Origin of the sequence: Enterobacter sp. CPE_E863 (assembly GCF_046521465.1) — a bacterium.
Classification (GTDB): Bacteria; Pseudomonadota; Gammaproteobacteria; order Enterobacterales; family Enterobacteriaceae; genus Enterobacter; species Enterobacter adelaidei.
This window is the reverse complement of record NZ_JBKFZX010000001.1, coordinates 1,382,758-1,605,978: the sequence shown is the minus strand read 5'-3', so window position 1 is coordinate 1,605,978 and position 223,221 is coordinate 1,382,758. Positions and strand designations below refer to the sequence as shown.

Genomic DNA, 223,221 nt, shown 5'->3' with positions numbered 1-223,221 from the left:
CGTGCAGAATGCGGTCTCCACCACCTCAGCGGACTCTTTTGCATTTTTTAGTTCCTGAGCATCAGCCTGGGCTCGGGTAAGCCTATGGCGCTCATAATCAATCGTGCCAGGCACAAGGTCTGATTCTGAATCAACTCTCAGCTGTTCAACCTCTTTGCGCAGCTTTTCGTTTTCTATCGCTGCGTCACGGGCGGAATACCATTCGATTACGGCGGCAGAGTCATAAAGCACTTCATTACCTTTTCCACCACCGCGCGCAACTGGCATTCCCTGATCCTGCCAGTTCTGGATCGTGCGGATGCTGACACCAAAAATCTCGGAAAGGCGTTTTTTATTGACCTCCATGACGAACTCCAGGCGAAACACAGGGTAAGGAAACCATGCCGGGTAAAATGACTACTACCAGGCTTTAACACTTCCTTTCTTGTGGTGGGTTATACCCAGCAAAGACAGATACTTAGCAAGAAGAAGAACGGAAAAGGCAAAATCCTGAAAATTTTCATAAATAGCGAGAACCTGCGAGGTCGCCGCCCCGTAACATGTCAGATAGCCGAAAAGGACCCGGAAAGCTTAGGGCAATCTCATGTTCGGGCTTCGATGCTACCTTCATATCAACCCGCTAGGCTTCAGCACGTTGCTCGTTCGATAAAAATACTAAAGCCCAACTTTGGCGAGGCATATTTGGAATATTAATTAAACATACATTTTTTGGAGTTTATAATTGCCCTACATCAAATTAACAGATAAAGCGTTTGTCAATATCAAATATGACACAACCAAAACAACAGATAAAATCATCAATGTTATAGCCAGGGTCTTATACCCCAAATTAAACATGTAAACCGACTCAGCAAATAATATAAGGCAGAGAACAGGCGACAGACCAACAAAAAAAGTTGCTAAGGTCGAACCTTTTACCACTGACAACACTTTTCCCATCCTTGTAACAGGGGTTAACGATTCAAAAATGCATTACAGCAGCAACACTTGAGATCATCAATAGAAAAGCACACAAGATCGTTAACCTTCTCATTTGAAGCCCATATAAAATCAGCATCGAGCTCAAAAAAACGATAGCCGATAAAAGGCTGAGAAAAAAAACATCATTGAGGTTTTCATTAAAGATGAACATTCGAATTACACTCTTTTATTGGGTTATACACCAATTATAGCGTTTACCCACAACATTTTTATACCGTTCTAACTTTAAACTTCTGCTGTTCAATATTTTCAAATTGGATGTTCGTTTAACCTGTATCGCTCAGTGGCTTCTCCCATGAAGAGCTTGCTTCTTTTGTTCTGTCATTCTAATGCCTGCAGTCGGCTTTACGTGATGCACACATAGCATTGCGGGCCTAAGAAAGTTCTCAATCGTTTCCGCTTACGCTTGTTGATCCTAAGTTAAGTGCCAGGCTATTCAAGACTCTGATGTGGAGTTTGCCATTCTAGGGAAGCATCTATAAAAAGAGCAAGTGAAACTGAGACTCTGGTAGCCCTCCATGCGGGGGCTTTTTTTTTACAATGCTGCGCTTCGCTTGTTAAATATTGAGTCTTTTCTACAATTTAATAGTGCTTTGCTATGTCAGGTAAAGCCGTCGTTCAGGAATACCCGTGTGCTCAAGGACGAGCCATCCCTAGTGCTTTCTTTCCAACTCGATTTGCCTTATGCCAGCCAGGTTATTGTTGCCCTTCTCAATCAAGGCCAATAGTGGTTTTATCCAGAGCACTGCCTGGCAATATGTCATTGAGCTGGTGGCAACGGCACGATCATCGGCTGCGTCAGGTCTGCTGGTATCGGTGTGCAAGGCGCTGGCACGTAAACGGTGCGCGTATTCGAGCAACCCGCCAGCAATGTCAGCAGGAACAGGCAGATCACAGGTTTTTTCACGGCGGAGAATCTCCCGGTATTCGATTACGGTTTCTTCGGTGCTGATGTCGATCAGGGAGTTAAGCCTGTTGGCTTGTTCTGCAACCTGATTGAATCGATTGAAATTGAACGCCTGTATGGCAATCACCTGCCCCTGCAAAGCGTTGTCACTTCGCAGAACGTCATTATCGCTCTGAAGGCTACTGGCGTTTGAGCAACTCTTAGCGAGAGCGACCGAAAGGCCAGCAATAACAACAACGCAGATAAGACCCGGATTAATTTTCATTGGTCCAGCCCCCAGCACGCCAGCGAGCTTTCCTGTTCACGCCGCTCAACCTGTCCATAGCAGCCATTTTTCTGGCCTTTGGTCAGGCGGCAATCACGTCCACCGTCTTTAATCCACCAGCGGATCGCTTCGCATGCTCCTTTACGGTCACCTTCGTTGATTCGCTTATAGAAGGTCGAAGGGAAACATTTACCCGGGCCAATGTTGTACGGGCAGAAGGATGCTATACCTACCTTCTGCGGCTCTGTCAGAGGCACTTTGATATTGCGATCAACCCAGGTTAATGCCTTATCGCGTTCAATAGCGTTAAGCTTCCGGCATTGTTCCTCAGTGGCCGTCATGCCCTTAACAACACGCCTGCCATCGATAACGGTCACGCCGTGACATAAAGACCAGACCCCACCCGGATCAACAACGGCCACCAGCGCATTGCCTTCTTTCTCGCTGATGAACTGGTCAAAAATGAGTGGAGCAGATGCACCTGATGCGATTAGTGCCAGCACTACTGCGCTGAGTTTTGATTTATTAGACATCATTCACCTCGCGCAGCTCTTCGACGGTCTGCTTTGATTTGGAAATAGAGGTTGGTGAGAAAGGTGAGCAAGCCGAACAGTAAACTACCGATCACACCTATAGCCGCCCACTGCTCAGGGGAGTAACCATCAAGAAGTCTTCTAAACCAGTAAATGGCACTACCTCCCGATGCGCCGTAGGAAATGCCAGTAGTTATTTTGTCCATTCGATACATGCTCTCACCTCGCTCTATGCGGGTGCTGTCGTGAGAATAAAAAAAGCCCGCTTTTGAAGGCGGGCTAATGAGTTGACTATTTGTAAGGTAGGTGTGAGTAAGGCCTATGCTCAGGAGTGAAGCTGTATCGGCTGATTCACTATCGGTCCAGGAGAACCACAGGGCATTCAGTTACTTCCCACAACTCAAAGAGTAGCAGCAGTTTGCAAAACCATAAAAAAAGGCCTGCTTTTTATGGCAGGCTCTCAAGGAATTTGAAGCTTGTATTATTGTAGTCATGGTGCCGGGTGCCTCCCGGTGACTCTACCCCAGTCAGCAAAGCCGCGCGCATACCTGCAGATAGCAGTTGACTGGAACGCCCTTTCGCTTAGAAAGGATTCACCACGCAAATAAAATACGTCTCATTCATTCCCACAGTCAATGATTGCCTGTCGCGAGACCTATCAGAACTATGGGAAACAAAAAGGCCGCCTACTGGCAGCCTTGTGAAAATTATTTTAGTCACTTACATCTGAACGCTTCAGGGATAGATGGGTTTTCCCCAGATCGGCAAGAAGGACACCACGACTGAACAATGTGCCTACCATCGCCCATATCCCTGAACCCAAAGTCTTCAGTTTTATAAAACACATGCACACCTGCATCTGCCGAGCACTTTGGGCAAGACTTATAGTCAACACCATTATGCACAGCATCTTGTGAATCGTTTAAAGAACATTCACAGACAGCACAAATACCCATACAGCTTCTCCTTGCGTTAACTGAAGGACAGCAATAGCAAAGCACTGTGGATATATCTTTGATAAAGATCGCTTTTTTGGAGTTGCAAGAGGTGCTTAAGCAGATTTCGAAGAGACTACTCTTAACAGCTTACGATAGTTTTTGCGTACGCGTTAGTTTTTTCTTATGATGGTAGCAAACCAATTTCCCTGGATTAGCGATGAGCTTCAAAGACATCTTCCCATTTCTGACGTTCATTCTTGGCATTTTTTTTACAGGTCATATTGAAGGGAGAAAAGAAAAAGCAAGAATAAAAACACTTAAGAAAAATGTTCTTCTTGAACTTGAAGATGAGCTTTCTATTCTGGAAAGGTCGATCAAAGTAACAAGTGAAAGCATTTATACTAGAATGATGAAACCGAACAATTTTCAGCATATCTCTCTCGGTAAAAGATTCAACCCTATCCTTTTGGAAAAAAACATTAATGATGTTTACTCTCATTTCAACAGGGATACAAGAATAGCTTTGAAAAATTGTTTACTACTAATGAATCAAATAAAAGAAAAATATAATTACGTCTGTGACAGCTGGAAAACTGATAATATAAAATGCCGCGCCAAAGAAGAATCTATGCTTTACAGCATGTTGAGTCTTTACTATCTCTTAAACAAACTTAAAAATGAAAGGGATAGGTTCAGTCTCCCTGACATTCCTAACGATGAAATCGTAGATAGAGCAGCGGAGGCTTTACAAGTCCTCCGCCCGTTGAAGAAGAAGTAATTTATGCTTGTTCAACTAAGGACAATACTCCATTAATAAACCCCAAGGCCGTGTGGGTAATGTGACCTGCCCCCACGATTAGATACAACACTCAGTTAGTAACGTCGGAATCTTCATTCTCAGAATGACCCTTTCTCCAGCCCGCTGCAAATTCAGACGGTGTCTGATAATTCAGCGTGGAGTGCGGGCGGCATTCGTTATAATCCTGCCGCCAGTCATTAATAATTTTCCTGGCATGAACGATATCGCTGAACCAGTGCTCATTCAAACATTCATCGCGAAATCGTCCGTTAAAGCTCTCAATAAATCCGTTCTGCGTTGGCTTGCCCGGCTGGATTAAGCGCAACTCAACACCATGCTCAAAGGCCCATTGATCCAGTGCACGGCAAGTGAACTCCGGCCCCTGGTCAGTTCTTATCGTCGCCGGATAGCCTCGAAACAGTGCAATGCTGTCCAGAATACGCGTGACCTGAACGCCTGAAATCCCAAAGGCAACAGTGACCGTCAGGCATTCCTTTGTGAAATCATCGACGCAGGTAAGACACTTGATCCTGCGACCGGTGGAAAGTGCGTCCATGACGAAATCCATCGACCAGGTCAGATTGGGCGCCGCCGGACGGAGCAGCGGCAGACGTTCTGTTGCCAGCCCTTTACGACGTCTTCTGCGTTTTACGCCCAGGCCACTGAGGTGATAAAGCCGGTACACGCGCTTATGATTAACATGAAGCCCTTCACGGCGCAGCAACTGCCAAATACGACGGTAGCCAAAACGCCTGCGCTCCAGTGCCAGCTCAGTGATGCGCCCTGATAAATGCGCATCAGCAGCCGGACGGTGAGCCTCATAGCGGCAGGTCGACAGGGATAAACCTGTAAGCCTGCAGGCACGACGTTGCGACAGACCGGTCGCATCACACATCAACATCACGGCTTCCCGCTTCTGGTCTGTCGTCAGTACTTTCGCCCAAGAGCCACCTGAAGCGCCTCTTTATCCAGCATGGCTTCGGCAAGCAGCTTCTTGAGTCTGGCGTTCTCTTCCTCAAGCGACTTCAGGCGCTTAACTTCAGGCACCGCCATACCGCCATACTTCTTACGCCAGGTGTAAAACGTGGCATCGGAAATGGCATGCTTGCGGCAGAGTTCACGGGCGGGTACCCCAGCTTCGGCTTCGCGGAGAATACTGATGATCTGTTCGTCGGAAAAACGCTTCTTCATGGGGATGTCCTCATGTGGCTTATGAACATTACTAACATCGGGGTGTACTAATCAACGGGGAGCAGGTCAAATGGTGCCAACTTACTGATTTAGTGTATGATGGTGTTTTTGAGGTGCTCCAGTGGCTTCTGTTTCTATCAGCTGTCCCTCCTGTTCAGCTACTGAAGGCGTGGTGCGTAACGGTAAAAGTACTGCCGGACATCAGCGCTATCTCTGCTCTCACTGCCGTAAAACATGGCAGCTACAGTTCACTTACACCGCTTCTCAACCCGGTACGCATCAGAAAATCATTGATATGGCCATGAATGGCGTCGGATGTCGCGCCAGTGCACGCATTATGGGCGTTGGCCTCAACACGATTTTACGACACTTAAAAACTCAGGCCGCAGTCGGTAAACTCACGCATACAACCGGGCAGTGACGTCATTGTTTGCGCGGAAATGGACGAACAGTGGGGTTACGTCGGCGCTAAATCACGCCAGCGCTGGTTGTTTTACGCGTATGACAGGATACGGAGGACGGTTGTGGCGCACGTATTCGGTGAACGCACGTTGGCCACGCTGGAGCGTCTTCTGGGCCTGCTGTCGGCCTTTGAGGTCGTGGTATGGATGACGGATGGCTGGCCGCTGTATGAATCACGCCTGAAGGGAGAACTGCACGTTATCAGCAAGCGATATACGCAGCGCATTGAGCGGCATAACCTGAATCTGAGGCAGCATCTGGCAAGGCTGGGCAGGAAGTCACTGTCGTTCTCAAAATCGGTGGAGCTGCATGACAAAGTCATCGGGCATTATCTGAACATAAAACACTATCAGTAAGTTGGAGTCATTACCGGCCGTGTGGAGGTCTTTTCTTACTGTTCCGTCTGAGCATTTCCTTTTCTTGGCGATTGCTCTTAAAGAAATTCCGGCTACAAAGTGAACGATTATTAACTCGTATTCGTCAGGCTTATACTTCTTAAGACGCGCGACACAACTATCAATCATTATCCCTTCATCGTCATCACATTGCAGGCGTGACTTTTTACCGTGCGGCAGTAATCCTTTAAAACCAGCAGCTATGGGTTGCCAGTCGACTCCACTGCTATCAGCTGCAGCCCAGGCACCCCAGCGGTCCATTACCTCGTACATGTCACGCATTTTTCTCTCCAATGTCTTCGATAATTATCATTCCGGTTTCGCCCCATATTTTTGATGTCCGGGTGCCCCAGATATGGGAATCATCCTCAAACAAGGCGTCCAACAGAGATTTTTTTAAGTTGTCCAGATCGGGCTTTTGCTGATGGGGCTGGCCGTCCATAGCTTCGCGCTTTTTCTTGCTCCAGCTCGGCGGCATCGGCAAAACGAAGGTGATATGGGCACCGCTCTCCGGCACCCGGATTCCATGCAGGCGGGCTTCATCGCAAAACATGCGATAGCGCATCACTGGCGGGCGCTGTTTCCATTTATCGCGGCGAGTCATGCGGGGTTTACCGACAGGAGTGATGATGTATTTAGGCATAGAACACTCCCAGCTCTAACTGGACCTGCTCCAGCAGCTGCAACTCGGTACCGAAGTTTTTCTCCCATTGCTTACGGCCAGCATGAATGGCCACACCATAACCGCCGTTGCGATGGTGGGTATGACAAAGGGGAATTGATTTCCGATGGTCAGCACGTAGACTTGTGCCCTGCCCGGTTCGGATATGGTGAATTTCAGCAGGCGTTTCGCCCAACTGCAGATTTCTGCACACAATGCAGCCCAGTGCGGCCACACGTGAAAGATGGAGGCTATCTGCTTTCTTCATGCTGGACCACCAGCATAAGCAGGAACACCGCACATAGACGGGCGGTGAGAGTTGTTTAGAGTAATGCTCTGCGCCATTTTGATTCCTAAGGTTGGCGCAGTAATCAGTGGGTGTTCAGCCCGCTTGATTATTATAAATCAACACTTACGGCTTGAGAACCTTAAGTGCTTCTGGCAAAGAGTTTAAGTTTATTATCCGATCTTCTTCGTCCAGAATCTGGGCTGAAAGCCCACCCTCTTCCTGGCGAATCAGTGTGCGCAATGCCTTTCTGGTCACCAAGTAATCTGTTATTTCACCATCATTAAGACATAAAACAAGTATTCCGTCTTTGGTGAGACCGGCTGCAAATTCGTTCAATTTCATGGGCACATCCCTAAAAATGGATTTCCCCTTGCGGGGGCGGTCCTTTTCTCCCTGTGAACTGATTTCATTAAGGTTTCCGCTAACCAGATTTCTAATAGGTTAGAAAGATCAATTAACTGTAATTGACCTGTCTAACCGATCTGCTTTCAAGACTCATGAATCAGATCCAGCCTTTTAAATCACAGGCCGATTATCGGTATCGGTCACACGATTCAGGAGGTGAGTTACCACGCCCATTACGGTTGTATCGTCCAGCGCATCGCCCTCGATAGCCTCTCCATCCTGAGTGATCAGCGCTTTCCCCTGGACTTTTGCGAAGTCCAGACTGCCACAGAACGAAACCAGGACTGTGTCTCCCACTTCCGGCTTTCTGGCGACGCTTATGATCGCGTACCCGGCTGATGTTTCGATGGTTCGGCAGTTGCCGTCATACCCGCAAAGGCTGGTGATAGTGAGCATCTGTTCTGCGTAGTCTGCTGCTGGTGATGGAAAACCCATGATAACCCCCTGCGACAAGTACTGTGTATTTATACAGTACACCTGAGAGCCAGATTGATCAACGCTTTAAGAGCACGAATTGTTAAATTCATGTCGACCGAGGGTATAAAAAAACCCGCTAGCAGCGGGCTCTGTAAGAATGATTCACACAAGTTGGAGAAAATTTTTAGGATTCGAAATCGGTCGATTAACGGAGAACAATTCTCTAATTAGTTCTTGGCTCAACCCAGTTTTCATAAGTATTTTAATCCATGTTGCATCGTCCAACATATCGATCGCTTCTGCAAACATACTTGGCTCTTCGGGTCGTAAGAGTTCATCACCTGGTTCAACTTTTGTAAACCCTTTAGAGTTCAGATGCATATAGCCTGTTCTTGCTTGCTCTTGGGTTAGTAATCCCAAAGCACTGGCTCGATAAATGCACATTTTAAGGCTAATTTTCCACCTTAATTTGAATTGGACCAAGGCGTTCCAATCAAATTGCTTCCCTCTGATCCGCGGAAACTCCTTAATGAAGGACAACCGCGGAACTAGCAAAGCACTAGAGAATCGATCAGCTTGAGATTCAGTCAGCTTATCACCTGTAGTTATACCTTCATGCATAACCAAGTGGCCTAATTCATGCCCTAAATCCGAACGAAATCTGCAGATGCTTTTTTTGACATTGTTTCTAATGATAACTGGCCGATTATTATGGACAGTGAAAGCATCAACACGGTCATCTACTCCTGTAACATGGGCTACGATAACGCCCAAACTCTCTGCCAATTTAACCATAGATGAGATTGGACCCAGACCTAAATTCCAGGCGCGGCGGCAATCCTCAGCCACACGTTCTATATCATTAGGAGTCAGCAGATCAGCTCCAGGATGTTCCGGGATACTGACTTCAGGGAACTCTATTTCTCCTTCAACCGCAGAAATTATAATGTTAAGTATCTCAGCCCTAGCTAGAACACTATTAGTCAGCGTTTGAGTTCGAGATTTCTTACTACGAAAATGGCATACATCACTTTCTAATGCATACTTCCGTTCAGTAAAAAGAAAATCGGGTTTAATCATTAGAGCGGCAGATATTAACTCTAACATTTGCTCTGATGGTCTAAACCCTTTCTCGAGCTTGCTAACGAATTGTTTTGTTTTGCCAATTTTCTCTGCTAACTCTTCGCAAGAAAGCCCAACAGCCATCCTAGCTAGCTTGAGCTTATCCCCACGATAATCAGTGAAGTCAATCACCTGATGTTCCATTGCTGCTCACATCCAAATCTTGATCTTTGTTACGACGACGAAGATGCGCCTTACCAATCTCAGCTTCGTCTGGGAAGGTATTGGAATCAAGAGGCATAAGTGGTACTGAAGCAGTAGATTGATGTGAAATCATACTTATCTGAGCACCATATGCATTAAATCCAACAAGCGCCACCTCCCAACGAGGCAGTGTTGATTCCAGCTCACCATCTTCCTCTACGGATATAAATGGCTCTGCTAAAATTCGCCATGTAATATCTTGCTCGGCTTCTACATCACCGAATAAAGAAAGTTGCTCGCACTCGACTTTGTTTCTAAGGAGGCGATGTCGCTTCTTGGGATTGTTGATACAGTCTTTGGAGAATTGCAATGGTACTTTATTTAAAGCAACTACATAGTCCAGACCCTTCGATACCATTTCAAGACCTGGAATCGTTCCTTCACTTTGAATGAGATGATTTCTGACCCAATCATAAGCTCTCACACCCTCAGACCAATTGCTGTCTAAGGTGTGCTTGTGGTAATACAATTGCTCAAGTACGTTAGCGATTTCTGCCAACAGTTGACGGACATTTTTTTCAGCGAGATAGGGCTGAAATTCCCAACAAGGTGCTAGCTGATGATCACTCATTTCAAGTTTCGCTTTTTTTGGAATTCGTAAACCATATATTTTCGCACTTTCTCGATTTTGTCAACCAACCGAAATGAAAAAAGGTATTGTCGCCACCTTTCGTTTTGTAGATCACTTTTCAACAAAGCACGCCCTAGTTAAAGAGGTCAGGCAGTACCGCCTTCGATTGGCTTAATGCTGCTCAGAATCAGTCGGCGCGATGTCAGCGGCGCGCCGCTACGGCGGCCATCTGTTTTCCGGTAGGTTTCAGTGCGGCCAACACACCGGGTTGTTGGAGTCTCGCGCAACTGCACGGTTTTCTCGCCATCTTTGGTGATGATGGTTCCGGTATGGGTTTTGATATTGCTCATACTGCCGCCTTACTGTGCGAAAATCGCTTCAGGTCAAATTCGATGATTGCGCGATCGTCACGAAAAATACCGCAGCGACCGTAGCGGATAAGCTCTCCACGTTGCACGGCGATCCGGATGTACTTCTCTGCCGTGGTTCGGTGCAGGTTAAACATCGCGACGACGTCCTTCGTCGTGATACGGCCCTGCTCTTTCACCAGTTCGATAATCCGGTTAATCATCACCGTGCGCTCTTCATGAGTTTTTGGTCGTGGCATCGTTGATTCCTCCCACAAGCTCTTTCCATTTATCCTGAAGCAACTGCCGGGCCGCTGCCTCACCATCAGGCGGGAACGAAAATCCCGCTCGGATGCCAGGGCAACCGTTCGAACAGCGGACCTCTGCTGAACCCCAGTTAATTCCCCGGCTGCGAACCCTCAGTGAAGGGGCCATGCCGCATTGAGGACATTTCGGTAAATTATTCATTCCCCAGCCCCTCCAGCAGATGCTTATGGCGGCGCAGTTCCCGAACAGCCCCCTGCAGACGCTGCAGGTTTGACAGCTTCGCTTTTGTTCGGCGGATTTCACTGGAGATATAACGGGATAACGGAATAATCAGGTCATCCGGACGGGAAGCAAATGCCGGGATGGTCTCAATAATTTCTGCAGTTGTTTTTTCTGGCTGCGCAGCTTCGGCTGTAGCGCCTGCGGCCTCACCGGCTCCAGGCAGAGACCATGTCACGCCCTTCCCCTTCCCATTTTTGATAACCACGCCCTGGCGCTCAAAAGACAGCATTACAGAGACCATGCCGCGGGCATTACGATTTACAGCTGCAGCCAGCGCCGCGGTGGTCATAGCGCCGCTCGTTCCAAGCAGCTGGCGGATGGTCACAGCATCAACCGGTGCTGGTTCATCACCTTTCAGGCGCGGATCCTGATATGCTGACGCCGCTACCTGCGGTTTGGTCGGTTGCCTGGCCTGCTCTTGCATGGTACCAAGAGACCATGCCCCATCGTAAAAATCACATAACCCCTGTTCTTTCTGCTCGCGCAGCATGTTCAGCGCTTCAACAGGCTCGATATCCAGACGGGCAGCAACTTCGCGATATGTCGCTTTTTTCATGGCTTTCAGTGCATCAAGTACGGTTTCCATAAATATTCTCCTGATAAAATTCAGTTAGATCAGACCCTGAAGCCCGCTTTTGCCGCGGCCTCAATGTCGTTTTTGTAATATTCATCGTCAAAAGAACTGCGCATCACTCCGCTATGAGCGACAGGTGCCAGTTTCAGTACAAGGTCATCCCATTTTTCACGCAACTTCGCGGGGCTTAGCACGTTTCGGCACCAGAACGGGTCGCTCTGGACTCGCTTGAACATGTCGCAAATCTGGCGGTGCGTGCGCCCGTCGATAGTGCGCATCAGCCGGATCTCGTTTGCCCATGCGTTCCAGTTTGGTTCTCTTGGGCGAGCAACTTCACCATCGGTTTCGGCTGCTTGTTCATACAGGGTTCGGATCCTGGAAAATATCCAGCTTGCGCATTGATGATCTTCTGGTGTGCCCCATTTTTTCGTGGCAGGTATTTTTTTGGCTGAATCTTCGCCGTCTGGAGATTCGCCAGAATTTCCGGACGAAGAGATCTGTTTTAATGATGGATCTGTAGTTACTGACGGATCGTGTCCAGATTCTGAACCCTGAGAACCCTGTTTATTCGCGTTTTCTGAACGTTCGGGATTTGAACGTTCAGAACCTGAATGTTCAGAATCTGAATCATCAGGGTTGGCTAACCCCTTGTTTAATGGGTGTCCAGATTTTGAACGTTCAGAATCTGAACCCTGAAAATATGCTGCCGCCGTGCGTAATTTTTCAGCATTCAGCGTGTATAAATTAGTGCCGCTGCGCTGGCCGTTTCGACGTTCGGTACGGGTTAACCATCCGTCTGCCTCAAGCTGGGTTATCGCAGTTATCACAGTGCTGCGCCCGGCCCCAAGCTGGCGGGCAATGGTGGCAACAGACGGCCAGCACACTCCCTCATCCGAGCTAAAATCGGCCAGGCGAGCCATAACCAGCAGTTTTATGCCCTTGACACCCTGTGCGGCACAACCGTCCCACACCCAGGAAGATAATTTCACGCTCACGACTTCACCTCAGTGAACTTAATTTCAAACTCTCGGCGCCCTGTTTCACTGACGCCGGTGTGCCCCTCCCGGCGATATGACACGCGGAGCTGGGATGCACGTAAAACAGTCACCATGCGCCCGCGTTCGTCGCGGTACCGCTTCCCTGGAATGATTTCACCGCGGCGATCCACTGGCTCCTGAGCGGGTCGGTTATTCATCGCGTTTTTCATGCGCTCTGCCAGTGCGCTCGCTAATTCCTGAGAAGTACGCATAGTTGCCTCCAGAACGTTATGCAGCCCGATGGCTGTTCATGATTTGAACCTTTACGCCCACCAGCTGCGCCAGCGCGTCTATCGCTTCCAGAGTTTCACGCCTGATTACCGGTTGCGGTTTCCCGGTGAATACCGCGTTGGTAGCTTCGATACATTCTTTGTTCACTCTGGCGGCCCGGTAGAGCATGCAGTCCTTCTGCTCCAGCTCGTTATCAATCGCGGCGCGCACCGCATAGCTCAGCGCCTCTGCCTGCTTGAGATAATTCGGCGTATCGTTTCTGAAGGCGCGCTGAATAACCTGCTTGTTGTTGTGCAGTCGGCGCGCGTACTCGTCAGGGTCGGTAACGTCATTGAGTGTCAGCAGCAAATCACCAAAGTGATGCGGGGTTATCAGCTGCGTGACCGTCTTCCAACCCTTTTCCTGCGCCCAGGACTCCAGTTCGCATGCCAGCTTTTTGATTTCCATCAGTCAGACTCCTTTGAATCTTTTGGGTTATCTTTGTGCTCATACAAAACTGAGTCGTACTTCAATGCACCACCCGTTATCTTTTCCAGTCGCGCGGCTCGTCGTTCGGGGACCAACTCCCCCCATTCACTGACAGAGGATCGAGCGATGTTGAGAGCTCTCGCCACATTGGCTTTTTTCCCAAAGTGTTTTATTACATCTTCGGTTTTCATTGGGTTCTCCTTGGTAAGTTTTCCTAACTTTATATGTTAAGGAAAAAAGAGTCAATGCGCGTTAGGATTTCCGAACTATGAAAACGATCGGTCAGCGTATAAAAGAGCGACGCTCTGCCTTGAAATATACCCAGCGCAGCCTAGGTAAACAGGCTGGGGTTGCCCATGTCACAATCTCTCAGTGGGAACGTGATGAAACCTCACCGAGGGGCGATAACCTATTCAAACTAGCTGCAGCACTGAACGTGGAGCCAGGCTGGATCATTAAGGGGGATGAGGGGTATGAACCACCATCAGCCGAATCCTACAGATTGTTATCCCCACAGCAGCATCAGCTTCTAGAGCTCTTCGATAAGCTTCCTAATGCAGAGAAAGAGCAACACATCATCAATTTGCGGGATAAGGTCAAGGACTATGATGAAACGTTCAATGACCTCATAAAAACCAAAAGCAAAGAAGAAATCCTGCAGATCCTCAAAAACCTCGACATCAAATAATTTTCCACCCCATAGGCCGCTCCAGCAGCGGCCTTTTTGTGTTTTCCATACCCCTTCCGTTAGGTTTTGCGAAATTTAAACTTGACGATTTGTTAGGTTTAAATAACAATCAGCGTTATCAAAACTTAACAGCAGTAATCAGTAAACGTTCCGCCTACCCGGCGATAAGGGTGATTAGCCAAGCAAAGTAGCAAACAGGGGTTCGAGATGGAAAAAGCATACGAAGAGTATTTCAACAGTCTGGCTGAGGGTGAAGAAGCACTGAGCTTTTCCGAGTTCGTCCAGGCAGTTTCTTGAATGTGGCGTAAGCCAAAGTCTTGAAGGCGGTTTTCTCAGGTTGCGCGCTAAAGCATAGCGGGGAGAACCTGGGGCGGAGAGCAAACCCCGCGATGCAGGACTTGAAATACCTGCACAGACCAATAAGCCGCATGGCAGCGTAACTGCCCTTTACATCTGCCCTGGCGAGGTGGCGCCGCCGAACCAGGGCAGATGAATCGTCCACAACATGTAAGCGCATTCTTCTTTTCACTGATGGGGATCGGTTTGTTAACTGGCGGAATGCGCTTCCAGTTGTGGGCAATCGCAACATGAGGCTACGTGTAGTTTTGGTGGTATATGCGTTTCCCGTGGTCCATGCATATACCACCCTTTTTAAAGCTGGTTTCATAGTGGAGTGTTCATATATGGATAAGACACAATTAACACCGGAACAACAAATTGCCTGGGCACAGGGAAAACTCGTCACTTCAGTATTTCTTCGTGATGTTGCCGGATGCCATGCCGCCTGGAAAGTATTACGGAAATACAGAAATTTCGTTGTGCATCGCCAACCTCATCAGGAATGGCGAAATAATTTGAAAGTAATTTAATTTTACCAATCTAAAACCTATGCCTTAAACGGCAGGGATTTTCACACCCTGAACTCTGGAGTTTAAAATGAAAGTAAGCATTACAACCGTTGAGCTGAATCTCGTTATCGTAAATAAAGAGATTGCTACCTTTAATATTAACGGTGCCATTTCAGGCGTAGTTCATTTGCCATCATCAGGCCCTGTAACAGTCGTGCTTGACGGTGGCTACGTGCTCGGTGAGTTTCATTGCCCTGTTTGCGCTGTTGAGCACATTAGCTTGCTGTCTGTGAACTTCGCAGAAGCGCAGAACGCTTGTGGCATGTCTTATTATGATCACAAACGCCAACAACTTAACTGATATGGATGACATCATTTGTCATTGCGCTGTTTGCTGCCATAAATATAAAAAATCGGAAATGCACGAAAGGAAAACAGACATATACCCCTTTAAGCGCACGATTTATTTATGTGAGCAATGCAATGAAAAAAGAGAAAAGCGTAACGCGTTAAAAAATGTAAAGCGCGTTATTCGAAAACCATATCGCTAAACATCATTCACCAAAAAATTAATTGAGGTAATTATGTCTGTTGAATTAAAAGTTTTCGGCGGTGCTTATTTCCCAAAAGATAAAGCATTGAAAAAATACCCAGACTTAAAACCGCTTGCTACAGCAGTAAACTCGGCCACAAAAGCTATTGCTGAAGCTGTTATTTTCGGCAAGCTGGCGTCTGAACACCCTGAACATATTGATGATTATTTTAAGGTGAAAATCTGGGAGCACCGTGAGGATTTACCCTGCCCTGAGCTGGATGTTTTCTCGTCTGATTTTTTCGATACCGTGGCTATCTGGAATGTGAATGCAGGTGAACCTGCTGCTGCACCGCAACCAGAAACCGATACTATCGAAACTGGCCGTACCGCGGGCATGAAGATTGTACGCAACCTCGATCACGACTCCCGCGCGGCATGCCTTGCCCTATTCGGCGCAGTGGAGGAAATCACCGATTCGCAGTACGGCCAGGTTGTGGATTTAAATAATGATGACGATGGATGCTTCCAGCGTGAACTGGCCCAGGCCTTTGTGAAGGAGCCACGAGTGTTTGCCCTTAGCGGTGAGCGGCAGGAAGAATTACTGGCGTGGGTGCGCAAAACCATGAAGGTTTCAACGCAATGGCCTGATATCAAAAAAGGGATCACTAAGTGGATTGATACTCCGGCCGCCAAACGTGAGCCCGTATCCCCTGACATCCAGCCAGACACATCAGCCAACCTTGGCGGCAGTAACCCTACCGATCGCAGCCCTGACCTGGTGCATAATCTCGCTACTCTCCGTCTGGAAACCGCGCTTGGTATTCTCTCGGTTGCTATGGATTTCGATATCTACGCCATACCATCCGAAATTATGCGCCGCGCCAAAGAAATCGAAAGTGCAGGAACAGACCCTCGCTTTTCTGCATGGTGGAATAAATTACGTGGCACGCCTGGAATTCTGGATTTCTCCCGCGCAGCCATTATCGCGCTGATTAAAACCGCTCCGGAAGACCTGTATCTTAGGCCGGTTGATCTGCGTGCTTACATTAACCGCAACCTCGTCGAATCTAACCACGCTAAACCGGATCAAAAAACTGTTGATATCGCATGCGGCAACATCAAGCAGGAGAAAAACAATGCTGAAACCAAACCGCCTATACCTAGCGAAACTCAGCCGCCAGCAGTTTGCCCTGCCAAAGCTGCGCAGCTCGACAAAGAACTCAATGAGGCATTCGCTCAGAGCTCATCGCCAGTGCAGCAGCCCACGGACCAGCCGAAGGTGGAGAACCTGGGAGGAGGTGTCTTCTCTGTCGATGCACTGATAAAGACCACCTCCTCAAATGAAGTCACAAAACAGGAAGTACCACCAGCACCAGGCGAACGCGAAATTTCAATTTTGCATGCACTGAATGACCTGATTTCTGGCCGCACCGACATCATGGGGAAAGAAGAGGCAGAGAGAGCGGTGGCATGCACCGGCCAGCTCGTTTCCGATGTTATCCCGCTACTGATGGAAGATATCACCGCCACAGAATTTTGCTTGTCTCCTGATTTCACCGACGAGGAGATCCACGACGTGGCCACCACCATGCTGGATAGCTGGTCCGATGAAATTAGCGTTCGTCAGAAAATCGCTCTTGATGCGATCGTGGAATACCGACGACCGGAACCACCAAAATCTGTCGTGCTCGATCCGCTGGCAGTTACTGCAAAGCCGAAAGCAGAGCCCGAACCAGCATCTGAAACAAACGCTCCGCTTCTTTCTGTGACCTACCTGCAGCAGCTGACCATTGCAGCGCTGCAGGGCTTATGTTCCAACCCGGCTTATTGCAATCAGTATGAGGAATTACCGGCTATGGCCGCCGGGCTTGCCCGCAGCGTGATCAACCATCAGGAAGGTCCCAGTGCGTCTGATTAACCGTAGCAAGGGAGACAGCATCGGCGGGCCAGCATGCGCCGCCGCGCTCAAATGCCATTTTGAGAAATATGGCGAGCATGGTCGCAGCGACAAACAGACATTTTACACCATCAGGATCCAGGGGAGAAAAATTACGGTTGAGGTTGTAAACCGCCCACGTAGTTACGTGGCCACGGCAATGACCCGCGCCAGGAGCCTCCAATGTCTGCCCGGGCTTGATCGGTGATTTCTGACAATCAAATTACTATCTGCCGCTGCGGTATCGTGGCGGCGTCATGGAGTTAAGCATGGCGCAAATCATTTTTGATGAAGAGTGGATGGTGGCGGGAAAGCTCACTGAGAAAACGGGGCTGGATGACAGGCAAATAAAAGCTTATCGCCTCGGATGCTGGATTGAAGGGATTCATTTTAAGCGAGTACCCGCGGTACCCGGTGGAGAAAGCAAACGCGCTTTGGTCTGGTACAACTTTCCGCTGATTAATAGATTTATTCAGGAAGCATGATGAACTTTCCAACCGGCGTTGAACTTCATAACGGAAAAATAAGGATCACGTTTACCTATCGCGGCATTCGCTGCCGCGAAGTTCTCCGTGGCTGGGTGGTTAACAGCAGCAACATCAAGAAGGCGGGAAACCTTCGCGCCGTCATCGTGAGTGAGATCCAGTTCGGCCAGTTCGACTACGCAGCGCGCTTTCCTGAATCGAAGGCTCTTAAAAAATTCTCATCAACTAAGCGGATCACGACGTTTAAAGAGCTGAGCGATTTTTTCATTGATACAAAAGCGCTGGAGGTGTCAGGGGCAACACTGCAGTCTCTCACATCTGCAGTTAACACCCTGAAGCGCGTTGTGGGAGAAAATACTCCTCTGGCTGATATTCAGCATGCCGATATCCTGAATTACCGTAAAGAGCTGCTGACCGGCAGCGTATTAAACCCATCAATGCCTAATCTGGTTAAAAAGGGACGCGCGCCCTCAACAGTCAATAAACAGATGGCGGTTTTATCAGAAATGCTGAAGCTTGCGAATCGCAGTCAGTTTATATTACACGCTCCTTATGAGGGCGTATCCAGGCTCAAGCTATCTAAGGCAGACCCCGATCCGCTTCTACTTCATGAGTATCAGGCACTGATTGCCGCCCTTCCCCGAAAACTGGCTTTGATCATCATTGTAGCCGTCCACACGGGGATGAGGCCCGGCGAGATTTGTGCTCTGGCGTGGGAGGATATCGATCTGAGAAAAGGTGAGATTCACGTATCAAGAAGCCTGACAAACAAACGGGTATTTGTGCCGCCGAAAACAGATGCTGGCATCAGAACGATTACACTGCTTAAGCCTGCTCATGATGCGCTGCTAGAGCAGTTCGAAATCACCGGCAATAACCCAAGGCAGCAGATCATTTTCCATCACCGGGAAATCGGCAAAACAGAGCCGCAAAATCTGCGTTTTGTGTTTTCTCCTGAAAAGAAATCGTCAGTGAATGAGAGCTTTTTTTCCAAAAACTCGATTTCGTATGGATGGAAACGGGGCACTAAACTTTCGGGAATACGTGAGAGAAATCCTTATCAGTCCCGACACACATACGCCTGCTGGACGCTTATGGCTGGTGCTAACCCTTCCTTTATCGCCAGCCAGATGGGTCATGAGGATGCGCGTATGGTGTACGAGGTGTATTCGAAGTGGATCGGAGATATGAACCAGGATCAGGTCAACATGCTGAACAATCAGATGCCGACAGCTTTGCCCCCAGGACGCCCCCAAGGGATTGGAAGTATTAAAAAAGTCATTTAATTTCATGACGCTGGTTCCAAACTCCATAATCAGCGTTAAACTATTCATACCATTAATTTAGGGAGAAGAGATGATGCGCGTATTGGTTGTTGAGGATAATGCATTGCTACGCCATCACCTGAAAGTACAGCTTCAGGAGATGGGACATCAGGTGGACGATGCCGAAGATGCAAAAGAAGCCGATTATTATCTCAATGAACACCTGCCGGATATCGCCATCGTCGATTTAGGGTTACCTGATGAAGACGGTTTGTCGTTAATTCGTCGCTGGCGCAGCCATGATGTTTCTCTCCCGGTTCTGGTTCTGACTGCCCGTGAAGGCTGGCAGGACAAGGTCGAAGTGCTCAGTGCGGGTGCAGATGATTACGTCACCAAGCCGTTTCATATTGAAGAGGTGGCGGCGCGCATGCAGGCGCTGTTACGCCGCAACAGCGGGCTGGCCTCGCAGGTCATTTCTATCCCTCCATTCCAGGTTGATCTCTCCCGGCGGGAATTAGCCATCAACGATGAAGTGATCAAGCTGACCGCCTTCGAATACACCATTATGGAAACGCTGATCCGTAACAACGGCAAAGTGGTGAGCAAAGATTCTTTAATGCTCCAGCTTTATCCAGATGCTGAACTGCGCGAGAGCCATACCATTGACGTACTAATGGGACGTTTGCGTAAGAAAATTCAGGCGCAGTACTCACAGGACGTGATCACCACCGTTCGTGGTCAGGGCTACCTGTTCGAATTACGCTAAATGAGACGGATTTTGCGCCACATACTGCCCCTCTCGCTACGGGTTCGTTTTTTACTGGCAACGGCCGCCGTTGTCCTGGTCTTGTCGCTTTCGTACGGTATGGTGGCGCTGGTGGGCTACAGCGTCAGCTTCGATAAAACGACCTTCCGGCTGTTGCGCGGTGAAAGTAATCTGTTTTATACCCTGGCAAAGTGGGAAAACAACAAAATCACCGTTGAAATGCCGGAAAACCTCAACCAGCAGAGTCCAACGCTGGCCCTGATTTATAACGAAAAGGGAAAATTGCTTTGGGCACAGCGCGATATCCCCTGGCTGGTCAACAGCATTCGTCCGGAGTGGCTTAAAACCAACGGGTTTCATGAAATTGAAGCCGATCTCAATACCACCAGCTCGCTGATTCGTGAAGATCGCTCTCTGCAACAGAAACTGAATGAGATCCGCGCCGATGATGCCGAAACGGAAATGACTCACTCAGTTGCAATCAATCTTTATCCGGCGACGTTGAACATGCCGCAGTTGACCATCGTAGTGATCGACACCATTCCTGTGGAACTGAAACGTTCTTATATGGTCTGGAGCTGGTTCATCTATGTTCTGGCCGCGAATCTGCTGCTGGTGATCCCACTGCTGTGGGTGGCGGCGTGGTGGAGCTTGCGCCCCATCGAATCACTGGCGAAAGAGGTTCGCGAACTGGAAGAACACCACCGTGAAAAGCTCAACCCTGCAACCACGCGTGAACTGACAAGCCTTGTGCGGAACCTCAACCGCCTGCTGAAAAGCGAGCGCGAACGCTATGACAAATACCGCACCACACTTACCGACCTGACGCACAGCCTCAAGACACCGCTTGCGGTAATGCAAAGCACATTGCGTTCAATGCGCAGTTCAAAACTCAGCGTCGATGATGCTGAACCGGTGATGCTTGAACAAATCAGCCGTATCTCTCAGCAAATTGGCTACTATCTGCATCGCGCCAGTATGCGCTCGGGTAGCGCGTTATTAAGCCGCGAATTACATCCTGTAGCGCCACTGCTGGACAACCTCACGTCTGCGCTGAACAAGGTTTACCAGCGAAAAGGGGTAAATATCAGCCTCGATATCTCGCCAGAGATCAGCTTCGTCGGCGAGAAAAATGATTTTATGGAAGCGATGGGGAACCTGCTCGACAACGCCTGCAAGTACTGCCTGGAGTTTGTAGAAGTGTCGGCGCGTCAGACAGAGAACGAACTGCACATTATTGTTGAAGATGATGGCCCGGGCATTCCACTTAATAAACGTGAAATGGTGTTCGATCGCGGCCAGCGTGCCGACACACTGCGTCCCGGCCAGGGAGTGGGATTATCCGTCGCACGTGAGATTGTCGACCAGTACGATGGCAACATCGAAACCGGTGATAGCTTACTGGGCGGCGCCAGAATGGAAGTGATTTTTGGTCGTCAGCAGCCCATATTGAACGATAGTTAACCCGTTATGTGAAAAATGCGAGGATCTCGCACCCAGGCTCCTGAGCTTCCGTTATAATCCGAGTCAGTAAGAGCCTGCGGAATAAAAAAATATGGACTATCACTTAACACTTAACTGGCCTGAGTTTATCGAACGTTACTGGCAAAAACGCCCGGTGGTTCTGAAACGCGGGTTCAGTAATTTTATCGACCCCATCTCTCCAGACGAACTGGCCGGTCTGTCCATGGAAAACGAAGTCGACAGCCGCCTGGTCAGCCACCAGGACGGGAAATGGCAGGTCAGCCACGGTCCTTTCGAAAGCTATGATCATCTCGGTGAAAACAACTGGTCACTGCTGGTGCAGGCGGTCAACCACTGGCACGAGCCGACTGCCGCATTAATGCGTCCGTTCCGTGCCCTGCCTGACTGGCGAATGGACGATCTGATGATCTCCTTCTCCGTACCTGGCGGCGGTGTGGGTCCGCATCTGGATCAGTACGACGTATTTATCATTCAGGGAACTGGCCGCCGCCGCTGGCGCGTGGGCGAAAAAGTGCCGATGAAACAGCACTGCCCACATCCGGACCTGCTGCAGGTAGACCCTTTTGAAGGGATCATCGACGAAGAGCTGGAGCCGGGGGATATTCTCTACATTCCGCCTGGATTCCCGCACGAAGGTTATTCACTGGAAAATTCGCTGAACTACTCTGTCGGGTTCCGTGCACCAAGCGGTCGCGAGATGATCAGCGGTTTTGCCGACTATGTTCTGCAACGCGAGCTGGGCAGTTATCGTTACAGCGATCCCGATGTCCCAGCGCGCGAGCACCCGGCTGATATTCTGCCAGAAGAGCTGGATAAACTGCGCGGCATGATGCTGGATTTGATCAACGAGCCCGAACATTTCCGTCAGTGGTTTGGTGAGTTTATCAGCCAGTCGCGTCATGAGCTGGACGTTGCGCCGCCAGAACCTCCGTATCAGGCCGATGAAATTTATGATGCGTTGCAACAGGGCGACAAGCTGGTTCGTCTGGGCGGGTTGCGCGTTCTGCGGATTGGCGAAGAGGTGTTCGTCAATGGCGAGAAGCTGGATTCACCACACCGTCCTGCCCTCGACGCCATCGCCAGCCATCTGGTGCTGACTGCTGATACCTTCGGCGATGCGCTGGAAGATCCCTCTTTCCTCGCGATGCTCTCTGCGCTTGTAAACAGCGGGTACTGGTTCTTTGAGGACTGAGTTGTAAACATTTTCCGGGTGGCGGCTGCGCCTTACCCGGCCTACAAAAGCTCGATCCCGTAGGCCCGGTAAGCGCAGCGCCACCGGGCATTATTATTTGCGCTCACCCGCTGCAAAATCCTCAATCTCTCCAGCCCAATCCACCGGATACAACCCTTCCCGTACTTCACGATGAAACGTTGAATACGGCCAGTCGATAACTTTGCTAACATAACCATGCTTCATCGGGTTGATGTAGATATAATCCATATGCCGCCGATAGTCTTCTTCGTTACGGATGGTGTGTTCCCAGAAGCGCGACTGCCAGATGTGACGCATTTCAATGTTACGACTGAACGTTTTTTTGATATCCCGCCAGCGAGCCGAAAAATCACAGTCTCCTTCCGGTAAGGTCCAGATACAGTGCATATGTTCAGGAAGGATAACCCAGGCGTTGATGGTGAAGGGTTTAGCTCGTTTAACCGTTGAAGTGGCGGAACGCAGGCTATTGATATGGCGGGTAAGCAAATCACTCTGGCGGTTTTGCAGGTTGACGGCGAAAAACCAGGTTCCACCGGGGATGTAGAGGCGACGATAGTTTGACATGGGCATTCCTTGCCTTAACGCCGGGTGGCGGCTGCGCCTTACCCGGCCTACATTCTGATCGTAGGCCCGGTAAGCGTAGCGACACCGGGCAATGTCTTACTGCTTCGCGGTTAACTCCGCTATCCGCACAATCACCTTCACTGCTTTTTCCATCCCTTCCAGCGTCACAAATTCGTGTTTGCCATGGTAGTTGTAGCCACCGGTAAACAGGTTCGGGCAAGGCAACCCCATAAATGACAGCTGGGATCCATCAGTGCCGCCACGAATCGGTTTTAAGATCGGTTCAATGTCGCAATCGCGCATCGCCTGCTGGGCGATATCAATAATATGCGGATGCGCCATCACCTTCTCACGCATATTGTAATAGCTGTCTTCGATGATCAGCTCGATATAGCAGTCAGGGTGCAAGCCCTTCCCAACCTTCTTCGCGATCTCCATCATTTTACGCTTGCGCGCTTCAAACGCTTTGCGGTCAAAATCGCGGATGATGTAGTGCATCTGCGCGCTATCTACGGTGCCTTTGATGCTGGTCAGGTGATAGAAACCTTCATAGCCTTCCGTCTGCTCCGGGCTTTCTTCTACAGGTACTTCCGCATGAATGCGTGATGCCAGCGACAACGCATTCACCATCACTCCTTTGGCGGAGCCTGGATGAACATTGTTCCCGACAATCTTGATCGTCACCGATGCGGCATTGAAGTTTTCATACTCCAGCTCACCTACACCACCACCATCGACGGTATAAGCCCACTTCGCGTTGAAGGCCTCCACATCGAAATGTTTCGCCCCCTTTCCGACCTCTTCATCAGGCGTGAATGCCACGCGGATATCACCGTGTGGAATATTTTTACCCTTCAGTACCGCCAGCGCGGTCATGATTTCCGCGATCCCCGCCTTGTCATCTGCCCCCAGCAGCGTTTTCCCGTCGGTGGTGATCAACGTCTGGCCGAGTAACTGGTGCAGCACCGGAAACATCACAGGAGAGAGCACTTCATCACCAATGCCCAGCGCAATATCACCGCCGCGGTAGTTTTCAACAATCTGCGGGTTCACGTGTTTGCCGCTAAAGTCCGGAGAGGTGTCGACATGGGAGATAAAACCAACCGCCGGAATATCGCCCGGGACATTTGCAGGCAGCGTTCCCATCACAGTGCCTTTATCGCTTAACGTGACGTTAACCAGCCCCATGGCGTCAAGCTGCTCTTTAAGCAGGTTTAATAACTTCCACTGGCCTTCGGTGCTCGGCACCTGGCGGACACCCGGTTTAGATTGGGTATCCAGCGAAACGTACTGTAAAAAACGCTCAAGTAATTTATCCATGCAGTCACCCTCACTTTTTGTGACAACATTATCAATAAGCATCAAAACGCAAATATTGCGTCAGGTCACTTTTATCCCGCAAACGAGAATATTTAATGAGATGGTCACTCCCTCCTTCCCAGTACTATGCTGAGGACAGGCTTTCATTCGGAGAACCATCATGGAAAACATTGCGCTTATTGGTATCGATCTGGGTAAGAACTCTTTCCATATTCATTGTCAGGATCATCGTGGGAAGGCCGTTTACCGTAAAAAATTCACCCGACCAAAGCTAATCGAATTTCTGGCGACATGCCCAGCAACAACCATCGCGATGGAAGCCTGTGGCGGTTCTCACTTTATGGCACGCAAGCTGGCAGAGTTAGGGCATTTTCCAAAGCTGATATCACCGCAATTTGTCCGCCCATTCGTTAAAAGCAACAAAAATGACTTCGTTGATGCTGAAGCTATCTGTGAAGCAGCATCACGTCCATCTATGCGTTTCGTGCAGCCCAGAACCGAATCTCAGCAGGCAATGCGAGCTCTGCATCGTGTCCGTGAATCCCTGGTTCAGGATAAGGTGAAAACAACTAATCAGATGCATGCTTTTCTGCTGGAATTTGGTATCAGCGTTCCGCGAGGTGCTGCCGTTATTAGTCGACTGAGTACCCTTCTTGAGGACAGTAGTTTGCCTCTTTATCTCAGCCAGTTACTGCTGAAATTACAACAGCATTATCACTATCTTGTTGAGCAGATTAAAGATCTGGAATCTCAGTTGAAACGAAAGTTGGACGAAGATGAGGTTGGACAGCGCTTGCTGAGTATTCCCTGCGTTGGAACGCTGACTGCCAGTACTATTTCAACTGAGATTGGCGACGGGAAGCAGTACGCCAGCAGCCGTGACTTTGCGGCGGCAACAGGGCTGGTACCCCGACAGTACAGCACGGGAGGTCGGACGACATTGTTAGGGATTAGCAAGCGGGGCAACAAAAAGATCCGAACTTTGTTGGTTCAGTGTGCCAGGGTATTCATACAAAAACTGGAACACCAGTCTGGCAAGTTGGCCGACTGGGTCAGGGAGTTGTTGTGTCGGAAAAGCAACTTTGTCGTCACCTGTGCTCTGGCAAACAAGCTGGCCAGAATAGCCTGGGCACTGACGGCGCGACAGCAAACTTACGAAGCATAAAGGCAGAAATACACCAGTTTAAACAATCATTCATCTGGTTTTGCGAATACTGATATTGATGATACAAACGGCCCACCGGCCTGTTGAGGAACCTGTAAAACGGAAAGGCTCGCTGAAGCCGTATATTTTCTGGAGGTTCATCAGGCGCGGAACTCATCGAGGCGCGGGAATAAAATCCCATTCAGACGCCGGATAGATTCAAGCAAGCCAACTTATCGTCAAAATCGGTGTTGCAAAAACGGGAGTGACCATAGATTCCGTTTATATCGTTATACGCTAGTAAATGTAGCTTATGAATCAGTGACAAGGATTGGCGATTCCAGTGGTTTACCGTAGAATGTCCGCCCTCATTACGAGTCACCAAGGTGGTTACACACAAACCCCGCTTCAGTCTGCTGCCTGAGGCGTCTATATGGGACAGCGCAAAAATTGAATACACAATCCCGTTCACGTTCACCGCTGGTGCAACTGGAACGAATTCGTAAGAGTTTTGATGGTAAAGAGGTCATTTCAGAGCTCAACCTGACCATCAATGACGGTGAGTTCCTCACGCTGCTGGGCCCCTCTGGCTGCGGCAAGACAACCGTACTACGCCTTATTGCCGGGCTGGAAAATGTCGATAGCGGCACAATCCATCTTGAAAACCAGGATATTACCCAGGTCCCCGCTGAAGATCGTCACGTTAACACCGTCTTTCAGAGCTATGCGCTTTTCCCGCATATGACCGTGTTCGAGAACGTGGCATTTGGTTTGCGCATGCAAAAAACGCCGGCCGGCGAAATCCCTCAGCGTGTCACTGACGCGCTGCGTATGGTGCAACTGGAAGAGTTCGCACAGCGTAAGCCCCATCAACTTTCCGGCGGTCAGCAGCAGCGTGTGGCCATCGCCCGCGCCGTGGTGAATAAACCGCGTCTGCTCCTGCTGGATGAGTCTCTTTCAGCACTGGATTACAAATTACGCAAGCAGATGCAGAACGAGCTTAAAGCCCTGCAGCGCAAGCTTGGCATTACCTTTGTGTTCGTGACCCACGACCAGGAAGAGGCGCTGACCATGTCGGACCGTATCGTGGTCATGCGCGACGGCAAAATCGAACAGGACGGTACCCCACGCGAAATCTACGAAGAGCCGAAAAATCTGTTTGTCGCCAGCTTCATTGGTGAGATCAATATCTTCAATGCCACGGTGATTGAACGTCTGGACGACCAGCGCGTGCGCGCCAGTGTTGAAGGTCGCGAGTGCAATATCACGGTGAATTTCCCCGTCGAAAAGGGACAAAAACTCAACGTTCTGCTGCGGCCGGAAGATCTGCGTGTCGATGAAATTCACGGTAATACGGAGGCTGAGGGGCTTATCGGCTATATCCGCGAGCGGAACTATAAAGGGATGACGCTGGAATCCGTCGTCGAACTGGAGAACGGCAAAATGGTGATGGTCAGCGAGTTCTTTAATGAGGATGATCCTGACTTCGACCACTCTCTCGACCAGAAAATGGTTATCAACTGGGTAGAAAGCTGGGAGGTTGTACTGGCTGATGAAGAACACAAGTAAATTCCAGAATGTGGTGATTGCCACTATCGTCGGTTGGCTTGTGTTATTTGTCTTTTTACCCAACCTGATGATCATTGCCACCAGCTTCCTGACCCGTGACGATACAAACTTCGTTTCGCTGGTCTTTACGCTGGAAAACTACGCGCGCCTGCTCGATCCGCTCTATTTTGACGTGCTTCTTCATTCACTCAATATGGCGCTGTTCGCCACCGTTGCCTGTCTGGTGCTCGGTTATCCATTTGCGTGGTTTCTGGCGCATCTGCCGCAAAAGGTCCGCCCGGTGCTGCTATTTTTACTGATAGTGCCTTTCTGGACCAACTCGCTCATTCGCATCTACGGGCTGAAAATCTTCCTGAGTACTAAAGGCTATCTCAACGAGTTTCTGTTGTGGCTGGGGGTGATTGATACGCCAATGCGCATCATGTTTACGCCGGGCGCGGTGATCGTTGGACTGGTCTATATCCTGCTGCCGTTTATGGTCATGCCGCTCTACTCCAGCATTGAAAAGCTGGATAAACCCCTGCTTGAAGCGGCTAAAGATTTGGGTGCCAATAAACTGCAGACCTTTACCCGCATTATCATCCCGCTGACCATGCCCGGTATTATCGCGGGCAGTCTGCTGGTGATGTTGCCGGCGATGGGGCTATTTTACGTTTCTGACCTGATGGGCGGAGCGAAAAACCTGCTGATTGGTAACGTCATTAAAAGCCAGTTCCTCAACATCCGTGACTGGCCGTTCGGCTCGGCCACCAGCATTACCCTGACGGTGGTAATGGGCCTGATGCTGCTGATTTACTGGCGCGCTTCAAGGCTGCTGAACAAGAAGGTAGAACTCGAATGATCGGTCGACTGCTTCGCGGCGGTTTTATGACCGCCATTTACGCTTACCTTTATATCCCGATTATCATTTTGATCGTGAACTCGTTTAACAGTTCGCGCTTCGGGATTAACTGGCAGGGGTTTACCACCAACTGGTACAGCCTGCTGATGAACAACGACAGCCTGCTGCAGGCCGCTCAGCACTCGCTGACGATGGCGATTTTCTCCGCCACCTTCGCGACGCTGATTGGCTCCCTTACCGCCGTGGCGCTCTACCGCTATCGCTTTCGCGGCAAACCGTTCGTCAGCGGCATGCTATTTGTGGTGATGATGTCACCCGATATCGTCATGGCGATTTCGCTACTGGTGCTGTTTATGCTGCTGGGCGTTCAGCTTGGCTTCTGGTCACTGCTGTTTTCCCATATCACCTTCTGCCTGCCGTTTGTGGTGGTGACCGTCTTTGCGCGCCTGAAAGGTTTTGACGTGCGCATGCTGGAGGCGGCGAAAGATCTGGGCGCCAGCGAGATGACCATCCTGCGCAAAATCATCCTGCCGCTGGCGATGCCCGCCGTGGCTGCTGGATGGCTGCTCAGCTTTACCCTGTCGATGGATGATGTTGTCGTCTCCTCCTTTGTGACCGGGCCGAGCTATGAAATTCTGCCGTTGAAAATCTATTCGATGGTAAAAGTCGGCGTTTCACCTGAGGTGAACGCGCTGGCGACCATTCTGCTGGTGTTTTCGCTGGTTCTGGTGATCGCCAGCCAGGTTATTGCTCGTGATAAAACAAAATCTCAGGGGACAATGAAATGAAAAAAATGCTCGCCGCTGCGGCGCTGGTGCTTGGCATGGGTGCGGCACACGCTGATGACAGCAAAACGCTCTACTTCTATAACTGGACCGAATATGTGCCGCCGGGCCTGCTGGAACAGTTCACCAAAGAGACGGGCATCAAGGTTATCTACTCGACCTACGAATCGAATGAAACCATGTACGCCAAGCTCAAAACCTACAAAGACGGCGCGTACGATCTGGTGGTTCCTTCCACCTACTTTGTCGATAAAATGCGCAAAGAGGGCATGATCCAGAAGATCGATAAAACGAAGCTAACCAATTTTTCAAACCTCGATCCTGAGATGCTCAACAAGCCGTTCGACCCAAATAACGACTACTCCATTCCATATATCTGGGGAGCAACTGCGATTGGCGTTAACAGCGAGGCCGTCGATCCGAAATCGGTGACTAGCTGGGCCGATCTGTGGAAACCGGAGTATAAAGGTAGCCTGTTGTTAACCGACGACGCACGCGAGGTATTCCAGGTTGCGCTCCGCAAGCTGGGCTACTCTGGCAACACGACGGATCCAAAAGAGATTGAAGCGGCGTATACCGAGCTGAAAAAGCTGATGCCTAACGTGGCGGCCTTCAACTCTGATAACCCGGCAAACCCGTATATGGAAGGTGAAGTGAACCTGGGCATGGTCTGGAACGGCTCAGCGTATGTCGCCCGCCAGGCCGGTACGCCGCTTGAGGTGGTCTGGCCGAAAGAAGGCGGTATCTTCTGGATGGATAGTCTCGCAATTCCTGCCAATGCGAAAAACGTGGATGGTGCTCTGAAGCTGATTAACTTCCTGCTGCGCCCGGACGTGGCTAAACAGGTTGCTGAGACGATTGGCTATCCGACGCCCAACCTGGCCGCACGCAAGCTGCTGAAGCCTGAAGTGGCTAATGATAAGTCGCTCTACCCGGATGCCGAAACCATCAGCAAAGGTGAATGGCAAAACGATGTCGGTGACGCCAGCCGCCTTTACGAGGAGTACTACCAGAGATTGAAAGCGGGCAGATAAACACACCGCGTTCTTCCTCACGCCGTCTGTACGGCGTGAGGAAGCGTTTAACTCACGGCATTCTCCCCCGCCCAGAGTGTTGCCCTTCGCATTGCCTCGACCACATCCTCATCTGACAGCCCAAGCGCCTGACGAACTCTGGTCGCATCGTCCCACCGCTGCTGCTCATAATAACGGCAAAGCGTAACCATATCCGATAACTGCCCTTCATGATGGCACAGCGCATTGCTCACACTCTGTGGCACCGCGATTTGCTTCATCAGCTCAGCCATCGGCAGTTCAAGGAGAGTATCAAGCAGTGAAAACAGACCGCACATGAAGGCATTTTCAGCCAGCGTCGGTTCGTTCATCTTCTCTGCAATCAGTTCACAGAACTTTCCGCGCATCATGCTCAACGGGTAAAGCTCGCTGACGGTATCATTCCCCGCACTCGCCAGGAGCACGACGGCAACAAACCGCCTGAGCTGGTTTTCCCCGAGATATCTGAGCACTTCACTCAGGGTTAACTTACTGAAATTACAGGCGCCGACATGTTTAAATGCGGTGTGCTTCATATAGCGCATGATTTTATACGACAAGGTGAGATCGGTTTTTATCAACGACTCGATGATCCGAAAATCAGGTTTATTGCGTCCCACTTCCATTTGCAGACGGAAAATAGCCAGCTGATTTTGCGATAATCTTTTATATTTAATCACCTCCGGACGGCAGAAAAAATATCCCTGAAAAAGAGAAAAACCTTCATCCCGGTATAGTTTGAATTCCTCTTTAGTCTCAATTTTTTCAGCGAGATATTTAATATGTCCGGTCAGGTGTTTACGTTCATTCAGATACTGTTTAATTTGCGCTAAGGAATAATTTCTGACATCGAATTTCAGTATTGAAATATAGGGTAAAAAAGCATCCCACTCCGGAGCAAGGGTGAAATCATCAAGTGCGAAGTGGTATCCGTGCGCATGCATTTCCCTGACAGCCAGCAATAGATCTTCCCCTGGAACAGCATCTTCCAGGATCTCAATGACCACTTTCTCTTTATCAAGCGCCTCTCCACTGCGGTCAATGACCATCCTGGAAGGAAAATTAATAAACGACACATGCGCCCCGGCGATGCGCTGAGAGGGCACACATAAAAACTGGTCGGATATCATTCTGGAGGTGGCATATTCCGCCGACACATCCGGAAAACGGTTTGTCATCCCATCTCTGAAAAGCAGCTCATAAGCTACCGTATTCATATCAGGATTAAAAATGGGTTGTCGCGCGATAAATCCGTACATATCCCATCCTCCTCTACAACTTTATATTTATTAGCATCCTCTTTCTACACGACGATAACGAGCATTATCGAGTACTATTTTGATTGAATGCACAAAATAAAAGCATCCACACTAACTAACAGGATTTGAAATCCTGAAATTTAAATTAAATATACCTGGTACTCTACAGAAAGGAGGCGATATATCCGATAAGTAATGTGTGCCTGCCCGACATGCACAACATTACGGGAGATGAGAATGAAAGACGCCATGGTCCGAAAACAAAAAATGAGAGTCAAGACGTTGATGCTATTGTCCATTTTCCTCACGGTGACGGTGGGCTTTACCGCAACGATCGGGTTTATGATGTGGCAGTGGATGGCACAGCAAGACATTCTCGCCAAAAAACATATCCGGCAAATTGCCGAAGTGCAGTCTTTGCAGGTCAGCAAACAGCTGGATTCCGCCCTGTCAGCCGCCCGGGATATGGGCAACAGCGCTCTGGCGCTGCACGAGGCGGGCGTAACCGATCGTCAGAGCCTCAATCAGTTGCTCACCCATTATCTCTCGGCTCACCCACAGTTTCTCTCCATGTCGATGGCCTTTGAACCCAACGCTTTCGACGACAAAGACGCCACTTTTGCCGGGCAGAGCGGTGAAGACCCTGCCGGGCGTTACGCCCGCTACGTCGACCGCGACGCCACCGGCAAACCCGCATTGCACTTGCTGACGGATTTCGAATCGCCGGGCAGCGGCGATTATTATTTGCTGCCGAAGCAACGGCATAAAGATGTGATCATCGAACCTTATATTTATCCCTACAACGGCGTGGACGTGATGCTTACCTCGATTGCCGCGCCCATCATGCGTGATGGTCAGTTCCTGGGATCAGTCACCTCTGACTTCTCGCTTGCCACGCTGCAGTCGATGATCGGGGCGATTAAACCGTGGAACGGCACTGGTTATGCCCTGCTCCTCTCCGCGGGTAATAACGTGGTTTCCAGTCCGGACAAACGTGCCACAGGCAAGCCTTACGCGGGCAAGATTGCCGGTAATGACGTCATCCGGGCGGACGATCCGCTACTGAAAGAAGAAGTGTTTATCACCTAGCAGGACATTGTTATCGGCAACAGTCAGACACCGTGGAAACTGGCTATTGTCACACCGGTCAGCGAAGTGATGGCCGAAGCAAGGGCATTTTTACTGAAAGCTATCATCCTGATGGTGTTAAGCATCGTTGCCGTCAGTCTGGTGATGGCACAGATATTTACCCGTAAAGTTGACCGTCCGGTTGGAGGCGAACCGGCAGATGCCGCGGGGATCGCCCTGGCTGTTGCCCGAGGGGATCTGAACAATACCATCCCGGTTCGTCCCGGGGATACCAGCAGTATTTTTTACGCGCTGCACACTATGCAGATGCAGCTCAAGCGCATCGTCGACAATATCAGCGAAGCCAGCCATTCCGTACACGGCGGCACCAGCGAAATTTCGGCGGGTAATCTTGATCTCGCTTCACGTACCGAAGAACAGGCGGCAGCGATTGTTGAAACAGCCGCCAGCATGGAAGAGATTTCGGTCACGGTGAAGAACAATGCCGATAATGCGCATAAGGCGACAACGTTGACCGACCGCGCCGCCACGCTCGCCGGGCACGGGGAAACACTGGTGAACGACGTGGTCGTTGTGATTGGAGAGATTGATGAGAGCGCACGTAAGATCGGCGAGATTAACAGCATCGTCGATGGCATTGCTTTCCAGACCAATATCCTGGCGCTGAATGCTGCCGTTGAAGCGGCCCGGGCTGGCGAACAGGGACGCGGTTTTGCGGTAGTGGCAGGTGAAGTCCGCAATCTTGCCCAGCGCAGCGCTAACGCGGCTAAAGAGATCTCTCAGCTGATCGCCGAGTCGTCAGGTCGCGTCAGCAAAGGCGTTGAGCTGGTCAATGAGACGGGGGTCATGATGAAACAGGTCATTGAGGCCGTATCGCATGTCCATCTGGTGATCAACGATATGGTTCAGGCCCTGGACGAGCAGAATCGGGGAATTAGCCAGGTGAGCACTGCCGTCAATCAAATGGACAGTACGACCCAGCAGAATGCTTCTCTGGTTCAGCAAATCTCTGCGGCTGCCCTCTCGCTGGACGAACAGGCTAAGTCGCTGGAGAAAACGCTGGCGTTCTTTAATTCATAACAAAAAGGCACCCGGAAACGGGTGCCTTTTTGGATTACAGCCCTTTCAGCAGCTTGTCGACAAATTCCGGTACGACCGTACTTGCCAGGCCATAGTGCTTCTCTTCAAACTCGCTTCCCACCTGGCTTGGCTCCAGGTTCAGTTCGACCGTATGCGCACCATGCAGCCGCGCCTCGTGAACAAACCCCGCCGCCGGGTAGACATGGCCTGACGTGCCAATAGCGATAAACACATCTGCCATCGCCAGCGCACTGTAGATCTCATCCATCCCCAGCGGCATCTCACCAAACCAGACCACATGCGGACGCAGCCGCGCGGGGAACTGACAGCAGTGGCATTTATCCTCTGGCAGCACGTCCTCTTTCCAGTCCAGCACCTGACCGCTCCAGGCACAGCGAACTTTCAGCAGCTCACCGTGCATATGGATGATGTTGTGGTTACCGGCCCGCTCATGCAGGTTGTCGATATTCTGCGTAATCAGCAGAAAGCGATCGCCCAACGCCTCTTCCAGCTTCGCCAGCGCCAAATGCGCCGCGTTCGGCGCAATCTCAGGCTGCTGAAGCTGGCGACGGCGGGCGTTGTAAAACGCCTGCACGAGATCCGGGTCGCGGGCAAAGCCTTCCGGTGTGGCCACATCCTCCACGCGGTGCTCTTCCCACAGCCCGTCCGCCGCGCGGAAGGTTCGAATTCCTGACTCGGCGGAGATCCCCGCCCCGGTCAGCACCACCACTCTGGGTTTATCCATCGCTTCTGGCATCATTCTGTCTCTGAAAAAGATCCGCTGGCGCAAGCGCTCACGTAAGCGGCGTTTGTTTTTGCGAAAACGGCTGAGTCGACCCTGGCGACGCGACAGCATAGAAACCTCGTAAACTAATCGGTGAGATGAAGGAATGCGGCTCCGCGCATGCCTCCTGCGTCCCCGTGTCGCGCGCGTTCAATACGCGGCACGCGGGCAACCGGCAATAAATGTCGGGGCAAACGCCCGGACAACCGTTCCGTAATCGCGGTAAAGTTTGAAAGCCCTCCCCCGATCACCAGCAGGTCCGGGTCGACGATGGTGAGAATGTTTCCCAGACACACCGCCAGCAGATCCAGATAGCACTCAACGTGCTCACGCGCCTGCGCATCCCCTTGCTCCCACAGGGTAATGATTTGAGGAGCTTCAAGTTTCTGATGATAGAAGTGTTCGTAAAGCCATGCAAACCCGCGGCCTGACAGGTAGTTCTCAATACAGCCGTGCTGACCGCAGCCGCAGCGGGTCAGCGGGAAATCACGCCCCACCACATCAAGCGCATCCACCGGCAGACGGATATGGCCAAACTCGCCTGTGATGTAGCTGCGCCCGGTGATGGGCTTACCGTTGAAAATGATCCCACCACCAACGCCGGTGCCGAGGATCAGCCCCATCACCAGGGGATACTGTGTAAATTCTTCGTCCCAGGCTTCCGAGAGCGCAAAGCAGTTGGCATCGTTGTCTAAACGCACGTCGCGTTCAAGGAGAGCTGAGAGATCTGCGCGCAGCGGTTTACCGCTGGCGGCAGGCACGTTGGCCGCGTAAAGCGTACCGTCGTCGGTTTCGGGCATGCCCGGAATACCAATGCCGACGCTGCCTTTCACGCCGAAACGTTCATCCGCCTGCGCCACCAGCGTGGCAATGGCGGTTAAAAATTCGTCGTAGCTTTCGCGCGGCGTGGGAACGCGGGTTTCCCACTGCAGTTTGAGATCTTTATCAAACACGCCGAGCGCCATCTTGGTGCCGCCAATATCAAATCCATAATACATAATGCATTCCTCTTTCTGACATAGCGGCCTCAAAACCGCTACATCATGACGTAATTACTGGCCACTTAGTACCCTCGCCGGATCAATTCGGCTTGCGCGACGCGCCGGATACCAGCTTGCCAGCAGACTCAGTAAAAGTGCTGTCACCAGCACATAAAAAACGTCCAGCCAGTGCAGTTCAGACGGCAGGAAGTCAATAAAATAGATATCACCCGACAGGAACTGGTGACCAATAAGTTTTTCAATGCCGTTGATAATCGGCGTAAGTTGCAGAGAAACCACCACACCAATCACCACGCCGCACAGGCTACCGAATAGTCCCGCCAGCAAACCGTACCAGACAAAGATGGCGCGGATAAGACCGTCTTTTGCGCCTAAGGTGCGCAGCACAGCAATATCGCCACTCTTGTCTTTGACCGCCATCACCAGCGTCGAGACAATGTTAAAGCACGCGACACCAATCACCAGCACCATCGCCAGGTACATAATGGCGCGGATCATCTGGATATCACGGTACATATACCCGTAAGTGCCGATCCAGCTTTTGATGTAGACATAGTTATTGGTCACACCGCCCGCGTCGCGTACCAGTTTGTTGGCGTTAAAGACGTCGTTAACCTTAATGGCAATCCCCGTCACGCTGTCGCCCATGTCCAGATACTGACGGGCATCCTCCATCGGCACCATCGCAAAGCTGTGGTCGAGCTGGCCGCTCAGCTGAAGAATACCGGTGACATGAAGACGCACGCGTTTAGGCTGCTGCAGTTTGTGGTCAGCACTGGCGTTCGGGATCATGATTGACACCCAGTCGCCCTGCTTCACTTTCAGAGCATCGGCAACGCCTTTACCCATGATGATCTGCTGCTCACCGGCCTTAAAGTTCGCCCATGCGCCGTTCTGTACATACTTCGGCAGTGCGCTCAGACGCTCCTCCTGCGCCGGGTTTACCCCTTTTACCTGAATGGCGCGCAGGTTTACCCCGCTCTCCACCAGCCCGGTAAAGTTAATGTAGGGGGCGGCGGCGGCAATGCCCGGCACTTTTTCCACTTTGGTCAGGGCATCGCTCCAGTTGTTCCACGGCTGGTTAACCGGCTCGATCTCCCCGTGCGGTACCACCGCCAGAATGCGGTTGTTGAGTTCGCGCTCAAAGCCGTTCATGGCGCTCAGCCCCACAATCAGCACGGCGACACCCAGCGCAATGCCCACGGTGGAAATCACCGAAATAAGCGATACCATGCCACCGCGACGGCGACCGCGGCTAAAACGTAGCCCAATGAGTAACGATAACGGTGAAGCCATTACTCCGCTCCCATCAGGGTCAGCTCGGCGTTCAGATGACCGTCACGCATCTCAAGCTGGCGTCCCATGCGTTTTGCCAGCTGCAGGTCGTGGGTCACCACCAGAAATGCGGTGCCCTGCGAGGCGTTCAGCTCGCCCAGAAGCTGGAATATACTGTCCGCATTGCGGGCATCCAGGTTACCGGTAGGCTCATCCGCCAGCACCAGACGCGGGTTGTTGACCAGCGCGCGGGCAATCGCCACGCGCTGACGTTCACCACCCGACAGCTCTGAAGGACGGTGATTACCACGATGCCCCAGCCCTACCGCTTTCAGCATATCGCTGGCGCGGGCGTTAATTTCTGCCGGTTTCTTTTTGCCAATCAGCAGCGGCATCGCCACGTTTTCCAGCGCCGTGAAGTCCGGCAGCAGGTGATGGAACTGGTAGATAAAACCGAGCTCACGGTTACGTAACTCGGCCTTCGCCGCTGAGGACATTTTGCTCATCGGCTTGCCGGAGAAAATCACGTCTCCGCTGGTTGGGGTATCCAGCCCGCCCAGCAGGTGTAATAAGGTACTTTTGCCGGAACCAGAACTACCGACAATCGCCATCATCTCGCCTTCTCCCACGCTAAAGCTCACATTGTGCAGCACGTCAGTCTGCACAGTGCCTTCCTGATAGCGTTTGGACAGGTTGTCGCATTGCAACAGGATCTTATTCATAACGTAAAGCCTCAGCGGGTTGAGTGGCGGCAGCGCGCCAGGAAGGATAAAGCGTAGAAAGCAGCGCAATCGCCATCGCGGCCAGCGCAATTCCGATCACCTGCAGCGGCTCAATCGCCACAGGCAGCGCCGCACCATCGAGCAACGCACCGATGATCGGCATTAAGTTGTTAAGCTGGCTGGCAAGCAGTGCACCCAGCACTGCCCCAAGCAGCGCGCCGATAATCCCGGCGCTAGCACCCTGTACCATAAAGACCGCCATGATCTGGCGCGGCGTGAGTCCCTGGGTTTGCAGAATAGCGACTTCACCCTGTTTCTCCATCACCATCAGTCCCAGTGAGGTAATGATGTTAAACGCGGCAACGGCCACGATCAGGCTCAGCAGCAGCCCCATCATATTTTTTTCCATGCGTACGGCCTGGAACAGTTCGCCTTTACGCTCACGCCAGTCCTGCCATTTGGTCCCTTCCGGCAGTTTTTGCTGGCTGAGGGTATCAACTTTCAACGGTGCGTCGAGCCACAGGCGCCAGCCGGTAATATTCCCTGCCGGGTAGCGCATCAGGCGCGAAGCGTCCTGGATATTAACCAGCATCTGGTAACCATCGACTTCGCTGTTGGCGGCAAAGGTACCAATCACGTTGAACAGGCGCTGGCTTGGCAAGCGCCCCATTGGCGTGAACTGGCTGGCAGACGGCACCATCACACGCAGCTGATCGCCGCGGTTGACGCCAAGCTGCCCGGCAAGCTGTTCGCCCAGAATCACGTTGTATTTACCCGCTTCCAGATCGGTCTGTTTTACGTTAACCAGATACGGCGTCAGCGGATCGTTTTGCGCCGGGTCAATCCCCAGCATCACGCCGACCGCCACGCTGCGGGCGCTTTGCAGCACCACATCGCCTGTGGTTAACGGCGCAACGCGCGTGACACCCTGTAACTTCGCCGCACTTTCCGGCAGCTGTTGCGGGTTAACCGAACCGTTGGTTGATGAGAGAACGGCCTGCGGCATCAGCCCCAGGATGTTGTTTTGCAGCTCGCGTTCAAAGCCATTCATGACGGACAGTACCGTCACCAGAGCCATCACGCCAAGCGTAATGCCAATAGTCGAAAGCCAGGAGACAAAGCGACCGAAGCGGTCCGCGGCGCGCCCACGCATATAACGTAAGCCTATGAAGAGTGCGACAGGTTGGTACATGAAATCCGTCTGTTTGCTGATAGCAGACCCACGAGTATATAAGCGAATCCGTTAAGCGTAAATGACTGAAACAGTAAGCTTTGGTAATCATTTTTCCGAAAAATTCAGATAAATCAGAGTGCTATTGTCTGAATACTCGCCTTGCAACCTCCACCTTTTCCGAAAAAGCTCCTGATACAGACTGTTACCCGTTACATCCAGGCGTCGTTTAACAACAATTGCTCGTTCGTTTATGGCAATAAGGTAGTGGCGAACAATGAAGCAAAAAGCATTATGGATTAACCAGATAAAAGGGCTGTGTATCTGCCTGGTGGTTATTTACCATTCGGTTATCACGTTTTATCCGCATCTGATCGGGCTGCAACACCCGCTCTCCGGCCTTCTCGCCAAATGCTGGGTCTATTTTAACCTCTATCTCGCTCCGTTCCGAATGCCGGTCTTCTTCTTTATCTCCGGCTATCTGATCCGTCGTTATATTGCTGAGGTGGACTGGCGAACCAGTCTCGACAAACGGATCTGGAGCATTGTCTGGGTCCTGGCGCTGTGGGGCATCCTGCAATGGCAGGCGCTGACCCATATGAATGCCTGGTTGGCACCCGAGCGTGAACTCGCCACATCATCGAATGCGGCCTACGCCGACTCGCTCTCAGGATTTGTGCTGGGGATGCTCACCGCCAGCACCAGCCTCTGGTATCTGTATGCTCTGGTGGTGTACTTCACGCTGTGTAAACTGCTGAGTCGATGGAAGCTGCCGGTACTGGGGCTGCTGGCGCTGGCAAGCATCGCGATCAACTTCCTGCCGCTACCGTGGTGGGGGATGAACAGCGTGGTACGCAACATGATCTACTACAGCCTCGGGGCGTGGTATGGCGCAGAGCTGATGGCGTGGATGAAAAGCGTCAACCTTCGCCGACTCTGGCTGGCAACTGGCGCTTTCGCCGCCGTCTCCGTGGTCCTGTGGTTTGCTAACGTCCCGCTACTGCTCTCTGTGTTGTCGATTGTGTTGATCATGAAGCTTTTTTATAACCTTGAGCAGCGTTATGCCGTGCATCCTGACAACCTGCTGAACGTGATTGGCTCAAACACGATCGCGATTTATACCACCCACCGCATCTTAATCGAGGCCTTTAGCCTGTTCCTGATTGGCGAGATGAATAGTGCCTTGTGGCCAGTCTGGGCGGAGTTGGGTCTACTTCTGATCTACCCGTTTGCCAGCCTGCTTATCTGTACCCTTGCAGGGCTCGGGCTGCGTAAACTCTCCACCGCGCTGTTCGGGGACGTTTTCTTCTCCCCTCCGTCAACGCTGAGCCTGTCGCCATCCTCCCGTTGATGGCACTCTTCGCCCCAGCCGGGGCGAATTTTCCCCCTGTGCGGTTCTGGTTTGCTTATACAAAACGATCGAGGATAATAAAGACATTGCGTATCAGTGATATGCCCCAATACTGTTGGTATATCCATAAGAGACTCTGACATAGCCATGCCTGAACACTATCGTTATTCCTTGCCTGTCAAAGCGGGTGACCAGCGCCAGCTGGGTGAACTCACGGGCGCGGCGTGCGCCACGCTGGTAGCGGAAATCGCTGAGCGTCATCCTGGCCCGGTAATTCTGGTTGCCCCGGACATGCAAAACGCCCTGCGTCTGCACGACGAAATTCGCCAGTTCACCGATAGCCTGGTGTTCAGCCTGGCCGACTGGGAAACGCTGCCCTATGACAGCTTCTCCCCACATCAGGAGATCATCTCCTCGCGTTTGTCGACGCTGTATCAACTCCCGACCATGCAGCGTGGCGTGCTGATTGTACCGGTGAATACCCTGATGCAGCGCGTCTGTCCGCACAGCTATCTGCACGGTCACGCGCTGGTGATGAAAAAAGGTCAGCGTCTGTCCCGCGACACCCTGCGCGTGCAGCTGGACAGCGCCGGATATCGCCATGTTGATCAGGTGATGGAACACGGAGAATACGCCACGCGCGGTGCGTTACTCGATCTCTATCCAATGGGGAGTGACCAACCGTATCGCCTGGACTTTTTCGATGATGAAATCGACAGCCTGCGCGTGTTTGACGCTGACACGCAGCGTACGCTGGAAGAAGTGGAATCTATCAATTTACTGCCCGCGCACGAGTTCCCGACGGACAAAACCGCTATCGAACTGTTCCGCAGCCAGTGGCGCGATAAATTCGACGTCAAACGCGATGCCGAACATATTTATCAGCAGGTCAGCAAAGGTACGCTGCCCGCAGGTATTGAGTACTGGCAACCGCTGTTCTTCAATGAACCCCTGCCTCCGCTGTTTAGCTACTTCCCGGCAAATACGCTGATTGTTAACACCGGAGATATCGACGCCAGCGCCAGCCGCTTTGAAAACGAAACCCGCACCCGCTTTGAAAGCCGCGGCGTTGACCCGATGCGCCCGCTGTTGCCCCCGGAGGCGCTCTGGCTGCGAACCGATGAACTCAACGCCGAGCTGAAGCGTTGGCCGCGTATGCAGCTTAAAACCGATTCGCTTGCCGCTAAAGCCGCCAATACCAACCTCGCGTTTCAGACGTTGCCAGATCTGGCCGTTCAGGCGCAGCAGAAATCACCGCTGGATAATCTGCGGAAGTTTCTGGAATCCTTTACCGGCCCGGTGGTGTTCTCAGTTGAAAGTGAAGGCCGTCGCGAAGCACTCGGGGAGCTGCTGGGGCGCATTAAAGTGGCGCCGAAGCGCATCCTGCGTCTGAGCGAAGCCACCGGAAACGGTCGTTATCTGATGATTGGCGCCGCCGAACATGGGTTTATTGATACGCTCAATAACCTGGCGCTGATTTGCGAAAGTGACCTGCTGGGTGAGCGCGTCGCACGTCGCCGTCAGGACAGCCGTCGTACCATCAACCCGGACACGCTGATCCGCAACCTGGCCGAGCTACACCCGGGCCAGCCGATTGTTCACCTGGAGCACGGCGTCGGGCGTTACCAGGGAATGACCACGCTAGAAGCAGGCGGTATCAAAGGTGAATACCTGATGCTGACCTACGCGAACGACGCCAAACTGTATGTTCCGGTCTCTTCCCTGCATCTGATCAGCCGCTACGCGGGTGGCGCAGAAGAGAATGCGCCATTGCATAAGCTGGGTGGCGATGCTTGGGCGCGCGCGCGTCAGAAGGCAGCGGAAAAAGTGCGTGACGTGGCGGCTGAGCTGCTGGATATCTATGCACAACGCGCGGCCAAAGAGGGCTTCGCCTTTAAACATGATAAAGAACAGTATCAACTGTTCTGCGACAGTTTCCCGTTTGAAACCACACCAGATCAGGCCCAGGCCATTAACGCCGTGCTGAGCGACATGTGTCAGCCACTGGCAATGGACCGCTTAGTCTGTGGCGACGTAGGCTTCGGCAAAACCGAAGTGGCGATGCGCGCCGCCTTCCTTGCGGTTGAAAACAACAAGCAGGTAGCGGTGCTGGTGCCAACCACCCTGCTCGCTCAGCAGCACTTCGACAACTTCCGCGACCGCTTCGCCAACTGGCCGGTACGTATTGAGATGCTCTCGCGTTTTCGCAGCACCAAAGAACAGACGCAGATCCTCGAACAGGCAAGTGAAGGCAAAATCGATATTCTGATCGGCACCCACAAGCTGCTGCAAAGCGACGTGAAGTGGAAAGATCTTGGGCTGCTGATCGTCGATGAAGAGCACCGCTTCGGGGTGCGTCATAAAGAGCGCATCAAAGCGATGCGTGCCGATGTCGATATCCTCACCCTGACCGCAACGCCAATCCCGCGAACCCTGAACATGGCGATGAGCGGCATGCGCGACCTGTCGATTATTGCCACCCCACCGGCGCGTCGTCTGGCGGTGAAAACCTTTGTCCGCGAGTACGATAATCTGGTGGTACGTGAGGCGATTCTGCGTGAAGTACTGCGCGGAGGTCAGGTCTATTACTTATACAATGATGTGGAAAATATCCAGAAAGCCGCGGACAGGCTGGCGGAGCTGGTACCGGAAGCGCGCATTGCTATCGGTCACGGGCAGATGCGTGAGCGCGAGCTGGAAAGGGTGATGAACGACTTCCACCACCAGCGCTTTAACGTCCTGGTGTGTACCACCATCATTGAAACCGGGATCGATATTCCGACGGCGAATACCATCATCATCGAACGAGCCGATCACTTTGGTCTGGCGCAACTCCACCAGCTGCGCGGCCGCGTCGGGCGTTCACACCATCAGGCCTACGCCTGGTTGTTAACGCCGCATCCGAAAGCGATGACCACCGATGCCCAAAAGCGTCTGGAAGCGATCGCCTCCCTGGAAGATCTTGGCGCAGGCTTTGCGCTGGCAACACACGACCTGGAGATCCGTGGTGCCGGCGAACTGCTGGGTGAAGACCAGAGCGGCTCCATGGAGACCATCGGCTTCTCCCTGTATATGGAATTGCTGGAAAACGCGGTCGATGCCCTGAAGGCCGGACGCGAGCCGTCGCTGGAAGATCTCACCAGCCAGCAGACCGAGGTTGAATTGCGTATGCCTTCCCTGCTGCCGGATGATTTCATTCCGGATGTAAATACCCGGCTGTCGTTCTATAAACGCATCGCCAGTGCGAAGAGTGAGAACGAACTGGAAGAGATTAAGGTTGAGCTGATCGACCGCTTCGGCCTGCTGCCAGACCCTGCGAGAAATCTGCTGGATATCGCACGCCTGCGTCAGCAGGCGCAGAAGCTCGGTATTCGGAAGCTCGAAGGGAATGAAAAAGGTGGCGTGATTGAATTTGCCGAGAAGAACCACGTCAACCCGATGTGGCTGATCGGTCTGCTGCAAAAGCAGCCGCAACATTTCCGTCTGGATGGTCCAACGCGCCTGAAATTTACCCAGGAGCTAACGGAACGCAAAACCCGCATGGATTGGGTGCGTCACTTTATGCGTCAACTGGAAGAGAACGCGATCGCTTAACCCATTCTCCCCCTCTAGCGGGGGGAGAATTTACAAACACTTTGCACTTCACCCGATCTTCCCGACACACCCATTCGCCATAATTATCATTAACGCCTTATAAAACAATAACCTTAATATTTATATGGACTATGGTAATGATGACCTCTTCGCGTTTTACTCGCTGGATAACATTGTTTGCGCTGGCAGCCACCGTCGCGGTTGCGCTTCCTGCCCGTGCAAACACCTGGCCACTTCCACCACCGGGCAGCAAGGTCGTGGGGGAAAACCGCTTTCATGTGGTTGAAAACAATGGTGGCTCACTGGAAGCGATTGCTAAAAAATATAACGTCGGTTTTCTGGCGCTTCTTCAGGCGAACCCTGGCGTGGACCCTTATGTACCGCGTGCGGGCAGCGTACTCACCATCCCGTTGCAAACAATCCTGCCGGACGCCCCGCGCGAGGGGATCGTCATAAATCTGGCAGAGTTACGTCTCTACTATTACCCACCGGGTAAGAATGAAGTTACTGTCTACCCTATCGGTATTGGTCAGTTGGGCGGTGATACCCTGACGCCAACGATGGTTACCACAGTATCAGATAAGCGCGCTAACCCAACCTGGACACCCACGGCTAATATTCGTGCCCGTTATAAAGCACAGGGCATCGACCTTCCGGTTGTTGTCCCGGCAGGACCTGACAACCCAATGGGTCACCACGCGATTCGCCTGGCGGCTTACGGTGGTGTCTATCTGTTGCATGGAACGAATGCAGACTTTGGCATCGGCATGCGCGTCAGCTCCGGCTGTATTCGTCTGCGTGATGACGATATCAAGACGCTTTTCAACGTCATCACACCGGGAACCAAGGTGAATATTATCAATACGCCGATTAAAGTCTCGGAAGAGCCGGGTGGCGTGCGACTGGTAGAAGTTCACCAGCCATTATCGAAAAACATCGGCGATGACCCGCAGACATTGCCCATTAACCTGAATGCCGCAATGGTAAGTTTTAAAACGAATACCAGCACCGATGGCGTAGTCATGGAGCGCGCAATGGAGGCCCGGTCGGGAATGCCAACCGATGTCACCCGACATCACAACGTCGCTTCACAGGCGATGTAAACGCACAGATAAGAAAAACGCCCTGCTCATGCAGGGCGTTTTTTTATTGCAGTGGCATAAATGAGGGTTCAGCCGGGCTTATTTGTAGATAACAGCAGTGCCGTGCAGCGTGTTAGGACCGGTAACAGAGGTGATGCGGTAAGATTTTGCACCCATCTCTTGTGCTTTTTGCGCCAGCTGATCTTCCAGGGAGCCCAGGTTAGTACCGGCAGACGCAGAGATAGTGCCAACTTTATGCTGATCTACAGGGGTGGATTGCACCTGTACAGCTGCAAAGCTTGCGAATGAAAGTGAACTCAGGACTGCAGCAGCGATGAGGGTTTTTACGTTTTTCATGATGTTTACCTTTAGCAGATGAATTTGGAGGTCGTTAATCATTTAGTTAACGATCGATAGGTAAATAATAAATGTGATCCAAGTCACGCGTCAACATAATTTTATAACAAGCATTAACTTATTTTTAAAGTCGTTATTTTTCATACGCATATGATTAATTTATTTTTAAGCATTCTGCACTGGTGGTGGGTTGCGTTTATTTTTATAATGGTCATTCACCAAACCAACAGAGGACCAACGGCAAATGACAACCGATGTCACGAGTTGTGCGAAGAAAAGCCGTGGCCGACCAAAAGTGTTTGACAGGGATGCAGCGCTTGATAAGGCCATGACTCTCTTCTGGCAACATGGGTATGAAGCAACTTCGCTTTCCGATCTGGTAGAAGCTACCGGAGCCAAAGCGCCAACGCTGTATGCCGAATTTACCAATAAAGAGGGGCTGTTCAGGGCAGTGCTGGACAGATACATTTCGCGCTTTGCAGCGAAGCACGAAGCCCAACTTTTTTGTGAAGAGAAAAGCGTTGAACAGGCGCTACGGGACTTTTTCACTACCGTCGCCACTTGCTTCACCAGTAAAGATACGCCTGCGGGCTGCTTTATGATTAACACCTCTGCCACCCTTGCGGCGTCCTCTAAAGAGATCGCTAAAACGGTGAAGTCGCGTCATGCCATGCAGGAGGAGACGCTAAGTGCGTTTCTGGCACAGCGTCAGCAGCGTGGTGAAATTCCCGCGCATTGCAATCCACAGATACTGGCGCAATACCTGAGCTGTATTTTGCAGGGGATGTCGATAAGCGCACGTGAAGGCGCAACGCTGGAAAAACTGCAGAGTATTACCGACACCACCCTACGACTGTGGCCTGAACTACTCAAAATCTGAAGCAAAAAAAAAGCTCCTCAGCCTGAGCGCATGAGGAGCTAAATTCAGAGAACATCTTTTTTACACTTTGTTATTCAGAACCAGCTGGCCATTTCCATCCAGTGGAATTTGTGTGCCAGGATCTTTATCCATGCGGATTTTGCCCTGCTGATCGCCAATTTTGTACGTCACGTCATAACCCAGCATTTTTTCCGACTTGTCATAGACGGTTTTACAGCGTTGCTGAGTCGTAGTGTAGGTATCATTATCCTGCATCGCGCCTTGCACCTGGTTACCGGCATAGCCGCCGCCCAGCGCGCCGACCACGGTCGCCACATCTTTACCCCGACCACCACCAAACTGGTGACCAATCACGCCCCCCGCTACCGCACCCAGAACAGAACCGGCAATGCGGTTTTCATCCTGTACCGGACGACGGTGCGTCACGGAGACGTTGCGGCACTCCTGACGAGGGGTTTTCACGGTTTCTTTAATCGGTGTAGCAGAAACCACCTGTGCATACTGCGGGCCGCGATCTAATACGTTGAGACTGGCAACGGCAGCCACACCTAACGCAGCCGCGACGCCAATCCCTATACCCGCCAACATTGATTTATTCACGGGACTTCCTCCTTTGTTGCTATTGGTAACAATTTTGCAATGGAGACAAGGCTTCGCCAATAAGATAAAGGATCAAAAAAGGGGCGTTGAGAGGAGATATATTGTATTTAGGAGAACTCTTAAGCACTCAATCTATGATGAGCAGCATGATATGCTAAAAACTCCCTCCGGAGGACCCGGAGGGAGTGAAAGATTAGTGCAGCTTAAGACGCGGACGGATCACACGGTTGATTCTGCCCACCAGCATCATCAGCCCGGTTTTGAAGTAGCCGTGCAGCGCAATCTGGTGCATACGGTACAGGGAGATATACACGAAGCGGGCAATGCGCCCTTCTACCATCATTGAGCCACGCATCAGGTTGCCCATCAGGCTGCCGACGGTAGAGAAGTTTGACAGCGATACCAGAGAACCGTGGTCTTTATAGACATAGCCTTTCAATGGCTTGCCTTTGTACTGCGCCAGAATGTTGTGCAGCACCAGGCTTGCCATCTGGTGAGCAGCCTGGGCGCGCGGCGGCACGAATCCACCTTCAGGACGCGCGCAGGAAGCACAGTCACCGATAGCAAAAATTTCAGGATCACGTGTAGTTTGCAGCGTCGGCTCCGTCACCAGCTGGTTAATGCGGTTCGTTTCCAGGCCGCCGATATCTTTCATAAAGTCAGGTGCTTTGATACCCGCTGCCCAGACCATCAGATCCGCTTTGATGTATTCGCCGTCCTTGGTGTGCAAGCCACCTTCGTCTGCGCTGGTCACCATCGTCTGCGTCAGCACCCGCACGCCCAGTTTGGTGAGCTCATTGTGCGCCGCACCGGAAATACGTGGCGGCAGCGCAGGCAGAATGCGCTCACCGGCTTCAACCAGCGTGACGTTCAGCGCTTCGTTGGTTAACCCTTTGTAACCGTAGCTGTGCAGCTGTTTCACCGCATTGTGCAGTTCCGCAGACAGCTCTACGCCCGTCGCACCACCGCCGACAATGGCGATATTAACTTTACCGTTCGTACCCAAATTGCTGGTGTACTTCAGGAACAGGTTTAGCATTTCCTGATGGAAACGACGTGCCTGGTGCGGGTTATCGAGGAAAATACAGTGCTCTTTCACGCCTGGCGTGTTGAAGTCGTTGGAGGTACTACCCAGCGCCATGACCAGCGTGTCATACGCCAATTTACGCTCAGGAACCAGCAGCTCCCCTTTTTCATCGCGCAGCTCTGCCAGGGTGATGGTTTTGCTTTCACGGTTGATATCCACCACCGAGCCCAGCTGGAACTGGAAATGATGGTTGCGCGCGTGCGCCAGATAGCTGAGCGCATCCACACCCTCATCCAGAGAACCGGTTGCCACTTCGTGCAGCAACGGTTTCCACAGGTGGCTGTGGTTACGATCTACCAGCGTAATTTTGGCTTTTTTACCGCGACCCAGCTTCTTGCCCAGCTGTGTAGCCAGCTCCAGCCCGCCAGCACCACCGCCTACAATCACTATCTTTTTCAATGGCGTAGTCAACGTGACCCCCTCAAATTATTAACCAATTGTTAATTAAAAGTTATAAAAATAACCCTTAATTAACAACAGGTTACAGCACTGAAACCATTCAGGTGCATTGAGAATACCACGTCAGGCGCATTGGTCATACCAAAATTGATATGCATCAAGTTTTGATGGCTTAAAAGTAGACAATTCTAGTCAAAAAGAAAGCCCGGTACGCTTTCGCGGCCGGGCTTTGGTGCCTGCGGATAAGAGGTTAACCCAGCGTTTTAAACGCTTTGATACGCTGCAGGTGCGGTGAGATGTTTTTGAATTTGTGCGTCTGTTCTTCGTCCCAGACAATTTCATAGTAATGATGCAGCAGTTCAGCAGCCCGATGGCTGTTGAGCGCCTCATCTTTACGTGAAAGGATCACCAGACAGCGGTCGCGGTTTTTCTCACGAAAATTGCTGACGCACTTGGTCGCAATATCGACGTACTCTTCCGGACGGTCAATTTTGCCTTCCATATTCTCGTTCGGGAAAAGGTTAGGATTGAACACCACCTGGCGGATGTCGCACAGGAAGCCAATGCGTTCCGCCCAGTAGCCGCCCAGTCCTACACCGCAAATCAACGGACGGTCATCGACGTTGAGCTGCAACATCTTGTCCACTTCTTTGAGAAGATGTTGCATATCATGCTTCGGATGGCGCGTGCTGTAACTGATCAGCCGAACATCCGGATCAATAAACTGCAGTTGCAACACCTTCTCATGATTACCTGGGCTGTTTGAGTCAAAACCGTGTAAATAGATGATCATTGTCTTCTCACCACGCTACGCCTTCCGGGAGGGTTTACAGGCTGGCTTTATGTGCCTGCCAGCGCTCATTCAGGTCTTCAAGCCGGGCGTTGACCGCCTTCCAGCGGGCCGAATCCATCAACTCCTGACGGCTAAATGAACCTTTATGATACAATTGTGTAACACGCTGTGCATTGATCGGCGACAGGTTATCCAGCACGCTAACGGCACCTTTACGATTATTGCAGACCAGGATCATATCGCAACCTGCATCCAGCGACGCCTGACTGCGTTCCGCATAGCTGCCCATAATCGCGGCCCCTTCCATCGACAAGTCGTCTGAGAAAATCACGCCATTGAACCCCAACTCCTGACGCAGAACGGTTTTCAGCCAGTGCGAAGAGCCGCTGGCAGGACGCGGGTCGACGTCGCTGTAAATCACGTGCGCTGGCATAATGGCGTCCAGCTTGTTATCGGTGATAAGCGAGCGGAACACCGACATATCTTTGGCTCGAATTTCCGCTTCCGGGCGCGGATCGCGCGGAGTTTCTTTGTGCGAGTCCGCGGTCACTGCACCGTGGCCCGGGAAGTGTTTCCCGGTGGTTTTCATTCCCGCATCGTGCATGCCGTCGATAAACCGGGTCGCCATCGCCAGCGCAATACGTGGATCTTCATGATATGAGCGTTCACCAATGGCAGCGCTGATATGTCCCACGTCCAGAACCGGGGCAAAACTAATGTCGATATCCATGGCAATCATTTCACTGGCCATCAGCCAGCCAGCTTCCTGCGCCAGTTTTCCCCCCTCATCTGTACCCAGCAGCGCAGCAAAAGACTGGGCTGCTGGCAGACGGGTAAAACCTTCGCGAAAACGCTGCACGCGTCCACCTTCCTGATCGACGGCCACCACCAGATGATTGCGCGATGCGTCGCGGATCTGGCGCACCAGTTCACGCAGCTGTGCCGGATCGTGATAGTTGCGGGTAAACAGGATCAGACCACCCACCTGCGGATGCGCCAGAATCTCACGCTCTTCCGCATCCAGTTCAAACCCTTCTACATCCAACATGACTGGACCCACACCAACCTCTCTTATCCTTTAGTTTGTAACTGACGCCAGGCATCGTCTGCCAGCGCAATAAATTGTTTGTCTCTGGACTGCTGCAAACGCATTTCAAACCAGCCAGCCATCAGCATCACGACCCATGGTCGCCACCGCCTGACCTGACGCGCAAGCGCTTCAACATCAAAATGTGCCATCCTGGCGTAGTCTCGGACGAGGTTTTGCCGCGCGGCTTCACTCTCTGTCCAGACTGCCGCCAGCTCAAGCGCAACATCGCCGTCTCCGGCATATTCCCAGTCGATAAGCCTGGCTCCTGCTGACGTATGAACAATGTTCCCGATATGAACATCCATATGCAACGGAGAGAGCCGCATAGGCTGTGGCTCACCCGCTTTACGCAGCCGTTTAAGATGTGCAAGCCACATTGGAGTACGTCTGTCTGGCAGGGCTTGCTGCCAGTAGTGCTCAAGCAATGGAAGCAGTGCGATTCGCCACCCCAGACGCGGCTGCTGGTGCAAATGATACAACATAGCCGCAAGCACAGGGGTGTCCGGGAGCTCGCTTTTGACCTCACCCGCCAGATACGCAACAGCCATCCAGCCCTGCCGGAAAAAACAGGGTTCAGGCACAAGATCCGACGGAAGACGCTTCAGGGCACGAAACTGACGACGAAAATGGGAAGCAGGAGCGAAAGGATCATGATTCTGCCGCAGCACCAGTCGTTGTTCACCATGCTCTATAATGCAACTCGCGCCGCCAAGCCCGGAATGGGCCTGCGGCGCGATAAGGCAATACTGGGGAAAATAACGCGTCAGGATCTCTTCACGCGTAAATTCACTGTTGCGTAACGGCACCTTTACCTGACCAGATAATTTCGCCTGTCTGTACCAGCATCAATTGCATCTGCAGAGCTGGTGTATTCACATTCCCGGTGGCGTTAGAGTACAACACGTACTGTGCACCTACGTTACGGGCAATACCGATCGCCTTGCTACGGGTACCGAGACTATCCTGTGGTGACAGGCCCAGTTGCTGTTTAGCCACCGCGAGCTGCTGAGCCGAGACCAGCGTAAACTTACCGTTGTTTGCCAGAGCATTGCGCAGCGTCTCTGTCGCTTCACCCGCGTTCAGTGAACCATTGGTACGGTTGTTCACGCTATCCACCAGCAACACACTGCCTGCCGTCACGCCTTGAGCCTGCAGCATTTTTCCCACCATCGGCTGCATCGCACCGTTCCAGTCATAATGACGCACGCGTGGCGCTGGTTGTGACGTCTGATCCGGATGTTCAATCGGGCCCGGCTGCGACGGGATTGACGGTACAGACGGCACGGTTGGCTCCGGCTGCGTGGGTTGTGTCGGCTGCTCAGTCCCGGGTTTAGCTTCTTCCACAGGCGCAGGCTGCTCAGTACGGGTCACACACCCTGCGAGGAATAAAGCAAAAGCTGTCACGAGCGCATAACGGCTCATATTTTTAATCAAGGTTCACCCCTTACAGATAAAGATAAAGTCTCACCTTATGTGCACCCAGATAGTTGGCGCTGCCATAGAGCGTTACCGACGACCTTGGCGGAATCGTGACGCTGCGCGGCGCCTCCAGCGGGTGCATTTCAAGACCTCTTACGTCATACCAGAAAAAACGGTAATGAACCGTCACAGGCTCATGTCTTTCATTAAAGAGCGTAGAGGAAGCAGAAGAGTTGATTTCACTGATGGTCAACGCAGGTTGTTGCGCCGTGATGCCCGCAGCAAGCACAGAAGATTCCATCACCAGCGTCTGTTCATCACTCACGGGGATCGCCGGACGCGAGCTGCACCCCGCAATCATCACCATCAGTATCAGCGCTGCAATACGCCCTTTAAGCATGTCAAAGACCTTTATGTGCCAGCATCGGTCCCAGAGGACGTCCACCCAGCAGATGCATGTGAATATGATAAACTTCCTGGCCGCCATGACGATTACAGTTCATGATCAGGCGGTAGCCGTCTTCAGCAATCCCTTCCTGTTCAGCAATTTTCGCGGCCACCGTCAGCATACGACCTAACGCCAGTTCGTGCTCGGCTTTTACGTCGTTTACGGTTGGAATCAGAATATTAGGAATGATGAGGATGTGAGTCGGTGCCTGAGGGGAAATGTCCCGGAAAGCCGTCACCAGTTCATCCTGATAGACGATATCCGAAGGAATTTCGCGACGGATAATTTTACTGAAAATCGTTTCTTCAGCCATGACCTTTTCCTTTTGTGTTTAGTCTGACGTGGTGCATCCGCTGTTAACACACTCTCTCAAGGATCGTGTGGCATAACGCAAGAGTATGAGCGAGTTTCTCCTGTCCTTTCAACCTTCTCCCCCGATTTCTTTCCCGAATGTTCATCTGCTGTATGAAGAGTGACCGCTTGCGCGCATTAGAGACGTTTTTTAAGACATATTCCGCACCAATAAAAAAGGCAGCCATTCGGCTGCCTTAGTCTCCCCTGGTCACAACTTAGTGGCCGCGGATGTACTCATCCATTTCGGTTTTCAGGTTATCGGATTTAGTACCGAAGATTGCCTGAACACCAGAACCAGCCACAACAACACCTGCTGCACCCAGTTTTTTCAGGCCAGGCTGGTCTACTTTCGCGACGTCGGCAACGCTCACACGCAGACGGGTGATGCACGCGTCCAGGTTAGTGATGTTCTCTTTACCGCCGAACGCGGCAACCAGTGCCGGAGCCATTTCGCTGGTTGCACCTGCTTTGCTGTCTTCTGTTGCATCTTCACGACCTGGAGTTTTCAGGTCCAGTGCTTTGATCAGCACACGGAAGATGGTGTAGTAAACAACGGCATAGCACGCACCAACGATTGGGAACAGCCACAGTTTGCTGCTGTTACCGGACAGAACGATGAAGTCGATCAGGCCGTGAGAGAAGGACGTACCGTCACGCATACCCAGCAGGATACAGATTGGGAACGCCAGACCCGCCAGAATCGCGTGGATAACGTACAGGATCGGCGCAACGAACATGAAGGAGAACTCGATCGGCTCGGTGATACCGGTCAGGAACGAGGTCAACGCTGCGGAGATCATGATACCGCCCACTTTTGCACGGTTTTCTGGCTTAGCAGAGTGCCAGATAGCAATCGCAGCAGCCGGCAGACCGTACATTTTGAACAGGAAGCCACCTGACAGTTTACCTGCAGTTGGGTCACCCGCCATGTAGCGTGGGATATCACCGTGGAATACCTGGCCTGCCGCGTTGGTGTATTCACCAATCTGCATCTGGAAAGGTACGTTCCAGATGTGGTGCAGACCGAATGGTACCAGGCAGCGTTCAACGAAGCCGTAGATACCGAACGCAACAACTGGGTTCTGGTAGGCCGCCCACTGAGAGAATGCCTGAATCGCGGAACCAATTGGTGGCCAGATGAAGGACAAGATCACGCCAGTGAAAATCGCTGCCAGACCAGAGATGATCGGAACGAAACGCTTGCCCGCGAAGAAGCCCAGATACTCAGGCAGCTTGATGCGATAGAAGCGGTTAAACATATAGGCCGCAATCGCACCGGAGATGATACCGCCCAGAACACCGGTATCAGCCAGGTGTTTCGCAGCGATCTCTTCTGCAGGTAAGTGCAGAACCAGTGGTGCAACCACAGCCATGGTTTTCACCATGATGCCGTAGGCCACAACTGCTGCCAGCGCAGAAACGCCGTCGTTATTAGTGAAGCCCAGAGCCACACCGATCGCGAAGATCAGAGGCATGTTAGCAAAGACAGAACCGCCTGCTTCGGCCATCACATGGGATACTACGGCTGGCAGCCAGCTGAAGTTTGCAGAACCGACACCCAGCAGGATACCTGCGATAGGCAGTACGGATACTGGCAGCATCAGCGATTTACCGACCTTTTGCAGGTTAGCAAATGCATTCTTAAACATAATTGAGAGTGCTCCTGAGTATTTGTGCTTTTTTTACGCTTTCACGCATTGGCCCGGGGGGAGTACCGTGCCGTGGACGGGACATCTAAGCGCCCTTTATTTATTACACAGAGTAAAATAATTCCCTCTGGGTTTGTTTGACGGCTATCACGTTTCAGCTTAAGGCGGTCGAAAAACTTTCAGTTATTTACAAAAAGCATGTCTGGATGTGTCTAAAAACACCCTCACCGCCCCAAATGAGGCGGTGAACTTTACTCGTTTTATTTATTAATTACGAGCCTAAAAAAAACAGGTGTATCAAACAGATTGCAGGCGGGCTGGGTCGATATGGAACAGCGTAGAGAAGTTTTCGGTCGTGATGCGGGCCAGCTCTTCAATACTGACACCTTTAAGCACGGCCATGTACTCAGCTACATCTCTCGTCATGGCTGGCTGGTTCTCTTTACCGCGATGCGGTACCGGTGCCAGATAAGGAGAGTCTGTTTCCACCAGAATGCGATCGAGCGGAACATAACGCGCAGCATCACGGAGCTGCTCTGCATTACGGAACGTCACGATCCCAGAAAACGAAATATAAAACCCCAAATCAAGCAGTTTACCCGCCGTTTCTCTGTCTTCTGTGAAACAGTGTAGTACGCCACCACAATCCGTCACGTTTTCTTCCCGGAGGATCGCCAGCGTATCGGCACGCGCATCGCGGGTATGAACAATGACCGGCTTGTTAAGTTCGCGGCCAATGCGGATATGATGGCGGAAGGACTCCTGCTGGCGAGATTTAGTTTCAGGTGTGTAGAAATAGTCCAGCCCTGTCTCACCCATCGCAACGACACCCTCTTCCGCCGCCAGACGACGTAAGTCCTCAACGTCGTACGCCTCGTCCTGATTCAACGGATGCACGCCGCAGGAGAACACCACGTTATCGCGAACGCCCACCAGCTCACGCATGGAGCGGTAGCCCGGCAGCGTGGTTGCTACCGCAAGACAGAATTTCACATCGCGGGCGGCGGCTTTCGCCAGCACGTCATCCACGTTTTTATGCAGAGATTGATAATCCAGGCCATCAAGATGGCAGTGTGAGTCGACTAAAAACATAATGTCTCTCTCAGAGATGGGAAACAGGCGGTGTGATGCATGGTTGCAGGTAATGTTCAATACGCAGTAACTGGTCGGTCAGTAACAGCTCGCGATTAAGACCAGTGACTGTCAAAAGCTGTTCACGGCTCTGGCAAACCTCATGAAGGATAGCGTGCAGAACCGTACCTGAGAGGCCGTTTGCCAGTGTGTTCACCAGCGGCCACACATCCAGGTTGGTCAGCAGCGTTGCACCTTGCTGGATCTTAAGTGCATCCAGAAGTAAGGAGGCCAGCCAGTGCAGACGTTCAACGGCCTGATCGCTATTCAGTGCAGGCAGTAAACTTAGCCAGTCATGGGTGTTGAGTGAAGCGTCGACTGCCTTACAGAGCGTCTCTCGCTGCGACCAGACATCAGGTTGCAGCAGTGCCAGAGCTGCAGCAGGCGCACCGCTGCTCAGACGCAATGCGGCCAGCGCACCATTTTGTGACATTGTCACCTCTCGCTCCAGCCAGCTTAACGCCCACGATTCCTGAGGCACTGCAAGGTGATGAAGCCGACAACGACTGCGCAGCGTCGCCAGTAATCGTCCCGGGTCACGGCAAGAGAGGAAGAACCACGTTTTTTCCGGCGGCTCTTCCAGGGTTTTCAAGAGTGCGTTCGCTGCCGCCTCAGTAAGCAGTGTGGCGTCTTTAAGCCAGACCACTTTTGCGCCGCCCAGTCGCGCGTGTTCGTACAATTTTTCACTGACTTCACGCACGGCATCAATACCCAGCGTGTTTTTGCCCTTCTCAGGCTCAAGCGTGTAGTAGTCAGGATGCGTGCCCGCCTGCATCAGCTGACAGCCACGGCATTTACCACAGCTCTTGTGCCCTTCCGGTTGCTGGCACATCAGAAAACGGGTGATGGCATAAATCAACGCATCATCCCCCATCCCTGGCAACGCCTGAATCAGTAACGCATGATGCCCCCGACCCGCCTGATAGCTGCCGATCAGCTGTTCAAAGTGTGGGCGCAACCATGGATACCATTTCATGCCTGCTGCTCCCGAAGCCACTGCGTCACGGTTTGCTGAATAGAGCGGGTAACCTCTTCCAGAGATTGGGTCGCATCAATAGTGCGAATAGAACTATCCTGCGCTGCCAGCTCCAGATAACGCGCACGAGTGCGGTTAAAGAAGTCGAGAGATTCCTGCTCAATACGGTCCAGTTCACCGCGCGCACGGGCACGTTTCAGACCCACTTCCGGGGTCACATCCAGATAGAGCGTCAAATCGGGACGAAAATCACCGAGCACGGCATTACGCAGCGTGGCCAGCATCGTCTGGTCAATACCACGCCCACCCCCCTGATACGCCTGAGTCGACAGATCGTGACGGTCGCCGATGACCCACTTGTCCTCGGCCAGGGCGGGTTTGATCACCGTCTCAACCAGCTGAACGCGCGCCGCGTAAAACATCAAAACTTCAGCTTTGTCCGTGATAACTTCATCGCCAACGGATTTAATATCCAGCACCAGGCTACGCAACTTCTCAGCCAGTTGCGTACCGCCCGGCTCGCGGGTAAAGACCATGTCCGCAACCCCGAGCGCGTTGAGTGTATCAACCACCACGTTGCGAGCGGTGGTTTTACCCGCCCCTTCGAGTCCCTCAATGACAATGTATTTACTGCGCATTTTTTTCCTTAAGTGCCTTCAGATAGTCCTGAACAGAGCGATTATGGCTGGCAAGGTTGGTGTTAAAGGTATGCCCCCCTTTTCCATCAGCCACAAAATAGAGATACGGTGTTTTAGCCGGATGTGCGGCCGCACGCAGAGAAGCTTCACTTGGTGTGGCAATCGGGCCTGGCGGTAACCCGCTAATCACGTAGGTATTATACGCCGTTGGCGTCTCAAGATCTTTTCTCGAGATCTTACCCGCATAACTCTCTCCCATGCCGTAGATGACAGTAGGGTCGGTTTGCAGACGCATACCGATGCGCAGACGGTTGATAAACACCGATGCAACCCGATCGCGCTCGGCCGCGACGGCCGTCTCTTTCTCTATGATTGAGGCCATCGTGACAAACTGGTTTTGATCTTTATATGGCAGCCCTTCCATTCGCCCTTCCCAGGCGGAATCCACCGCGGTGACCATTTTTTTATGTGCCCGCTTCAAAATCGCCACATCGGTCGTGCCTGCCGTGTACATCCAGGTGTCTGGCCAGAACCAGCCTTCCACCCATTCCGGGTGTTCAAACTTCAGCGCGTCAGCCACCGTCTGATAGCTATCGTCTTTTAACGTATGTTTGATATACGGCGCGTCACGCAGCTGTTTGAGATAATCGCTCAGGCGCATCCCTTCCACAAAACGCAGAGGGAATTGAGCCTCTTTACCGCTTTCCAGCAGTTGCAGCATGTCTCTGACGGTCATGCCAGGTGTAAAACGATAGGTACCGGCTTTGAAATGCGACAGCTCAGGTTCGATACGCAATAACCACTGGAAGACACGCGGACGGTTAATGATTTTATCGCTGTAAAGCTGTTCACCCAGCGCCAGACGTCCGGTTCCTGCTTTAAGGGTAAATATTGTCTCTTCTTTGATCAGAAGCTTGCTGTCCGCCAGCTGACGAACCTTCCACACTCCGACTCCGCCAGCAATAGCCAGCACAACAACCAGGAGCAGGATAAAGCGCAACATTTTCTTCATGACGTTCTGGTTTGCTCACATAACGGGGCTAAAAAATGATACAGCTCGCGTGATGACCAGCGATGTTGGCCGCAGGCGCGAACAGGTACAACTGGCATTAACGCATTACAGACAACGACCTCTTCTGCTGTTATCAGCGCATTCTCAGCTGCGTTAACTTCGACAACGCGAAAACCAGAGTGTGCCAGTTGCTGTAGACAAAACTGGCGCATAATGCCATTTACGCCAGCCTGATCAAGCTTCGGCGTAAAGACATCGCTGCCCTGCCGCCAGAATAAATTAGCCGCACAGCATTCAGTAATGAACCCTTCGCTGTCAAGGACCAGGGCCTCGTCTGCGTCTGACTGGTCAAGATGAGCACGAATCAAGACCTGCTCAAGACGGTTAAGATGTTTTATTCCGGCTAACGCAGGGTTTCGCCCAAGGCGTACCGGGCTTAATTCAAGCGTGATACCGTCATGACGCCAACGTTCATAATGTGAAGGATATGCAGAAACGGAGAGGATCCGCACCGGATGCTGGCAGCTCGCGCCACTGTAGCCCCGGCCACCACTACCACGGCTGATGATCACTTTCAGCACGCCGCTGGAGTGCCCTTTTGCCCATTGAGCCATCTCGCCGGCAAGGGTGTCCCAGTCCGTGAAAGGGATCAGCAGTTTTTCACAGGCACCCCGCAATCGTCGGATATGCTCTGCAAGTAAACAGACATCGCCATGATGAATGCGCGCCGTGGTGAAGCAGCCGTCACCAAACTGAGTCGCCCTGTCGCTTGCAGGCAGCGTGTCCTGCTCAAGGCCATTGATTAGAAACATACTGGCTCCTTATGCGTGGTCGTACAGTCTGGCAAGGTGAATAACATCGGACAAGGGGATAAAACCGAATAAAAAAGGTCCGACAAGCGGACCTTTTTATCGCCATCAGGCAGTCAGGCTCAGACCTTTTTAAAAATCAGGGAACCATTCGTACCACCAAAGCCGAAGGAGTTACACAGGGTGTACTCCATGCCACTGACCTGGCGCGCTTCGTGAGGAACGAAGTCCAGATCGCAACCTTCATCCGGGTTATCCAGGTTGATGGTTGGCGGAACAGCCTGATCGCGCAGGGCAAGAATGGAGTAGATAGACTCTACTGCACCCGCCGCGCCCAACAGGTGGCCGGTCATGGACTTCGTGGAGCTCACCAGTACGCGGCTGGCAGACTCGCCGAAGATAGACTTAACAGCCTGAGCTTCCGCTTTATCGCCTGCTGGCGTAGAAGTGCCGTGCGCGTTAACGTAGCCAATCTGTGCCGGGGTAATACCCGCGTCACGAATCGCGTTCTCCATAGCCAGCGCAGCACCTGCGCCGTTCTCTGGAGGCGACGTCATGTGGTAAGCATCGCTACTCATACCAAAGCCAACGACTTCAGCATAAATTTTCGCGCCGCGTTTTTTAGCATGTTCGTACTCTTCCAGCACGAGCATACCCGCACCATCACCCAGTACGAAACCATCACGGTCTTTATCCCACGGACGGCTTGCCGCCTGAGGGTTATCGTTGCGGGTAGACAGCGCACGCGCGGCACCGAAACCACCCACACCCAGCGGGGTACTGGCTTTTTCAGCACCACCCGCAACCATAGCATCTGCATCGCCGTACGCAATGATACGCGCGGCCTGGCCGATGTTATGCACGCCGGACGTACATGCGGTCGCGATAGAAATGCTTGGCCCACGCAGGCCAAACATGATGGTCAGATGACCCGCCACCATGTTAACAATCGTGGACGGAACAAAGAACGGGCTGATCTTACGCGGGCCACCATTCATCAGAGATGTATGGTTTTCCTCAATCAGGCCAAGACCGCCAATTCCGGAGCCAATAGCGGCACCGATACGGGTTGCGTTCTCTTCCGTAATTTCAAGACCAGAATCCTGCATGGCCTGAACGCCAGCGACAATTCCATATTGAATGAAGGCATCCATCTTGCGCTGTTCTTTACGCGAGATGATCTCTTCACAGTTAAAATCCTTTACTAAGCCAGCAAATTTCGTTGCATAGGCGCTAGTATCGAAATGGTCGATTAGGCTGATGCCGCTCTGACCGGCAAGGAGAGCTTTCCAGGTGGACTCTACGGTATTGCCGACAGGAGACAACATGCCAAGTCCGGTCACAACTACACGACGCTTAGACACGTTTGTCCTCCAGGGAGGGATAAAAAAGGGATTCGTGGGACAAAAAAGATAAAACTCAGGCGGTCGAATGACCGCCTGGAGATGTTCACTTACGCCTGGTGACCGTTGATGTAATCAATGGCAGCCTGAACGGTGGTGATTTTCTCAGCTTCTTCGTCCGGAATCTCAGTATCAAACTCTTCTTCCAGAGCCATTACCAGCTCAACGGTGTCAAGAGAATCTGCGCCCAGGTCTTCAACGAAGGAAGCGGAGTTCACAACTTCTTCCTGCTTAACGCCCAGCTGTTCGCCGATAATTTTCTTAACGCGTTCTTCGATAGTGCTCATACTCTTAAATTTCCTATCAAAACTCGCTTTCGCGATGGTTTTCGTAGTGTATAAAATGTTGAAAAATTTGCAACTAAATCCCGGCAGTTCTTACCACGATTTTACGTTATTTTGAGGCCAATCCCTACAATAACGCAAATATTTTTCATCGTGATTAAACCATGTACATCCCGCCGTTGACGTGGAGGGTCTCACCAGTGATGTAACCCGCTTCGTCAGAGGCTAAAAATGCAACCGCACTGGCAATTTCTTTAGGGTCACCTAAGCGACCTGCAGGAACTGCTGCCAGTGTACCCGCACGCTGTTCTTCAGTCAGCGCACGCGTCATGTCCGTTTCAATAAAGCCCGGAGCAACAACGTTCACAGTAATACCGCGAGACGCGACTTCACGCGCCAGCGACTTACTGAAACCAATCAGACCTGCTTTCGCCGCAGCGTAGTTAGCCTGACCAGCATTTCCCATGGTACCAACCACAGAACCGACAGTGATAATACGACCATGACGCTTTTTCATCATAGCGCGCATTACCGCTTTTGACAGACGGAATACAGATGACAGGTTGGTTTCGATAATATCGTTCCACTCGTCGTCTTTCATTCGCATTAACAGGTTATCACGAGTGATCCCGGCATTGTTTACCAGAATATCCACTTCGCCGAACTCTGCGCGAATATTTTCCAGAACAGATTCGATGGATGCAGGTTCAGTCACATTCAGTACCAGACCTTTACCGTTTGCACCCAGATATTCGCTGATGGCCTGAGCGCCATTCTCGCTGGTTGCTGTACCAATCACTTTCGCGCCGCGCGCAACCAGTGTTTCAGCAATTGCACGCCCGATACCGCGGCTTGCACCCGTCACCAGGGCGATTTTTCCTTCAAAACTCATGGTATTCCTCTTTTATTGCGAGAGTGCCGCTGACATCGCTTCTGGCTCGTTAATCGCCGAAGCTGTCAGGGTGTCAACAATACGTTTTGTCAGACCGGTGAGGACTTTACCTGGACCGACTTCATACAGATGCTCAACGCCCTGTGACGCCATAAACTCAACGGTTTTGGTCCACTGTACCGGGCTGTAGAGCTGGCGAATCAACGCGTCACGGATAGCGTCCGGCGCTGTTTCGCATTTCACATCGACGTTATTCACAACGGAAATTGTCGGTGCGTTAAACGTAATTTTTTTCAGCTCAACCGCCAGTTTGTCGGCAGCAGGCTTCATCAGCGCACAGTGTGACGGCACGCTCACTGGCAATGGCAGAGCACGCTTCGCGCCCGCGGCTTTACAGGCAGCACCCGCACGTTCAACCGCTTCTTTATGACCGGCGATAACCACCTGGCCCGGCGAGTTGAAGTTAACCGGAGAAACGACCTGACCTTCGGCTGATTCTTCACAGGCTTTCGCAATGGCGGCATCATCAAGGCCGATGATGGCAGACATGCCACCCGTGCCTTCTGGTACGGCTTCCTGCATGAATTTACCGCGCAGTTCCACCAGACGTACCGCATCAGCAAACGCGATCACACCGGCACACACCAGCGCAGAGTATTCACCCAGGCTGTGACCCGCGAGCAGCGCTGGCGCTTTACCGCCCTGCTGCTGCCAGACACGCCACAGCGCAACGGATGCAGTCAGCAGCGCTGGCTGAGTCTGCCAGGTTTTGTTCAGTTCTTCAGCCGGCCCCTGTTGAGTCAGTGCCCACAGATCATAACCCAGTGCATCTGAAGCTTCACGGAAAGTCTCTTCAATTACCGGATAATTTGCTGCCATTTCAGACAACATCCCTACGGTTTGAGATCCCTGGCCCGGGAATACAAAAGCAAATTGCGTCATTTTTTATTCCTTATCCTAGAAACGAACCAGCGCGGAACCCCAGGTGAACCCACCACCGAAGGCTTCAAGCAAGACCAGTTGGCCCCGTTTAATTCGTCCATCACGTACCGCTTCATCAAATGCGCACGGTACCGATGCCGCAGAGGTGTTGCCGTGACGATCCAGCGTCACCACAACGTTATCCATCGACATGCCCAGCTTTTTAGCGGTCGCGCTGATGATTCGCAGGTTCGCCTGATGCGGCACCAGCCAGTCGAGTGCGGTGCGTTCAAGGTTATTGGCTTCCAGCGTCTCGTCGACAATGTGCGCAAGCTCAGTCACCGCTACCTTGAAGACTTCATTACCCGCCATTGTCAGGTAAATGGAGTTATCCGGGTTAACGCGATCGGCGTTAGGCAGCGTCAGCAATTCACCGTAGCTTCCATCGGCATGCAGATGCGTGGAGATGATGCCCGGCTCTTCGGACTGGCCCAGCAGTACCGCACCCGCACCATCACCAAAAATAATGATCGTACCGCGATCGGTTGGATCGCAGGTACGCGCCAGAACGTCAGCACCAATGACCAGCGCATATTTCACGGCACCGGATTTTACATACTGATCGGCAACGCTCAGCGCATAGGTGAAACCTGCACACGCAGCAGCGACGTCAAACGCCGGACAGCCCTTAATGCCGAGCATGTTTTGCACCTGGCACGCCGCGCTTGGGAAAGCATGCGTGGCTGACGTCGTGGCGACCACGATCAGGCCAATCTCTTCTTTATCGATGCCCGCCATTTCGATAGCACGCTGTGCGGCTTCGTAACCCATGGTGGACACGGTTTCGTCTGGCGCGGCGATACGACGTTCACGGATACCTGTGCGCGTGACAATCCACTCGTCAGACGTATCTACCATTTTTTCCAGATCGGCGTTGGTACGCACTTGTTTTGGCAGGTAGCTGCCGGTACCTAAAATCTTCGTATACATGTACGCTCAGTCACTTTTAGCTAATACAGATTCCAGGCGAGCGGCAATCCGCTGAGGGACTTGTCGCTGCACCGCCTGCACTGCCTGTTCAATCGCGACAGCAAATGCTCGCTGATTGGCGGCGCCATGACTCTTAATCACGATGCCGCGCAATCCTAACAGACAGGCGCCATTATACTGGTCGGGGTTGAGGTGACTGAATCGCCGCGTCAGACTTTTTTGTAACCAACGCTTCAATAAAATCAACCACCAGGCGCTTTTTTTGCCTTCTCCTTGAGATTTCAGCAGAGAAAGAAACATGCGCACGACCCCTTCCATGGTTTTTAACGTTACGTTTCCGGTGAAGCCATCGCACACCAGAACATCCGTTTTACCCGTCAGCAACTCATTGGCTTCGAGATAACCAATATAGTTGATGGAAGGAACCTGTTTGAGCAATTCTGCAGCTTCGCGAATGCTGTCCAGGCCTTTGGTCTCTTCTTCACCAATGTTCAGTAACGCAACACGGGGATTGTTGATCCCGACCACTTCTTCTGCCAGCACCGAACCCATCACGGCAAACTGAGCCAGCATTGTACTATCACAGTCGACATTAGCGCCCAAATCGAGCACCACTGTCTTGCCCTTCTGTTGATGCGGTAATACCGTCACCAGCGCCGGGCGCTCAATACCCTCAATAGGCTTGAGCAACAATTTCGACAGCCCCATCAGCGCACCGGTATTTCCCGCACTGACGCAAGCCTGCGCTCGCCCTTCTTTCACCAGCTCAAGCGCCATCCGCATTGAGCTACCACGGCTATTGCGAATCGCCTGCGAGGGCCGGGCATCACTGGCAATAACTGACTGCGCAGGAATAATCTGCAGACGCGAACGTTGTTCAAAGTCAGCTTTTGCAAGTAATGGCGTGATTGTGTCGGGATTGCCGACTAAAAGAAGTGTGAGTTGCGAATTAGAATTCAGTGCCTGCAATGCTGCAGGCACTGTCACAGAAGGGCCAAAATCTCCCCCCATGACATCTAACGCCAGGGTTAGACGTGTCAAGGTATCGTCGCAGCCTGGTTCGGTAAATTCCCCGTTTGCACGGGGAAATCCTCACTAAGCTTCATCACGCTTGCGCGTGATTACTTAGTGATAACCTTGCGGCCGCGGTAGAAACCGTCAGCGGTGATGTGGTGACGCAGGTGTTTCTCACCAGAAGTCTTGTCTACAGACAGGCTGGTAACTGCAGTCAGCGCGTCATGGGAACGACGCATGCCACGTTTGGAACGGGTTGGTTTATTCTGTTGTACGGCCATGGACCTTACTCCTCAATTACTTACGCTTTAAGCTGGCTAATACGGCAAATGGGTTTGGTTTTTGCGCTTCATCAGGCAGTTCCCCAAAGACCATGTCCGCCTCGGACACTTCACAGTGTTCAGAATCATGCACCGGAACCACTGGCAAGGTGAGGATGATTTCATCTTCAACCAGAGCCAGAAGATCGATTTCACCGAATTCGTTAACCTCAATCGGCTCATACGCTTCCGGGAGTGCTTCAGCCTGTTCGTCAGAACGAACCGGACTGAAACAATACGTTGTGTGAACATGCTGTACAAACGGTTTCCCGCAACGCTGACACTCGAGCGTTACCGTTACCTTTGCATCACCGGTTAAAACGGCGAGACGCTGGTTATCGATAGCGAACGACATGGAGCATTCTACATCACTGTCCACACTGACTACGGATTCGGCAATACGCTCGGCCTGATCGGAAGTATAGATACCTTCGTAATCGAGGCGTTTTTGAGCCGTACGAACCGGATCAAGAGTCAGGGGTAATTTTACCTTTTGCATAGGGCGCGCATATTAACTTTGTAACGTCATATAGTCAAAGAAAAAGGCAACCTGGGCTGCCTTTTGCCAATTATTCGCACACATTGCGGCCTGTAGTTTAAAATGGCTGGCATCGATACGCTATATCTGGTGATAAAAATATGCCAAATCTCGTACTTGCTTCCACTTCTCCCTACCGCCGAATGCTGCTGGAAAAGCTCGGGATCCCGTTTGAATGTGCTGCACCAGACGTTGATGAGACGCCACAGCCTGGCGAATCACCGCGTCATCTGGTGACGCGTCTTGCTAAGGAGAAAGCACAATCGCTCGCCGCATATTATCCTTCGCATTTGATTATAGGCTCCGATCAGGTTTGCGTGCTTGACGGCGTTATCACCGGGAAACCTCATACCGAAGAGAATGCCATTCAGCAGTTGATGAGCGCACGCGGTAATATCGTCACCTTTTATACGGGCCTGGCGCTGTACAACTCTGCCTCTGGCCATCTGCAAACGGAGTGCGAGCCTTTCGATGTGCACTTCCGCCATCTCAGCGAGCAAGAGATTGTGGATTATGTGCGTCGTGAGCGACCGCTGAACTGTGCGGGGAGCTTTAAAAGTGAAGGATTGGGGATTGCGCTGTTCGACAAACTCGAAGGTCGAGACCCGAACACGCTGGTTGGGTTACCGCTGATTGCCTTGTGTCAGATGTTAAGGCGAGAAGCGTGTAATCCGCTGACGTCGTGATAAAACCGTTGCGTCCTGGTGCCCCTCACAGAGAGAGGGCACCAGGCAAAATCAGCCGCGCAGAACTTTCAAACAGCGTTTCAACTGCTCATCCAGCGGTGCTTCAATACGGATGGTTTCGCCCGTATTTGGATGAGTAAACTTCAGCGCTGCCGCATGCAGGAACAGACGAGACAGCCCCGTGCCCGCCAGCTGCTTATCGAACTCCCGATCGCCATAGCGATCATCAAACGCGATAGGATGGCCTGCAAACTGGGTATGCACGCGGATCTGGTGGGTACGACCGGTCACCGGACTGCAGCGCACCAGTGTGGCAAACTCATAGCGCTCTTCAACTTTGAAACGCGTCTCTGACGGTTTCCCTTCCTGGCTCACGCGGACAATACGCTCGCCGCTTTGCAGAATGTTTTTCAGCAATGGCGCCTGCACCACTTTCACATGGGACTGCCACTGACCGCGAACCAGCGCCAGATAATCTTTCTGCATCCCTTTTTCACGCAATTGCTCATGTAAAGAACGCAGTGCAGAGCGTTTTTTCGCCACCAGCAGTACGCCGGACGTGTCACGGTCAAGGCGGTGCACCAGTTCGAGGAAACGCGCCTCCGGACGCAGGGCTCGCAGCCCTTCAATCACGCCGAAGCTCAGACCGCTACCACCATGAACAGCAGTACCTGACGGTTTATTTAGCACCAGAATGTAGTCATCCTCATAAAGGATCACATCGCTCAGGGCCGCGACTTTTTGTAGCTTAGGTGAAACGACCTCTTCTTCACGTTCTGCAACGCGCACTGGCGGAATACGCACTTCATCGCCAGCTTCGAGCTTATACTCAGGTTTCACGCGCTTTTTATTAACCCGCACTTCACCCTTACGCAAGATACGGTAGATCATACTCTTTGGCACACCTTTCAGTTGAGTGCGCAAAAAGTTGTCGATACGTTGCCCCGCTTCATCTTCGGCGATGACAACCATTTTTACGGCTGGAGTCTCTGTTTTCATGGTTGGCGATTCTAAATATCGTCAGCCATTAGCGCCACTCATTTTTCTATGCTTATATTTACTTTTATCCGGCCTGTCCCCCCGTTTCACGCAACCGATTTGGTGGTTATTAAACCAATCACCATTCAGAAGTGAAGAAACTGTGAGTAACCGGGTGATAATTGGTAAAAGTCATCTTGCTATAACCCGGCGAGCAGTGGAATAATGAATCCGTTTTCCGTGTTTAATCCAGGTTTTGTAAGGATGTTGACGGAATGACCAATTTTGTCTGACCGATCATCCACGCAGCAATGGCGTAAGACGTATTGATCTTTCAGGCAGTTAGCGGGCTGCGGGTTGCAGTACTTCCCGGTATAAGGATTGTTCTCTGGAGAGTTCTACCCAGGCAATTCCCCTGATAATTGCGCTGTGTTTCCGTATGAAATACAGGCAACCGACACTCTGCGCCTCTTAAGCGAGCGACAACCGTGAGGTTGGCGACGTGAATAGACACGAGGCCATCGGTTCATACCCCGGAAAGCGTCACCTTGCCCGCAGCTTTGTCGTCAATGTAAGAATAACGAGTAAGTTACGATGAAAAGAATGTTAATCAACGCAACTCAGCAAGAAGAGTTGCGTGTCGCCCTTGTGGATGGGCAGCGCCTGTACGATCTGGATATCGAAAGTCCTGGACACGAACAGAAAAAAGCGAACATTTACAAAGGTAAAATCACCCGCATTGAACCAAGCCTTGAAGCTGCATTTGTCGATTACGGTGCTGAGCGTCACGGTTTTCTCCCTCTGAAAGAAATCGCCCGCGAATATTTCCCTGCAAACTACAACTCCCATGGCCGTCCAAACATCAAAGATGTTCTGCGTGAAGGTCAGGAAGTTATCGTTCAGATTGATAAAGAAGAGCGTGGCAATAAAGGCGCCGCACTGACTACCTTTATCAGCCTGGCAGGGAGCTATCTGGTTCTGATGCCAAACAACCCGCGCGCGGGTGGTATCTCTCGCCGTATCGAAGGTGATGACCGTACCGAGCTGAAAGAAGCGCTGGCTAGTCTCGAATTGCCTGATGGCATGGGGCTTATCGTGCGTACTGCAGGCGTAGGTAAATCAGCCGAAGCATTGCAGTGGGACCTGAGTTTCCGTCTGAAGCACTGGGAAGCCATCCAGAAAGCAGCGGAAAGCCGCCCTGCTCCATTCCTGATCCACCAGGAAAGCAACGTTATCGTGCGTGCCTTCCGTGATTACCTGCGTCAGGACATCGGTGAGATTCTGATCGATAACCCGAAAGTGCTTGAGCTGGCGCGCCAGCACATTGCCGCATTGGGTCGTCCGGATTTCACCAGCAAAATCAAACTGTACACCGGTGAAATCCCGCTGTTCAGCCACTATCAGATTGAATCCCAGATTGAGTCAGCGTTCCAGCGTGAAGTGCGTCTGCCATCCGGTGGTTCTATCGTTATTGATACCACTGAAGCGCTGACAGCTATCGATATCAACTCCGCGCGTGCAACACGCGGCGGCGACATCGAAGAGACTGCCTTCAATACCAACCTTGAAGCCGCTGATGAAATCGCCCGCCAGCTCCGCCTGCGCGACCTGGGTGGTCTGATCGTTATCGACTTCATCGACATGACCCCGGTTCGTCACCAGCGCGCGGTTGAAAACCGTCTGCGTGAGGCGGTGCGTCAGGACCGTGCGCGCATCCAGATTAGCCATATCTCGCGTTTCGGTTTGCTGGAGATGTCCCGTCAGCGTCTGAGCCCGTCACTGGGTGAATCCAGCCATCACGTCTGCCCGCGTTGCTCCGGCACCGGTACCGTGCGTGATAACGAATCTCTGTCCCTCTCTATCCTGCGTCTGATCGAAGAAGAAGCACTGAAAGAGAACACCAAAGAGGTTCACGCCATTGTTCCTGTGCCAATTGCGTCCTACCTGCTGAACGAAAAACGTGCAGCGGTAAGTGCCATCGAAGCACGCCAGGGTGGCGTTCGCTGCATTATCGTGCCAAACGATCAGATGGAAACCCCGCACTATCACGTGCTGCGCGTCCGTAAAGGCGAAGAGACAACCACGCTCAGCTACCTGCTGCCGAAGCTGCATGAAGAAGAGATGGCTCTGCCTTCCGATGAAGAGCCTGCCGAGCGTAAACTGCCAGAGCAGCCTGCGTTAGCGACCTTTATCATGCCTGAAGCACCACCTGAAACGGCGCTGGAAAAACCTGCTGCAAAACCTGCGGCACAGAAATCAGCAGTCACAGTGGAAAAAACCCAACCGGATCAACCAGGTCTTCTGAGCCGCTTCTTTGGCGCATTGAAGAAAATGTTTGCCGGCGAGGAAGCACAGCCAGAGCAGCCGAAAGAAGAGCCAAAAGCGGCCAAGCCTGAGCGTCAGCAGGACCGTCGTAAGCGTCAGAACAATCGCCGCGATCGTAATGACCGCAACGACCGTAATGACCGCAGCGAGCGTCGTGACAACCGTTCAGACAACGGTGAAGGCCGTGAACAACGTGAAGACAACCGTCGCAACCGTCGCGAGAAACAACAGCAAAATGTTGAAGATCGTGAAATTCGCCAGCAGGCGGGCGATGAGTCTGAGAAGAGCAAACAGCGTGACGACCAGCAGCCACGTCGCGAGCGTAACCGTCGTCGTAACGACGAGAAACGTCAGGCGCAGCAGGAAGTCAAAAACCTGAACCGCGAAGAGCCTGTTGAACAGCAGGACGGTGAGCAGGAAGAACGGACTCAGGTTATGCCGCGTCGTAAGCAGCGTCAGCTTGCGCAGAAAGTACGCTTCACCTCCGAAGCTACCGAAGAGTCAACCATTGTCACCGCTGAAACAAGCGAGAACACAACCGGTACCCAACTGGCAAAAGTTGATCTGCCGGCTGTGGTAGAAAACACGGTTGAGCAGGATGAGAACGGTGAAAACCGCGATAATGCCGGTATGCCGCGTCGTTCACGTCGTTCTCCACGCCATCTGCGCGTCAGTGGTCAGCGTCGCCGTCGTTATCGTGATGAGCGTTACCCTGCCCAGTCGCCAATGCCATTAGCCGTGGCATGCGCATCACCTGAAATGGCATCCGGTAAAGTCTGGATCCGCTACCCGGTCGCTCGTCCGGAGCAGGTTGTGGAACAACAGGTGGTGACAGAAGAGTTGATTGCGCCAGTCGCAGCAGTGGAAGAAGCCGTAGCTGAAGCAGCCATCGTGGTTGAACCGCAAGCTATTGAGGTAGAAACCCCGCATGCCGTGACGGTAGAAACCACGCATCCGGAAGTGATTGCCACCCCGGTTGATGCTGCACCGCAGCTGATTGCTGAAGAAGATACCGTAGTGGCAGAAGAGGTCGCGGAAGAAGTACAGCCTGCTGCTGCTGTTGAAGATACCGCTGAAATCGTGGCCGAAACCGTCACTGAAAATGTGGTTCAGGATGTTGAGATTGTCGCTGAACCTGTTCGTGCAGCCGAAGAAGTGAAAGCACCTGAGGTGAAACCGGAGCCGGTTGTGTCTACGCCAGCTTCTGCCCACGTGGCGACAGCTCCTATGACGCGCGCTCCGGCACCTGAGTACGTGCCTGAAACCCCGCGTCACAGTGACTGGGTACGCCCTGCTTTCAATTTCGAAGGCAAAGGCTCAGCAGGTGGTCATAGTGCAACGCATCAGGCGACTGCACCGGCGACTCGCCCGCGCTCTGTCGAGTAACGGCATCAAGTAAAAAGCCGACCTCCGGGTCGGCTTTTTTATTGCTTGTTTACAGGCTTTCTCATTCCGGCAATGTCCGGCATCACTTGCTTCATCATCTCAAGAAAATGACGTAAACGCGCCGGATAGTAACGCGACCAGGGATAAACCAGATGGACTGGCAGAGCCGCAGGTTGCCACTCAGGAAGAAGATGAATCAGGCGCCCTTCCTCAATATCCTCTTTCACCGTCCAGCTGGAGACCATCGCGACACCCAGCCCGGTTAATACCGTATTGCGCGCCACGTACAAACTGTCAGTACTGAGACGCGGCGTAATGGCGATACGCGTTGGTTGTGCCGAGCCGTCAAATAACTCTATATGCCGCTGATAAAAGGTACTGATGGCGATCCAGGGAAGTGCCTGCAAATCCTCTGGCGTTTTGACCTCCGGAAAACGCGCCAGCAGTACCGGGGATGCCACGACGGAGCGCGGCACCTCTGCCAGTTGCACTGATACCGTCGCCGGATCGACCTCAGCACCCACGCGGATCGCGCAATCAATGTTGTCACTCAGGAAATCTACCGACCTGTCATGCAACATCCACTCAACGGACAACTGCGGATAACGATGCAAAAATTCGGTTAATGGCTTCAGAAACTGATCCTGCCCGAAAGCGTGCGGTGCACGCACCCGTAATACCCCCACCGGTTCATCTTCAGCCTGTCCGACTTCATCCTCAAGTGCCAGCCAGCTGTCAATCACGCGCCGGGCGTGTTGATAGCAGCGCTCACCATCGTCAGTAAGTCGGGTCGCATGGGTTGTACGCAGCAGCAAGCGAGCCCCCAGCAGGGTCTCCAGAGACTGCAAACGTCGGCTAACCGTGGCCTGAGTGGTTGAAAGCTGCCTTGCCGCTGCTGATAACGACCCGGTTTCAACGATACGAACAAACGTTCGCATCAATTCCACTCTGTCTAAACGCTCAACTCGTTTCATACACCTCCCTGACATACGTTTAACGTATAAGCGTTTTACCACCAGGCTGGCTACCCTCGCAAGGCAGACTGATAAAAAATAGCCCCACACGACGAATGAGGAACATCTTATGAACACAACGACTTCCCCCCACGCAGCCAGCCGCTGGGTAATTTTCATGCTGGCGCTGGGTGCTGGCTTTAGCGTGGCATCCATCTATTACGCCCAGCCCCTTCTTCCGCTCATGGGTGCCGATCTTCATCTGAGCATTGAAGGCATGGGGTTAGTACCAACCTTAACTCAGGCAGGTTATGCGCTCGGCATTCTGTTCCTGCTTCCACTGGGCGATCGTCATGACCGCAGGACGTTAATTCTGATAAAAAGCGCGGCGCTCGCCCTGTTCCTGCTGGGCTGTAGCCTGACCGGGCAACTCCATTCCCTGTTGCTGGCAAGTTTGCTTATCGGCATGGCCGCCACCATGGCACAAGATATCGTTCCGGCGGCGGCTATTCTCGCGCCGGAAGGGAAGCTGGGGAAAACCGTGGGTACGGTAATGACGGGGCTGCTGATGGGCATCTTGTTGTCGAGAACTGTTAGCGGCGTGGTGGGAGAAGCCTTTGGCTGGCGCGTCATGTACCAACTGGCTGCGGTGAGCATTGCGTTTATCGGGGTGATGATGTGGATTGTACTTCCCCGTTTCGCCATTCACTCCACGCTGAGCTACCCCGCGCTGATGCGTTCTATGGAACATCTGTGGCGTCGTTATCCGGCATTGCGCCGTGCAGCGCTGGCACAGGGTTTTCTCTCGATTGCCTTTAGCGCCTTCTGGTCCACGCTGGCGGTTATGCTTCTGGAGCGTTATCACCTGGGTAGTGCCGTAGCCGGTGGTTTTGGTATTGCGGGTGCAGCAGGTGCATTAGCCGCCCCGCTGGCGGGTGGGCTGGCAGATAAACTGGGAGCCGGAAAAGTCACACAGCTTGGCGCATTACTTGTGACCGTCTCGTTTGCCCTGATGTTCCTGATGCCTGCTTTGGGAATTCACGGGCAGCTGATTCTGATTGCCGTCTCTGCCGTTGGGTTCGATCTGGGTCTGCAGTCCAGTCTGGTGGCCCATCAGAATCTGGTCTACAGCCTTGAACCACAGGCCCGGGGCCGCCTTAATGCTCTGCTCTTTACCGTTATCTTTATCGGCATGGCACTGGGCTCAGCCATAGGCAGTAATATTTACTCGCTGGCGGGCTGGACGGGCGTGGTCGCTCTGGCAACCGTCTGTGGCGTCATTGCGCTGGGGATCCGTCTGGTTGAAAGCGCCCGAGTCGCCTCCACACCAGCAGAAGTTGCATAAAAAAATGCCCAATCCAGACGGATTGGGCAGTAAAACATGCCCAGTTTCAAGACATGTTCTAAGAGGTCAAGATGTTATTTGTTCAGCTGGAACAGAGACATGCCCTGCATATCGCTAAACGCTTTATAAGACGCCTGCAAGGCCGCCTGCTGCATGGTGTAAGAGGAAATCGCTTCGTTCCAGTCTACATCAACCAGGTCACTCATCTGCTTAGTCTGCCCAAGCGCACGATCGTCACCCAGCGTATCGAGTTTTTCCAGCTCGTTCATCTTGGTGCCCACGTCCGCAACAACGGTAAGGATATTGTTCTGGGAGTTTTTGATACCGATTTGCGCATTGGCAATCACCTGGCTTTGCGCAGTGGCAGCAGCCGGATCGTTTTCAATCGGTGTCTTCAACGATGCAATAGCAGAATCAAGGATCTTGAACATATTGGTTTCGCCATATCCACCGCCCGGCAGCTGTTCCGCATTACTGGTAATGCTTTCGAAAATCTGCTGACCTGTATGGCTTATCGCCATATTCCGCGCCGTATCGACCTGCTGAGTGATCGCCTCAGCACCACCGTTGTAATTCCCGGTCGCGGCATCAAACGGTGCGCTTTCGGTTTTGTATCCCGCGAAGATAAAGCGACCATTACCATCCGTCGTGTTGGCCAGGTTCATGAGCTGATCGCGGATCCCCTGAATATCGGTCGCCAGAGAAAGACGGTCATCATCGCTTAATGTCCCGTTCGACGCGTAGACTAATTTCTCACGCACGCTGGATATCGCGGTATTCACCTGGGTTAACACATTATCTTCCAGCGAAACCTTTTGCGTGGCAAAGGTACGCGCTAACGCGAACTGGCTATTTTGTGACTGCGATTGTGACAGAACAATGGCCTGAGAAGCCGCGATAGGATCATCCGACGGACGATTGACGCGCTTACCGGTGGACATTTGCTCACCGTAGTTCAGCCACCTGCTCTGGGAATCAGTGATCCCACGCATGTTCTGCTCATACATCATCTGGGTGCTAATACGCATTGTTCACCTCAACCTTAACGAATGTTGATAATTGCATCGAAGAGCGTACTGGCAGTCTGGAGAACCTGCGCATTAGCCAGGTAATACTGCTGATAACGCTGCAAATTGCCATACTCTTCGTCGAGGTTTACCCCAGAGATGGTCTGCTGTTGTTTAACTAACTGTGTTTCCACATTCGCTTTCGTCTGGCTGCTCACTTTCAGTGACGCCGTTGAGCTACCGACGGTACTGACGAGAGAAGCATACGCATCGTTGAAGGTTTTGTTTCCCCCCACCACTTTGGCATTTTGCAAATCAAGCAGTTTTTGACCGTTACGGTTGTCACTCTCACCGCCGTTCTGCACCGACGCCATCGCCAGTTTAGACTCGTCACTGATTGCCAGATCCATGTTCATGATGACATTGGAAACAGGCTTCACGGTGAAACTGTCTTTGGTGTTTGCTGTGCCGCTCACATTGACGTTAAGACCGTCAAACGACAGATTGCCGCTTGCATCCGGGCTCATCGTAAAGCTGGTTTTATCGGAGGTACGGGTGACCGTCCAGTCGGTGCCATTAAATTGCAGCTTATAGTCTGTCGCCTGGACTTGTTTGCTGTCCGTTACAGAAGCCGTAACAACGGCCGAACCGCCATTCTTGCTATTGGACAGAACCGCCGGAGAACCGAAGTCGAACAGCTTACCGCCCGCATCACCGTTTGCATCAAAACCGGCTTCATGCTGCGTGTTCATTGCATCGGCAAAGGCCAGTGCCATTTGGTTCAGGGTGTTACGGGCTTTATCCAGATCTTCATTACGGAATGTCAGCAAACCGCCTAAAGAGCCGGTCGTAATCATTTTTTCCGGGATCTCAATATTACCCGCAACGTTGTCGACGTAGGCTACGGTCGTACGAGCCGGATCAGCGCTGGACTTAACTGCCGCCAGCTGGTTGGCTTTGCTGCCCTGCACCAGGCTGTAACCGTTGCCGAAAGAGATGTTAAACGTACCGCTATCCTGAACAGAAACTTCCACACCTACGATTTTGTTCAGCTCATTGACGAGCTGATCGCGCTGGTCGAGCAGATCGTTTGGCGATGCACCCGCACCGACACCGGTCAGACGGGAAATCTGATCGTTCAGATTCGCAATCTGTTTGGCGTAGTTGTTGATCTGAGAAACGCTGGTCGAAATCGCGGTATTTACCTGCGTATCCTGATCGCGGAGATACTGATCGTTGGTTTTAAACTGATTGACCAGACCGCCCGCTTTTCCCAGCACCGTCTGGCGTGCAGCGGGATCTTCCGCGTTGCTTACCAGCGTTTGCAGACTCTTGAAGAAGTCCTGCAACGTCGTAGAGAGCGAGTTGGTCGTATCGGACAGCACATCGTCGATTTTTGACATCTGCTGATAGCGCGTCGTCAGGCCGCTGCTCTGCGTTTGCGCGGCACGCAACTGGTTGGTGATGAAAGCGTCATACTCACGCTGGACACCGGAGACATAAACCCCGTTACCCACCCAGCCACCGCCGGTCAGCGTGCTGTTAGACGCGCCCAGCACCGTGGTCTGGCGGGTGTAACCTGCCACGTTATAGCTTGAAATATTATTACTGACGGTATTGAGTGCCGACTGCGCAGCACTGAGGCCACTCATGGCGCTGTTAATCAAACTGGACATGGGGGTTCCTTTTATACGTTCAGACACGAGTCCTGATGAAGGTTATCGGCAACCTCCACCGGGACTTGAGAACTTTCAGAACAGATTTTCAATATCTGTGCTATAGGCTTTGCTGACCTTCTCGCCCATGGATTTCAGCTGCTGGATCATGCTGGTGAGCTTACGCGCATAGTTCGGATCGGTCGCATAACCTGCATTTTGCAGAGCCTGAGCCCCCTGCTCCGCCGTCGCCGCCTGGGTAACGGCGGTATAACGCGGATTTCGGCTCAGCAGGCCGACATAATCGGACAACGCTTCCAGATAAGAGCTGTAAACGCGGAATTTTGCTTTGACCTTCACCGCCGCACCGTTCTCGTATTCGGTGGTCGTGATCTCCGTGGTTGGTCCCTTCCAGCCGGAAGTCGCCTTCACGCCGAAGATGTTAAAGCTCGGCTCGCCGTTTTCCTTGCGGACCTGTCGCTGACCCCAGCCCGATTCCAGCGCGGCCTGTGCCAGAATCAGGTGGTGTGGAACACCGCTCTGTTCACTGGCAAGTCGCGCAGGCAGAGAAAGCTGCGCCAGGAAGTCTTTGCTGTCGCCGGAGAGGGGTTCATCACCGCCCCCCGTTGTTTTCGGGATCGCCTTACGCACCATCTGCGTCAGCGCCTGGTTCTGATAACTGGTCACCGTTTCCAGGTCGAACTTCATCGGCACTTGCTGCGTCTGCTCTTGCGGCTGAATACCTTGCGCGGCGTCGGTCTGTTTCACAATCATGTCAGCCAGACCGAGACCTTTACCGGCAGTCATCTGCTGCGCAATCTGCTGGTCATACATGCTGGTGTACAAACGCGTTGAATCGCTGCTGAACATCCCATCTTTCGGCAGGGTTTCACGCATGCTTTTCAACATCATCTGTACAAACATCCCTTCCACCTGGCGGGCAACCGGGCGGATATTCGCCGCCGGGTCTTTACCTGCTTTGGTTTTCAGTTCGTTGAGCGACTGGGCGTCCCAGGCGGCACTGGTCAACAGTTTGCTATCGGTCAGCATTAGATGATTTCCAGTTTGGCACGCAAACAGCCCGCGCTTTGCATGGATTGCAGGATGGACATCAGATCCATCGGCGTTGCACCCAGGGCGTTCAGAGCACGCACCACGCTGTTCAGGTTGGCGCTGGAGCGAACGCTCTGCAACGACCCGCCGCTCTGGCGCAGATCAATCTGCGTTTGCGGTGTCACCACCGTCTGGCCACCACCAAATGGCGTATTTGGCTGACTCACGTTCGCGGAGCGGTTCACCGTCACGGAGAGGTTACCCTGCGCCACGGCACAACTGTCCAGAGAAACTTCCCGGTTCATCACCACCGAGCCCGTACGGGAGTTAATGATCACCTTCGCATCCTGCACTGGAACATTCACTTCCATATTCTGGATATCTGCCAGCATGCGCACCTGGTTGCTGCTACCCGTTGAGGTACGGATCTGCACGGTGCGCGCATCCAGTGCCGTTGCATTACCGTAACCGCGGCTGCGGTTGATGGTATCGGCAATTTGCTGTGCCATGGTGAAGTCTTCATTATTGAGCTGCAGATTGATGGTGTTGCCTGCGCCAAACTGGGTCGGCAACTCACGCTCAATGATGGCGCCGTTAGTGATACGTCCACCGTTCAACTGGTTCACCTGCACGCTGCTTCCGCCTGCGGATGCACCCGCACCGCCAACCAGAATGTTCCCCTGCGCCAGCGCATAGACCTGGCTGTCAACGCCTTTCAGCGGAGTCATCAGCAGCGTACCGCCGCGCAGGCTTTTGGCGTTACCCATTGAGGAGACCACCACGTCAATGGTCTGCCCCTGACGCGCAAACGCCGGGTAGGACGCGGTAACCATAACGGCGGCCACGTTTTTCAGCTGCATGTTGGTTCCCGCCGGGACCGTAATGCCGAGCTGGGAAAGCATGTTGTTTAAACTCTGAGTGGTGAAAGGCGTCTGGGTGGTCTGGTCACCGGTGCCATCCAGACCGACCACCAGGCCATAGCCAATCAGGGAGTTTTCGCGTACGCCCTGAACGCTGGTGAGATCGCGAATACGGTCAGCCTGGGCAAACGTTGCCACCAGCGCCAGCGCCACGGCGAAGATCGATTTAAACATGGGTCACCTCGCTTACATCGGCGATAAATTAAGGAAGAAGCGCTGCAGCCAACCCATATTTTGCGCTTCGTTGATGTAGCCGTTACCGACGTACTCAATGCGCGCATCCGCCACCTGGGTGGACGGAACGGTGTTGGTGCCGCTGATCGTGCGAGGGTTAACCACGCCCGAGAAACGAATGAATTCAGTGCCCTGGTTGATGGCGATCTGTTTTTCACCCACAACGTGCAAGTTGCCGTTAACCAGAACCTGGTCAACCGTGACCGTCAGCGTGCCGCTGAAGGTGTTGCTGGCGTTCGCGCCGCCTTTACCGTTAAAGGTATTGCCGCCGGACGCGTTCACATCCGCACGCGCGTTGCCGAACAACCCTTCGAGATAGCGTGGCACGGTATCGAAGCCAAAATTAGTTTTGCCATCGCGGCTGGCGTTCGCCGACGAGCTCTTGCTCGCGCTGACGTTTTCCTGCAGCACAATGGTCAATGTATCGCCGACGTTACGCGGGCGGCGATCTTCAAACAGCGGCTGATAGCCGTAATTAATCGGCTGCGCGGTCTGGAAAATGGAGCCGTTTACCACTGGCGCGGGGCCAGGAACGGGTTGGGCAGTCGTCGCACCCTGGACCAAAGGTTTAGACGGGATCCAAGCACACCCGCTGAGGGTGACAGCCAGAACAGTCAGTATCGGATAACGAAACGCCGCGTTTTTTTGCATTGCCTTCATCTTCGAAAACAGGGAGCCGGCGCGGCGTTTACCGCACCGGGCTACACCTTAGAGTTGCGTCAGTTTCTGCAGCATCTGGTCGGTCGTCGACACTGCTTTACTGTTAATTTCATACGCGCGCTGGACCTGGATCATATTCACCAGCTCTTCCGCCACGTTCACGTTGGAGGTTTCAACATAGCCCTGATACAGCAGGCCCGCGCCGTTCAGGCCCGGGGTGCTCTCATTTGGCGTACCGGAGGATTGCGTTTCGGTGTAGAGGTTCTCACCAATGCTTTCCAGACCAGTATCGTTCATGAAGGTGGTCAGGTTGAGCTGCCCGACCTGAACCGGCGCGGCCTGTCCCTGCTGGGTCACGCTGACGACACCGTCACGTCCGATGGTGATGCTCAGGGCGTTCGCCGGGATGGTAATCGCAGGCTGAACCTGGAAACCGCCCGCCGTTACCAGTTGGCCGTTCTGATCGACCTGGAACGAACCGTCGCGGGTATAGGCAGAGGTACCGTCAGGCAGCTGCACCTGGAAGAAGCCCTGGCCTTTGATCGCCACGTCTTTGCTGTTGTTGGTCTGAGACAGATTGCCCTGGCTGTGCAGACGCTCGGTGGCTACCGGACGAACGCCGGTACCGATCTGTAAACCCGACGGCAGCGTCGTCTGTTCAGAAGACTGTGCACCCGGCTGGCGGATGGTTTGATAAAGCAAATCTTCGAAAACGGCGCGCTGACGCTTGAAACCATTGGTGCTCACGTTTGCCAGGTTGTTGGCAATCACGTCCATATTGGTTTGCTGGGCGTCCAGGCCAGTTTTCGCGATCCATAAAGAACTGATCATAAGGAGTCCTGTTAACTCATAGCCAGAAGTTGGTTAGCCTTGCCCGCGTTTTCATCCACGCTGCTGATGATCTTCATCTGCATTTCAAAACGGCGGGCGCTGGCAATCATGTCGCTCATGGCGGCTACCGGCTTAACGTTGCTGCCTTCCAGAACGCCGGACATCACGCGGATGCTCGGATCGGCCTGTAACGTGGCACCACGCGTCGCCTGAGCCGCCTGGGTCAGACGAAACATGCCGTCGTCGCCGCGCTGTACCTCTTTACCTTCCGCCTTAACCAGCTTCAGACGACCGACGGGCGCAACGGTATTAGCCGGATCACCCGGGTTCAGCGCCGAAATGGTGCCGTCCGCGGCGATAGTCAGCTCAGAGCCTTCCGGCACGGTCAGCGGACCCGCTTCCCCCATTACCGGGTGCCCCTGAATCGTTAACTGGCCCGTCGCGCTCACCTGGATATTGCCGTTACGGGTATAACCTTCCCCACCGTCAGCGGTTTGCACCGCCAGCCAGCCGTCCTGCTGCAGGGCAACATCCAGCGGGCGTGACGTGTAATCCATCTGCCCTGGCGTCATATCTGCGCCAGGGGTTGATGCCGTCACCAGCGTACGGGTTGGCAGGGAAAGCCCTTCAACCGGCACCGCGCGCAGCGCATTAAGCTGGGCACGAAAACCCGGTGTCGAGGCGTTTGCCAGGTTACTGGCCGTAACGGCCTGCTGGTTGAGCGTCTGACTTGCCGCGCCCATCGCGGTATATATTGCGTGATCCATTGCGCTTTCCTGTTAGCCGCTTAACGCAGGTTAACCAGCGTGTTGAGGATCTGGTCCTGGGTTTTGATGGTCTGCGCGTTCGACTGATAGTTACGCTGCGCGACGATCATGTTCACCAGTTCTTTACTCATATCCACGTTGGAGGCTTCCAGCGCGCCGTTGGTCAGCTTGCCGAAGTTACCGGTACCCGCGGTACCCAGCAGCGCCACGCCGGAGGACTGGCTGGCAGACCAGACGTTATCGCCTTCCGATTTCAGACCTTCGTTGTTGGCAAAGTTTGCCAGTACGATCTGACCCAGAACCTGAGACTGTTCGTTAGAGTAGCTTCCCACCACGGTGCCATCGCCGTTGATCTGGTAGCTCACCAGGTCGCCAGGCTTGTAGCCGTTCTGATTGGTTGCCACCACGCTGTTCGCACCGGTGTTCTGCTGCATGGAGTTCAGGAAGCTCAGGGAGAAAGTCGCCGCCGTCGCACCGCTGACAGAACCGGTGGTGATGTTGATTGCAGGGGTTGCGTTTGGCGTTGCGCTCAGCACACCCGCAGCGTCGTAGTTATAGACACCCGCCAGGTTACCGTTCGCATCAAAGTTCATCTGCGCCGCTTTCGCTGCTGTAGAACCCGCAACGCTGCCGTCCTGAGTGTAAAGATCCCATTTATTGTTGGCTGTCTTAACGTAGTAGACATACATGTTATGGGCGTTACCCTGGCTGTCGAATACGGTCACGGTCCCTTTTTTGTTGTAGGTATCCGGGTTAGTCGCATCGAACGGGGCAGTTTGAACAGGATCGGTTGAGTTCAGGTTGATCTGCTGCGTCGCGGTGGTGGTCGATTTCGCCGCCATCAGGGTATTCGGGATAGTAATCGCCTGTGGGTTCGCACCGGTCTGAACGGTCGGAGGCGATCCGGCTACCGGATAGCCCGTCAGCTGCATGCCCTGCATGTTAACCAGCGTGCGGTTTTCGTCCAGCTTGAACTGGCCGTTACGGCTGTAGAACACAGAGCCGTTGGAATCAACCATACGGAAGAAACCGTTCTGGCTGATGGCGACGTCCAGACCACGACCGGTGTTGGTGGTGGTGCCGTCGGTAAAGTCCTGAGTGATGCCCGCAACTTTCACGCCCAGGCCAACTTTAGAACCGGCAAACATGTCTGCAAAGGAAGCAGAACCGGATTTAAAACCATAGGTCGCGGAGTTGGCGATGTTGTTGCCAATGACGTCCAGGTTGGTGGCCGCAGCATTCAGGCCGCTGACCGCTTGAGAAAAGGCCATGACTTACTCCTGATAAGTGTTAAGGCTTAGATAATCTGCCGAACTTCGTCGAGTGTGGTGGTACCTGAGGTACCCAAATCCAGTTTGTTGCCGTCGCTTCCTTTAATTACGCCCTGGACCAGCGCGAACTGCAGCGGCTGCGCCACCAGCTGGGTTGTCCCGTTGCTGGCGCTGATTGCCACTTTGTAGGAACCGTTTGGTGCTTTAGTACCGTCGGTCAGGCTGCCATCCCACGTAAAGGTGTGAACGCCCGCCTTCAGCTCGCCAATATCAATGGTACGGACAACTGCGCCAGTGGAATCCGTGATCGTTGCAGTCACCTTCTCAGCCGGCTGCTGGAGCTCAACGCCAAACGGCGTGGTGCTCGTTGTGGTGTTGCCTTCGGTAGTGCTGGTGCCTGCCAGAATCGTGGTTCCCGGGATCATCACCCCGTGGCCAATCAGGCTTGCCGCCTGCAGAGACTGGCTGCTACCAATCTGTCCAGAGACGGAACCGAGGGTGGTGTTCAGTTTCTCAATGCCGCTAACGGTGCTGATCTGCGCAAGCTGCGTGGTCAGTTCGTTGTTCTGCATCGGGTTAGTGGGATCCTGGTTCTTAAGCTGCGCCACCAGCAGCGTCAGAAAGCTGCCCTGAAGATCGGCGGCATTGCTCCCGGTGAGGGAGTTAGAACCCGTCGTACTCTTTGTGTTGTTAACACCCGAGTTCGTAGGATCATTCACATTTACGGCGATGGACATGCATGTCTCCTTTACTGGCCGAGAGTGAGTGTTTTGAGCATCATGCTCTTCACGGTATTAAGCACTTCGACGTTGGCCTGGTAACTACGGGAAGCCGACATGGAGTTCACTATCTCACCCACCACATCCACATTAGGCATTTTCACGTATCCGTTAGCATCCGCGAGTGGGTTGCCAGGCTCATACACCAGCTTATCCGGTGCCTGGCTCTCTACCACATCAGACACTTTCACGCCGCCCGTTGCCGCGCCAGGCGCCGCATCAACCTGGAAGACAACCTGTTTGGCACGATAAGGCTGGCCGTCTGGTCCAGTCACGCTGTCGGCGTTCGCCAGGTTACTGGCAGCCACGTTCAGACGTTTGGACTGCGCGGTTAACGCCGAACCGGCGATATCAAAAATATTCAGCAAGGCCATCTATCAGTTGCCCCCCTGCAGGACGTTCATCATGCCTTTGATTTGTCCGCCGAGTAGGGTCAGTCCCGTCTGGTATTTCAGGCTGTTATCGGCAAACTGCGTACGCTCCCGGTCCATATCCACGGTGTTGCCGTCGAGTGAAGGCTGATCGGGAATGCGATAGAGTAAATCGGTCGTTGGCGCGGTCATCGCCTGAGCAGGAATATGGCGCGAGGATGTCATGGCGAGTGCAACACCCGTTTCTTCGGCACGTCCACGCTCCATCACCTTTTTGAGTTCACTGGAAAAATCAATATCGCGCGCCTGATACCCTGGGGTATCGGCGTTGGCGATGTTGGCGGCTAAAATCTCCTGCCGCTGGGCGCGTAAATTGAGCGCTTCCTGCTGAAAACGTAACGCGGCGTCGAGTTTATCGAGCATGTCTCCTCCGCTGATGGCAAAATTTCAGTTCACAGCTTAAATCTCACCCGGTCTCCCCTATCGACGGAATAAGCGCAAAATGCGTCGCTATTTATTCCGTTGATGCAAAACCACTGCAGGTAGAATTCACTCAATTCTGGAAACGGTGGAACTTGCGATGCAAACGTTAAAACGTGGTCTGGTGGCAACTTTCTTGCTGTTTAGCCCTCTGGTGCAGGCTGAAGGCTTACAGGATCAACTGACGGCTTTTTTCGCTGAAAAGCTGGCGGGTTTTAGCGATGACGTCACTGTTACCGTACGCACGCCACCGAATCTCTACCCTACGTGTGATCAGCCTTCATTCAGCGTGGTGGGGTTCACAAAGCTCTGGGGGAATGTGAACGTGCTGGCACGCTGCGCCAACGAAAAACGCTATTTACAGGTTGCAGTTCAGGCGACGGGCAATTATGTTGTCGCCGCCGTGCCCATTGCGCGCGGCAGCGTGCTGCAGACAAACAGCGTGACGTTAAAACGCGGCCGTCTGGATCAGTTGCCGCCACGCACGATGCTGGAAATTAACCAGGCGCAGGACGCTGTCAGTCTGCGCGACGTCGCCCCAGGCCAGCCGATACAGCTCTCAATGTTGCGCCAGGCATGGCGGATAAAAGCAGGTCAGCAGGTGATGGTGGTGGCCAACGGAGATGGCTTTAGTATCAACAGCGAAGGGAAAGCGTTAAACAATGCTGCGGTGGCACAAAACGTCCGCGTCAGAATGACCTCAGGCCAGGTGGTTAGCGGAACCGTCGATTCTGATGGGAATATTCTGATTAACCTATAATCTTTTTAAAGATTTCGCGCCGCTTGCCGATAAATATTCAACTAATGATGATGTCAGGCGCAAACGCCGCGAACCCTCGATGAGGACAACACTATGAGCATTGATCGTACATCAGCCCTGAAGCCGGTAAGCGCTGTACAACCTCGCGAAACGAATGACACGCCAGCGCAGAAAGCGCGTCTGGAAAAACCGTCAACGTCCAACAGCACCAGCGTGACCCTGAGCGACGCGCAGGCAAAACTGATGCAGCCAGGCAGCAACGATATCAATATGGAACGTGTTGAAGCGCTGAAAACGGCTATTCGTAACGGTGAGCTGAAAATGGATACCAGCAAAATTGCTGATGCCCTGATTCAGGAAGCACAGAGTTTCTTACAGAGTAACTAACCGTATGAGTCGACTGTCAGAAATACTGGATCAAATGACGGTTGTCCTGAACGACCTGAAAACGGTAATGGACGCAGAGCAACAGCATCTCTCTTCCGGTCACATTAACGGTAGCGCGTTGCAGCGTATTACTGAAGATAAAAGTTCGCTTCTGGCAACGCTGGATTATCTGGAGCAACAACGCCGCGCTGAGCAAGATCCTAAGCGCAGTGCAAATGACGATATTGTTGAGCGTTGGCAGACCATTACTGAAAAAACGCGACACCTGCGCGATCTTAACCAGCATAACGGCTGGCTGCTTGAAGGTCAGATAGAGCGTAATCAGCAAGCGCTTGAGGTGTTGAAACCGCATAAAGAAACCGGACTGTACGGTGCGGATGGTCAGACTGCTACTGCACGTATTGCGGGTGTAAAAAAGATTTCGATTTGAAGCAGCAGCAACAAATCATGCAGTGGGGAGCACCATAAGGTGAACTCCCCTTTTGGCGTTTATGCCGTACGACGGGTGAACTCTTTCACCTTGAACCCCAACACGGCGAGCGTGGCAAAGTAAGCCACCACGCCAACCACTACCACGGCCATCAGCCGCATCAGACGGTATGGCATGGTTCCCTGGGACCATTCCGGCATCACGTACATCATGCCGAGCAGCGCGGCAGACATCACCAGCACCGCGACGATCAGACGGACAAGGAAGCGGGACCAGCCCGGCTGCGGCGTGAAAATATCCTGCTTACGCAACTGCCAGTACAACAACCCGGCATTCAGACAGGCGGCCAGACCGATAGACAACGACAAGCCCGCATGCTTCAGCGGACCAATAAACGCGAGGTTCATTAGCTGGGTCATAATCAGCGTCACAATCGCAATTTTCACCGGCGTTTTGATGTCCTGACGCGAATAGAAGCCCGGGGCCAGCACCTTGACGACGATCAGCCCCATCAATCCAACCGAGTAGGCAATCAGGGCACGCTGCGTCATGGCGGCATCAAAGGCGGTGAATTTTCCGTACTGGAAGAGCGAGACCGTCAGCGGTTTGGCCAGAATACCCAGCGCCACCGCGCTTGGCAGCGCCAGCAGGAAGCAGAGACGCAACCCCCAGTCCATCAGCCGGCAGTACTCATCGTGATTGCCGCTGGCAAAGCTCTTCGACAGCGACGGCAGCAGGATTGTCCCCAGCGCCACCCCCAGCACCCCGGACGGAAACTCCATCAGACGGTCGGCGTAGTACATCCAGGAGACCGAGCCGGACACCAGGAAGGAAGCAAAAATGGTATTGATGATAAGCGAGATCTGGCTGACGGAGACGCCAAGGATCGCAGGTCCCATCTGCTTAATAACACGCATTGCACCGGCATCTTTGAGATTGATACGCGGCAGCACCAGCATGCCTATTTTTTTCAGATGCGGCAGCTGATAAGCCAGCTGCAGCACGCCACCCACGGTCACCGCCCATGCCAGCGCCAGTACCGGCGGATTGAAATGCGGTGCGGCAAACAGGGCAAAGCCGATCATGCTGACGTTAAGAAACGTCGGCGCAAATGCCGGAACGGAAAAGCGGTTCCAGGTGTTCAGTATCGCCCCCACCAGCGAGGCCAGCGAGATCAACAGAATATAAGGGAAGGTAATGCGCAGAAGCTGTGAGGTCAGGGCAAATTTATCTGCCGTATCGGCAAAACCAGGCGCAGTCACCATAATCACCCAGGGCGCTGCCAGCATCCCGACGACAGTCACCACAGCCAGGGCCAGCGTCAACAACCCTGAGACATAAGAGACAAATACGCGCGTCGCGTCCTCACCCTGCTTACTTTTATATTCCGCCAGGATCGGAACAAAAGCCTGAGAAAATGCCCCTTCCGCAAAAATACGACGCAACAGGTTTGGCAATTTGAACGCGACGAAAAAGGCGTCCGTAGCCATCCCTGCACCAAAGACCCTTGCCACAATTGCATCGCGCGCAAAACCGAGTACGCGGGAAAACATGGTCATCGAGCTGACGGCTGCCAGCGATTTTAATAAGTTCATTAATGTGAATTTCCACAACCCTACGGATTTGTAAGCCGGGTAAGCGTAAGCGCCACCCGGCGAAACCAACAACCGGCGCTTAGTCTACCCGGATTTCAACGAATTACTATCCGCAGATGTTACAGCGAATTATTCACTCATCGCCTCTCGCCAGAGCCGCTCCACAATGCGTTGCGCCATAATGGCCTGCTCGCCGGAGGTTTCAGGAACCGTCTGATTTTGCACGCAGGTGATAAAGTGGCGGGCACATCCTGCGAACCCGCGCTGCTCCAGGGTGCTCTGCCAGCCAGGCGCCGGAAGCGTCACCACGCCGTTGCCCTTCTCTTCCCGCCACTCACGCATATCGGTGATTTCGTAAAGCGCACCGTCAGTCACCGCCTGAACGGACTCACGCTGACTGCCCGCACGACGATGCATGCTGGTCGTTACCTGCAGATGGTCAATCGCGAAGTGATGTTCGGCATAGACCATCTCACCCTGCTCATTCGTCAGGAGCGTCCCGCTTTGCAGCTGCGCATTACCGTTACTGAGCCACAGCGCCGTGTCCACGACGTGCAGATAGTCATCCAGCAGCGTGAAGCGTAAATCGTTGGGTCCGATACTGTCGGTACGGTGTTTATCCATACGGAGCGAGGCCAGACTGCCGGACTGCGCTTTCAGCTGTTGGTAAAGTGGCGCGAAGCGGCGGTTGAAACCCACCATCAGCGTCAGTTTTTTACGCGCCGCCAGCTCAATCAGCCGTTCCGCGTCCTGGACATTTTCAGCCAGCGGCTTATCCACACATACATGAACCCCTGCATGGAGTAGCTCACTCACCACCTGATAGTGGGTTGCCGTTGAGGTATGAACAAAAACCGCATCGCACTCGTGGGCTAAATCCTGAAGAGAATTGGCATAAGGGATGCGCCACGTTTCGCAGATCCGCTCGGCCTTCTCGCGATTCGGTGACCACGCCCCCTGAAGCGTCCAGTCCGTCGCCGCACCCAATACCGGTAGCCAGGCTTTTTGCGCGATGCCGCCCAGACCCACCACGCCTACGCGTAATTTTTTCATCCTTAGTCTCCCAGGTGTGCCAGCAACGCATCCAGACGCTGTTTCAGTCCTGCGACCTCGTCTTCCAGCGCTGCCACGCGCGTAACCAAATCATCTTGTTCAACACTTACATCGGTTACCAGAGACTTTACTGAAATATCAACTTCGCCGCTGAACAGATGCATATAGCGGCTTTCACGTTTACCTGGCTCGCGCGCCAGACGCACCACATAAGGCCCCTCTTCACGCGAGGCCAGCCCTTCCAGAACCTGCTCTACTTCCTGCATATCCGCAAACTCATGCATGCGGGAAGCACGAGTACGCAGCTCACCCGGCGTTTGCGCCCCGCGCAGCAACAGCGTGGTAATCACCGCGACTTCTGCGGCGCTCAACTTCAGATTGCCAAATTCGGAATTACAGAAACGCTGCTCATATTTCGTCACACGGTTACCGAAGCCGCTGACGGTCCGCAGGTAGTGCCGTTTGACCAACTCATCCAGCACATCCTGAACTTCGTGTTCACTCAGGTTCATGACTGGCTCACGGTTGGTTTTCTGATTGCAGGCCATCGTCACGGCATTGACAGAGAGCGGGTACTGCTCTGGCGTGGTGACCTGTTTTTCGAGTAAGCACCCAATCACGCGCGCTTCGGTACCGCTTAGCTGATATTTCATCTTTTCTCCTTAACGACCTGCAGTCCAGTCCCGGGTGGTTAATGCTGTCAGAATGTGGTCACGCCATTCTCCGTCTATCAACAGATAATCTTTGGCGTAGCCCTCTTTCTCGAACCCTAATCGCGCCAGCAAATTACCGCTACGCTGATTATGCGGCATGTAGTTCGCCATAATGCGATGGATATGTTGCGTGCGCTGCATATAGCGAATAGCCACCGTTAGCGCCTCGTACATTAGCCCCTGTCCCTGCCATTTCTGGCCGATGGAGTAGCCAAGGTAACAGGCGTGAAACGATCCCCGCACCACGTTGGAAAAATTGGCAATCCCAATGATCTCTTTCTCCTCGGGATCCAGCAGCGCAAAATAGAAAGCACTTCCCTGCTTGTGAAATTCCGCAATCATGCTGAGACGAGCCTGCCAGCCAGAAGGGTAACAATGGCTCTCATCCCGAACGGGTTCCCAGGGTTTTAAAAACTGGCGATTCTCGGCGTAATAGTCCGCCAGACGCCAGGCATCACGCTCATGCACCAGACGAACGACCAGCCTGTCCGTTGTCAGACGCACTTTTGGCACATTACTGCGATAGCCAAACATCGATCCCACTCCTTCCCGTCACTTCTGTTTACCCATTAGCTTTACTATACCTGCGCCTGCGCCGTCTGTGAAAACAGTGACATACCATTTTGCCCTCTTTTCACCATTTTCGATGAGAACTCTCTATCAAAGCACCCTTTTGATAAAAAAATATTGTCACGTACAGGGGTGGGAAAAAGCGGAATGACACCGCAGAATGTTAGCGTGCTCACCTTCTTATTTTCCCCGGAGGGAAAATGTCCCGCGTATCACAGGCCAGGAGCCTGGGTAAATATTTCCTGCTCGTCGATAACATGCTGGTCGTGCTCGGCTTTTTTGTCGTATTCCCCCTTATCTCGATTCGTTTTGTCGATCAAATGGGCTGGGCGGCATTGATGGTTGGCATTGCCCTGGGGTTACGCCAGTTTGTCCAGCAGGGTCTCGGTGTCTTTGGTGGCGCCATCGCTGACCGTTTTGGCGCGAAACCAATGATCGTTACCGGTATGCTGCTTCGCGCGGCAGGTTTTGCCACGATGGCGGTCGCTCAGGAGCCCTGGCTGCTGTGGTTCTCCTGCTTCCTTTCCGGTATCGGGGGCACGCTGTTTGATCCGCCACGCACTGCGCTGGTGGTGAAGCTCATTCGTCCGCAGCACAGAGGGCGTTTCTTCTCGATTCTGATGATGCAGGACAGTGCGGGTGCGGTTATCGGCGCGCTGCTGGGAAGCTGGCTGCTGCAGTATGACTTCCGTCTGGTGTGCGCCGCTGGTGCGGTGCTCTTTATTCTGTGCGCGCTGTTTAATGGCCTGTTCCTGCCTGCCTGGAAACTGTCGACGGTCAAAGCCCCCGTCCGGGAAGGCCTCGGTCGTGTGCTGCGCGACAAGCGTTTCGTCACGTACGTGTTAACCCTGACGGGTTACTACATGCTCGCCGTACAGGTGATGCTGATGCTGCCGATCATGGTTAACGACATTGCGGGAACCCCAGCTGCCGTCAAATGGATGTATGCCATCGAAGCCTGCCTGTCGTTGACGCTGCTGTATCCGATTGCCCGCTGGAGCGAACGGCGTTTTCGTCTGGAGCATCGCCTGATGGCCGGGCTGTTCCTGATGACGCTGAGCATGATGCCGATCGGCCTGGTGAACTCCCTTCAGCAACTGTTTACGCTGATTTGCACGTTCTATATTGGTTCTATCATCGCCGAGCCCGCCCGTGAAACGCTGAGCGCTTCGCTTGCGGATGCGCGGGCGCGTGGCAGCTATATGGGGTTCAGCCGGCTGGGGCTGGCGCTTGGCGGCGCATTAGGTTACACCGGCGGCGGTTGGTTATTTGATGCCGGTAAAGCCCTGAATCAACCCGAACTGCCCTGGATGATGCTCGGCGTGGTGGGTTTAATCACACTGCTGGCCCTGTGGTGGCAGTTCAGCCAGAAACGCAGCGCGAGCGGCATGCTCGAGCCTGGCGCGTAGCACTTCCCTTGAGCGGGAGTACACTCCCGCTCCCATTTCTCAGTTTTTTCTGCTGGTTTCTGCAATTTCACACTGACATACTGACGTCACAGGACAGAAGCGCCGATTTTTCGTTGAGGAACACTATGAAGAAAATTGTTTTCGCCGCAGCATTGATTGTCAGCGGTCTGCTGGTTGGCTGTAACCAGCTAACGCAATATACCGTCAGTGAACAGGAAATTAATCAGGCGCTGGAAAAACATAACAATTTCTCTAAAGACATTGGCGTGCCAGGGCTTGCCGACGCACATATCGTCCTTTCCAATCTCACCAGCCAGATTGGACGTGAAGAGCCAAACAAAGTCACTCTGGCAGGAGATGCAGATCTTGATATGTCTTCTCTCTTTGGCAACCAGAAAGCTAACATTAAGCTCAAACTGAAGGCCCTTCCCGTTTTCAATAAAGAGAAAGGCGCGATTTTCCTGCAGGAGATGGAAGTGGTCGATGCTCAGGTTTCCCCGGATAAGATGGCTCCGGTTCTGCAAACTCTGATGCCCTATCTGAACCAGTCGCTGCGTAATTATTTTAATCAGCAGCCTGCGTATGTCTTAAGTGAAGACAAGAGCAAGGGTGAAGCTCTTGCGAAAAAATATGCAAAAGGGATAGAGGTGAAACCGGGAGAAATTGTCATTCCTTTCACCGATTAACCTGAAGGGCGCTGAGGCGCCCTTTTTTTTACGGAAAAGTGTGCAAACGAAAACGTTTCCGCTTATGATTTGTGTCCGGCAAAAACAGCCATCCTAATGACTGATTCCTGACAAGCCGGAGCTTCCATGACTGCACAACCCCAGGTTCTTAAAATCCGCCGCCCAGACGACTGGCATATCCATCTGCGTGATGGCGATATGCTGAAAACCGTCGTGCCCTATACCAGCGAAATTTATGGTCGCGCGATTGTCATGCCTAACCTGGTTCCGCCAGTCACCACCGTCGATGCCGCAATCGCATATCGCCAGCGCATCCTTGATGCCGTTCCCGCAGGGCATGATTTTACCCCATTGATGACCTGCTACCTGACCGACTCACTGGATCCGAACGAAGTAGAGCGCGGTTTTAACGAAGGTGTATTCACTGCGGCAAAACTCTACCCGGCGAATGCCACCACTAACTCCAGCCACGGTGTCACCAGTATTGATGCCATCATGCCGGTGCTGGAACGCATGCAGAAACTGGGCATGCCGCTGCTGGTACATGGTGAAGTCACCCACGCCGAGATTGACATCTTTGACCGTGAAGCCCGCTTTATTGAGACCGTGATGGAACCGCTGCGCCAGCGACTGCCTGCGCTTAAAGTCGTGTTCGAACACATCACCACCAAAGACGCGGCAGAGTATGTGCGTGACGGCAACGATCTTATTGCCGCCACCATCACCCCTCAGCATCTGATGTTTAACCGTAACCACATGCTCGTGGGCGGTGTACGTCCGCACCTGTACTGCCTGCCGATCCTCAAGCGCAACATTCACCAGCAGGCCCTGCGCGAGCTGGTAGCCAGCGGGTTCTCTCGCGCGTTCCTCGGTACCGATTCCGCGCCTCACGCCCGCCATCGTAAAGAGGCAAGCTGCGGCTGCGCGGGCTGCTTCAACGCCCCAACCGCCCTCGCAAGCTACGCGACCGTGTTTGAAGAGATGAACGCACTGCAGCATTTTGAAGCGTTCTGCTCCCTCAACGGCCCGCGCTTCTATGGTCTGCCGGTCAATGACACCTTCATCGAACTGGAGCGTAAAGCAAGCCAGGTTGAGGAATCCATTGCCCTGACGGATGACACTCTGGTCCCATTCCTGGCGGGCGAAACCGTTCACTGGACAGTAAAACGCTAAATATTCAGTGCCCCTTGTTGTCAAATCGATAATATACCTGTATAAATAAACAGTATATTACACAGGGGGCATTTATGCGTATTGAAGTCACCATAGCCAAAACCACCGTCCTGCCTGTTGGCGCGCTGGATGCGCTGGCAGGGGAATTATCCCGTCGAATTAACAACACCTTTCCCGACAATACCGGTGCCGTAACGGTTCGTTATGCGACAGCAAACAACCTCTCCGTCATTGGTGCTGCGAAAGAAGATAAAGATCGCATCAGCGAAATTCTGCAAGAAACATGGGAAAGCGCTGACGACTGGTTCATCACAGATTAATACTGCTCCCTCATTGTGTTTTTTTGCCGGGTCGCCCCGGCTTTTTTTTCGCCTGAAAATTCTGAAAGTTCAAATTATTCCGATATCTTCTTTAAAAATCGTGAACGAGATGGTGTTTTATTGTTCGAACAATCCTAAAAAGCAGAAAAATGTGTTGCTACCTGTTTATTTTTACCGTCGAAACCCTTATTACTTGGTATACTGAAAAAGCTTCAGAAAAACATGCATTGAACCTCAGAGCCGTTGTCTTCTAACACGCATTAAGGGGGTTATAATGGAAAAGAATAGTGAAGTCATCCAGACCCATCCGCTTGTAGGCTGGGATATCAGTACCGTAGATAGCTACGATGCACTGATGCTGCGTTTGCACTACCAAACCCCGAATCAACTCAACCGTGAAGAAGCGGAAGTTGGACAGACGCTGTGGCTAACAACAGACGTCGCTCGTCAGTTTATTTCTATTTTAGAGGCAGGTATTGCAAAAATAGAATCTGGCGACTATCAGGAAAATGAGTATAAGCGGCACTAAACGAATGCCAACCTTTCACTCAACAGGCACCCTTGCGGTGCCTTATTTATTTCACCCTTGTCTAACCCCGCGTTGTTAATTACTCTGCTCACATAACGTGAGTTTACGAGATGCATATGAGATACGACTTAATCATTATTGGTAGCGGCTCCGTAGGTTCTGCCGCCGGATATTATGCGACACAGGCAGGGCTGAACGTCCTGATGATTGATGCCCACCGCCCTCCTCATACAGAGGGTAGCCATCATGGCGACACCCGACTCATACGCCATGCGTATGGTGAAGGTGAGCGCTATGTTCCGCTGGTGCTCCGCGCACAGGCGCTGTGGGATGACCTGGCGAAACAGACTGAAGATCGCATTTTCGAGCGCACAGGGGTGATCAACCTCGGCCCGGCTAGTTCTGATTTTCTCGCCAACGTCGAACGCAGCGCAAAAGCTTTTAATCTGGACGTTGAGAAGCTGGACGCGACGGGTATTACCGCGCGCTGGCCCGAAATTACCGTCCCGGAAGATTATATCGGCCTCTTTGAAGCCCACTCCGGGGTGCTGCATTGCGAAACGGCGATCAAGACCTGGATCGAGCTTGCCGCGAAGGCAGGCTGCGCGCAGCTGTTCAACTGTCCGGTAGACGCCATCACCCATGACGATAATGGCGTCACGGTAGCGACCCTTGACGGTGAATATTCCGCGGATCGCCTGCTGGTCAGCGCGGGAACCTGGGTTACCCGCCTGCTGCCCGCTCTGCCGATCCAGCCGGTGCGCAAGGTCTTCTCCTGGTTCCAGTCGGATGGTCGTTACAGCGCCCAGAATAAATTCCCGGCCTTCACCGGCGAATTACCCAACGGCGACCAGTTCTACGGCTTCCCGTCAGAAAAAGACGCACTGAAAATCGGTAAACACAACGGGGGCCAGGCTATCTCCTCCCCTGAGGAGCGTAAACCCTTCGGCGCTTACCCACAGGATGGGTCAGAGGCCTTCTCGTTCCTGCGCAATATTCTTCCAGGCATCGGCGGCTTGCTGTATGGCGCGGCCTGTACCTACGACAACACGCCAGATGAAGACTTTATCATTGATACGCTGCCGGGGCATGACAACACTCTGCTCATCACAGGACTGAGCGGCCACGGCTTTAAGTTTGCTTCCGTGCTGGGCGAAATCGCCGCGCAGTTTGCTCAGGGTATCACGCCACAGTTTGATCTGAGCCCCTTCTCACTCTCGCGTTTTAACAGATAATCCCTAACGGGCTCCGGACATTCCTGAGCCCGTTTCATTCATACTGCATTGCGGAGCGTTATGCGCAGGATCGTTAACTTTCTTATGAATAATATTCGCGAGCATTTTATGCTCTATATCTTATTGTGGACATTGTTGGCCATTATTGATTTTGTTTACATTGTATTTTATTGAAAAGCCACGCTGACAATAATTGACATTAATTTAGTTATATTGAAAGTCTCAATTTCATCTTGCACGAAGAGATTGAATTACCTTTTCATTTCTTTTCAAAATCGCTGAAATAAATAAAATAAAAATCAATATACATTTATTTCAGTTGCAATATCACACCTTCCCGTTCATTTTTACCCTTCGGTTAATTTGAAAATGGACATTCTGATGCAATTACGTAACTCACCCCGGCGCTATGGAATAATATCCATAGCTTTGCACTGGATATTTGCTATTGCCGTCTACGCTATGTTCGGACTGGGGCTCTGGATGGTGACACTCAGCTATTATGATGGCTGGTATCATCAGGCACCGGAGTTACATAAAAGCATTGGCGTTCTGTTGATGCTGGGGCTGATAATTCGCGTGATTTGGCGACATATTTCTCCACCGCCCAGCGCACCGAAGACCCACAGTAAATTGACTCGCATTAGTGCCGTTGCCGCGCACGTTGCACTCTACGCGCTGCTCTTCGCCATCCTCATTAGCGGCTATCTCATCTCGACGGCAGACGGCAAACCGATTAGCGTCTTTGGCATTTTTGACGTCCCGGCGACGCTTAGCGACGCGGGCTCTCAGGCTGACACTGCCGGAGTCATTCACCTCTGGCTGGCATGGAGCGTCGTGATCCTGTCTGTACTGCACGGGCTTGCCGCCCTTAAACACCACTTTATTGATAAAGACGATACGCTAAAGCGCATGCTTGGCCGCTCGTCAGTTGACTCTGGAGTATAAAATGAAAAAACACCTGCTGGGTATCGCACTGGGTTCTCTGTTATTTACCACCGGTTCCGCCGTGGCGGCTGATTATAAAATTGATAAAGAGGGCCAACATGCTTTCGTCAATTTCCGTATTCAGCATCTTGGATATAGCTGGCTGTACGGTACCTTTAAGGATTTTGACGGCACGTTCACCTTTGACGAAAAAAATCCCGCGGCCGATAAAGTCAAAGTGACGATTAATACGAACAGCGTCGACACGAACCACGCGGAGCGCGATAAACACCTGCGCAGTGGAGAGTTCCTCAACGTCGCGAAATTCCCGCAGGCGACCTTCACTTCTACTGAGGTGAAGAAAGACGGCGATAAGCTGAATATTACCGGCAACCTGACGCTTAACGGCGTAACCAAACCGGTCACGCTTGATGCTAAATTAATTGGTCAGGGTGACGATCCGTGGGGCGGTAAACGTGCAGGTTTTGAAGCAACGGGTAAAATTCATCTGAAAGATTTCAATATCACAACGGATTTAGGCCCGGCATCTCAGGATGTCGAGCTGGTTATTTCTGTCGAAGGGGTTCAGCAGAAATAATAAATTCGCCCGGCAGGTTTTCACCTTGCCGGGCGTTACCATTATTCCGGGTCGGGGATACCCAGTTTGGTATTCAGGCGACCGCGAGATTTATTGAAAATCTTATTGCCATTTTCCCGTCCAGCCCGACGGCGACGCTGCTCTTCTTCCGGCAGAATGCTCTCTTCACTGCACAGTTCGCTACAGCAGCCGTTAAACTTCTCAGCACAGGTCGGACACTGAATGAACAGCAGATGACAACCGTCATTTTTACAGTTGGTATGGGTATCGCACGGTGCGCCGCACTGGTGGCACTGAGCAATCACGTCCTCAGAAATACGCTCACCCATTCGCTCGTCAAAAACAAAGTTTTTACCGATAAAGCGCACCGGCAAACCCTGCTCACGGGCACGGCGGGCGTACTCGATAATGCCGCCTTCAATGTGCCAGACCTTATTAAACCCGTTGTGTTTCATCCACGCGCTGGCCTTCTCGCAGCGGATGCCACCGGTGCAGTACATAACGATTTTTTTATCTTTATGTTCCTGCATCATCTCAACCGCTTTGGGCAGTTGCTCGCGGAAAGTATCAGCCGGGATTTCCATCGCATTTTCGAAATGCCCCACTTCGTACTCGTAGTGGTTACGCATATCAATGAACACGGCCTCCGGATCGTCCAGCATTGCGTTCACTTCTGCGGCCTTCAGGTAATCACCGACATCCGCCGGATTAAACTCAGGATCGTCAATGCCATCGGCCACGATGCGTTCACGCACCTTCATGCGCAGCACCCAAAACGATTTCCCGTCATCGTCCAGGGCAATGTTCAGGCGTAAGCCATCAAGTGCAGGATCGAAGCGGTAAAGGAAATCACGGAAAGCATTTACTTTACTTTCCGGTACGCTAATCTGCGCGTTGATCCCTTCGTGAGCAAGGTAGACGCGTCCAAAGACATTCAGCGTGGTGAATGCCTGGTAAAGTTCATCGCGAGTCGCTTGCGGATCGTTGATCGTGAAATATTTGTAGAATGAGATGGTTGTGCGCGGTTCGGTTTCAGCCAACATACGCGCTTTTAACATCTCATTCGAAACGCGGTTGTGTAACACTGGCATGGTGTACAAGTCCTGGGATCGTTAGAGAGAATGAAAAATCGGTCGGCATGATATAGCAAACAAAGTTAATTTACATCCACACAATTTACGCTACATTTCACTCGCCCTGGTTAATCAGGCTTAACAATTGCTGTATTCGTGCACGTTTCGAACGCAGATATTTTGGCTATGTCTCAAAAAATGAGACAATAGCGAAACAGGACGTTAGAACACAGGAAAGACATGACCCAGTTACCCAAATTTACCGTCGCCCTTTTGCATCCCCGCTATTGGTTGACCTGGCTTGGCATTGGCTTTTTATGGCTTCTGGTGCAACTTCCCTACCCTGTTATTTTCTGGTTGGGTAAATCTCTGGGCCATATCGCGCAAAAGTTGATGAAGCGTCGTGCCACAATTGCGTACCGCAACCTTGAGTTGTGCTTTCCGCAGATGAGCGAGTCAGAACGACATGACATGGTCTCGAAAAATTTCGAATCTGTCGGTATGGGGCTTATGGAAACCGGTATGGCGTGGTTTTGGCCGGACAAACGTATGGCGCGCTGGAGCGAAGTGACAGGAACCGGCATGGAGCCAGTGCATACGCTGCAGGCGAATCAGACAGGTGTCCTGCTGATTGGCGTGCATTTTCTGACGCTGGAAATCGGGGCGCGAATGTTTGGCATGCAGGCACCGGGTATTGGCGTTTATCGCCCCAACGATAACCCGGTCATCGATTTAATCCAGACCAACGGCCGTATGCGTTCCAACAAAAGCATGATCGACCGTAAAGATCTGAAGGGCATGATACGCGCGCTTAAATCCGGTGAAGTGGTCTGGTACGCCCCTGACCACGACTATGGTCCGCAATCCAGCGTATTTGTCCCCTTCTTTGCTGTTGAAGAAGCCGCCACAACAACCGGCACCTGGATGCTGGCGCGGATGTCTAAAGCCGCGATCGTGCCCTTTGTTCCCCGTCGTAAACCGGATGGGTCTGGTTACGAGCTGATTATGCTGGAACCTGAACTCGCGCCGCCGCTGGATGATGCAGAGACCACTGCTCGCTGGATGAACGGCGTTGTGGAGAAGTGCATCATGCTCGCGCCGGAACAGTATATGTGGTTGCACCGTCGCTTTAAAACGCGGCCACAGGGCACGCCTTCCCGGTATTAACTCGCATGCGGTCTTCATGGCCGCATGCTGTTTTAGCATTTAAAGCTCCTCCTCATTGCAGCAATCATAACCCAGGCGCATAATTAGCAGGCTTATTACTTCATGCCTCAGGTGTTCTGCACCTCATTATGCGGATTGTTATGTCACCCTCAGATGCCCCCATAAACTGGAAACGTAACCTCACAGTTGCATGGTTTGGTTGTTTTCTTACCGGTGCGGCGTTTAGCCTGGTCATGCCTTTCCTGCCTCTCTACGTCGAGCAACTGGGCGTAACGGGCCATAGCGCGCTCAATATGTGGTCTGGCCTGGTGTTCAGCGTCACGTTTCTCTTTTCCGCGATTGCCTCACCCTTCTGGGGCGGCCTTGCCGACCGTAAGGGGCGTAAAATTATGCTGCTACGTTCGGCGCTGGGGATGGCCATCATCATGGCTTTGATGGGTATTGCGCAAAACGTCTGGCAGTTCCTGATTTTACGCGCATTACTGGGCTTGCTCGGTGGATTTATTCCCAATGCGAATGCCCTGATAGCCACCCAAATTCCGCGTCGCAAGAGCGGCTGGGCACTGGGAACGCTTTCAACGGGTGGCGTGAGTGGTGCCTTGCTGGGGCCACTGGCCGGCGGATTGCTGGCGGATAATTACGGCTTGCGGCCCGTCTTTTTCATCACCGCCAGCGTGCTTTTCCTGTGCTTTGTCGTCACGTTGATCTGTATTCGGGAAAACTTCACGCCTGTCGCCAAAAAAGAGATGCTTCACGCAAGGGATGTTCTTACCTCACTTAAAAACCCCAGACTGGTGCTGAGCCTGTTCGTGACGACCCTGATTATTCAGGTAGCTACCGGTTCGATTGCCCCCATTCTGACGCTGTACGTTCGCGACCTGGCCGGTAACGTCAACAATATTGCGTTCATCAGCGGGCTAATTGCTTCCGTTCCCGGCGTGGCGGCGCTACTTAGCGCCCCGAGACTAGGCAAACTGGGGGACCGGGTGGGTCCGGAAAAGATCCTGATCTGCGCGCTGGTGATTTCCGTTCTGCTGCTTATCCCTATGTCGATGGTGCAATCCCCGTGGCAGCTGGGCGTTCTGCGCTTTTTGCTGGGCGCTGCCGACGGGGCGTTACTCCCCGCCGTTCAGACCCTGCTGGTCTACAACTCCACGAATCAGATAGCCGGGCGTATCTTTAGCTATAACCAGTCATTTCGTGACATCGGTAACGTGACCGGGCCGCTTATCGGGGCAGGCATTTCTGCAAGCTTCGGTTTTCGCGCCGTCTTTATCGTGACGGCGGGCGTGGTGCTGTTCAATGCAATTTACTCGTGGTTCAGTTTATCCCGTGCGTTACGACCGGTGGCTGAATAACACGAACGCCTGACAGCTTATTTTCGCATTCATACTTGCAGGATCTTATATTCAGCTATTATTTCCCTGAAACCTTCTGGAAAACAGGGAGACACCAATGACCATGTACGCCACGCTGGAAGAAGCTATTGATGCCGCTCGTGAAGAGTTCCTCGCCGATAACCCCGGCGTTGAAGAAGAAGATGCTGACGTGCAACAACTTAATATCCAAAAATACGTTCTGCAGGATGGGGATATTATGTGGCAGGCCGAATTCTTTGCCGATGAAGGGGAAGAAGGAGAATGTTTGCCGATATTAAGTGGTGAAGGTGCGCAGGCCGTTTTTGACGGCGACTATGATGAAATCGAACTGCAGCAGGAATGGCTGGAGGAGAACACCCTGCACGAGTGGGATGAGGGCGAGTTTCAGCTCGAGCCACCGCTGGATACGGAAGAGGGTCAAACCGCAGCTGATGAGTGGGACGAGCGTTAATTTACGCTATTCGTAAGGGCCGTGGCTGGCATCGATCGGCAGCAGCAGCGTGTCGAAAATCAGCGAAAACGGTAAATCAAGCACGGTAAGATAGCGCCACGCGGAATCACGAACATCCCATTTCACACCCGGGTAGTACTGATTACCGTGGCCCTGCCCTGGAATGGTGCGACTGATGATGCTGCCGCAGCCGCTAAGCAGGCATGCCATCATGACGACGATGATAATTTTCATCTCAAACCTCTAAAAAAATACCGGCGATTAAGCCGGTATTTTATTTGGCGGGTGGCGCTTCGCTACCCACTCTACTTAACAACTTACTTCGCCTTCAACGCCAGCGGGTTCAGTTTCAGTTCTTTATAGTAATTTACCCACGAAGAGTATCTCTCCGGAGCGGACCACACGCGGTAGTGAAGACGCGCCATCGTGACAGGGTCGCTCAACAGGACCAGACGGCGGTCGCGATTGAGTTTTTCCGGGGTCTCGTTCAGCGCCTGCTCAACGTGACGATCGCGGGCAATCTCCAGCACCTGGCTGGCACGATGGCGTGCTGTCGCCATCGCCGTTGCCAGCGCGTTGAACGACGGGTTAAACACGGCGTGCATAAAACCATCATCCAGCGTGCGATTGCGGTTCTGCTCCAGATATTTGTCGGTGTCGACCAGTACCTGCGGCGGGGAATACTCTTCCGGGATCAGGAACAGCTTCCAGCGTTTGGTACGCAGGCCAACCGTTGAGCGGCTGGAGATGACCGATACAAACGGAGACAGAATCAACGAGAAGACAATCGGCGCCAGCCAGAACAGGAAGCGCAGATCCAGCCACGCCATCCCCGCCGCCCACACCAGGCCCAGCAGCAGCTGAGAACCGTGGCGCATAAAGGCTTCACTCCACGGCGTGGAGTCGTCATCACGCTGCGGTGAATTCCAGACCACTTCCCAGCCCAGGAACGCACTGACCACAAACACGGTATGGAACAGCATACGCACCGGCGCCAGCAGTACGGAGAACAGCACTTCCAGCAGGAGTGAAAGGGTCACGCGGCAGAAACCGCCGTACTCTTTCGAGCCTTTGCACCATATCAGGATGATGCTGAGCAGCTTAGGCAGGAACAGCAGCACCATGGTGGAGGCAAACAGCGCAATCGCCAGTTCCGGACGCCACTGCGGCCACACCGGGAACAGCTGGCGCGGTTGCAGGAAGTATTGTGGCTCAGTCAGGGCATGCACCACCTGCAGCGCAGTGGAGAGCGCAAGGAACATAAACCACAGCGGTGCGGAGAGATAAGACATCACGCCCGTCAGGAACACCGCACGGTGAACCGGGTGCATCCCTTTTACCAGGAACAGGCGGAAGTTCATCAGGTTACCATGACACCAGCGGCGGTCACGTTTAAGCTCATCCAGCAGGTTCGGCGGTAGCTCTTCGTACGATCCCGGCAGGTCGTAGGCAATCCAGACGCCCCAGCCAGCACGACGCATCAGCGCCGCTTCTACGAAGTCATGCGACAGAATAGAGCCGGCAAACGAACCTTCACCCGGCAACGGTGCCAGCGCACAGTGTTCAATGAACGGCTTCACGCGGATAATGGCGTTGTGGCCCCAGTAGTGCGATTCGCCCAACTGCCAGAAATGCAGACCCGCAGTAAACAGCGGCCCGTAAACACGGGTGGCGAACTGCTGACAGCGCGCATAGAGCGTGTCCATACCGGATGCTTTCGGCGATGACTGAATAATACCGGCGTTCGGGTTGGCTTCCATCAGACGCACCAGACCGCTCAGGCAGTCACCGCTCATGACGGAGTCAGCATCCAGCACCACCATGTAGCTGTACTGGTTACCCCAGCGACGGCAGAAGTCATCAATGTTGCCGCTTTTACGCTTCACACGACGACGACGGCGGCGGTAGAAGATCTGGCCTTCGCCCTGCACTTCCGCAATCAGTTCCATCCAGGCTTTTTGCTCTGCAACGCAGATATCCGGGTTGTAGCTGTCGCTCAGGATGTAAACGTCGAAATGCTCCGCGTTTCCGGTCGCCTTAACGGACTCCCAGGTCGCACGCAGCCCCGCAAATACGCGGTCAACGTCTTCGTTACAGATAGGCATAATCAGCGCAGTACGGTGCTCAGGATTAAGGGGTTCATCCCCAACCGTTGACGCGGAAATGCTGTATTTGTCACGCCCCATCAGCAGCTGCAGGAAGCCCATCAGTGCGGTCCAGAAACCGGCCGATACCCAGCAGAACAGGACAGCGAACAGCAGGAGGATGCCGCTCTGAAGGATATACGGCAGCAACTGCATAAAGGAGACCCAGAGATCCTGGCCCATCATGTCAGTCGGGTTGATGAACGCCCAGCCCTGGTAAGGCAGAATGGTTTTCATATACCAGGTCGCGACAACCGTCTGTGCCAGCGTCAGAAGCAGCAGGATGTAACGACGGATTGTCCCCACGGTACGCCATTTCTGTTCAGAAGCCTGCTCTTCTTTCGTCAGGCGAGACAGATAGCGCGGCGTTACATCACGTCCACGCAGACGATCCCAGAAGCGGCCAACCGGGTTGGTACGCCACGGATCGGGGAACATCGAGGAACGCGTAGCCTTCGGCATTGCCTGAAGCTGATCGCGTCCTTCGTCGTCTTTAATCAACTGCCCTTCTGCCAGCGAGTCCGGCCATGCCTGCTCCAGACGAGCCTTAACTGACCCCAGCGGCGTATCATCATCCCGGGAAAACTGATGATGTTCACCATCCAGCGCGGTATGAACCGCGCGGATGTCGCTCTTAGGCAGTGCCGCTTTTTCGATATCCGTCAGCGGCATGGCATCAATATATTCAGATGTATTATTCATTGGCAGGTAGCTGGTAGCTCCAGGTTTCACTCAGCGGCTGATCGTCACTGACCAGCGCAGCACGCATTTCAGTGGTCTGCTTCGGATCTTTCACTTTCACACGCAGAGTCAGACGCCAGCCCTTCGTTATCGGGTTGTAACGCACGGTATTCTCAACGATTTCACCGTTATCCCCAATGCTGGCCTGAGCAGCAACGGCGGTATCCGGTGACAGTTTCTTCATATCCTGGCCTGTGAAGTCCACAACAAAGGCCACAGTGCCGTCAGGCTGACGGATAAGATTAGACTGTTTCACATCCCCCGTTGAGCGGCGAGTCTGCACAACATACGCGCTATCAGGCGCATGCAGCTTATCTTCGTCGCGGCTGAAGGTAATGGTGTACTTGAAGTTCATCTCTTTACCGGCTTCCGGCAGCTGATCCGGTGTCCAGTAAGCCACGATGTTATCGTTAGTTTCATCGTTGGTTGGAATTTCAACCAGCTCAACCTTCCCTTTACCCCAGTCACCTTTCGGCGTGACCCAGGCACTTGGACGCAGGTCATAACGATCGTCCAGATCTTCAAAGCGGGAGAACTGACGACCACGTTGCAGGAGGCCAAAACCTTGCGGATTTTCCATCGCAAAACTACTTACGGCCAGATGTTTCGGGTTATTCAGCGGACGCCAGATCCACTCACCGTTACCGGCATGAATAGACAGGCCATTGGAATCGTGCAGTTCCGGGCGGAAGTTCGTTGCCGGTGACGGCTGGTTTGGCCCAAACAGGAACATACTGGTCAGCGGTGCAACACCCAGTTTGCCCACTTTGTCACGCAGGTAAACTTTAGACTGCACGTCAACCACCGTGTCACGACCCGGCATAATCACAAAGCGATAAGCACCGGTTGCACGTGGGGAATCCAGCAGCGCGTAAATGGTCAGACGTTTGTCCGTTGGTTTTGGACGTTCAATCCAGAACTCGCGAAAACGTGGAAACTCTTCACCTGATGGCAGCGCGGTATCAATAGCCAGACCGCGCGCAGAAAGCCCGTATACCTGCCCCGCGCCGATCACACGGAAGTAGCTGGCACCAAGCATACTGACGATTTCATCGTTTTTATCTTTGCTGTTGATCGGGTAAAGCACCTTGAAGCCTGCGAAGCCCAGGTCTTTCACCGTATCTTTGTCGTGTTGCACATCGCCGAAATTAAAATAATCCGGGCTGTACTTGATCTTACGTACAGCCGTTGCCGTCACTTCATTGATGGCAACAGGCGTGTCGAAGTACATACCCTGATGATAAAACTCAAGCTTGAACGGGGTCTTAATAGTGTTCCAGTACGCTTTGTCGTGATTGAACTGGATCTGCTGATAGTCCGCATACTTCATGTCGCGGAAAACGGAGGGCAAGTTACTTTTCGGCGCTTCGTAGCTCTTGCCTGCCATCGATTTTGCCTGTTTTGCGACATCATCGATGTTAAAGGCCAGTGCCGATGAGGTATACAGTGATAACACGACTGCAGCACCTAACCAACGCATTTTCATCATCTGTGGTTTATGTTTCATAATAAGTAAGCACTTCCCCCTTTGTGTGCTTATATCGATCCGATCCATTTTAATGGAAACTCAGGCAATCCGACAACATTATCACTGCTTTGTTCAGCTGCTGGCTCATGGATTAAGCAAATGAAAGAACCCGCGATTCACTTTACGTGCTTATCCTGGAGACAGGGTGTCGGTCTTGGTGTAGGGTTGGCTTCGAATGTAACCATTATGAGTCTTAGGGATAAGACGAAAAGTCTGAGAATGCACAAAGTTATATGAGCTCAACACCAACAGAACGTGAATATTTCCTCGACTCGATCCGGGCATGGCTGATGCTATTGGGGATCCCCTTTCACATCTCACTGATTTACTCCAGCCACACCTGGCATGTTAATAGCCAGATGCCCTCCTGGTGGCTGACGTTGTTTAATGACTTTATTCACGCCTTCCGTATGCAGGTGTTTTTTGTCATATCCGGCTATTTCTCTTACATGCTGTTTCTGCGTTACCCGCTGAAGCGCTGGTGGAAAGTGCGCGTGGAACGCGTAGGTATCCCGATGTTGACCGCCATTCCGCTGTTGACGCTGCCGCAGTTCATTATGTTGCAATACGTCAAAGGCAAGGCGGAGAACTGGCCAAATCTGACGCTGTATGAAAAGTACAACACGCTGGTCTGGGAGCTGGTGTCCCACCTGTGGTTCCTGCTGGTTCTGGTGGTGCTTACGACGGTCAGCGTGTTGATTTTTAGCCGCCTGCGCCGCCATTTGAGTCATAAAGCCGGTACCTTTTTCGCCAATATTACGATGGGCAAACTGACGGTACTCTTTTTGCTGTTAGGGATCGCCTATGCCGCCCTGAGACGTATCCTGTTTATCGTCTATCCGCCGATTTTAAGCGATGGGTTATTTAATTTCGTGGTGATGCAGTCGCTGTTCTACATTCCGTTCTTTTTAATCGGCGCGCTGGCCTTTATTCATCCGAAACTTAAATCACTGTTTACCACTCCATCGCCATGGTGCGCGCTGGGGGCTACCCTCGCGTTTGCGGCTTATCTGCTGAATCAGCGCTACGGTAGCGGCGACGCCTGGATGTATGAAACGGAGAGTGTGATCACCATGCTGCTGGGCTTGTGGATGGTCAATGTGGTATTCGCGCTCGGCCACCGCCTGCTGAACTTTAAGTCCACTCGCGTGACTTACTTCGTTAATGCATCGCTGTTTATTTATCTTGTGCATCATCCCCTGACGCTGTTTTTCGGGGCTTACATCACGCCGCATATTGCATCCAACACGCTGGGTTTCTTTACCGGCCTGGTGTTTGTCGTTGGTGTTGCCATCGTACTCTATGAAATCCATTTGCGGATCCCACTCCTGCGCTTCCTCTTTTCAGGAAAACCAGCCGCGAAAGCGTCATAAAAAACGGCGGCGCACTGAGTGCGCCACCGTTTTTTCAGGCTTCTGATTCCTGCCCACGCTGGGTCAGAAGCCGTTGATAGAGGTGGGTGGTTTCTTCGTCAAAACAGACAAAGATAACTTTCTCCGGCATCGGTTTTAACGACAGATAACGGTAAACGGTTTCGACGGCGATCGTTGCGGCGGCCGCTTTAGGGTAGCCATACACGCCAGTGCTGATGGCCGGAAACGCCATGGTTTTGTAACCGTTGTCGGCGGCAAGCCGCAGACAGTTTCGGTAAGCCTCTTCCAGAAGACTCGCTTCATGCTGGTCGCCACCTTGCCAGACGGGACCTACAGCATGAATAACCGCTTTGGCAGAAAGATTGCCTGCAAGCGTAATCACCGCATGACCAGGAGGGCATTCTCCCTGCTGTTGACGCACGACTTTGCAGGCCTCCAGCAACTGCGGTCCCGCAGCCCGGTGGATAGCACCGTCCACACCACCGCCCCCCATCAAAGATGGATTGGCCGCATTGACGATAACGTCGACGTGCATGGTCGTAATATCGCCATGAATGATTTCAATTTGCGGTTTCATAAAGCCCCTCTGCAACCCGCCTTTTTCTTAAGTGTATCGCAGAGGAGCCAGGGAGAAAAAACTATCAGACAACATCCTCTTCCGCCGCGGAGCGGAAGAGTGAATTAGCGGTACTGGATCTGGACAATCGCGAGCGTTTTTTCAGGATTAAGGTATTTCATGCTGAGAGTGGCGAGGCTGGAATCGGTCACCGTGCCATTAAGTGCCTCTTCATAACTGACCATTCGCGTTTGCATACGGTTATTATCCGGGCATGACATGGCAAACTGTCGCTGTTGCGGCGTGACTTCACAGGGGTCTGCAACAATGGCACCACGAAAATGAATTACCCCACCATTTGCAAGGGTGGCTGAATAAGCGGGGAGAATGAAAGCAGAAGCGATCAAACCCAAGCCTGTAGCAAGCTGAGCTAAATATTTGGTCATTATATACACTCCTCAATGAAAATCGTCCTTGAGGGGTAAACGCGCTTCATTAGAGCAAACGAAGTCTCACGTTGCGGAACATCACTTCTCAGTTCCTGATATCAGCATAGCTCAACGCCACTGGCCCGCCACATTCATAACATATTGATTTTATGAATGATTAAAGCGCTTTCTCAGCTGGCGACCACTGTTGTGATAAATGGAGCGACTTTCCATCAGTAATGGTGACAACGATTTTTACCGTATCCCCCGCGTCAATATTTAAACTCAACCGCATTAAATCAATCGTCTGATTAGCGGGTATAAAAAGTGTATTTTGCTGTCGAGAAGAGCTTTGCCCTCCCTGCCCTTCCCGCACAGAGACAATCTGAACCTGGCAATCGCACGGCTCCGTCAGAGTAACCTGCGGAATAATGGTGGTCATATTTTCCTGCTGTGACGTTTTAAACGTGATTTGGCTGGAAAGCGCGGCGAGGAGAATTAAGGTATTCATGATGAACTCCCGAAAAAAAACAGGGCAGATGCCCTGTTTTTTTGTAGCACAGATTTCAGTATCAGTACTGATGAGCTGTCGCGTGGTTACCAAAACCAATCTGGGTAACGTTGACAGTTGAGTTAGAAGCAGTCTGGTCGACCAATGCACCGTTAAGGCCACCGTACTGGCTAACATTCATAGTAGAATTTTTACTGTTCCACTGATCAAGTGTTGCACTGTTGCCGAAACCGTTCTGGGTCAGGTTAATTTTACTGTCATCAGACCCCTGACCAACATCAGCACCGTTACCGCCACCGGTCTGGCTAATATTCAGAACTGAATTTCTGGCATCTGTCTGCAATGCTACAGCAGAGTTACCGCCACCGTTCTGGTAAATGTTCAGGGTTGAATTTGGACCACCGTATCCGCCATGGCCATGACCCCATTCGCCCTGATCAATCAGACCAGCCATTGCACTACCAGAAACTACGATTGCTGCGAGTGCTGCCACTTTGATAAATTTCATGGTAAACCCCCATCGGATTGATTAAAGTCGTCGCGAAATAGTTAGCGCTGGATGACGCTAATTGCCATTTGCGACTGTTTCTGCACTACAACTGCGGTTTTCTGTGTACCGTACTGCGTAATATTTGCTCTGTTACCCGACCCTTGCTGGATAATTTTCGCACTATTACCATATCCATCTTGCGTAATACCTGCATCGTTCCCGTTGCCGCTTTGATCGATCCAGGCAATATTGTAACTCCCTGATTGATCAACTCTCGCTCTGTTACCTGCCCCATCCTGGGAAACTATTGATAATAGTTTTGAACCGCCCTGGTTGACCTGAGCATCATTAAGAATGCCCCGTTGACCAATAATGGCTGCCTGATTTAAAGATGAAAGACTTAATTCGTTAACCGCGAAATTATATTCAGCATTCGCCATATCTGAATTAGCCGCGGTTACAAATCCAGGCGCACCCAGCAATGTAAACATCATAAATAACGATATGTTTTTCATGTTGTCACCCTGGACCTGGCTATTTAAGAACTCCATAACCATGTAACAATGATATTGTTAAAACGACTCGTGATGTGTTAACGCGTCGTTACGGTGAAGAGTATGTCCGCTGAAACATTTTAAATATCTCACCCACGCGGCTTATTTTTATTTGTCGGATCACCACAAAGTCGTAATTTAAGGAAAAAATTGCTTTAAACAGGACAGCTTATTTTTTTATTAAACATTTCTTTCCGCCAGCTTGTACAACATCGCGAGGGCTGTCCATGCTTGATCCCGCCTTGTTTCAACGGAACGGCAGGATGCCATTTTTCTCATCGCGTGACACGAGGCGAGTTTTCTTAAGACAGAAATTTGTTCATTCCATGACTTAGAAAAAATCGGGAACTCATACCTATCCACAATCAGATAAAAACACAAAATAAGCATTAAAATCAATTTATTATAAATATTTGTATGATTTTTAAAATCTGTGCACACATATTTACATGTACAACTTTCTTATCAAAATGGGGCATTCAATATCGTCAATTATCACAAATTAATATTGATTTTTACATTTAGTTACATGATTAACACTTGCTTTAAACTTCGTAAAAGCTAGATTGAAATTAGATGTACGAAATTGGTTTTATATTTACCTCCCTGTGGGGGTTATGGTCTGATTCTACACACAGCAGTGAAACATCTGTCAGTACTTCTGGTGTCCTCTTTTTACAGGAGGACAGCTGCCAGGTGCCAAAAAAAGTGGGGTTTCATCATGTATAATGAAGTCCATAGTTTACATGGTCATACATTACTGTTGATCACAAAACCTTCTTTGCAAGCGACAGCGTTATTACAACATTTAAAGCAATCTTTATCACTGAACGGGAAATTGCATAATATTCAACGTTCTTTTGATGATATTGCACCTGGCAGCATTATTCTTCTCGATATGATGGAAGCTGATAAAAAGCTTATCCATTACTGGCAGGATATTTTAAGCAGGAAAAACAATAATATCCGCGTGCTATTGTTGAATACGCCTGATGAGTATCCTTTCAGGGATATTGAGAGCTGGCCGCATATCAATGGCGTGTTCTACGTCACGGAAGAAGAGGACCGGGTAGTAGAGGGGCTGCAAGGTATATTGCGCGGAGAGTGTTATTTTTCGCAAAAACTTGCCAGCTACCTCATCACACACTCCGGAAATTATCGCTATAACAGTTCAGAGTCAGCACTGCTAACGCACCGTGAGAAAGAGATCCTGAACAAGTTACGCATTGGTGCTTCAAATATTGAAATCGCCCGTTCGTTATTTATCAGCGAAAATACGGTAAAGACGCACCTTTATAATCTTTTCAAGAAGATAGCTGTGAAAAACCGAACTCAGGCGGTTTCGTGGGCAAACGATAACCTCAGGCGTTAATCACATGAAGCGCACGTTGAGTTGGATCGCCGCAGCGAGTTTCCTGCTCGCAGCCGGGAATCTGCAGGCCGTCGAGGTCGAAGTTCCCGGATTGTTAACAGACCACACTGTCTCATCGATCGGGCACAGTTTTTACCGTGCCTTCAGTGATAAATGGGACAGCACATACACTGGAAATATAACAATCAACGAGCGGCCCAGTGCACGATGGGGAAGCTGGATAACAATAACGGCTAATCAGTCCGTTATTTATCAAACGTTTTTATTCCCGACCAAAATGGATTTCGACAAAAACGTATCCTTAGCACTGGCACAATCAGAAGACGCTATTAATCGCCTGCAAATAGATAAAGCCCTATTAAGCACCAGCGATTTAGCAAAAGACGAGTTCTAACGAACCGATATGCGGAGGCTGTCATGCGTATTGCATATGCAGTTGTTTCGATAATGCTGATCACCCCCATAAGTTGGGCCGGGAACATGACGTTCCAGTTCCGTAACCCTAACTTTGGCGGTAACCCTAACAACGGCGCGTTCCTGCTGAATGAAGCTCAGGCGCAAAACTCCTATAAAGATCCCAGCTTAAAGAATTTTAGCGTTGATACCCCGTCTGCTCTGGACAACTTCACACAGGCTATTCAGTCGCAGATTTTAGGTGGGTTACTGACCAACATTAATACCGGTAAACCTGGTCGAATGGTCACCAACGACTTTATTGTCGATATTGCCAACACGGACGGACAGCTCCAGTTGAATGTTACCGATCGTAAAACTGGAAAAACATCAACAATCCAGGTTTCCGGTTTACAAAGTAATTCAACTAATTTTTAAACAACAGCTAAATAAGGACAATGATCATGCAGCGCTTCCTGATATTTGTTGCAGTGTGCTTATTGAGCGGTTGTTTAACTGCTCCACCTAAAGAAGCTGCAAAACCTACTTTAATGCCTCGGGCCCAAAGTTATCGTGATTTAACACATTTACCGTCACCAACCGGTAAGATATTTGTCTCTGTTTACAACATTCAGGATGAAACCGGGCAATTTAAACCTTACCCGGCAAGTAACTTCTCCACGGCGGTGCCGCAAAGCGCCACTGCCATGCTGGTTACCGCACTCAAGGATTCACACTGGTTTATTCCTCTGGAACGCCAGGGGCTACAGAACCTGTTGAATGAGCGAAAAATTATTCGTGCAGCACAGGAAAATGGCACCGTCGCGGACAATAACCGGACGCCTCTGCAATCTCTGGCAGCCGCGAATGTCATGATTGAAGGTTCGATTATCGGTTACGAAAGTAACGTTAAATCGGGTGGTGTAGGAGCACGTTACTTCGGTATCGGCGCTGATACCCAGTATCAGCTCGACCAAATCGCCGTTAACCTGCGTGTGGTTAACGTCAGTACCGGCGAAGTGCTCTCTTCGGTGAACACCAGCAAAACCATTTTGTCTTATGAAGTACAGGCTGGGGTATTCCGCTTCATCGACTACCAGCGTTTGCTGGAGGGTGAAATTGGCTACACCTCTAACGAACCGGTCATGATGTGCCTGATGTCTGCCATTGAAACCGGCGTTATCTTCTTAATTAACGATGGTATCGATCGCGGGTTGTGGGATTTGCAAAACAAAGCAGATGTGCAGAACCCGATACTGGTGAAATACCGCGATATGTCAGTTCCTCCGGAATCCTGACAGGAAGCGCATAAAAAAGGCGAGATGATTATCTCGCCTTTTTTTATTCACTCACCGCAGTGATGCTTTGCGCTTTTTCCCGCCGCGCCGCCAGCCAAAGACCGCTGTTCTTCATGGCGTAGCCAAACAGCAACCCCAGCGCCAACGAGGGGACAACCAGTTTCCAGTCACCCTGCCCTGCAAAGGTCGCACACGCCCCCATAAAAGTTCCCGGCACGAACGAAAGCAACAGATGTTTTGCCTGGATGCACATCAAAAAAGCAACCACGCCCGTCATGACATACCCCAGCATCTCCAGATGCGGGGCCAGCGCGCTGCCTTTCATAATCACCAGCGCCCAGATAACACCGCTCATCAGGGTGCAGCCTGAAATAAAGAGACCTTTAACCCCCCCCTGCGGGCAGGCGAAATAGGCCGTGCAGCCAAGAAACCCAGCCCAGCTGAGCAGCCCGAGAGACACAGCTACCCATCCCCAAAGCCCTGAGAGAATACCAGTGGTTAATGCGATACAAAGTAATATGTTCATGGTGCGCATCTTAGCAGAAGCGCACCATAGAAATGAGATCACTAGCACATTACGTGCAAGTTGAAATGTATAGTTGCAGAGTTAATGTGATCTAAATCACTCTTCGTGTTCTTCTTCCAGCTCATCCCACATTGCCGCGATGGCGTCTCGAGTCAGCGGAGCCAGCGTTCTCCAGAATGGCGAAGTCGCATGTGCTTCGACTTTGCCAAGAAACGTTCCGACCCATGGCAACAGATACGTTTCGAACAAGGTTTCGATAGCTTCATTCTCATCATCACCTGCGTTGTCTTCGATCCAGGATGCAGCCAACAGCAGCGTACCAATATGGTCGGCTGGTGTATCGCTCAACGGCATACCGCGAGTGGAGAGGAAAGCACGGACTTCCGCTTCTGTCGCCCCTTCCTGCCAGGCAGAACGGTATGGCGAAACGCGGCATTCATCACCCACGAACAGCGCATTGTAGTCGGTCGCTACCTGCTGCATATCGCAGCTTTTTTGCAGACGCTCCAGTAACTCATCCTGTTCCAGCGGCCAGTTCTGCGCCAGTTTACCTTCACGAATTAACGTAAAGAGCGGAACCAACAGCGGGTCTTGCGGCTGGCGATAATAGAGCGTACCCAGCACGCGACAAAGGATGGAGAACTCGTTCATTTTTATTATTCCATTACACAATTAAAGATCGGCAAATTCGTCAATCGGTTCCATGCCGCGCGACTCGAGGAAATCGAGCAGCCGGCGTGGGGTCACGTTCAGGATTTGCGCTTCCGGGAAGTTAACGTCATTAAGCACCTTCAGGCACTCACTAAAATCACCCAGCGTAAACGCGGTATGGGAGTCAGAGCCCAGCGCCACCATACCTCCGGCATCTCGCACGGCAGCGGCCACTTCACGGCAGTTTGCTTCACTGCCCTTACGCGAGTGAACAAAGGAGGAGTTGTTAATCTCCAGCGCCACGCGGTGTTTCGCTGCCGCCTGGGCGACAGCCTGAATATCAATCGGATATTTTGGATTACCCGGGTGGCTAATAATATGCACATTGCCGCTGGCAATGGTGGCAATCATCGCCGCGGTGTTGGTCTCTTTATCCTGGGGAGGGAAAACCGGCTCATGGAAACCGGCGAGGATAAGGTCAAGAGACGTCAGCATCGGACCGGTGCAGTCGATCTCACCGTCGGTATTTTTAATGTTCGCCTCAATACCGCGCAGTATCCCAATGCTGTCCACCAGACGTGGCCAAATCCGCATATTCACAAAATGCCAGTAGTGCGGCGCATCCGCCATGTCCGGGCCATGATCGGTTATCGCGAACAGCTTGATGCCTTTAAGCTTGGCCTGGGCGATATAATCATGGAGATTGCTATACGCGTGGGTGCTGGCGACGGTGTGCATATGCAGGTCAACGGGATACATCTCTCTCTCCTCTGCGGTTTTTCCAAAGGATAGCAGTTATCAGCGGCGAATATTAGCAAAAACCCGGCGAACGCCGGGTTTCTCTCAGTAGCCGCGCTGCCTGTCGACCTGTCCGGTGACTGCATTACCCTTTTCCATTTCGCTGATGGTATGGGATATATACGCCACCGCCTCTGCCGGACGCGTCACGGCAGCCACGTGTGGGGTCATCGCCACGCGCGGATGCGCCCACAGAGGGCTTTCCGCAGGCAGCGGCTCGCGGCTGTAGACATCCAGCATGGCGCCTTTTAGCTTTCCGCTGTCCAGGGCCTTCAGCAGATCGGGCTCGACCAGATGCACCCCGCGCGCCAGGTTCATCAGGTAGCTCTCATCGGCTAACAGGTTGAGCAACGCTTCATTGATGATGCCGACCGTTTCCGCCGTGTTGGGCAGCAGGTTGATGAGCACGCGCGTGCCGTTGAGAAAGTCCGGCAGTTCATCCGTGCCGGCAAAGCTCTTAACGCCTGGATAATCCTTACGGCTGCGGCTCCAGCAGCGCAGCGGAAAGCCCCACGGTGCAAGCGCTTCCGCCACTTTTGAACCCAGCACACCAGCACCGAGGATACCAATGGTAAAATCTTCGCGCTGATAATCAGGCAGCGGTTCCCAGTGGGATTGCTGTTTTAATGCCTGATAGTCATCAAAGCGGCGGAACCAGTGCAGAACCTGGCTCACGGCATACTCCTGCATTTGCTGGCCCATACCGGTGTCTTCGAGGCGGAAAAGAGGAATATCTTCCGGCAGCATTTCCGGGTGAGCCTTCAGCTTGCTCAGAATGGAGTCCACACCGGCGCCCAGGGCAAAGACAGCTTTCAGTTTACGCCCCTGCAGCATTTCTACCGGCGGATGCCAGACCAGCGCGTAGTCAGCATGTTCGTTGTCACCCCGCTTCCACTCGCGAACGCGTGCGCCGGGTAACGCCGCGGTAAGCGCCTTGATCCAGTATGCCGCATCAAACGTGGGGTGATAGAAGAGTATATCCATAGTCATTCCTGCCTTTTATTGCGCTGAATTATTTTGATTTTCAACTGGATTGCCAGCATAACAAATTTATTGCGCGACTGTGCTGCTGATAAAAAAGACGCTTTCAGCACATTTAAGAATCAGGTTGCCTGAAGTTTGTCTAAACACGCTAAATTACTGAAAAAGTGAGTTGACGGCAGTTCGGCTTTTCCTTACATTAGCGCCCGTCCCGACAACAACGGGATGACAATATGGTGAGGTGTCCGAGTGGCTGAAGGAGCACGCCTGGAAAGTGTGTATACGGCAACGTATCGGGGGTTCGAATCCCCCCCTCACCGCCATATTTAAAGAAGAGCTCGCATGAAAATGCGGGCTTTTTTTTCGCATATTGCACGCTGCGGGGGGATGAGAAGCCCCGACCGGGGTTCGACAACTGGCGACAGCCAGTTGGACAGACTGAGAGCGCAGCGAACAGGCTGCCCGCAGGGCGAGCAAAGCGAGTCAATCCCCCCCGGTGCCAAAGGCAACACGGTGCGGTCTGAGCCCTTCACTCTGACCCCCTCCCCAAGGGAGAGGGATAAACTATTCTTCCACCATCTTCGCATATTCTTCGGTCAGAAAATCCACCAGCGTCCTGACAGAAGGTAACAACCCGCGTCTTGATGGATAAACAGCGTGAATCACTTCCCGTCGGGGTTCCCAGGCCTCAAGTACCCGAATCAGTTCACCTGACGCCAGCTGATCCTTCACCATCAAAATCGGCAGCTGCACCACGCCGATGCCAGCCATGGCAGCTTCACGTAGCGCAAGCATATCGGTGGTGATCAATCGAGGGTGATAATGGATCTCCGCTTTAGCACCTCCAGGCCCGGACAGCGCCCATTTATGAATATGTTTCCCCTCGTTCATGCTTAGCCCGGGCCAGGCACTGAGTTCAGACGGGGCTATCGGTTCTCCCATGCGTTGAATCAACGCTGGACTCGCGACCAGACAATGCCCCCTGTCAGCCAGCACCCTTAACACCAGATCGCTGTCATCAAACGGGCGAGGGCGGACGCGGATCGCGATATCCACGCCCTCTCCCACCAGGTCTACCCGTCGATTGGTCGCCTCAAGCTGAAGATTGATGCCGGGATAACGCGCCATAAATCTTGCCAGCATCGGACCAACATGGACATGCAACAGGGTTATCGGGCAGGTGATCCTGACAATGCCGCGCGGTTCTGCCTGCAGTGCCGCCACGGCCTCTTCTGCCGCCTCCGCCTCCACCATCATCGCTTTACAGTGCTGATAGAAGGTCTGCCCGACCTCAGTCACCGTAAATTGCCGGGTTGTTCGGTGGATGAGCCGCACGCCAAGGCGCTCTTCCAACTGCGCGATCCGGCGGCTTAGCCTGGACTTTGGCAGGTCAAGCGCCCTTCCCGCCGCCGCAAAGCCACCGTAATCCACCACCTTCACAAACCAGACGAAGTCATTGAGATCCTGCATAAATCCTCATCGTTCCATTATTAGAACAGTGAATGCCATTTTCACTATCTACCGGGATATTAAACCTGAATATAAGCTAATTGCATCAACAGAACATCAGGAGTTCATCATGAAAAACGTAACAGGTGTTTATACCGCTCCCCGACAGCACTGGGTGGGCGACGGTTTCCCGGTCCGTTCAATGTTCTCTTATCAGACGCACGGGGAGCCTCTCAGCCCGTTCCTGCTGCTGGACTACGCGGGCCCATACACCTTTCCGGCAGATGGTTCGAAACGCGGCGTAGGCCAACATCCTCACCGGGGTTTCGAAACGGTCACTATCGTCTATTCCGGTGAAGTCGAGCATCGTGACTCCACGGGCAAAGGCGGTGTAATTGGCCCCGGCGACGTGCAGTGGATGACGGCAGGTGCAGGCATTTTGCACGAGGAGTTCCACTCCAGCGCGTTCTCGCAGAAAGGAGGAGAACTCAAAATGATGCAGCTTTGGGTCAACCTTCCGGCGAAAGACAAGATGGCGGCACCGGGCTACCAGAGCATCACCAAAAGCGACATTCCAGTCGTAACGCTTTTGGATAACAGCGGCACGCTGAGGGTTATTGCCGGTCGCTACCAGGATGTGACCGGCCCGGCTCACACCTTTTCACCGCTGAATGTCTGGGATATTGCGCTGAATCAGGGAAGCCATTTGACGCTCAATCAGCCAGAAGGCTGGAGCACCGCGCTGGTGGTACTGGAAGGCAACGTCACGGTAAACGGCACGGCTGAAGCGGGTGAAGCGCAACTGGTCGTCTTAAGCCAGCAAGGCGACAAAGTGCATCTGGAAGCCAGTAGCGATGCAAAAGTGCTGCTGATGGCCGGTGAGCCACTGAACGAACCCATTGTGGGCTACGGCCCGTTTGTCATGAACAGTAAAAGCGAAATCAACGAAGCCATTCGTGATTTCAACTCCGGCCGCTTCGGCCAGATCTGAACGTAATAAAGGAGAAGAAAATGTCCACACCTGCAAATTTCAACGGAGCGCGTCCGGTTATTGATGTGAACGATGCGGTGATGTTGCTTATCGATCACCAGAGCGGTCTGTTCCAGACCGTTGGGGATATGCCAATGCCGGAACTGCGTGCCCGTGCGGCAGCGCTGGCAAAGATCGCTACCCTGGCGAAGATCCCGGTGATCACGACAGCGTCCGTTCCCCAGGGGCCGAACGGCCCGCTTATCCCGGAAATCCACGCCAACGCGCCGCATGCGCAGTACGTACCACGTAAAGGAGAGATTAACGCCTGGGATAACCCGGAATTTGTGGCAGCGGTAAAAGCCACCGGTCGCAACACGCTGATTATCGCGGGTACCATCACCAGCGTTTGCATGGCTTTCCCGTCAATTAGTGCGGTTGCTGATGGTTATAAAGTCTTTGCGGTGATCGATGCGTCTGGTACCTACAGCAAAATGGCGCAAGAGATCACCCTGGCTCGTGTCGTCCAGGCTGGCGTAGTGCCAATGGATACAGCGGCAGTCGCCTCAGAAATCCAGCGAACCTGGAACCGTGAAGACGCGGCCAAGTGGGCCGAGGTGTATACCCACATCTTCCCGGCTTATCAGCTGTTGATCGAAAGCTACGGCAAAGCACAGGACGTGGTTAAAAACAGCGAAGTGCTCGATTCACAGCGTTAATCCGGCTCTAAGCGACATGAGCTGATTAAGGCTTAACCGAACAGGCACTAAAGCAGAAAATCTGCTTGACCGTTTTAGCGCAACTCCCTATAGTAGCGCCCCGTTGCCCCCCAAGCGGTCAGGCAGCAAAACAATATGGTGAGGTGTCCGAGTGGCTGAAGGAGCACGCCTGGAAAGTGTGTATACGGCAACGTATCGGGGGTTCGAATCCCCCCCTCACCGCCATATTTAAAGAAGAGCTCGTACGAAAGTACGGGCTTTTTTTTCGCATGTTGCACTCATGCAGGGGGGGATGAGAATCCCCGACCGAGGTTCGACAACTGGCGACAGCCAGTTGGACAGACTGAGAGCGCAGCGAACAGGCTGCCCGCAGGGCGAGCAAAGCGAGTCAATCCCCCCCTCACCGCCATCTTTAAAGAAGAGCTCGTACGAAAGTACGGGCTTTTTTTTCGCATGTTGCACTCATGCAGGGGGGATGAGAATCCCCGACCGGGGTTCGACAACTGGCGACAGCCAGTTGGACAGACTGAGAGCGCAGCGAACAGGCTGCCCGCAGGGCGAGCAAAGCGAGTCAATCCCCCCCTCACCGCCATATTTAAAGAAGAGCTCGCATGAAAATGCGGGCTTTTTTTTAGCCCCAAAAACAGAGCGAGTTTCAGCTAACTTGCAACCAATCTTAAACAAACATTTCACTCGCCAGACACAGTTTATCACCGCTGATAAACTAGGCGGTATCCCCCCTGGAGAGCGGAAGGTTATTGTCATGCAATATGAAGAACAGCAGCTAATCAACGGCCTTTTCGAACGTCTGAAACAGACCGAACAACAAAACAGCCAACGGGATGCAGATGCAGAGCGTCAGATCGCGGAATTCGTCAGACAGCAGCCTGCGGCCCCCTACTATATGGCGCAATCGATTTTGATTCAGGAAGCGGCGCTGAAACGCCTGCAGGCCCGGGTTCAGGAGCTTGAAAGCGAATTAGCCGCGCAAAAAAGCAAACCCTCGACGGGCGGCAGTTTCCTCGGCGGCCTGTTTGGTGGCGGAAAAAGCAACCCGCAGCCGGACAACAGCTGGAATGCCCAGCAGCAACAGCCACAGGCGCAGGATTATTCACGGGCGACAGCGCCGGCTTCGGCTCCTCGCGGCGGCAGTTTTATGGCAGGCGCGCTGCAAACAGCCGCTGGCGTGGCCGGTGGCGTCGTGCTGGCCGAGATGCTGACCAGTATGTTCCATCAGTCGCGGCCGGAAGAGATCGTGAACATCATCGAAGAACCGACAACGCCCGCCGGTAATGAGTCGTTTATCGGTAATCAATACGGCGACTTTAATAATGTCTCTGACACCCGCTTCCTCAACCAGGACGATCCGTTCGGCAATAATAACGACACCTGGCAGAACAATGATGCAGATGACGACTACAGCGATGATGACGACAGCTTTATTTAACAACGTTAGCTAAAGTGACTTTAAACATATAAGGGAATAGAAAGCACAAAAAACAAAGCCCGGTTTCCCCGGGCTTTGAACACAACAGCAAACTCAGTAGTACGCTTTCAACGTGCGCTGACACAGCGCCGATCGCACGCAGTCCTCTTTGGTGAAGCGGACCACCCCAATCATCTCATCTTCCTCAAAACGTGACATCGCGTCGCTTAGTCCGGATTTCACGCCGGATGGCAGGTCACACTGGGTAATATCGCCGTTAACGATAACCGTCACGTTCTCCCCGAGGCGCGTCAAAAACATCTTCATTTGCGCAGCGGTCACGTTCTGAGCCTCGTCAAGAATGACGACCGCATTTTCAAATGTACGTCCGCGCATATAGGCGAACGGCGCGATTTCCACCTTGCCAATCTCTGGCCGCAGGCAGTACTGCATAAAGGAAGCCCCCAGTCGTTTCACCAGCACGTCATAGACAGGCCTGAAGTATGGGGCAAACTTCTCCGAAATGTCTCCGGGCAAGAAGCCGAGATCTTCATCAGCTTGCAGTACCGGACGGGTGACAATAATCCTCTCCACGTCCTTATGGATCAGCGCTTCCGCCGCTTTGGCTGCACTGATCCAGGTTTTCCCGCATCCGGCTTCACCGGTTGCAAAGATGAGCTGTTTACTCTCGATAGCATTCAGGTAGTGCGCCTGAGCCTCATTGCGCGCCACAATTGGAGAATTGTCACGGCTGTCCCGCGCCATGCCAATTGCTTCTACGCCACTCATCTGCACAAGCGAGGTGACCGATTCTTCTTCACGCTGTTTATGGCTACGTGAATCCCGTCTCAGCACACGTTTTGCTTCGCGACGAGCTTTGATCACTGCTTTTTGTCTTCCCATGGATAGCACCTTGAGTTGTTGGTATTCATCACACGCGCCAGTTTCAGCACGATTATGCGCACGAACATCAGAGGGTTGGCTTCCTTGTAAGCCATTGCTTGCTTTATCGGATGACGATACGGAACAGCTACGCGCACCATTCTGCACGTCGGTCGAACGAGATTCTTGAGGAAGGGGGGAGAATTTAGTGGTGAGGAAATCGCTGCCGGAGTCTGAGCCTCCGCGCCGGGTGCTGCGGTTGTTGTGTTTACCATGTCCAGTACAGGACGCAACCATTCGCGATCTCCATAGTGATTCAGCATCACTGCCGGGAACTACCGCTGTCTTATCTTAATTACATCAGGTGTTATCATAAATGCAACATTTATTTTACCTGATTGCAACTTTTAAGACTGTCCCTACAGTTGAAATCAGTCTCATACAGAAATACTACAGAAATATAACAACAGAATCGTCATATGAAAAAATAATGTCCCTGCGAACGTGGCGCAGGGACAGCGATCAGGCCTCAATCAGCCCTTGAGCGAGATACGCGTGTTGATCGCGTACGCCTGGCAGGGCAAAGAAATAGCCGCCGCCGATAGGTTTAATGTACTCTTCCAGCGCTTCTCCATTTAGCCGCTTCTGCACGGTCAGGAAGCCTTTTTCCAGATCGTGCTGATAGCAGACGAACAGCAGCCCCATATCAAGCTGACCGGAGTTGGTTACGCCCAGAGAGTAGCTGTAGCCACGGCGCATCATCAGGCTGGACTGCGTCTCTTTGGTGCGCGGATTAGCCAGACGAATATGGCTGTCCAGCGCAATCACATCGCCATTCGGATCGCCGGCGTAGTCGGGCACATCATGCTCATTCTTCATGCCCAGCGGTGCCCCACTCTGCTTATCACGACCAAAAATCGTCTGCTGCTCTTTGAGCGGTGTGCGGTCCCAGAACTCCACGTGGAACTGAATAATCCGCACGGCCTGATAACTTCCCCCAACGGCCCATGTCGGTTCGCCCTGATCGGCAGTGACCCACACCACCTCCTTCATGAGCGCACCATCGTGGCTGTCCGGGTTGGCCGTACCGTCCTTAAAGCCCAGCAGGTTAACCGGCGTCTCTTTCCCTTTACTGCGGGCAGCATGGTCCGAGATAAACCCTTCCCGCTTCCAGCGCACGCTCAACAGATCCGGCGTGTGCTTGATAATATCCCGAAGGGCGTGGATCACCGTGTCCTGGGTATTGGCGCAAATCTGCAGAAGCAGGTCACCGTGACAAAGAGCAGCGTCCAGCGAGTCATTCGGGAAACGCGTCATTTTCTGCAGCGCTTTTGGCTTCTGTTTTGCCAGTCCATAGCGCGCATCAAACAGCGATTCACCGAGCGAAACGGTCATCGTCAGGTTATCCGGGGCGATAAACGGCCCCAGGATACCGGAGTCCATGGGCGGAAGACGCGGATTTGGCGTTTCCGGTGCCGGCCCGCCTGCGGTGAGAAACGCGATACGTGTCGTCAGCAGACGGAACAGACGCTCCAGATCAGCTTTATCACTCGCCAGTGAGTCAAATGCCACCAGCATCATCGACGCCTGCTGCGGTGTCAGAATGCCCGACTGATGTTCACCGTAAAACGGCTGCGTCTCCATGCGAGCATTAGGGGACAGCGTGCCGGGTGCGCTTTGCGGTTTCGCCGCATGCGCCACCGGACACCCACCAGCCAGCGCAAGAGCGCCCCCCAGCGCCCCGACCCCTTTTAGCAACCGACGACGTGAAGGCTCAACCACCTCGCTTTCGTTATGCTTATTCATCGTGCTTAGTCCAGACCCAGTACGCCACGCAGCAGGGAGAGATCTTCCGCCAGGGCGGTAATCGGGCCTTTAAGCGCGTTGCGGTCGGCATCGGTCAGCTTATCGTAGGTTTCAAAGCCGTCTTTGGTTCGGTACTTCGCCAGAATGGCGTCGACTTTTTTGAAGTTAGCATCCACTTTAGCCAGCAGTTCGCTGTTCTCTTTCTGCAGTTGAGGACGCAGCAGATCGACAATTTTTTGTGAACCGTCAACGTTAGCCTGGAAATCCCACAGATCGGTATGGCTGTAGCGATCTTCTTCACCGCTGATTTTGCTCGCGGCCACTTCTTCAATCAGCCCTGCGGCACCGCCCACCACTTTTGACGGTGGGAAAGCCAGCTCGCTGATGCGCTTTTGCAACTCCAGCACGTCACCGTTCAGTTGCTCAGCGTATTTCTCCATCCCTTTGGTGGAGTTGTCGCCAAACAGGGCTTTCTCCAGACGGTGGAAACCGGTGAATTTCGGATCGGCCGCTTTCTGCTCGAAATCGTCTTCGCGGGCATCAATGCTGCCATCAAGGTCAGAGAACAACTCGGCAATCGGCTCGATACGCTCGTAGTGCTGACGGGTTGGCGCATAGAGGGATTTCGCTTTTTCGATATCACCTGCTTTCACCGCATCGGTAAAGGCTTTGGTACCCGCAACCAGGTCGGCCGTCTCTTTGGAGACATACGCTTTATAGGCGGTAATCGCCTCACCCAGGCTCAGCACCGCCGCACCTTTCGTCGCATCGGCCGTTGCTTCACCTTTGACGATCAGCTTACCTTTAGGGTTAGTCAGCAGACCGCAGGTCATCTCATACTCGCCCGGCTGCAGGTTGGCGGTCATCTTCTGGCTGAAGCCAGGAGCGATATTTTCGCGCTCTTCCACCACCAGTACACCCTTCAGAATTTCCCACTCCAGCGCCTTCTGGCTGTGGTTCTGGATAATAAACTGGGTCTTGCCGCTGTTAACCGTGAGGGTCATCGGCTCACACTGCTTGTCATTGACGGTGACTTTAACCTGAGGAACATCCGCACCCCAGGCGGAGAATGCAGAAGCGAACAGCGCGGCGATGCCTGCGCATAATGCACTACGACGGAACTGAATTGCCATGGCTCTTCCCTTTTAAAGTATGTTGTAACTAAAGCAAATATTATGGTGTAACGCGCGACGCCTGCGTGCCGGAACGCGGCGGCATTGCGAACAGCACCAGCGCCGGAATGAGATAGATAAAGTACATCGCCACTTCGCTGACGCTCGGGGTTTCCTGATAGCCGAAGATGCCTTCGAGCAGGGTGCCGGTCAGTGAATGAGTGGAAAGAACGTTGCTGAGATCAAACGCCACGTCCTGGAAATGGTTCCACAGGCCCGCTTCATGGAAGGCGCGAATCGCCCCTGCCGCCAGCCCTGCCGCCACCAGCAGAATAAACAGACTCGTCCACTTGAAGAAGGCCCCCAGGTTAAGGCGAATGCCGCCCCAGTAGAGCAGGAAACCCAGCACCACAGCCGTAGCAAGGCCCAGCATCGCACCTAACGGCGGCCAAATGCCGACATCCTGCTGAAACGCCGCCAGCAGGAAGAAAACGGACTCCAGGCCTTCACGCGCGACGGCGAAAAAGACCATCATGATCAGCGCCCAGCCGTGGTTATTGCTCTTTTGCAGGGCGTTATCCACCGCCTGCTCCAGCTGTACCTTTACGTTACGGGAGACTTTACGCATCCAGAACACCATCCAGGTGAGGATCACCACCGCGATCACCGCAACGATGCCTTCAAACAGCTCCTGCTCTTTCTGCGGGAATTCACCGGTGGTTTCATTGATCAGGATGCCCAGGCCCAGACAGAGCGCCGCGGCAAGGAACACCCCCACCCACATGACGCCAATCCAGCGTCCACGCCGGGTTCGCTTCAGATAACTGGCGATGAGACTGACGATGAGGGCAGCTTCGAGCCCTTCACGCAACATAATGAGAAATGGAACAAACATGCCGACACCTTAAATGTTTATCGCAGTCAACTGATGCAAAGAAAGGTAAATTCTTGTGATAGTGATTATCATTACGGCGAAGAGAAAAACAAGCGAAATGTGTGTTGTTTTGATGACGAGTTGTAAACGCAAAGTCTGGTAATAGTTGCCGTCGTTATCGTTAAGTTTATAAGTTATAACGAAAATGCCCATTTACGGTTAATCAGGGCTGTGGCTAAATACCTGCCTCAAACACCTGGTGAAAATTAATTATGTTTAAGATTGTCCATTTCCTGCTGGCGCTGGTGATTATTCTTGCGCTGGCCTGGCTGGTGAGTTTCGACCGCCGAAAAGTTCGCATTCGTTTTGTTTTACAGCTGATTGTCATTGAGATTGCTCTGGCGTTCTTTTTCCTGCACGCCGAAAGCGGGTTATTCCTGATTAAATACGTCTCAGGGTTCTTTGAATCACTGCTGAAATTTGCTGCCGAAGGCACCAATTTTGTCTTTGGCGGAATGGGTGAAAAAGGGCTGGCGTTCATTTTCCTCGGCGTACTTTGCCCGATTATTTTTATTTCCGCGCTGATCGGTATTCTGCAACACTGGCGAATTCTGCCGATATTTATTCGGGTGATCGGCACGCTGCTGTCAAAACTGAACGGTATGGGCAAGCTGGAATCCTTTAATGCGGTGAGTTCATTGATCCTCGGCCAGTCTGAAAACTTCATTGCCTACAAAGGCGTGCTGGGCGATCTCTCCTCACGTCGTCTCTTCACGATGGCGGCTACAGCCATGTCGACGGTCTCTTTGTCGATTGTTGGCGCCTATATGACCATGCTCGATGCCAAATTTGTGGTGGCGGCGCTGATTCTGAACATGTTCAGCACTTTTATTATTCTCTCCGTCATCAACCCGGCGCGCCCGGAAGCGGAGCCGGATATCAAACTTGAAAAACTGCATGAATCCCAGAGCTTCTTCGAAATGCTCGGCGAGTATATTCTGGCCGGTTTTAAAGTGGCGATGATTATTCTGGCGATGCTGATTGGCTTTATTGCCCTTATTAGCGCCGTTAACGCCCTCTTCTCCAGCCTGTTTGGCATGAGCTTCCAGCAAATCCTGGGTTATGTATTTTATCCCCTGGCGTGGCTGGTGGGCATTCCTCTGAGCGATGCCTTAAATGCGGGCAGTATTATGGCAACCAAACTGGTGGCGAATGAATTTGTGGCGATGATTGAGCTGCAAAAAATCGCTCATGCGATGTCACCGCGCGGGCTGGGTATTTTGTCCATCTTCCTGGTGTCGTTCGCGAACTTTGCATCCATCGGCATTGTGGCCGGGGCGATTAAAGGCCTGAACGAGCAGCAGGGGAACGTGGTGTCACGTTTTGGTTTGCGTCTGGTGTATGGCGCGACGCTGGTGAGTCTGCTGTCAGCGAGTTTTGCGGGTTTAGTGTTGTAAATGAGAACGGCGGGATATCCCGCCGTTGCGATTAAAACTGCACGCAAACCGGCTGGTCGACACGCATCACCGATTCCTGCGCGAAGCGGGATTTATAAATCCCGCGTAACGCTTCGATGTTCTTTTCACTCTGCGCATCTTTACCGTGGATCAGCATCAATGCTTTACTCGGTTCACGCGCCACTTTCCCGTCGTTCCCTAACCACTGCCCACGCGCATCAAATACCGTCAGACCGTCACGAAAACGCGGTGTAACGTCCTGATCAACAAACTGCTGCCACTCGTTACTGGTGATCTGCGCCCCAGCCGGACGGTTCAGTCCGAAATAGAGCGTTGTTTGCTGCATCTGGTTATCCGCTTTGCAGGTCTCTACCGCCGCGTGTTGCGATGGCGCAGTGCAGCCAGCCAGCATCAGTAATGCCGCTGCCATTACCCCTGTTTTGATTGTCATGCTTCGCTATCCTCATTGTTATAAGCACATGGATATCACAGGAAATTACGGATTTTGGCAAGAAAAAAGCCGGGCAGCGCTAGCGCTTGCCCGGCCTTCAGTGTTCCGAGGAAAAAATTATTCCGGCTGCAGCTTCGTCGGTGGTGCAGAGCGGTAATGCGCATCTGCTTCAGCAAAGCGTTTCTGCATGGAGGCTGACGGCGCTTTACCCAGCAGGCTGAAGACCACAATACCAATGCTACCGAAAATGAAGCCCGGAATGATTTCATACAGGCCCAGCCACGCGAACTGTTTCCAGACGATAACGGTCAGCGCACCGATAATCATTCCCGCCAGCGCGCCGTTACGGGTCATACGTGACCACATGACGGAGAACAGCACGACCGGACCAAATGCCGCACCAAAGCCCGCCCATGCGTAGCTCACGAGGCCCAGCACGCGGTTTTCCGGGTTGGCCGCCAGTGCAATCGCCACCAGCGCCACCAGCAGAACCATAAAGCGCCCTACCCACACCAGCTCTTTCTGGCTTGCACCTTTGCGCAGGAAAGCTTTGTACAGGTCTTCGGTGATGGCACTGGAGCAGACCAGCAGCTGACAGCTCAGGGTAGACATCACCGCCGCCAGGATCGCGGAGAGCAGAATACCGGCAATCCACGGGTTAAACAGAATCTGCGCCAGCTCGATAAACACACGTTCGGCGTTCTGGTTCACCGCGCCCGCCTGTGCCGGGTTATTGTTGAAGTACGCGATACCAAAGAAACCTACCGCACACGCACCCGCCAGACACAGGATCATCCACGTCATACTGATACGACGCGCATGCACGATGGTGTGGTGAGAGTCCGCGGCCATAAAGCGCGCCAGAATATGCGGCTGACCGAAGTAACCCAGACCCCAGCCCATCAGCGACACGATGGCAACGAAGTTCAGCCCTTTCAGCATGTCGACGTTTTCAATGCTCTTCTGTTTGATCACTTCCAGCGAATCGGCAAAGCCGCCAACGGTGAAAATCACAATCACCGGGGTCAGGATCAGGGCGAAGATCATCAGGCTCGCCTGCACGGTGTCTGTCCAGCTTACGGCCAGGAAACCGCCCACGAAGGTATACAGGATGGTCGCCGCAGCACCGGCCCAGAGGGCGGTTTCGTAGCTCATGCCGAAGGTGCTTTCGAACAGACGCGCGCCCGCCACAATGCCGGAGGCACAGTAGATGGTGAAGAACAGCAGAATAACCACCGCAGAGATAATGCGCAGGATGCGGCTGTTATCTTCAAAGCGTCCGGTGAAGTAATCCGGCAGCGTCAGGGCGTTATTATTGGCCTCGGTATGCACACGCAGACGGCCTGCCACCAGTTTCCAGTTGATCCATGCCCCGACAGTCAGGCCGATGGCAATCCAGCTTTCTGAAATACCGGAGATGAAAATCGCGCCTGGTAACCCCATCAGCAGCCAGCCGCTCATGTCTGATGCCCCCGCAGATAACGCGGTCACCATCGGGCCTAAACTACGTCCGCCCAGAATGTAGTCGTCAAAGTTCTTTGTTGAACGCCATGCCAAAAACCCTATAAGGATCATGCCAAAAATATAAACGAGAAATGTCACCAGCATCGGTGTGCTAATAGCCATTCAAATTCTCCAAAAAGTCGAGCGACAACCGTCCGGGCTGCCTTGTTATATGATCACCGGAACGTGGTGAATGTATCTTGTGTTTCCGTTGGGCGCGCTATCCTGCCGTATGCGCACCCCGCTGACAAACGATTTAACACTGCATTTACATCAAATTCATCCCTGGCTTGATACAACTTTCCTATAGGTTGCACTCGCTCACACTTATACGGGTTGCACCTTTTAAAAATGTTAAGCGCCGCATAAAAACAGGCCTGCGATGCAGAAGCCAGCTCTTTTTTCCAGCTAACCATTCATTAACAATCCATTCATTTTCTGGGTTGCAAACCAGGTCACATTTAACACGGTTGCACAAAGTTGCAACATGGTGGATATTTCACGCTAACGACAGAACACTATTAAAGAACAACAGGAGTTTTGGCATGGGTATGACCACCATGGGGGTTAAGCTGGATGACGCAACGCGCGAACGGATTAAGTCCGCAGCCACCCGCATTGACCGCACACCACACTGGCTAATCAAGCAGGCAATTTTTAACTATCTGGAAAGACTGGAGAGTGAAGACGGTCTGCCAGAGCTGCCTGCCCTGCTGGCTGGCGCGGCGAATGAAAGTGAGGAAGCCCCGATCGCGGGCGAAGACAGTCATCAGCCGTTCCTTGAATTTGCCGAGCAGATCCTGCCGCAATCCGTCAGCCGTGCCGCCATCACCGGCGCCTGGCGCCGTGCCGAAACCGACGCCGTTCCGATGCTGCTGGAGCAGGCCCGCCTGCCGGAAGCGATTGCCGCGCAGGCACACAGCCTGGCATATCAATTAGCCGACAAGCTGCGTAACCAGAAAACCGCCACCGGCCGCGCCGGAATGGTTCAGGGTCTGCTGCAGGAATTTTCCCTCTCGTCACAGGAAGGCGTGGCGCTGATGTGCCTCGCGGAAGCGCTGCTGCGTATTCCGGATAAAGCCACCCGTGACGCGCTGATCCGCGACAAGATCAGCAACGGTAACTGGCAGTCACACATTGGCCGCAGCCCGTCGCTGTTCGTTAACGCCGCCACCTGGGGTCTGCTGTTTACCGGCAAGCTGGTCTCGACCCATAACGAAGCCAACCTCTCCCGTTCCCTGAACCGCATCATCGGCAAGAGCGGCGAACCGCTGATCCGCAAGGGCGTGGATATGGCGATGCGCCTGATGGGAGAGCAGTTTGTCACGGGTGAAACCATTGCCGAAGCGCTGGCAAACGCCCGCAAGCTGGAAGATAAAGGTTTCCGCTACTCGTACGACATGCTGGGTGAAGCAGCGCTGACCGCCGCCGACGCGCAGGCCTATATGGTTTCTTACCAGCAGGCGATCCACGCCATTGGTAAAGCGTCAAACGGTCGCGGGATTTATGAAGGCCCGGGCATCTCCATTAAGCTGTCCGCGCTGCACCCGCGCTACAGCCGCGCGCAGTACGACCGGGTGATGGAAGAACTCTACCCACGACTGAAATCGCTGACCCTGCTGGCGCGCCAGTATGATATTGGTATTAACATCGATGCCGAAGAGGCCGACCGTCTGGAGATCTCTCTCGATCTGCTGGAAAAACTGTGCTTCGAGCCAGAGCTGGCGGGCTGGAACGGGATTGGTTTCGTTATTCAGGCCTACCAGAAGCGCTGTCCGTTCGTCATTGATTATCTGATTGACCTGGCAAGCCGCAGCCGTCGCCGCCTGATGATCCGTCTTGTGAAAGGCGCCTACTGGGACAGCGAAATCAAACGCGCCCAGATGGACGGTCTGGAAGGCTATCCGGTCTATACCCGCAAGGTGTACACCGACGTCTCTTATCTCGCCTGTGCGAAAAAGCTGCTCGGCGTGCCGAACCTGATCTATCCGCAGTTCGCTACCCACAATGCCCACACCCTGGCGGCGATCTACAGCCTGGCCGGACAGAACTACTACCCGGGCCAGTATGAATTCCAGTGCCTGCACGGCATGGGTGAACCGCTGTACGAGCAGGTCACCGGTAAAGTGGCGGACGGCAAGTTGAACCGTCCGTGCCGTATCTATGCCCCGGTGGGCACCCACGAAACCCTGCTGGCGTACCTGGTGCGTCGTCTGCTGGAAAACGGCGCGAACACCTCCTTCGTTAACCGCATCGCCGATACCACCCTGCCGCTGGACGAGCTGGTGGCCGACCCGGTACAGGCGGTGGAGAAGATGGCTGCGCAGGAAGGCCAGATTGGCCTGCCGCATCCGAAGATTGCCCTGCCGCGCGAGTTGTACGGCAAAGGCCGCGTGAACTCGGCAGGTCTGGATCTCGCCAACGAACACCGTCTGGCGTCCCTCTCCTCTGCCCTGCTCAACAGCGCGCTGCAGAAATGGCAGGCTAAACCAATGCTGGAGCAACCTGTCGCTGATGGAGAAATGCAGCCAGTGATTAACCCGGCGGAGCCAAAAGATATCGTCGGCTACGTGCGTGAAGCGACTGACGCGGAAGTGGATCAGGCGCTGGACAGCGCAGTGAATAACGCCCCTATCTGGTTCGCCACCCCTCCTGAGGAACGTGCCGCCATTCTCGAACGTGCTGCGGTGCTGATGGAAGATCAGATGCAACAGCTCATCGGCATTCTGGTGCGCGAAGCGGGTAAAACCTTCAGCAACGCCATTGCCGAAGTGCGCGAGGCCGTCGACTTCCTGCACTACTACGCCGGCCAGGTGCGTGATGATTTCGATAATGAAACCCACCGTCCGCTTGGCCCGGTCGTGTGTATTAGCCCGTGGAACTTCCCACTGGCGATCTTCACCGGCCAGATTGCCGCGGCGCTTGCGGCGGGTAACAGCGTGCTGGCAAAACCGGCAGAACAAACCCCGCTGATTGCCGCCCAGGGCATCAACATTCTTCTGGAAGCCGGCGTTCCGGCGGGCGTGGTTCAGCTGCTGCCTGGCCGTGGTGAAACGGTCGGTGCGAAGCTCACCGCCGATAACCGCGTGCGCGGCGTGATGTTCACCGGCTCGACCGAAGTGGCCTCCCTGCTGCAGCGCAACATCGCCACCCGTCTTGACGCGCAGGGTCGTCCGACGCCGCTCATCGCGGAAACCGGCGGCATGAACGCCATGATCGTTGACTCCTCCGCGCTCACCGAGCAGGTGGTGGTTGACGTTCTGGCTTCCGCCTTCGACAGCGCCGGCCAGCGCTGCTCCGCCCTGCGCGTGCTGTGCCTGCAGGATGACGTGGCCGACCACACGCTGAAGATGCTGCGCGGTGCAATGTCCGAATGCCGTATGGGCAATCCGGGCCGTCTCACCACCGATATCGGCCCGGTGATCGACGCAGAAGCCAAAGCCAACATCGAAAACCACATTCAGACCATGCGTGCCAAAGGCCGTCCGGTGTTCCAGGCCGTACGTGAAACCAGCGAAGATGCCCGCGAATGGCGCACCGGTACCTTTGTGCCGCCAACGCTGATTGAACTGGCGAGCTTCGACGAACTGAAAAAAGAGGTCTTCGGTCCGGTGCTCCACGTGGTGCGCTACAACCGTAACAACCTTAACGCGCTGATTGAGCAGATCAACGATTCCGGCTATGGCCTGACGCTGGGTGTCCATACCCGTATTGACGAAACCATCGCCCAGGTGACCGGTAGCGCCAAAGTGGGCAACCTGTACGTGAACCGTAACATGGTTGGCGCGGTCGTGGGCGTGCAGCCGTTCGGCGGCGAAGGCTTGTCCGGTACGGGTCCAAAAGCGGGTGGTCCGCTCTATCTGTACCGTCTGCTGGCGAACCGTCCGGAGAACGCGCTGGGCGTCACCCTGGCACGTCAGGACGCAGACTATCCGGTGGATGCGCAGCTGAAAACCGTGCTGACGCAGCCGCTGGAAGCGCTTATCACGTGGGCGGAAAAACGTCCTGAACTGCGTGCTCTCGCGCAGCAGTATGGCGAGCTGGCGCAGGCAGGTACGCAGCGTCTGCTGCCGGGTCCAACCGGCGAGCGCAACACCTGGACGCTGATGCCGCGTGAGCGCGTGCTGTGCGTGGCGGATAACGAGCAGGATGCGCTGGTGCAGCTGGCTGCTGCCGCGGCGACCGGTTGTGAAGTGCTGTGGCCGGAAGATGCACTGCATCGTGACCTGGCTAAACAGCTGCCGAAAGCAGTCTCGTCCCGCATTCACTTCGCGAAAGCGGATGCATTGCTGACGCAGCCGTTTGACGCCGTTATCTACCACGGTGATTCTGACCAGCTCCGTGAACTGTGCGAGCAGGTTGCAGCCCGCAGCGGGGCGATTGTTTCGGTGCAGGGCTTCGCTCGCGGTGAAACCAACCTGTTGCTGGAGCGTCTGTACGTTGAGCGCTCACTCAGCGTCAACACCGCCGCCGCAGGGGGTAACGCCAGCCTGATGACAATCGGCTAACGCTGTGCTAATAAGGCTCCGGAGACGGAGCCTTATTTTATTGGGGAGTGTATGAAACGAATTCTTATTGCGGGCGCAGTAATGCTGATGAGCGCCAGCGCATTGGCCGATGAGTGCGACAAAGCGACCACTCAGCTTGAACTAAACACCTGTAGCGCGCAGCAGTATCAGGCTGCCGATAAAAAACTCAACCAGACGTACCAGGCCGTCATCAAACGCGCGGCAGCCCCCCAGCGAGATCTGCTGAAAAAGGCGCAGCAGGCCTGGATTGCCCTGCGCGATGCGGACTGCACATTTATCGGTTCGGGTACAGAAGGAGGCAGCGTTCAGCCCATGATCGTTAATCAGTGTCTGGCGGAAAAAACCGTGGAGCGTGAAGCGTTTCTGGCCTCGCTGATGCAGTGTGAAGAGGGCGACTTAAGCTGCCCTCTCCCGCCGGGAAACTAACGCACGCGGATCCCTTCAATGATCATCTGCTGCACATTTTCCAGCGTGCTCTGGAAAAACGCCTCATCCTGGAGCGTTTTTCCGGTCACCGCCTCAACCTGGGCCGCAAAGTCAGCGTAATGCTGAGTGGAGGCCCAAATCATAAAGATCAGATGATGCGGATCGACCGGTGCCAGTTTCCCGCTGGCGACCCATCCGGCAATAATGGCCGATTTATCATCAACCAGCTGCTTTAAATCCCCCGTCAGTTCCGCCTGCAACAGCGGCGCGCCCTGCAGCATCTCCAGACAGAACAGCCTTGATGCCTGCGGGTAATCACGCGACACCTCAAGTTTCAGGCGGATGTACTCCTTAATAGCCACCAGCGGAGCCAGCTCTTCACGGAATGCTTTGAGGGGTGCCAACCAGATATCAAGGATCTGCTGCATCACCGCCACATAGAGCGCCTCTTTCGACGGATAGTAGTAGAGCAGATTGGTTTTGGACACCCCGGACTGCTCCGCCACCTGCTCCAGGCGCGTGCCGTGAATACCAAACTGTGAAAAAGTCTCCAGCGCCGCGCTGAGGATCGCCTGCTTCTTGGCGCTCACGGCCTGCGAACGTTTACCGGGTGTTTTCACTGCGCCTTGTGTCATTCCTGCTCTCCATTTTCTGCATTGCCCTCAGCATAGCAAAACCCCTGTCTCGCCACGACATTCTGCACTCCGATCGCGCATGAGTGCCTGTTTTCTGTGCAATGTTTTTGACCATTTAGTCCACATTTTATCGCATCAAACCACCAACTTCTGGTTAACACATTAATAACACTGCCATTTTCAAAACTGGCACTGCCTTTGCAAAAACACCGTTACACCTGCGACGTAATGAAGAGAGGTTCGTGATGAAAATTGGCGTATTCGTCCCTATCGGCAACAACGGCTGGCTTATCTCGACCACCGCACCGCAATACATGCCGACCTTCGAGCTGAATAAAGCCATCGTGCAGAAAGCGGAGCACTACCATTTCGATTTTGCGCTTTCGATGATCAAGCTGCGCGGCTTTGGCGGCAAAACCGAATTCTGGGATCACAACCTGGAGTCCTTCACTCTGATGGCCGGGCTGGCCGCGGTAACCTCGCGTATTCAGATCTACGCCACCGCCGCCACCCTCACTCTGCCACCTGCAATTGTGGCGCGTATGGCCTCCACCATCGACTCCATCTCCGGCGGGCGCTTTGGCGTCAATCTGGTGACCGGCTGGCAAAAACCAGAGTATGAACAGATGGGACTCTGGCCGGGTGACGATTACTTCTCTCGCCGCTACGACTACCTCACCGAGTATGTGCAGGTGCTGCGCGATCTGTGGGGCACCGGCAAAAGCGATTTCAAAGGTGACTTCTTCACCATGAATGACTGTCGCGTCAGCCCGCAGCCTTCTGTCCCTATGAAAGTCATTTGCGCCGGACAGAGCGACGCGGGGATGGAATTCTCTGCTAAATACGCTGACTTCAACTTCTGCTTCGGAAAAGGCGTAAACACGCCTGCCGCCTTCGCCCCGACCGCCGCACGGATGAAAGAGGCCGCCGACAAAACCGGGCGCGACGTAGGTTCCTACGTGCTGTTTATGGTGATTGCCGACGAGACCGACGACGCCGCTCGCGCCAGATGGGAGCGTTACAAAGATGGCGCAGACGAGGAGGCGCTAAGCTGGCTCACCGAACAGAGCCAGAAGGATACCCGTTCCGGCTCAGATACCAACGTGCGCCAGATGGCCGACCCGACCTCCGCCGTCAATATCAATATGGGTACGCTGGTTGGCTCGTACGCCAGCGTCGCCAGAATGCTGGATGAAGTGGCCGCAGTGCCTGGCGCTGAAGGCGTCCTGCTGACCTTCGATGATTTCCTCACCGGCGTGGAAACCTTCGGCGAGCGCATCCAGCCGCTGATGCAGTGCCGCGCCCATATTCCCGCTATCACAAAGGAGGTCGCGTAATGACAACACTTGCTGCACGTCCGGAAACCATCACGTTTGATGCACAGCAGAGCGCCCTGATTGTGGTGGATATGCAAAACGCCTACGCCAGTCAGGGCGGCTATCTGGATTTGGCGGGGTTCGACGTTTCCGCTACTAAACCGGTGATTGAGAACATTAAAACTGCCGTAGCCGCCGCCCGCGCCGCCGGGATGCTCATCATCTGGTTTCAGAACGGCTGGGACGATCAATACGTGGAGGCTGGAGGCCCTGGCTCGCCCAACTTCCACAAATCGAACGCCCTGAAAACCATGCGCAAACAACCCGAGTTACAGGGCAAGCTGCTGGCAAAAGGCGGATGGGATTACCAGCTGGTGGATGAACTGGTTCCTGAGCCAGGCGATATCGTGCTGCCCAAACCGCGCTACAGCGGCTTTTTCAACACCCCACTCGACAGCCTGCTGCGCAGCCGGGGTATTCGTCACCTGGTCTTCACCGGTATTGCCACCAACGTATGTGTGGAATCCACGCTGCGTGACGGCTTTTTCCTTGAGTATTTCGGTGTCGTGCTGGAAGACGCGACGCATCAGGCCGGGCCAGAATTCGCCCAGAAAGCGGCTCTGTTCAATATCGAAACCTTTTTTGGCTGGGTGAGTAATGTGGCTGATTTCTGCGACGCCCTGAATCCCCCACTCGCCCGTATTGCCTGAGGAGACACATGATGCCGAAATCCGTAATCATCCCCGCTGGCACCAGCACGCCGATTGCTCCGTTTGTTCCCGGCACCCTTGCCGATGGCGTGGTGTATGTCTCCGGCACGCTGCCATTTGATAAAGACAATAACGTGGTGTTTATCAACGACCCAAAGGCGCAAACGCGCCACGTGCTGGAGACGATCAAAAATGTGATCGAAACAGCGGGTGGCACCATGGAGGATGTGACCTTCAACAGCATCTTTATCACCGACTGGAAAAACTACGCCGCGATTAACGAAATCTACGCGGAGTTCTTCCCCGGTGATAAACCGGCCCGGTTCTGCATTCAGTGCGGGCTGGTGAAGCCGGAGGCGCTCGTTGAGATTGCGTCCGTTGCACACATCGCGAAGTGAGGCCGCCATGAAACTCTCTGTCTCACAGCCCCCGTATGAGGGGGCACCCGTGGTGGTGCTGATTGCCGGACTCGGCGGCAGCGGCAGCTACTGGCTGCCCCAGTTGGCCACACTGGAGAAGGAGTATCAGGTGGTGTGCTATGACCAGCGCGGTACGGGCAATAATCCCACCACCCTGCCGGAAGGTTATAGCCTTGCTGAGATGGCCGACGAGCTGGCGCAGGCGCTGAATGATGCCGGGATCACGCGCTACTGCGTGGTGGGCCATGCGCTGGGAGCGCTGGTGGGTCTGCAGCTGGCGCTCGATAAACCAGAATCGTTGACTGCGCTGGTGTGCGTCAACGGCTGGCTGACCCTGAACGCCCATACCCGCCGCTGCTTTCAGATCCGCGAGCGTCTGCTGCATGCGGGTGGTGCGCAGGCGTGGGTAGAGGCACAGCCGCTGTTCCTCTACCCGGCTGACTGGATGGCCGCCCGCGCGCCGCGTCTTGAGGCAGAAGACGCTCTGGCGCTGGCCCACTTTCAGGGTAAAGCCAACCTGTTGCGCAGGCTGGACGCACTGAAAAAGGCCGACTTCAGCCGCCACGCCGCACGCATTCGCTGCCCGGTACACATTATCTGTTCCGTTGACGACATGCTGGTGCCCTCGGTGTGCTCCACGGAACTGCAGGTAGCGATCCCACACAGCCACAAGGCGGTGATGCGCCAGGGCGGCCATGCCTGCAACGTCACCGAACCTGACATCTTTAACACCCTGCTGCTGAACGGGCTTGCCAGCCTGCTGCACAGCCCTGAACCCGCTTTATAAGGAGTTTTGATGAGCGAAGCCATTAACCCCACCGCGCTGGAGACGTTATTTACTGGCGCGCGCACTCACAACGGCTGGCAGGACATTCCGGTCAGCGACGAGACGCTGCGCGAGATCTACAACCTGATGAAATGGGGACCCACGTCCGCCAATTGCTCCCCGGCGCGGATTGTGTTTGTAAGAAGTGCAGAGGGAAAAGAGAAGCTGCGCCCGGCCCTCTCCAGCGGCAACCTGGAGAAAACCCTCACCGCCCCGGTTACAGCCATTGTGGCCTGGGACGGGGAATTCTACGAGCGCCTGCCCGAACTGTTCCCGCATGGCGATGCCAGAAGCTGGTTTACCTCAAGCCCGGCACTTGCCGAAGAGACCGCCTTTCGCAACAGCTCAATGCAGGCCGCATACCTTATTTTTGCCTGTCGTGCCCTGGGGCTGGATACCGGCCCAATGTCCGGCTTTGACCGACAAAAAGTCGATGAGGCCTTTTTCACCGGCACAACGCTTAAAAGCAATCTGCTGATCAACATTGGCTATGGTGATACGAACAAACTTTACGGACGCCTGCCGCGCCTGGACTTCGACGATGCCTGCGGGCTGGCGTAAGGAGAGATGATGACAACACCGGATAAACAGACCTTTCGCGACGCCATGGCCTGCGTTGGCGCGGCGGTCAACATCATCACCACCGACGGCCCGGCGGGGATGGCAGGCTTCACCGCCAGCGCCGTGTGCAGCGTCACGGATTCACCGCCCACTTTGCTGGTGTGCCTGAACCGTGGCGCATCGGTCTGGCCGACCTTTAGCGCAAACCGCACGCTTTGCGTGAATACCCTGAGCGCCGGGCAAGAGCCGCTATCCAACCTGTTTGGTGGTAAAACCCCCATGGAGGAACGTTTTGCCGCCGCCCGCTGGCAGACGGGCGACACGGGTTGTCCGCGTCTGGAAGCGGCGCTGGCCTCGTTTGACTGCCGTATCAGCCAGGTGGTCAGCGTGGGTACCCACGACATCCTGTTTTGCGACATTGTTTCGATTATTCGCCACCCCGCACCGCAAGGGCTGGTGTGGTTCGACCGCGGCTACCACGCGCTTATGCGACCCGCCTGTTAACCCTCCTTAAGGAGATAGCTCATGGCAATGTTCGGATTTCCCCACTGGCAGTTGAAATCGACCTCCACAGAACCTGGCGTGGTCGCGCCGGATGAAAGGCTCCCTCTCGGGCAAACCCTGGTGATGGGCGTCCAGCACGCGGTCGCGATGTTTGGCGCCACGGTGCTGATGCCGATGCTAATGGGGCTTGACCCCAATCTCTCCATTTTGATGTCAGGTATCGGTACGCTGTTGTTCTTTTTTGTCACCGGCGGGCGCGTCCCCAGCTATCTGGGCTCTAGCGCCGCTTTTGTGGGGGTGCTCATCGCCACTACCGGATTTAACGGCCAGGGGATCAACCCTAACCTGAGCGTGGCCCTCGGCGGCATCATCGCCTGCGGTCTGGTCTACACCCTGATCGGTCTGGTGGTGATGAAGATCGGAACACGCTGGATCGAACGCATGATGCCTCCGGTTGTGACCGGGGCGGTAGTGATGGCGATTGGTCTGAACCTCGCGCCAATTGCGGTCAGAAGTGTTTCCGGCTCGCCGTTTGAAAGCTGGATGGCGGTGATCACCGTGCTCTGTATCGGTCTGGTAGCGGTGTTCACCCGGGGGATGATCCAGCGGCTGCTGATTCTGGTCGGGCTGATTGTCGCCTGCCTGGTCTATGCCCTGCTGGCGAACGTTTTTGGCCTTGGCAAACCGGTCGATTTTACCCAGCTTCATCAGGCTGCCTGGTTCGGCATGCCGCAGATCACCTCTCCCACCTTTAACACCCAGGCGATGATGCTCATCGCGCCCGTGGCGGTGATCCTGGTGGCAGAGAACTTAGGCCACCTGAAAGCAGTGGCGGGGATGACCGGGCGCAGTATGGACCCGTATATGGGCCGCGCATTTGTCGGTGACGGGCTGGCGACTATGCTCTCCGGCTCGGTGGGCGGCAGTGGCGTGACCACCTATGCCGAGAATATCGGCGTGATGGCGGTGACTAAAGTCTATTCGACACTGGTCTTTGTGGCGGCAGCGGTGATGGCCATGCTGCTCGGTTTCTCACCGAAATTCGGGGCTTTGATCCATACCATTCCGTCGCCGGTGATTGGCGGGGCATCCATTGTGGTGTTTGGGCTTATCGCTGTGGCCGGCGCGCGTATCTGGGTACAGCATCGCGTCGATCTCAGCCAGAACAGCAACCTGATTATGGTGGCGGTCACGCTGGTACTGGGCGCGGGCGATTTTGCCCTGACGCTGGGCGGGTTTACGATTGGCGGAATTGGTACGGCAACCTTTGGCGCGATTCTGCTTAACGCCCTGCTGAGCCGCCGGAAAGCGACTGCACCGCAGTGCGAGGTCGTGCATCAGGAGTCGTGAAACCTGTATGTCGGGTAATGGCGATGCCTTACCCGACCTGCATGTTCAGTAAGAACAACAGGATGTAGCGTAATCACTCTTGCTCAAACAGTCGTTCGATAGATTTTGTAGGGAAGAACAGAGAATTGCTGTTATCCCCTTGCAGCGGAATAAAACCTTGCTTCAGATAGAACTTTTTTGCCTGCTCATTAAGCGCATCAACAAAAAGGCCATGCACACCCACAGCCTGTGAAGCCAGGTAAACAACCCGCATAGCATGCGTGACGAGTGTTGTCCCCCATTCATTTCCCTGTAGTGTTTTATGAACAGCTAAACGTCCCAAAGTCACACTGGGTACGTTGATATAGGGGATCCTGCGCTGCTGGGTCTTAGAAGGGAGCATCGCTTTTTCAAAGCAACTTCCAGACAACGTGTAGTAGCCCAGCACGTGTGGATGGTCACGATCTTTTAGCAGATAGCCGCGCAGAATGCGCCCATTGTGCTGGCGCACCAGATGCTCTCTCAGGAAGGCATTTAGCGAGGGCTCACCACAATCGAAATCCTCGAAAGCGTATTCGGTTCCCTCTGAAAACATTTCGATCGTGAGATTTTCCACGACGCTTCACTCCATGTTTTTTAGACGCTTTGCGGCTCGCTTCAGGCGTTCATTCGGCTCGGGTGGATTGTCGATGGCATCCATTACGGCATTCCACGATGCTTCGTTTAATACGAGACGTCGATGCTGATCGATGACTTCTGCAGCACGTTCCGAAGCACTGTTCACCATAAACTGGGTGATCGTTTGATTCGTCATCGCCGCCGCTTCTTCAATCATTGTTTTGTCTTCGTCGGTTAAGCGAAGATCGATACGCTGTTTTTTAAGTGCTGGCATGATTTACTTTTCTATGTACGGTATTTGTCCGTACATATCCTGGAGAAATCTGTGCATTTTTTCAATCAAAACCTTTTTCAACCGTCAAATCACTCACCTCTCTTTGGCGCTTGCGGAGCTTTAGCTCACTCACCAACACCCCAACGACGATAAACGCCGCACCAACCAGCGCCAGCAGCGGTAAACGTTCTCCAGCGAGACGCCCGAAAATCCCGGCCCAGACGGGTTCTCCTGTGTAGATCACCGTCGCCCGCGTCGGGGATACGCTGCGCTGCGCCCAGTTCATGGTGACCTGAATAATGGCGCTAAAGATGCCCAACCCCAGCGCGACCACAATCAACCCGGTGGACATCGGCGGCACAGACTCCCCTGCCGGAACCATCGCCGCAAACGCCACCAGCGATGCCGTAGCGAGCTGCACCACCGTCACGCGCTTAACGTCAACCTTGCCCGCCCAGGCGCTGATCAGAATAATTTCCGCGGCAATGGCAATGGCTCCCACCAGGGTGATGATCTCCCCCGGCCCCAGTGCCAGCAGGTTGTTTTCCGGCCCGGCAAGTAAAATCAGACCAATAAACGCCAGTACGATACCAATACAGGACATCAATCCCGGTAGTCGCCCAAGACACAGCCACTGCAGTAACGGCACCAGCGGTACATACATGGCGGTGATAAACGCCGATTTACTGCTGGATATCGTCTGTAACCCCCACGTTTGCAGGCTGTAGCCCATCGCAATTGCCACCCCGATTGCGATGCCCGCCTTAAGCTCTTTAAGCGTCAGTCCACGCAGCGTTTTAAGCGATATCAGCCCCACGGCAATCGCTGCCGTCGCAAAGCGCAGACCAACAAAAAAGAACGGATCGCTGAGGGTCACCGCGTACTGGACGGCCAGAAAGGTCCCGCCCCAAAACATGGTGATAAGAATGAGGATGGCTTCCTGCGGTTTAACGGAGAATTTGAAGCGTGAGACAGACATGCGGCACCAGAAATTAAACTCAATTCTGTAGTGTGCGTTGCCTTTGGTTACAGTTCAATGTTGCAGAAATAAAAAAACCGCCGGGAAACCCCGGCGGCAGGGGTCCAGCCCGGCATATTACTTGTTACTGCCATGGCTGTTTTTACCCCCTTTTTTGCCAGCCTCTGATGCGCGCTGAGGGTCATTTTTGAAGTTACCCCCGCTGGACTGGCCACCTTTACGACCTGCTTCTGATGCTCTTTCACGGTCTTCAGCGAAATTACCTGAACCACCACGATGGTTTGCCATCTCTAACCTCCAGGATGTGAAACATTAGACATCATATTGCATTCAGTAAAAGAGGATTCTTTCACCTCGCGACACCAGGTGAGTACCTTTATCTGTGTCACGTGAGACTAAGCTTAGTGGAGTGAGGCGATCAGGCAAGTCACAGGTAATATCCTGCAACATGATCTCAGCCTTTCGTATGAGATTGCGTAACGGCCATTAATAAGCCTTTCTTATCGTTTCAAAAATCGACCGCCAAAAAGTTGTTTCATTTTGCTACAAAGCGTTTTCTCATCCATTTTGTTATAAATCAAAGAAATGCCGTTCATTTTTGCAGTATGGCTGTGATGGCATATCTTTAAATGAACGCAGCGATCCGCTGCCAGAAAAAACAAACGAGGAGTGATGCAAAATGGCAAAAGTTCTGGTGCTCTATTATTCCATGTATGGACACATCGAAACCATGGCTCACGCGGTAGCAGAAGGTGCAAACAGGGTGGATGGCGTTGAGGTTGTGGTGAAGCGCGTACCGGAAACCATGCAGGCAGAAGCCTTCGCGAAGGCCGGGGGGAAAACACAAAATGCCCCGGTCGCCACGCCTCAGGAGCTGGCAGATTACGATGCCATTATCTTCGGGACACCTACCCGCTTTGGCAATATGTCCGGCCAGATGCGCACCTTCCTCGATCAAACCGGCGGGTTATGGGCCTCAGGCGCATTGTACGGCAAGCTTGCCAGCGTCTTCAGCTCCACCGGAACCGGTGGCGGCCAGGAACAAACCATCACCTCAACCTGGACGACCCTTGCTCATCACGGAATGGTCATTGTGCCAATTGGCTACGGCGCACAGGAGTTATTTGATGTTTCTCAGGTACGTGGCGGAACACCTTACGGTGCAACCACCATTGCCGGTGGCGATGGCTCCCGACAGCCGAGCAATGAAGAGCTCACTATCGCCCGCTATCAGGGTGAATATGTCGCAGGTCTCGCCAAAAAACTGAACGGCTAACCCAACAGGAGGACAAGTATGCCTACTCAAGAATCAAAAGCCCACCGCGTGGGTGAATGGGCAAGTTTACGCAATACCTCTCCGGAGATTGCCGAAGCCATTTTTGAAGTCGCAAAATATGACGAGAAGCTGGCAGAGCAGATTTGGGAAGAAGGCAGCGATGAAGTGCTAATGCGCGCCTTCGAAAAGACGGACAAAGACGCGCTCTTCTGGGGTGAGCAAACCATCGAACGTAAAAACGTCTGAAACAATCCCCCCGCCAGGGCGGGGGGTATCTTCTATTTCGCCGCGTTGTTGATTACCGCATTGAATTTATCGACCGGACAGAAACCGTTGGCATCAACCGGACATCCCTTCAGTTCCAGCGTCACGCGCTGCGCCGGAGACTGCAGCGACAGCACGCTGGCGTTTCGCAGCTGCTCCGAACTCTGATAGACATACTCAATTTTCATCAGCTCCTGATTGGCATTTTTGTCATGCCAGCGCTGGAAGACAATCTTGCCGCCAATCGGGGTACGTTCGTGCTGGTCGTGCAGTTGATACGGTTTGAAATCCAGCGCGGTGAGCAGCGAAGCAATGTTCGAATCATGCCCCACCAGCACGGTGATTTTTGGCGCTTTGGCCTGATCGGTCACCAGGGCTTTGTCGATATATTTCACCAGCGGTTTCGCCACGTTTTGCGCCACTTCGGTGGAGGTAAACAGCGAATCCTGATAGCCGTTCTTCAGCTTCGACAACACGCGCCACTGCTGGTCGGTTTTGATTTCTCCCCAGGCCACCTTATCGGCCGGGAAACCTTCGTAATACTGCAGCGTAAACGCATCGACCAGCGAGTTACCCACTTTCAACGGTCCGGATACGCCGGGCTCTTTTTCATAGTCTGCGCTGAAGGTATCTTTCGCGTCCGCCAGAGAGCATATTTTCTTCTCTTTGCAGGACGGCGAATCAGCATAATTGGTCATCTGCTCCAGCAGCTTATAGCTTTCTCCGAGCTGCATTTTCTGCCGTTCCGCTTCCATCGCCTTCAGCGCTTTTTCTCGGAACTCAGGCGAGTTATCGGTAATCACCGGATTAAAGGTCGGATCCATGGTGCCCATTTTTTCCTGGTGATGCACAGGGATATCGCATCCAGGGAAGGCCCCCGTGATGAAGAACTGCGCGGTGGCAACGGTACGTTGCAGGCTGTTGGCATAGGCGTAGACGCTATCCGCTGGCGGACATTCTCCCGTCTTCACCATCCCCTGCTCAGCCAGCCATTCCCGCATGTAATGGCCCATGTAGACTTCAAGCACGCCACCTTTGGTGGTGAGCTGACCGCCTGGTACCTCCCATTCCGGCCACTGCTTCGGCGTCGATTGTTCCAGTACGCTGCCGTTATTGGCGAGCGGCGCGCGTAGGTTATGACGACTCATAATTAAAACTTGCTCCAGCTGATACCCTTCCGGCGTCTCTTGCGCCTGCACGCCAAATGTCGCTGAAATGGAACCGGCGATTGCCAGCGCGAGTAGTGCTTTTCTCATCCCTAATTCCTCACTCGTTTTAAATGTCGCGTTTAGTGTGACAGATTCGTGACACTTTTCCGGGAAGCATTTCTCAAACTGATGAATAACAGACTTACCCGGTAGACAGATTAGTTTTATAATAAAACCATACCCCACCGGAGAATTGACTGTGAAACGTACCCGTCTTGAAGAGAGCACCTGCCCTGTAGCCCGTTCGCTGGATATCATCGGCGACTGGTGGTCATTGCTGATTGTTCGCGACGCGTTGCGGGGGATTACGCGCTTCGGTGAGTTCCAGAAAAGCCTCGGTATCGCGAAAAACATGCTGACCACGCGTCTGAAACTGCTGGTCGACGAAGGTATCCTCACGCTCCAGCCGGCATCCGACGGCAGCGCCTGGCAGGAGTATGTCCTGACCGATAAAGGGCGCGCCCTGCAGACGGTACTGGTTGCTCTGTCGCAGTGGGGCAATGAATTTTTGTTTGCTGAAGACGAATTCGGCACCGTGCTGGTCGATACCGAACAGCGTAAACCTCTGCGTAAACTGGCACTTATCGCCGACGATGGCCGCGAATTGACACCTGAAGAGATCGTGCCAAAACTTCCTTCCTGACCCGCTTCGCCAGGCAAAAACAAAAAATCGCCAGCAAAATGGTTGCATTATAAAACCAAATGACAGAGAGTAAATTAAGTTTCATATTGAAACCAAATAACCCACTTTGCTCAGAGGTAACACACGATGACTACGCAACTCACTACCGCCCTGATTACGGGCGCCTCTTCCGGAATTGGCGCTGTTTATGCCGATCGTCTTGCTGCACGTGGTACCAACCTGGTGCTGGTCGCCCGACGTGAAGCACGTCTGCAAACGCTGGCCGCGGATCTTCGTAAGCGCTATGGCGTATCAGTTGATATTCTGGTCGCCGATCTGACCGAGGAAACCGGGATCCGCGCCGTGGAAGAGGAATTGCGCAGCAATACCGCTATCGACACGCTGATTAACAACGCAGGCACGGCGCAGATGGCGCCCTTCCTCTCGGGCGATGTGGCGCAGCATCAGGCGATTAATACCCTTAACACCACGGCATTGATGCGTTTGACGTATGCGATCCTGCCGCGTCTGGCGCAAAACAATCGCGGTACGCTGATCAATATCGCCTCGGTATTGTCCCTGCATGTGCGGGCGGGTAGCGCGCTGTACAGTGCCACCAAGGCGTGGGTGCTTAGCTTTACCCGCGGGCTACAGGAAGAGTTTGCCGACAGCAATGTGCGTATTCAGGCTGTTTTACCTGCCGCCACGGCTACAGAGATCTGGAGTCATTCTGGCGTGACGGTTAACGATCTGCCGGAAGGCTCGGTGATGACGACCGACGATATGGTCGACGCATCGCTGGCGGGTCTGGATCAGGGCGAACTGATCACCATTCCACCGATGCATGACGTCAGCCTGTGGGAACGCTACGAAGTCGCACGTCTTGAGCTGTTTAACAGCGCGCGCACCGGTATTCCTGCACCGCGCTATGTCAAACAGTAGTCTATCGTTTGAGCTGGTCGCCGTATTCACGCATCCAGGCGGCCAGCGGCGAGAGCGCGCCCTGTAGGGTTAACCCCAGTTCAGTTATCTGATACTCCACACGCGGCGGGATCTCCGGGTAAATCGTGCGCGACACCAGCCCGCGCTGCTCGAACAAACGCAATTGTTTCGTTAGCTCTTTTTGCGTAATGGGAGCGGCGGCGCGCAGCAGATCGCCAAAGCGAACCGGTGTATTCAACACAATCAGGCGATAGAGGATCGGGATCGCCCATTTACCCGAAATCAGGTTCACAAACTGGGTCATCGGACACAGATAAACGTCAGATTTTTTTTCGCCGGGAACATCGAGTAATTCCGCCATCGCACACCTCTTGCCTCATTAGTATCCAAACGGTACCTGGTTTCCTTTCGATACTAACGTTTCTATAGTGCTTTCTCCAGAGTCATTTCAGGAGAAGAACATGGGTCGTTTAGCAGGTAAATATACGCTGATTACCGGCGGGACCAGCGGCATAGGCCTTGCCACCGCGCAGGAGTTTATCGCCGAAGGGGCGCACGTGGCCGTCACCGGACGTCATCCGGAAACCCTTGCGGAAGCGCAACGCATTCTGGGCGACAAAGCCTGGGTGATCCCCTCTGATGCGGGAGATATCGCCGCACAAAAAGCGCTAACGGAGACGCTCGCCTCGCGTTGGCCGCGGCTGGATGCCGTCTTTATCAACGCCGGAGACGTGACGCACGGTCTGCTGGAAGAGTGGCAGGAAGATGCCTGGGATCGTCTGATGCGCATCAACCTGAAAGGGCCGTTTTTTTTGATTCAGGCCCTGCTACCGCTGCTCAATAATCCTTCCTCGGTGATCCTTTGTGGGTCCGTGAGCGCGCGTATCGGTCTGCCTACCAGCAGCGTTTATGCGGCAAGCAAGGCGGGCTTACTGTCGCTGGCCCGAACGCTATCAGCAGAGCTGCTGTCGCGCGGCATTCGCGTCAACGGTTTAAGCCCGGGTCCGGTAGAAACCCCGGCGCTCAACAAGCTGGGGTTAAGCGCCGAAGCGCAGAAAGCCTTACAGGGGGATATTGCAAACCTGGTCCCGCTGGGAAGAATGGGGACGCCGAAAGAGCTGGCGAAAGCCGCACTCTATCTGGCCTCCGACGAATCGAGCTACACGCTAGGTACGGAACTGCTGGTCGACGGCGGAACAGGAAACCTGTAGTTCAAAAGGCGCTGATGCCGGTAACAATGCCGACGTACAGCGCCGCCCATACGGCCGCAGAGAACAGACTGACGACGTATACCTTCGCCACGTTAAGCCTGAGCATACCCGCTGCCAGCGGCACGATATAGCGCAGCACCGCCAGAAAACGCGCAGTGAACAGCACCAGCACGCCGTTTTTCTGTAGCTGATGTTGCACCCGTAAAAATTTGCCGGCATGTTTTGCGGTGAAGCGTGCCACCCACCGCGTGTTCCCCATCAACTGACCGATATGGTAATTCAGCACCGAACCCACCGTTGCGCCCATCACCACGGCCAGCCATGCCAGCGCAGGATGCATGCTAGCCTGGCTGACGGTAATGCCCGCCAATAGCATCACCGAGGCAGGCGGCAGCACGGAAGAGATCAGCACCGTCGATTTACTCAGTGCCATGATAAACAACACCGCAAAAAGGTGTGCCGGATAAAGCGCAAAATGATTCAGCAGATTGTCGAGCCATGTCATTTTCCCCTCCTCCATTTTTCTTTTCACTCTCCATTTAAAATGAACAACCTTAAATAAACCTTCAACATTCCATTAATAAGATTCTCCTAAACCATTCTTAAACATTATTTAAAATCCTGAGCGGTAAAATAAAATAAGCGTATTATTTCTTTCGTTTTACAACGATCTCGTTATGGCGAGGCTCCTGTACAAATACACGTTATCGCTCTGGTGGGTTCGAGAGAACCGGCACAGGGTAAAACAGGCACTGTCGAATCAAGGCTTTGTCAGTATAACTTCCCTCGCGGGATACGGTGTACAGTGCTGAAACCAGGACGTGGGGATCTCCTCTTCGACATGCCCTGTCTTGCTCGCCCCTGAGAGATTTTATTATTCAAAGGGAATTCACTATGTCTTACGCTATTCACAACCAAAACCTGGCATTCAATGACAGCGCCATCGCGCAATATATGAATACCGATTTTATTGTCCTCGATATTTCATTATGCGTGGCGCTGGCACGCGAGCAATTCTTTGAGAAATTAAAAGATGATGATATTCCGTCGCATATTTTTATCGAAGATAATGGTCGCCTGGCGGGCATGATTGCGGTGCGCAAATTACTGCAGACCACCGATACGGTACAACCGGTGAGAGCGCTGATGATCTCGCAGTTTCTGCAGGTCAAACCGGAGGATGAACGCGCCGATGTCGCAGGCCTGCTGGCACACGGTGGTGCGGATGTCGTGCCCGTGGTCACCCATGGAAAGCTGGTTGGCTGCCTCACCGAACGCGAAATTGCGCATCTGCTGGAAGATGACGTCACCGAAGATGCTCAGCTTCAGGGGGCGACGCTGCCGCTGGAGAAACCCTATCTGGAAACCAGCGCCTTCAGTCTGTGGAAGAAACGCTCCGTCTGGCTGCTGCTGTTGTTTGTCGCAGAAGCTTATACCAGCTCGGTGATCCAGCATTTTGAAGAGGCGCTGGAATCCGCCATCGCACTGGCGTTCTTTATCCCGCTGCTGATTGGTACCGGTGGTAACAGCGGAACGCAGATCACCTCCACGCTGGTGCGCGCCATGGCGCTGGGGGAAGTGCATCTGCGTGATGTTGGCCGCGTGCTGCGTAAAGAGATGAGCACCTCGCTGATGATAGCCGCCACGCTCGGCCTGGCCGGGTGTATTCGTGCCTGGATGATGGGCATTGGGATGGAAATCACGCTCATCGTCAGTCTGACCCTGGTCTGCATTACGCTGTGGAGTGCGATTGTCTCGTCCGTCATTCCGATGGTGCTTAAGCGCTGTGGCATTGATCCGGCCGTCGTCTCCGCGCCGTTTATCGCCACGCTGATCGACGGTACCGGGCTGATTATCTACTTCAAGATCGCGCAATATACGCTGGGGCTGGAGTAATTTAACGCGCCTTGTCGTCCAGGCTAAGACCGTTAATGTCTGCTTAAGTTATTTCTTCTATAACTCACCTTATAACCCTGTAAGGTGAGTTAAAAATGAAAAACAGCTACGCACGAAGCCAGATAATCATTCACTGGCTGGTCCTACTGGTGATTATCGTCGCCTATGCCACCATGAACCTGAAAGGGTTCGCACCGAAGGGAACACCCGCGCGAACCACTATGGGGCTGATCCACTACACGGCAGGGCTAAGCGTTCTGCTGCTGATGATCCTCAGAGTGGTGCTGAAGCTGCGAAACAGCGATCCGGATATTGTTCCTGCCCCGCCACGCTGGCAGGAGATTGCCTCAAAATCCCTTCACGGATTGATCTACCTGATGTTCATTTCACTTCCTCTGCTGGGCATGGCCTCTCTTTACTTCGGTCAGATTGAGTGGTCGTTTTTCGGGATCGCACTGCCCGTCGCGGCCACACCAGACGTGAACCTGCAACACGGGCTGAAAGAGGTCCATGAGATCGTCGCCAATGCCGGTTATTACCTGATTGGTCTGCACGCTGCCGCTGCGCTGTTTCACCATTACGTCATGCATGACAACACCCTGGAAAGGATGCTGCCCGCATTACGAACCCGGAAAAACACTAAATAGACGCCAGCGATGTGACCGCGAGCCCAAACGCCTCAATCGCCAGCGCGACATCTTCAGCCATCACCGACTCCGCCGGATGGTGGCTGATCCCCCCCTTGCAACGCACGAACAGCATCCCGACCGGCCAGCGCTCCGCCAGGGCGATGGTGTCATGCCCGGCACCGCTGGGCAGGGATAACGAGCGCCCTTGTACCGACTCAACGGCCTCCCCCAGCAGACGCTGCAAACGCGTATCGCACGGCGTGGCGGCGATGCGGTAAAACTCTTCGGCAGCAAAATGCATCCCGCGTCGGGCCGCTATCGACTGCGCCTGCAACAGCAGTTCACCGAGCAGCGCATCAAGCGGCGCATCCTGCGGGCCACGAATATCCAGCGAAAGCGCAACCTCGCCGGGGATCACGTTCACCGCACCGGGAAAACAGCGCAGCTCACCGACCGTCGCGACCAGATTACCGCCGTGTTGCAGAGTGGCGTTTTCAACCTGCATCATCCATTCAGCGGCCGCCGCCAGTGCGTCTTTGCGATGATTCATGGGTACGGTCCCGGCATGGCCGGCTTCACCGATGAAGCGACAATTGAGGCGGCGTGCGCCGTTAATGGCTTCCACCACCCCCAGCGCCAGACCTTCCTGCTCCAGACACGGCCCCTGTTCGATATGCAACTCGAGACATGCGCTGAAATCGTCCTGATGTCGCGCCGCCATTGCCACGCGTGAAGGATCGAGTCCTGCCTGCACCATCGCCTGCGCCACGCTGATGCCACCGGCATCGCACGTCTCCAGCCAGCCCTGCGGCCAGGTTCCCGTCAGACCACGGCTACCTAATAGCGTGATGCCAAAGCGGGTGCCTTCTTCGTCGCCAAAGCCAACAATCTCGATAGCCTGCGCCAGGCGAATCCCCTGCTGATGCAGACTGTCCACCACTTCGATGGCGGTGAGCACCCCAAGCATGCCGTCGTAGCGCCCGGCATTGCGCACGGTGTCCAGGTGCGAACCCAGCAACACCGCCCGGGCGCCCTCTCGCTCGCCTTCGTAACGTCCGCAAATATTACCCACGCTGTCCTGCCAGACGGTCATCCCCGCCTGGCTCATCCACAGCCCAACCAGCTGGTTGGCCTGTAAATGCTGCGCGGAGAGATACACCCGTGTCAGCGCATCCGGGCTTTCGCTGATGGCGGCCAGCGCGTCGGCGCGCGCCATCACCCGTTCTGCCGCCGGGCTCATTCTGGGGTCTCACTGCGATAGTGGTCCCACGCGGCCTGCATCGCCGCGCCCTGCGTAGTGGTAAATTTCAGGTAATTGAGTACCGACTCCAGCGCACTCAGGGTGGTCATCACGCAGTCTTTACGCGCGTTGTAGCCCATAGTGCCAATGCGCCACACTTTGCCGTGCAGCGGGCCAAACGACGTGCCGATTTCAATCCCGAAATCCTCCAGCATCAGCTTGCGCACCCGATCGCCATTCACGCCCTGAGGGATCACCACCCCCAGCACGTTGTTCATCTTGTGCTGCAGGTCGCCGAAGGTTTCCAGCCCCATCGCCTGAATGCCTTTCAGCAGCGCATCGCCGTGCAGCTTGTGGCGAGCGATGCCGTTATCCAGCCCTTCCTGCAGGATCAGACGCGCACATTCGCGGGCGCCAAACAGCGCGGTGGTCGCTTCGGTGTGGTGGTTGAGACGCTCTGGCCCCCAGTAGTCCATCACCATACCGAGATCGAAGTAGTTGGAGTAGATCATCTCCTCGTCGCCGTCGCGGTGGGCGTCGGTACGAATGCCCTCCTCAACGCACTTGCGGCGGCGGATCGCCTCCTCCATTCGCGCGCTAAGGGTGATCGGCGATGTGCCCGACGGACCGCCGAGGCACTTCTGCATCCCTGCCGAGACCGCGTCCAGCCCCCAGGCGTCAGTCTCCAGCGCGTTACCGCCGAGCGATGCGGTGGCATCGGTATAAAACAGCACGTCGTAACGGCGGCAGATGGCACCCAGCTCCGCGAGCGGCTGCAGCATGGTGGTGGATGTATCGCCCTGCACGGTCAGCAGCAGGCGCGGGCGAATGCGTTTGATGGCATCTTCAACCTGGTCTGGGGTGAACACCTCGCCCCAGGGGACTTCGATGGTGTGCACCTCCGCGCGGCAGCGGCGGGCAATTTCGCACAGCAGATGACCGAAGCGGCCAAAGACCGGTACCAGCACTTTGTCCCCTGGACGAATGGCTGACACCAGAATCGCTTCTATCCCCGCGCGGGATGTGCCGTCCACCAGCATCGTCCAGCGGTTTTCGGTGCGGAATACACCGCGATAGAGCGCCATCACCTCGTTCATGTAGTGGGTCATGGCCGGATCGTACTGGCCGATCAGCTGGCTCGACATGGCGCGCAGCACGCGCGGGTCGGCGTTGATCGGGCCTGGACCCATCAGCAGGCGCTGCGGCGGGTTGATTTGCGGAAAGTGTGCGATGTCCATTTTGATGTCCTTCATTAGTTGAGACCGCGTACGGAGGAGATAAATTGCTTCAGTTCTGTGGTCTGCGGGTTGGCGAACAGCGTTTTGCTGTCGCCCTGCTCCCAGACTTTCCCCTGGTGCATAAACACCACGCGGTCGCCCACTTCGCGGGCAAAATTCATTTCATGGGTAACAAGTATCAGCGTCATCCCCTCGGCCGCCAGCTGCTCCAGCACCTTGAGCACTTCGCCCACCAGCTCCGGGTCAAGCGCGGAGGTGATCTCGTCACAGAGTAAAACTTTAGGCGACATCGCCAGGGCGCGGGCAATCGCCACGCGCTGCTGCTGGCCCCCGGAGAGGCTCGACGGGTAGTAATCCAGACGGTCACCCAACCCGACTTTCTCCAGCATGCGCTGCGCCAGCTCCCGACATTCGGCGGCGCTTTTCTTCAGCACCCGACGCGGAGCGAGCATCACGTTTTCCAGCGCCGTCATGTGCGGGAACAGGTTGAAGCTCTGGAACACCATACCGACCGAGCGGCTGATTTCACGCGCCTGGGAATCCCGGTCGGTAATGGTCATGCCGCCGAGTTTAATGCTGCCGTCCTGATACCCTTCCAGACCGTTGATGCAGCGCAGCAACGTGCTTTTCCCCGACCCGCTGCGTCCGATAATCGAAATGACCTGGCCCATGTCGATATCCAGATCGACCCCCTTGAGCACGTGGTTTTCGCCGTAGTACTTCTGCACCTGATTAATGGTGATGAGAGGCATTGAATTTCGTCTCCAGATAGCGGCTGTAGCGGGACAGCGGATAACACAGAATAAAGTAGCCCAGCGCCACCAGCGCAAAGACCTTAAACGGCTGGTACGTGACGTTAGTCAGCATCGTCCCGGCCTTGGTCAGCTCGATAAAGCCGATAATCGACGCCAGCGCAGTACCTTTGATCACCTGCACGGCAAAACCGACCGTTGGGGCGATGCCGATACGTAGCGCCTGCGGGGCGACCACGCGAAACAACGTCTGGCCAAACGTCAGCCCGAGACAGCGCGACGCTTCCCACTGTCCTTTTGGCAGGGCACGAATACTGCCAAACCAGATATCGAGCAAAAACGCGCTGGTGTAAAACGTCAGCGCCAGCGAGGCGGCGGTCCACGGCGAAACGTCGATGCCGAACAGCGCCACGCCAAAGAAGGCCAGGAATAGCTGCATTAGCAGCGGCGTGCCCTGAAACAGCTCGATATAGCCGCGGATGATGCGCCTGACCGTGCGTCCACCCGTGAGGCGCAGCAGCAGGAGCGGCAGCGTCACCACCGCCCCGCCGACAAACGCCACCAGCGACAGCAGCACCGTCCAGCGCCCGGCCAGCAGCAGGTTGCGAATAATGTCCCAGTCGGTAAAGGTGGTCATCATGCCTGCACCCCCAGCCATTTCCGTCCTGCCGCCATCATCAGCTGGCGCAGGGTAATCGACAGCGCTAAGTAAATGCCGGTTGTCACCAGGTAAACCTCAAAGCTCAAAAACGTTCGGGACTGGATGAGGTTGGCGGCGAAGGTCAGCTCTTCATACGAGACCTGCGACACCACCGACGAGCCGAGCATTACGATAATGCACTGGCTCACCAGCGCCGGGTAAATGCGCTGCAGCGAAGGCGGCAACACCACGCGAATAAAGGTCTGCAGGCGGGTGAGCCCCAGCACGCGTCCGGCCTCCCACTGCCCTTTCGGCGTGACCTGAATGCCTGCCCGGATAATCTCGGTGCTGTACGCCCCCAGATTCACCACCATCGCCAGCAGTGCCGCTTCCCCGGCGGTCATTTTCAGCCCCAGATTAGGCAGGCCGAAAACGATAAAAAACAGCTGTACCACAAACGGCGTGTTACGAATAATCTCCACGTAACCGCCCCAGATCCGGCTGAACCACGTCGCCCGCCCGCTGCGAATGGCCGCCCCAAAAATACCGATTGCCAGGCCGCCGAAAGTTGCCATAACGGTCAGTTGAATGGTGACCCACAACCCCGCCAGCAACTCCGGCCAGTGTGGCCAGAGTTCGGAGAAATGAAGTTGCTCTGTCATCGGCCTAGACGCCAAGGTTTGCCGGCAGCGGAGCTTTCAGCCATTGCTCAGACAGGCCGTTCAGCGTGCCGTCTTTGATGCCTTGCTCAATCAACGCATCCACTTTTGCTTTCAGCGCCGGTTCATTCTTTTTCAGCCCAATAAAGCACGGTGAGTCCTTCAGCATAAAGCTCGGTACCGGGGCTTTAGCCGCGTTCTGGCGGGAAATGGCCGCCACCACCAGGTTGCCGGTGGCCACATACTGCACCTGCCCGGAAAGGTAGGCAGACAGCGTGGTGTTGTTGTCTTCATAGCGTTTCACGTCAGCGTCTTTCGGTGCCAGGCTGGTCAGCACCATGTCCTCCACCGCCCCGCGCGTCACGCCGATGGTTTTTCCGCTCAGCGCGGCGGCATCTTTCAGCTCTGCCCCTTTCGGGCCAAACACGCCGAGGAAGAACGGTGCGTAGGCGCGGCTAAAATCGATCACCTTCTCGCGCTCCGGGTTTTTACCGAGGCTTGAAATGACCAGATCCACCTTATCGGTTTGCAGGTACGGCACGCGGTTGGCGCTGGTCACGGGCACCAGCTGTAGCTTGAGCTTCATCTGTTTAGCCAGATAACGCGCCATGTCGATGTCATACCCCTGCGGCTGCAGATCGGTCCCCACCGAGCCAAACGGTGGGAAATCCTGCGGAACGGCGATGCGGATGGTGCCGCGTTTCTCAATATCCTGAAGCTGGTCCGCCTTTGCGGGCAGTTGTGTGAAGAGACATACGGCCCCGGTCAGTGCAATCAACAGTTTTTTCATGGTGCTTCCCCGTAACGTTAGCATGAAACAAAAGATTCTTTGAATGTGATTTTGCAACTAATGTGCCAGATAAAGCGAAGCGGGAAATATTCTTGTAAAGCCTGATAAAACGCAGGCGGGTCGAAAAAACGCGTGTTTTCCCGACCCGCCAGATGCACCATTTAGATGCAAAGCACCAGCCTGATGCCCCATTATCGTTGTTCGAGTTCGTCCAGTTGCTGGTAGAGGGAGGCAATCTCGTGAATGCGCGGACGGCCTTTATCGAGAATCTCATGCAGGAAGGCATTCGCCAGCAGGTTGATCAGGCTGTTGACCGAGGAATAGCTGTCATAGGCCGAAACGCTGTCCAGCGGGGCGCAAAGCTGCCAGCTTGCCAGCGGAAACAGGCTGTGCGCCTGCGGCTCGCACATCAGCAGCACCGGAATTCCGCTTTGCTGAAGCTGCTGCATCAGCGGGCGGACAATACGCGGGCGACGGCGAAAAGCCATCATGATAACCAGGTCGTCAGCGGTTAAATCTACCAGCTCCTCGCTCAGGCTCTGCCCGGGCTGCGGCAGCACCAGCACCTGTCCGCGCGCCTGCAGCAGCTGCTGGCGGAGATGCAAGGCTGCCGGATAGGCGTTACGCATACCAATAATGATAATGCGCCGCGCTTTCACCATGCAGGCCATCGCCTCGGCAAACTGCTGCGCGTCGAGGGCATTGACCCACTGGGTCAGGTTCGCCATCTCCTGTTTATAGTGACGTGCCAGCAGCGTATTACCCTGCACCGCGTCACGGTTATCGGTAAGCGGCATCCCGCTCTGGCGCAGCGTGCGCAGTTCGTCGCGCATGTCCTTATATTTCTCATAGCCCAGACGCTTAAACAGGCGGCTCACGGTGGCTTTCGACACCCCGCTGAGCTGCGCCAGCTCAGCGCTGTTGTAGCTAATCAGGTCGTCAAAGTGATCGAAAATAAAATCCGCCACCCGCTGCTCCTGCGGCGACAGTGACGGGTATTGTGCTTTCAGACGTTCATCCAGTTGTTCCATAGCGCCTCTGTAACTTTTGTTTCATCACTTTTTACCTTTGATTCTACCTTTCATTATACGTGCCAGTTTACTGAAACTTTTCTTTCATAACTGGAACAGCTTTTGCAGCACCTTGTGACTTTCAGAGTTACGAGGACGCTTCATGCAAAGTAATGTCTCCACGCACGGCATGGCCGTTGCGCCCCACCATCTTGCCAGCCAGAGCGCGCTGGCTGTACTGCGCGAAGGCGGCAGCGCGATAGAAGCGATGGTCGCAGCGGCAGCCACCGTTGCCGTGGTTTACCCGCACATGAACGGGCTGGGTGGCGATGGCTTCTGGCTTATCGTGCCGCCGGAAGGCGATCCGATCGCCATTGACGCCAGCGGTGCGGCGGGTTCGCTGGCAACGCTCGCCGCCTACGACGGGCTGGCGCATATTCCCCATCGCGGACCTCAGGCGGCGCTGACCGTCGCCGGAACGGTCAGCGGCTGGGACGAGGCGCTTAAGGTCTCGCGCGAGATGACCGGCAAGGCGCTGCCGCTGGCTCGCCTGCTGGCCGACGCCATTGATTACGCGCAGAATGGCACGCCGGTCACTGCCTCTCAGGCCAGCGCCACGGCCAGTAAATACGAGGAACTGAAAGAGATCCCAGGATTCGCGGAAACCTGGCTGGTGGACGGCAAACCGCCGCAGGTCGGGAGCCGTTTTTACCAGCCCGCCATGGCCTCAACGCTCAAACGCCTGGTAGAGGACGGTCTGGACAGCTTTTACCGCGGCCCGCTGGCAGAGTGCCTGGCGCGGGGAATGGCGAAACTGGGTCTGCCCGTTACGCTGGCCGATTTACACGCGCATGCCGCCCGGCGCACCACGCCGCTGCGCTTGCAGCATCATCAGGGGGAGATCTTTAACCACGCCCCGCCGACGCAGGGGCTGGTCTCGCTGGCGATACTCGGCATCACCGATCGCCTGAATATGGCGAAGGCCGACGACGCCGAAACCATTCACCGCATCGTTGAAGCCACCAAGCTGGCCTTTGGCCTGCGCGATGCCCACATCACCGACCCGCGCGAGCTGAAAACCGATATCCAGAGCCTGCTGGAACCCGCTGCCCTTCAGACGCTTGCCGGACAAATTGACGACAGCCGCGCCGCACCGTGGGGCACCGGAAAAGGCCCCGGCGATACGGTGTGGATGGGCGTGATGGATAACAGCGGGCTTGCCGTGTCGTTTATCCAGAGTATTTATCACGAGTTTGGCAGCGGCGTGGTGCTACCCGATACCGGCATCGTCTGGCAGAACCGGGGCGCCTCTTTCAGCCTCGACCCCGATCATCTTCTGTCGCTTGCCCCTGGCAAACAGCCCTTCCATACCCTCAACCCGGCGGCGGCACGGCTGAACGACGGGCGCGTGATGGTCTACGGTTCGATGGGCGGAGACGGGCAACCACAAACCCAGGCCACGCTCTTTACCCGCTACGTCGTTCAGGGCGTTCCGCTGCAGGAGAGCATCTCCCGCCCGCGCTGGCTGTTGGGACGCACCTGGGGACAAACCTCGGACACGTTAAAACTGGAAGGTCGCTTTACCGCTGAGACGGTTTCTCAGCTCCGGACGCTGGGTCATGAGGTGGAAATATTCCCTGACTTCAGTGAAGCCATGGGCCACGCGGGCGCGATTGTCCGCCACCCGAACGGCCTGTTCGAAGGGGCATTTGACCCGCGCAGCAACGGCGCGGCTGCCGGATTCTGAGGAGAAAACAATGACAACACAACAACCCGACTGGCACGCGTATCTGGCGCAAATGGAAACCGTGCTCGGCGTGACGCTGGACGCCCCCCGTCGCGCCGAGCTGCAATTACAGTTCAGCCGCATTGCCGCCATGGCCGCCCCGCTTATGGCGCTGCCGCTCGACGACCGTCTGGAGATTGCAGGAGTGTATAAAGCATGACGCTACACGAAATGAGTATCAGCGCGATCCAGCAGGCCCTGAGCGCGGGCGAGCTGAGCGCGAGCGAGATTGCCCGCCAGACGCTGGAGGCGATTGCCCGCGTTAACCCGCAGATCAACGCCTGGACCGCCGTAACGGAAGAACGCATGCTGGCCGAGGCCGAAAATATCGACACCCTGCGCCGGGAAAAACGCCCGCTACCGCCGCTGGCAGGCGTGCCCTACGCGGTGAAAAACCTGTTTGACGTTGCCGGACACACCACGCTTGCAGGGGCGGAACTGTTCAGCCAGCGCCCTGCCGCTGCCGCAGACAGCTTTGCGGTGCGTCAGTTGCGCAGTGCCGGCGGGTTGCTGACCGGGATGGTTAATATGGATGCCTACGCCTACGGCTTTACCACTGAAAATAGCCACTACGGCGCGACGCATAACCCGCACGATCTGGCGCGCATTGCGGGGGGATCGTCCGGCGGATCTGCCGCCGCCGTTGCCGCCGGGCTGGTGCACTTTTCGCTCGGAACCGACACCAACGGCTCCATTCGCGTTCCGGCTTCCCTGTGCGGGATATATGGCCTGAAGCCCACTTTTGGCCGCTTATCGCGCTCCGGTAGCCATCCTTTTGTGGCAAGTCTGGACCATATCGGCCCGTTTGCCCGCCGCGTGAGCGATCTGGCGTCGGTATACGACGCGCTGCAAGGGCGGGATACCAGCGACGGTTTTCAGGCAGAAAGCTCGCGCGAACAGACGCGTCCCTTGCTCGATCGCGGGCTTGATGGTCTGCGCTGCGCCGTGCTTGGCGGCTATTTCACCACCTGGTGCGACGCGGACGCCCGCGACGCCGTAGCGCGGGTGGCAAAAGCGCTCGACGTGCAGGATGAACTGCATTTCCCGGATGCCGAACTGGCACGTTCCGCAGCGTTTATCATCAGCGCCTCCGAAGGAGGAAATCAGTACCTGCCCGCGCTTCGCGGCGAGCCTGAACGATTCGAACCACACTCTCGTGAGCGGCTGCTGGCCGGGGCGATGATCCCCTCCGCCTGGTACATCCAGGCCCAGCGTTTTCGCGCGCACGCCCGGCAGGCGTTCAAAACCCTATTCGCCCAGGCTGATATCCTTATCGCCCCGGCAACGCCACGCAGCGCCACGCTGATTGGCGAGCAATTCATGGAAATCAACGGTCAGCAGCTACCCGTTCGCGCCAGCATGGGGATGCTGACGCAGCCGATTTCGTTTCTGGGTTTGCCCGTCACCACCGTTCCGCTACGCACCGCCGTAGGTGCGCCGATTGGCCTGCAGCTGATCGCCGCACCGTTTAACGAGCAGGCCTGCCTGCGCGTGGCGCGGGTTCTGGAAGAGAGAGGAATAACCGATGCCCGTCCGGCGGAGAGTGCAGCATGATGAATCACGATGACATTAACCTCCCGTGGGTGGTTACAGAGGTGACAGCCGCGTTTTACCGCTATGAAGACGCGCTGGTGAGCAACAACATTGCGGTGCTGGATGAGCTGTTCTGGCACGATAAAAACACCGTGCGGCTGGGCGCCGGAGAAAACCTGTACGGCATTGAGGAAATCCGCGCCTTTCGTGCGGCACGTCCGTCCGCCGGGTTGCAGCGGACGTTGCGTCACACGGTGATCACCACCTTTGGTGAGGATTACGCCGTGTGCAGCACCGAGTTTACCCGCGAGGGCACAGAACGCACTGGACGCCAGCAGCAGACGTGGGTGCGGTTTGCCTGTGGGTGGCGGATCGTGGCGGCACAGGTGAGTGTGATGGCGTAAAATAGCTGGCCGGGTAAGGCGTAACCGCCACCCGGCTAAACACGACACATTACTTCTGAAACGGATGCACTTCCCGCCAGTGGTCGGCAATCTGCTGACGGGTACAGACCCACACCCGCTCATGCTGCTGCACATAATCAAGAAAGCGCTGCAACGCGCGAAAACGCCCCGGACGCCCAAGCAGGCGGCAGTGCATTCCGATGGACATCATCTTCGGCGCGCTTTCCCCCTCTTCATACAGCACATCAAAGCTGTCCTTCAGATACGTATAAAACTGCTCGGCGGTGTTAAACCCCTGCGCGGTCGCAAAGCGCATGTCGTTCGCATCCAGCGTGTATGGTACAATCAGGTGTGGTTTACGGGTACCGTCGCCGCACGCCACTTCCGTCCAGAAGGGTAAATCATCGCCATAGTAGTCGCTGTCGTAGTCAAAACCACCGTGCTCCACCACCAGCTGACGCGTGTTAGGGCTGTCGCGTCCGGTGTACCAGCCGGTCGGTGGCTTGCCAAACAGATCGGTCAGCACATGCACCGCTTTCTGCAGATGTTCGCGCTCCTGGCTGATGTCCATATTCTGATAATGGATCCAGCGCCAGCCGTGACTGACCACGTCGTAATCCGCCGCTTTGATCGCCTCAACGATCTCCGGGTGACGCGCCAGCGCCATCGCCACGCCAAAGACCGTCAGCGGCAGAGCGCGCTTTTGAAATTCATTGTGGATCCGCCAGAACCCGGCGCGGCTGCCGTATTCGTAGAGGGAGTCCATGGACATATGTTTATCGGGGTAGCTGGCTGCACCGATGATATCCGACAGGAATTGCTCTGAACCGGCATCCCCGTGCAGAACGTGGTTTTCCGCCCCTTCTTCATAATTGAGCACAAACTGCACGGCGATGCGCGCCTGATTCGGCCACTGCGCGTGCGGCGGAGTACCTGCGTAGCCACGCAGATCCCGCGGGTAATCTTGTTCAAAAAGCGCCATTACGTCTCCCCTCATCTTCAAAATGGATTCAGTGCCTGAAACTGTCCGCTTAACGCTTTTTTCTCCGGGAACGCCAGGTCCCCATGCTTGCTGGTCGATAACCCCAGCGCCACCAGCGACTCCACCATTTTCACCGCCGCGCTGACGCCGTCGATGACCGGCACACGCAGCTCGCGCGTCAGCTCCTGCGCCAGCGTCGCCATACCTCCGCAGCCCAGCACAATGGCCCCGCAGCCATCTTCTTTCAGTGCCTGTATACAACGCGCGCGCACTTTTTCCTGCGCCAGACCGCTGCCGTCTTCCAGCGCCAGCACCGGGAGCTCGATGGCGTGCAGCGCCGCGCAGTGATCCTGAAAGCCATACTGATGCAGCAGGTGACGGGCGATGATCAGCGTGCGCGGCAGCGTGGTGACCACCGAAAAGCGTGTCGCCACCAGCGTGGCCATATGCATGGCGGCTTCAGCAATGCCAACAACTGGCCCCTGCGCCAGCTCGCGCGCCGCCAGCAGGCCCGGATCGCCAAAGCAGGCAATCACGTGACCCGATACGCCCTGCTCTCTGCCTTTTTTGATCTGCTCAAGGACACCAACGGCGGCAATGGCCTCATCAAAATGGCCTTCTATCGACGGCACGCCTGCAGTCGGACAGACCGCGAGGATCTCCGTACCCGGCGAAGCCACCGCCCGGGCCGCCGCGCCGATGGTTTCCGTCATCGCGAGGCTGGTGTTGGGGTTGATCACTTGTATACAGACAGACATTACGACTCCTTGTGACCGGCAAACAGCCGGGCAAAATCAGGCAGGCACTCGCCCGCCCGCTCGAAGCAGAGGCTGGCGACGATATGTTCAAAATGGTGCATCAGGGCATCGCTTAGCGGCTGGAGCGCTTTCTGGCGCAGCAGCTCCACAAGCTGTTCGTGATCGTTACAGCGGCAACCCTGACGCCACGGCGCGCCCCAGGTGGCAATCACCAGCGACGAGCGCTGGCTCAGGCTGGTCACCATCTCCGTCAGCACCTGGTTGCCGGAGATGGCCTGCAGCTGAATGTGAAAATTGGCGGAATGGCGGATTGCCGCCGGGCCGTCGTACGCCTCGTGCGCCTGCTGCTCCTGACGAATAATGGCTTCCAGTGCCGCCAGATGTGGCGGCTGGCAGTGGGCCAGCACGTCCGGCAGGTTGGCGACCTCCAGCAGAGCACGTGTGCGAAAGATATGTTGCGCCTCTTCTACTGTCGGGCTGGAGACATGTGCACCACGTTTGGGCGTTAACGTGACCATTTGCACAGCCGCGAGTCGTTGCAGCACCTTGCGGATGCCCGTGCGGCTCACGCCGAAGACCTCGGCCAGCGCTTCTTCCGGCAACTTACTCCCCGGCAGCAGCTGATGTTCGACAATCGCAGTCATCAACGCCTGAAAGATGGATTCGTCTTTGTCTTGCAGGTCTGGCGCGGCGTGCAGACTGTTTACGTTGTTCATTACCCACTCCACTTTTTACTTTCCGATATCGAATCGTATACATAAAAATAAAATATTGCATACAAGATTTATTATTTTGGCCTGGATCCTGCAACACCCGTTGCACTCCCACTTAACGGGTTTTCATTCACAGGAGCAGGTTTCATGCCAAACAGACAAAATACGCAGCAAGGTACGGCCGCTGATTCCGGTGCGGTTTACAGCCCACGGCTTTGCAATGAGGATCTGGCACCGACGCGTGACCAGAACTGGAGCTGGTACAACATCTTTTCTTTCTGGATGTCGGACGTTCACAGCATGGGGGGCTATGTAGTCGCCGCGAGCTTCTTTACGCTCGGGCTGGCAAGCTGGCAGGTGTTGCTCTGCCTGCTGGTGGGGATTTGCATTGTGCAGCTGTGCGCCAACCTGGTGGCCAAACCGAGCCAGATGGCGGGTGTGCCCTATGCGGTGATCAGCCGTCAGGCATTTGGCGTCTTCGGGGCGAACATTCCGGCGGTGATCCGCGGGCTTATCGCCTTCGCGTGGTACGGCATTCAAACCTATCTGGCCGCCAACGCCCTGATGCTGGTGGCGCTGAAGTTCTGGCCATCGCTCTCTTCGCTCACCGCCGACGCGTTCCTGGGGTTGTCGCACCTGGGCTGGATCTGCTTTGCCATCATGTGGGTATTGCAGGCGATGGTCTTCTGGCACGGCATGAGCGCCATCAAGCGCTTTATTGATATCGCCGGTCCGGCGGTGTACGTGGTGATGCTGGCGCTGGCAGGCTGGATTGTATACAAGACCGGATTGGACGGGATCTCCTTTACCCTTGCCAGCAAATCCCTGAGCGCGGGTGAGCAGACCTGGCAGATGATCACGGCGACCGCGCTGGTGGTCTCTTACTTCTCCGGCCCGCTGCTCAACTTTGGTGATTTCTCGCGTTACGGCAAAAGCATGGGTGAAATTCGCCGTGGAAACCGCTGGGGACTGCCGTTTAACTTCCTGCTGTTCTCCATCGTTACCGTGGTGATTGTCTCCGGCACCCAGTCGCTGTTTGGCCGCATGATCACCGACCCAATTGAAACCGTCAGCCGCGTGGGCAACGATCTGGCCGTGGCAATTGGTCTGCTGACGATGATCACCGCCACCATCGGGATCAACATCGTGGCGAACTTTGTCTCCCCGGCGTTTGATTTCTCTAACTGTTCGCCGCAGAAAATCAGCTTCCGCACCGGAGGGATGATCGCCGCCGTTGGTTCGATCCTGCTCACCCCGTGGAACCTGTTCAACTCTCCGGAGCTTATCCACTACACCCTGGACGTGCTCGGGGCATTTATCGGCCCGCTGTTCGGTATTCTGATTGCGGATTTCTACCTGATTAAGCGCGGGAAAGTCTCTGTGGACGATCTGTTCGACGACACGCCAAAAGGCAAATACTGGTATCGCAACGGCTTTAACCCGAAAGCCATCGCTGCGCTGCTTCCGTCCGTTGGCATAGGGCTGGTGATAAGCTTCATCCCGGCCCTGCACGAAGTGGCGAACTTTAGCTGGTTCATCGGCGTCTTCCTCGGCGGCGTGACCTACCGCTGGCTGGCGCGGGAAGAGCGCGAAGTGGCTGCTGCCCCGCAATTTAACTCCCGCGTGGCGACGCAAAAAGAGTAACCCTTCCTTCTGGCCGCAGGTTTCCTGCGGCCTTCCTCAAGCTGGCACCCTTTTTGCTCATTCTCATGACTCCGCTACGCAAACATAAAGGCAGGAACCATGATGGAATACCAGACAGCGATCCGCGGTGCATTTTTTGATATTGCCCAGGTCTGCGACAGTGCAGACGCTATCGCCCAACACGCACGCTATCTTGAGGACGGACTGCTGTTCATACAGAACGGTAAAATTCTGGCGCAGATGGCGTGGCAGGATGGCGAGCAGTATCTTGATCCTCACAAAGGCTACACCGACCTGCGCGGCAAACTGCTGATGCCCGGTTTTGTCGATACCCACGTCCATTATCCGCAAACGGAGATGATCGGTGCGTTTGGCGAGCAGCTACTGGAGTGGCTGACCACCTATACGTTCCCGGTGGAGAGCCAGTTTTCCGATGAGGTGTATGCGAAAGAGATTGCCGAATTTTTCATTAACCAGCTGGTGAGCCATGGCACCACTACCGCACTGGTGTTTTGTACGCTGCATCCCGAATCGGTCGAGGCGCTGTTTACCGAAGCCCTGCGCCTCAACATGCGCCTTATCGCCGGCAAGGTGATGATGGACAGGAACACCCCGGACTATCTCAGCGAAGACGCGAAACAGAGCTACCGGCAGACGCGTGAGCTGATCCAGCGCTGGCACCACCGGGGACGGTTGGGGTATGCCATTACCCCGCGTTTTGCACCGACGTCTTCACCCGAGCTGCTCGCGGCGGTGAGTTTACTCAGAGAAGAGTTTCCGGATACGTGGATGCAGACCCATCTGAGCGAAAACCCGAATGAAGTAGCCTGGGTGAGCGATCTCTGGCCAGAGCACGAACGTTATCTGGACGTGTATCACCACTACGGCCTGACCGGCGAGCGCAGCGTGTTTGCCCACGGGATCCATCTGCATGAGAGCGAATGGCGCTGCCTGCATGATACCGGCTCCGCTGTCGCATTTTGCCCCACCTCCAATCTGTTTCTCGGTAGCGGGCTGTTTCGCCTGCCCGCCTGCTGGCAGCACAAGGTGCGGATGGGCATCGGCACTGACGTCGGCGCAGGCACCACCTTCAGCATGCTGCGCACCCTGGGGGAAGCCTACAAAGTCGGTCAATTGCAGAGCTACCGACTGCGCGCCAGCGAAGCGTTTTATCACGCCACGCTGGGTGGCGCGCACGCGCTCAGGCTGGACGACAAAATTGGCAACTTCACACCGGGTAAAGAAGCCGATTTCATCGTGATCGACCCTGACGTGACGCCGTTACAACGCCTGCGCAATCGTCGCTGCAAAGATATCTACGAGCAGCTTTTCGTGCTGATGACTCTGGGCGACGAGCGCAATATCAGCGAGACCTGGGTCAACGGCGAGCGGGTCTGGTCAACTGCCCCGGTAGGTTGACCACCCACCAGGCGCAATCACAAACGGCAGATGGAAGTGCTCCTCTGCCGTTCCTCCCGTCACAAAATCAATTTGCGCGCAGGGATAGAGGGTGTCGCGGCCAGTTTCGCGAAACCATTCACCGATCTCCGCCACCAGCCGATAACGGCCTGCGGGCAGAAAGGGAACGAACGTGGTAATGCGCCCCTGCGCGTTGGTCACGTCCGTAGCCAGCGTTTTTCCTTCCTGTTGCAGATAAACCGTCACCCCCTGGGCCGGTTTTCCCGTCGAAATATCCAGAATATGCGTACTTAAGGTGCTCATTCGTTTATGACTCCTTCCAGCCGTAGTAGCGTGATTTCCCGCAGTTGTTCCAGCGCGACACGGACTTCCTGCGCATCGCTGTTCTCCAACCGCGCGTGCAGCGCCTGTAAAATGTCCTCTCCGCTGCGGCCTTTGGCGCGGATCAGAAATACGCGTCCGAAACGGGCTTCATAACGGGCATTACCTTCGCGCAATGCCTGCGCAAGGGCTGCGTCGCGGTCATTCACCGCCCCTTGCTCCTGACGGGACAGCGCTGCCTCGGCCTGCGAACCGGTTAGTTTTTCCCCGATGCGCGGATGCGCGCTCAGGGCTTGCGCTAACGCCGCATCATCCCAGGTTTGCGCCTGTGCCGTGGCCGCGTTGAACAATGCCTCCCGGCTCGGGTAAGGCCGACCGCGAACCAGCGCCTCGGCCCAGGCAGGAATGGCTACGCAGGGGCGTAGCAGCGCAAGTGCATCTTTGTCAGGAAGATGATTGAAGTCGTGCAGTGCGATCATAGTGGCTCCTTTATCACAATCCTTCTGGCTGTTGCACAAATCGCGCCACTTTTACCGCGCCAGCGCACCTTAGCAGTGCAACGTCACCTCTCACAATGCCCTTTTCGCCGCTCTGCAGCCTGGTACGCAAATTGCTCACTCTCATTACACCCTGCAAAAGGAGAGAAGCATGAGAGCAATCGTCATTGGCGCGGGTATTGGCGGCCTGAGCGCCGCCGTCGCGCTGAAGAAAGCGGGCATCGACTGTACCGTGTTTGAAGCCGTAAAAGAGATCAGGCCCGTCGGGGCGGCCATCTCCATCTGGCCTAATGGGGTGAAATGTATGCAGCACCTCGGCATGGGCGACATCATCGAGACCTACGGCGGTCCGATGCGTTTTATGGCCTACAAGGATTACCGACGCGGCGAGACCCTGACCCGCTTTAGCCTTGCCCCGCTGGTTGAGCGTACCGGAGGGCGTCCCTGCCCCGTCTCGCGTACGGAACTTCAACGCGAAATGCTGGACTTCTGGGGGCGCGACAAGGTTCAGTTTGGCAAGCGCGTCGAACATGTCAGTGAAGATGACGCTGGCGTCACGGTGACCTTCACCGATGGCACTACCGCAACCGGGGATTTCCTGATTGCCGCCGACGGCAGCCACTCGGCGGTTCGTCCGTACGTGCTGGGATATACGCCCGAGCGCCGCTATGCGGGCTACGTTAACTGGAACGGGCTGGTGAAGATTGATGAAGAGATAGCTCCCGCTCACCAGTGGACAACCTTCGTGGGCGAAGGCAAACGCGTGTCGCTGATGCCCGTCTCCGGCGGTCGTTTCTACTTCTTTTTTGATGTTCCGCTTCCCCTCGGGCTGGCAGAAGATCGCACGACGGTGCGGGCCGATCTCACCGGTTACTTCCGCGGCTGGGCGCCGCCGGTGCAGAAGCTCATCGCGGCGCTGGATCCTGAAACGACCAACCGCATCGAAATTCACGATATCGAACCGTTCGACAGCCTGGTACGCGGCAAGGTGGCGCTGCTCGGCGATGCCGGGCACAGCACCACGCCGGATATCGGCCAGGGCGGTTGCGCCGCCATGGAGGATGCGGTGGTGCTCGGGGACTGTCTGCGTGAAAACCATAACATCATGCTGGCACTGCGACAGTACGAAGCGCTGCGCTGCGACCGGGTTCGCGACCTGGTGCTAAAAGCCCGCAAACGCTGCGACGTCACCCACGGGAAAGATATGGCGCTGACGCAGGCCTGGTATCAGGAGCTCAAAGAGGAGACCGGAGAGCGCATCATCAAGGGTCTGTGCGACACCATTCAGGGCGGACCATTAGGCTGAACACAAGAGGGATAACGATGAAAAGAGAACCGACTCCACCCGCCCATTGTACCTTTGAGCCAGAGGACTGGCTGCGCCTGGCGAAATGCTGGCATCCGGTCGCCCGAGCCTACGACGTCGGCCCGGCACCGGTCAAAGCGACCCTGCTCGATGAACAGCTGGTGATTTACAGGATTAACGATCGGGTCGTGGTCGCCCGTGACGTTTGTCCTCACCGTGGCGTACCGCTGACGCTCGGCTTTCACGACGAGCACGGGATCATCTGCCCTTACCACGGTTTACGCTTTGGGGAAGACGGGCGCTGTAACCGCATTCCGTCAAGCCCGGACCAACCCGTTCCGGCGAAGCTGAACCTGATTAACTACGCCGTGGAGGAGCGCTTTGGGTTGATCTGGACCTGCCTGGCGTTTGACCCGGACAATCCTGCGCCGCTGCCCACCATGCCGCACTGGGATGACGACGGATTTCAGCAGATCAACTGCCCGGCATTTGAGGTGAACGGTTTCGCCGGTCGCCAGGTGGAGGGCTTTCTGGACGTGGCGCACTTTGCGTGGATCCACACCGATACCTTTGCCGATCCCAATAATCAGCTTGTACCCACCTATCAGCCGCAGGAGACGCCGTTCGGCTTCGTGGCGGATTACTGGAGTTCTGTGAGTAACTATCCCGCCAGCTCGGACGTGCAGGCGCCGGAAGGGTTTCAGTGGCTACGCCATTTTGAAATGCATCTGCCGTTTACCGCCACCCTGACGATTCATTTTCCGGGAGAATCGAGGCTGGTGATCATGAATGCCGCGTCGCCCGTGTCATCACGCGTCACCCGCATGTTCGCCCCTATCGCGCGTAATTTTGACCTGCATATTCCGGTGGAAGATGTGCATGCCTTCAATCTGCGCATTTTTGAAGAGGATCGTTTGATGGTCGAAACCCAGCGCCCGGAAAGCCTGCCGCTGGACCTGACCCTTGAAGCCCATATTCCGGCGGATAAAAGCTCGATTGCCTACCGCCGGGGACTGAAAAAAATGGGTTTTGGCGAGTTTTTCCTGGTCTGATGGAGGCCGATATGTTGAGCGTGATTGTTGACGGGATATGGCGTGAAGGGGATAAAAGTCTCGCCGTCCGGCTGATCGCTGAAAACGGTGAAGCGCTGCCGGAATGGCAGCCGGGGGCGCACATAGACGTGCACCTGTCCTGCGGGGTGGTGCGCCAGTATTCCCTGACCGGGTCATGTCAGGACGAGAGCTATCTTATCTGCGTGGGCCGGGAAACCGCCTCGCGCGGCGGGTCGCGCTATGTGCACGATACGCTGCGTCCCGGACAGAAATTATTGATCTCTGCCCCACGCAACCTGTTTCCGCTTCTTCCGGCAGAACGGGTTTTGCTGCTGGCGGCGGGCATTGGCATTACGCCGCTGTATGCGATGGCCCTGCAGCTGAAGGCGGCCGGAACACCGTTTACGCTGCACTATTACGTCAGAAACCGCGAAAGCGCGGCGTTTGCGCGCGAACTCTCGCCGTTTGCTGAGTGCATCATTCATACCGCCAGCCCGCGCACAGCGCTGGCAGAGCATCTCCCGGCGGCTGAGGAGGGACTTCACGCCTGGATCTGCGGTCCGGCAGGATTCATGGAAAAAGTGCGGGAGGTCGCGACGGCGAAGGGTTGGGAGGACGCCCAACTTCACAGCGAGGCGTTCCAGCCTGTTGCCCCTCTCTCCTGCGGTGAAACGGGTGAGATTTTTACGGTCAAACTGGCCTCCACCGGCGAGCGCTGGCCGGTGCCAGCGGATAAAACTATCGCCCAGGTGTTACAGGCAAACGGCGTGGACGTGCCGCTGTCCTGCGAAATGGGGATCTGCGGCGCCTGCCTGACGCCGGTGATTGACGGCGTGGTGGATCACCGGGATAGCGTGCAGTCGGAAGCGGAAAAAAGCGCGGTAAATCAGCATGTGGCGCTATGCTGTTCGCGGAGTCATTCCGGGGAGCTGGTGATCGGGCTGTAAAACGAAATAAATAGCCTCCGGCATAGCCGGAGGGTTTTCAAACAAGTCGTCCGGATAAGGGGTAATTAATATGACTGGCCTGCTCGCGCGCCAATGTCTCATCGCCCTGTAATCGCGCCGCCAGGGTAAAGGCGAAATCAAATACGTTACCCAGCCCACGGCCACTCAGCAGATTGCCGTCTTCCACCACGTCGGCATCGACGTAAATGCCATCGCTGACGGTTTTCCATAAATCGCCGGAACAGACATAGCGACGCCCCTTGAGCAGTCCGTTGCCGCTCAGCACGCGGGCGGCGGCGGAGCAAATCGGGCAGATATATTTGCCCGCTTCATCATGCCGCCGAATGAAGGCGATCGCCTCCGCACTTTTCCTCATGTTAACGCCGCCTTCCGGGCCGCCCGGTAACACCACGGCGTCAAAGGTCTGATCAACGCTGGCCTTCAGGGTGCTATCCGCCACCATCGAGATGGCGTGATAACTCACCACTTCGCAACTCTCGCCGCAGGCAATCGTCTGAACCGTAATATTCAGGCGGCGCAGGATATCGATAGTGACAATCGCTTCCCCCTCTTCAAAACCGGGGGCTAATAGCACGGCTACGCTTTTCATCTTGCTCTCCATGGCTTAAGGGTTACCAGTACGGATGCCAAATCTGTCGCAGCCGCGCCAGCAGCTCAAGATAGAAATAGTCCCCCCAGCTACAGCACTGATCGACGCCCTTACCGCTGCCCATATGATAAACCGAGTGCTGCAGCAGCCCTTCGGTCGGATCGTCGTCACGAGCAAGGTAGTTATCGGTCAGCGACTGCGCAATGCGCAGCGCCATCTCTTCATAATACGCACGGTTTGCGTCGAGCGTCGGCAGCGCCTTGACCAGCTCCAGCAGGCCGCAGGCGGCAATCGCCGCCGCTGAACTGTCGCGCACGGCGTCGGTACCGAGCAGGGCCAGATCCCAGTGGCAAACATCATCTTCCGGCAGACGGTTGAGGAAGTAATGCGCCAGGCTGCGTGACAGCTCAACCATCTGCTTATCGCCAGTATGCTGATAGCTGAGCAGGAAGCCGTAAATGCCCCACGCCTGGCCGCGCGACCAGCACGAGGTATCGCTGTAGCCCTGATGGGTATTACCAAAGCGCGGCGCACCCGTCTGCACATCCATATACCAGGTGTGATACGTCGAGGCATCTTCACGCACGATATAGTTCGCGGCCTGTCCGGCGTGAGCCGTCGCCGCTTGCGCGTAACGTGGGTCGCCGGTCTGTTCGCTGGCCCAGTACAGCAGCGGCAGGTTCATATTACAGTCGATGATCATTCGCCCCTGCTGCTCCGGATCGTTTAAATCGCCCCATGCCTGAATAATGTTGGCCGTCGGGTTAAAACGCTCCATCAGACGCTCGGCAGCCAGCAGCGCCGACTGGCGAGCGGCTTCGTTGCCGGTGAGCCGCCAGGCGCTGATGCAGGAGAGCGAATAGAGGAACCCGAGATCGTGCGTTGCGGTGTCGATACGCTGCTCAATGCGCCTGGCGAACGACGGTAAATAGCGCTCGGCAGCTTCGCGATAATGCGCTTTGCCGGTCATCTCCCAGGCCAGCCACAGCTGGCCAGACCAAAAGCTGGTGGTCCACTCCACGTTATCGGTACGCGGCCAGACCCCATTCTCACAGGCTTCGCCGGGGAACTTATCGCCGAAGGCGACAATATTGTTGTCGATCTTGCGCGTTACGCGGGTTAAGGCCGCTTCCAGCTTCTGGCTCAGCGCCAGGCGATCGACCTGATGCAGTTCGATTGGCCGCAGCGCTTCGGTGATAACAGATTTGGTCATAACAACTCCTGAATTAATGTTTGGCCGGTTCAACCGGGGCGGTCTCTAAAGCCGGAGCAAAGGGGCGTGAGGAATCGCGCGTCGACTGGCAGCGCGACAGCGTAAAGGCGGAAATCAGCGTAAATATCAGGGCGCAGCAGCCCATCAGCAGATAGGTATGCTCAAAGCCTATCCTGTCGTACAGGTAGCCGGCAGGCGGAGCGACCACAATCGAGCCAACGTAAATCATCGCCTGGTAGCCCAGCAGGTACATCGTGGCGTTAACCCGACGATGGAAATGTTCGGCAATGTATTTGAAGACCGATATCAGCAGCAGCGCGATCTCGACGCCATAAAACGGTTTGATGATGGAGATAACAATCGGGTCGCTGGTCAGTCCGGAGGCGATCAGCCGTGCTCCTACCACGCAGCCGCAGAACAGCAGGCCGCGCTTAGCGCCGTAGTGGTTCACCAGCCACGGGATAAACATCATCATCACGAACTCCATCCCCGACTGGACGGTGCTCAGGTAGCCGTACCAGGCATTTCCCTGCTCTTTGGTAGCGAAGAATGATACGAAGTAGCGCGGGAACTGCTGTTCGGCGATAAACATCATCCACGCCACCCCGGCGACGTAGAGGCTGAACATCCAGAATTTGCGGTTTTTCAGCAGCATCAACACATCGGCAAAAACGATCTTATTGGCGGAGATGACGCTGTTATTGCGCAGTTGCTCATCGCCGATTTTGAGGCTAATCAGCACCAGCAGCATCAGTACCGAGGTACCGCTGCTGAGCAGAAAGTTGGCCAGCGGCGTGAAGTTAAACAACAGCCCGGAGACCGAAGCCGCCATCGCCCAGCCCAGCGAACCCCACATTCTGATGCGGCCAAACTCCAGCCCGTACAGGCGGCTAAAGCGGTCGGCGTAAGATTCAGACGCCGCCACGCCGGCGTACCAGCCCAGGCTCAGATACAGCGCGCCGATGATAATCCCCGCCATCGCATGGCTTTGCAGCAGCGGCTGATACACCAGCGCAAAGAACGGCACCATCAGCGCAGAAATGGTGCAGACAAAATAGAGCAGCCACTTGCTCATGCCGATTTTGTCCATGATGTAGCCGTACACCGGCTTCAGGACCACCGCGAAGACGCCATTGATGGCGAACACGCTGCCGATGGTGATGCTATCTAGGCCCACTTTCTGGCTCAGCCATAAGGCGTACAGGCCAAAGCTGGATGACCACGTGAAGAAGTAAAGGAAAACAAAGGTACTCATTTTGTACTGTGCGGCGCGTACGGACGATGATGTGCTCATAGCGATGCCTCCTGGGCCAGAACGAGCGTCATTTCTTGTCGTGCCGTCACGAAGCGTACCGCATCATCGCTAATGATGGCCTGTGGACAGCGTTGCGGATCGAAGTCGGCGGCATTTCCCGCCCACACCGCGCTTATCAACACATGCTTACCGGGGTCGAGTTCGCCGCGCAGCAGCGGCACCGCCGCGCGCTCGGCGAACAATAGATTACTGTTTGGCGGCGTCAACACCGTCTCGCCGCGGCGGGCGTGCGGATGCAGACAGAAAATGGCTGATACATCCTGGGGATTGCGTAACCAGCAGGCGCTGTCGCTCTCATGTACCTGCGGCTGCGGGCGGTTCGCCAGGCTAAAGCCACCCTCCGCGCAATCCAGCGCGCGCCGGGTATTGATACGATGGACGCGCAGTTGCCAGTCGCCCAGCGCCAGCAGCCAGCTCTCAATCACCACATCGCGCCACGGCAGCCAGATGCTGTAAATGGTGCCGTCTGCGGTGACCACGTGCTGGCATTCGCGGCGGCCACGCCAGTAGTTATCCTTTTCGGCCAGCAGCAGCATCGAATCGGGCGCGGCGTGGTTCAGGCCGTAGCGCCCGCGTTCGATGGTGAAGCCAAAGCGGGTGGAATAGGCAAATTTGCAGTATTTCGCTTCGGTATTGACGAAGTTGTTTAGCTCCAGCTGGCCGGAAGTCAGCATCCACAAGTGATCGGCCTGACGCACCACCACCTGATCCGCGTGGGCTATCGTGTGCTGTACGGGCAGCGACGGCAGCGGCAGCTCTGCCGCCTGCCAGAAGGCATCGCCCTCATCTAATGCCAGCACCAGCAGGGTCTTCAGGCCCCAGTACGGCGAACCCGGTGCGTTGTAGTCTTCCGCCATCGCCAGGTTCGGGTAGCTGTAACCGACACTCAGTACGCCGTCGCGGTCGAACATCGGCTGCTTCAGCCACCAGCGCAGATGACGCAGAACGATGCCCTTTATGACCCCAGGCGAAAAGACCTCCAGCCCGGCGAAGGCCGCCGCACTCCAGAACGCCGCCTCGGCAAAGCGGTAGGTCAGGCTCCGGCCAAACGGGATCGCCGCGCCGTCTTCGGCGAAGAAATGGATGAAGTCAGAGGAGAAACGCGCGGCCCGGTGACGCAGCGTTGCACAACGCTTTGGATCGACATCGACCATGAGCTTCGCGTAAATCAGGCCATAGAAATGAAAGCCCATTGAGATGTAATAGTCGCGCGGCCGCCCCGGACCATCGGCGTACCAGCCATCGCCGAGATAGTAGTGCTCCATGGCAGCAAAATGATTTTCAAGCACCTGCGAGTTGGCCGGCATGCCGCAATAATGGAAGCCGACCTGCACCAGAATAGGAAAGAAGTGCCAGTTGTTATCGGGGATATCCTGGGTCTCGCACTGCTTTAGCCAGCGCCATAAATTCTCTTTCTCGGTCTCAGAGAAGTGTGCCAGTACGGTATCGCCCGCCAGCGCCAGCAGCAGCCCGTAGGCCGCCATCTCGACGATTCGCTGATCGTAAGGCGCAACGTCGCCCCAGTAATCGGCATGCTGCGGATTGGTACCGTTTTTTATCGCCTGTAAATAAAAGGAGAAGTGTTGCGGCTCACTGCCGCCAGCCAACAACGGCGTTACGCCCCACAGGAGACGGGAAAACGTTTCCATGCTCGCGACCTGCTGGCCGTAGTGAGCGGTAAAGTTCGCTAAATCAATGCGGCTGGCGTCGTTTTTAAAGTAAGGCGCCACTGCGTTTAGCATATCGTTAACCAGCCGTAGCACCTCTTCACGACTTGTCAGTGGATTATCCAGATTAATATTTTCAGGTTGCACAGGGTCCTCCCGCATTACACGAGGGTAGAGATAACTTATTGTTATTAGGCTTTTTAAAGCCACGAGTGCGACGTCCGGATGAAGAGTAACTGCTTTTATTCCCGGCACTGAGTGAGCAGACTCACAAAATTGAACCACCATTTCATTTTTGCTGGATTTTATCGATCGTGAGGAGGATAAATTACAAATGATGGCCTAAAAATTTAAATCTGTTGTCCTGGAGGTAAAATGGGTGAAACGCAGCTGCTGGAACGCATTACGCTCGATCGGCAGGCCATTTCTTTTAACCGCCTGTACGCCAGCAGCGCGATTTACTACCACTGGCATCAATGCGTTGAATTGCTCTACATTTCCAGCGGCTACGGCATCGTGGTGGTGGATAATCAGCACTACACCGCCCGTCCGGGGCGATTATTTATCTTCCCGCCCTTCCGTTTGCACAAAGTGCAGGTCGATCATAGCGATAAAAACCCCTATCACCGCACCACTATGCACATTGAGCAAGCAGTCGTCGAAAGTGCGCTTAGCGACTTCCCGCGCCATCAGGCCAGGTTCGCCGCGCTGGCCGCCAGCAATCTGCCCGCGCAAATCTACGATCTCAGCGAGCACGCGGCGTTTATCGAGAGGATCCTTGAGCAGTTCCAGCGCCTGGAGGGCAACGAGCAGACCGAGGCCTGCGAGGTGGCATTTCTGGTGATGCAGCTCATGGCATTTCTTCCCGAGCAACCTCAGCCCTACCCGCCGCGCCAGCAGACCGTCGCCTCGCGGATTATGAGCTGGATAGAAGCCCACTATACCAGCAAGTTTTCGCTCGACCAGCTAGCGCACGACCTGGGGCTTTCGCGCAGCTATACCTCACGCATTTTCCGCCAGCAGACCGGGGGCAGCATCCACGAATATTTGCTGACCCGGCGGATAAAAAGCAGCTGCGATCTGTTACGGTACAGCGATGAGAGTATTGACACTATTGCCCTGGCCGTCGGGTTTAGCGAGGTGACCTATTTCATCACCTGCTTTAAAAAGATGATGCGTCAGACGCCGCTGCAGTATCGACGTCGTATCCTCAGCACCAGAATGCCCTGTTAAGGGGGGTTGACCGCTGGCCCAAAGCTGGACGCTTTCCGGCTACCTGCCGGGCTGGGGTTTCCTGTACACAAAAAAACCTGCGATACTGCTATCGCAGGTTTTTACTTTTCCGTCATGCCGGAACCGGCAACTCAATGCCGCTTTGCGCCAGTTGCCCCATCTCGCAGTACATTGCGCAGGCCGCACTGACGATAGACATTGCCAGCGCGGCACCGCTCCCTTCGCCAAGACGCATATCAAGATGGATAAACGGCGCCAGCCCAAGGTGCTCCAGCGCACGTCTGGCACCTTTTTCGGCGGAAAAATGAGAGGGAATACAGTAGCTCTTAACTTCTGGTGCAATCTGACAGGCGGCGATGGCCGCGGCATAAGAGAGAAAACCGTCTAACACCACTGGCAATCCGCATGCGCCAGCGCCCAATATCACCCCGGTCATGCCCACCAGGTCATAGCCGCCGACTTTGGCCAGAACATCAACCGCATCGCGCGCATCCGGCTGGTTAATGCGTATCGCCTGACGGACAACGGTTTCCTTATGCTGCACCCGATCCTGCGGCAAATTGGCCCCAATCCCCACCACATCATGCGGATCGCTGTCGGTCAGCACGCTGATGATTGCCGAGGCCGGTGTCGTGTTGGCAATACCCAGCTCGCCAACGCCAAAGATGGAGATCCCCTCCTGAGCGCGTTGTTTAACGAGGCTGGCGCTCGCCAGCAGCAGGTGCTCGGCATCCTGGCGGCTCATCGCCGGCCCCTGGGCGATATTACCGCTGCCACGCGAGAGTTTAAGGCTGAGCATATTGTCGATAGGCTCACCGTCAATACCGATGTCAACGGGCAGCACCGACGTCTGGCTATTGCGGGCCAGCACGCACACCCCGGTCACCCCCTTTTGCATATTGACGGCCTGAAGCCAGGTCACCACTTTCGGCGTCACGGCCACACCTTCATCAAATACGCCATGGTCGGCGCACATGACGATAATCTCTTTTTGCAGATTATCGAGCCTGTCGATTCCCCACATTCCCGAAAGCTGTATAGCCAGGCTCTCCAGCCGACCGAGGCTGTTTGTCGGCTTTATTAAGCCATCAACATGCCGTGAGGCCGCCTGAATCTTCTGTTTATCAAGCGGTCTGATGGCCGCCGCCAGCTCCTTCACTGTCCCCATCCTCACACCCTCATTCCTCAGTTTGCCAAACGTTTCTGCCATTAAATACGCGTAACACCCAATGCCCGGCCCGATTTTCAACGACCGTGTAGGCATCGTGACTGAACGGGAAATGCCACATTGCCGCCACGGGCATCCCTAACCAGGTTGCCAGCAGCAGGCTCAGCACGCCCTGATGCGCCACAATAAGCGTGTCTTCGCGCTGCTGTAGTTGACTCATCTCATCCGCCGCCGCCCTGACGCGCGCGGCGAAATGCGGGAAGGCCTCGCCGCCGTCGGGCGTGGCGTTTTGCCAGTCATCCATCCAGCTCTGCCACGACGCGGGATGTTCTTTTTCGATGTCGCTGAAGTGCCGCATCTCCCATTCACCAAAATCCAGCTCATTAAGACGCGCATCAACATGGATATCATGGGCTGTCGGCACGATAAGCCGCGCCGTTTGCTGCGAACGCTGGAGCGCGCTGACGCGCGTTTGCCCGAACGCGACCCCGGACAGGTACCCGGCAACACGCTGGCTTTGCGCAATGCCCTGCGGCGAGAGCGACAGATCGGTGCTCCCGTAAAACACGCCGCTGATGTTAGCGGTTGTTTGACCGTGTCGGACCAGAAAAATACGCATACATCAGAACCACAGAAGCGCCAGAAGGAAGGCCATTTCGCCGATCTCCTCCATCGCGCCCAGGGTATCCCCCGTCAGCCCGTTCAGTCGGCGGCTTAAAAAGATCTTTACCGCGTTGACGACAATCCAGGTGATGACGCTGGCGACAAGCCCCTGCATCCCCGCCAGCAGCCCCACGAGCGCCACGCCGATGCAGAGGGTGATGACCGTCTCTTTGCCGCTGATATGGCCGAGATAGGCGTTTGCCATCCCTGCACCTTCGCGCGCATAGTGCTGCCGATACATGACCAACACCATTCCCGTTCGCCCGACGATCGGCGCGCACACCAGCAGCGCAAACAGGGTATGAACCGGAAGGTGAGCCAGGGAGATCGCCGCTGCGACCTTGATAAGGATGCAGAATACGATAGCCAGACCGCCGTAGGTCCCCAACCGGCTATCGCGCATAATCTCCAGCATCCGTTCGCGGGTACGGGCAGAAAACACGCCATCACAAGTGTCCGCCAGACCGTCCAGATGAAACCCACCGGTCAGCAGCACCAGCGCCAGTACCCAGGCGACGGCACCGATATAAATCCCCCCGCCGGTCTGGCTCACCGCCAGATAGCCTAAGGCGGCCAAAACCCCAACGATCAGGCCCACCACGGGGAACCAGGGTACGCCACGGCCATACTGTGAAAATTCAACGCCGTCGCTCCACTTTTGCGGCACCGGAATGCGGGTAATAAATCCCAGCGTCGCCCACAACATTTTTAACGGCATTTAATCTTTACCCCAATTCCCGAGACAACCAGCCACACTTCCTGTGCCGCTTGCGCCAGCCTTTGGTTCGCGCGACCGGCAATATCAACAAAATGACGCGCCAGCCGATTCTCGGGCGTGATGCTCATGCCCAGCTCATTGGTCACAATATAAACCGGCGCCGCCGACTGCTGGCAGGCCGCAATCAGGTCGTCCACCTGCTGTTGCAGCACCGCCTCAAGCGCGGAAAAATCGAGGGTCTCCGGCGAAGCGCCGCCGCTGGCGTCATAGAGCAGGTTCGACAACAGAGTGGTGACGCATTCCAGAACCACGCCTTCGCCCGGCTGCACCTGATGGCGAATCACGTCGCCCAGATCGCGATACCCTTCCCAGGTTCGCCAGTGCGCAGGACGCTGTGCGCGGTGCTTGTCAACGCGCAGCGCCATCTCTTCATCGGTAATCACCGACGTCGCGATATACAGCACACGCTCGCACTGCGCCGCCGCCAGCTGTTCGACGTGCGCACTTTTCCCGCTGCGCGCGCCTCCGGTGACTAAAATCATGCCCCCACCTCCTGATGCTCCTGCATTATTTGATAGATCTTTTTAATATCAATGTGTTCTCTCATCGCGCTGGCTAAGAGATCAAACTGTTGCGCTTTGTAGCCCGCGTAATCTACCGCAACGTCTAATGGTGCCAATCCTTTGCGCTGGCGTAAGCCATCCACCATCGCGCGCGTGAAGGCATCGTTATCGAACAACCCGTGGAGATACGTCCCTATCACCTGCCCGTCCGCGCTGATGGCGCCGTCCGCTATGCGCTCGCCCTCTTTTTCCAGAAACAGTGCCGGATAATCGTCGGCTGTCAGACGGGTCTCTCCCATATGAATCTCATAACCCTGCACCTTAATGCCCGCCGCCGACTTAAGCCACGCCGGGAGCGCCGACGCCATCTGCGCCGAAACCTGCGTCGTGGTTTTTCGCTGCGCGAAGCGGGTCACGGTATGGAGCAGACCCAGCCCTGGCTGGGTTCCCATACCAGATTCCACCTCATCGATGATGGTGTCGCCAAGCATCTGGTAGCCGCCGCAAATGCCCATGACGGGTACGTTCTGCTGGTGTGACTGGAGCACAGCGTGCGCCATACCGCTTTCCCGCAGCCAGGCCAGATCCCCCAGCGTATTTTTACTGCCGGGTAGAATCACGAGGTCAGCCCCCGCCAGCTCCTGGGGATAACGGACATAGCGCACGCGAACATCGGGCTGCGCCGCCAGCGCGTTAAAATCGGTGAAATTGGAGATATGCGGTACCTGCACCACGGCGATGTCGATATCGCGCCGCGCGGTTCGCAGGTATTTTCCCTTTTGCAGCGCCACGCCGTCTTCGTCTTCCAGATCGACATCCAGCCACGGCATAACGCCCAGTACCGGCACGCCGGTCAGGTTTTCAATCTGCTCAATACCCGAGTAAAGCAGCGCAACATCGCCACGAAATTTATTGATGATGACCCCTTTCACGCGCGCCCGCTCGTGGTCGTGCAGAAGCGCCAGCGTACCGTAGATGGCGGCAAATACGCCGCCTCTGTCAATATCCGCCACGAGGATCACCGAGCACTGCGCCATTTCGGCCATGCCCATGTTGACGATATCGCGATCGCGCAGGTTGATCTCCGCCGGGCTGCCCGCACCTTCCAGCACCAGCACGTCATACTCCCCGGCCAGGCTGTTATAGACATCGCGGATCTGCTCCCGCAGGCGCGGTTTGTACTCGTGGTAGCTGACCGCGTCCATATCGGTTGCCACCTGCCCCATCAGCACCACCTGCGCTTTACGGTCGCTGGTTGGTTTTAACAATACCGGATTCATCCGTACGTCCGGCGTAATCCCCGCCGCCTGCGCCTGAAGAATCTGCGCGCGCCCCATCTCTTTTCCCTCCGGCGTGATACCGGAATTGAGCGCCATATTCTGCGACTTAAACGGCGCGGTACGCAGGCCATCCTGATAAAAAATCCGGCACAGCCCCGCCACCAGGACGCTTTTGCCGACGTCAGAAGCGGTGCCCTGCAACATAATTGCCTGCGTCATGAGGCCTCCTTCATTGCGTTTTGTTTTCGCATGCGGCTGAAAAATTCATCTTCGGTTTTACACAACGGCAGGCCAAGCTGCGCGTGCAGTTTAACGAGCCAGGGCTGCGTTAATCCGACCCGTTCCATCAGCTCGCCGCGAGCGAAGACCTCACCCGGCGCGCCGTGCGCCAGCACTTCTCCCCGGCGCAGCACGTAAACGGCATCGCTGACTTCGTAAATCAGGTCAATATCATGGCTGGAGATCACCACGTGGTTCCCCTGCGCCACAATGCGCCTGATGATCTCGATCATCTGCGAGCGTCCTGAAGGATCAAGCCCGGCCGTGGGCTCGTCCAGCAGAAGATAGCGTGCCCCCAGCACCAGCGCCCCGGCAATGGCGACCCGCTTCTTTTGCCCATGGCTCAGGCACTGGATCGGCTGCTGGCGAAAACGCTGCGCGTCGACCAGCGTCAGCGCATCGTCGACGCGCCGCGCAATCTCCGGTTCCGCTACGCCCAGGTTACGCAGGCTGAAGGCGATGTCGCTATCGATATCGGTATAGAAGATCTGCTGATCGGGGTCCTGAAACACCGTTGTGACCTGTTGACGGAGCGCCAGCAGTCCGCGCTTGCTGTAGTCCAGCGGCTTCCCCTGCCACAGCACCTCCCCCTGCTGCGGCTTCAGCAGACCGCTCAGGTTCATAAATAACGTCGACTTTCCGCAGCCATTAGCTCCCACTAGCCCGGTGACGGCATGCGTCGAAAAATCCAGCGTCAGCCCTTTGAGTACATGCGTCTCCTGATAGCGAAACCAGAGATCGGCGGTGGTCAGCATGGTGCGATTCCTTACAGGGGAAAATCACCCTGGTAGAGTTTAATATCCAGCGTGGTCGCCATCTGCTGATAGCGAATCAGCACCCGGGTAAACAGCAAACCGACCAGCATCGCCAGCGAGCGATAACTTTTTGGCAGGCTACGATAGCCAAAACGCAGCGTCTGCGCGCGGTGAATCGCCAGCGCTTCGTCTAACAGAATAAAAATAAAGCGCCAGGTCAGCAGAATCTGCTCGGTAAGCAGGCGCGGCACGCGCGCCCGCTTAAGCAGCACAATCAGCTGCGGAAAGGGCAGGTTCAGCACCAGCCAGAAGGTTGCCGCCAGCGCGGTAAGGCTGCGCCAGAAGGTTTCGTTAGCGGCGGTCAGCCCGGAAGCAGTTATCCCCAGCCAGTAGTGCCCCACCGGAACGCTCACCGCCAGCGTATGCGGATCACGGGTGACGCTAAAGAGGATCGTCAGTACCCCGACCAGCAGAAAGCCAAACGGCAGCGACATCCAGCGACACCAGCGCCAGAAGGTCATCCGCAGCAGCCAGCAGGTCAGTCCCGCCGTCAGCGCCAGGACGATCCCCTGCCCCAGCGGCGGCAGCGCAAACGCCAGAGTCATCAGCGCCAGCCAGAGCAGAAACTTGCGTTCCGGCGCAACCTGAGCCCAGCGGCTCTGGTAGCTCAGCCTGTCAAGCCCGGTCATCACGGCGCTGTCTGCCTTTGGTGTAGCCCAAAATATAGAAAATCACCGCTGCGCCAATGGACCCCTGGAGCGTAAACAGCAGACTTTCAATTTCGCCGCTGGCGGGTTCATAGAGTGGCGTGAACCATGGCGTGTAATGCGGTGCCACAACCTGGATTTGATTTTCGGCTTCACCATCCGAGCCACCAAATTCGCCACCGTGATCGATAAAAAATGGCATTACGATCAGGGCGAGCACCATCGCCAACAGCATCAGTGTCTTTTTCATCTCAGTATCCTTGTGCGGTAATCAGCCGACGTTTGGTCAACTGGTCATAAATCATGACGGTTAACAAGCCCTCCGCGATGGCGATGGGGATTTGCGTCAGGCAGAAAATGCCCATGAATTTCACCATCGAGCCCGCAGCACCCGTCGTCGGGTCCGGGAACGCCGCGCCAAGCTGGACCGAGGTGACAAAATAGGTCACCAGATCCGCCAGCATGGCGCACAAAAATACCCCAACGTCACGGCGAAGCCCGGCACGGCAGGCCATCTTCCACACCATGTACCCGACAACCGGCCCAATCACCGCCATCGACATGCCGTTCGCGCCAAGCGTGGTTAACCCGCCGTGCGCCAGCAACAGCGCCTGAAACAGCAGCACGATGGCACCGAGGATGGCGACGACGCCCGGCCCGAACAGAATCACGGCGAGCCCCACGCCGGTCGGATGCGAGCAACTGCCGGTTACCGATGGGATCTTCAGCGCCGACAGCACGAAAATAAACGCCCCGCACAGAGCCAGCAGGATTTTCTGGTGGTTATCCTCCTGCACGATACGACGCAGGCGCACCAGCCCGTACCACAGGCACGGTAAGAAGAGCAGCCACCACGCCAGCGCCCACATCGGCGGTAAAAACCCTTCCATGATATGCATCGCGAACGCCTGCTCCGGCACCACCATCAGCAATAGCGCCGCCGCCAGGCCACTTAATGACAGCTGTTTAAGCTGTTGTTCCAGTTTCATTGCGCATACTCCCACTGTTTGTTGACCAGAATGGTCGAGAAATAGGGTAACGGCTGGTCATCAGCAACCTCATCCAGATGCCGCCAGCACAGCTCGCCGGGGAGCGTGGCCTCTGACATCATCAGTGCACAGTCCAGCAGTCCGGCCTGCGTCAGCAGCGCTTTGATGCGCGCAAACCGGCCATAGACCTTCATCAGCACCAGGCTGTCGTGTTGCTGCAGCGCGTGCGCAATCTCCGCTTCCGGCACGGTACAGGAAATCACCGCCAGCGACTGCTGTTCCATCGCCAGCGGCATTTTTGAACGCGCGGCAATCGCGGCAAACGACGTCACGCCGGGCACAATCTCCAGCCAGTCCGGGCTGCCGATGCGCTGAAGTAAAAACACCCACGTGCTGAACAGCATGGCATCGCCCAGGGTGATAAAACCAACCTGTTTCCCGTCGTTCACCTCACGCACTAACGCGTCGGCCACCTCATCCCACACCGCCTCCTTTTCAGCACTGTCGGCGCTCATGGGAAAGTGACAGCAGCGGATTTCGGTCTGTTCGCCGATAAACGCCCGGACGATAGAAAGCGCCAGGCTATCGCCGCCTTTGCGGCCCGCCGGGGCGTAGAGAATATCCAGCGAACCAAGGATCCGTGAGGCACGCACGGTGATAAGATCCGGCGCGCCCGGTCCGGTACTCAGGGCGTACAGTTTGCCGCTCATGCCGCCTCCTCCAGCGCCATACTCAGCGCCTGCTGTAAATGGGCGACGAACATTGCGCGTACCGCCGGGTTTTCACCCAGCCCGCTCAGCCACGGCGTCGCCGGGATCCCGGCGGCGTTAAACAACGTCTTCCAGGAGTCTTCGTCATCAGAGGCCATATCGTTGATGGCGTGATCGCCGGCCACCAGCATCAGCGGCATCAAATGCACGCCGGTGACGCCTTCTTTACCGAGGCTCTCAATCAGGATGTCGACTTCCGGATAGCTCTCCACCGCGCCGACGCGGGCCGGGAAGCTCTGGGCCATCATCATGTGGTCGAGGCAGGCATAGGCCGCAAAGGCGTGATGGCTGGCACCGTGGCCCATAAACACCACTTTTTCCGTGGCCCCAAGCGTCGGCATTTGCTGTTGCAATGCGCGCATCAGCTGCGCGTAATCGTCGTGGCTGCTCAGTAGCGGTGCCCCCAGCGTCAGGCGGGTAAACAGCGGGCGCAGGCTCTGCACTTCACGGACAATTTTCTCGTACTCATCGCCGTTGATGATGTGCAGAGACTGGATCGCCACGTCCTGATATCCCTGAGCCGCAAGCTTTTTCAGCGCCTGCAGCGGCGTGTCGATCTCAATGCCGTCACGCTGTTTGAGCTTGCGAATGATCATCCCGGAGGTGAATGCCCGAAACAGCTCGCGGTCAGGGCAGCTTTCCGCCAGCGCATGCTCGCACGCCACAATATTCTTCTCGCAGGTATCGTGGTAGCTGGTACCAAAGCTGACCACCAGAAGCGCCTTTTTCATCTCTAACTCCTTAAGCAGCGGCCAGCCAGCGCGCTAAACGCCCGGCGAATGCGGCCTGACTTTCCAGTAATTCCTCTCCCGTCACCAGCGGTGCCGGGCGTGTAATCACGATGCAGGGGATGCCCGCATCCAGACAGGGTTGAACCTTCTCCTGATAGCCACCTTCTGCGCCGGAGGCTTTGGTTATCATCACGTCAGCCCGGCACTGGCGATAAAACGCCGCGTTAAATTCAGCGCTGAAGGGCCCGCACATAGCAAAGATCTCGGTAACGCCAAAGCCAAGTCCGGCGCATTGCTCGATGACCTCGGGCACTGGCAAAACCCGGGCCATCAGCGTTTTCTCCGGCAGACCTGCGCGCCAGCGCGCCAGATCTTTACTGCCGGTGGTCAACAGCACCCGTTCGCCCAGCCGCCGCGCGATGTAGCAGGCCTCTTCAATTCCCGGCACGCTGTAGAGCAGCGGATGCGTCAGCTCGCTGAGCTGTTCGGGGCGCTGATAGCGGCTAAGCAACACCCCCACCGTTTCACAGGCCGTCAGGATGTTGCGGCTGACCACCTCAGCGTAGGGATGCGAAGCGTCAATCACCCAGCGGGTCCTGTTTTCCGCCAGCCAGTCAACCATCTGTTGTGGCTCCAGGCGGCCACAGCGCACCTGACCGTTAATATCGCCCGCCAGCCGCTGCCCGGTGGGTGTTGCCACCGACAGGGTGTAGGCCACGCCCGCCGCATCCAGTTGCTGGCAGATCGCGCGGGCATCGCTGGTGCCGCCCATGACCAGCACGTCGCCATAGTTCACAGCACATAGCCCCGGGGGGTGATCATCAGCCCCTCCTGAACGAAGGTGGCTTTATTTCCGACGATCACCAGGCTTGTCATATCGACCGGTTCAAAGTCCATGTCGCCCAGCGTGGTTAACCACTTCTCCTGCTTTTTACGCCCGGCAGACTTCACTACCCCTACCGGCGTTTGCGGGCTTTTGCTGGCGGACAGCAGCTCAAACGCCCGTGCCAGATGGCCCTCGCGCCCCCGGCTGCGCGGGTTATAGAAACAGATGACGAAGTCCGCTTCTCCCGCGGCGACAATACGTTTTTCGATGACCGGCCACGGCGTCAGCAGATCGCTTAAGCTGATGTGGCAAAAATCGTGCATCAGCGGTGCGCCAAGCAGAGATGCGGCGGCGATACTGGCCGTCATTCCGGGGATCAGGCGAACCTCAACGTCCAGTTTCTGTTTGCTGACCAACTCCAGCACCAGCCCCGCCATCCCATAAATACCGGCGTCGCCGCTGCTGATAAGCGCGACGTTATGCCCGGCCTGCGCCAGCTCGATCGCCGCCTGACAGCGTTCAATCTCTTTGCACATACCGGTTTTGATCACCTGTTTGTCGCCGGTGAAGGCCTTCACCAGATGGGTATAGGTTTTGTAGCCAACGATGATTTCTGCCGCCTGCAGCGCGTCTACAGCTTCCATGGTCATCATGGCCTGCGAGCCAGGGCCGATTCCAATTACGGTTAACATCAGTGTGAAACTCCCAAAGTGATAGTGACGCCCTGTTCGCGCAGGGTTTCTCCTCGTAGTTGCCCATGGCTCAGCAGCCACGCTGCCGGACCCGAGACGCTTCCCACGCCTACCGTCTGGCGTACAAACGATGAGGCCGGAAAGCGATGTTCGTGCTCACGCAGCGCGTCAGCGGTAAAGGTTTCAAACGGCACACCCCAGCAAGCGGCAAGCTGGAGCAAGCCCGCTTCGTCTTTTTTAAGGGAGACGCTGCCAATCGCTTTTAGGGCCAGCGGGTCGAGCCGTTGCGCCTCGAACTGACGCGCCAGCAGGGTTGCCAGCAGCGGAAACGGTGTGTCGCGTCGACAGCCGATACCCGCCACGACCCGCTGAGGGACCAGCTTCCAGTGCGGCAATGGCAGTTCCGGCAGCGTGTTTCGCAGCGTAATACACACCAGCGCATCCAGTTCCGGCAGGTAATGCAGGTCGCTCACGGTGATAAACCCGCGCCGATCGCACCGGCTGACGTCGTCGTCGAGTTCCGCATCCCACCACAGCCCTACCCGCTGGTGGCTCACCAGCATCTGGTTGACGATTTTTACCGTCGTTCGGAAATCGCTCATTCGGGCATTCAGCTGGAAGGCAAGGGTATCCAGCGCGGCCATCTCGTTGACGTCCGTGGCGGTGGTAATCACCGGGTCAGCCCCCAGTATTCCCGCCAGGTAGTGGGTCAGTGCATTCGCCCCGCCAGCATGGCCGGAAAGCAGGCTAATCACGTGCTGCCCGCGTTCATCGATCACCACCACCGCCGGGTCGATCAGTTTGTCGTGGATTAACGGTGCCAGGACGCGCACCGCAATGCCGGTTGCGCCGATAAAAATCAGCGACGGGTAGTGCATGAACGCCTCGCGAACCGCCGGGGCAAAGCCGCCGTCGAAGGGAACAAAGCCCTCTTCCTGCAAACGCTCGCTGGTAAAGCAGGTTACCGGCAGCATCGCCGCCAGCCGCTTCGCCAGCCGCACGCCGCCCGGGGTCAGGCAAAAAAGCGCGATGGACTCAGGCTTTACGGTATTCATGGCTAAAATCCGCGGCATAGAGTTTTGAGTAGTGATACTCCTCGCCCAGGAATTTCCCGACCAGAATGAGCGCCGTTTTGCGGATCCCCGCCTCGCGTACCTTGTCGGCGATGTCCGCCAGCGTGCCGCGTACGGTCTGGCTTTCCGGCCAGGTCGCTTTATAAATGACGGCAACGGGCGTGGTGTCTGGATAACCGCCTTCAATCAGGCGTTCCGCCACCCGATGAATACGCTGGACCGAAAGATAAATCGCCATTGAGGTCTGATGGCTGGCAAATGACTCCAGCTGTTCACGCGCCGGCACCGGCGTACGACCTTCGAGGCGGGTAATAATCAGGCTCTGCGAGACTTCAGGCACGGTGTACTCCACCCCAAGCTCCGCCGCAGCGCCGAGGAAGGCGCTGACGCCGGGCACCACCTGCCAGGCGATTCCGCGTTTGGTCAACTCTTCACCCTGTTCCCGGACGGAGCCGTAGAGGGAGACATCACCGGTCTGTAAACGCACCACCGTCTTTCCGGCCTTCACGCCCGCCGCCATCAGGTCAATGATCTGTTCTAAATGGAGTTCCGCGCTGTCGTGGCATTCCGCCCCCTGCGGGCAGTATGCCAACAGTTCGGTATTGATCAGCGAACCGGCATAGATGACCACCTGCGCCTGCTGCAGCAGCTTGTATCCCTTGAGCGTAATGAGCTCTCGATCGCCGGGACCAGCACCGACAAACCACACGCAACGGGAATCAAACGTCTCAGACATGGTGTTCTTCCTTCTGACAGGCGATAACAAAAACGGGATTGTTCGGTTTGAAATAGTGGCCGCTGCCAAGCGGGGCCAGTGCGGAGACCTGCATTTGCAGGCAATCAATGTCCTGCGCGCCGATCTCCTGCAGATGGGCCAGCGCGGTATTGAGGTTTTCCATCAGGATAAACGTCATCACCAGACGTCCGCCTGGATGTAGCTGGCGCAGGGACCAGTCAATAAGCGAGGTCAGATGGCCACCGCTGCCGCCCATAAATACCGCATCGGCCTTATCCGCCACCGGCAACGGCGCTACGCCCGGCAAAATAGCGATATTGTGACAGGCAAAATGCTGGCGATTTTCTGCAAGCAGCTGCAGAGCTGCAGGGTTACGTTCAATGGCCGTCACGCGCAGCGAGGGAAACTGCAGCGCCGCCTCTATCGACACACTTCCGGTCCCCGCGCCGACATCAATCAGGTGGCTGGCGCGGTGCAGCGCAAGCTTTGCGATGGCAAGGGCGCGTACCGCCTCTTTGGTCATCGGCACCGTTTCGCCGCGCAAAAACAGTTCATCTTTCATCGAGGATCACCACTGCATTCATTTCATAGTCGGCACTAACCACACTGACGGGCAGCCAGTGGATCCGTTCGTTTTCCATCGCCAGGTTTTCACCAATCACCATCCAGCGATGGCCCTTACCGCGTGCCACCAGCTGCGCGGCAATCTCTTTCGGCCCGCACTGGCTATCGGTGACCATCGCCACTTTGCGATGCCGTGCAAGCTCATCAACATTTACGCTGCGACCATGGCTGCTGGTGAGCCACATCTCATTCATATCAATGCCCGCCTGCGCGCACAGGTACTGCACCGCGCTGATACCGGGAATAATGCGCACGCGCGCCATACCGAAATGCGCCACCATCCGCGATCCGATGCCGTAAAACAGCGGATCGCCGGAGGCGACAATCACCACCTTTTTCTCCTGACGCGCCTCAACCCAGGCCAGCAGCGCCGGAATGTTGGCGCCCAGGACAAACGTCTCGCCGCAAAACGCCGGGAACTGCAGCAGATGACGTTTTCCGCCGACCAGCGCATCGGCACACTCAATGGCTTCACGCGCAGCGGGCGTCATCAGATGCAATCCCGCAGGCCCCATTCCCACGACCGTTAACATTGCAGCTCCCGGGCAATCGCCTCGACCGGACGGTTGCTACCCAGCACCTGGTTATCAAAGGAAAACAGAATGGCGTCACAGGTCGGCGGAGTTTTGGTAAAGCGCAACATCTGCATCACGCGCAGGCAGATACGTTTGGCGAGGTGGCCGTAAATAGGCTGAAAACCCCAGGTTTCGATATGCTCCATCGCCGCCTCGGTGGTATCGCAATCGCTGACAAGGGTCAGTAACTCCAGCGGCGCGCCGAGCAGCGCCAGATGCGCCACCAGCGTTTCCATGCGCGCATCGGCGATATGGCTGTGGGTGTGGAATATCCCGGCGGCAATTTTGATGAGCTTGCCGGGATGGCCGACCAGCACTATCTGGCGAAACCCCACCCGCACCGCCTCTTCGATCATGTAGCCGACAAAGTTGCTCATGGTGACCACGACATCTTGATCAATGCCCATCTGCTCGCGCACAAAACGCTCGCCATGATTGCCCGGCACCAGCACGACCCGCTCCAGCCCCGCCGCGCGTTTAATCTCCAGCTCCAGAGAGAGCGAGCGTTTCCAGCTCTCCTCTGACATCGGTGTGACAATACCGGTGGTGCCGATGATCGAAATCCCGCCCAGGATCCCGAGGCGTGAGTTGTAGGTTTTCTGCGCCCGCGCTTCGCCTTCAGGGGCGAAGATTTCCACGTTGGCCCCGCGCGTCGGGCCAATCGCCTCGCGCACTGCGGACTCAATGGTGTGACGCGGCGTGCGGTTGATCGCCGCGCTGCCGATGGGCAGGCCGATGCCTTTGCGCGTCACGGTCCCCACGCCCTCGCCGCCCGAAAGCGTAATCTCGCCGCTGTCGTTGAGCATCACGCGGGCGAAAATCAGCATGCCGTGTGTGGCGTCGACGTCATCCCCCCCGTCTTTGCGGATGGCCGCAATCGCCTGCTGCCCTTCAATGTGCGGCGATTCCACGTTCAGACACAGCGTGACGCCGGAGGGGGTCACAATGGAGATCTGATGAATAAGATGCTGGCGCAGCACCATCAGTGCGGCGACTTTCGCTGCCGCGGTCGCGCAGGAACCGGTGGTGAAGCCTTTACGTAACGCCTTCCCGTTATGCCATACCGGGGCATCGAAGGTTGAATCGCTCATCGCGCCCCCTGCAGGTAATAGAGCATGGCGTTCACAATCGCCGCAGCCACATTGCTGCCGCCTTTGCGCCCAAGGGCCGCAATCGCGGGCAAATTGCTGTGCGTCAGCGCCTCTTTCGATTCCGCCGCCCCCACAAAACCCACCGGAACACCCACCACGCCGCTGACGGCAACATCATGCTCAAGCAGGCGAAACAGCGCCGTGGGCGCATTGCCAAAGACGAAGATCTTCTCGCTCTCTTCCGTCACGGCGATATCCACGGCCGCCATCGAGCGGGTGATTCCCTGGGCCTTTGCCTGCGCCACCACCCGCGGGTCGCTGATATAGCAGCGACATTCGCCCCCGAACGTGGCCAGCAGCGTTTTGTTGATCCCGGAGAGCGCCATCGTGGTATCGGTATAGATAACGGACGGGCGACGGAGCGCCGCGCAAAGTTGCTCCAGCGCGTCATCTGAAAACCAGAGAATATCCAGCCAGTCGAAATCTGCGGTGGTATGGATCACCCGCTTGACGATCGCCTCATGCAGCGGGCTGGCAAACCGGTATTCCGGCCGCGTTTCGCGAATGATTTCGCCAATGATGTCGAAACTTTTGGCTTCAATCGCCTGGGGTTGCTGGATGTATTGCATTGTCTCTTGTCCTCAGGCCGCGCCAGCCATCAGCCAGCGTGCTGCGATACACAGCGCCAGCGCCAGGGTGGAGGAAACCCACATCAGTCGAATCGTTCGGGAAATGTCGTCTACCGCAATCGGGCGCAGCGCGTCGCCAATCCACGGCTTTTCTACGCGCTGACCAAAATAGTCGTTGGGTCCGCCAAGCCGGATGCCCAGCGCGCCGGCGACCGTCGCTTCTGCCCACGCGCAGTTGGGGCTGCTGTGGTTGTAGCGGTCGCGCCAGCCGACGCGCAGCGCGCGGGAGAAATCGTCACGGCATAGCCACGCCGCGATGCTCAGCAGAAGCCAGCTCAGACGAGCGGGGATATAGTTCGCCAGGTCATCCATACGGGCGCTGACCATGCCGATCGCACGGTATTTTTCGTGCTTGTAGCCCACCATTGAATCGAGGGTATTCACCGCCTTATAGGCCATCGCCAGTGGCGCACCGCCCAGCATGAGGAAAAACAGTGGGGCGATAACGCCATCGACTGTGTTCTCCGCGACGGTCTCCACCACCGCCCGGTTGATCTGTTCCGGCTGAAGTTGAGACGTATCGCGTCCCACTATCCAGGAGAGTTTTTCGCGGCTTTCATCAAGGTCGCCCGCTCGCAGAGGGCGTTCAACGTCCCGTGCAGCATTTGCCAGGCAGCGCCCGGCCAGCACGGTAAACATCATCCACACTTCAATCGCCCAGCCCAGCCAGGGATGAACCATCCGTCCGAGCGCCAGTACGCCCCAGGATATGCCCCAGGTCAGCCCCACTACCGCCAGCCACATGACGCCGCCGCCAACGCGTAGCGCCGTATCGCTATGACAGCAGCGGCGAATACTCCGCTGCATCGCATTGATCAGGTTGCCTATCCAGCGCACCGGATGCGGCCAGTTTTGCGGGTCGCCGATGATGACGTCGAGCAGCCACGCGACGCACCAGGCCAGCAGGGTCATAGCGCCCCCCTCGCCGCCGTCAGCCAGCGGTTGAGCATCATGGGGCGTTGGGCAAAGTGGAGGTGCAGATAGCTTGCGAACGTGTTGCCAACCTGCCAGCCGCCCGCCCACTCCTGCATCGTTACGCCATCGCGTACTTTGCGACACGCCAGTACCGCGGGGGTTTGGGGAGAGAAGTCGGAATAGTGAAATTCATGCCCACGCAGCACCTCTCCGCTATCGGCCAGCAGCGTGGGCTGGCGCGCCTGCGCCTCACAATAGCCAAAACGGGTCAGCCGTTTACCCATCCTGCTGTGGCCGGGGATAACATTGGCCATCCGGTGGGTGCCCCCCTCGCTATCTTCGAGCGTGCTGCCGAGATACATCAGCCCACCACATTCGGCGTAAATCGCCACGCCTCGCCGGTGCGCCTCCCGCAGGCTGGCCAGCATCGTGGTGTTTTCCGCAAGCCGTGCCGCGTACAGCTCCGGGTAACCGCCCCCAAGCCAGACCATCTGGCAGTCAGGTAAATGGGTATCGCGCAGCGGGCTAAAGCGGATAATGTCGACCCCGGTACGTTCGAGCAGCGTGATGTTATCCGCGTAATAGAAGTTGAAGGCCTCGTCATCGGCCATCGCGAGCGTCAACCCGCGCCCGGCGTCCCCGTCAGGGAGCGCGGGCCAGGAGCCCTGCGGCAGCGACGCCATCTGGCTGAGCGAGAGAAGTTGCCCGATGTCCAGCGTACGTTCGAGAATGGCGGAAAAATTCTGCCAGGTCTGCAGGTCCGCGACCGACTCCCGGGCGGTGACCAGTCCCAGATGGCGCTCGGGCAAACCGACGCCTTCAACGCGGGGGACATAACCCAGGACGGGTGCCGTGCAGTAGTGTTCAATTGCCGTTTTGAGCAACTGATAATGTGATTCGCTGTTGACGCGATTGACAATCACCCCGGCAATATTGAGGGTGGGATCAAATCGCTGAAAGCCCATTACCGTGGCGGCAATTGAAGTCGAGACCGCCTTGCCATCCACCAGCAGAATCACCGGGCAGCCCAGCTGTTTTGCCATCGCGGCGGTGCTGCAATAGTTCGGGTCGGTGCCGTAGCCGTCATACAGCCCCATCACACCTTCAATCACCGCGATATCCGCCTGCTGCATATGCTCGCAGAACAGCGCGTTGAGTATCGGCTCAGGAAGCATGAAGCTGTCGAGGTTGCGGGAGGATGTACCGCTGACTTTGGTATGCCAGCCGGTATCAAGATAGTCAGGGCCCACTTTATATGGCTGGACGCTTAACCCACGCTGTTTTAACAGACTCAACAGGCCTAGCGTCACCGTGGTTTTACCACACCCGCTTCCGGTACCTGCAAGAACAAACGTGTACTGCTTTGCCGCCATGGCCCTGATCCTGTCCAGGGTGGTCGGGAGGTATAGATACACGTAACCCCAGTCTTTCGACTGTATGATGCATCAGTACAACCCACTTCCCACCGAAGTTGTTGAACGTTCCCGACAGGCAGGTCTTCTGGCTTAGCGTCCTCCTCGCCCGTCCTTCCCAATCTCACGATCAGTGGTCATTACGGGGTCGTCAGCATCACAGCAGCGGGGGCTGCGGGGGATTATCACCCCCTTCCCTACCACAAATGTGGCAAACCGGTCGGCTTACATAATGAGAAAATAGCGCGTTATAAAACAGCAATGCTATTTACGGCGTTTCACTTCATCTTAGGCAAATACTTAACCGTAATGAAATACACGCTGAGTCAAACGTGGCGCCAGAATAATTGACGCCTTCCTCAATAACTCAACGTTTTATCACAAAAAATTAAAAGCAAAGATAATTACGCTTAAAATCTCAATATTTATTGCGCTATGACAAGTTATTGCACCACTTGATATTTTTTCATTTTATCGTGATCAAAATTCATTAAGGCATTAAAACCTTGCTATCACATAATATTGCTATTCAACGTAAGTTCGTGTGGCTTTATTGATGCGTTTCGTATTCAGCAGAATCGCAGAATAATATGTAGATTATCCAGACGGGAATTTGCGGTATATCAAGGTACGAGGGAGATCCTCATGACACTATGCTTCAGAATTTGCAGACCAGAAAGGTGGAAACGTGGCTGTTGCGCAATGCCCCGCGTCGTGCGGTGAGCTTATCCAGGGCTGGATTTTGGGTAGTGAGAAACTGGTCTCCTGCCCTGTCGAATGGTACAGCACGGTTGAGGTGAGCTACGGCTCAGCCCTGGCGGATGAACGCCCGCTGTCGCGCGCGATGGTCGAGCGGTTATTGCAGCACTGGCACTACCCGGCGCAGTTGAGCCAGGATATCCGCATTGATGTGCATTCGACCATCCCGATTGCCAAAGGGATGGCCAGCAGCACCGCAGATATTGCCGCCACCGCCGTCGCCACCGCCCACCATCTGGGGCATCAGCTTGACGAAAGCACGCTGGCAACGCTTTGCGTTTCGCTCGAACCCACCGACAGTACCGTGTTTCGCCAGTTGACCCTTTTTGATCATAACGACGCTTCCACGCAGATTTCATGTGACGCCCAGCCCAATCTCGATCTGCTTGTTCTCGAAAGTCCGCAAACGCTGCGCACGGCAGATTACCACCGCATCCCGCGTCAGGCGGGGTTACATGCCGGTGCGCCAGCGCTGAAACGCGCATGGGAAAAAGTACAGGAATCCTGTATGACGCAAAACCCTTACCGGATGGGAGAAGCGGCAACCCTCAGCGCCATCGCCAGCCAGACGCTGTTGCCTAAACCGGATTTTGACGCACTGCTCTCACTGGTGGAGGAGTGCGGTATCTACGGGGTGAACGTGGCGCACAGCGGCAGCGTCGTGGGGCTGATGCTGGACAGAAATAAAGACGATGTCGATTATGTGAAATGGCTGTTAGCGAAAAAACAGCTCACCCGCCACTGGCCTGAACAACACCTGCTGCGGATGGTAAAAGGCGGCGTGACGCTACTCTGACAGCAACTTGTGCTGAATGAACCACTCGACCTGCTGCTTAACCTCTTGCTCGTGTTCCTGCGCTAAAGCCTGTTGCAGCGGAACATGCCGGAAAAACGCGTCCCAAAATGCACGCTTGCGCTCCCGGTCACTGCACGCGCTATTTACCCTTTCACGCAGCACCCCCGCCAGCCGCACGCTTTCCCGCATGCCAGGGGGAAGATGGGCTGCGACATGCGCTTTGAGGATCTTGCTGTACACCGGCGCATTGCCCCCGCAGCTCAGCGCAATAATGATCGGCGAATGGTCAATAATAGCCGGCGAGATAAAGGTGGCAGCAGAAGGGTCGTCTGCGACATTGCAAAACAGACGCTCCGCGCTGGCGGCCCTGGCAACCTGACGGTTCACCTGCGGATCGCTGGTTGCGGCAATGACCAGCCAGCATGACTGCAGATACTGCGGCGCAAACGTCGCCGGGACCCACTCGATGTCACCGCACGCGTGCAGGCTGGCGAGTTCCGGCGTCAGGGAGGGCGCAACCAGACGCAGCTCAGCCCCGGCAGCCAGCAGCCCCTTTGCCTTATGCGTCGCCACCTGCCCGCCACCGACGATCAGGCAGAGCTTACCCTTCAGATTGCAAAAAATCGGGAAATAGTCCATCGCCTAGCCTTGTAAAACGTCAGTCAGCGCGGCAATAAACCGACGGTTCTCCGCTTCAGTACGCACGGCAATCCGATAGTAGTCGCGATCGAGCCCTGGATAGTTTTCGCAGTGGCGAATAAGGATATGGTGACCAAGCAGTGCCGCTTTCAGGTCGAAACCCTGACGCAGGCAGCGGAAGAAAATAAAGTTGGCCTGCGGCTCCCAGACCACCAGCGATGAAAAACGCGTCATCGCCTGCCACAGGAAATCCCGCTCCCGGGCGATAAAGGCGTGGCTGCGAGCAATATAGTCTTCATCCAACAGCAAATGTTGCCCCACAAGCGCCGAGAAGGCATTCACGGACCAGGGCTCGCGGGTGCGTTTCAGCTGGCGAATAGTCTGCGTATTTCCGCTCAGCAGATACCCAAGGCGCAGTCCGGGAATAGCAAAAAATTTGGTCAGAGAACGCAGCAGGTAAAGATAACGTGACTCAGCCAGCCGTGGCGCCAGCGTGGAGCCTTGCGGCAGAAAATCGATGAACGCTTCATCCACAATCAGCGAAATCTCCAGCGTTTCGCACAGCGAGGCCAGCCGATCGAGAAGACCGGTATCAGGCATGAGTCCGGTAGGGTTATTCGGCGTTGCGATGAACAGGCAATCGGGCCTGTGCGCGCGAACGGCGTCCAGTATGGAGAAATCCACCTGGAACCCGTTCTGCTCACTCAGCGCATAGTCGATTATCTCGCAACCCTGCTGCTGTAATGCCCGGCGATATTCGGCAAACCCCGGCACCAGCAGCATCGCCCGGCGAGGGGCAAGCGTTCGCACCAGGCCATAGATCAGCTCCGTTTCGCCATTCCCGGCAATCGTCTGGTCGTAGTCACACCGACTGGCGCTGGCCAGCGCCTGATGAAGATGGCGGTATTCAACGTCCGGGTACTGCGTGATGATATCCAGATGGGACACAATGAGCGACCTGACGCGCTCGGGCAGGCCTAACGGATTGATGTTCGCGCTAAAATCCAACAGCAACTCGGGAGCGATCCCCAACTGCAGCCCCGTTTCCAGGACATTACCACCATGCTCACTCATTCGTTTCACTCGGCCATTTCGAAAATGTCAGGATAACATCAGACAACAACCTGATTCAGCGCGATATGCGATGCAGAAAACGCCAGTATCTCCTGCAGGTTGACCACCTCACCGACGACAATCAGCGCAGGAGCATGCAGTTTTTGACGCTCAACCTCGAGGTGGATATCGGTCAGCGTACCTTTGGCAATCTGCTGACGAGACTGGCTGGCATACATCACTACCGCCACCGGCGTCTCAGCGGACATGCCTCCCTCAATGAGCTGCTGGCAGATTTCCGTCAGCCGGGTCATTCCCATCAGAACGATCAGCGTTCCGTTGATTTGCGCCAGCGCATGCCAGTTTTGCGGGTCGTTCCCCTGGCACATATGACCGGTCACAATATGAAAACTGGAGGCGTAATGACGGTGCGTGACCGGGATCCCGGCATAGGCCAATCCGCCAATCGCGGAGCTGATCCCCGGCACGACTTCGAACGCCAGGCCGTCTTTTGCCAGCTGCTCGGCCTCTTCCCCCCCGCGGCCAAAAACGTAGGGGTCACCGCCTTTCAGACGCACCACCTGCCGCCCTTCCCCGGCGTGCTTGACCAGCAAGGCATTGATTTGTTCCTGAGGTACCGGATGATGACTTGGGGTTTTACCGACATCAATAATCAGACAGCTTGCCGGAGCCTGAGCCAGAAGCTCAGGGTTAACCAGGCGATCGTGAACAATCACCTCCGCATGGCGGATACAGTGCAGACCTTTTACCGTAATTAAAGACGCATCGCCAGGCCCTGCCCCTACAAGCCAAACCTTCCCTTTACTCATCGTTATATCCTCAGATTAAATATTCAAAGACGTAAGAAAGCGGGTAATTAAAATTAGCGCTGAATTATACCCACCTCCAGATGCCAAAAATTTGATGTATTTATCACTCTCCCTTAATTGTATGAATGGCGTTTATGACCAATATCAATAAAACAGTAAATACCTTCTCACCAATGTCTGCATGGCAATAGACCTCCACTTATAAAAGTCAAAAAAAATATATTTACCACCCACAACAATAAAACAGGCGCTCGATCACAAATATTACAATGTTTTTGTTATCAACGTTTACAGATAAATATCAAACCCAAAACCAACAACATCCAATAGATTGAATTTCAATGACTTTCCATGACACATCATAACCATCATCATTTTTGGAAGGATTTTTTGAAAATAGATCAATTGCTTCCTTTTCGTCTTCAAAAGACACTCCAACACCATTAACAGACCGAATATCCATTAACTATTTTTAATACCCATAATATTTTTACAATCAGCCCTACAGAGGATTACCCATGAAGAAATCAACACTTGTCATTGGCGTCATTGGTGCTGACTGCCATGCGGTAGGCAATAAAGTTCTGGACCGTGTTTTTACTTCCCATAATTTTCACGTAATCAATCTTGGTGTGATGGTGAGCCAGGATGAATATATTGATGCGGCCATCGAAACCGGGGCTGATGCTATTGTCGTTTCATCCATCTACGGCCATGGCGATATCGACTGTCTGGGGCTGCGTGAGCGCTGCATCGAACGCGGTATCGGCGACATCCTGCTTTTTGTGGGCGGTAATCTGGTCGTGGGTAAGCACGATTTTGCCGACGTCGAAGCCAAATTCAAAGAGATGGGTTTCAACCGCGTTTTCGCCCCAAGCCACGACCTGGAAGACGTCTGTCAGCTGATGGCGAACGATATACAGCAGCGTCAGCGCGTTGAAGAGCTTTGTCTCGAAGAGGGCTTCTGATGCAAATCGTCTCAGTCGACATTGGTTCGACGTGGACCAAAGCAGCACTCTTCACGCCGGAGGGTGATGCGCTAACGTTGGTCAACCATGTTCTGACCCCGACGACGACCCACCACCTGGCGGAAGGGTTCTTTACCAGCCTGAACCAGGTGCTAAACGTTGCCGATGCGCGACCTTTGCTGAACAGCGGGGACGTTACGCTGAAATACTCCTCGTCGGCAAAAGGTGGGCTCGCCGTTGCCGCAATGGGTCTGGTGCCGTCGATCACCCTGGAATCGGCCAAAGTCACCGCCCATTCAGCAGGTGCCAAAATCGCCCAGTACTACTCCTACAAACTGAACCGCCACGATATTCGGGCGCTGGAGGATTCTCCACCGGACATTCTGCTGTTCACAGGCGGTACGGATGGCGGAGAAGAGAGCTACGGTCTTGCCAATGCCCGCGCGCTGGCCGCATCAACGCTGGATTGCGCCATTATCTACGCTGGAAACCGCGATATTCAGGACGACGTGCAGGCTATTCTTGGCCACAAAGATCTGATTACGGTCGACAACGTTTTGCCTGACCTCGATCACCCGAATCCGTATGCCGCCCGCAAGGCCATCTGCGATGTCTTTCTGTCCCGCATTGTGAAGGGAAAAGGGCTGGACGTTATCGTCGGGGAAACCGGCGAAGAGCCGATGCCAACACCGTGGACCGTCTACGAGCTGGTGAAAGCGATCAGCGACGTCGACAGCGCGTGGAAAGAATTCATGCTGATCGACATGGGCGGTGCCACCACCGACGTCTATTCCGCCAGCGCCAACATGCTCTCCCCGGATACCGTTCTGCACGGCGTGCCTGAGCCGTTTGTGAAACGCACCGTCGAGGGAGACCTCGGTATGCGCGTCTCGGCGGTGGTGGTCGGCGAAAGTACACACGAACTGGTGAACGCGGTGTTTGCCCATCAGCCTCAGCGCAAGGAAGCGTTTTATCGCTATCTGCGCCATCTGGTCGCACATCCGGATTATCTGCCTGTCACCGAAGAAGAAAAACATTTCGACACGCTGCTGGCCGGGCTATGCGTTGGGTACGCCAGCGAGCGCCACGCTGGCACCAAAAAACAGGTCTGTACCTGCGTAGGTAACGTCGATTTGCAGGTGGGGCGCGATCTGACCACCGTGCGCAAAGTGGTCGGCTCCGGGGGATGGCTCTCCCGCGCCAGTCAGTTTGATGTTCACCGCTGGCTGAAGTACCGCGAGCTGGACGACAGCAGCAGACGCGTGCTTTTACCCGGGCAGTTTGATTATTACCGCGATGCAAAAGGTCTGCTTCCTCTGCTGGCGAATGTCGCCAGGCTGGACCCGCAGGCGGCGGCTCGCACCAGTATTCATTGTTTAACCCTATAAAACCTAAGGCAGCAACGAATGGAACTTCGAAATAAAAAGCTAACCCATGACGAATTCATGACTGAGCGGCGACAGGTCTTACAAACCTGGCATACCGGCAAGGACGTTGAGAACTTCGAAGATGGCGTGAAGTACCAGCAAACCATTCCTGAGCAAAAACGCTTTTCTCACGCACTACTGAAGGCCGACCAGGAAGGTAAAACCCTGAGCCAGCCGCGCGCAGGCGTAGCGCTCATGGATGAACATATCGCCCTGCTCAAAACGCTGCAGGAAGATTGCGATTTGCTGCCCAGCACCATTGATGCCTACACCCGTCTGAATCGCTATGAAGAGGCAGCGGTAGGTATCCAAAAATCCATCGAAGCGGGCACCTCCAAACTTAACGGCTTACCGGTCGTTAACCACGGCGTCGCCGCCTGCCGTCGCATGACTGAAGCGCTGGAGAAACCGATTCAGGTACGTCACGGCACGCCAGATGCGCGCCTGCTGGCGGAGATCGCAATGGCCAGCGGCTTTACCAGCTACGAAGGCGGCGGTATCTCGTACAACATCCCGTACGCTAAGCGCGTCACTCTGGAAAAATCCATCCGCGACTGGCAGTACTGCGACCGCCTGATGGGCCTGTACGAAGAGAACGGCATCCGTATCAACCGCGAACCGTTTGGCCCGCTGACCGGCACCCTGATCCCGCCGTTTGTGTCCCACTCGGTGGCGATTATCGAAGGTCTGCTGGCGCTGGAACAGGGCGTGAAGTCAATCACCGTCGGCTACGGCCAGGTCGGTAGCCTGACGCAGGATATCGCCGCCATTCAGGCTCTACGCGAACTCTCCCACGAATATTTCCATAACCACGGCTTTGACGATTACGAGCTGAGTACCGTCTTCCACCAGTGGATGGGCGGCTTCCCGGAAGATGAGTCAAAAGCGTTTGCCATTATCTCCTGGGGTGCAGCGGTTGCCGGTATGTCCGGAGCGACCAAAGTGATCACCAAGAGCCCGCACGAAGCGTTCGGTATTCCGACCGCTGCCGCAAACGCCCAGGGGCTGAAGGCCTCGCGTCAGATGCTCAACATGGTCAGCGATCAGAAATTCCCACCGTGCGCCGCCGTTGAGCAGGAAGTCGAGCTCATTAAGAGCGAAGTCCGCGCCGTGCTGAAAAAAGTCTTCGAGCTGGGCAACGGCGATGTCGCGCGCGGAACGGTGCTGGCGTTTGAAGCTGGCGTGCTGGACGTACCGTTTGCTCCCGCCTCCTGCAACGCGGGCAAAATCCTGCCGGTGCGTGATAACGCCGGTGCGATTCGCGTGCTGGAAGCCGGCGCGGTTCCGCTGCCGAAAGATATTCTCGCCCTGCATCACGATTACGTCGCCGAGCGCGCGCGTTTTGAAGGACGTAAGCCCTCATTCCAGATGGTTGTTGATGACATCAACGCGGTATCCCACAGTAAATTAATAGGAAGACCATAATGAAAATTAAACAGGCCCTTTTCACCGCAGGCTACTCCTCATTCTATTTCGACGATCAGCAGGCCATCAAAAACGGTGCCGGGCATGACGGGTTTATCTATACCGGCGCTCCGGTAACGCCTGGATTTACGTCTGTTCGTCAGGCGGGTGAATGCGTATCCGTACAGCTGATTCTGGAAAACGGCGCGGTGGCGGTGGGCGATTGTGCAGCGGTGCAATATTCAGGTGCAGGCGGTCGCGATCCGCTGTTCCTGGCTGAACACTTCATTCCATTCCTTAACGATCACATCAAACCGCTGCTGGAAGGCCGTGACGTTGACAGGTTCCTGACGAACGCCCGCTTCTTTGACGAACTGCGTATAGATGGCCATCTGCTGCATACCGCCGTGCGTTATGGCCTGTCGCAGGCGCTGCTCGACGCGGCAGCCCTGGCGACCGGTCGTCTGAAAACGGAAGTCGTTTGTGACGAGTGGCAACTGCCGTGCGTCCCGGAAGCCATCCCATTATTTGGTCAGAGCGGTGACGACCGCTATATCGCCGTCGACAAAATGATCCTCAAAGGCGTTGATGTACTGCCGCATGCGCTTATCAACAACGTGGAAGAGAAGCTGGGCCTGAAAGGGGAAAAACTGCGTGAGTATGTACGCTGGTTATCCGACCGCATCTTAAGCCTGCGCACCAGCCCGCGCTATCGCCCGACGCTGCACATTGACGTGTACGGCACTATCGGTCTGATTTTCGATATGGACCCGGTCCGTTGCGCCGCGTATATCGCCAGCCTCGAAAAAGAGGCCCAGGGCCTGCCGTTGTACATTGAGGGGCCGGTGGATGCGGGTAACAAGCCGGACCAAATCCGCCTGCTGACCGCCATCACCCACGAGCTGATGCACCTGGGTTCCGGCGTGAAAATCGTTGCCGATGAGTGGTGTAACACCTATCAGGACATTGTGGATTTCACCGATGCGGGCAGCTGCCACATGGTGCAGATCAAAACCCCGGACCTTGGCGGTATTCACAACATCGTTGATGCGGTGCTGTATTGCAACAAACACGGCATGGAAGCCTATCAGGGCGGTACCTGTAACGAAACGGAAATCAGCGCCCGCACCTGCGTGCACGTGGCCCTCGCCGCTCGCCCGATGCGCATGCTGATCAAACCGGGCATGGGCTTCGATGAAGGTCTTAACATCGTGTTTAACGAAATGAACCGCACCATCGCACTGTTGCAAACTAAGGATTAAAAGATGGCACGTACATTTAAGATCTTATCGCCAACGGCAATCCTGGGCTATGGCTTCCCGGAAGAGAGTTTTCGTAAAGCTATGGAAGAATCGCCGGATCTTATTGCGGTTGACGCGGGCTCTTCCGACCCTGGCCCCCACTACCTGGGGGCAGGTAAACCTTTCACCGACCGGGCGGGGGTAAAACGCGATCTGCGCTATATGATCGTGGCTGGCGTTAAGCACAATATTCCGGTGGTGATCGGTACCGCAGGTGGCTCCGGTGCCGCGCCGCATCTGGAGTGGTGCCGGCAGATAATCCTCGAAATTGCTCAGGAAGAGAAACTCTCATTCTCTATGGCGCTGATCCCCTCGGATGTCGATAAAGCCACTGTGCATCAGGCGCTGGACAACGGGAAAATCACTGCCCTGGATTTCGTCCCGGAGCTGACCCACGAGGCCATCGAGGAGAGCACCTATATTGTCGCGCAGATGGGTATCGAGCCTTTCCAGCGGGCTCTTGCGGCCGGGGCGCAGGTGGTGCTGGGCGGACGGGCATACGATCCGGCCTGCTTTGCCGCACTGCCTATCATGCAGGGCTTCGATGAAGGTCTGGCGCTGCATTGCGGTAAGATCCTTGAGTGCGCGGCGATTGCTGCTACGCCGGGATCTGGCTCCGACTGCGCGATGGGCATCATTGACGATAACGGCTTTACGCTGAAAACGTTTAATCCGAAGCGTAAATTCACCGAAACGTCGGCCGCGGCGCACACCCTGTATGAGAAATCCGACCCGTATTTCCTGCCGGGACCGGGCGGCGTTCTGAACCTGAAAGGGTGCAGCTTCAAAGCGGTCAACGAGGGCGAAGTGTACGTCAGCGGTTCCCGCCACGAAGAAACGCCGTATGCGCTGAAGCTGGAAGGCGCCCGCCGGGTTGGCTTCCGCTGCCTGACCATTGCCGGTACGCGCGACCCGATCATGATTGCCGGGATCGATAACATCCTCGAAGAGGTGCAGGTCAGCGTGAAGCGCAACCTCTCGCTGAATGACGACAGCATCCGCATGACGTTCCACCTGTACGGAAAGAACGGCGTGATGGGCAACCATGAGCCGATGCAGTCCGCCGGGCACGAGCTGGGTATTTTGCTGGACGTGGTGGCCCCCACCCAGGATATCGCCAACAGCGTCTGTTCGCTGGTGCGCTCTACCCTGCTGCACTACGGCTATGAAAACCGGATCGCCACAGCGGGCAACCTCGCGTTCCCGTTCTCCCCTTCCGATATTCAGAGCGGCCCGGTGTATGAGTTCTCAATCTACCACCTGATCGAAGCGAGCGACGCGCTGCGTTTTGATTTCCACCTCGAACAGGTCACGCCAGAAGGAGTTCAGTTATGAAACACAGTATTTGCTCACTGGCGCAGGTCATTCGTTCTAAAAATGCGGGGCCGTATGAGCTGGTTCTGGATATTTTATTTAAAACGCGTGAAGACTATCAGCGGGTAAAAGCCTCGGAGCAATTAACGCCACAGCTTATTGCCCGTTTATATAACGTTAAGCCTGACTTTATACATCGCATTATCTGGTTCGACCCGGCCAATGCGGTCAAAATTGTCATGCCTCGCGATATTATCTCCGGCAACGTCGGTGACAATGATGTTTATGGTGCCCAGCAGCATGCGCCGTTATTAAGTATTGAGTTTGAGCTGTAACACTACAAATACAACAACGTCCATTGGGATATAGATATTTGCTGTATCACTGTATTCCAGATAATTCATGCGGTTGGTCACAACAAACGTGCGTCTGAGCGGTTCGTCATGGCTCAGACGCACGCGACCCTACACATTAACCAACCTTTATCCGATGGAGTAAACATGAAAAAAATAAGCTTAACGAAAATGATCATATTAGGTTTGATACTCGGCATGATAGCCGGGGTGGTCATTAATAATATGGCATCAGCAGATACAGCAAAATCGTATTCACAAGATATTTCTATTTTCACCACTATATTCTTACGTATGGTGAAAATGATTATCGCCCCACTGGTCATTTCAACCCTGGTGGTCGGCATAGCCAAAATGGGTGATGCTAAAACACTCGGCCGTATATTCTCCAAAACCTTTTTCCTTTTTATTTGTGCCTCGCTGCTGTCGATCGCGCTGGGGCTGGTTATCGTCAATATCTTCCAGCCTGGCGCAGGCATTAACTTTGTCGCCCATGACGCCGGGGCCGTTGCGGCCGTTCAGTCCGAGCCGTTCACGCTGAAAGTGTTTATCTCTCACGCGGTACCGACCAGCATCGTTGATGCTATGGCCCGCAACGAGATCCTGCAAATCGTGGTGTTCTCGATTTTCCTCGGCTGCAGCCTGGCGGCCATTGGCGAGAAAGCCGAGCCCATCATTAAGGTGCTCGACTCTCTGGTGCATGTGATGCTGAAGCTGACGGGCTACGTCATGCTGTTTGCACCGCTGACCGTGTTTGCCGCGATCTCCGGACTGATTGCCGAACGCGGTCTGGGTGTGATGGTCAGCGCAGGTATTTTCATGGGCGAGTTCTACATGACGCTCGGCCTGCTGTGGGCGATTCTGATTGGCCTGTCCACGATGATTGTCGGTCCGTGCATCAGTCGTCTGACAAAAGCGATCCTCGAACCTGCGCTGCTGGCCTTTACGACCTCAAGTTCAGAAGCGGCTTTCCCGGGCACGCTGAACAAACTGGAAAAATTCGGCGTCTCCTCCAGGATTGCCAGCTTTGTCCTGCCCATCGGCTACTCCTTTAACCTGGTCGGCTCAATGGCCTACTGTTCGTTTGCTACCGTGTTTATCGCCCAGGCGTGCAACATCGAACTGAGCATTGGCGAGCAGATTACCATGCTGCTGATCCTGATGCTGACCTCGAAAGGGATGGCGGGCGTGCCGCGTGCATCGATGGTGGTTATTGCCGCCACGCTCAACCAGTTCAACATTCCGGAAGCGGGCCTGATTTTGCTGATGGGCGTCGATCCGTTCCTCGACATGGGCCGTTCCGCCACCAACGTAATGAGTAACGCGATGGGTGCCGCCATCGTCGGGCGCTGGGAAGGCGAACACTTCGGCGTCGGCTGCCGCGGCAAGGTTCCGGCCAAAGAAAGTACCACTTCAGATACAGAAATCGCCATGTATTGATTACAAAGGCCAACCGTCGTTGGCCTTTTATCTTCCGATTTACAGGATAGCCCCATGAAGATAAATATTTTCGGCGTCAGCCTCTTATCCTTCAGCCTGTTATTTAGCGCCGCCGCGCTGGCGCAACCCGCCCCGGACTACGCGCAGCTGCTTGAGCAGGCTCACCAAAAATTTAAAGGTAATCATGAGGGGAAAGTCGCCGATTACATCCCTGCCCTGGCGACCTATAGCCCCAACAATTTCGCCATCACACTTGCCACGGTCGACGGCAACATTTACCAGGTTGGCGATGTAAAAAAAGCGTTCCCAATGGAGTCGCTGAGTAAAGTGTTCACCCTGGCGCTGGCGATGGAGCAGCGTGGTCCGCAGGAGGTGCTGGATAAACTCGGTGCCAGTGCGACCGGTCTGCCCTTCAACTCCGGCTTAGCGGTTGAGCTGACCAAAGGTGCGCCGGAAAACCCGCTGGTAAATGCGGGGGCGATGAGCACGGTAAGCCTGATCGAGGCGAAAGATAAGACCGACCGCTGGAACAAAATTCTCAATAACCTGAATTCGTGGGCCGATGCCTCGCTGACCGTCAACGAACCGGTGTTCAAATCAGAAATGGAGACCAATCAGCATAACCAGGCGCTGGCGATGCTGATGGCGTCCTACAACAGCTTTTATGGCGATACCCGGGAAGCTGTCGAAATCTATACCCGCCAGTGTTCCGTAGATATCACCGTTGAGCAGCTCGCCAAAATGGGCGCAGTGCTGGCGAACAAAGGCAAATCACCTTTCAACGGTAAGCAATTGCTGAATGAACGCTACGTACCGCAGGTTCTGGCGGAAATGGCGATTGCCGGGCTGTACGACGGTAGTGGCAAATGGCTGTACACCGTTGGGATCCCGGCGAAGAGCGGTGTCGGCGGCGGCATGGTTGCCATCGTGCCCGGGCAATACGCCATCGCGGTCTATTCGCCACCGCTGGATGCCGCCGGGAATAGCGTCCGCGCCCAGCAGACGATTGCGTACGTCGCTGAGGCGACGCAGGCCAATCTCTTTTTAGCCCATTGACCCAACCGGCTGTGATTTTGTAAGCCGGGCGTGGCAGCTGCGCCAGCGCCCGGCAAAAACGACCACAAAGAGAGAAGTATTATGTCTAAACCATTTGTCTGGCAGGAATTGTTTGTTCAAAGTAACGATACGACGGAATATGAACTCCTCAGCACGCAACACGTTACGGTGACGGAGTTAGAGGGCGAGGAGGTCATTAAGATGGCGCCTGAGGCATTGACCCTGCTGGCCCAGCAGGCCTTTTATGAAGCCTCATTTTTCCTGCGCGCCGGACATTTAACGCAGATAGCCAGCATCCTGCACGACCCGCAGGCCAGCAGTAACGATAAGTATGTCGCCCTGCAGCTGCTGCGTAACGCCGAGGTATCGGCAAAAGGCGTTCTGCCAAACTGTCAGGATACCGGCACGGCCACCGTCGTGGCGAGCAAAGGCCAGCACGTCTGGACCGGCGGTGATGATGCCGAAGCGCTGAGCAAGGGAATTTACGCCACCTTTAGCGAGTGTAACCTGCGCTACTCGCAAAACGCACCGCTGGACATGTATACCGAGGTCAACACCCAAACCAACCTGCCGGCGCAGATAGACATCAGCGCCACGCCGGGGAGCGAATATCGCTTCCTGTTTGTCAATAAAGGCGGCGGTTCGGCTAACAAAGCCGCGCTGTTCCAGGAAACGAAATCCATTCTGCAGCCGGAGAAGCTCACCGCGTTCCTGATCGAGAAGATGAAGTCGCTCGGTACCGCGGCCTGTCCACCGTATCACATTGCCTTTGTGGTCGGCGGTCTCTCTGCAGACCAGGCGCTGAAGGTGGCGAAGCTGGCTTCAACAAAATATTATGACAACCTGCCCACCAGCGGGAACGAGCTGGGCCAGGCGTTCCGCGATACGGCGCTGGAAGCTACGCTGCTCAACGCCAGCCGCGAATTCGGCATCGGCGCCCAGTTTGGCGGCAAGTACTTCGCGCACGATATCCGCGTCATCCGTCTGCCGCGCCACGGCGGTTCCTGTCCTGTCGCCATGGCACTCTCCTGCTCAGCCGACCGCAATATCAAAGCGAAAATCAACAAACACGGTATCTGGCTGGAGAAGCTGGAACATAACCCAGGGAAATATATCCCGGAGGCCAGCCGTGATGAAAACGACGCCCGAGCCGTACAGATTAACCTGAACCGCCCGCTGCGTGAGATCCTGCGCGATATGTCCGCCCTGCCGATCGGCACCCGGCTGTCGTTAAGCGGCCCGATTGTGGTCGCCCGCGACATCGCCCACGCAAAAATCAAAGCGCGGCTGGATAACGGCGAGCCGATGCCTGAGTACATGAAAAACCATATCGTCTATTACGCCGGGCCGGCGAAAACACCGGAGAATCAGGCCTGCGGCTCCCTCGGCCCAACCACCGGCGGGCGCATGGACGGCTATGTCGATGCGTTCCAGGCCGCGGGCGGAAGCCTGATCATGCTTTCCAAAGGTAACCGCAGCCAGCAGGTCACCGATGCCTGCCATAAACACGGTGGCTTCAACCTCGGCAGTATCGGGGGTGCGGCGGCTCTGCTGGCACAGCAGTTCGTGAAAAGCCTGCGCTGCCTGGAGTATCCCGAACTGGGCATGGAGGCGGTATGGATGATGGAGGTCGAAAATCTGCCCGCCTTTGTGCTGGTGGACGACAAAGGGAATAATTTCTTCAGCCAGTTTGAGCAGCAGCATCGCTGCGCATCCTGCCCTGCCGGACATTAAGGAGCCATTATGGAAGCGCGAGCTAACGCAGACAGACACCGCCAACGGCAGCAAAAGCGTAAAGAGCAGGTTGATACCCGCGTAGCGGCGGCGACAGAGAAGAGAGGAATTCTGATCGTCTTCACAGGTAACGGAAAAGGCAAGTCCACTGCTGCCTTCGGCACGGCAACGCGTGCCGTCGGACACGGTAAAACCGTTGGCGTCGCGCAGTTTATTAAAGGTCAGTGGGATAATGGCGAATACAACACCCTGCATCCGCTCGGCGTCGAGTTTCACATTATGGGCACCGGCTTTACCTGGGAGACACAAAACCGGGAGACGGATATTGAAGCCGCAACGGCAGTGTGGCAGGAGAGCAAACGCATGCTGGCTGACCCGAGTTACGACCTGGTGGTTCTGGATGAACTCACCTATATGCTGGCTTATCACTATCTGGATACTCAGGAGGTGATCGCGGCGGTTGAGAATCGTCCGGTGCAGCAGACCGTGATCGTCACCGGACGCGGCTGCCACTCGCAATTACTGGCGCTTGCCGACACAGTTAGCGAAATGCGCCCGGTAAAACACGCATTTGACAGCGGTATTCAGGCACAGGAAGGCATTGACTGGTAAGCATGTCGGTACCGGATGGCGCGCTATGCTGTCGCCATCCGGTATTTTTACTCCACCGGAGACACTACTGATTTTTGAAGTAGCCACTCGCGGAAGGTCTGTAACGGCAGGGATTGAGCCTTTTCCTCCCGCCACGTCATGATGAAGCGGTTACCGGTGCGGATGGGAACATCACAGGGGATAACCATCTCGCCACAGTCCAGGTCATGCTGGATGGCGAAGCGGGGAAGCAGCGCGACACCAAGATTCGATCGCACTGCGGCAATCAGCATCGAGAGGAGGTCAAAACGCGGGCCAAGATTCACATCCGGACTGGTAATACCGGAAAGCGCAAACCACTCCTGCCAGCCATTGATGCGAGTGCTTTGGTGTAACAGTGGAAATTCCCTTAGCAGCTCCTCAACCCCCAGTTTCTGCTCCGCACTGGGGAGCAAGCTTCGGCTGCAGACCGGCAGGATCTCCTCTTCAAATAAATAATCGACCTCCGACCACGGAGGACAAAAATCTGCGCGCATAATAGCCGCATCGTATTCACGATTTAAAAAATCGCCGATATTAGCCAGCGAGTGAATGTTGACAATAATATCAGGATTTAATTTATTAAACTCCCATAAATTGGGGATCAGCCAGTGCGTACTGAAGGTAGGATTTACCGCTAACTCCACCACCTGAACGGCAGGCTGCCAGCTCATTATCATATTTGTATCGCGCTCCAGCCTATTAAGCGTCTCTTTCACGATATTCAGATAATGCTTTCCAGCTGCATTTAGAAAAATCCGTTTTTTGGCATGGTTAAATAATGAGGTGTGTAAAAACTCCTCCAGGGCCGTCACCTGTCTGAACACTGCACTCTGCGTTAACGCCAGCTCTTCTGCCGCGCGGGTATAGCTTTCGTGACGCGCCACAACTTCGAACGTCACCAGCAACTCGCTCTTGGGGATTTTTCCTCTCATCATGTCTTCCATTCATGGTGGATAATAGTAATTTTTTGAAGCGAATAAACCCTGCTTCAGAACGATACCGCCATTATATTTTAGTTATGTTCTGTCGGCAGTGATCCACACCATGATTTAATCAGTTTTGCGCGTCAGGCCAAACTATTTGCAGAAAATTAAATGAAACATGAAAAATTATTAAGAACCTGTTCACTTTTATGTCTCACGTAATGGAGACAGCGTCTTATTATACGAAAAACCGTATGGGCATTAAAAATAGTAATAGCCAGGTCTGGACGTTAAAAAAATATAAAACAAAACATTATGCTAAAAATTGAGCAGGTTTTTTGTCCTGTTGACAACACGCTGCGCGCCCTGCAGCTGATACACACTGTGTATGGAAGAACACCGTTCCAGCGCCACATCAGCATGACTGAATCGCATGCTGAAACCGGCTAAAACAAAAAACCCAGGTCGCATAACGACCTGGGTTTCGAATTTGGCGGAAGCGTAGAGATTCGAACTCTAGAACCCTTTCGGGTCGCCGGTTTTCAAGACCGGTGCCTTCAACCGCTCGGCCACGCTTCCAAAGTGAGGCGCACTATAAACATCTATTAGCGCCTTGTAAAGCAGGAATTTTTCTATTTTTACCCGCAGGCGTTTAACTGCGCAAAAAGTCACCCAGGTGCTTACCTCACATCAGTCTCTGCGCCCTTGTACATACCGTAACACAGCAACGCTCATCCGTTTAAATCGCTCTGGTATAGAATGCCACATAAACAGACGGCCTTTTGTTGTGTAATTGTTATAAATCGAAATGACAACAGACTTCAAAAAATTACTGTCATGTAATCTTACTGGTTGATGATGAAAATCAAAAATACGCTTTGCTTACACATCCTGATGGCGACACTGGCCATTTTGTTCCTGTGTGTTCACCCGTTGGTGACAAGCTTCGATCCGCCCCTCGCCTTTCAGCCACTGATTAAATCAATGGCGGGCACACCTAAAGAACAAGCGGAAAAAATAGCCACCATTTCCCATGCCTTAGAAGGGAATGCTATTTTCTTCATCGGTGCATCAGAGGTCGCCACCTCTGAAGATGAACATTACGCTGTATATAATTACTTTAATAAGCAATTGCACAAGCCCGTCGTGGCGTATGGCGATGCGTTTGTCGATGACGAAACGCAATTCTTACTGTTCTCACGTTTTAAAAATAGCCTTAACGCAAACAGTAAAGTTGTTATGCTTCTGGCGCCTGACAGTTTTTACTCAAAAGGTCTGCCTCCTGCTATCTATGCCGATAATTTCCCCGGTTCTATTTTTAATCCGCTGATGAAAGATCCGCAGGCGCGACCGCTGCTGGTTAATTATTTAAAGCATATTGATAGTAAAGACATAAGCCATTTAACCTTTGGCCAAATGCGTGTCTTTGGCTGGCACCCCGATCTGATGTGGGACGAGCTGAGCTTCCAGTTTGCGAACGTCTGCACCCTGATAAAAAACGACTGGCTGGCGCTGCTCAACATCACGCCCCAGACGGTACAGCCCTGGCCGCAGCAGCCAACCACCCACATCGCCCCAGACTGGGATAAAGAACTGGCGAACGCGCGCGAGTTAAATAAAAAACGCCAGCAGAGCGCGGCCACGCTGTGGATGGACAAAACGATTTACGAAGAGGACGGTAAACCGCAACAGTGGGATGACACGCCGGTCGTGCCTGCGCAAATCGCCGCGTTCAGTAAAACCGTTCAGCTGCTGAAAGAACGTCACGTGCAGGTGATTGCTATCGTCGACCCGGTTAATCCCTGGGCACTTTACAATACCGATACCTTCCGCCCGGTTGATAAGCAAATTAAAACCATTCTGGAAAAGAACCAGATCCCTTATTTAGATATGTACGCCATGCCTTATCAGAATGGCTGGAACTGGGATCGTTTGCACCCTTCCGAACTGGCCTGGGTTCCTATGATTCGCTTTATTGCACAGAGTTTTAAATGATGAAAATCGCGATCCGTCTTTTTTTCCTTTATCTCCTGTTGGCAATCACCGTTGTCGCATGGACCTCTGTTGATGACAGCATGAGCATGCAGCTGCATTTTGAATATCAAAAGTTCTGAGGCCGAATGATGTATAGCTCAGGAATGTTTTTTGTCTATTTGTTTTCATCCGCCCTGGTGTTTGCGGCGGTTAACCGCGTATTACGCCATCGTCTGACCTGGTTATCAGCATTCTCCATACTGACAGCATTAGGTTGGGGCTATATTTTTCAGGGTGATTACCTTGTTCCCGTAGCCGTTTTTTTCAGTTTTTACGTTTTCGCCACGTTAAAAGCCAAAGGATGGTTAAAAACGTGGCAGGCGGTCGTTTTAACATTATTGCCGTTGTTCCTGGTGAAATTACACTTAAATAATCACTGGGGCATGATTGGCCTCTCTTTTATGACGTTCCGCGCAATTGATGTATTGCTCTATCGCAGTAAAAAAGAAGGCCAGAATTTCCTGCATTATTTCTGCTATCTCTTTATGCCTTTTATTATCCTGGCTGGCCCTATGTACCGCTGGCGGACATGGATGAATGATGTCAGCAAGCCCGTGTTTGCACTTAACCGTGAACAGTTTTTAGTCGCGTTAGAGCAAATCATTACCGGCATTATCCAGAAGTTCCTGTTTGCCATGCTGATCGATTCGCTTGTCGTGCAGCCCTGGAGCCATAAGCCATTTACGCTGACCGTGGGCGTGGTGATGTCGATTGCCTATAGCGCCTACCTCTACTTTGATTTTGCAGGTTACAGCAATATGGCCATCGGCGCAGGCCGCCTGTTCGGGCTGAATATTCCGGCAAACTTCAATATGCCGCTTCTTGCGAAAAACCCGCAGGATTTCTGGCGTCGCTTCCACATCAGCCTGTCTGAATGGCTGCGTGATGTGGTCTTTATGCCCGTCTATATGAACCTGATGAAGGTCAATTTTTTCCGCCAGAACAAAACGCTGGCGCAAAATATCGGTATTTTTTGCACCCTGTTCTGTATGGGGGCATGGAATGGCCTGGAACGCCATTACGTCATTAGCGGCGCGCTGTTTGGCGCAATTTCTGTTGCTCATAACATGCTGCTGTGGTCAGCCAAACGCAGCCCGGCATTGAACCGCGGCTTGCAGTATCCGGCTGTTGCGTTTTTGGGGCGAATTCTGACGCTGGGAAGCGCCGCGGGCTCCCTTTACATCTTTAGTGGAATGTCACCTCTATGAAAAATCACTCTGATCTTCAGGAACTGCAGGATTTCTTACGTGCAGCATTGTTCGATCCTGCCTCTCCGCAGCAGCTGGCCATCACCGGCAGCGACGAAGCCTTAAGCTGGTTGCAACTTTCCTCCGCCGTGGCGGACTGGGCGCAGCGTTATCGACGCTGCCAGCCTGGCGACGGCACACCGGTGGTACTGTACGGTCATCAGCAGGCTGAGTTCGCGGTGGCTATTTATAGCTGCCTGCTGCACAACATTCCGTACATCCCGGTGGACTGTATTTATCCGCAGGAACGACTGCGTGAGATCTGCCATCTGGCCAGTGCCCCTTACTACTATGACGTGGCAACAAAGCAGTTCATTGCCACCGGCGAGGCGGGCAAGGTTCTGGAGGAGCAGGATCTGGCCTATATCATGTTTACCTCAGGCAGCACCGGCAAGCCTAAAGGGGTGCAGATTGGGCGTGAAAGCGTGTGGCACTTCATGAAGTGGGTCAGCCAGGACTTTTCACTGCCGGAAAAACCGGTCCTGATGAACCACGCGGTGTTCAGCTTTGATCTCTCCCTGATCCCTTTGCTGGCAAATCTGGCAATGGGCGGACATATCGTGCTGAATGCCAAAGACGATATTCAGAAAGAGAACTGGCTGGAGCGACTGAAAATCAACGCCGTTTCAGCCTGGGTTTCCACCCCCTCTTTTGCATACCAGCAGCTGCTTTCACCGCAGTTCAACAGCGAATATTTGCCTGCACTGAACGTCTTTATCTTTATTGGTGAAGTGTTAAATAAAGCGCTGGTTAAACAGTTACGCCGCCGTTTCCCGCAGGCCAAAATCATTAACTCCTATGGCCCAACGGAAGCGACCATCGCGACAACCGTGGTCGAGATAACGGATGAGATCCTCAACAGCGACAGAGCCGTGCTGCCGGTTGGGGTCATAATGCCCGACAGCAGAATGGAAATTTCCGCCGAGGGCGAGCTGATTATCTGGGGTAAAAACGTCATGCGCGGCTACCTCGGTCTCCCTCAGGAGAACGCAGCAAAATTATTGCGTCGGGAGAGTGAAATGTTCCGCGGTTACCGGACAGGCGATCTGGGCTATGAAGATGGGCTCATCTATTGCCAGGGCCGCAACGATAGCCAGGTCAAGCTGAATGGCTACCGTATTGAAATCAACGAGATTGAAAACCGCCTGCTGGCTATGTCCGGCATCAACGAAGCCGTGGTACTGCCGCTGATGAAATCCTGCGGCAGCGTGCTGCGCATTGCCGCATTCTGCGTGACGGATATGGCGCCGGAGGCGATCAAAACCTCGCTGTCGAAGGTAGTTCCACCCTATATGGTGCCTTCACAAATTATCGTAAAAGACGCTTTGCCGCTGAATCCTAACGGCAAAATTGACCGCAAGTTGCTGGACGCTTACGCCCGCACAAATTAATAACTCCAGGAAAAATTATGGAACAAGAAATTCTCGCCCTGTTCGAAAAAGTGTTATCCCGCAAGGTGGGCTTTCACGATGAACTGATTGAATCCGACATTCTCGACTCCATTCTGGCGGTCGACATGGTACTGGAAGTGCAGGACGTTTACGGCTGTATGATCCCTCCAACAGACGTCGCAACGGTGCTGAAAACCCCGGCGGATCTGGCCCGCTATATTGAAGAAAACCGCTAAACGCCCCTGACGTTAACGTTGTTCTGAAGGCTCTGGAGGGTTGCTCCAGGGCCATCATTCGCTCCCTCCTCTGGCCTCCAGGCAAAATGAATGCCTTTCACAGAAATGAAACCTACTGCTTTTATTTTCTCCTACACTTTAGGAGTACTGTCGGTACGGAAAACATAAAAAGCCAACTTAATTAAGACATTATGATTCGCTTTGCACTCGGCATGCGATCGTGTTGTCTATAACAGAGGAGTCTGCTGTATGGCATTCGTAACCACGAAAGACGGCGTCAACATTTACTACAAAGACTGGGGCCCAAAAGAGGCTCAACCCATTGTTTTCCACCACGGCTGGCCGTTGAGTGCCGATGACTGGGATAACCAGATGCTCTTCTTCCTTGCAGAAGGCTATCGCGTTATCGCTATCGATCGTCGTGGTCATGGGCGTTCGGACCAGGTGAGTGAAGGTCACGATATGGATCATTATGCGGCAGATGCGTCAGCCGTGGTTGAAAGCCTGGATCTGCACAATGCCGTGCACGTCGGTCACTCCACCGGCGGCGGCCAGGTCGCCCGCTATGTCGCCCGGTACGGTCAACCGCAGGGCCGCGTCGCCAAAGCGGTACTCGTCAGCGCCGTGCCACCTCTGATGGTAAAAACGGAGACGAACCCCGGCGGAACGCCCATCGAGGTTTTCGACGGCTTCCGCAAAGCGCTGGCGGCTAACCGCGCTCAGTTTTACCTCGACGTCGCCAGCGGTCCTTTCTACGGTTTTAATCGGGACGGGGCAGACGTTTCGCAGGGTACGATCCAGAACTGGTGGCGTCAGGGAATGATCGGAAGCGCCAGGGCCCACTATGAGGGAATTAAGGCGTTTTCTGAGACCGACCAGACGGAAGATTTAAAAACCATCACGGTCCCCGTTCTGGTGATGCAGGGCGACGACGATCAGGTCGTGCCCTATAAAAATGCAGCCCTTCTGCAGGACAAGCTGCTGGCGAACAGCGTGCTGAAAATTTATCCGGGCTTCCCGCACGGGATGCATACCACCCATGCGGACACCATCAACGCTGATATTCTGGCCTTTATTCGCTCTTAAACGTCACGTTCAACGCCCCCCAAAGGTGGCGTTGTTTATTTCGCTTAGCGATTATCCAACTCGGCCCGGACGTTGTTCAGCCCGGTGGTATTGATGCGGTAAGGCTGCCCGTTCACGGAACGGATCAGCTTTTTAGTGCGAAGTTTTTTAAAGACGTTAAGCGTGCAGTCGCTCAGCACCAGTCCTTCACGGGTATAGCACTCAACGGAAGTAACGCGGCCTGAACTGTCGCGGACGTGCACAATACGTCCACCTTTGGCGAGAACGTGTAAGGTACGTTGTTCCTGACGGGATAAATTCATACTGGAAAACCTGTGTAATCATCATGCGTAAAAACGAGCCCACACCCACAGGTGCGTGCGTAAGGTTTAAGCGCAGCGATAATCAGTCCGTCCTGAGAAGGGCGGGAAACTGATTATCTGATGAACACATTCTCCAGCATCAAAGCCTCGGTAAGAGATGAAAAAATATTTACGAGATGAATGATAACGTCTGGTTTTTACCGGGAAATAACGAGGTTTTAAAAGTGTGAGCAGGATCGTTCAATCAAAAAGAAAAACCCCAGGTCAACGAGTAACCTGGGGTTTATATCTGGCGGAAGCGCAGAGATTCGAACTCTGGAACCCTTTCGGGTCGCCGGTTTTCAAGACCGGTGCCTTCAACCGCTCGGCCACACTTCCTAAGTGAGGCGAACTATAAACACCTCACCGTGTGCTGTAAAGAGTACAGCCATTCGTTCGCTGTAAAAATAGTCAAAATGTGTTTAATCGGTTGAACTGACGACACATCGACGATTTTATCAGCACTGGCTTAATGTTTTTTGATGTACATGTCTTTAGTGAAATAGTACCCCAGCTTATCCGGCGTAAATCCCCCTACCCAGGGTTTCACCAGGTGCGTACGGACGTAGTGATAAACCGGAATAGCCGGCACATCGCGTCCCAGTAAATCTTCCGCCTGCTGGTAGAATTTGCCGCGCTCAGCCGTGGTTTTGGCTTTTGCAGCGTTAACCAGGGCCTGATCGTATTCCGGGTTGCTGTACTGACTGGTGTTTTCGCTGTCACCGGTACGGAAGTTGTTCAGGAACGTCGCCGCATCGTCGTAATCGGCAATCCACGCGTAGCGCACCGCATCAAAGTTGTGGGTGTGCATGGTATCCAGCATGGTTTTCCACTCCTGATTTTGCAGCTTCGCGTCCACGCCGAGATTTTTCTTCCACATGGAGCTGGCCGCAATGGCGATGCGCTGGTGCGATTCAGAGGTGTTGTAGAGCAGGTTGAAGCTCAGCGGATGGCTGGCGTTATACCCGGCCTCGTTCAGCAGCTTTTTCGCCTCAGCGATGCGCTTGTCCAGCGGCCAACTGGCGTAATCCGGATTCTGTAGCTTAACACCGCCAATATCGGGCTGGCTGATGAGCCACGCCGGGCGCTGCCCCTGCCCTAATACTTTCCCGGCAATAATGTCTTTATCCAGCGCCATGTTCAGCGCCTTACGCACGCGTGCGTCGTTGAACGGCGGCCGGGTGGTATTGAATTCATAGTAATAGGTCGCCAACTGCGGAGAGACATCCAGTTGAGTGCCCAGGGTTTTCTTGAGCTGAGCGAACTGGTTGATCGGCACCGTATATACAATATCAATTTCGCCCGCTTTATAGCGGTTTACATCCGAGGCCTCAGACGTGATGGGCAGATAGGTTACTTTGTTGATGACAGTGTGTGCGTTATCCCAGTAGCGCGGGTTGCGCTCCGCCACGATGCGTTCATTGACCACCCACTGCGACAGCTTATACGCCCCGCTGCTGACGAAATGCTCCGGTTTGGTCCACTTGTCGCCGAACTGACCAATCAGCACTTTATCCACTGGCACCAGCGACGGGTGCGCCAGCATCGCGAGGAAAGCCGCGTTTGGCTGCGTGAGCGTCACCTCCAGCGTCGTGTCATTGATTGCTTTTACGCCCAGCGTATCCGGCGCTTTTTTTCCCTGGGCGATATCGGCCGCGTTAGCGATATGCATGTTCCCCGGGTAACTGGCATACGGTGAAGCGGTTTTCGGGTCGATCAGGCGCTGCCAGCTCCAGACCACATCATCTGCGGTAATGGCCGTGCCGTCGCTCCAGGTGATGCCCGGGCGCAAATGGAACGTCCAGACGGTATTGTCCTTGTTCTCCCATTTTTCCGCCAGTCGGGGCTGGACTTCGCCTGTCGGGGAGACGCTTACCAGTCCTTCGAATAAATCACTGATAATATTGAATTCGACATCGCTTTCGACTTTATGCGGGTCGAGCGAAGCCGGTTCACTGCCATTATTCCTGACCAGTTCCTGTTTCTCTGCCAGTTGGGTTCCTGCTGGCACGTTAGCCGCCCAGGATGCCGTGCTGGCGCACAGAATCCCGGCGGTTAGCAAAGAGAGCGTAAAGTGAGTGCGTGTTTGTGGTTTCATGTCCTTCGCCTTATTGTCTGTTTATGACGATCCGGAGATAACTCTTAGCGTTCTAATGGTAATAACGCAATATTTTTCAGTAACCTATAAGAGGTTGATCTGATAAATACTTGCAAACCGCTGTTCATACTGGTGAAACGGACTTCTGCAGATGAAATAACCACCTCAAGCGCTAACGTACTGAGTAAAGATGGGTAAAACCACTTTGAGAGTGGCGCGCCGTTTCCTATTCTTTCCGTTAATTACATCTGTCATAAGAGAGTGACTCATGGATCGTATAATTACTTCCTCACGCGACCGCACATCGCTACTCAGTACCCACAAGGTGCTGCGCAATACCTATTTCATGCTTAGCCTGACGCTGGCGTTTTCAGCGATCACTGCAACCGCCAGCACCGTGCTGATGCTGCCGTCTCCGGGGCTGATCCTGACGCTGGTGGGCATGTATGGTCTGATGTTCCTGACCTACAAAACCGCTGACAAACCCGTCGGTATTCTGTCCGCGTTTGCCTTCACCGGCTTCCTGGGCTACATCCTGGGGCCGATGCTGAACGCGTATCTGTCTGCCGGAATGGGTGACCTTATCGGCATGGCGCTGGGCGGTACCGCGCTGGTGTTCTTCTGCTGCTCAGCCTACGTGCTGACCACCCGTAAGGACATGTCCTTCCTCGGCGGCATGCTGATGGCGGGTGTCGTGGTGGTGCTGGTGGGTATGGTGGCAAACATCTTCCTGCAGCTGCCGGCCCTGCATCTGGCGATTAGCGCCGTGTTTATTCTGATTTCTTCAGGCGCGATCCTGTTTGAAACCAGCAACATCATTCGCGGCGGTGAGACAAACTACATCCGCGCTACCGTGAGCCTGTATGTGTCGCTGTACAACATCTTCGTCAGCCTGCTGAGCATCCTGGGCTTCGCCAGCCGCGATTAAGCCACAGCGCTGTGAACCTGGCCCCGCTTATGCGGGGCTTTGTTTTTTGGTACACTGTTGCGGTTTTTGACTGACGTGTGAATGATTATGCTGAGTTTTGAAGGCAAAGAGATTGAGACCGATAACGACGGTTATCTGAAAGAGAGCAGCCAGTGGAGCGAAGCGCTGGCGGAAGTGATTGCAGAGAAAGAAGCCATCACCCTCTCCCCCGAACACTGGGAAGTGGTGCGTTTTGTCCGCGAGTTCTATCTTGAATTCAACACCTCTCCGGCTATCCGCATGCTGGTCAAAGCCATGGCCAATAAGTTCGGCGAAGAGAAAGGCAACAGCCGCTATCTCTATCGCCTGTTCCCTAAAGGCCCGGCAAAGCAGGCCACCAAAATTGCCGGCCTGCCAAAACCGGTGAAGTGTATTTAGTAGCGAATACCGAAATTAACGTATTCCCGACCGGGTTGATGCGGTTCTGTTAACACCTTATCAACCCGCGCGCTGCGCGGACCGCCCGCTTTCAGCCACGCCACCAGCTTATCGACCTGCTCCGCTTCGCCGCAGGCCACCACCTCAACGCTGCCGTCATCCATGTTTCGCGCGTATCCCGTTAGCCCAAGCTCAATCGCTTCGCGCTGGGTGCTGTAGCGGAAGCCGACGCCCTGAACGACACCGTGAACCCAGGCGATGGTGCAGACTTTTGCCATTTTGCTTCTCCTTAACGTAGCGTTTTCGGTAAACAGCCATAGTGTTGCCGGAAACGGGCGGTGAAACGAGAACTGGAAAGATACCCACATTGTAATGCGATTTCGCCAATCGGTAATCGGGTTGACTGTAACTGTGACAGCGCAACGGCCATCCTCACCTCCTCCACAATCTGGCGAAAGCTCTGCGACTCTTCACGTAACCGTCTGCGAAGCGTCGGCACGCTCAAGGCCAGACGGCTGGCGATGTCCTGCGCGGTCCAGGCTCTGGCGGGCGACAGCATAATGAACTGCCGCACCTGTTCGGTCAGGTTAATATTTCGCTCAATAAGCAGCGGACCTGCCACGCCATCATGCAGCAAGGCAAGTAAAAGACCAAAGGCCTGATGCTTTTGTAGCGCCTCTGGTAAATCCTGACGCACGGCATGCAGCAGGTTATCCCACATAAACGCCAGCCCCTCGCTCAGTGGGGCACAGAGCGAATGTAGCGTCGTGCGCGGCCAGGATTTCAGATAATGCGCTTTAAACTCGGCAACGATCTCCGGAGACAACATCAGCAAGTCCGATCGAAACATGCCGTTCGCGGGCTGATTGATAATCTCCATCACCGTATTAGCAGGGATAATGATGAGCTCATCCCGTGTCGCCACCAGCCGGTTGTCATCCTGAACAATTACCTTACTGCCGTGCGTAATATGACAAATAGCCGGAAAAAAGAGTTTGACCTGATGCAGGCGATGCATTTTGCTGGCACTCACTTCACCCGCCGTGAGATGTTTATGTCGAAAATGGAACTCCTGCACTCCGCCATCCTTATCTACTGTAGGTCGCTGTTAACTCAGCCTTTGCCAGCACGTGACTATTGATCATAAAGCCGACCAGCGCGCCGCTGGCATTTTTGTCGACGGGCAGTTTATCCACGTCCAGGGCCCAGACGGTAATCTGATAGCGATGAGGCTTATCCCCTGCGGGTGGACATGCACCGCCGAAACCAGAATAGCCGAAATCATTACGTCCCTGCACAACGCCGGCAGGTAATTTCTCGCCGTTCGGGTTACCGGCATCAGCGGGCAGCGTCATTGTCTTCGCCGGGATATTGGCTACGGTCCAGTGCCACCAGCCGCTACCGGTGGGCGCATCCGGATCATATACCGTGACGGCAAAGCTTTTCGTCGCGGCGGGCGGATTTTTCCATGCCAGCTGTGGAGAGCTATTTCCACCGTGGCAGCCAAATCCCTCAAACACCTGCTGTTGCGCCAACCGGCGTTCGCCAGAGATATCCTGGCTGGTAATGCGGAAAGGCGTTGCTGCTAAAACCTGAAAACTCATTGCCGCCAGAGCGGTTATTGCGATTGCACTGCGCTTTTTCATGGGGGTTTCCTTTGCTGAACCGGAAGCCCTAAGGTAAAGCATGCGACAATGCCGTAATGTGCTTAAGCGATTTGATTTTGTGCCGAAACGCTCAACGGTATCCGCAGATGATTGCGCCTTGCTGAATGTGCTACTCTACGCGCCATTTCCTGAAATCGACAGAACAGCAAATTATGAGCGTACGTTTAGTGTTAGCCAAAGGGCGCGAGAAGTCATTACTGCGCCGTCATCCCTGGGTCTTTTCCGGCGCGGTTGCCCGTATGGAAGGTAAAGCCAGCCTCGGTGAAACCATTGATATCGTTGACCATCAGGGGAAATGGTTAGCGCGAGGTGCTTACTCGCCTGCGTCCCAGATCCGTGCCCGCGTCTGGACCTTCGATAAAGATGAAACCATCGACATCGACTTCTTCGTTCGCCGTCTGCAGCAGGCGCAGCAGTGGCGCGACTGGCTGGCAAAACGCGACGGACTGGACAGCTACCGCCTGATTGCCGGTGAGTCCGACGGCCTGCCGGGCGTCACCATTGACCGCTTTGGTCACTTCCTGGTGCTACAACTTCTGAGTGCTGGTGCTGAATATCAACGTGCGGCGTTGATTAGCGCGCTGCAAACGCTGTTCCCGGAATGCGCCATTTACGACCGCAGCGATGTGGCGGTGCGCAAAAAAGAGGGCATGGAGCTGACCCAGGGTCCAGTGACAGGCGAGCTGCCGCCTGCCCTGCTGCCGATTGAAGAGCACGGCATGAAGCTGCTGGTGGATATTCAGGGCGGCCACAAAACGGGTTACTACCTCGACCAGCGCGACAGCCGTCTGGCGACGCGTCAGTACGTTGCCAATAAACGCGTGCTGAACTGCTTCTCCTATACCGGTGGTTTTGCCGTTTCAGCGCTGATGGGTGGCTGTGCTCAGGTGGTGAGCGTGGACACTTCGCAGGAAGCGCTGGACGTGGCAAAGCAGAACGTTGAGCTGAACAAGCTGGATGTGAGCAAAGCTGAATTTATTCGCGATGATGTCTTCAAACTGCTGCGTAAGTATCGCGATCAGGGCGAGAAATTCGACGTTATCGTCATGGACCCCCCTAAGTTTGTGGAAAACAAAAGCCAGCTGATGGGCGCATGCCGCGGGTATAAAGATATCAACATGCTGGCCATTCAGCTGCTGAACCCGGGCGGCGTGCTGCTTACGTTCTCCTGCTCTGGCTTGATGACCACAGATTTATTTCAGAAAATCATCGCCGATGCCGCAATAGATGCTGGCCGTGATGTACAATTTATAGAGCAGTTCCGTCAGGCAGCCGATCACCCGGTGATTGCTACCTACCCGGAAGGGCTCTATCTGAAAGGGTTTGCCTGTCGCGTCATGTAACTTGAAAAGAGAAATATTGCCCGCACATAACGTGTAAGTCGTATTTCCCGGGAGGTGACTATGATTGCCAGCAAATTCGGTATCGGCCAGCAGGTCCGCCACACTTTGCTAGGGTATTTGGGTGTGGTCGTGGATATCGACCCGGAGTATTCTCTTGATGAACCGTCTGCAGACGAGCTGGCGGTAAACGCCGAGCTTCGCGCTGCGCCCTGGTATCATGTGGTGATGGAAGGTGACGATGGACAACCCGTTCACACCTATCTTGCTGAAGCGCAGCTGAGTAGCGAACTACAGGAAGAACATCCGGAGCAACCCACGATGGATGAACTTGCTCAGACTATCCGCAAACAGTTACAGGCTCCACGCCTGCGGAACTAAGCGTGTAAGAAAGCCCGATTATCGGGCTTTTTTTTATTACTTCGCCAGCCCCAGACGGGGGATTTCAATCGCCGGGCAGCAGTCCATCACCACGTTCAAACCAGCCTCGCGAGCCAGCACAGCAGCCTGCTCGTTAATAACCCCTAACTGCATCCACAGCGTTTTCGCGCCGATAGCGATGGCCTCTTGCGCCACTTCCCACGCCGCCTCAGAATTGCGGAAAACATCAACCATATCCACTTTCTCAGGTACGTCGTTTAGGGTGGCGTATCCTTGCTGGCCCAGTAAGCTTTTACCGGCCACCTTCGGTGACACCGGGATAACGTGATAACCCTGATCGAGAAGGTATTTCATGACCCGATAGCTTGGACGATCCGGTTTATCGCTCGCGCCCACCAGCGCAATGGTGCGCGTGGAGGTCAAAATCTCGGCAATATCGTTCTCTCTCATGGTTTGTCTCCTGGTTTTTTTCAAAGTGTACGCCAAAGCGCACATCTCAACCATCCATCCCATACAGATGTATGAGGGCAAAACCGTGAAATATGTCTATATGTTAGTAAAGATGATTTTCGAAAGATTTAGATACATTAATGCAACATCAGTATTTCTGACAGGAGCCTTCTATGAAAACCGGAATTGCCACTGCTGTGATTGCATTAGTGATGCCGGTTTGCGTCTTTGCGACCACGCTCCGGCTCTCTACCGACATTGATCTGCTGGTTCTGGACGGAAAAAAAGTCTCCAGCTCATTATTACGCGGCGCAGACAGCATCGAGCTAGATAACGGGCCTCATCAGCTGGTCTTCCGGGTAGAAAAGTCGATCGGCCTTGCTAATCATGAACAACGGATGTACATCTCCCCGCCGCTGATCGTCAGTTTTAATACCCGTCAAATCAGTCAGGTGAACATCACCCTGCCCCGCCTTGAAACGGAGAAAGAGTCTGCGGCCTTTGACACCTCGCCACGCGTTGAGCTGCTGGATGGCGATGCGATGCCCATTCCGGTGAAGCTTGATATTCTGGCGTTGACAACATCCCCTAAAGGGCCGGATTATGAGGCCGCAACCCAGACCTATAACAAAGCAGGTAAACGCGCATCGCTTCCCCAGTTTGCCACTATGATGGCAGACGACAGTACGCTGTTATCCGGTGTATCTGAACTGGATGTCATTCCTCCTCAGTCCCAAACCCTGACGGAACAACGCCTTAAATTCTGGTTCCAGCAGGCCGATCCGGATACGCGAGCCCGCTTTTTACAATGGGCGAAGCAACAACCTTCATCATAAGCCACATTTTTTTCGCCTTTCTCTTGCAGCGTCAGACAGTTCCCGTCATCGTGTAGCCAGTTAACCTGATGGATACGATTATGGAACTGACAACACGCACGCTACCTGAACGCAAACACATTGCGCTGGTTGCGCACGACCACTGTAAACAAATGCTGCTTAACTGGGTTCGCCGCCATCAGTCTTTGCTGGAAAAGCACACCCTCTCGGCGACCGGTACAACCGGTAACCTGATCCAGCGCGAAACGGGTCTTGAGGTCAATGCCATGCTGAGCGGCCCGATGGGTGGCGATCAGCAGGTAGGTGCCCAGATTTCTGAGGGGAAAATTGATGTGCTGATTTTCTTCTGGGATCCGCTGAATGCGGTTCCGCATGACCCGGACGTGAAGGCACTGCTGCGCCTTGCCACCGTCTGGAATATTCCAGTGGCGACTAACCTTTCAACGGCGGATTTTATCATCGAATCGCCGCAGTTTAACTCGCCGGTTGATATCCTTATTCCGGACTATCAGCGTTATCTGTCTGAAAGATTAAAGTAAATTTTAAGCCGGGTGGCGGCTACGCCTTACCCGGCTCACAAAAACAAGCCTGGCGACGTTACGGCTTGCGCACCACCGGCACATCAATATTCTTCAGAATATCAACAAACACCGACGGCTCTTCTTTATTGAACAGCAGCCACACGCGGTGACGCGCGCGGGTGATGGCCACATACAGCAAACGCCGCTCTTCGGCATCCGGAAAATCTTCCGGCATCGGCAGTAAAGCCTGCTCCATGACTGACTCACGAGCCGGAGCCGGAAAACCGTCGCTACCGTCTTTCAGCCCTATAACAATCACATAGTCGGCCTGCTGGCCTTTACTGGCGTGGATCGTCATAAATTCAAGCTGCAGTTTCGGCCAGCGCGTGGCCGCTTTCTCCAGCGCTGCGGGTTTCAGATGATGGTAGCGGGCCAGCACCAGAATACGTTCATCGGGCTTCGCATAGCCGCTGAGCTTGTCCAGTAGCGGTTCAAGTTGGTCATCCGCCAGCAGGGTGACCGCTTTTTTATCTCCTGGCCGCAGGCTATTAAGCGGCTTGGCCAGCTGATGCGGGTTCTGCTGGATAAAGCGATTGGCGATTTCACCAATACGGGAATTGAAGCGGTAGGTGGTATCCAGATCGCTACGATCGCCTTCGCCAAAATAGTGATGAAACGCGGTGGTTAGCGAAAGCTGCGCGCCGCTAAAGCGGTAGATGGCTTGCCAGTCATCCCCTACGGCAAACAGAGAGGTATGTTTATTTTGCGCCCGTAACGCCGAAAGCAATGCTGCGCGTTGCGGTGAGATATCCTGGAATTCATCCACCAGAATATGTTTCCACGGGCTGACAAAGCGCCCCTTCTGAAGAAGGATAATGGCCTGATGGATAAGGCCAGAGAAATCGACAGCATTTTCCGCCTTCAGAGCAGTTTTCCAGGCTTTTAGCATCGGAGCCATCAGTTTAACCCGCTTTGAAAACAGATCGCGGATCTCCTCCGGCGCACTTTCAATCATTTCAGCCTGCGATCCGCCGTGCATTCGCATCAGGCTTACCCAGCGGTCAAGTCTCGAGCCCAGTCGACGCGCCAGTTTTTCATCCTGCCAGAAACTGCCCTCAGGCACCTCCCAGTTGAGTTCTTCCTCCAGCCACTGACGCCATCCTTTCGCCTGCGCCTTTTTCTCACTGCACTGCTGGCGCCATGTTTTGATAAACAAAGCCTGACGCGCCTGCGTGTCGTTTTCGAGTTTACTCACTGCAGGCACTTTTTTGCTGCCCTGCTGAATGATGTACAACGCCAGAGCATGGAAGGTTCTGGCCGTAATATCCCGGGTGTGCAGGCGCTCCTGGATACGCTCGTCCATCTCCTCGGCAGCTTTGCGGCCAAAAGCCAGAAGCAGAATTTGTTCAGCGACGGCTTCCCCGGTTGTCAGCAGCCAGCCCGCGCGCGCCACCAGCACCGATGTTTTACCGCTCCCGGCCCCTGCGAGCACCAGCAAGGACTGCTCACCATTAACCACCGCGCGCGCCTGGGCCGGGTTGAGCGGAGAAGACTCCACCGTACTGAAAAAGTCGGCGTATTGGGTGAGCATGGCGTCCGTCCAGGCCTGATTATGGGCGAGCCGGCTTTTATCCTTATCATTCAGCCAGGCCTGGCACTGACGCCAGGCATCGCGGCAATTGTCGAACTCATCGAGACGCGTCACGGATACCGGCAGCGCGGAGAGCGCCTGCCTGATTTTTTGCTGTAACCCGGCGGTCTGCTGGCGGGTAAGCCATGTTTGCTGCGCGTTGCTTTGCGCAATATCATCCAGCACCTGCTGCAGTACCTGGGCGGCAATCACGCTCATGTCCTGGCTCCACTGCTGCCAGAGCGCGTTCAGATGATGATGGAAACGCTGGGTCTCCACCCACTCGGTGCCGTGAAGACGCACGACTTTATCGTCAGGCAGAACGAACTCCAGTTCCCCCCACACCAGCCCACGTTTGCAGTGGATAGCCAGAAGTTGATTAAACGGAATAAGGTATTCATGGCGTTCTCCGGAGACTTTCACCCC

The 223,221-nt window shown here is 54.4% G+C and carries 239 protein-coding genes, 4 tRNA genes, 2 other RNA genes, 2 pseudogenes and 2 riboswitches (2 of these 249 cut by a window edge); of the genes and pseudogenes, 101 read left to right on the top strand and 146 right to left on the bottom strand.

Going from position 1 to position 223,221, the window contains the following annotated elements; genetic code table 11:
* The 4 genes from ACLHV8_RS07845 to ACLHV8_RS07830 all read right to left on the bottom strand — a co-directional run.
* Positions 1-345: the 5' portion of a terminase small subunit gene (locus ACLHV8_RS07845; protein WP_023292740.1), read on the bottom strand. It extends 201 nt beyond the left edge of the window; 345 of the gene's 546 nt are visible here — the first part of the coding sequence; it begins with the start codon at positions 343-345; its stop codon lies beyond the left edge, outside the window.
* A 1,289-nt stretch (positions 346-1,634) separates the two neighbouring features.
* Positions 1,635-2,153: a hypothetical protein gene (locus ACLHV8_RS07840; protein WP_208595337.1), complete on the bottom strand. Its 519-nt coding sequence runs from the start codon at positions 2,151-2,153 to the stop codon at positions 1,635-1,637.
* Positions 2,150-2,686: a lysozyme gene (locus ACLHV8_RS07835; RefSeq protein ID WP_208595338.1), complete on the bottom strand. Its 537-nt coding sequence runs from the start codon at positions 2,684-2,686 to the stop codon at positions 2,150-2,152. The genes ACLHV8_RS07840 and ACLHV8_RS07835 overlap by 4 nt, the downstream gene beginning before the upstream one ends.
* Positions 2,686-2,901, bottom strand: coding sequence for a class II holin family protein (locus ACLHV8_RS07830; protein WP_023292747.1), 216 nt, complete (start codon positions 2,899-2,901; stop codon positions 2,686-2,688). The genes ACLHV8_RS07835 and ACLHV8_RS07830 overlap by 1 nt, the downstream gene beginning before the upstream one ends.
* A 940-nt stretch (positions 2,902-3,841) precedes the next feature.
* Here ACLHV8_RS07830 and ACLHV8_RS07825 point away from each other — a divergent pair.
* The gene (locus ACLHV8_RS07825) at positions 3,842-4,402 is read left to right on the top strand and encodes a hypothetical protein (RefSeq protein WP_410376841.1); all 561 of its coding nucleotides are present in this window, start codon (positions 3,842-3,844) and stop codon (positions 4,400-4,402) included.
* Positions 4,403-4,493: 91 nt separating this feature from the next.
* Here ACLHV8_RS07825 and ACLHV8_RS07820 read toward each other — a convergent pair.
* Positions 4,494-5,614 (bottom strand): IS3-like element ISSen4 family transposase gene (locus ACLHV8_RS07820; protein ID WP_121528277.1). Its coding sequence is split into 2 segments (ribosomal slippage): positions 4,494-5,356 and positions 5,356-5,614, totalling 1,122 coding nucleotides; the frame shifts between segments, so codons are not numbered across the junction.
* A 121-nt stretch (positions 5,615-5,735) separates the two neighbouring features.
* Here ACLHV8_RS07820 and ACLHV8_RS07815 point away from each other — a divergent pair.
* A protein-coding gene (locus ACLHV8_RS07815; protein WP_174491968.1) for an IS1 family transposase occupies positions 5,736-6,432 on the top strand; the annotation gives its coding sequence in 2 pieces (ribosomal slippage) (positions 5,736-5,989 and positions 5,988-6,432; 699 coding nt in all).
* Here ACLHV8_RS07815 and ACLHV8_RS07810 read toward each other — a convergent pair.
* From ACLHV8_RS07810 to ACLHV8_RS07745, 14 genes are all read right to left on the bottom strand, one after another.
* Positions 6,367-6,753 (bottom strand): antiterminator Q family protein, encoded by a 387-nt coding sequence (locus tag ACLHV8_RS07810; protein WP_208594601.1) that lies wholly within the window; start codon positions 6,751-6,753, stop codon positions 6,367-6,369. The genes ACLHV8_RS07815 and ACLHV8_RS07810 overlap by 66 nt on opposite strands.
* On the bottom strand, positions 6,746-7,114 hold the full coding sequence (locus ACLHV8_RS07805; protein ID WP_208594602.1) for a RusA family crossover junction endodeoxyribonuclease: 369 nt from the start codon (positions 7,112-7,114) through the stop codon (positions 6,746-6,748). The genes ACLHV8_RS07810 and ACLHV8_RS07805 overlap by 8 nt, the downstream gene beginning before the upstream one ends.
* Positions 7,107-7,400, bottom strand: coding sequence for a Ref family recombination enhancement nuclease (locus tag ACLHV8_RS07800; protein WP_058648169.1), 294 nt, complete (start codon positions 7,398-7,400; stop codon positions 7,107-7,109). Before ACLHV8_RS07800 ends, ACLHV8_RS07805 begins: the two co-directional genes overlap by 8 nt.
* Before the next feature lie 144 nt (positions 7,401-7,544).
* A complete protein-coding gene (locus ACLHV8_RS07795; protein ID WP_208594603.1) occupies positions 7,545-7,763 on the bottom strand; it encodes a hypothetical protein in 219 nt (72 codons plus the stop codon).
* Between the two features lie 174 nt (positions 7,764-7,937).
* Entirely contained in the window at positions 7,938-8,261 is a 324-nt protein-coding gene (locus ACLHV8_RS07790; protein WP_208594604.1) for a hypothetical protein, read from the bottom strand.
* A 144-nt stretch (positions 8,262-8,405) separates the two neighbouring features.
* Positions 8,406-9,509: a helix-turn-helix domain-containing protein gene (locus ACLHV8_RS07785; protein ID WP_208594605.1), complete on the bottom strand. Its 1,104-nt coding sequence runs from the start codon at positions 9,507-9,509 to the stop codon at positions 8,406-8,408.
* Complete coding sequence (locus tag ACLHV8_RS07780; RefSeq protein WP_208594606.1) at positions 9,490-10,140, bottom strand: hypothetical protein; 651 nt, start codon at positions 10,138-10,140, stop codon at positions 9,490-9,492. Before ACLHV8_RS07780 ends, ACLHV8_RS07785 begins: the two co-directional genes overlap by 20 nt.
* Before the next feature lie 146 nt (positions 10,141-10,286).
* Positions 10,287-10,490, bottom strand: coding sequence for a hypothetical protein (locus ACLHV8_RS07775; RefSeq protein WP_208594607.1), 204 nt, complete (start codon positions 10,488-10,490; stop codon positions 10,287-10,289).
* A complete protein-coding gene (locus ACLHV8_RS07770; protein WP_208594608.1) occupies positions 10,487-10,747 on the bottom strand; it encodes a DUF977 family protein in 261 nt (86 codons plus the stop codon). Before ACLHV8_RS07770 ends, ACLHV8_RS07775 begins: the two co-directional genes overlap by 4 nt.
* 200 nt (positions 10,748-10,947) lie before the next feature.
* Positions 10,948-11,622, bottom strand: a complete 675-nt coding sequence (locus ACLHV8_RS07765) for a DUF1627 domain-containing protein (RefSeq protein ID WP_208594609.1) — start codon at positions 11,620-11,622, stop codon at positions 10,948-10,950.
* A 29-nt stretch (positions 11,623-11,651) separates the two neighbouring features.
* The gene (locus ACLHV8_RS07760) at positions 11,652-12,605 is read right to left on the bottom strand and encodes a helix-turn-helix domain-containing protein (protein ID WP_208594610.1); all 954 of its coding nucleotides are present in this window, start codon (positions 12,603-12,605) and stop codon (positions 11,652-11,654) included.
* Complete coding sequence (locus ACLHV8_RS07755) at positions 12,602-12,859, bottom strand: DUF4222 domain-containing protein (protein ID WP_020884636.1); 258 nt, start codon at positions 12,857-12,859, stop codon at positions 12,602-12,604. Before ACLHV8_RS07755 ends, ACLHV8_RS07760 begins: the two co-directional genes overlap by 4 nt.
* A gap of 16 nt (positions 12,860-12,875) precedes the next feature.
* Positions 12,876-13,325, bottom strand: a complete 450-nt coding sequence (locus ACLHV8_RS07750; protein WP_047747800.1) for a toxin YdaT family protein — start codon at positions 13,323-13,325, stop codon at positions 12,876-12,878.
* Positions 13,325-13,537 carry a Cro/CI family transcriptional regulator gene (locus tag ACLHV8_RS07745; protein WP_047749228.1) on the bottom strand — a complete coding sequence of 71 codons (213 nt, stop codon included), beginning with the start codon at positions 13,535-13,537 and terminating at the stop codon, positions 13,325-13,327. Before ACLHV8_RS07745 ends, ACLHV8_RS07750 begins: the two co-directional genes overlap by 1 nt.
* 77 nt (positions 13,538-13,614) lie before the next feature.
* Between ACLHV8_RS07745 and ACLHV8_RS07740 the strand changes: the two genes are divergently transcribed.
* The 10 genes from ACLHV8_RS07740 (at position 13,615) to ACLHV8_RS07695 (ending at position 22,546) form a co-directional block, all read left to right on the top strand.
* On the top strand, positions 13,615-14,034 hold the full coding sequence (locus ACLHV8_RS07740; RefSeq protein ID WP_208594611.1) for a helix-turn-helix domain-containing protein: 420 nt from the start codon (positions 13,615-13,617) through the stop codon (positions 14,032-14,034).
* Positions 14,035-14,717: 683 nt separating this feature from the next.
* Positions 14,718-14,903 (top strand): hypothetical protein, encoded by a 186-nt coding sequence (locus ACLHV8_RS07735; protein WP_142977694.1) that lies wholly within the window; start codon positions 14,718-14,720, stop codon positions 14,901-14,903.
* A gap of 67 nt (positions 14,904-14,970) precedes the next feature.
* Positions 14,971-15,243 (top strand): hypothetical protein, encoded by a 273-nt coding sequence (locus tag ACLHV8_RS07730; RefSeq protein ID WP_047747798.1) that lies wholly within the window; start codon positions 14,971-14,973, stop codon positions 15,241-15,243.
* Positions 15,244-15,466: 223 nt separating this feature from the next.
* Positions 15,467-17,335, top strand: coding sequence for an exodeoxyribonuclease VIII (locus tag ACLHV8_RS07725; protein ID WP_208594612.1), 1,869 nt, complete (start codon positions 15,467-15,469; stop codon positions 17,333-17,335).
* Positions 17,322-17,561, top strand: a complete 240-nt coding sequence (locus ACLHV8_RS07720) for a DUF4060 family protein (protein WP_208594613.1) — start codon at positions 17,322-17,324, stop codon at positions 17,559-17,561. Before ACLHV8_RS07725 ends, ACLHV8_RS07720 begins: the two co-directional genes overlap by 14 nt.
* Before the next feature lie 61 nt (positions 17,562-17,622).
* Positions 17,623-17,838 carry an excisionase family protein gene (gene xisR, locus ACLHV8_RS07715; RefSeq protein ID WP_208594614.1) on the top strand — a complete coding sequence of 72 codons (216 nt, stop codon included), beginning with the start codon at positions 17,623-17,625 and terminating at the stop codon, positions 17,836-17,838.
* The gene (locus ACLHV8_RS07710; protein WP_208594615.1) at positions 17,838-19,124 is read left to right on the top strand and encodes a site-specific integrase; all 1,287 of its coding nucleotides are present in this window, start codon (positions 17,838-17,840) and stop codon (positions 19,122-19,124) included. The genes xisR and ACLHV8_RS07710 overlap by 1 nt, the downstream gene beginning before the upstream one ends.
* A gap of 73 nt (positions 19,125-19,197) precedes the next feature.
* Positions 19,198-19,869, top strand: a complete 672-nt coding sequence (gene phoP, locus ACLHV8_RS07705) for a two-component system response regulator PhoP (protein WP_208594657.1) — start codon at positions 19,198-19,200, stop codon at positions 19,867-19,869.
* A complete protein-coding gene (gene phoQ, locus ACLHV8_RS07700) occupies positions 19,870-21,333 on the top strand; it encodes a two-component system sensor histidine kinase PhoQ (protein WP_208594616.1) in 1,464 nt (487 codons plus the stop codon).
* Between the two features lie 91 nt (positions 21,334-21,424).
* Positions 21,425-22,546, top strand: coding sequence for a cupin domain-containing protein (locus ACLHV8_RS07695; protein WP_208594617.1), 1,122 nt, complete (start codon positions 21,425-21,427; stop codon positions 22,544-22,546).
* Positions 22,547-22,639: 93 nt separating this feature from the next.
* Here the strand turns inward: ACLHV8_RS07695 and ACLHV8_RS07690 are convergent, their stop codons facing one another.
* Together ACLHV8_RS07690 and pepT are read right to left on the bottom strand one after the other, a co-directional pair.
* Positions 22,640-23,131, bottom strand: coding sequence for an REP-associated tyrosine transposase (locus tag ACLHV8_RS07690; protein WP_208594618.1), 492 nt, complete (start codon positions 23,129-23,131; stop codon positions 22,640-22,642).
* 96 nt (positions 23,132-23,227) lie between these two features.
* Positions 23,228-24,451, bottom strand: coding sequence for a peptidase T (gene pepT, locus ACLHV8_RS07685; protein ID WP_032666982.1), 1,224 nt, complete (start codon positions 24,449-24,451; stop codon positions 23,228-23,230).
* A 160-nt stretch (positions 24,452-24,611) separates the two neighbouring features.
* Here pepT and ACLHV8_RS07680 point away from each other — a divergent pair, with 160 nt between their 5' ends.
* The 5 genes from ACLHV8_RS07680 to potD all read left to right on the top strand — a co-directional run bounded on the left by ACLHV8_RS07680 (position 24,612) and on the right by potD (position 29,824).
* Positions 24,612-25,616: an IS110-like element IS5075 family transposase gene (locus tag ACLHV8_RS07680; RefSeq protein ID WP_000427614.1), complete on the top strand. Its 1,005-nt coding sequence runs from the start codon at positions 24,612-24,614 to the stop codon at positions 25,614-25,616.
* A gap of 399 nt (positions 25,617-26,015) precedes the next feature.
* Positions 26,016-27,164 (top strand): spermidine/putrescine ABC transporter ATP-binding protein PotA, encoded by a 1,149-nt coding sequence (gene potA / locus ACLHV8_RS07675; RefSeq protein WP_208594658.1) that lies wholly within the window; start codon positions 26,016-26,018, stop codon positions 27,162-27,164.
* Positions 27,148-28,005: a spermidine/putrescine ABC transporter permease PotB gene (gene potB, locus ACLHV8_RS07670; protein ID WP_049007869.1), complete on the top strand. Its 858-nt coding sequence runs from the start codon at positions 27,148-27,150 to the stop codon at positions 28,003-28,005. Before potA ends, potB begins: the two co-directional genes overlap by 17 nt.
* Complete coding sequence (gene potC / locus ACLHV8_RS07665) at positions 28,002-28,793, top strand: spermidine/putrescine ABC transporter permease PotC (RefSeq protein WP_014169603.1); 792 nt, start codon at positions 28,002-28,004, stop codon at positions 28,791-28,793. The genes potB and potC overlap by 4 nt, the downstream gene beginning before the upstream one ends.
* Positions 28,790-29,824: a spermidine/putrescine ABC transporter substrate-binding protein PotD gene (gene potD, locus ACLHV8_RS07660; RefSeq protein WP_028019022.1), complete on the top strand. Its 1,035-nt coding sequence runs from the start codon at positions 28,790-28,792 to the stop codon at positions 29,822-29,824. The genes potC and potD overlap by 4 nt, the downstream gene beginning before the upstream one ends.
* A gap of 47 nt (positions 29,825-29,871) precedes the next feature.
* Here potD and ACLHV8_RS07655 read toward each other — a convergent pair whose 3' ends face one another.
* Positions 29,872-31,101: an EAL and HDOD domain-containing protein gene (locus ACLHV8_RS07655; RefSeq protein WP_208594619.1), complete on the bottom strand. Its 1,230-nt coding sequence runs from the start codon at positions 31,099-31,101 to the stop codon at positions 29,872-29,874.
* A 237-nt stretch (positions 31,102-31,338) separates the two neighbouring features.
* Between ACLHV8_RS07655 and ACLHV8_RS07650 the strand changes: the two are divergent.
* A pseudogene (locus ACLHV8_RS07650) lies at positions 31,339-33,270 on the top strand (methyl-accepting chemotaxis protein).
* A 34-nt stretch (positions 33,271-33,304) separates the two neighbouring features.
* On the opposite strand, the gene cobB reads toward ACLHV8_RS07650, so the two are convergent.
* Genes cobB through lolC form a run of 5 tightly spaced genes read right to left on the bottom strand, consistent with a single transcriptional unit; the run spans position 33,305 to position 38,244 of the window.
* The gene (cobB, locus tag ACLHV8_RS07645) at positions 33,305-34,126 is read right to left on the bottom strand and encodes a Sir2 family NAD+-dependent deacetylase (protein WP_028019025.1); all 822 of its coding nucleotides are present in this window, start codon (positions 34,124-34,126) and stop codon (positions 33,305-33,307) included.
* Between the two features lie 14 nt (positions 34,127-34,140).
* Positions 34,141-35,052 (bottom strand): N-acetylglucosamine kinase, encoded by a 912-nt coding sequence (nagK, locus tag ACLHV8_RS07640; RefSeq protein WP_208594621.1) that lies wholly within the window; start codon positions 35,050-35,052, stop codon positions 34,141-34,143.
* 54 nt (positions 35,053-35,106) lie between these two features.
* Positions 35,107-36,351, bottom strand: a complete 1,245-nt coding sequence (lolE, locus tag ACLHV8_RS07635) for a lipoprotein-releasing ABC transporter permease subunit LolE (protein WP_028019027.1) — start codon at positions 36,349-36,351, stop codon at positions 35,107-35,109.
* Positions 36,351-37,052 (bottom strand): lipoprotein-releasing ABC transporter ATP-binding protein LolD, encoded by a 702-nt coding sequence (gene lolD / locus ACLHV8_RS07630; RefSeq protein ID WP_028019028.1) that lies wholly within the window; start codon positions 37,050-37,052, stop codon positions 36,351-36,353. Before lolD ends, lolE begins: the two co-directional genes overlap by 1 nt.
* Positions 37,045-38,244, bottom strand: coding sequence for a lipoprotein-releasing ABC transporter permease subunit LolC (lolC, locus tag ACLHV8_RS07625; protein ID WP_028019029.1), 1,200 nt, complete (start codon positions 38,242-38,244; stop codon positions 37,045-37,047). Before lolC ends, lolD begins: the two co-directional genes overlap by 8 nt.
* Positions 38,245-38,500: 256 nt before the next feature.
* On the opposite strand from lolC, the gene ACLHV8_RS07620 reads away from it, so the two are divergent.
* The 3 genes from ACLHV8_RS07620 to ACLHV8_RS07610 all read left to right on the top strand — a co-directional run bounded on the left by ACLHV8_RS07620 (position 38,501) and on the right by ACLHV8_RS07610 (position 44,271).
* Positions 38,501-39,574, top strand: coding sequence for an acyltransferase family protein (locus ACLHV8_RS07620; protein ID WP_208594622.1), 1,074 nt, complete (start codon positions 38,501-38,503; stop codon positions 39,572-39,574).
* 147 nt (positions 39,575-39,721) lie between these two features.
* Positions 39,722-43,168: a transcription-repair coupling factor gene (gene mfd / locus ACLHV8_RS07615; protein WP_208594623.1), complete on the top strand. Its 3,447-nt coding sequence runs from the start codon at positions 39,722-39,724 to the stop codon at positions 43,166-43,168.
* Between the two features lie 137 nt (positions 43,169-43,305).
* On the top strand, positions 43,306-44,271 hold the full coding sequence (locus ACLHV8_RS07610) for a L,D-transpeptidase family protein (protein ID WP_128348412.1): 966 nt from the start codon (positions 43,306-43,308) through the stop codon (positions 44,269-44,271).
* Between the two features lie 78 nt (positions 44,272-44,349).
* Here ACLHV8_RS07610 and bhsA read toward each other — a convergent pair whose 3' ends face one another.
* The gene (gene bhsA / locus ACLHV8_RS07605) at positions 44,350-44,607 is read right to left on the bottom strand and encodes a multiple stress resistance protein BhsA (RefSeq protein ID WP_008500777.1); all 258 of its coding nucleotides are present in this window, start codon (positions 44,605-44,607) and stop codon (positions 44,350-44,352) included.
* 244 nt (positions 44,608-44,851) lie between these two features.
* On the opposite strand from bhsA, the gene ACLHV8_RS07600 reads away from it, so the two are divergent.
* Positions 44,852-45,487 carry a TetR/AcrR family transcriptional regulator gene (locus ACLHV8_RS07600; protein ID WP_028019033.1) on the top strand — a complete coding sequence of 212 codons (636 nt, stop codon included), beginning with the start codon at positions 44,852-44,854 and terminating at the stop codon, positions 45,485-45,487.
* Positions 45,488-45,547: 60 nt separating this feature from the next.
* On the opposite strand, the gene ACLHV8_RS07595 is transcribed toward ACLHV8_RS07600, so the two are convergent.
* The 22 genes from ACLHV8_RS07595 to yceD form a co-directional block, all read right to left on the bottom strand.
* Positions 45,548-46,087, bottom strand: coding sequence for a glycine zipper 2TM domain-containing protein (locus tag ACLHV8_RS07595; protein WP_008500779.1), 540 nt, complete (start codon positions 46,085-46,087; stop codon positions 45,548-45,550).
* A 193-nt stretch (positions 46,088-46,280) separates the two neighbouring features.
* Positions 46,281-47,585 (bottom strand): NAD(P)/FAD-dependent oxidoreductase, encoded by a 1,305-nt coding sequence (locus ACLHV8_RS07590; RefSeq protein WP_208594625.1) that lies wholly within the window; start codon positions 47,583-47,585, stop codon positions 46,281-46,283.
* Positions 47,586-47,823: 238 nt separating this feature from the next.
* Positions 47,824-48,366: an alpha/beta hydrolase YcfP gene (ycfP, locus tag ACLHV8_RS07585; protein WP_028019035.1), complete on the bottom strand. Its 543-nt coding sequence runs from the start codon at positions 48,364-48,366 to the stop codon at positions 47,824-47,826.
* Positions 48,367-48,400: 34 nt separating this feature from the next.
* A complete protein-coding gene (gene nagZ / locus ACLHV8_RS07580) occupies positions 48,401-49,426 on the bottom strand; it encodes a beta-N-acetylhexosaminidase (protein WP_108090211.1) in 1,026 nt (341 codons plus the stop codon).
* Positions 49,427-49,437: 11 nt separating this feature from the next.
* Positions 49,438-50,262, bottom strand: a complete 825-nt coding sequence (gene thiK, locus ACLHV8_RS07575; protein ID WP_208594626.1) for a thiamine kinase — start codon at positions 50,260-50,262, stop codon at positions 49,438-49,440.
* Positions 50,243-50,890 (bottom strand): penicillin-binding protein activator LpoB, encoded by a 648-nt coding sequence (gene lpoB, locus ACLHV8_RS07570; RefSeq protein WP_028019038.1) that lies wholly within the window; start codon positions 50,888-50,890, stop codon positions 50,243-50,245. The genes thiK and lpoB overlap by 20 nt, the downstream gene beginning before the upstream one ends.
* A 10-nt stretch (positions 50,891-50,900) precedes the next feature.
* A complete protein-coding gene (locus ACLHV8_RS07565) occupies positions 50,901-51,275 on the bottom strand; it encodes a YcfL family protein (protein ID WP_208594627.1) in 375 nt (124 codons plus the stop codon).
* A 1-nt stretch (position 51,276) separates the two neighbouring features.
* Positions 51,277-51,636, bottom strand: coding sequence for a purine nucleoside phosphoramidase (gene hinT / locus ACLHV8_RS07560; protein ID WP_028019040.1), 360 nt, complete (start codon positions 51,634-51,636; stop codon positions 51,277-51,279).
* A 256-nt stretch (positions 51,637-51,892) separates the two neighbouring features.
* Positions 51,893-53,326 carry a PTS glucose transporter subunit IIBC gene (gene ptsG, locus ACLHV8_RS07555; protein WP_108090213.1) on the bottom strand — a complete coding sequence of 478 codons (1,434 nt, stop codon included), beginning with the start codon at positions 53,324-53,326 and terminating at the stop codon, positions 51,893-51,895.
* A gap of 297 nt (positions 53,327-53,623) precedes the next feature.
* A complete protein-coding gene (locus ACLHV8_RS07550; protein WP_208594628.1) occupies positions 53,624-54,418 on the bottom strand; it encodes a metal-dependent hydrolase in 795 nt (264 codons plus the stop codon).
* A gap of 10 nt (positions 54,419-54,428) precedes the next feature.
* Positions 54,429-55,433 carry a DNA polymerase III subunit delta' gene (holB, locus tag ACLHV8_RS07545; protein WP_208594629.1) on the bottom strand — a complete coding sequence of 335 codons (1,005 nt, stop codon included), beginning with the start codon at positions 55,431-55,433 and terminating at the stop codon, positions 54,429-54,431.
* Entirely contained in the window at positions 55,430-56,071 is a 642-nt protein-coding gene (tmk, locus tag ACLHV8_RS07540; RefSeq protein WP_208594630.1) for a dTMP kinase, read from the bottom strand. The genes holB and tmk overlap by 4 nt, the downstream gene beginning before the upstream one ends.
* A complete protein-coding gene (gene yceG, locus ACLHV8_RS07535; RefSeq protein ID WP_208594631.1) occupies positions 56,061-57,083 on the bottom strand; it encodes a cell division protein YceG in 1,023 nt (340 codons plus the stop codon). The genes tmk and yceG overlap by 11 nt, the downstream gene beginning before the upstream one ends.
* The gene (gene pabC, locus ACLHV8_RS07530) at positions 57,080-57,895 is read right to left on the bottom strand and encodes an aminodeoxychorismate lyase (RefSeq protein ID WP_208594632.1); all 816 of its coding nucleotides are present in this window, start codon (positions 57,893-57,895) and stop codon (positions 57,080-57,082) included. The genes yceG and pabC overlap by 4 nt, the downstream gene beginning before the upstream one ends.
* A gap of 119 nt (positions 57,896-58,014) precedes the next feature.
* Positions 58,015-59,256, bottom strand: a complete 1,242-nt coding sequence (gene fabF, locus ACLHV8_RS07525) for a beta-ketoacyl-ACP synthase II (protein WP_008500794.1) — start codon at positions 59,254-59,256, stop codon at positions 58,015-58,017.
* Between the two features lie 89 nt (positions 59,257-59,345).
* Positions 59,346-59,582: an acyl carrier protein gene (acpP, locus tag ACLHV8_RS07520; RefSeq protein WP_003857954.1), complete on the bottom strand. Its 237-nt coding sequence runs from the start codon at positions 59,580-59,582 to the stop codon at positions 59,346-59,348.
* A gap of 154 nt (positions 59,583-59,736) precedes the next feature.
* Positions 59,737-60,471: a 3-oxoacyl-ACP reductase FabG gene (gene fabG / locus ACLHV8_RS07515; protein ID WP_028019048.1), complete on the bottom strand. Its 735-nt coding sequence runs from the start codon at positions 60,469-60,471 to the stop codon at positions 59,737-59,739.
* Positions 60,472-60,483: 12 nt separating this feature from the next.
* On the bottom strand, positions 60,484-61,413 hold the full coding sequence (fabD, locus tag ACLHV8_RS07510; RefSeq protein WP_028019049.1) for an ACP S-malonyltransferase: 930 nt from the start codon (positions 61,411-61,413) through the stop codon (positions 60,484-60,486).
* Between the two features lie 15 nt (positions 61,414-61,428).
* Positions 61,429-62,382, bottom strand: a complete 954-nt coding sequence (locus tag ACLHV8_RS07505; protein WP_028019050.1) for a beta-ketoacyl-ACP synthase III — start codon at positions 62,380-62,382, stop codon at positions 61,429-61,431.
* 6 nt (positions 62,383-62,388) lie between these two features.
* A complete protein-coding gene (plsX, locus tag ACLHV8_RS07500; protein WP_028019051.1) occupies positions 62,389-63,423 on the bottom strand; it encodes a phosphate acyltransferase PlsX in 1,035 nt (344 codons plus the stop codon).
* An 80-nt stretch (positions 63,424-63,503) separates the two neighbouring features.
* On the bottom strand, positions 63,504-63,677 hold the full coding sequence (rpmF, locus tag ACLHV8_RS07495; RefSeq protein WP_003857964.1) for a 50S ribosomal protein L32: 174 nt from the start codon (positions 63,675-63,677) through the stop codon (positions 63,504-63,506).
* 16 nt (positions 63,678-63,693) lie between these two features.
* Positions 63,694-64,215 (bottom strand): 23S rRNA accumulation protein YceD, encoded by a 522-nt coding sequence (gene yceD, locus ACLHV8_RS07490; protein ID WP_014883375.1) that lies wholly within the window; start codon positions 64,213-64,215, stop codon positions 63,694-63,696.
* A 140-nt stretch (positions 64,216-64,355) separates the two neighbouring features.
* On the opposite strand from yceD, the gene ACLHV8_RS07485 reads away from it, so the two are divergent.
* A complete protein-coding gene (locus ACLHV8_RS07485; protein WP_208594633.1) occupies positions 64,356-64,940 on the top strand; it encodes a Maf family protein in 585 nt (194 codons plus the stop codon).
* 51 nt (positions 64,941-64,991) lie between these two features.
* On the opposite strand, the gene rluC is transcribed toward ACLHV8_RS07485, so the two are convergent.
* Positions 64,992-65,939, bottom strand: a complete 948-nt coding sequence (gene rluC / locus ACLHV8_RS07480) for a 23S rRNA pseudouridine(955/2504/2580) synthase RluC (protein WP_208594634.1) — start codon at positions 65,937-65,939, stop codon at positions 64,992-64,994.
* Positions 65,940-66,512: 573 nt separating this feature from the next.
* Between rluC and rne the strand changes: the two genes are divergently transcribed.
* The gene (gene rne / locus ACLHV8_RS07475; RefSeq protein ID WP_208594635.1) at positions 66,513-69,629 is read left to right on the top strand and encodes a ribonuclease E; all 3,117 of its coding nucleotides are present in this window, start codon (positions 66,513-66,515) and stop codon (positions 69,627-69,629) included.
* Between the two features lie 38 nt (positions 69,630-69,667).
* Here the strand turns inward: rne and ACLHV8_RS07470 are convergent, their stop codons facing one another.
* On the bottom strand, positions 69,668-70,603 hold the full coding sequence (locus tag ACLHV8_RS07470) for a LysR family transcriptional regulator (RefSeq protein WP_208594636.1): 936 nt from the start codon (positions 70,601-70,603) through the stop codon (positions 69,668-69,670).
* A gap of 109 nt (positions 70,604-70,712) precedes the next feature.
* Here ACLHV8_RS07470 and ACLHV8_RS07465 point away from each other — a divergent pair, with 109 nt between their 5' ends.
* A complete protein-coding gene (locus tag ACLHV8_RS07465) occupies positions 70,713-71,927 on the top strand; it encodes an MFS transporter (RefSeq protein WP_134707533.1) in 1,215 nt (404 codons plus the stop codon).
* 74 nt (positions 71,928-72,001) lie between these two features.
* On the opposite strand, the gene flgL is transcribed toward ACLHV8_RS07465, so the two are convergent.
* The 11 genes from flgL to flgB all read right to left on the bottom strand — a co-directional run bounded on the left by flgL (position 72,002) and on the right by flgB (position 81,898).
* Positions 72,002-72,955 (bottom strand): flagellar hook-associated protein FlgL, encoded by a 954-nt coding sequence (flgL, locus tag ACLHV8_RS07460; RefSeq protein WP_128348404.1) that lies wholly within the window; start codon positions 72,953-72,955, stop codon positions 72,002-72,004.
* Positions 72,956-72,969: 14 nt separating this feature from the next.
* A complete protein-coding gene (gene flgK, locus ACLHV8_RS07455) occupies positions 72,970-74,610 on the bottom strand; it encodes a flagellar hook-associated protein FlgK (RefSeq protein ID WP_410376839.1) in 1,641 nt (546 codons plus the stop codon).
* 75 nt (positions 74,611-74,685) lie between these two features.
* The gene (gene flgJ / locus ACLHV8_RS07450; RefSeq protein WP_208594637.1) at positions 74,686-75,639 is read right to left on the bottom strand and encodes a flagellar assembly peptidoglycan hydrolase FlgJ; all 954 of its coding nucleotides are present in this window, start codon (positions 75,637-75,639) and stop codon (positions 74,686-74,688) included.
* A complete protein-coding gene (locus tag ACLHV8_RS07445) occupies positions 75,639-76,736 on the bottom strand; it encodes a flagellar basal body P-ring protein FlgI (protein ID WP_028019060.1) in 1,098 nt (365 codons plus the stop codon). The genes flgJ and ACLHV8_RS07445 overlap by 1 nt, the downstream gene beginning before the upstream one ends.
* A 12-nt stretch (positions 76,737-76,748) precedes the next feature.
* Positions 76,749-77,447 carry a flagellar basal body L-ring protein FlgH gene (gene flgH / locus ACLHV8_RS07440; protein ID WP_032666985.1) on the bottom strand — a complete coding sequence of 233 codons (699 nt, stop codon included), beginning with the start codon at positions 77,445-77,447 and terminating at the stop codon, positions 76,749-76,751.
* A 57-nt stretch (positions 77,448-77,504) separates the two neighbouring features.
* Positions 77,505-78,287, bottom strand: a complete 783-nt coding sequence (flgG, locus tag ACLHV8_RS07435; protein ID WP_008500810.1) for a flagellar basal-body rod protein FlgG — start codon at positions 78,285-78,287, stop codon at positions 77,505-77,507.
* A gap of 11 nt (positions 78,288-78,298) precedes the next feature.
* On the bottom strand, positions 78,299-79,054 hold the full coding sequence (locus ACLHV8_RS07430; protein ID WP_049007894.1) for a flagellar basal body rod protein FlgF: 756 nt from the start codon (positions 79,052-79,054) through the stop codon (positions 78,299-78,301).
* Between the two features lie 20 nt (positions 79,055-79,074).
* A complete protein-coding gene (gene flgE / locus ACLHV8_RS07425) occupies positions 79,075-80,325 on the bottom strand; it encodes a flagellar hook protein FlgE (protein WP_049007895.1) in 1,251 nt (416 codons plus the stop codon).
* A gap of 26 nt (positions 80,326-80,351) precedes the next feature.
* Positions 80,352-81,062 carry a flagellar hook assembly protein FlgD gene (flgD, locus tag ACLHV8_RS07420; RefSeq protein WP_049007896.1) on the bottom strand — a complete coding sequence of 237 codons (711 nt, stop codon included), beginning with the start codon at positions 81,060-81,062 and terminating at the stop codon, positions 80,352-80,354.
* A gap of 11 nt (positions 81,063-81,073) precedes the next feature.
* On the bottom strand, positions 81,074-81,478 hold the full coding sequence (flgC, locus tag ACLHV8_RS07415; RefSeq protein WP_410376838.1) for a flagellar basal body rod protein FlgC: 405 nt from the start codon (positions 81,476-81,478) through the stop codon (positions 81,074-81,076).
* Positions 81,479-81,481: 3 nt separating this feature from the next.
* Complete coding sequence (flgB, locus tag ACLHV8_RS07410; RefSeq protein ID WP_208594638.1) at positions 81,482-81,898, bottom strand: flagellar basal body rod protein FlgB; 417 nt, start codon at positions 81,896-81,898, stop codon at positions 81,482-81,484.
* Between the two features lie 157 nt (positions 81,899-82,055).
* On the opposite strand from flgB, the gene flgA reads away from it, so the two are divergent.
* From flgA to flgN, 3 genes are all read left to right on the top strand, one after another.
* Positions 82,056-82,715, top strand: a complete 660-nt coding sequence (gene flgA, locus ACLHV8_RS07405) for a flagellar basal body P-ring formation chaperone FlgA (RefSeq protein ID WP_028019066.1) — start codon at positions 82,056-82,058, stop codon at positions 82,713-82,715.
* A gap of 93 nt (positions 82,716-82,808) precedes the next feature.
* Positions 82,809-83,102 (top strand): flagellar biosynthesis anti-sigma factor FlgM, encoded by a 294-nt coding sequence (flgM, locus tag ACLHV8_RS07400; protein WP_208594639.1) that lies wholly within the window; start codon positions 82,809-82,811, stop codon positions 83,100-83,102.
* 4 nt (positions 83,103-83,106) lie between these two features.
* On the top strand, positions 83,107-83,532 hold the full coding sequence (gene flgN, locus ACLHV8_RS07395; protein ID WP_028019068.1) for a flagella biosynthesis chaperone FlgN: 426 nt from the start codon (positions 83,107-83,109) through the stop codon (positions 83,530-83,532).
* 59 nt (positions 83,533-83,591) lie between these two features.
* Here flgN and murJ read toward each other — a convergent pair whose 3' ends face one another.
* From murJ to rimJ, 4 genes are all read right to left on the bottom strand, one after another.
* Complete coding sequence (murJ, locus tag ACLHV8_RS07390; protein ID WP_108090225.1) at positions 83,592-85,127, bottom strand: murein biosynthesis integral membrane protein MurJ; 1,536 nt, start codon at positions 85,125-85,127, stop codon at positions 83,592-83,594.
* Between the two features lie 129 nt (positions 85,128-85,256).
* On the bottom strand, positions 85,257-86,180 hold the full coding sequence (locus tag ACLHV8_RS07385) for a Gfo/Idh/MocA family protein (RefSeq protein ID WP_028019070.1): 924 nt from the start codon (positions 86,178-86,180) through the stop codon (positions 85,257-85,259).
* 2 nt (positions 86,181-86,182) lie between these two features.
* Positions 86,183-86,833: a YceH family protein gene (locus tag ACLHV8_RS07380; protein ID WP_049007900.1), complete on the bottom strand. Its 651-nt coding sequence runs from the start codon at positions 86,831-86,833 to the stop codon at positions 86,183-86,185.
* Positions 86,834-86,842: 9 nt separating this feature from the next.
* A complete protein-coding gene (gene rimJ, locus ACLHV8_RS07375; protein WP_208594640.1) occupies positions 86,843-87,427 on the bottom strand; it encodes a ribosomal protein S5-alanine N-acetyltransferase in 585 nt (194 codons plus the stop codon).
* 236 nt (positions 87,428-87,663) lie between these two features.
* Here rimJ and mdtH point away from each other — a divergent pair, with 236 nt between their 5' ends.
* From mdtH to ACLHV8_RS07330, 9 genes are all read left to right on the top strand, one after another.
* Positions 87,664-88,872: a multidrug efflux MFS transporter MdtH gene (gene mdtH, locus ACLHV8_RS07370; RefSeq protein WP_208594641.1), complete on the top strand. Its 1,209-nt coding sequence runs from the start codon at positions 87,664-87,666 to the stop codon at positions 88,870-88,872.
* Positions 88,873-88,997: 125 nt separating this feature from the next.
* Complete coding sequence (locus ACLHV8_RS07365; RefSeq protein ID WP_028019073.1) at positions 88,998-89,558, top strand: lipoprotein; 561 nt, start codon at positions 88,998-89,000, stop codon at positions 89,556-89,558.
* Between the two features lie 126 nt (positions 89,559-89,684).
* Positions 89,685-90,731: a dihydroorotase gene (pyrC, locus tag ACLHV8_RS07360; protein ID WP_129996111.1), complete on the top strand. Its 1,047-nt coding sequence runs from the start codon at positions 89,685-89,687 to the stop codon at positions 90,729-90,731.
* Between the two features lie 74 nt (positions 90,732-90,805).
* Positions 90,806-91,051, top strand: a complete 246-nt coding sequence (gene dinI, locus ACLHV8_RS07355) for a DNA damage-inducible protein I (protein WP_028019075.1) — start codon at positions 90,806-90,808, stop codon at positions 91,049-91,051.
* A gap of 274 nt (positions 91,052-91,325) precedes the next feature.
* Positions 91,326-91,580, top strand: a complete 255-nt coding sequence (gene bssS / locus ACLHV8_RS07350) for a biofilm formation regulator BssS (RefSeq protein WP_008500827.1) — start codon at positions 91,326-91,328, stop codon at positions 91,578-91,580.
* 116 nt (positions 91,581-91,696) lie between these two features.
* The gene (solA, locus tag ACLHV8_RS07345; protein WP_028019076.1) at positions 91,697-92,815 is read left to right on the top strand and encodes an N-methyl-L-tryptophan oxidase; all 1,119 of its coding nucleotides are present in this window, start codon (positions 91,697-91,699) and stop codon (positions 92,813-92,815) included.
* 60 nt (positions 92,816-92,875) lie between these two features.
* Complete coding sequence (locus ACLHV8_RS07340) at positions 92,876-92,989, top strand: YceO family protein (protein ID WP_208594642.1); 114 nt, start codon at positions 92,876-92,878, stop codon at positions 92,987-92,989.
* Positions 92,990-93,196: 207 nt separating this feature from the next.
* Entirely contained in the window at positions 93,197-93,763 is a 567-nt protein-coding gene (locus ACLHV8_RS07335) for a cytochrome b (RefSeq protein WP_208594643.1), read from the top strand.
* A 1-nt stretch (position 93,764) separates the two neighbouring features.
* Positions 93,765-94,340, top strand: a complete 576-nt coding sequence (locus ACLHV8_RS07330) for a YceI family protein (RefSeq protein WP_208594644.1) — start codon at positions 93,765-93,767, stop codon at positions 94,338-94,340.
* A 41-nt stretch (positions 94,341-94,381) separates the two neighbouring features.
* On the opposite strand, the gene ACLHV8_RS07325 is transcribed toward ACLHV8_RS07330, so the two are convergent.
* Positions 94,382-95,431, bottom strand: a complete 1,050-nt coding sequence (locus tag ACLHV8_RS07325) for a rhodanese-related sulfurtransferase (RefSeq protein WP_208594645.1) — start codon at positions 95,429-95,431, stop codon at positions 94,382-94,384.
* 222 nt (positions 95,432-95,653) lie between these two features.
* Between ACLHV8_RS07325 and ACLHV8_RS07320 the strand changes: the two genes are divergently transcribed.
* The 3 genes from ACLHV8_RS07320 to ACLHV8_RS07310 all read left to right on the top strand — a co-directional run bounded on the left by ACLHV8_RS07320 (position 95,654) and on the right by ACLHV8_RS07310 (position 98,410).
* A complete protein-coding gene (locus ACLHV8_RS07320; RefSeq protein WP_208594646.1) occupies positions 95,654-96,580 on the top strand; it encodes a Kdo(2)-lipid IV(A) acyltransferase in 927 nt (308 codons plus the stop codon).
* A 140-nt stretch (positions 96,581-96,720) separates the two neighbouring features.
* On the top strand, positions 96,721-97,938 hold the full coding sequence (gene mdtG / locus ACLHV8_RS07315) for a multidrug efflux MFS transporter MdtG (RefSeq protein ID WP_208594647.1): 1,218 nt from the start codon (positions 96,721-96,723) through the stop codon (positions 97,936-97,938).
* A gap of 97 nt (positions 97,939-98,035) precedes the next feature.
* The gene (locus ACLHV8_RS07310; RefSeq protein WP_208594648.1) at positions 98,036-98,410 is read left to right on the top strand and encodes a MysB family protein; all 375 of its coding nucleotides are present in this window, start codon (positions 98,036-98,038) and stop codon (positions 98,408-98,410) included.
* A 6-nt stretch (positions 98,411-98,416) separates the two neighbouring features.
* Here ACLHV8_RS07310 and ACLHV8_RS07305 read toward each other — a convergent pair whose 3' ends face one another.
* The 3 genes from ACLHV8_RS07305 to mdoG all read right to left on the bottom strand — a co-directional run bounded on the left by ACLHV8_RS07305 (position 98,417) and on the right by mdoG (position 102,802).
* A complete protein-coding gene (locus ACLHV8_RS07305; protein WP_013097162.1) occupies positions 98,417-98,644 on the bottom strand; it encodes a YceK/YidQ family lipoprotein in 228 nt (75 codons plus the stop codon).
* Between the two features lie 83 nt (positions 98,645-98,727).
* Positions 98,728-101,256 (bottom strand): glucans biosynthesis glucosyltransferase MdoH, encoded by a 2,529-nt coding sequence (gene mdoH / locus ACLHV8_RS07300; RefSeq protein WP_028019082.1) that lies wholly within the window; start codon positions 101,254-101,256, stop codon positions 98,728-98,730.
* Positions 101,249-102,802 carry a glucans biosynthesis protein MdoG gene (mdoG, locus tag ACLHV8_RS07295; protein WP_028019083.1) on the bottom strand — a complete coding sequence of 518 codons (1,554 nt, stop codon included), beginning with the start codon at positions 102,800-102,802 and terminating at the stop codon, positions 101,249-101,251. Before mdoG ends, mdoH begins: the two co-directional genes overlap by 8 nt.
* 254 nt (positions 102,803-103,056) lie before the next feature.
* Here mdoG and mdoC point away from each other — a divergent pair, with 254 nt between their 5' ends.
* Positions 103,057-104,196: a glucans biosynthesis protein MdoC gene (gene mdoC, locus ACLHV8_RS07290; protein WP_208594649.1), complete on the top strand. Its 1,140-nt coding sequence runs from the start codon at positions 103,057-103,059 to the stop codon at positions 104,194-104,196.
* A 34-nt stretch (positions 104,197-104,230) separates the two neighbouring features.
* On the opposite strand, the gene ymdB is transcribed toward mdoC, so the two are convergent.
* The 5 genes from ymdB to csgB form a co-directional block, all read right to left on the bottom strand.
* Positions 104,231-104,773, bottom strand: coding sequence for an O-acetyl-ADP-ribose deacetylase (gene ymdB / locus ACLHV8_RS07285; RefSeq protein WP_208594650.1), 543 nt, complete (start codon positions 104,771-104,773; stop codon positions 104,231-104,233).
* A gap of 104 nt (positions 104,774-104,877) precedes the next feature.
* Entirely contained in the window at positions 104,878-105,198 is a 321-nt protein-coding gene (locus tag ACLHV8_RS07280) for a type 1 fimbrial protein (protein ID WP_134707525.1), read from the bottom strand.
* Between the two features lie 160 nt (positions 105,199-105,358).
* Complete coding sequence (gene csgC, locus ACLHV8_RS07275) at positions 105,359-105,691, bottom strand: curli assembly chaperone CsgC (RefSeq protein WP_208594651.1); 333 nt, start codon at positions 105,689-105,691, stop codon at positions 105,359-105,361.
* A 61-nt stretch (positions 105,692-105,752) separates the two neighbouring features.
* The gene (csgA, locus tag ACLHV8_RS07270) at positions 105,753-106,199 is read right to left on the bottom strand and encodes a curli major subunit CsgA (RefSeq protein WP_049007911.1); all 447 of its coding nucleotides are present in this window, start codon (positions 106,197-106,199) and stop codon (positions 105,753-105,755) included.
* Between the two features lie 41 nt (positions 106,200-106,240).
* Complete coding sequence (gene csgB / locus ACLHV8_RS07265; protein ID WP_208594652.1) at positions 106,241-106,696, bottom strand: curli minor subunit CsgB; 456 nt, start codon at positions 106,694-106,696, stop codon at positions 106,241-106,243.
* Between the two features lie 760 nt (positions 106,697-107,456).
* Here csgB and csgD point away from each other — a divergent pair.
* From csgD to csgG, 4 genes are read left to right on the top strand one after another with little or no spacing between them, the layout of a single operon-like run.
* A complete protein-coding gene (gene csgD, locus ACLHV8_RS07260) occupies positions 107,457-108,107 on the top strand; it encodes a biofilm master transcriptional regulator CsgD (protein WP_023335238.1) in 651 nt (216 codons plus the stop codon).
* A 4-nt stretch (positions 108,108-108,111) separates the two neighbouring features.
* Positions 108,112-108,501: a curli production assembly/transport protein CsgE gene (gene csgE, locus ACLHV8_RS07255; protein WP_049007573.1), complete on the top strand. Its 390-nt coding sequence runs from the start codon at positions 108,112-108,114 to the stop codon at positions 108,499-108,501.
* Between the two features lie 23 nt (positions 108,502-108,524).
* Entirely contained in the window at positions 108,525-108,938 is a 414-nt protein-coding gene (gene csgF, locus ACLHV8_RS07250) for a curli production assembly/transport protein CsgF (RefSeq protein WP_049007574.1), read from the top strand.
* Between the two features lie 26 nt (positions 108,939-108,964).
* Positions 108,965-109,798: a curli production assembly/transport protein CsgG gene (gene csgG, locus ACLHV8_RS07245; protein ID WP_028019093.1), complete on the top strand. Its 834-nt coding sequence runs from the start codon at positions 108,965-108,967 to the stop codon at positions 109,796-109,798.
* A gap of 43 nt (positions 109,799-109,841) precedes the next feature.
* Here csgG and ACLHV8_RS07240 read toward each other — a convergent pair whose 3' ends face one another.
* The 4 genes from ACLHV8_RS07240 to ghrA all read right to left on the bottom strand — a co-directional run bounded on the left by ACLHV8_RS07240 (position 109,842) and on the right by ghrA (position 112,757).
* A complete protein-coding gene (locus tag ACLHV8_RS07240; RefSeq protein ID WP_075204560.1) occupies positions 109,842-110,324 on the bottom strand; it encodes a DUF1097 domain-containing protein in 483 nt (160 codons plus the stop codon).
* A gap of 96 nt (positions 110,325-110,420) precedes the next feature.
* Positions 110,421-110,975, bottom strand: coding sequence for a molecular chaperone (locus tag ACLHV8_RS07235; protein ID WP_028019095.1), 555 nt, complete (start codon positions 110,973-110,975; stop codon positions 110,421-110,423).
* 21 nt (positions 110,976-110,996) lie between these two features.
* Positions 110,997-111,734, bottom strand: coding sequence for a phosphatase (locus tag ACLHV8_RS07230; RefSeq protein ID WP_208594653.1), 738 nt, complete (start codon positions 111,732-111,734; stop codon positions 110,997-110,999).
* Positions 111,735-111,818: 84 nt separating this feature from the next.
* Positions 111,819-112,757, bottom strand: a complete 939-nt coding sequence (gene ghrA / locus ACLHV8_RS07225) for a glyoxylate/hydroxypyruvate reductase GhrA (protein WP_208594654.1) — start codon at positions 112,755-112,757, stop codon at positions 111,819-111,821.
* Between the two features lie 232 nt (positions 112,758-112,989).
* Between ghrA and ACLHV8_RS07220 the strand changes: the two genes are divergently transcribed.
* Positions 112,990-113,077, top strand: a tRNA-Ser gene (locus ACLHV8_RS07220).
* 241 nt (positions 113,078-113,318) lie between these two features.
* On the opposite strand, the gene ACLHV8_RS07215 is transcribed toward ACLHV8_RS07220, so the two are convergent.
* Positions 113,319-114,224, bottom strand: coding sequence for a LysR family transcriptional regulator (locus ACLHV8_RS07215; RefSeq protein ID WP_049007328.1), 906 nt, complete (start codon positions 114,222-114,224; stop codon positions 113,319-113,321).
* Positions 114,225-114,333: 109 nt separating this feature from the next.
* Between ACLHV8_RS07215 and ACLHV8_RS07210 the strand changes: the two genes are divergently transcribed.
* The 6 genes from ACLHV8_RS07210 (at position 114,334) to ACLHV8_RS07185 (ending at position 117,339) form a co-directional block, all read left to right on the top strand.
* Complete coding sequence (locus ACLHV8_RS07210; protein WP_208594655.1) at positions 114,334-115,194, top strand: pirin family protein; 861 nt, start codon at positions 114,334-114,336, stop codon at positions 115,192-115,194.
* 20 nt (positions 115,195-115,214) lie between these two features.
* Positions 115,215-115,892, top strand: a complete 678-nt coding sequence (locus ACLHV8_RS07205) for an isochorismatase family protein (protein WP_208594656.1) — start codon at positions 115,215-115,217, stop codon at positions 115,890-115,892.
* A gap of 137 nt (positions 115,893-116,029) precedes the next feature.
* A tRNA-Ser gene (locus ACLHV8_RS07200) sits at positions 116,030-116,117 on the top strand.
* A gap of 46 nt (positions 116,118-116,163) precedes the next feature.
* A non-coding RNA gene (locus ACLHV8_RS07195) (RtT sRNA) lies at positions 116,164-116,301 on the top strand.
* A gap of 46 nt (positions 116,302-116,347) precedes the next feature.
* Positions 116,348-116,484: non-coding RNA, RtT sRNA (locus tag ACLHV8_RS07190), on the top strand.
* A gap of 171 nt (positions 116,485-116,655) precedes the next feature.
* Positions 116,656-117,339 carry a DUF2076 domain-containing protein gene (locus ACLHV8_RS07185; protein ID WP_208594890.1) on the top strand — a complete coding sequence of 228 codons (684 nt, stop codon included), beginning with the start codon at positions 116,656-116,658 and terminating at the stop codon, positions 117,337-117,339.
* Between the two features lie 93 nt (positions 117,340-117,432).
* On the opposite strand, the gene phoH is transcribed toward ACLHV8_RS07185, so the two are convergent.
* From phoH to efeU, 4 genes are all read right to left on the bottom strand, one after another.
* A complete protein-coding gene (gene phoH / locus ACLHV8_RS07180) occupies positions 117,433-118,221 on the bottom strand; it encodes a phosphate starvation-inducible protein PhoH (protein WP_208594891.1) in 789 nt (262 codons plus the stop codon).
* A gap of 501 nt (positions 118,222-118,722) precedes the next feature.
* Entirely contained in the window at positions 118,723-120,006 is a 1,284-nt protein-coding gene (gene efeB / locus ACLHV8_RS07175; protein WP_208594892.1) for an iron uptake transporter deferrochelatase/peroxidase subunit, read from the bottom strand.
* Positions 120,007-120,011: 5 nt separating this feature from the next.
* A complete protein-coding gene (efeO, locus tag ACLHV8_RS07170) occupies positions 120,012-121,139 on the bottom strand; it encodes an iron uptake system protein EfeO (protein ID WP_208594893.1) in 1,128 nt (375 codons plus the stop codon).
* Between the two features lie 40 nt (positions 121,140-121,179).
* Positions 121,180-122,013, bottom strand: coding sequence for an iron uptake transporter permease EfeU (gene efeU, locus ACLHV8_RS07165; RefSeq protein WP_208594894.1), 834 nt, complete (start codon positions 122,011-122,013; stop codon positions 121,180-121,182).
* A gap of 251 nt (positions 122,014-122,264) precedes the next feature.
* Here efeU and ACLHV8_RS07160 point away from each other — a divergent pair, with 251 nt between their 5' ends.
* Positions 122,265-123,449, top strand: coding sequence for a NupC/NupG family nucleoside CNT transporter (locus ACLHV8_RS07160; RefSeq protein ID WP_049008453.1), 1,185 nt, complete (start codon positions 122,265-122,267; stop codon positions 123,447-123,449).
* A 31-nt stretch (positions 123,450-123,480) separates the two neighbouring features.
* On the opposite strand, the gene ACLHV8_RS07155 is transcribed toward ACLHV8_RS07160, so the two are convergent.
* Both ACLHV8_RS07155 and putP read right to left on the bottom strand, forming a co-directional pair.
* Positions 123,481-123,900 (bottom strand): DUF3574 domain-containing protein, encoded by a 420-nt coding sequence (locus tag ACLHV8_RS07155; RefSeq protein ID WP_028019107.1) that lies wholly within the window; start codon positions 123,898-123,900, stop codon positions 123,481-123,483.
* A 117-nt stretch (positions 123,901-124,017) separates the two neighbouring features.
* Complete coding sequence (putP, locus tag ACLHV8_RS07150) at positions 124,018-125,526, bottom strand: sodium/proline symporter PutP (protein ID WP_028019108.1); 1,509 nt, start codon at positions 125,524-125,526, stop codon at positions 124,018-124,020.
* A gap of 422 nt (positions 125,527-125,948) precedes the next feature.
* Here putP and putA point away from each other — a divergent pair, with 422 nt between their 5' ends.
* Together putA and ACLHV8_RS07140 are read left to right on the top strand one after the other, a co-directional pair.
* The gene (putA, locus tag ACLHV8_RS07145) at positions 125,949-129,911 is read left to right on the top strand and encodes a trifunctional transcriptional regulator/proline dehydrogenase/L-glutamate gamma-semialdehyde dehydrogenase (protein ID WP_208594895.1); all 3,963 of its coding nucleotides are present in this window, start codon (positions 125,949-125,951) and stop codon (positions 129,909-129,911) included.
* A 51-nt stretch (positions 129,912-129,962) separates the two neighbouring features.
* Positions 129,963-130,358 (top strand): lysozyme inhibitor LprI family protein, encoded by a 396-nt coding sequence (locus tag ACLHV8_RS07140; RefSeq protein ID WP_208594896.1) that lies wholly within the window; start codon positions 129,963-129,965, stop codon positions 130,356-130,358.
* Here the strand turns inward: ACLHV8_RS07140 and rutR are convergent.
* Positions 130,355-130,993: an HTH-type transcriptional regulator RutR gene (rutR, locus tag ACLHV8_RS07135; protein WP_028019111.1), complete on the bottom strand. Its 639-nt coding sequence runs from the start codon at positions 130,991-130,993 to the stop codon at positions 130,355-130,357. The two genes, ACLHV8_RS07140 and rutR, sit on opposite strands and share 4 nt — an antisense overlap.
* A gap of 245 nt (positions 130,994-131,238) precedes the next feature.
* On the opposite strand from rutR, the gene rutA reads away from it, so the two are divergent.
* The 7 genes from rutA to rutG are packed head-to-tail and all read left to right on the top strand — an operon-like array spanning position 131,239 to position 136,679.
* A complete protein-coding gene (rutA, locus tag ACLHV8_RS07130) occupies positions 131,239-132,330 on the top strand; it encodes a pyrimidine utilization protein A (protein ID WP_028019113.1) in 1,092 nt (363 codons plus the stop codon).
* Positions 132,330-133,019 carry a pyrimidine utilization protein B gene (gene rutB / locus ACLHV8_RS07125; RefSeq protein ID WP_108090252.1) on the top strand — a complete coding sequence of 230 codons (690 nt, stop codon included), beginning with the start codon at positions 132,330-132,332 and terminating at the stop codon, positions 133,017-133,019. Before rutA ends, rutB begins: the two co-directional genes overlap by 1 nt.
* A gap of 11 nt (positions 133,020-133,030) precedes the next feature.
* On the top strand, positions 133,031-133,417 hold the full coding sequence (rutC, locus tag ACLHV8_RS07120) for a pyrimidine utilization protein C (RefSeq protein ID WP_028019115.1): 387 nt from the start codon (positions 133,031-133,033) through the stop codon (positions 133,415-133,417).
* Between the two features lie 7 nt (positions 133,418-133,424).
* Positions 133,425-134,225, top strand: a complete 801-nt coding sequence (gene rutD / locus ACLHV8_RS07115) for a pyrimidine utilization protein D (protein ID WP_208594898.1) — start codon at positions 133,425-133,427, stop codon at positions 134,223-134,225.
* Positions 134,226-134,234: 9 nt separating this feature from the next.
* Positions 134,235-134,825: a malonic semialdehyde reductase gene (locus ACLHV8_RS07110; protein ID WP_028019117.1), complete on the top strand. Its 591-nt coding sequence runs from the start codon at positions 134,235-134,237 to the stop codon at positions 134,823-134,825.
* A 9-nt stretch (positions 134,826-134,834) separates the two neighbouring features.
* Positions 134,835-135,329: an NADH-dependent FMN reductase RutF gene (rutF, locus tag ACLHV8_RS07105; protein ID WP_208594899.1), complete on the top strand. Its 495-nt coding sequence runs from the start codon at positions 134,835-134,837 to the stop codon at positions 135,327-135,329.
* 21 nt (positions 135,330-135,350) lie between these two features.
* Entirely contained in the window at positions 135,351-136,679 is a 1,329-nt protein-coding gene (rutG, locus tag ACLHV8_RS07100; protein ID WP_208594900.1) for a pyrimidine utilization transport protein G, read from the top strand.
* A gap of 73 nt (positions 136,680-136,752) precedes the next feature.
* On the opposite strand, the gene ACLHV8_RS07095 is transcribed toward rutG, so the two are convergent.
* From ACLHV8_RS07095 to ACLHV8_RS07080, 4 genes are all read right to left on the bottom strand, one after another.
* Positions 136,753-137,274: a GNAT family N-acetyltransferase gene (locus tag ACLHV8_RS07095; RefSeq protein ID WP_410376837.1), complete on the bottom strand. Its 522-nt coding sequence runs from the start codon at positions 137,272-137,274 to the stop codon at positions 136,753-136,755.
* A gap of 6 nt (positions 137,275-137,280) precedes the next feature.
* Positions 137,281-137,550: a DUF1778 domain-containing protein gene (locus ACLHV8_RS07090; protein ID WP_028019121.1), complete on the bottom strand. Its 270-nt coding sequence runs from the start codon at positions 137,548-137,550 to the stop codon at positions 137,281-137,283.
* A gap of 61 nt (positions 137,551-137,611) precedes the next feature.
* Positions 137,612-138,529, bottom strand: a complete 918-nt coding sequence (locus ACLHV8_RS07085; protein WP_028019122.1) for a DMT family transporter — start codon at positions 138,527-138,529, stop codon at positions 137,612-137,614.
* Between the two features lie 117 nt (positions 138,530-138,646).
* Entirely contained in the window at positions 138,647-138,817 is a 171-nt protein-coding gene (locus tag ACLHV8_RS07080; RefSeq protein WP_001273664.1) for a general stress protein, read from the bottom strand.
* Between the two features lie 391 nt (positions 138,818-139,208).
* Here ACLHV8_RS07080 and wrbA point away from each other — a divergent pair, with 391 nt between their 5' ends.
* Entirely contained in the window at positions 139,209-139,805 is a 597-nt protein-coding gene (gene wrbA, locus ACLHV8_RS07075; protein ID WP_028019123.1) for an NAD(P)H:quinone oxidoreductase, read from the top strand.
* An 18-nt stretch (positions 139,806-139,823) separates the two neighbouring features.
* On the top strand, positions 139,824-140,051 hold the full coding sequence (locus ACLHV8_RS07070) for a YccJ family protein (protein WP_028019124.1): 228 nt from the start codon (positions 139,824-139,826) through the stop codon (positions 140,049-140,051).
* 32 nt (positions 140,052-140,083) lie between these two features.
* Here the strand turns inward: ACLHV8_RS07070 and agp are convergent, their stop codons facing one another.
* Positions 140,084-141,325, bottom strand: coding sequence for a bifunctional glucose-1-phosphatase/inositol phosphatase (gene agp / locus ACLHV8_RS07065; protein ID WP_128348147.1), 1,242 nt, complete (start codon positions 141,323-141,325; stop codon positions 140,084-140,086).
* Positions 141,326-141,476: 151 nt separating this feature from the next.
* Between agp and ACLHV8_RS07060 the strand changes: the two genes are divergently transcribed.
* Positions 141,477-141,920, top strand: a complete 444-nt coding sequence (locus tag ACLHV8_RS07060; protein ID WP_114978276.1) for a winged helix-turn-helix transcriptional regulator — start codon at positions 141,477-141,479, stop codon at positions 141,918-141,920.
* A 126-nt stretch (positions 141,921-142,046) separates the two neighbouring features.
* On the top strand, positions 142,047-142,841 hold the full coding sequence (locus ACLHV8_RS07055) for an SDR family NAD(P)-dependent oxidoreductase (RefSeq protein ID WP_208594901.1): 795 nt from the start codon (positions 142,047-142,049) through the stop codon (positions 142,839-142,841).
* A 1-nt stretch (position 142,842) separates the two neighbouring features.
* Here the strand turns inward: ACLHV8_RS07055 and ACLHV8_RS07050 are convergent, their stop codons facing one another.
* Entirely contained in the window at positions 142,843-143,202 is a 360-nt protein-coding gene (locus ACLHV8_RS07050; RefSeq protein ID WP_028019128.1) for a winged helix-turn-helix transcriptional regulator, read from the bottom strand.
* 100 nt (positions 143,203-143,302) lie between these two features.
* Between ACLHV8_RS07050 and ACLHV8_RS07045 the strand changes: the two genes are divergently transcribed.
* The gene (locus ACLHV8_RS07045; protein ID WP_208594902.1) at positions 143,303-144,052 is read left to right on the top strand and encodes an SDR family oxidoreductase; all 750 of its coding nucleotides are present in this window, start codon (positions 143,303-143,305) and stop codon (positions 144,050-144,052) included.
* A gap of 1 nt (position 144,053) precedes the next feature.
* On the opposite strand, the gene ACLHV8_RS07040 is transcribed toward ACLHV8_RS07045, so the two are convergent.
* Positions 144,054-144,557 (bottom strand): DedA family protein, encoded by a 504-nt coding sequence (locus ACLHV8_RS07040; RefSeq protein WP_049008442.1) that lies wholly within the window; start codon positions 144,555-144,557, stop codon positions 144,054-144,056.
* A 159-nt stretch (positions 144,558-144,716) separates the two neighbouring features.
* Positions 144,717-144,886, top strand: a riboswitch (M-box (ykoK) riboswitch).
* 60 nt (positions 144,887-144,946) lie between these two features.
* On the opposite strand from ACLHV8_RS07040, the gene ACLHV8_RS07035 reads away from it, so the two are divergent.
* Positions 144,947-145,948, top strand: a complete 1,002-nt coding sequence (locus ACLHV8_RS07035) for a magnesium transporter (RefSeq protein ID WP_028019131.1) — start codon at positions 144,947-144,949, stop codon at positions 145,946-145,948.
* 95 nt (positions 145,949-146,043) lie between these two features.
* Positions 146,044-146,595, top strand: coding sequence for a cytochrome b561 (gene cybB / locus ACLHV8_RS07030; protein ID WP_128348144.1), 552 nt, complete (start codon positions 146,044-146,046; stop codon positions 146,593-146,595).
* Here the strand turns inward: cybB and hpxK are convergent.
* From hpxK to hpxU, 7 genes are all read right to left on the bottom strand, one after another.
* The gene (gene hpxK / locus ACLHV8_RS07025) at positions 146,588-147,817 is read right to left on the bottom strand and encodes an allantoate amidohydrolase (RefSeq protein ID WP_108090267.1); all 1,230 of its coding nucleotides are present in this window, start codon (positions 147,815-147,817) and stop codon (positions 146,588-146,590) included. The genes cybB and hpxK overlap by 8 nt on opposite strands.
* Positions 147,814-149,055, bottom strand: a complete 1,242-nt coding sequence (locus ACLHV8_RS07020) for a pyridoxal-phosphate-dependent aminotransferase family protein (RefSeq protein WP_208594903.1) — start codon at positions 149,053-149,055, stop codon at positions 147,814-147,816. Before ACLHV8_RS07020 ends, hpxK begins: the two co-directional genes overlap by 4 nt.
* Before the next feature lie 14 nt (positions 149,056-149,069).
* Positions 149,070-149,807, bottom strand: coding sequence for an amino acid ABC transporter ATP-binding protein (locus ACLHV8_RS07015; protein ID WP_010429436.1), 738 nt, complete (start codon positions 149,805-149,807; stop codon positions 149,070-149,072).
* Positions 149,788-150,444, bottom strand: a complete 657-nt coding sequence (locus ACLHV8_RS07010) for an amino acid ABC transporter permease (RefSeq protein WP_032667002.1) — start codon at positions 150,442-150,444, stop codon at positions 149,788-149,790. The genes ACLHV8_RS07015 and ACLHV8_RS07010 overlap by 20 nt, the downstream gene beginning before the upstream one ends.
* Positions 150,444-151,109, bottom strand: coding sequence for an amino acid ABC transporter permease (locus tag ACLHV8_RS07005; RefSeq protein ID WP_028019136.1), 666 nt, complete (start codon positions 151,107-151,109; stop codon positions 150,444-150,446). Before ACLHV8_RS07005 ends, ACLHV8_RS07010 begins: the two co-directional genes overlap by 1 nt.
* A gap of 4 nt (positions 151,110-151,113) precedes the next feature.
* A complete protein-coding gene (locus ACLHV8_RS07000) occupies positions 151,114-151,896 on the bottom strand; it encodes a transporter substrate-binding domain-containing protein (protein ID WP_049008434.1) in 783 nt (260 codons plus the stop codon).
* Positions 151,897-152,087: 191 nt separating this feature from the next.
* On the bottom strand, positions 152,088-152,927 hold the full coding sequence (gene hpxU / locus ACLHV8_RS06995; RefSeq protein ID WP_049008433.1) for a MurR/RpiR family transcriptional regulator HpxU: 840 nt from the start codon (positions 152,925-152,927) through the stop codon (positions 152,088-152,090).
* 142 nt (positions 152,928-153,069) lie between these two features.
* Here hpxU and hpxW point away from each other — a divergent pair, with 142 nt between their 5' ends.
* From hpxW to hpxZ, 4 genes are read left to right on the top strand one after another with little or no spacing between them, the layout of a single operon-like run.
* The gene (hpxW, locus tag ACLHV8_RS06990) at positions 153,070-154,653 is read left to right on the top strand and encodes an oxamate amidohydrolase (RefSeq protein ID WP_410376836.1); all 1,584 of its coding nucleotides are present in this window, start codon (positions 153,070-153,072) and stop codon (positions 154,651-154,653) included.
* 10 nt (positions 154,654-154,663) lie between these two features.
* A complete protein-coding gene (gene hpxX / locus ACLHV8_RS06985; protein WP_028019140.1) occupies positions 154,664-154,852 on the top strand; it encodes an oxalurate catabolism protein HpxX in 189 nt (62 codons plus the stop codon).
* Entirely contained in the window at positions 154,849-156,246 is a 1,398-nt protein-coding gene (locus tag ACLHV8_RS06980; protein WP_208594905.1) for an AtzE family amidohydrolase, read from the top strand. The genes hpxX and ACLHV8_RS06980 overlap by 4 nt, the downstream gene beginning before the upstream one ends.
* The gene (gene hpxZ / locus ACLHV8_RS06975) at positions 156,243-156,629 is read left to right on the top strand and encodes an oxalurate catabolism protein HpxZ (protein ID WP_208594906.1); all 387 of its coding nucleotides are present in this window, start codon (positions 156,243-156,245) and stop codon (positions 156,627-156,629) included. The genes ACLHV8_RS06980 and hpxZ overlap by 4 nt, the downstream gene beginning before the upstream one ends.
* Before the next feature lie 49 nt (positions 156,630-156,678).
* Here the strand turns inward: hpxZ and puuE are convergent, their stop codons facing one another.
* The 3 genes and pseudogenes from puuE to ACLHV8_RS06960 all read right to left on the bottom strand — a co-directional run bounded on the left by puuE (position 156,679) and on the right by ACLHV8_RS06960 (position 159,085).
* A complete protein-coding gene (gene puuE, locus ACLHV8_RS06970) occupies positions 156,679-157,578 on the bottom strand; it encodes an allantoinase PuuE (RefSeq protein ID WP_244250120.1) in 900 nt (299 codons plus the stop codon).
* Positions 157,496-158,369: pseudogene (gene hpxA / locus ACLHV8_RS06965) on the bottom strand (allantoin racemase). The gene puuE and the pseudogene hpxA overlap by 83 nt, the downstream one beginning before the upstream one ends.
* Positions 158,369-159,085, bottom strand: a complete 717-nt coding sequence (locus ACLHV8_RS06960) for a GntR family transcriptional regulator (protein WP_028019148.1) — start codon at positions 159,083-159,085, stop codon at positions 158,369-158,371. Before ACLHV8_RS06960 ends, hpxA begins: the two are co-directional and overlap by 1 nt.
* 144 nt (positions 159,086-159,229) lie before the next feature.
* Between ACLHV8_RS06960 and ACLHV8_RS06955 the strand changes: the two genes are divergently transcribed.
* Positions 159,230-160,726, top strand: coding sequence for an NCS1 family nucleobase:cation symporter-1 (locus ACLHV8_RS06955; RefSeq protein ID WP_208594909.1), 1,497 nt, complete (start codon positions 159,230-159,232; stop codon positions 160,724-160,726).
* Positions 160,727-160,828: 102 nt separating this feature from the next.
* Positions 160,829-162,145: a guanine deaminase gene (gene guaD, locus ACLHV8_RS06950; RefSeq protein ID WP_208594910.1), complete on the top strand. Its 1,317-nt coding sequence runs from the start codon at positions 160,829-160,831 to the stop codon at positions 162,143-162,145.
* On the opposite strand, the gene uraH is transcribed toward guaD, so the two are convergent.
* Together uraH and uraD are read right to left on the bottom strand one after the other, a co-directional pair.
* A complete protein-coding gene (uraH, locus tag ACLHV8_RS06945; protein ID WP_028019151.1) occupies positions 162,125-162,448 on the bottom strand; it encodes a hydroxyisourate hydrolase in 324 nt (107 codons plus the stop codon). The genes guaD and uraH overlap by 21 nt on opposite strands.
* On the bottom strand, positions 162,445-162,945 hold the full coding sequence (gene uraD, locus ACLHV8_RS06940) for a 2-oxo-4-hydroxy-4-carboxy-5-ureidoimidazoline decarboxylase (RefSeq protein WP_028019152.1): 501 nt from the start codon (positions 162,943-162,945) through the stop codon (positions 162,445-162,447). The genes uraH and uraD overlap by 4 nt, the downstream gene beginning before the upstream one ends.
* 169 nt (positions 162,946-163,114) lie before the next feature.
* Here uraD and hpxO point away from each other — a divergent pair, with 169 nt between their 5' ends.
* From hpxO to ACLHV8_RS06925, 3 genes are read left to right on the top strand one after another with little or no spacing between them, the layout of a single operon-like run.
* Complete coding sequence (gene hpxO / locus ACLHV8_RS06935; protein WP_028019153.1) at positions 163,115-164,269, top strand: FAD-dependent urate hydroxylase HpxO; 1,155 nt, start codon at positions 163,115-163,117, stop codon at positions 164,267-164,269.
* Positions 164,270-164,286: 17 nt separating this feature from the next.
* Positions 164,287-165,321, top strand: coding sequence for a molybdenum cofactor-independent xanthine hydroxylase subunit HpxD (hpxD, locus tag ACLHV8_RS06930; protein ID WP_208594911.1), 1,035 nt, complete (start codon positions 164,287-164,289; stop codon positions 165,319-165,321).
* A gap of 11 nt (positions 165,322-165,332) precedes the next feature.
* Positions 165,333-166,268 carry a PDR/VanB family oxidoreductase gene (locus tag ACLHV8_RS06925; RefSeq protein WP_208594912.1) on the top strand — a complete coding sequence of 312 codons (936 nt, stop codon included), beginning with the start codon at positions 165,333-165,335 and terminating at the stop codon, positions 166,266-166,268.
* A gap of 37 nt (positions 166,269-166,305) precedes the next feature.
* Here the strand turns inward: ACLHV8_RS06925 and ACLHV8_RS06920 are convergent, their stop codons facing one another.
* The 4 genes from ACLHV8_RS06920 to ACLHV8_RS06905 are packed head-to-tail and all read right to left on the bottom strand — an operon-like array spanning position 166,306 to position 171,220.
* Positions 166,306-166,878 (bottom strand): DJ-1/PfpI family protein, encoded by a 573-nt coding sequence (locus tag ACLHV8_RS06920; RefSeq protein ID WP_208594913.1) that lies wholly within the window; start codon positions 166,876-166,878, stop codon positions 166,306-166,308.
* 22 nt (positions 166,879-166,900) lie between these two features.
* Positions 166,901-168,091 (bottom strand): glycoside hydrolase family 88 protein, encoded by a 1,191-nt coding sequence (locus ACLHV8_RS06915; protein WP_049008395.1) that lies wholly within the window; start codon positions 168,089-168,091, stop codon positions 166,901-166,903.
* A gap of 13 nt (positions 168,092-168,104) precedes the next feature.
* Entirely contained in the window at positions 168,105-169,385 is a 1,281-nt protein-coding gene (locus ACLHV8_RS06910; RefSeq protein WP_410376835.1) for an oligosaccharide MFS transporter, read from the bottom strand.
* Complete coding sequence (locus tag ACLHV8_RS06905; protein ID WP_208594915.1) at positions 169,382-171,220, bottom strand: DUF2264 domain-containing protein; 1,839 nt, start codon at positions 171,218-171,220, stop codon at positions 169,382-169,384. Before ACLHV8_RS06905 ends, ACLHV8_RS06910 begins: the two co-directional genes overlap by 4 nt.
* Positions 171,221-171,448: 228 nt before the next feature.
* Here ACLHV8_RS06905 and ACLHV8_RS06900 point away from each other — a divergent pair, with 228 nt between their 5' ends.
* Positions 171,449-172,306, top strand: a complete 858-nt coding sequence (locus ACLHV8_RS06900) for an AraC family transcriptional regulator (protein WP_208594916.1) — start codon at positions 171,449-171,451, stop codon at positions 172,304-172,306.
* Between the two features lie 112 nt (positions 172,307-172,418).
* On the opposite strand, the gene cobT is transcribed toward ACLHV8_RS06900, so the two are convergent.
* The 21 genes from cobT to ACLHV8_RS06795 are packed head-to-tail and all read right to left on the bottom strand — an operon-like array spanning position 172,419 to position 189,523.
* Complete coding sequence (gene cobT / locus ACLHV8_RS06895; protein WP_134707503.1) at positions 172,419-173,474, bottom strand: nicotinate-nucleotide--dimethylbenzimidazole phosphoribosyltransferase; 1,056 nt, start codon at positions 173,472-173,474, stop codon at positions 172,419-172,421.
* Between the two features lie 10 nt (positions 173,475-173,484).
* Positions 173,485-174,093, bottom strand: a complete 609-nt coding sequence (gene cobC / locus ACLHV8_RS06890; protein WP_028019162.1) for an alpha-ribazole phosphatase — start codon at positions 174,091-174,093, stop codon at positions 173,485-173,487.
* Between the two features lie 3 nt (positions 174,094-174,096).
* Positions 174,097-174,855, bottom strand: a complete 759-nt coding sequence (cobS, locus tag ACLHV8_RS06885) for an adenosylcobinamide-GDP ribazoletransferase (protein WP_410376834.1) — start codon at positions 174,853-174,855, stop codon at positions 174,097-174,099.
* Complete coding sequence (gene cobU, locus ACLHV8_RS06880; RefSeq protein WP_208594918.1) at positions 174,846-175,397, bottom strand: bifunctional adenosylcobinamide kinase/adenosylcobinamide-phosphate guanylyltransferase; 552 nt, start codon at positions 175,395-175,397, stop codon at positions 174,846-174,848. Before cobU ends, cobS begins: the two co-directional genes overlap by 10 nt.
* A complete protein-coding gene (locus ACLHV8_RS06875) occupies positions 175,394-176,917 on the bottom strand; it encodes a cobyric acid synthase (RefSeq protein ID WP_208594919.1) in 1,524 nt (507 codons plus the stop codon). The genes cobU and ACLHV8_RS06875 overlap by 4 nt, the downstream gene beginning before the upstream one ends.
* The gene (locus tag ACLHV8_RS06870) at positions 176,914-177,732 is read right to left on the bottom strand and encodes an energy-coupling factor ABC transporter ATP-binding protein (RefSeq protein ID WP_208594920.1); all 819 of its coding nucleotides are present in this window, start codon (positions 177,730-177,732) and stop codon (positions 176,914-176,916) included. Before ACLHV8_RS06870 ends, ACLHV8_RS06875 begins: the two co-directional genes overlap by 4 nt.
* Before the next feature lie 11 nt (positions 177,733-177,743).
* Complete coding sequence (locus ACLHV8_RS06865; RefSeq protein WP_028019166.1) at positions 177,744-178,421, bottom strand: energy-coupling factor ABC transporter transmembrane protein; 678 nt, start codon at positions 178,419-178,421, stop codon at positions 177,744-177,746.
* Entirely contained in the window at positions 178,408-178,689 is a 282-nt protein-coding gene (locus ACLHV8_RS06860) for an energy-coupling factor ABC transporter substrate-binding protein (protein ID WP_028019167.1), read from the bottom strand. Before ACLHV8_RS06860 ends, ACLHV8_RS06865 begins: the two co-directional genes overlap by 14 nt.
* Position 178,690: 1 nt before the next feature.
* Positions 178,691-179,428 (bottom strand): cobalt ECF transporter S component CbiM, encoded by a 738-nt coding sequence (cbiM, locus tag ACLHV8_RS06855; protein WP_208594921.1) that lies wholly within the window; start codon positions 179,426-179,428, stop codon positions 178,691-178,693.
* Positions 179,425-180,138 (bottom strand): cobalt-factor II C(20)-methyltransferase, encoded by a 714-nt coding sequence (locus ACLHV8_RS06850; protein WP_410376833.1) that lies wholly within the window; start codon positions 180,136-180,138, stop codon positions 179,425-179,427. Before ACLHV8_RS06850 ends, cbiM begins: the two co-directional genes overlap by 4 nt.
* On the bottom strand, positions 180,135-180,929 hold the full coding sequence (gene cbiK / locus ACLHV8_RS06845; RefSeq protein WP_208594923.1) for a sirohydrochlorin cobaltochelatase: 795 nt from the start codon (positions 180,927-180,929) through the stop codon (positions 180,135-180,137). Before cbiK ends, ACLHV8_RS06850 begins: the two co-directional genes overlap by 4 nt.
* 10 nt (positions 180,930-180,939) lie before the next feature.
* The gene (locus tag ACLHV8_RS06840) at positions 180,940-181,725 is read right to left on the bottom strand and encodes a cobalt-precorrin-6A reductase (RefSeq protein WP_208594924.1); all 786 of its coding nucleotides are present in this window, start codon (positions 181,723-181,725) and stop codon (positions 180,940-180,942) included.
* A complete protein-coding gene (locus tag ACLHV8_RS06835; RefSeq protein ID WP_028019172.1) occupies positions 181,722-182,447 on the bottom strand; it encodes a precorrin-3B C(17)-methyltransferase in 726 nt (241 codons plus the stop codon). The genes ACLHV8_RS06840 and ACLHV8_RS06835 overlap by 4 nt, the downstream gene beginning before the upstream one ends.
* Entirely contained in the window at positions 182,447-183,502 is a 1,056-nt protein-coding gene (gene cbiG, locus ACLHV8_RS06830; protein WP_208594925.1) for a cobalt-precorrin 5A hydrolase, read from the bottom strand. Before cbiG ends, ACLHV8_RS06835 begins: the two co-directional genes overlap by 1 nt.
* Positions 183,483-184,256 carry a cobalt-precorrin-4 methyltransferase gene (locus ACLHV8_RS06825; RefSeq protein WP_208594926.1) on the bottom strand — a complete coding sequence of 258 codons (774 nt, stop codon included), beginning with the start codon at positions 184,254-184,256 and terminating at the stop codon, positions 183,483-183,485. The genes cbiG and ACLHV8_RS06825 overlap by 20 nt, the downstream gene beginning before the upstream one ends.
* Positions 184,249-184,818, bottom strand: coding sequence for a decarboxylating cobalt-precorrin-6B (C(15))-methyltransferase (locus tag ACLHV8_RS06820; protein WP_208594927.1), 570 nt, complete (start codon positions 184,816-184,818; stop codon positions 184,249-184,251). The genes ACLHV8_RS06825 and ACLHV8_RS06820 overlap by 8 nt, the downstream gene beginning before the upstream one ends.
* On the bottom strand, positions 184,808-185,413 hold the full coding sequence (locus ACLHV8_RS06815) for a cobalt-precorrin-7 (C(5))-methyltransferase (protein WP_208594928.1): 606 nt from the start codon (positions 185,411-185,413) through the stop codon (positions 184,808-184,810). Before ACLHV8_RS06815 ends, ACLHV8_RS06820 begins: the two co-directional genes overlap by 11 nt.
* Entirely contained in the window at positions 185,407-186,546 is a 1,140-nt protein-coding gene (gene cbiD, locus ACLHV8_RS06810) for a cobalt-precorrin-5B (C(1))-methyltransferase CbiD (RefSeq protein ID WP_208594929.1), read from the bottom strand. The genes ACLHV8_RS06815 and cbiD overlap by 7 nt, the downstream gene beginning before the upstream one ends.
* Positions 186,543-187,175, bottom strand: coding sequence for a cobalt-precorrin-8 methylmutase (locus ACLHV8_RS06805; protein ID WP_208594930.1), 633 nt, complete (start codon positions 187,173-187,175; stop codon positions 186,543-186,545). The genes cbiD and ACLHV8_RS06805 overlap by 4 nt, the downstream gene beginning before the upstream one ends.
* A gap of 12 nt (positions 187,176-187,187) precedes the next feature.
* Positions 187,188-188,147: an adenosylcobinamide-phosphate synthase CbiB gene (gene cbiB / locus ACLHV8_RS06800; RefSeq protein WP_208594931.1), complete on the bottom strand. Its 960-nt coding sequence runs from the start codon at positions 188,145-188,147 to the stop codon at positions 187,188-187,190.
* Complete coding sequence (locus ACLHV8_RS06795; RefSeq protein WP_208594932.1) at positions 188,144-189,523, bottom strand: cobyrinate a,c-diamide synthase; 1,380 nt, start codon at positions 189,521-189,523, stop codon at positions 188,144-188,146. Before ACLHV8_RS06795 ends, cbiB begins: the two co-directional genes overlap by 4 nt.
* 99 nt (positions 189,524-189,622) lie before the next feature.
* Positions 189,623-189,798, bottom strand: a riboswitch (cobalamin riboswitch).
* Between the two features lie 452 nt (positions 189,799-190,250).
* Between ACLHV8_RS06795 and ACLHV8_RS06790 the strand changes: the two genes are divergently transcribed.
* Positions 190,251-191,117, top strand: a complete 867-nt coding sequence (locus ACLHV8_RS06790) for an L-threonine kinase (protein WP_049008363.1) — start codon at positions 190,251-190,253, stop codon at positions 191,115-191,117.
* Here ACLHV8_RS06790 and ACLHV8_RS06785 read toward each other — a convergent pair.
* The 4 genes from ACLHV8_RS06785 to ACLHV8_RS06770 all read right to left on the bottom strand — a co-directional run bounded on the left by ACLHV8_RS06785 (position 191,109) and on the right by ACLHV8_RS06770 (position 194,072).
* A complete protein-coding gene (locus tag ACLHV8_RS06785) occupies positions 191,109-191,756 on the bottom strand; it encodes a bifunctional precorrin-2 dehydrogenase/sirohydrochlorin ferrochelatase (RefSeq protein ID WP_208594933.1) in 648 nt (215 codons plus the stop codon). The two genes, ACLHV8_RS06790 and ACLHV8_RS06785, sit on opposite strands and share 9 nt — an antisense overlap.
* 3 nt (positions 191,757-191,759) lie before the next feature.
* On the bottom strand, positions 191,760-192,830 hold the full coding sequence (cobD, locus tag ACLHV8_RS06780; RefSeq protein ID WP_208594934.1) for a threonine-phosphate decarboxylase CobD: 1,071 nt from the start codon (positions 192,828-192,830) through the stop codon (positions 191,760-191,762).
* A 38-nt stretch (positions 192,831-192,868) separates the two neighbouring features.
* Complete coding sequence (cobA, locus tag ACLHV8_RS06775) at positions 192,869-193,639, bottom strand: uroporphyrinogen-III C-methyltransferase (protein WP_049008357.1); 771 nt, start codon at positions 193,637-193,639, stop codon at positions 192,869-192,871.
* 301 nt (positions 193,640-193,940) lie between these two features.
* Positions 193,941-194,072 carry a hypothetical protein gene (locus ACLHV8_RS06770; RefSeq protein ID WP_274620804.1) on the bottom strand — a complete coding sequence of 44 codons (132 nt, stop codon included), beginning with the start codon at positions 194,070-194,072 and terminating at the stop codon, positions 193,941-193,943.
* An 85-nt stretch (positions 194,073-194,157) separates the two neighbouring features.
* On the opposite strand from ACLHV8_RS06770, the gene glmS reads away from it, so the two are divergent.
* The 10 genes from glmS to cobO all read left to right on the top strand — a co-directional run bounded on the left by glmS (position 194,158) and on the right by cobO (position 205,248).
* Positions 194,158-194,607 carry a methylaspartate mutase subunit S gene (glmS, locus tag ACLHV8_RS06765; RefSeq protein WP_028019184.1) on the top strand — a complete coding sequence of 150 codons (450 nt, stop codon included), beginning with the start codon at positions 194,158-194,160 and terminating at the stop codon, positions 194,605-194,607.
* Positions 194,607-195,995, top strand: coding sequence for a methylaspartate mutase accessory protein GlmL (gene glmL, locus ACLHV8_RS06760; RefSeq protein ID WP_049008356.1), 1,389 nt, complete (start codon positions 194,607-194,609; stop codon positions 195,993-195,995). Before glmS ends, glmL begins: the two co-directional genes overlap by 1 nt.
* Positions 195,996-196,013: 18 nt before the next feature.
* Entirely contained in the window at positions 196,014-197,459 is a 1,446-nt protein-coding gene (locus ACLHV8_RS06755) for a methylaspartate mutase subunit E (protein WP_049008353.1), read from the top strand.
* Positions 197,459-198,700: a methylaspartate ammonia-lyase gene (locus tag ACLHV8_RS06750; protein WP_208594473.1), complete on the top strand. Its 1,242-nt coding sequence runs from the start codon at positions 197,459-197,461 to the stop codon at positions 198,698-198,700. The genes ACLHV8_RS06755 and ACLHV8_RS06750 overlap by 1 nt, the downstream gene beginning before the upstream one ends.
* A gap of 3 nt (positions 198,701-198,703) precedes the next feature.
* Positions 198,704-200,074: an acyclic terpene utilization AtuA family protein gene (locus tag ACLHV8_RS06745; RefSeq protein WP_208594472.1), complete on the top strand. Its 1,371-nt coding sequence runs from the start codon at positions 198,704-198,706 to the stop codon at positions 200,072-200,074.
* Positions 200,071-200,388 carry a DUF4387 domain-containing protein gene (locus ACLHV8_RS06740; RefSeq protein ID WP_049008345.1) on the top strand — a complete coding sequence of 106 codons (318 nt, stop codon included), beginning with the start codon at positions 200,071-200,073 and terminating at the stop codon, positions 200,386-200,388. Before ACLHV8_RS06745 ends, ACLHV8_RS06740 begins: the two co-directional genes overlap by 4 nt.
* 165 nt (positions 200,389-200,553) lie before the next feature.
* A complete protein-coding gene (locus tag ACLHV8_RS06735) occupies positions 200,554-201,846 on the top strand; it encodes a dicarboxylate/amino acid:cation symporter (RefSeq protein ID WP_049008338.1) in 1,293 nt (430 codons plus the stop codon).
* A 54-nt stretch (positions 201,847-201,900) separates the two neighbouring features.
* Positions 201,901-202,902, top strand: coding sequence for a glutaminase A (gene glsA / locus ACLHV8_RS06730; protein ID WP_049008337.1), 1,002 nt, complete (start codon positions 201,901-201,903; stop codon positions 202,900-202,902).
* Between the two features lie 78 nt (positions 202,903-202,980).
* A complete protein-coding gene (locus ACLHV8_RS06725; protein WP_208594474.1) occupies positions 202,981-204,636 on the top strand; it encodes a class I fumarate hydratase in 1,656 nt (551 codons plus the stop codon).
* Between the two features lie 9 nt (positions 204,637-204,645).
* Positions 204,646-205,248: a cob(I)yrinic acid a,c-diamide adenosyltransferase gene (cobO, locus tag ACLHV8_RS06720; protein ID WP_208594471.1), complete on the top strand. Its 603-nt coding sequence runs from the start codon at positions 204,646-204,648 to the stop codon at positions 205,246-205,248.
* Between the two features lie 47 nt (positions 205,249-205,295).
* Here the strand turns inward: cobO and ACLHV8_RS06715 are convergent, their stop codons facing one another.
* Together ACLHV8_RS06715 and ACLHV8_RS06710 are read right to left on the bottom strand one after the other, a co-directional pair.
* Positions 205,296-206,201 carry a LysR substrate-binding domain-containing protein gene (locus ACLHV8_RS06715; RefSeq protein ID WP_049008330.1) on the bottom strand — a complete coding sequence of 302 codons (906 nt, stop codon included), beginning with the start codon at positions 206,199-206,201 and terminating at the stop codon, positions 205,296-205,298.
* Between the two features lie 482 nt (positions 206,202-206,683).
* Positions 206,684-206,771 (bottom strand) — tRNA-Ser (locus ACLHV8_RS06710).
* A gap of 279 nt (positions 206,772-207,050) precedes the next feature.
* On the opposite strand from ACLHV8_RS06710, the gene ACLHV8_RS06705 reads away from it, so the two are divergent.
* From ACLHV8_RS06705 to ACLHV8_RS06685, 5 genes are all read left to right on the top strand, one after another.
* A complete protein-coding gene (locus tag ACLHV8_RS06705) occupies positions 207,051-208,187 on the top strand; it encodes a D-alanyl-lipoteichoic acid biosynthesis protein DltD (RefSeq protein ID WP_108090321.1) in 1,137 nt (378 codons plus the stop codon).
* Between the two features lie 128 nt (positions 208,188-208,315).
* Complete coding sequence (locus ACLHV8_RS06700) at positions 208,316-209,434, top strand: MBOAT family O-acyltransferase (RefSeq protein WP_049008462.1); 1,119 nt, start codon at positions 208,316-208,318, stop codon at positions 209,432-209,434.
* Positions 209,431-210,864: an AMP-binding protein gene (locus ACLHV8_RS06695; protein WP_208594470.1), complete on the top strand. Its 1,434-nt coding sequence runs from the start codon at positions 209,431-209,433 to the stop codon at positions 210,862-210,864. Before ACLHV8_RS06700 ends, ACLHV8_RS06695 begins: the two co-directional genes overlap by 4 nt.
* Positions 210,865-210,881: 17 nt before the next feature.
* Positions 210,882-211,100, top strand: coding sequence for an acyl carrier protein (locus tag ACLHV8_RS06690; RefSeq protein ID WP_008499867.1), 219 nt, complete (start codon positions 210,882-210,884; stop codon positions 211,098-211,100).
* A 249-nt stretch (positions 211,101-211,349) separates the two neighbouring features.
* Positions 211,350-212,186, top strand: coding sequence for an alpha/beta fold hydrolase (locus ACLHV8_RS06685; RefSeq protein WP_028019198.1), 837 nt, complete (start codon positions 211,350-211,352; stop codon positions 212,184-212,186).
* A 44-nt stretch (positions 212,187-212,230) separates the two neighbouring features.
* On the opposite strand, the gene ACLHV8_RS06680 is transcribed toward ACLHV8_RS06685, so the two are convergent.
* The 3 genes from ACLHV8_RS06680 to ACLHV8_RS06670 form a co-directional block, all read right to left on the bottom strand.
* Entirely contained in the window at positions 212,231-212,488 is a 258-nt protein-coding gene (locus ACLHV8_RS06680) for a YjhX family toxin (protein WP_028019199.1), read from the bottom strand.
* A gap of 290 nt (positions 212,489-212,778) precedes the next feature.
* Positions 212,779-212,866: transfer RNA gene (locus tag ACLHV8_RS06675), tRNA-Ser, on the bottom strand.
* 130 nt (positions 212,867-212,996) lie between these two features.
* On the bottom strand, positions 212,997-214,625 hold the full coding sequence (locus tag ACLHV8_RS06670) for an ABC transporter substrate-binding protein (RefSeq protein ID WP_049006719.1): 1,629 nt from the start codon (positions 214,623-214,625) through the stop codon (positions 212,997-212,999).
* Between the two features lie 268 nt (positions 214,626-214,893).
* On the opposite strand from ACLHV8_RS06670, the gene yccA reads away from it, so the two are divergent.
* Together yccA and tusE are read left to right on the top strand one after the other, a co-directional pair.
* Positions 214,894-215,553, top strand: a complete 660-nt coding sequence (gene yccA, locus ACLHV8_RS06665; RefSeq protein WP_023335168.1) for an FtsH protease modulator YccA — start codon at positions 214,894-214,896, stop codon at positions 215,551-215,553.
* A gap of 87 nt (positions 215,554-215,640) precedes the next feature.
* Positions 215,641-215,970 (top strand): sulfurtransferase TusE, encoded by a 330-nt coding sequence (gene tusE, locus ACLHV8_RS06660; protein WP_028019201.1) that lies wholly within the window; start codon positions 215,641-215,643, stop codon positions 215,968-215,970.
* Here the strand turns inward: tusE and yccX are convergent.
* Genes yccX through ACLHV8_RS06645 form a run of 3 tightly spaced genes read right to left on the bottom strand, consistent with a single transcriptional unit; the run spans position 215,967 to position 217,616 of the window.
* Positions 215,967-216,248 carry an acylphosphatase gene (gene yccX, locus ACLHV8_RS06655; protein ID WP_049006717.1) on the bottom strand — a complete coding sequence of 94 codons (282 nt, stop codon included), beginning with the start codon at positions 216,246-216,248 and terminating at the stop codon, positions 215,967-215,969. The two genes, tusE and yccX, sit on opposite strands and share 4 nt — an antisense overlap.
* A gap of 11 nt (positions 216,249-216,259) precedes the next feature.
* Complete coding sequence (locus tag ACLHV8_RS06650; protein ID WP_049006715.1) at positions 216,260-217,048, bottom strand: AraC family transcriptional regulator; 789 nt, start codon at positions 217,046-217,048, stop codon at positions 216,260-216,262.
* 10 nt (positions 217,049-217,058) lie between these two features.
* Positions 217,059-217,616 (bottom strand): kinase inhibitor, encoded by a 558-nt coding sequence (locus tag ACLHV8_RS06645; protein WP_049006713.1) that lies wholly within the window; start codon positions 217,614-217,616, stop codon positions 217,059-217,061.
* 173 nt (positions 217,617-217,789) lie between these two features.
* On the opposite strand from ACLHV8_RS06645, the gene rlmI reads away from it, so the two are divergent.
* Complete coding sequence (gene rlmI, locus ACLHV8_RS06640; protein ID WP_028019205.1) at positions 217,790-218,980, top strand: 23S rRNA (cytosine(1962)-C(5))-methyltransferase RlmI; 1,191 nt, start codon at positions 217,790-217,792, stop codon at positions 218,978-218,980.
* A 60-nt stretch (positions 218,981-219,040) separates the two neighbouring features.
* Positions 219,041-219,358 (top strand): heat shock protein HspQ, encoded by a 318-nt coding sequence (hspQ, locus tag ACLHV8_RS06635; RefSeq protein WP_008499919.1) that lies wholly within the window; start codon positions 219,041-219,043, stop codon positions 219,356-219,358.
* A gap of 36 nt (positions 219,359-219,394) precedes the next feature.
* On the opposite strand, the gene ACLHV8_RS06630 is transcribed toward hspQ, so the two are convergent.
* Positions 219,395-219,808: a CoA-binding protein gene (locus ACLHV8_RS06630; protein WP_049006710.1), complete on the bottom strand. Its 414-nt coding sequence runs from the start codon at positions 219,806-219,808 to the stop codon at positions 219,395-219,397.
* 173 nt (positions 219,809-219,981) lie between these two features.
* Here ACLHV8_RS06630 and csgI point away from each other — a divergent pair, with 173 nt between their 5' ends.
* Together csgI and mgsA are read left to right on the top strand one after the other, a co-directional pair.
* Positions 219,982-220,644, top strand: coding sequence for a curli synthesis inhibitor (csgI, locus tag ACLHV8_RS06625; protein ID WP_028019207.1), 663 nt, complete (start codon positions 219,982-219,984; stop codon positions 220,642-220,644).
* Positions 220,645-220,724: 80 nt separating this feature from the next.
* Positions 220,725-221,183, top strand: a complete 459-nt coding sequence (mgsA, locus tag ACLHV8_RS06620; protein WP_049006707.1) for a methylglyoxal synthase — start codon at positions 220,725-220,727, stop codon at positions 221,181-221,183.
* A gap of 58 nt (positions 221,184-221,241) precedes the next feature.
* Here mgsA and helD read toward each other — a convergent pair whose 3' ends face one another.
* Positions 221,242-223,221 carry the 3' portion of a DNA helicase IV gene (gene helD / locus ACLHV8_RS06615; protein ID WP_208594469.1) on the bottom strand. 75 nt of this gene lie beyond the right edge of the window, so the window shows 1,980 of its 2,055 coding nt (coding positions 76-2,055); its start codon lies off the right edge, out of view; the stop codon is at positions 221,242-221,244.

Excerpts from the sequence above, each read along its gene's own strand:
- ACLHV8_RS07840 (WP_208595337.1), bottom strand. The coding sequence starts at position 2,153 with ATGAAAATTAATCCGGGTCTTATCTGCGTTGTTGTTATTGCTGGCCTT.
- ACLHV8_RS07835 (WP_208595338.1), bottom strand. The coding sequence starts at position 2,686 with ATGTCTAATAAATCAAAACTCAGCGCAGTAGTGCTGGCACTAATCGCA.
- ACLHV8_RS07830 (WP_023292747.1), bottom strand. The coding sequence starts at position 2,901 with ATGTATCGAATGGACAAAATAACTACTGGCATTTCCTACGGCGCATCG.
- ACLHV8_RS07825 (WP_410376841.1), top strand. The coding sequence starts at position 3,842 with ATGAGCTTCAAAGACATCTTCCCATTTCTGACGTTCATTCTTGGCATT.
- ACLHV8_RS07810 (WP_208594601.1), bottom strand. The coding sequence starts at position 6,753 with ATGCGTGACATGTACGAGGTAATGGACCGCTGGGGTGCCTGGGCTGCA.
- ACLHV8_RS07805 (WP_208594602.1), bottom strand. The coding sequence starts at position 7,114 with ATGCCTAAATACATCATCACTCCTGTCGGTAAACCCCGCATGACTCGC.
- ACLHV8_RS07800 (WP_058648169.1), bottom strand. The coding sequence starts at position 7,400 with ATGAAGAAAGCAGATAGCCTCCATCTTTCACGTGTGGCCGCACTGGGC.
- ACLHV8_RS07795 (WP_208594603.1), bottom strand. The coding sequence starts at position 7,763 with ATGAAATTGAACGAATTTGCAGCCGGTCTCACCAAAGACGGAATACTT.
- ACLHV8_RS07790 (WP_208594604.1), bottom strand. The coding sequence starts at position 8,261 with ATGGGTTTTCCATCACCAGCAGCAGACTACGCAGAACAGATGCTCACT.
- ACLHV8_RS07785 (WP_208594605.1), bottom strand. The coding sequence starts at position 9,509 with ATGGAACATCAGGTGATTGACTTCACTGATTATCGTGGGGATAAGCTC.
- ACLHV8_RS07780 (WP_208594606.1), bottom strand. The coding sequence starts at position 10,140 with ATGAGTGATCATCAGCTAGCACCTTGTTGGGAATTTCAGCCCTATCTC.
- ACLHV8_RS07775 (WP_208594607.1), bottom strand. The coding sequence starts at position 10,490 with ATGAGCAATATCAAAACCCATACCGGAACCATCATCACCAAAGATGGC.
- ACLHV8_RS07770 (WP_208594608.1), bottom strand. The coding sequence starts at position 10,747 with ATGCCACGACCAAAAACTCATGAAGAGCGCACGGTGATGATTAACCGG.
- ACLHV8_RS07765 (WP_208594609.1), bottom strand. The coding sequence starts at position 11,622 with ATGGAAACCGTACTTGATGCACTGAAAGCCATGAAAAAAGCGACATAT.
- ACLHV8_RS07755 (WP_020884636.1), bottom strand. The coding sequence starts at position 12,859 with ATGCGTACTTCTCAGGAATTAGCGAGCGCACTGGCAGAGCGCATGAAA.
- ACLHV8_RS07750 (WP_047747800.1), bottom strand. The coding sequence starts at position 13,325 with ATGGAAATCAAAAAGCTGGCATGCGAACTGGAGTCCTGGGCGCAGGAA.
- ACLHV8_RS07745 (WP_047749228.1), bottom strand. The coding sequence starts at position 13,537 with ATGAAAACCGAAGATGTAATAAAACACTTTGGGAAAAAAGCCAATGTG.
- ACLHV8_RS07740 (WP_208594611.1), top strand. The coding sequence starts at position 13,615 with ATGAAAACGATCGGTCAGCGTATAAAAGAGCGACGCTCTGCCTTGAAA.
- ACLHV8_RS07735 (WP_142977694.1), top strand. The coding sequence starts at position 14,718 with ATGGATAAGACACAATTAACACCGGAACAACAAATTGCCTGGGCACAG.
- ACLHV8_RS07730 (WP_047747798.1), top strand. The coding sequence starts at position 14,971 with ATGAAAGTAAGCATTACAACCGTTGAGCTGAATCTCGTTATCGTAAAT.
- ACLHV8_RS07725 (WP_208594612.1), top strand. The coding sequence starts at position 15,467 with ATGTCTGTTGAATTAAAAGTTTTCGGCGGTGCTTATTTCCCAAAAGAT.
- xisR (WP_208594614.1), top strand. The coding sequence starts at position 17,623 with ATGGCGCAAATCATTTTTGATGAAGAGTGGATGGTGGCGGGAAAGCTC.
- ACLHV8_RS07710 (WP_208594615.1), top strand. The coding sequence starts at position 17,838 with ATGAACTTTCCAACCGGCGTTGAACTTCATAACGGAAAAATAAGGATC.
- phoP (WP_208594657.1), top strand. The coding sequence starts at position 19,198 with ATGCGCGTATTGGTTGTTGAGGATAATGCATTGCTACGCCATCACCTG.
- phoQ (WP_208594616.1), top strand. The coding sequence starts at position 19,870 with ATGAGACGGATTTTGCGCCACATACTGCCCCTCTCGCTACGGGTTCGT.
- ACLHV8_RS07695 (WP_208594617.1), top strand. The coding sequence starts at position 21,425 with ATGGACTATCACTTAACACTTAACTGGCCTGAGTTTATCGAACGTTAC.
- ACLHV8_RS07690 (WP_208594618.1), bottom strand. The coding sequence starts at position 23,131 with ATGTCAAACTATCGTCGCCTCTACATCCCCGGTGGAACCTGGTTTTTC.
- pepT (WP_032666982.1), bottom strand. The coding sequence starts at position 24,451 with ATGGATAAATTACTTGAGCGTTTTTTACAGTACGTTTCGCTGGATACC.
- ACLHV8_RS07680 (WP_000427614.1), top strand. The coding sequence starts at position 24,612 with ATGGAAAACATTGCGCTTATTGGTATCGATCTGGGTAAGAACTCTTTC.
- potB (WP_049007869.1), top strand. The coding sequence starts at position 27,148 with ATGAAGAACACAAGTAAATTCCAGAATGTGGTGATTGCCACTATCGTC.
- potC (WP_014169603.1), top strand. The coding sequence starts at position 28,002 with ATGATCGGTCGACTGCTTCGCGGCGGTTTTATGACCGCCATTTACGCT.
- potD (WP_028019022.1), top strand. The coding sequence starts at position 28,790 with ATGAAAAAAATGCTCGCCGCTGCGGCGCTGGTGCTTGGCATGGGTGCG.
- ACLHV8_RS07655 (WP_208594619.1), bottom strand. The coding sequence starts at position 31,101 with ATGTACGGATTTATCGCGCGACAACCCATTTTTAATCCTGATATGAAT.
- cobB (WP_028019025.1), bottom strand. The coding sequence starts at position 34,126 with ATGCTGTCGCGTCGCCAGGGTCGACTCAGCCGTTTTCGCAAAAACAAA.
- nagK (WP_208594621.1), bottom strand. The coding sequence starts at position 35,052 with ATGTATTATGGATTTGATATTGGCGGCACCAAGATGGCGCTCGGCGTG.
- lolE (WP_028019027.1), bottom strand. The coding sequence starts at position 36,351 with ATGGCTTCACCGTTATCGTTACTCATTGGGCTACGTTTTAGCCGCGGT.
- lolD (WP_028019028.1), bottom strand. The coding sequence starts at position 37,052 with ATGAATAAGATCCTGTTGCAATGCGACAACCTGTCCAAACGCTATCAG.
- lolC (WP_028019029.1), bottom strand. The coding sequence starts at position 38,244 with ATGTACCAACCTGTCGCACTCTTCATAGGCTTACGTTATATGCGTGGG.
- ACLHV8_RS07620 (WP_208594622.1), top strand. The coding sequence starts at position 38,501 with ATGAAGCAAAAAGCATTATGGATTAACCAGATAAAAGGGCTGTGTATC.
- mfd (WP_208594623.1), top strand. The coding sequence starts at position 39,722 with ATGCCTGAACACTATCGTTATTCCTTGCCTGTCAAAGCGGGTGACCAG.
- ACLHV8_RS07610 (WP_128348412.1), top strand. The coding sequence starts at position 43,306 with ATGATGACCTCTTCGCGTTTTACTCGCTGGATAACATTGTTTGCGCTG.
- bhsA (WP_008500777.1), bottom strand. The coding sequence starts at position 44,607 with ATGAAAAACGTAAAAACCCTCATCGCTGCTGCAGTCCTGAGTTCACTT.
- ACLHV8_RS07600 (WP_028019033.1), top strand. The coding sequence starts at position 44,852 with ATGACAACCGATGTCACGAGTTGTGCGAAGAAAAGCCGTGGCCGACCA.
- ycfP (WP_028019035.1), bottom strand. The coding sequence starts at position 48,366 with ATGATCATCTATTTACACGGTTTTGACTCAAACAGCCCAGGTAATCAT.
- ACLHV8_RS07565 (WP_208594627.1), bottom strand. The coding sequence starts at position 51,275 with ATGCTTAAAGGGCGTATTGCAGCGCTGATACTGATGGTGATGATTGCG.
- hinT (WP_028019040.1), bottom strand. The coding sequence starts at position 51,636 with ATGGCTGAAGAAACGATTTTCAGTAAAATTATCCGTCGCGAAATTCCT.
- ptsG (WP_108090213.1), bottom strand. The coding sequence starts at position 53,326 with ATGTTTAAGAATGCATTTGCTAACCTGCAAAAGGTCGGTAAATCGCTG.
- ACLHV8_RS07550 (WP_208594628.1), bottom strand. The coding sequence starts at position 54,418 with ATGTTTTTAGTCGACTCACACTGCCATCTTGATGGCCTGGATTATCAA.
- holB (WP_208594629.1), bottom strand. The coding sequence starts at position 55,433 with ATGAAATGGTATCCATGGTTGCGCCCACACTTTGAACAGCTGATCGGC.
- tmk (WP_208594630.1), bottom strand. The coding sequence starts at position 56,071 with ATGCGCAGTAAATACATTGTCATTGAGGGACTCGAAGGGGCGGGTAAA.
- yceG (WP_208594631.1), bottom strand. The coding sequence starts at position 57,083 with ATGAAGAAAATGTTGCGCTTTATCCTGCTCCTGGTTGTTGTGCTGGCT.
- pabC (WP_208594632.1), bottom strand. The coding sequence starts at position 57,895 with ATGTTTCTAATCAATGGCCTTGAGCAGGACACGCTGCCTGCAAGCGAC.
- acpP (WP_003857954.1), bottom strand. The coding sequence starts at position 59,582 with ATGAGCACTATCGAAGAACGCGTTAAGAAAATTATCGGCGAACAGCTG.
- fabG (WP_028019048.1), bottom strand. The coding sequence starts at position 60,471 with ATGAGTTTTGAAGGAAAAATCGCCCTGGTGACGGGTGCAAGCCGCGGT.
- fabD (WP_028019049.1), bottom strand. The coding sequence starts at position 61,413 with ATGACGCAATTTGCTTTTGTATTCCCGGGCCAGGGATCTCAAACCGTA.
- ACLHV8_RS07505 (WP_028019050.1), bottom strand. The coding sequence starts at position 62,382 with ATGTATACGAAGATTTTAGGTACCGGCAGCTACCTGCCAAAACAAGTG.
- rpmF (WP_003857964.1), bottom strand. The coding sequence starts at position 63,677 with ATGGCCGTACAACAGAATAAACCAACCCGTTCCAAACGTGGCATGCGT.
- yceD (WP_014883375.1), bottom strand. The coding sequence starts at position 64,215 with ATGCAAAAGGTAAAATTACCCCTGACTCTTGATCCGGTTCGTACGGCT.
- ACLHV8_RS07485 (WP_208594633.1), top strand. The coding sequence starts at position 64,356 with ATGCCAAATCTCGTACTTGCTTCCACTTCTCCCTACCGCCGAATGCTG.
- rluC (WP_208594634.1), bottom strand. The coding sequence starts at position 65,939 with ATGAAAACAGAGACTCCAGCCGTAAAAATGGTTGTCATCGCCGAAGAT.
- rne (WP_208594635.1), top strand. The coding sequence starts at position 66,513 with ATGAAAAGAATGTTAATCAACGCAACTCAGCAAGAAGAGTTGCGTGTC.
- ACLHV8_RS07470 (WP_208594636.1), bottom strand. The coding sequence starts at position 70,603 with ATGAAACGAGTTGAGCGTTTAGACAGAGTGGAATTGATGCGAACGTTT.
- ACLHV8_RS07465 (WP_134707533.1), top strand. The coding sequence starts at position 70,713 with ATGAACACAACGACTTCCCCCCACGCAGCCAGCCGCTGGGTAATTTTC.
- flgL (WP_128348404.1), bottom strand. The coding sequence starts at position 72,955 with ATGCGTATTAGCACCCAGATGATGTATGAGCAGAACATGCGTGGGATC.
- flgK (WP_410376839.1), bottom strand. The coding sequence starts at position 74,610 with ATGTCCAGTTTGATTAACAGCGCCATGAGTGGCCTCAGTGCTGCGCAG.
- flgJ (WP_208594637.1), bottom strand. The coding sequence starts at position 75,639 with ATGCTGACCGATAGCAAACTGTTGACCAGTGCCGCCTGGGACGCCCAG.
- ACLHV8_RS07445 (WP_028019060.1), bottom strand. The coding sequence starts at position 76,736 with ATGTTTAAATCGATCTTCGCCGTGGCGCTGGCGCTGGTGGCAACGTTT.
- flgH (WP_032666985.1), bottom strand. The coding sequence starts at position 77,447 with ATGCAAAAAAACGCGGCGTTTCGTTATCCGATACTGACTGTTCTGGCT.
- flgG (WP_008500810.1), bottom strand. The coding sequence starts at position 78,287 with ATGATCAGTTCTTTATGGATCGCGAAAACTGGCCTGGACGCCCAGCAA.
- ACLHV8_RS07430 (WP_049007894.1), bottom strand. The coding sequence starts at position 79,054 with ATGGATCACGCAATATATACCGCGATGGGCGCGGCAAGTCAGACGCTC.
- flgE (WP_049007895.1), bottom strand. The coding sequence starts at position 80,325 with ATGGCCTTTTCTCAAGCGGTCAGCGGCCTGAATGCTGCGGCCACCAAC.
- flgD (WP_049007896.1), bottom strand. The coding sequence starts at position 81,062 with ATGTCCATCGCCGTAAATGTGAATGATCCTACGAACTCGGGTGTTAAC.
- flgC (WP_410376838.1), bottom strand. The coding sequence starts at position 81,478 with ATGGCCTTGCTGAATATTTTTGATATCGCCGGTTCGGCGTTAACCGCG.
- flgB (WP_208594638.1), bottom strand. The coding sequence starts at position 81,898 with ATGCTCGATAAACTCGACGCCGCGTTACGTTTTCAGCAGGAAGCGCTC.
- flgA (WP_028019066.1), top strand. The coding sequence starts at position 82,056 with ATGCAAACGTTAAAACGTGGTCTGGTGGCAACTTTCTTGCTGTTTAGC.
- flgM (WP_208594639.1), top strand. The coding sequence starts at position 82,809 with ATGAGCATTGATCGTACATCAGCCCTGAAGCCGGTAAGCGCTGTACAA.
- flgN (WP_028019068.1), top strand. The coding sequence starts at position 83,107 with ATGAGTCGACTGTCAGAAATACTGGATCAAATGACGGTTGTCCTGAAC.
- murJ (WP_108090225.1), bottom strand. The coding sequence starts at position 85,127 with ATGAACTTATTAAAATCGCTGGCAGCCGTCAGCTCGATGACCATGTTT.
- ACLHV8_RS07385 (WP_028019070.1), bottom strand. The coding sequence starts at position 86,180 with ATGAAAAAATTACGCGTAGGCGTGGTGGGTCTGGGCGGCATCGCGCAA.
- ACLHV8_RS07380 (WP_049007900.1), bottom strand. The coding sequence starts at position 86,833 with ATGAAATATCAGCTAAGCGGTACCGAAGCGCGCGTGATTGGGTGCTTA.
- rimJ (WP_208594640.1), bottom strand. The coding sequence starts at position 87,427 with ATGTTTGGCTATCGCAGTAATGTGCCAAAAGTGCGTCTGACAACGGAC.
- mdtH (WP_208594641.1), top strand. The coding sequence starts at position 87,664 with ATGTCCCGCGTATCACAGGCCAGGAGCCTGGGTAAATATTTCCTGCTC.
- ACLHV8_RS07365 (WP_028019073.1), top strand. The coding sequence starts at position 88,998 with ATGAAGAAAATTGTTTTCGCCGCAGCATTGATTGTCAGCGGTCTGCTG.
- pyrC (WP_129996111.1), top strand. The coding sequence starts at position 89,685 with ATGACTGCACAACCCCAGGTTCTTAAAATCCGCCGCCCAGACGACTGG.
- dinI (WP_028019075.1), top strand. The coding sequence starts at position 90,806 with ATGCGTATTGAAGTCACCATAGCCAAAACCACCGTCCTGCCTGTTGGC.
- bssS (WP_008500827.1), top strand. The coding sequence starts at position 91,326 with ATGGAAAAGAATAGTGAAGTCATCCAGACCCATCCGCTTGTAGGCTGG.
- solA (WP_028019076.1), top strand. The coding sequence starts at position 91,697 with ATGAGATACGACTTAATCATTATTGGTAGCGGCTCCGTAGGTTCTGCC.
- ACLHV8_RS07340 (WP_208594642.1), top strand. The coding sequence starts at position 92,876 with ATGCGCAGGATCGTTAACTTTCTTATGAATAATATTCGCGAGCATTTT.
- ACLHV8_RS07335 (WP_208594643.1), top strand. The coding sequence starts at position 93,197 with ATGCAATTACGTAACTCACCCCGGCGCTATGGAATAATATCCATAGCT.
- ACLHV8_RS07330 (WP_208594644.1), top strand. The coding sequence starts at position 93,765 with ATGAAAAAACACCTGCTGGGTATCGCACTGGGTTCTCTGTTATTTACC.
- ACLHV8_RS07325 (WP_208594645.1), bottom strand. The coding sequence starts at position 95,431 with ATGCCAGTGTTACACAACCGCGTTTCGAATGAGATGTTAAAAGCGCGT.
- ACLHV8_RS07320 (WP_208594646.1), top strand. The coding sequence starts at position 95,654 with ATGACCCAGTTACCCAAATTTACCGTCGCCCTTTTGCATCCCCGCTAT.
- mdtG (WP_208594647.1), top strand. The coding sequence starts at position 96,721 with ATGTCACCCTCAGATGCCCCCATAAACTGGAAACGTAACCTCACAGTT.
- ACLHV8_RS07310 (WP_208594648.1), top strand. The coding sequence starts at position 98,036 with ATGACCATGTACGCCACGCTGGAAGAAGCTATTGATGCCGCTCGTGAA.
- ACLHV8_RS07305 (WP_013097162.1), bottom strand. The coding sequence starts at position 98,644 with ATGAAAATTATCATCGTCGTCATGATGGCATGCCTGCTTAGCGGCTGC.
- mdoH (WP_028019082.1), bottom strand. The coding sequence starts at position 101,256 with ATGAATAATACATCTGAATATATTGATGCCATGCCGCTGACGGATATC.
- mdoG (WP_028019083.1), bottom strand. The coding sequence starts at position 102,802 with ATGAAACATAAACCACAGATGATGAAAATGCGTTGGTTAGGTGCTGCA.
- mdoC (WP_208594649.1), top strand. The coding sequence starts at position 103,057 with ATGAGCTCAACACCAACAGAACGTGAATATTTCCTCGACTCGATCCGG.
- ymdB (WP_208594650.1), bottom strand. The coding sequence starts at position 104,773 with ATGAAACCGCAAATTGAAATCATTCATGGCGATATTACGACCATGCAC.
- ACLHV8_RS07280 (WP_134707525.1), bottom strand. The coding sequence starts at position 105,198 with ATGACCAAATATTTAGCTCAGCTTGCTACAGGCTTGGGTTTGATCGCT.
- csgC (WP_208594651.1), bottom strand. The coding sequence starts at position 105,691 with ATGAATACCTTAATTCTCCTCGCCGCGCTTTCCAGCCAAATCACGTTT.
- csgA (WP_049007911.1), bottom strand. The coding sequence starts at position 106,199 with ATGAAATTTATCAAAGTGGCAGCACTCGCAGCAATCGTAGTTTCTGGT.
- csgB (WP_208594652.1), bottom strand. The coding sequence starts at position 106,696 with ATGAAAAACATATCGTTATTTATGATGTTTACATTGCTGGGTGCGCCT.
- csgD (WP_023335238.1), top strand. The coding sequence starts at position 107,457 with ATGTATAATGAAGTCCATAGTTTACATGGTCATACATTACTGTTGATC.
- csgE (WP_049007573.1), top strand. The coding sequence starts at position 108,112 with ATGAAGCGCACGTTGAGTTGGATCGCCGCAGCGAGTTTCCTGCTCGCA.
- csgF (WP_049007574.1), top strand. The coding sequence starts at position 108,525 with ATGCGTATTGCATATGCAGTTGTTTCGATAATGCTGATCACCCCCATA.
- csgG (WP_028019093.1), top strand. The coding sequence starts at position 108,965 with ATGCAGCGCTTCCTGATATTTGTTGCAGTGTGCTTATTGAGCGGTTGT.
- ACLHV8_RS07240 (WP_075204560.1), bottom strand. The coding sequence starts at position 110,324 with ATGAACATATTACTTTGTATCGCATTAACCACTGGTATTCTCTCAGGG.
- ACLHV8_RS07235 (WP_028019095.1), bottom strand. The coding sequence starts at position 110,975 with ATGAACGAGTTCTCCATCCTTTGTCGCGTGCTGGGTACGCTCTATTAT.
- ACLHV8_RS07230 (WP_208594653.1), bottom strand. The coding sequence starts at position 111,734 with ATGTATCCCGTTGACCTGCATATGCACACCGTCGCCAGCACCCACGCG.
- ghrA (WP_208594654.1), bottom strand. The coding sequence starts at position 112,757 with ATGGATATACTCTTCTATCACCCCACGTTTGATGCGGCATACTGGATC.
- ACLHV8_RS07215 (WP_049007328.1), bottom strand. The coding sequence starts at position 114,224 with ATGCAGGATCTCAATGACTTCGTCTGGTTTGTGAAGGTGGTGGATTAC.
- ACLHV8_RS07210 (WP_208594655.1), top strand. The coding sequence starts at position 114,334 with ATGAAAAACGTAACAGGTGTTTATACCGCTCCCCGACAGCACTGGGTG.
- ACLHV8_RS07205 (WP_208594656.1), top strand. The coding sequence starts at position 115,215 with ATGTCCACACCTGCAAATTTCAACGGAGCGCGTCCGGTTATTGATGTG.
- ACLHV8_RS07185 (WP_208594890.1), top strand. The coding sequence starts at position 116,656 with ATGCAATATGAAGAACAGCAGCTAATCAACGGCCTTTTCGAACGTCTG.
- phoH (WP_208594891.1), bottom strand. The coding sequence starts at position 118,221 with ATGGGAAGACAAAAAGCAGTGATCAAAGCTCGTCGCGAAGCAAAACGT.
- efeB (WP_208594892.1), bottom strand. The coding sequence starts at position 120,006 with ATGAATAAGCATAACGAAAGCGAGGTGGTTGAGCCTTCACGTCGTCGG.
- efeO (WP_208594893.1), bottom strand. The coding sequence starts at position 121,139 with ATGGCAATTCAGTTCCGTCGTAGTGCATTATGCGCAGGCATCGCCGCG.
- efeU (WP_208594894.1), bottom strand. The coding sequence starts at position 122,013 with ATGTTTGTTCCATTTCTCATTATGTTGCGTGAAGGGCTCGAAGCTGCC.
- ACLHV8_RS07160 (WP_049008453.1), top strand. The coding sequence starts at position 122,265 with ATGTTTAAGATTGTCCATTTCCTGCTGGCGCTGGTGATTATTCTTGCG.
- ACLHV8_RS07155 (WP_028019107.1), bottom strand. The coding sequence starts at position 123,900 with ATGACAATCAAAACAGGGGTAATGGCAGCGGCATTACTGATGCTGGCT.
- putP (WP_028019108.1), bottom strand. The coding sequence starts at position 125,526 with ATGGCTATTAGCACACCGATGCTGGTGACATTTCTCGTTTATATTTTT.
- putA (WP_208594895.1), top strand. The coding sequence starts at position 125,949 with ATGGGTATGACCACCATGGGGGTTAAGCTGGATGACGCAACGCGCGAA.
- ACLHV8_RS07140 (WP_208594896.1), top strand. The coding sequence starts at position 129,963 with ATGAAACGAATTCTTATTGCGGGCGCAGTAATGCTGATGAGCGCCAGC.
- rutR (WP_028019111.1), bottom strand. The coding sequence starts at position 130,993 with ATGACACAAGGCGCAGTGAAAACACCCGGTAAACGTTCGCAGGCCGTG.
- rutA (WP_028019113.1), top strand. The coding sequence starts at position 131,239 with ATGAAAATTGGCGTATTCGTCCCTATCGGCAACAACGGCTGGCTTATC.
- rutB (WP_108090252.1), top strand. The coding sequence starts at position 132,330 with ATGACAACACTTGCTGCACGTCCGGAAACCATCACGTTTGATGCACAG.
- rutC (WP_028019115.1), top strand. The coding sequence starts at position 133,031 with ATGCCGAAATCCGTAATCATCCCCGCTGGCACCAGCACGCCGATTGCT.
- rutD (WP_208594898.1), top strand. The coding sequence starts at position 133,425 with ATGAAACTCTCTGTCTCACAGCCCCCGTATGAGGGGGCACCCGTGGTG.
- ACLHV8_RS07110 (WP_028019117.1), top strand. The coding sequence starts at position 134,235 with ATGAGCGAAGCCATTAACCCCACCGCGCTGGAGACGTTATTTACTGGC.
- rutF (WP_208594899.1), top strand. The coding sequence starts at position 134,835 with ATGACAACACCGGATAAACAGACCTTTCGCGACGCCATGGCCTGCGTT.
- rutG (WP_208594900.1), top strand. The coding sequence starts at position 135,351 with ATGGCAATGTTCGGATTTCCCCACTGGCAGTTGAAATCGACCTCCACA.
- ACLHV8_RS07090 (WP_028019121.1), bottom strand. The coding sequence starts at position 137,550 with ATGCCAGCACTTAAAAAACAGCGTATCGATCTTCGCTTAACCGACGAA.
- ACLHV8_RS07085 (WP_028019122.1), bottom strand. The coding sequence starts at position 138,529 with ATGTCTGTCTCACGCTTCAAATTCTCCGTTAAACCGCAGGAAGCCATC.
- ACLHV8_RS07080 (WP_001273664.1), bottom strand. The coding sequence starts at position 138,817 with ATGGCAAACCATCGTGGTGGTTCAGGTAATTTCGCTGAAGACCGTGAA.
- wrbA (WP_028019123.1), top strand. The coding sequence starts at position 139,209 with ATGGCAAAAGTTCTGGTGCTCTATTATTCCATGTATGGACACATCGAA.
- ACLHV8_RS07070 (WP_028019124.1), top strand. The coding sequence starts at position 139,824 with ATGCCTACTCAAGAATCAAAAGCCCACCGCGTGGGTGAATGGGCAAGT.
- agp (WP_128348147.1), bottom strand. The coding sequence starts at position 141,325 with ATGAGAAAAGCACTACTCGCGCTGGCAATCGCCGGTTCCATTTCAGCG.
- ACLHV8_RS07055 (WP_208594901.1), top strand. The coding sequence starts at position 142,047 with ATGACTACGCAACTCACTACCGCCCTGATTACGGGCGCCTCTTCCGGA.
- ACLHV8_RS07050 (WP_028019128.1), bottom strand. The coding sequence starts at position 143,202 with ATGGCGGAATTACTCGATGTTCCCGGCGAAAAAAAATCTGACGTTTAT.
- ACLHV8_RS07045 (WP_208594902.1), top strand. The coding sequence starts at position 143,303 with ATGGGTCGTTTAGCAGGTAAATATACGCTGATTACCGGCGGGACCAGC.
- ACLHV8_RS07040 (WP_049008442.1), bottom strand. The coding sequence starts at position 144,557 with ATGACATGGCTCGACAATCTGCTGAATCATTTTGCGCTTTATCCGGCA.
- ACLHV8_RS07035 (WP_028019131.1), top strand. The coding sequence starts at position 144,947 with ATGTCTTACGCTATTCACAACCAAAACCTGGCATTCAATGACAGCGCC.
- cybB (WP_128348144.1), top strand. The coding sequence starts at position 146,044 with ATGAAAAACAGCTACGCACGAAGCCAGATAATCATTCACTGGCTGGTC.
- hpxK (WP_108090267.1), bottom strand. The coding sequence starts at position 147,817 with ATGAGCCCGGCGGCAGAACGGGTGATGGCGCGCGCCGACGCGCTGGCC.
- ACLHV8_RS07020 (WP_208594903.1), bottom strand. The coding sequence starts at position 149,055 with ATGGACATCGCACACTTTCCGCAAATCAACCCGCCGCAGCGCCTGCTG.
- ACLHV8_RS07015 (WP_010429436.1), bottom strand. The coding sequence starts at position 149,807 with ATGCCTCTCATCACCATTAATCAGGTGCAGAAGTACTACGGCGAAAAC.
- ACLHV8_RS07010 (WP_032667002.1), bottom strand. The coding sequence starts at position 150,444 with ATGACCACCTTTACCGACTGGGACATTATTCGCAACCTGCTGCTGGCC.
- ACLHV8_RS07005 (WP_028019136.1), bottom strand. The coding sequence starts at position 151,109 with ATGACAGAGCAACTTCATTTCTCCGAACTCTGGCCACACTGGCCGGAG.
- ACLHV8_RS07000 (WP_049008434.1), bottom strand. The coding sequence starts at position 151,896 with ATGAAAAAACTGTTGATTGCACTGACCGGGGCCGTATGTCTCTTCACA.
- hpxU (WP_049008433.1), bottom strand. The coding sequence starts at position 152,927 with ATGGAACAACTGGATGAACGTCTGAAAGCACAATACCCGTCACTGTCG.
- hpxW (WP_410376836.1), top strand. The coding sequence starts at position 153,070 with ATGCAAAGTAATGTCTCCACGCACGGCATGGCCGTTGCGCCCCACCAT.
- hpxX (WP_028019140.1), top strand. The coding sequence starts at position 154,664 with ATGACAACACAACAACCCGACTGGCACGCGTATCTGGCGCAAATGGAA.
- ACLHV8_RS06980 (WP_208594905.1), top strand. The coding sequence starts at position 154,849 with ATGACGCTACACGAAATGAGTATCAGCGCGATCCAGCAGGCCCTGAGC.
- hpxZ (WP_208594906.1), top strand. The coding sequence starts at position 156,243 with ATGATGAATCACGATGACATTAACCTCCCGTGGGTGGTTACAGAGGTG.
- ACLHV8_RS06960 (WP_028019148.1), bottom strand. The coding sequence starts at position 159,085 with ATGAACAACGTAAACAGTCTGCACGCCGCGCCAGACCTGCAAGACAAA.
- ACLHV8_RS06955 (WP_208594909.1), top strand. The coding sequence starts at position 159,230 with ATGCCAAACAGACAAAATACGCAGCAAGGTACGGCCGCTGATTCCGGT.
- guaD (WP_208594910.1), top strand. The coding sequence starts at position 160,829 with ATGGAATACCAGACAGCGATCCGCGGTGCATTTTTTGATATTGCCCAG.
- uraH (WP_028019151.1), bottom strand. The coding sequence starts at position 162,448 with ATGAGCACCTTAAGTACGCATATTCTGGATATTTCGACGGGAAAACCG.
- uraD (WP_028019152.1), bottom strand. The coding sequence starts at position 162,945 with ATGATCGCACTGCACGACTTCAATCATCTTCCTGACAAAGATGCACTT.
- hpxO (WP_028019153.1), top strand. The coding sequence starts at position 163,115 with ATGAGAGCAATCGTCATTGGCGCGGGTATTGGCGGCCTGAGCGCCGCC.
- hpxD (WP_208594911.1), top strand. The coding sequence starts at position 164,287 with ATGAAAAGAGAACCGACTCCACCCGCCCATTGTACCTTTGAGCCAGAG.
- ACLHV8_RS06925 (WP_208594912.1), top strand. The coding sequence starts at position 165,333 with ATGTTGAGCGTGATTGTTGACGGGATATGGCGTGAAGGGGATAAAAGT.
- ACLHV8_RS06920 (WP_208594913.1), bottom strand. The coding sequence starts at position 166,878 with ATGAAAAGCGTAGCCGTGCTATTAGCCCCCGGTTTTGAAGAGGGGGAA.
- ACLHV8_RS06915 (WP_049008395.1), bottom strand. The coding sequence starts at position 168,091 with ATGACCAAATCTGTTATCACCGAAGCGCTGCGGCCAATCGAACTGCAT.
- ACLHV8_RS06910 (WP_410376835.1), bottom strand. The coding sequence starts at position 169,385 with ATGAGCACATCATCGTCCGTACGCGCCGCACAGTACAAAATGAGTACC.
- ACLHV8_RS06900 (WP_208594916.1), top strand. The coding sequence starts at position 171,449 with ATGGGTGAAACGCAGCTGCTGGAACGCATTACGCTCGATCGGCAGGCC.
- cobT (WP_134707503.1), bottom strand. The coding sequence starts at position 173,474 with ATGGGGACAGTGAAGGAGCTGGCGGCGGCCATCAGACCGCTTGATAAA.
- cobC (WP_028019162.1), bottom strand. The coding sequence starts at position 174,093 with ATGCGTATTTTTCTGGTCCGACACGGTCAAACAACCGCTAACATCAGC.
- cobS (WP_410376834.1), bottom strand. The coding sequence starts at position 174,855 with ATGCCGTTAAAAATGTTGTGGGCGACGCTGGGATTTATTACCCGCATT.
- cobU (WP_208594918.1), bottom strand. The coding sequence starts at position 175,397 with ATGATTTTAGTCACCGGAGGCGCGCGCAGCGGGAAAAGTGCGCACGTC.
- ACLHV8_RS06875 (WP_208594919.1), bottom strand. The coding sequence starts at position 176,917 with ATGACGCAGGCAATTATGTTGCAGGGCACCGCTTCTGACGTCGGCAAA.
- ACLHV8_RS06870 (WP_208594920.1), bottom strand. The coding sequence starts at position 177,732 with ATGCTGACCACCGCCGATCTCTGGTTTCGCTATCAGGAGACGCATGTA.
- ACLHV8_RS06865 (WP_028019166.1), bottom strand. The coding sequence starts at position 178,421 with ATGACCGGGCTTGACAGGCTGAGCTACCAGAGCCGCTGGGCTCAGGTT.
- ACLHV8_RS06860 (WP_028019167.1), bottom strand. The coding sequence starts at position 178,689 with ATGAAAAAGACACTGATGCTGTTGGCGATGGTGCTCGCCCTGATCGTA.
- cbiM (WP_208594921.1), bottom strand. The coding sequence starts at position 179,428 with ATGAAACTGGAACAACAGCTTAAACAGCTGTCATTAAGTGGCCTGGCG.
- ACLHV8_RS06850 (WP_410376833.1), bottom strand. The coding sequence starts at position 180,138 with ATGAGCGGCAAACTGTACGCCCTGAGTACCGGACCGGGCGCGCCGGAT.
- cbiK (WP_208594923.1), bottom strand. The coding sequence starts at position 180,929 with ATGAAAAAGGCGCTTCTGGTGGTCAGCTTTGGTACCAGCTACCACGAT.
- ACLHV8_RS06835 (WP_028019172.1), bottom strand. The coding sequence starts at position 182,447 with ATGTTAACCGTAATTGGAATCGGCCCTGGCTCGCAGGCCATGATGACC.
- cbiG (WP_208594925.1), bottom strand. The coding sequence starts at position 183,502 with ATGAATACCGTAAAGCCTGAGTCCATCGCGCTTTTTTGCCTGACCCCG.
- ACLHV8_RS06825 (WP_208594926.1), bottom strand. The coding sequence starts at position 184,256 with ATGTCTGAGACGTTTGATTCCCGTTGCGTGTGGTTTGTCGGTGCTGGT.
- ACLHV8_RS06820 (WP_208594927.1), bottom strand. The coding sequence starts at position 184,818 with ATGAAAGATGAACTGTTTTTGCGCGGCGAAACGGTGCCGATGACCAAA.
- ACLHV8_RS06815 (WP_208594928.1), bottom strand. The coding sequence starts at position 185,413 with ATGTTAACGGTCGTGGGAATGGGGCCTGCGGGATTGCATCTGATGACG.
- cbiD (WP_208594929.1), bottom strand. The coding sequence starts at position 186,546 with ATGAGCGATTCAACCTTCGATGCCCCGGTATGGCATAACGGGAAGGCG.
- ACLHV8_RS06805 (WP_208594930.1), bottom strand. The coding sequence starts at position 187,175 with ATGCAATACATCCAGCAACCCCAGGCGATTGAAGCCAAAAGTTTCGAC.
- cbiB (WP_208594931.1), bottom strand. The coding sequence starts at position 188,147 with ATGACCCTGCTGGCCTGGTGCGTCGCGTGGCTGCTCGACGTCATCATC.
- ACLHV8_RS06795 (WP_208594932.1), bottom strand. The coding sequence starts at position 189,523 with ATGGCGGCAAAGCAGTACACGTTTGTTCTTGCAGGTACCGGAAGCGGG.
- ACLHV8_RS06785 (WP_208594933.1), bottom strand. The coding sequence starts at position 191,756 with ATGGACTATTTCCCGATTTTTTGCAATCTGAAGGGTAAGCTCTGCCTG.
- cobD (WP_208594934.1), bottom strand. The coding sequence starts at position 192,830 with ATGAGTGAGCATGGTGGTAATGTCCTGGAAACGGGGCTGCAGTTGGGG.
- cobA (WP_049008357.1), bottom strand. The coding sequence starts at position 193,639 with ATGAGTAAAGGGAAGGTTTGGCTTGTAGGGGCAGGGCCTGGCGATGCG.
- glmS (WP_028019184.1), top strand. The coding sequence starts at position 194,158 with ATGAAGAAATCAACACTTGTCATTGGCGTCATTGGTGCTGACTGCCAT.
- glmL (WP_049008356.1), top strand. The coding sequence starts at position 194,607 with ATGCAAATCGTCTCAGTCGACATTGGTTCGACGTGGACCAAAGCAGCA.
- ACLHV8_RS06755 (WP_049008353.1), top strand. The coding sequence starts at position 196,014 with ATGGAACTTCGAAATAAAAAGCTAACCCATGACGAATTCATGACTGAG.
- ACLHV8_RS06750 (WP_208594473.1), top strand. The coding sequence starts at position 197,459 with ATGAAAATTAAACAGGCCCTTTTCACCGCAGGCTACTCCTCATTCTAT.
- ACLHV8_RS06745 (WP_208594472.1), top strand. The coding sequence starts at position 198,704 with ATGGCACGTACATTTAAGATCTTATCGCCAACGGCAATCCTGGGCTAT.
- ACLHV8_RS06740 (WP_049008345.1), top strand. The coding sequence starts at position 200,071 with ATGAAACACAGTATTTGCTCACTGGCGCAGGTCATTCGTTCTAAAAAT.
- ACLHV8_RS06735 (WP_049008338.1), top strand. The coding sequence starts at position 200,554 with ATGAAAAAAATAAGCTTAACGAAAATGATCATATTAGGTTTGATACTC.
- glsA (WP_049008337.1), top strand. The coding sequence starts at position 201,901 with ATGAAGATAAATATTTTCGGCGTCAGCCTCTTATCCTTCAGCCTGTTA.
- cobO (WP_208594471.1), top strand. The coding sequence starts at position 204,646 with ATGGAAGCGCGAGCTAACGCAGACAGACACCGCCAACGGCAGCAAAAG.
- ACLHV8_RS06715 (WP_049008330.1), bottom strand. The coding sequence starts at position 206,201 with ATGAGAGGAAAAATCCCCAAGAGCGAGTTGCTGGTGACGTTCGAAGTT.
- ACLHV8_RS06705 (WP_108090321.1), top strand. The coding sequence starts at position 207,051 with ATGAAAATCAAAAATACGCTTTGCTTACACATCCTGATGGCGACACTG.
- ACLHV8_RS06700 (WP_049008462.1), top strand. The coding sequence starts at position 208,316 with ATGTATAGCTCAGGAATGTTTTTTGTCTATTTGTTTTCATCCGCCCTG.
- ACLHV8_RS06695 (WP_208594470.1), top strand. The coding sequence starts at position 209,431 with ATGAAAAATCACTCTGATCTTCAGGAACTGCAGGATTTCTTACGTGCA.
- ACLHV8_RS06690 (WP_008499867.1), top strand. The coding sequence starts at position 210,882 with ATGGAACAAGAAATTCTCGCCCTGTTCGAAAAAGTGTTATCCCGCAAG.
- ACLHV8_RS06685 (WP_028019198.1), top strand. The coding sequence starts at position 211,350 with ATGGCATTCGTAACCACGAAAGACGGCGTCAACATTTACTACAAAGAC.
- ACLHV8_RS06680 (WP_028019199.1), bottom strand. The coding sequence starts at position 212,488 with ATGAATTTATCCCGTCAGGAACAACGTACCTTACACGTTCTCGCCAAA.
- ACLHV8_RS06670 (WP_049006719.1), bottom strand. The coding sequence starts at position 214,625 with ATGAAACCACAAACACGCACTCACTTTACGCTCTCTTTGCTAACCGCC.
- yccA (WP_023335168.1), top strand. The coding sequence starts at position 214,894 with ATGGATCGTATAATTACTTCCTCACGCGACCGCACATCGCTACTCAGT.
- tusE (WP_028019201.1), top strand. The coding sequence starts at position 215,641 with ATGCTGAGTTTTGAAGGCAAAGAGATTGAGACCGATAACGACGGTTAT.
- yccX (WP_049006717.1), bottom strand. The coding sequence starts at position 216,248 with ATGGCAAAAGTCTGCACCATCGCCTGGGTTCACGGTGTCGTTCAGGGC.
- ACLHV8_RS06645 (WP_049006713.1), bottom strand. The coding sequence starts at position 217,616 with ATGAAAAAGCGCAGTGCAATCGCAATAACCGCTCTGGCGGCAATGAGT.
- rlmI (WP_028019205.1), top strand. The coding sequence starts at position 217,790 with ATGAGCGTACGTTTAGTGTTAGCCAAAGGGCGCGAGAAGTCATTACTG.
- hspQ (WP_008499919.1), top strand. The coding sequence starts at position 219,041 with ATGATTGCCAGCAAATTCGGTATCGGCCAGCAGGTCCGCCACACTTTG.
- ACLHV8_RS06630 (WP_049006710.1), bottom strand. The coding sequence starts at position 219,808 with ATGAGAGAGAACGATATTGCCGAGATTTTGACCTCCACGCGCACCATT.
- csgI (WP_028019207.1), top strand. The coding sequence starts at position 219,982 with ATGAAAACCGGAATTGCCACTGCTGTGATTGCATTAGTGATGCCGGTT.
- mgsA (WP_049006707.1), top strand. The coding sequence starts at position 220,725 with ATGGAACTGACAACACGCACGCTACCTGAACGCAAACACATTGCGCTG.